Origin of the sequence: Paenibacillus sp. CFBP 13594, from assembly GCF_014842675.1 — a bacterium.
Lineage (GTDB): Bacteria > Bacillota > Bacilli > Paenibacillales > Paenibacillaceae > Paenibacillus > Paenibacillus amylolyticus_B.
In genome coordinates this window covers 403,701-595,091 of sequence record NZ_JACYVQ010000004.1, presented here as the reverse complement: position 1 = coordinate 595,091, position 191,391 = coordinate 403,701, and the positions used below count along the sequence as shown (strand labels likewise).

Annotated in this window: 143 protein-coding genes and 1 other annotated feature (1 of these 144 cut by a window edge); of the genes, 39 read left to right on the top strand and 104 right to left on the bottom strand. The window is 46.5% G+C overall.

Annotation, left to right across the window (positions count from 1 at the left end; translation table 11 throughout):
- The 5 genes from IFU39_RS16235 to IFU39_RS16215 form a co-directional block, all read right to left on the bottom strand.
- Window positions 1–1,891, bottom strand: a 1,891-nt coding sequence (locus tag IFU39_RS16235; protein ID WP_192133650.1) for an AAA family ATPase, incomplete at its 3' end; no start/stop codon positions are given.
- On the bottom strand, window positions 1,888–3,072 hold the full coding sequence (locus IFU39_RS16230) for an exonuclease SbcCD subunit D (protein WP_091013971.1): 1,185 nt from the start codon (window positions 3,070–3,072) through the stop codon (window positions 1,888–1,890). The genes IFU39_RS16230 and IFU39_RS16235, both read right to left, overlap by 4 nt.
- Window positions 3,073–3,131: 59 nt before the next feature.
- A complete protein-coding gene (gene addA / locus IFU39_RS16225; protein ID WP_192133648.1) occupies window positions 3,132–7,562 on the bottom strand; it encodes a helicase-exonuclease AddAB subunit AddA in 4,431 nt (1,476 codons plus the stop codon).
- The gene (gene addB / locus IFU39_RS16220) at window positions 7,559–11,062 is read right to left on the bottom strand and encodes a helicase-exonuclease AddAB subunit AddB (RefSeq protein ID WP_192133646.1); all 3,504 of its coding nucleotides are present in this window, start codon (window positions 11,060–11,062) and stop codon (window positions 7,559–7,561) included. Before addB ends, addA begins: the two co-directional genes overlap by 4 nt.
- 426 nt (window positions 11,063–11,488) lie before the next feature.
- Entirely contained in the window at window positions 11,489–12,865 is a 1,377-nt protein-coding gene (locus IFU39_RS16215; protein ID WP_105599742.1) for a class I SAM-dependent rRNA methyltransferase, read from the bottom strand.
- A 536-nt stretch (window positions 12,866–13,401) separates the two neighbouring features.
- Here IFU39_RS16215 and IFU39_RS16210 point away from each other — a divergent pair.
- Window positions 13,402–14,403 (top strand): Na/Pi cotransporter family protein, encoded by a 1,002-nt coding sequence (locus tag IFU39_RS16210; RefSeq protein WP_105599743.1) that lies wholly within the window; start codon window positions 13,402–13,404, stop codon window positions 14,401–14,403.
- 63 nt (window positions 14,404–14,466) lie between these two features.
- Here the strand turns inward: IFU39_RS16210 and IFU39_RS16205 are convergent, their stop codons facing one another.
- The 18 genes from IFU39_RS16205 to gpr all read right to left on the bottom strand — a co-directional run bounded on the left by IFU39_RS16205 (window position 14,467) and on the right by gpr (window position 32,451).
- Window positions 14,467–14,901 (bottom strand): NUDIX hydrolase, encoded by a 435-nt coding sequence (locus IFU39_RS16205; RefSeq protein ID WP_105599745.1) that lies wholly within the window; start codon window positions 14,899–14,901, stop codon window positions 14,467–14,469.
- Between the two features lie 113 nt (window positions 14,902–15,014).
- The gene (gene mtaB / locus IFU39_RS16200; protein WP_047843791.1) at window positions 15,015–16,361 is read right to left on the bottom strand and encodes a tRNA (N(6)-L-threonylcarbamoyladenosine(37)-C(2))-methylthiotransferase MtaB; all 1,347 of its coding nucleotides are present in this window, start codon (window positions 16,359–16,361) and stop codon (window positions 15,015–15,017) included.
- Between the two features lie 2 nt (window positions 16,362–16,363).
- Window positions 16,364–17,128 (bottom strand): RsmE family RNA methyltransferase, encoded by a 765-nt coding sequence (locus IFU39_RS16195; protein ID WP_192133644.1) that lies wholly within the window; start codon window positions 17,126–17,128, stop codon window positions 16,364–16,366.
- A gap of 138 nt (window positions 17,129–17,266) precedes the next feature.
- On the bottom strand, window positions 17,267–17,947 hold the full coding sequence (locus IFU39_RS16190; protein ID WP_091013958.1) for a site-2 protease family protein: 681 nt from the start codon (window positions 17,945–17,947) through the stop codon (window positions 17,267–17,269).
- A gap of 3 nt (window positions 17,948–17,950) precedes the next feature.
- A complete protein-coding gene (gene prmA, locus IFU39_RS16185; protein WP_105599750.1) occupies window positions 17,951–18,916 on the bottom strand; it encodes a 50S ribosomal protein L11 methyltransferase in 966 nt (321 codons plus the stop codon).
- 190 nt (window positions 18,917–19,106) lie between these two features.
- Complete coding sequence (locus tag IFU39_RS16180; RefSeq protein ID WP_105599752.1) at window positions 19,107–19,499, bottom strand: hypothetical protein; 393 nt, start codon at window positions 19,497–19,499, stop codon at window positions 19,107–19,109.
- Window positions 19,492–19,671, bottom strand: coding sequence for a YfhD family protein (locus tag IFU39_RS16175; protein WP_017687220.1), 180 nt, complete (start codon window positions 19,669–19,671; stop codon window positions 19,492–19,494). Before IFU39_RS16175 ends, IFU39_RS16180 begins: the two co-directional genes overlap by 8 nt.
- 278 nt (window positions 19,672–19,949) lie before the next feature.
- Window positions 19,950–20,318, bottom strand: a complete 369-nt coding sequence (locus IFU39_RS16170) for a hypothetical protein (protein WP_017687219.1) — start codon at window positions 20,316–20,318, stop codon at window positions 19,950–19,952.
- Between the two features lie 240 nt (window positions 20,319–20,558).
- Window positions 20,559–21,683 carry a molecular chaperone DnaJ gene (gene dnaJ / locus IFU39_RS16165; RefSeq protein ID WP_091013948.1) on the bottom strand — a complete coding sequence of 375 codons (1,125 nt, stop codon included), beginning with the start codon at window positions 21,681–21,683 and terminating at the stop codon, window positions 20,559–20,561.
- 129 nt (window positions 21,684–21,812) lie between these two features.
- Window positions 21,813–23,657, bottom strand: a complete 1,845-nt coding sequence (dnaK, locus tag IFU39_RS16160; protein WP_192133641.1) for a molecular chaperone DnaK — start codon at window positions 23,655–23,657, stop codon at window positions 21,813–21,815.
- Between the two features lie 161 nt (window positions 23,658–23,818).
- A complete protein-coding gene (gene grpE / locus IFU39_RS16155) occupies window positions 23,819–24,382 on the bottom strand; it encodes a nucleotide exchange factor GrpE (RefSeq protein WP_076211668.1) in 564 nt (187 codons plus the stop codon).
- A gap of 44 nt (window positions 24,383–24,426) precedes the next feature.
- Window positions 24,427–25,458 carry a heat-inducible transcriptional repressor HrcA gene (gene hrcA, locus IFU39_RS16150; RefSeq protein WP_036615092.1) on the bottom strand — a complete coding sequence of 344 codons (1,032 nt, stop codon included), beginning with the start codon at window positions 25,456–25,458 and terminating at the stop codon, window positions 24,427–24,429.
- A gap of 255 nt (window positions 25,459–25,713) precedes the next feature.
- Window positions 25,714–26,184 carry an N-acetyltransferase gene (locus tag IFU39_RS16145; protein WP_017687214.1) on the bottom strand — a complete coding sequence of 157 codons (471 nt, stop codon included), beginning with the start codon at window positions 26,182–26,184 and terminating at the stop codon, window positions 25,714–25,716.
- A gap of 118 nt (window positions 26,185–26,302) precedes the next feature.
- Window positions 26,303–27,487 (bottom strand): radical SAM family heme chaperone HemW, encoded by a 1,185-nt coding sequence (gene hemW, locus IFU39_RS16140; RefSeq protein ID WP_091013944.1) that lies wholly within the window; start codon window positions 27,485–27,487, stop codon window positions 26,303–26,305.
- A gap of 148 nt (window positions 27,488–27,635) precedes the next feature.
- Window positions 27,636–29,450: a translation elongation factor 4 gene (lepA, locus tag IFU39_RS16135; RefSeq protein WP_036615097.1), complete on the bottom strand. Its 1,815-nt coding sequence runs from the start codon at window positions 29,448–29,450 to the stop codon at window positions 27,636–27,638.
- 145 nt (window positions 29,451–29,595) lie between these two features.
- On the bottom strand, window positions 29,596–29,955 hold the full coding sequence (locus tag IFU39_RS16130) for a hypothetical protein (RefSeq protein ID WP_192133682.1): 360 nt from the start codon (window positions 29,953–29,955) through the stop codon (window positions 29,596–29,598).
- Window positions 29,956–30,008: 53 nt separating this feature from the next.
- The gene (locus IFU39_RS16125) at window positions 30,009–31,304 is read right to left on the bottom strand and encodes a stage II sporulation protein P (protein WP_192133639.1); all 1,296 of its coding nucleotides are present in this window, start codon (window positions 31,302–31,304) and stop codon (window positions 30,009–30,011) included.
- 145 nt (window positions 31,305–31,449) lie between these two features.
- Window positions 31,450–32,451: a GPR endopeptidase gene (gene gpr / locus IFU39_RS16120; protein ID WP_091013937.1), complete on the bottom strand. Its 1,002-nt coding sequence runs from the start codon at window positions 32,449–32,451 to the stop codon at window positions 31,450–31,452.
- Between the two features lie 175 nt (window positions 32,452–32,626).
- Between gpr and rpsT the strand changes: the two genes are divergently transcribed.
- On the top strand, window positions 32,627–32,899 hold the full coding sequence (gene rpsT, locus IFU39_RS16115; protein WP_024628504.1) for a 30S ribosomal protein S20: 273 nt from the start codon (window positions 32,627–32,629) through the stop codon (window positions 32,897–32,899).
- A 188-nt stretch (window positions 32,900–33,087) separates the two neighbouring features.
- On the opposite strand, the gene holA is transcribed toward rpsT, so the two are convergent.
- The 3 genes from holA to IFU39_RS16100 form a co-directional block, all read right to left on the bottom strand.
- On the bottom strand, window positions 33,088–34,104 hold the full coding sequence (gene holA, locus IFU39_RS16110; RefSeq protein ID WP_036668560.1) for a DNA polymerase III subunit delta: 1,017 nt from the start codon (window positions 34,102–34,104) through the stop codon (window positions 33,088–33,090).
- Between the two features lie 255 nt (window positions 34,105–34,359).
- Entirely contained in the window at window positions 34,360–35,643 is a 1,284-nt protein-coding gene (locus tag IFU39_RS16105; RefSeq protein WP_192133637.1) for an anti-sigma factor family protein, read from the bottom strand.
- A complete protein-coding gene (locus IFU39_RS16100; RefSeq protein WP_017687205.1) occupies window positions 35,640–36,188 on the bottom strand; it encodes an RNA polymerase sigma factor in 549 nt (182 codons plus the stop codon). Before IFU39_RS16100 ends, IFU39_RS16105 begins: the two co-directional genes overlap by 4 nt.
- A 350-nt stretch (window positions 36,189–36,538) precedes the next feature.
- On the opposite strand from IFU39_RS16100, the gene IFU39_RS16095 reads away from it, so the two are divergent.
- Complete coding sequence (locus tag IFU39_RS16095) at window positions 36,539–36,841, top strand: hypothetical protein (protein WP_062835531.1); 303 nt, start codon at window positions 36,539–36,541, stop codon at window positions 36,839–36,841.
- A 136-nt stretch (window positions 36,842–36,977) separates the two neighbouring features.
- Here the strand turns inward: IFU39_RS16095 and IFU39_RS33420 are convergent, their stop codons facing one another.
- The 4 genes from IFU39_RS33420 to IFU39_RS16075 all read right to left on the bottom strand — a co-directional run bounded on the left by IFU39_RS33420 (window position 36,978) and on the right by IFU39_RS16075 (window position 44,422).
- Complete coding sequence (locus IFU39_RS33420; protein WP_192133635.1) at window positions 36,978–38,942, bottom strand: stalk domain-containing protein; 1,965 nt, start codon at window positions 38,940–38,942, stop codon at window positions 36,978–36,980.
- A 1,312-nt stretch (window positions 38,943–40,254) separates the two neighbouring features.
- The gene (locus IFU39_RS16085) at window positions 40,255–43,122 is read right to left on the bottom strand and encodes a ComEC/Rec2 family competence protein (protein WP_192133633.1); all 2,868 of its coding nucleotides are present in this window, start codon (window positions 43,120–43,122) and stop codon (window positions 40,255–40,257) included.
- Window positions 43,123–43,224: 102 nt separating this feature from the next.
- Entirely contained in the window at window positions 43,225–43,743 is a 519-nt protein-coding gene (locus IFU39_RS16080; protein WP_017687196.1) for a deoxycytidylate deaminase, read from the bottom strand.
- 40 nt (window positions 43,744–43,783) lie between these two features.
- Window positions 43,784–44,422, bottom strand: a complete 639-nt coding sequence (locus tag IFU39_RS16075) for a ComEA family DNA-binding protein (protein ID WP_192133631.1) — start codon at window positions 44,420–44,422, stop codon at window positions 43,784–43,786.
- Between the two features lie 185 nt (window positions 44,423–44,607).
- On the opposite strand from IFU39_RS16075, the gene comER reads away from it, so the two are divergent.
- Window positions 44,608–45,453 (top strand): late competence protein ComER, encoded by an 846-nt coding sequence (gene comER, locus IFU39_RS16070; protein ID WP_036615122.1) that lies wholly within the window; start codon window positions 44,608–44,610, stop codon window positions 45,451–45,453.
- Here comER and leuS read toward each other — a convergent pair.
- The 17 genes from leuS to spoVAC form a co-directional block, all read right to left on the bottom strand.
- Window positions 45,434–47,878, bottom strand: a complete 2,445-nt coding sequence (gene leuS, locus IFU39_RS16065; RefSeq protein WP_192133629.1) for a leucine--tRNA ligase — start codon at window positions 47,876–47,878, stop codon at window positions 45,434–45,436. The two genes, comER and leuS, sit on opposite strands and share 20 nt — an antisense overlap.
- Window positions 47,879–47,956: 78 nt before the next feature.
- Window positions 47,957–48,226 (bottom strand) — a binding site (T-box leader).
- 111 nt (window positions 48,227–48,337) lie between these two features.
- Window positions 48,338–49,294 (bottom strand): phosphotransferase family protein, encoded by a 957-nt coding sequence (locus IFU39_RS16060; RefSeq protein ID WP_192133627.1) that lies wholly within the window; start codon window positions 49,292–49,294, stop codon window positions 48,338–48,340.
- Between the two features lie 226 nt (window positions 49,295–49,520).
- On the bottom strand, window positions 49,521–50,291 hold the full coding sequence (locus IFU39_RS16055; protein ID WP_192133625.1) for a class I SAM-dependent DNA methyltransferase: 771 nt from the start codon (window positions 50,289–50,291) through the stop codon (window positions 49,521–49,523).
- Between the two features lie 129 nt (window positions 50,292–50,420).
- On the bottom strand, window positions 50,421–51,326 hold the full coding sequence (locus tag IFU39_RS16050; protein WP_192133624.1) for a CvfB family protein: 906 nt from the start codon (window positions 51,324–51,326) through the stop codon (window positions 50,421–50,423).
- Window positions 51,323–51,670, bottom strand: coding sequence for a ribosome silencing factor (gene rsfS, locus IFU39_RS16045; RefSeq protein WP_036615136.1), 348 nt, complete (start codon window positions 51,668–51,670; stop codon window positions 51,323–51,325). Before rsfS ends, IFU39_RS16050 begins: the two co-directional genes overlap by 4 nt.
- Before the next feature lie 75 nt (window positions 51,671–51,745).
- On the bottom strand, window positions 51,746–52,312 hold the full coding sequence (gene yqeK / locus IFU39_RS16040) for a bis(5'-nucleosyl)-tetraphosphatase (symmetrical) YqeK (RefSeq protein ID WP_091013921.1): 567 nt from the start codon (window positions 52,310–52,312) through the stop codon (window positions 51,746–51,748).
- The gene (locus IFU39_RS16035) at window positions 52,296–52,886 is read right to left on the bottom strand and encodes a nicotinate-nucleotide adenylyltransferase (RefSeq protein WP_074095918.1); all 591 of its coding nucleotides are present in this window, start codon (window positions 52,884–52,886) and stop codon (window positions 52,296–52,298) included. The genes yqeK and IFU39_RS16035 overlap by 17 nt, the downstream gene beginning before the upstream one ends.
- Window positions 52,887–52,901: 15 nt before the next feature.
- On the bottom strand, window positions 52,902–53,195 hold the full coding sequence (gene yhbY / locus IFU39_RS16030) for a ribosome assembly RNA-binding protein YhbY (protein WP_017687186.1): 294 nt from the start codon (window positions 53,193–53,195) through the stop codon (window positions 52,902–52,904).
- Window positions 53,196–53,277: 82 nt separating this feature from the next.
- Entirely contained in the window at window positions 53,278–54,147 is an 870-nt protein-coding gene (gene aroE, locus IFU39_RS16025; protein WP_091013919.1) for a shikimate dehydrogenase, read from the bottom strand.
- Between the two features lie 44 nt (window positions 54,148–54,191).
- Window positions 54,192–55,319, bottom strand: coding sequence for a ribosome biogenesis GTPase YqeH (gene yqeH, locus IFU39_RS16020; protein WP_017687184.1), 1,128 nt, complete (start codon window positions 55,317–55,319; stop codon window positions 54,192–54,194).
- Window positions 55,316–55,843 carry a YqeG family HAD IIIA-type phosphatase gene (locus IFU39_RS16015; RefSeq protein WP_036615148.1) on the bottom strand — a complete coding sequence of 176 codons (528 nt, stop codon included), beginning with the start codon at window positions 55,841–55,843 and terminating at the stop codon, window positions 55,316–55,318. The genes yqeH and IFU39_RS16015 overlap by 4 nt, the downstream gene beginning before the upstream one ends.
- Before the next feature lie 110 nt (window positions 55,844–55,953).
- Complete coding sequence (locus IFU39_RS16010) at window positions 55,954–58,167, bottom strand: DUF4129 domain-containing transglutaminase family protein (RefSeq protein ID WP_192133621.1); 2,214 nt, start codon at window positions 58,165–58,167, stop codon at window positions 55,954–55,956.
- Window positions 58,164–59,348, bottom strand: a complete 1,185-nt coding sequence (locus tag IFU39_RS16005; protein WP_244661007.1) for a DUF58 domain-containing protein — start codon at window positions 59,346–59,348, stop codon at window positions 58,164–58,166. Before IFU39_RS16005 ends, IFU39_RS16010 begins: the two co-directional genes overlap by 4 nt.
- Before the next feature lie 66 nt (window positions 59,349–59,414).
- Window positions 59,415–60,371: an AAA family ATPase gene (locus IFU39_RS16000; RefSeq protein WP_062835567.1), complete on the bottom strand. Its 957-nt coding sequence runs from the start codon at window positions 60,369–60,371 to the stop codon at window positions 59,415–59,417.
- A 208-nt stretch (window positions 60,372–60,579) separates the two neighbouring features.
- Entirely contained in the window at window positions 60,580–60,930 is a 351-nt protein-coding gene (spoVAE, locus tag IFU39_RS15995) for a stage V sporulation protein AE (RefSeq protein ID WP_047843814.1), read from the bottom strand.
- 5 nt (window positions 60,931–60,935) lie between these two features.
- Entirely contained in the window at window positions 60,936–61,952 is a 1,017-nt protein-coding gene (gene spoVAD / locus IFU39_RS15990) for a stage V sporulation protein AD (protein ID WP_192133619.1), read from the bottom strand.
- A complete protein-coding gene (gene spoVAC, locus IFU39_RS15985) occupies window positions 61,949–62,452 on the bottom strand; it encodes a stage V sporulation protein AC (RefSeq protein ID WP_036615164.1) in 504 nt (167 codons plus the stop codon). The genes spoVAD and spoVAC overlap by 4 nt, the downstream gene beginning before the upstream one ends.
- Before the next feature lie 680 nt (window positions 62,453–63,132).
- On the opposite strand from spoVAC, the gene IFU39_RS15980 reads away from it, so the two are divergent.
- Both IFU39_RS15980 and IFU39_RS15975 read left to right on the top strand, forming a co-directional pair.
- Window positions 63,133–64,206 carry a M42 family metallopeptidase gene (locus IFU39_RS15980; protein WP_192133617.1) on the top strand — a complete coding sequence of 358 codons (1,074 nt, stop codon included), beginning with the start codon at window positions 63,133–63,135 and terminating at the stop codon, window positions 64,204–64,206.
- 181 nt (window positions 64,207–64,387) lie between these two features.
- A complete protein-coding gene (locus IFU39_RS15975; RefSeq protein WP_091013910.1) occupies window positions 64,388–64,708 on the top strand; it encodes a hypothetical protein in 321 nt (106 codons plus the stop codon).
- A gap of 219 nt (window positions 64,709–64,927) precedes the next feature.
- Here the strand turns inward: IFU39_RS15975 and IFU39_RS15970 are convergent, their stop codons facing one another.
- A complete protein-coding gene (locus tag IFU39_RS15970; RefSeq protein ID WP_036615169.1) occupies window positions 64,928–65,635 on the bottom strand; it encodes a metal-dependent hydrolase in 708 nt (235 codons plus the stop codon).
- A 275-nt stretch (window positions 65,636–65,910) separates the two neighbouring features.
- On the opposite strand from IFU39_RS15970, the gene nirB reads away from it, so the two are divergent.
- From nirB to IFU39_RS15950, 4 genes are all read left to right on the top strand, one after another.
- Complete coding sequence (gene nirB, locus IFU39_RS15965; protein WP_192133615.1) at window positions 65,911–68,340, top strand: nitrite reductase large subunit NirB; 2,430 nt, start codon at window positions 65,911–65,913, stop codon at window positions 68,338–68,340.
- Window positions 68,341–68,398: 58 nt separating this feature from the next.
- Entirely contained in the window at window positions 68,399–68,725 is a 327-nt protein-coding gene (gene nirD / locus IFU39_RS15960) for a nitrite reductase small subunit NirD (RefSeq protein WP_091013905.1), read from the top strand.
- 49 nt (window positions 68,726–68,774) lie between these two features.
- Window positions 68,775–69,557, top strand: coding sequence for a formate/nitrite transporter family protein (locus tag IFU39_RS15955; protein ID WP_091013903.1), 783 nt, complete (start codon window positions 68,775–68,777; stop codon window positions 69,555–69,557).
- A gap of 287 nt (window positions 69,558–69,844) precedes the next feature.
- Window positions 69,845–70,474 carry a YfbR-like 5'-deoxynucleotidase gene (locus tag IFU39_RS15950; RefSeq protein ID WP_192133613.1) on the top strand — a complete coding sequence of 210 codons (630 nt, stop codon included), beginning with the start codon at window positions 69,845–69,847 and terminating at the stop codon, window positions 70,472–70,474.
- On the opposite strand, the gene IFU39_RS15945 is transcribed toward IFU39_RS15950, so the two are convergent.
- Together IFU39_RS15945 and IFU39_RS15940 are read right to left on the bottom strand one after the other, a co-directional pair.
- Window positions 70,475–71,284: a response regulator transcription factor gene (locus IFU39_RS15945; protein ID WP_091013900.1), complete on the bottom strand. Its 810-nt coding sequence runs from the start codon at window positions 71,282–71,284 to the stop codon at window positions 70,475–70,477. It lies immediately after the preceding gene.
- 4 nt (window positions 71,285–71,288) lie between these two features.
- Window positions 71,289–73,175 carry a cache domain-containing sensor histidine kinase gene (locus IFU39_RS15940; RefSeq protein WP_342345668.1) on the bottom strand — a complete coding sequence of 629 codons (1,887 nt, stop codon included), beginning with the start codon at window positions 73,173–73,175 and terminating at the stop codon, window positions 71,289–71,291.
- A gap of 171 nt (window positions 73,176–73,346) precedes the next feature.
- Between IFU39_RS15940 and IFU39_RS15935 the strand changes: the two genes are divergently transcribed.
- The 3 genes from IFU39_RS15935 (at window position 73,347) to IFU39_RS15925 (ending at window position 76,452) form a co-directional block, all read left to right on the top strand.
- Window positions 73,347–74,648, top strand: a complete 1,302-nt coding sequence (locus tag IFU39_RS15935; RefSeq protein ID WP_192133608.1) for an ABC transporter substrate-binding protein — start codon at window positions 73,347–73,349, stop codon at window positions 74,646–74,648.
- Window positions 74,649–74,753: 105 nt separating this feature from the next.
- Window positions 74,754–75,626 (top strand): carbohydrate ABC transporter permease, encoded by an 873-nt coding sequence (locus IFU39_RS15930; protein WP_192133606.1) that lies wholly within the window; start codon window positions 74,754–74,756, stop codon window positions 75,624–75,626.
- Window position 75,627: 1 nt separating this feature from the next.
- Window positions 75,628–76,452: a carbohydrate ABC transporter permease gene (locus IFU39_RS15925; RefSeq protein ID WP_192133604.1), complete on the top strand. Its 825-nt coding sequence runs from the start codon at window positions 75,628–75,630 to the stop codon at window positions 76,450–76,452.
- A gap of 161 nt (window positions 76,453–76,613) precedes the next feature.
- Here the strand turns inward: IFU39_RS15925 and IFU39_RS15920 are convergent, their stop codons facing one another.
- The 16 genes from IFU39_RS15920 to IFU39_RS15845 form a co-directional block, all read right to left on the bottom strand.
- Window positions 76,614–77,942, bottom strand: a complete 1,329-nt coding sequence (locus IFU39_RS15920; RefSeq protein WP_076214246.1) for an MFS transporter — start codon at window positions 77,940–77,942, stop codon at window positions 76,614–76,616.
- A gap of 20 nt (window positions 77,943–77,962) precedes the next feature.
- Window positions 77,963–78,598, bottom strand: a complete 636-nt coding sequence (locus tag IFU39_RS15915) for a TetR/AcrR family transcriptional regulator (RefSeq protein ID WP_091013887.1) — start codon at window positions 78,596–78,598, stop codon at window positions 77,963–77,965.
- A gap of 60 nt (window positions 78,599–78,658) precedes the next feature.
- Window positions 78,659–79,426, bottom strand: coding sequence for an ABC transporter ATP-binding protein (locus IFU39_RS15910; RefSeq protein ID WP_047843824.1), 768 nt, complete (start codon window positions 79,424–79,426; stop codon window positions 78,659–78,661).
- A 12-nt stretch (window positions 79,427–79,438) separates the two neighbouring features.
- Complete coding sequence (locus IFU39_RS15905) at window positions 79,439–81,772, bottom strand: ABC transporter permease (RefSeq protein WP_091013886.1); 2,334 nt, start codon at window positions 81,770–81,772, stop codon at window positions 79,439–79,441.
- A 35-nt stretch (window positions 81,773–81,807) separates the two neighbouring features.
- Window positions 81,808–82,548 carry a thioesterase II family protein gene (locus IFU39_RS15900; protein ID WP_105599779.1) on the bottom strand — a complete coding sequence of 247 codons (741 nt, stop codon included), beginning with the start codon at window positions 82,546–82,548 and terminating at the stop codon, window positions 81,808–81,810.
- 25 nt (window positions 82,549–82,573) lie between these two features.
- On the bottom strand, window positions 82,574–83,458 hold the full coding sequence (locus IFU39_RS15895; RefSeq protein WP_179086485.1) for a hypothetical protein: 885 nt from the start codon (window positions 83,456–83,458) through the stop codon (window positions 82,574–82,576).
- On the bottom strand, window positions 83,455–83,718 hold the full coding sequence (locus tag IFU39_RS15890) for an acyl carrier protein (protein ID WP_091013881.1): 264 nt from the start codon (window positions 83,716–83,718) through the stop codon (window positions 83,455–83,457). Before IFU39_RS15890 ends, IFU39_RS15895 begins: the two co-directional genes overlap by 4 nt.
- Before the next feature lie 15 nt (window positions 83,719–83,733).
- Window positions 83,734–84,813, bottom strand: a complete 1,080-nt coding sequence (locus IFU39_RS15885) for an HAD-IIIC family phosphatase (protein ID WP_446740342.1) — start codon at window positions 84,811–84,813, stop codon at window positions 83,734–83,736.
- Window positions 84,803–85,654 (bottom strand): 3-hydroxyacyl-CoA dehydrogenase family protein, encoded by an 852-nt coding sequence (locus IFU39_RS15880; RefSeq protein ID WP_091013879.1) that lies wholly within the window; start codon window positions 85,652–85,654, stop codon window positions 84,803–84,805. The genes IFU39_RS15885 and IFU39_RS15880 overlap by 11 nt, the downstream gene beginning before the upstream one ends.
- 28 nt (window positions 85,655–85,682) lie before the next feature.
- Window positions 85,683–87,002, bottom strand: coding sequence for an aspartate aminotransferase family protein (locus IFU39_RS15875; RefSeq protein ID WP_091013876.1), 1,320 nt, complete (start codon window positions 87,000–87,002; stop codon window positions 85,683–85,685).
- Window positions 86,999–87,979 (bottom strand): ACP S-malonyltransferase, encoded by a 981-nt coding sequence (locus IFU39_RS15870; protein ID WP_192133600.1) that lies wholly within the window; start codon window positions 87,977–87,979, stop codon window positions 86,999–87,001. Before IFU39_RS15870 ends, IFU39_RS15875 begins: the two co-directional genes overlap by 4 nt.
- Window positions 87,976–89,127, bottom strand: coding sequence for an acyl-CoA dehydrogenase family protein (locus tag IFU39_RS15865; RefSeq protein ID WP_091013872.1), 1,152 nt, complete (start codon window positions 89,125–89,127; stop codon window positions 87,976–87,978). The genes IFU39_RS15870 and IFU39_RS15865 overlap by 4 nt, the downstream gene beginning before the upstream one ends.
- Entirely contained in the window at window positions 89,124–89,381 is a 258-nt protein-coding gene (locus tag IFU39_RS15860) for an acyl carrier protein (protein ID WP_017687150.1), read from the bottom strand. The genes IFU39_RS15865 and IFU39_RS15860 overlap by 4 nt, the downstream gene beginning before the upstream one ends.
- Window positions 89,378–93,577 (bottom strand): beta-ketoacyl synthase N-terminal-like domain-containing protein, encoded by a 4,200-nt coding sequence (locus IFU39_RS15855; protein ID WP_192133598.1) that lies wholly within the window; start codon window positions 93,575–93,577, stop codon window positions 89,378–89,380. Before IFU39_RS15855 ends, IFU39_RS15860 begins: the two co-directional genes overlap by 4 nt.
- Window positions 93,567–110,330 carry a non-ribosomal peptide synthetase/type I polyketide synthase gene (locus IFU39_RS15850; RefSeq protein WP_244661006.1) on the bottom strand — a complete coding sequence of 5,588 codons (16,764 nt, stop codon included), beginning with the start codon at window positions 110,328–110,330 and terminating at the stop codon, window positions 93,567–93,569. The genes IFU39_RS15855 and IFU39_RS15850 overlap by 11 nt, the downstream gene beginning before the upstream one ends.
- A 63-nt stretch (window positions 110,331–110,393) precedes the next feature.
- On the bottom strand, window positions 110,394–110,870 hold the full coding sequence (locus IFU39_RS15845) for a DUF6790 family protein (RefSeq protein ID WP_026080959.1): 477 nt from the start codon (window positions 110,868–110,870) through the stop codon (window positions 110,394–110,396).
- Between the two features lie 423 nt (window positions 110,871–111,293).
- Between IFU39_RS15845 and IFU39_RS15840 the strand changes: the two genes are divergently transcribed.
- Together IFU39_RS15840 and IFU39_RS15835 are read left to right on the top strand one after the other, a co-directional pair.
- Complete coding sequence (locus IFU39_RS15840; protein WP_091013862.1) at window positions 111,294–111,719, top strand: Rrf2 family transcriptional regulator; 426 nt, start codon at window positions 111,294–111,296, stop codon at window positions 111,717–111,719.
- A gap of 111 nt (window positions 111,720–111,830) precedes the next feature.
- Entirely contained in the window at window positions 111,831–112,688 is an 858-nt protein-coding gene (locus tag IFU39_RS15835) for an SDR family oxidoreductase (RefSeq protein ID WP_192133593.1), read from the top strand.
- Window positions 112,689–112,868: 180 nt separating this feature from the next.
- Here IFU39_RS15835 and IFU39_RS15830 read toward each other — a convergent pair whose 3' ends face one another.
- The 5 genes from IFU39_RS15830 to rnhA all read right to left on the bottom strand — a co-directional run bounded on the left by IFU39_RS15830 (window position 112,869) and on the right by rnhA (window position 117,141).
- A complete protein-coding gene (locus IFU39_RS15830) occupies window positions 112,869–113,408 on the bottom strand; it encodes an RNA 2'-phosphotransferase (protein ID WP_192133591.1) in 540 nt (179 codons plus the stop codon).
- Window positions 113,409–113,439: 31 nt separating this feature from the next.
- Window positions 113,440–113,880, bottom strand: coding sequence for an Imm48 family immunity protein (gene imm48, locus IFU39_RS15825; protein WP_192133680.1), 441 nt, complete (start codon window positions 113,878–113,880; stop codon window positions 113,440–113,442).
- Between the two features lie 238 nt (window positions 113,881–114,118).
- Entirely contained in the window at window positions 114,119–115,108 is a 990-nt protein-coding gene (locus IFU39_RS15820; RefSeq protein ID WP_192133589.1) for a serine/threonine protein kinase, read from the bottom strand.
- A gap of 299 nt (window positions 115,109–115,407) precedes the next feature.
- The gene (locus IFU39_RS15815; RefSeq protein ID WP_192133587.1) at window positions 115,408–116,277 is read right to left on the bottom strand and encodes an alpha/beta fold hydrolase; all 870 of its coding nucleotides are present in this window, start codon (window positions 116,275–116,277) and stop codon (window positions 115,408–115,410) included.
- Between the two features lie 210 nt (window positions 116,278–116,487).
- On the bottom strand, window positions 116,488–117,141 hold the full coding sequence (gene rnhA / locus IFU39_RS15810) for a ribonuclease H (protein WP_192133585.1): 654 nt from the start codon (window positions 117,139–117,141) through the stop codon (window positions 116,488–116,490).
- Between the two features lie 154 nt (window positions 117,142–117,295).
- Between rnhA and IFU39_RS15805 the strand changes: the two genes are divergently transcribed.
- Entirely contained in the window at window positions 117,296–117,928 is a 633-nt protein-coding gene (locus tag IFU39_RS15805; RefSeq protein ID WP_179198423.1) for a DUF421 domain-containing protein, read from the top strand.
- Window positions 117,929–118,070: 142 nt separating this feature from the next.
- Here the strand turns inward: IFU39_RS15805 and IFU39_RS15800 are convergent, their stop codons facing one another.
- Entirely contained in the window at window positions 118,071–118,838 is a 768-nt protein-coding gene (locus IFU39_RS15800) for an ABC transporter ATP-binding protein (RefSeq protein WP_105599795.1), read from the bottom strand.
- Between the two features lie 2 nt (window positions 118,839–118,840).
- Window positions 118,841–119,917: a FecCD family ABC transporter permease gene (locus tag IFU39_RS15795; RefSeq protein ID WP_192133678.1), complete on the bottom strand. Its 1,077-nt coding sequence runs from the start codon at window positions 119,915–119,917 to the stop codon at window positions 118,841–118,843.
- 166 nt (window positions 119,918–120,083) lie between these two features.
- On the opposite strand from IFU39_RS15795, the gene IFU39_RS15790 reads away from it, so the two are divergent.
- The 4 genes from IFU39_RS15790 (at window position 120,084) to IFU39_RS15775 (ending at window position 123,938) form a co-directional block, all read left to right on the top strand.
- On the top strand, window positions 120,084–121,148 hold the full coding sequence (locus tag IFU39_RS15790; RefSeq protein WP_192133583.1) for an ABC transporter substrate-binding protein: 1,065 nt from the start codon (window positions 120,084–120,086) through the stop codon (window positions 121,146–121,148).
- Window positions 121,149–121,264: 116 nt separating this feature from the next.
- The gene (locus IFU39_RS15785) at window positions 121,265–121,687 is read left to right on the top strand and encodes a MarR family winged helix-turn-helix transcriptional regulator (protein ID WP_192133581.1); all 423 of its coding nucleotides are present in this window, start codon (window positions 121,265–121,267) and stop codon (window positions 121,685–121,687) included.
- A gap of 56 nt (window positions 121,688–121,743) precedes the next feature.
- The gene (locus IFU39_RS15780) at window positions 121,744–122,607 is read left to right on the top strand and encodes an alpha/beta fold hydrolase (RefSeq protein WP_192133579.1); all 864 of its coding nucleotides are present in this window, start codon (window positions 121,744–121,746) and stop codon (window positions 122,605–122,607) included.
- A gap of 125 nt (window positions 122,608–122,732) precedes the next feature.
- Entirely contained in the window at window positions 122,733–123,938 is a 1,206-nt protein-coding gene (locus IFU39_RS15775; protein WP_192133577.1) for an MFS transporter, read from the top strand.
- A gap of 112 nt (window positions 123,939–124,050) precedes the next feature.
- On the opposite strand, the gene IFU39_RS15770 is transcribed toward IFU39_RS15775, so the two are convergent.
- Window positions 124,051–124,503, bottom strand: coding sequence for an Lrp/AsnC family transcriptional regulator (locus IFU39_RS15770; protein ID WP_192133575.1), 453 nt, complete (start codon window positions 124,501–124,503; stop codon window positions 124,051–124,053).
- 169 nt (window positions 124,504–124,672) lie between these two features.
- Here IFU39_RS15770 and IFU39_RS15765 point away from each other — a divergent pair, with 169 nt between their 5' ends.
- Complete coding sequence (locus tag IFU39_RS15765) at window positions 124,673–125,857, top strand: serine hydrolase domain-containing protein (RefSeq protein WP_192133573.1); 1,185 nt, start codon at window positions 124,673–124,675, stop codon at window positions 125,855–125,857.
- Window positions 125,858–125,913: 56 nt separating this feature from the next.
- Here the strand turns inward: IFU39_RS15765 and IFU39_RS15760 are convergent, their stop codons facing one another.
- From IFU39_RS15760 to IFU39_RS15745, 4 genes are all read right to left on the bottom strand, one after another.
- A complete protein-coding gene (locus IFU39_RS15760; protein ID WP_192133571.1) occupies window positions 125,914–127,275 on the bottom strand; it encodes an amino acid permease in 1,362 nt (453 codons plus the stop codon).
- Between the two features lie 681 nt (window positions 127,276–127,956).
- Window positions 127,957–128,655 carry an RNA polymerase sporulation sigma factor SigK gene (sigK, locus tag IFU39_RS15755; RefSeq protein ID WP_017687130.1) on the bottom strand — a complete coding sequence of 233 codons (699 nt, stop codon included), beginning with the start codon at window positions 128,653–128,655 and terminating at the stop codon, window positions 127,957–127,959.
- 130 nt (window positions 128,656–128,785) lie between these two features.
- Complete coding sequence (locus tag IFU39_RS15750; protein ID WP_192133570.1) at window positions 128,786–128,965, bottom strand: hypothetical protein; 180 nt, start codon at window positions 128,963–128,965, stop codon at window positions 128,786–128,788.
- Between the two features lie 219 nt (window positions 128,966–129,184).
- Entirely contained in the window at window positions 129,185–130,117 is a 933-nt protein-coding gene (locus tag IFU39_RS15745) for an alpha/beta hydrolase (RefSeq protein WP_105599809.1), read from the bottom strand.
- Between the two features lie 530 nt (window positions 130,118–130,647).
- Between IFU39_RS15745 and IFU39_RS15740 the strand changes: the two genes are divergently transcribed.
- Entirely contained in the window at window positions 130,648–133,053 is a 2,406-nt protein-coding gene (locus IFU39_RS15740; protein WP_192133568.1) for a galactose-binding domain-containing protein, read from the top strand.
- A gap of 66 nt (window positions 133,054–133,119) precedes the next feature.
- Here the strand turns inward: IFU39_RS15740 and IFU39_RS15735 are convergent, their stop codons facing one another.
- The gene (locus IFU39_RS15735) at window positions 133,120–134,379 is read right to left on the bottom strand and encodes an MFS transporter (RefSeq protein WP_244660996.1); all 1,260 of its coding nucleotides are present in this window, start codon (window positions 134,377–134,379) and stop codon (window positions 133,120–133,122) included.
- Window positions 134,380–134,405: 26 nt separating this feature from the next.
- On the bottom strand, window positions 134,406–135,332 hold the full coding sequence (locus IFU39_RS15730; protein ID WP_192133566.1) for an ADP-ribosylglycohydrolase family protein: 927 nt from the start codon (window positions 135,330–135,332) through the stop codon (window positions 134,406–134,408).
- Window positions 135,333–135,833: 501 nt separating this feature from the next.
- On the opposite strand from IFU39_RS15730, the gene IFU39_RS15725 reads away from it, so the two are divergent.
- Complete coding sequence (locus IFU39_RS15725) at window positions 135,834–136,502, top strand: HAD family hydrolase (RefSeq protein ID WP_091013734.1); 669 nt, start codon at window positions 135,834–135,836, stop codon at window positions 136,500–136,502.
- Between the two features lie 45 nt (window positions 136,503–136,547).
- Window positions 136,548–137,720 carry a mannitol-1-phosphate 5-dehydrogenase gene (locus IFU39_RS15720; protein WP_192133564.1) on the top strand — a complete coding sequence of 391 codons (1,173 nt, stop codon included), beginning with the start codon at window positions 136,548–136,550 and terminating at the stop codon, window positions 137,718–137,720.
- A gap of 258 nt (window positions 137,721–137,978) precedes the next feature.
- On the opposite strand, the gene IFU39_RS15715 is transcribed toward IFU39_RS15720, so the two are convergent.
- The 3 genes from IFU39_RS15715 to IFU39_RS15705 form a co-directional block, all read right to left on the bottom strand.
- Window positions 137,979–138,869 carry a hypothetical protein gene (locus IFU39_RS15715; protein ID WP_091013730.1) on the bottom strand — a complete coding sequence of 297 codons (891 nt, stop codon included), beginning with the start codon at window positions 138,867–138,869 and terminating at the stop codon, window positions 137,979–137,981.
- Between the two features lie 142 nt (window positions 138,870–139,011).
- Window positions 139,012–139,665 carry a YkyA family protein gene (locus tag IFU39_RS15710; protein WP_192133562.1) on the bottom strand — a complete coding sequence of 218 codons (654 nt, stop codon included), beginning with the start codon at window positions 139,663–139,665 and terminating at the stop codon, window positions 139,012–139,014.
- Between the two features lie 37 nt (window positions 139,666–139,702).
- A complete protein-coding gene (locus IFU39_RS15705; RefSeq protein WP_244660995.1) occupies window positions 139,703–140,611 on the bottom strand; it encodes a polysaccharide deacetylase family protein in 909 nt (302 codons plus the stop codon).
- 222 nt (window positions 140,612–140,833) lie between these two features.
- On the opposite strand from IFU39_RS15705, the gene IFU39_RS15700 reads away from it, so the two are divergent.
- Both IFU39_RS15700 and IFU39_RS15695 read left to right on the top strand, forming a co-directional pair.
- The gene (locus tag IFU39_RS15700; RefSeq protein ID WP_192133560.1) at window positions 140,834–141,778 is read left to right on the top strand and encodes a DMT family transporter; all 945 of its coding nucleotides are present in this window, start codon (window positions 140,834–140,836) and stop codon (window positions 141,776–141,778) included.
- A 63-nt stretch (window positions 141,779–141,841) separates the two neighbouring features.
- Window positions 141,842–142,696 (top strand): sulfurtransferase, encoded by an 855-nt coding sequence (locus tag IFU39_RS15695; RefSeq protein ID WP_192133558.1) that lies wholly within the window; start codon window positions 141,842–141,844, stop codon window positions 142,694–142,696.
- Window positions 142,697–142,827: 131 nt separating this feature from the next.
- Here IFU39_RS15695 and IFU39_RS15690 read toward each other — a convergent pair whose 3' ends face one another.
- Window positions 142,828–144,387 carry an acetamidase/formamidase family protein gene (locus IFU39_RS15690; protein ID WP_091013701.1) on the bottom strand — a complete coding sequence of 520 codons (1,560 nt, stop codon included), beginning with the start codon at window positions 144,385–144,387 and terminating at the stop codon, window positions 142,828–142,830.
- A gap of 413 nt (window positions 144,388–144,800) precedes the next feature.
- Window positions 144,801–145,703, bottom strand: a complete 903-nt coding sequence (locus IFU39_RS15685) for a CPBP family intramembrane glutamic endopeptidase (RefSeq protein ID WP_091013698.1) — start codon at window positions 145,701–145,703, stop codon at window positions 144,801–144,803.
- Window positions 145,704–145,838: 135 nt separating this feature from the next.
- Between IFU39_RS15685 and IFU39_RS15680 the strand changes: the two genes are divergently transcribed.
- A complete protein-coding gene (locus IFU39_RS15680; protein WP_091013697.1) occupies window positions 145,839–146,417 on the top strand; it encodes a TetR/AcrR family transcriptional regulator in 579 nt (192 codons plus the stop codon).
- Window positions 146,418–146,605: 188 nt separating this feature from the next.
- Here IFU39_RS15680 and IFU39_RS15675 read toward each other — a convergent pair whose 3' ends face one another.
- The gene (locus IFU39_RS15675; protein ID WP_091013695.1) at window positions 146,606–147,193 is read right to left on the bottom strand and encodes an imm11 family protein; all 588 of its coding nucleotides are present in this window, start codon (window positions 147,191–147,193) and stop codon (window positions 146,606–146,608) included.
- A gap of 243 nt (window positions 147,194–147,436) precedes the next feature.
- Between IFU39_RS15675 and IFU39_RS15670 the strand changes: the two genes are divergently transcribed.
- Window positions 147,437–148,417, top strand: coding sequence for a phosphotransferase (locus IFU39_RS15670; RefSeq protein ID WP_091013692.1), 981 nt, complete (start codon window positions 147,437–147,439; stop codon window positions 148,415–148,417).
- 71 nt (window positions 148,418–148,488) lie between these two features.
- The gene (locus IFU39_RS15665) at window positions 148,489–149,283 is read left to right on the top strand and encodes an ankyrin repeat domain-containing protein (RefSeq protein ID WP_192133556.1); all 795 of its coding nucleotides are present in this window, start codon (window positions 148,489–148,491) and stop codon (window positions 149,281–149,283) included.
- A 158-nt stretch (window positions 149,284–149,441) separates the two neighbouring features.
- Here IFU39_RS15665 and IFU39_RS15660 read toward each other — a convergent pair whose 3' ends face one another.
- Complete coding sequence (locus IFU39_RS15660) at window positions 149,442–150,479, bottom strand: NAD(P)/FAD-dependent oxidoreductase (RefSeq protein ID WP_105599829.1); 1,038 nt, start codon at window positions 150,477–150,479, stop codon at window positions 149,442–149,444.
- Between the two features lie 24 nt (window positions 150,480–150,503).
- Window positions 150,504–150,887, bottom strand: coding sequence for a winged helix-turn-helix transcriptional regulator (locus IFU39_RS15655; RefSeq protein WP_105599832.1), 384 nt, complete (start codon window positions 150,885–150,887; stop codon window positions 150,504–150,506).
- Between the two features lie 140 nt (window positions 150,888–151,027).
- Between IFU39_RS15655 and IFU39_RS15650 the strand changes: the two genes are divergently transcribed.
- Complete coding sequence (locus IFU39_RS15650; RefSeq protein ID WP_192133555.1) at window positions 151,028–151,381, top strand: DoxX family protein; 354 nt, start codon at window positions 151,028–151,030, stop codon at window positions 151,379–151,381.
- Between the two features lie 510 nt (window positions 151,382–151,891).
- Here the strand turns inward: IFU39_RS15650 and IFU39_RS15645 are convergent.
- Complete coding sequence (locus IFU39_RS15645) at window positions 151,892–153,514, bottom strand: exosporium glycoprotein BclB-related protein (protein ID WP_192133553.1); 1,623 nt, start codon at window positions 153,512–153,514, stop codon at window positions 151,892–151,894.
- A gap of 34 nt (window positions 153,515–153,548) precedes the next feature.
- Window positions 153,549–153,908 (bottom strand): hypothetical protein, encoded by a 360-nt coding sequence (locus IFU39_RS15640; protein ID WP_091013678.1) that lies wholly within the window; start codon window positions 153,906–153,908, stop codon window positions 153,549–153,551.
- Window positions 153,909–154,810: 902 nt separating this feature from the next.
- Between IFU39_RS15640 and IFU39_RS15635 the strand changes: the two genes are divergently transcribed.
- Together IFU39_RS15635 and IFU39_RS15630 are read left to right on the top strand one after the other, a co-directional pair.
- The gene (locus IFU39_RS15635) at window positions 154,811–156,739 is read left to right on the top strand and encodes a carbohydrate-binding protein (RefSeq protein ID WP_105599835.1); all 1,929 of its coding nucleotides are present in this window, start codon (window positions 154,811–154,813) and stop codon (window positions 156,737–156,739) included.
- Between the two features lie 34 nt (window positions 156,740–156,773).
- A complete protein-coding gene (locus IFU39_RS15630; protein WP_192133551.1) occupies window positions 156,774–158,837 on the top strand; it encodes a beta-xylosidase family glycoside hydrolase in 2,064 nt (687 codons plus the stop codon).
- A gap of 116 nt (window positions 158,838–158,953) precedes the next feature.
- On the opposite strand, the gene IFU39_RS15625 is transcribed toward IFU39_RS15630, so the two are convergent.
- The gene (locus tag IFU39_RS15625; protein ID WP_192133672.1) at window positions 158,954–159,490 is read right to left on the bottom strand and encodes an NAD(P)H-dependent oxidoreductase; all 537 of its coding nucleotides are present in this window, start codon (window positions 159,488–159,490) and stop codon (window positions 158,954–158,956) included.
- A 206-nt stretch (window positions 159,491–159,696) separates the two neighbouring features.
- Between IFU39_RS15625 and IFU39_RS15620 the strand changes: the two genes are divergently transcribed.
- From IFU39_RS15620 to IFU39_RS15610, 3 genes are all read left to right on the top strand, one after another.
- Window positions 159,697–160,059 carry a winged helix-turn-helix transcriptional regulator gene (locus IFU39_RS15620; RefSeq protein WP_192133549.1) on the top strand — a complete coding sequence of 121 codons (363 nt, stop codon included), beginning with the start codon at window positions 159,697–159,699 and terminating at the stop codon, window positions 160,057–160,059.
- A gap of 260 nt (window positions 160,060–160,319) precedes the next feature.
- Entirely contained in the window at window positions 160,320–165,290 is a 4,971-nt protein-coding gene (locus tag IFU39_RS15615; RefSeq protein ID WP_192133547.1) for a discoidin domain-containing protein, read from the top strand.
- Window positions 165,291–165,464: 174 nt separating this feature from the next.
- Window positions 165,465–166,184 (top strand): SDR family NAD(P)-dependent oxidoreductase, encoded by a 720-nt coding sequence (locus tag IFU39_RS15610; protein WP_192133545.1) that lies wholly within the window; start codon window positions 165,465–165,467, stop codon window positions 166,182–166,184.
- A 79-nt stretch (window positions 166,185–166,263) separates the two neighbouring features.
- Here IFU39_RS15610 and IFU39_RS15605 read toward each other — a convergent pair whose 3' ends face one another.
- Window positions 166,264–167,292: a hypothetical protein gene (locus tag IFU39_RS15605; protein WP_192133542.1), complete on the bottom strand. Its 1,029-nt coding sequence runs from the start codon at window positions 167,290–167,292 to the stop codon at window positions 166,264–166,266.
- 258 nt (window positions 167,293–167,550) lie between these two features.
- Here IFU39_RS15605 and IFU39_RS15600 point away from each other — a divergent pair, with 258 nt between their 5' ends.
- Entirely contained in the window at window positions 167,551–169,626 is a 2,076-nt protein-coding gene (locus IFU39_RS15600) for a methyl-accepting chemotaxis protein (RefSeq protein ID WP_179198420.1), read from the top strand.
- A gap of 94 nt (window positions 169,627–169,720) precedes the next feature.
- Window positions 169,721–170,893 carry an aminotransferase class I/II-fold pyridoxal phosphate-dependent enzyme gene (locus IFU39_RS15595; protein ID WP_192133540.1) on the top strand — a complete coding sequence of 391 codons (1,173 nt, stop codon included), beginning with the start codon at window positions 169,721–169,723 and terminating at the stop codon, window positions 170,891–170,893.
- A gap of 290 nt (window positions 170,894–171,183) precedes the next feature.
- Here the strand turns inward: IFU39_RS15595 and IFU39_RS15590 are convergent, their stop codons facing one another.
- The 4 genes from IFU39_RS15590 to IFU39_RS15575 form a co-directional block, all read right to left on the bottom strand.
- The gene (locus tag IFU39_RS15590; protein WP_036617472.1) at window positions 171,184–173,232 is read right to left on the bottom strand and encodes an iron ABC transporter permease; all 2,049 of its coding nucleotides are present in this window, start codon (window positions 173,230–173,232) and stop codon (window positions 171,184–171,186) included.
- Entirely contained in the window at window positions 173,229–174,230 is a 1,002-nt protein-coding gene (locus IFU39_RS15585) for an ABC transporter substrate-binding protein (protein WP_192133538.1), read from the bottom strand. The genes IFU39_RS15590 and IFU39_RS15585 overlap by 4 nt, the downstream gene beginning before the upstream one ends.
- 175 nt (window positions 174,231–174,405) lie before the next feature.
- The gene (locus tag IFU39_RS15580; protein ID WP_192133536.1) at window positions 174,406–174,948 is read right to left on the bottom strand and encodes a CueP family metal-binding protein; all 543 of its coding nucleotides are present in this window, start codon (window positions 174,946–174,948) and stop codon (window positions 174,406–174,408) included.
- Between the two features lie 170 nt (window positions 174,949–175,118).
- Entirely contained in the window at window positions 175,119–176,969 is a 1,851-nt protein-coding gene (locus IFU39_RS15575; protein WP_192133534.1) for an AraC family transcriptional regulator, read from the bottom strand.
- A gap of 204 nt (window positions 176,970–177,173) precedes the next feature.
- On the opposite strand from IFU39_RS15575, the gene IFU39_RS15570 reads away from it, so the two are divergent.
- The gene (locus IFU39_RS15570) at window positions 177,174–178,148 is read left to right on the top strand and encodes an ABC transporter substrate-binding protein (protein ID WP_192133532.1); all 975 of its coding nucleotides are present in this window, start codon (window positions 177,174–177,176) and stop codon (window positions 178,146–178,148) included.
- Window positions 178,149–178,832: 684 nt separating this feature from the next.
- Here IFU39_RS15570 and IFU39_RS15565 read toward each other — a convergent pair.
- The 8 genes from IFU39_RS15565 to hcp form a co-directional block, all read right to left on the bottom strand.
- Window positions 178,833–179,231 carry a hypothetical protein gene (locus IFU39_RS15565; RefSeq protein WP_101314991.1) on the bottom strand — a complete coding sequence of 133 codons (399 nt, stop codon included), beginning with the start codon at window positions 179,229–179,231 and terminating at the stop codon, window positions 178,833–178,835.
- 159 nt (window positions 179,232–179,390) lie between these two features.
- Entirely contained in the window at window positions 179,391–180,320 is a 930-nt protein-coding gene (locus IFU39_RS15560) for a ParB/RepB/Spo0J family partition protein (RefSeq protein WP_101314992.1), read from the bottom strand.
- Window positions 180,313–181,989 carry a ParB N-terminal domain-containing protein gene (locus tag IFU39_RS15555; protein ID WP_192133529.1) on the bottom strand — a complete coding sequence of 559 codons (1,677 nt, stop codon included), beginning with the start codon at window positions 181,987–181,989 and terminating at the stop codon, window positions 180,313–180,315. Before IFU39_RS15555 ends, IFU39_RS15560 begins: the two co-directional genes overlap by 8 nt.
- Window positions 181,990–182,267: 278 nt before the next feature.
- A complete protein-coding gene (locus IFU39_RS15550; RefSeq protein WP_192133527.1) occupies window positions 182,268–183,299 on the bottom strand; it encodes an NAD(P)/FAD-dependent oxidoreductase in 1,032 nt (343 codons plus the stop codon).
- A complete protein-coding gene (locus tag IFU39_RS15545; protein ID WP_192133525.1) occupies window positions 183,300–184,316 on the bottom strand; it encodes an ABC transporter substrate-binding protein in 1,017 nt (338 codons plus the stop codon). It abuts the gene before it with no gap.
- A gap of 102 nt (window positions 184,317–184,418) precedes the next feature.
- Window positions 184,419–186,044, bottom strand: coding sequence for a helix-turn-helix domain-containing protein (locus IFU39_RS15540; RefSeq protein WP_192133523.1), 1,626 nt, complete (start codon window positions 186,042–186,044; stop codon window positions 184,419–184,421).
- Window positions 186,045–186,271: 227 nt separating this feature from the next.
- Entirely contained in the window at window positions 186,272–187,681 is a 1,410-nt protein-coding gene (locus IFU39_RS15535; protein ID WP_192133521.1) for a PTS transporter subunit EIIC, read from the bottom strand.
- Between the two features lie 297 nt (window positions 187,682–187,978).
- Window positions 187,979–189,271, bottom strand: a complete 1,293-nt coding sequence (hcp, locus tag IFU39_RS15530; RefSeq protein ID WP_192133519.1) for a hydroxylamine reductase — start codon at window positions 189,269–189,271, stop codon at window positions 187,979–187,981.
- A gap of 309 nt (window positions 189,272–189,580) precedes the next feature.
- Between hcp and IFU39_RS15525 the strand changes: the two genes are divergently transcribed.
- Window positions 189,581–191,391 carry the 5' portion of a cation-translocating P-type ATPase gene (locus tag IFU39_RS15525; protein WP_192133517.1) on the top strand. 841 nt of this gene lie beyond the right edge of the window, so only the first 1,811 of its 2,652 coding nucleotides appear in the window; the start codon lies at window positions 189,581–189,583; its stop codon lies off the right edge, out of view.

Genomic DNA, 191,391 nt, shown 5'->3' with positions numbered 1-191,391 from the left:
AGCTTGCCGGGGGTCGCCCGTATTCGGGCGACCCGGCGGGCTCGGGCTCCGCTGCCGCAGGCGCGGCCTCGGCTGCGGCCGGAGCATCGCCGGCCGCAGCGCCAAGCTGCGTCAGCAGGCTGCGACGTTCGTGCAGCTGCTGGCGCAGCCCAAAGCGCAGCTCCTGCAGCTCCGCGTGCAGGCTGCGCAGCAGTTCCAGGTCCGCATCGCCTGCGTGCGGACCTTCTCCCGTCGGCGCAGCCGGGAGTGGGTGATGCGGCGAGCCGCACACCGGGCATGGCTCGCCATCGCGCAGCTCGGCGCGCAAGGCGGAGGACAGCTGGTGCAGCTCCTGCTCGCGCATCGTGCCACGCAGCTGTTCCTCCGCAAGGGCCAACAGGCGCTGTTCGCAGCTGAGGTCCTGCTCACAGGCAAGCAAGGCCTCAAGACCTGCTGACGCCTGTTCTACCAGATGCTGACGCTGATCACTCAGGCGTTTTTCTTCCTCAGCCGCCGCCTTCAGCTTGTCGGCTCCCTGTTCTGCCGACTGCTTATAGGCTTGAATGTCAGCCTTGTTTTGCTGTAATTGCTCCGCAGCAGTATCGACACGATGCTTCAGTTCAAGCGCAGCCTGAAGTTGTCTGCGTTCCTCTGACTTCACCTCATTCGGCTTGAGGCTCTCCTGTAGTTCCTCACGCCGTTTGCGCCCGCGCTGCTGCAGCTCCTTTTCTTTCTCAAGTTGCTGTCCCAGCGCAGTCTGTTCGCCCTGCCCCTGTTCCAGTAACTGAGCAAGGCGTGCGCAATCGGCCTGAAGCCCGTCCCGTTCCCGTTGCAGCTCTTTCGCTTGTTCGAGCTGCTCCAGACGCAGCAAAAGTTTCGGTTCTTCCTCAGTCATTTGCTTACGTGCCGTCTCAGCCTTCTCCGCTTCCTGAACAGCCAGACGCTCATGTTCCAGTGCTTGCTGATGAGCTGTCTCGGCGGTATCCTGCCGCTGCTTCTGTGTAGATGCGGCATCTCGTACCGTCTGCAGCGCAGGCAGTATTGCATCTGCCGCAACGGATTGTTTCAGCCGTTGTTCGCCTGCCTCTATCTGTGGTTCCAGTGCTTTCAGCTTCTGCTGTTCATCCATCCGGGCCTGCCGTTCGTTACTTAACTCACGGATTTTACCCAGCTTTTCAGCTTCCTTCGCAGCTTCATCCAGCGCTTTGCGGGACAATTCAGACTGCTGAACAGCGGTTTGAAGAAGACGTTTCGTTTCTTCCAGCGTCTCCTTACTGGCATTGCCCAGTCCCTGTTGCTCCGCAGCAAGAGATTGGTGAACCATATCATTATCCTTGACCCGCCGGCTTAATTTGATGGCTAGCTGATCGCCATACTTCTCCAGATGGAATAATCGTTGCAGCATCTGGCGACGTTCACTGCCTTTTAGTGACAAAAACTCGGCAAACTTCCCTTGCGGAAGCACCACTGCCCGTGTAAAATCATCCATCTTCAAACCGATCACATCTTCAACGCAGCGATTCACATCTGCCAATTTGTCGGCAAGTACCTGTTCTTCGCCATTAACCGTCTCTATGAATTTGCTGATCGTGTTACTCACTGACACTTCATTATTTCGTTTGAAACGTCGCTCTACACGAAATCTTCGAGTCCCCTCTGCCGACATCAGTTCAAATGTAAAAGCAACCGACAACGAATCCTCTGCATGGTTCATAATGCCTTGCGTCCCATTCACCGCACGTTCCACTTTTCCGTACATGGCGAGTGTGATGGCATCGAGCAAGGAAGATTTACCACTACCCGTTGGACCGAAAATACCGAATAGTCCCGTCTCCGTCAGCACGGTAAAATCAATCTCCTGCATCTCCCGATAACTTTGCAGTCCGGCAACTTTTAATAGAATTGGCTTCATCTTTCCTCGACCTCCTCACGCACACCTGGCTCGTCTTCATCCACAAGTTCCAGGAAAAGCTGTACCAGGCTGTCTTCCGGCTGTGCACCGCCTGTCTGACGCTGATAGAATTTACGGAACAGTTCATGTACAGGCAGCTCGGATCGTTGTTCCAAAAGCCCTGCTGCAGCCATTTCGGGATACACCGGGCGAATATGAATGATACCTTCATGTGATTTTCGCAGCTGCTGAATCTCCTTCAGGGACATCGCCTCGTCCAGCCACACTTCCATGTCGATAAAAGCCTGTGGATCACGTCCCTCATCCAGCCAGCGATATACTTCTGCCAGACCACCACGGGCCTGCCAACGCACAAGCGGACGCCCGGACGTTAACAAAACTTCCTCTACCTGTGCAGCTCCGCCCGGCGCCAGATCAACCATCGTGACAGACTTGCTCTGCCCTGCTTCCGAGAAGCTGTAAGCCAGCGGAGAGCCGCTATATCGAATCACACCGTCTCCTTTGACAGCCTGTGCACGATGAAGATGCCCAAGCGCCGTGTATTGCGCACCAGTCGATAAAGACGAAGGGTCCACCGTGTAGGCCCCACCGATCTGAATCGGACGTTCCGAATCACTCTCAAGACCGCCGAGCACATAGATATGACTCATGGCCAAGTTCACGGTATCCGGGCGAAAAGAAGCGGCCAGACGCTGCATTAACATCCCCACCCGTTGACTGTATGCCTGACGAAGCACATTTTCGTCCCCATCCGTTGTCAGCAATTCATTCAATCTGGCTTCAGAAGGATAAGGTAATGCGGCAATCTGTGCAATTTCTCCGGTTCGTTTGGCATGGATAGTCACCGCTTCTGAAGTAGGCATCCCTACGAGTGTGATGCCCTGTCTGTTCACAAGCGGAGTCACAGAAGCCACACGCTCTGGCTGATCATGATTTCCTGCAATCACCACGAGGGGTCTTCCATGCTCCGTCAGACGCGCTGCCGCTTCATAAAAAAGTTGTTCCGCCGCTGCGGGAGGATTCACCGAATCATATACATCTCCGGCCATCAATATGGCATCCGCCTGCTGCTCATCAGCCAACCTGACGAGTTCATCAACGAAATCTTCCTGTTCACGCAGTCGGCTTCGTCCTTCCAGCGTTTTTCCCAAATGCCAGTCCCCTGTATGCAAAATACGCATCGTCCGTTCCACCCCTCTCCTATATGAAATCCATGGTTTTGAATTCCGATCAAGTTCATTTATATTTTCACTGCATGTCCACCATCAAAAAAGTACAGCCATTTTCGGTCCACTTTCCGACCTAATATATCTTCAACAGCCCGTCCATACAGATCCAGTTGGAAGCGATAGTTTTTGGTGAGTTCATCCAAACCACCACGATGCTCCAACACCCGGTCTGTCTTGTAATCGAGCAGGACAAGCTCGCCGTCAACCTCATACAGACAATCGATAATCCCCTGTACTAGCACAGTTTCATTTTCAATGGAGGCTTGCAGTTTGCTATCTTCATTTATGGTGTGCATACCTGAGTTCGCTGCCGCCTGTCCATGTAGCCACTCCACAGGGGACTGATGTGCCGGAAGCCCATACACAAACGGAATCTCCCGTTTCACCCATTCTGCACGCAACAGTTCTTTCCCTGGTTCTGTATCGAAAAATCCAACTAACTCTTCCGGTTCGATAGCCTCCGCGTGATGGGACAGCAAAATCTGGAGCTTCACCAGTCGCTGAAGGGCCTGCTCAATAAGCTGTGCATCAATGGCCGACCCATCTATAGGAAGATGCTGCATCAACGTATGATACACGTTCCCCCGTTCTGCTCCTGTCAGTTGGTTCTCACCCATAAATTTGGGACGACGCAGATGCAATTTGAATGACGTTCCCGCAGATCCCGCATCCGAAACATTCAACGCACCGCTCGAATCTGCCCCCAACCCAGTCCCATGCTCGTTCAATTCACTGGATAAACCATATAGTACAAGGCCTGCTTCATCGTTGGTGTAATGGTTTCCCGGGGTGTTTTGATCCAATAATGTCTCGGAATGCTCTCCCAGTTCCTCCATCACCTCTACGGACTGGATGTCCTGCATCGCGAGTAACGTTTTCAACTCCGTGACAGATGTACTGGCTGCCACTTGAGTTGCTGCTTCATAGGGATATGTCCATGAAAGCCGTTGTTCAACCTCGTGGATCAGCCGTGTCTCCTCTTGTTGAAGAGCTACCGTATCTGCACCTGCATCTGCAATGTTTTGGTTCACCGTATCTTGTCCACTCTTCGCCAGCTCTTCTACAGTTGAGGATGTAACCAATTTCACGGGCTGAACCGCTTTTAGTGCAGCAATTCGTTCTTTCCGCACCGCAGTCATCCCATCTTCTTCTCCCTGAGTCTGATCCACCACATGATCACGGGATACCTGATCGGCGGAAATAATAGAAATTGCCCATCGTGATTGATCATCTGCAAGACAGGACGAGAACGAATCATTGCTTCCAGCAAGTTCACGCAGCACAGCCGCATCTGGATGTCTCATCAGGGATGGTCCAATCCAGTCGAGGTAACTCCGTCCAGCAGCCAGTAGGTAGTCTGGCAATGCCAGTTCAGTACTGTCCTTGACCTGAGACCACGCCAACGCTTTTTTCGCCGCATCTTTTACAGTACCCAACAAAATCATTTTCTCTTTGGGACGGGTCAACGCAACGTACAACACACGCATCTCTTCAGCAAGCAGTTCGAATTGAGCCCGACGACGAATCGCCAGATTCGCTAGTGTAGGATAGGCAACCCGGTTCTCACGATCCACATATCTCGGACCAAATCCCAGTTCCTTATGCATGAGAAACGGTGCGTTCAGATCCTGTTGATTAAACATCTTGGATATGCCTCCGACAAAGACAATCGGAAACTCCAGACCCTTACTCCGGTGAATCGTCATGATACGTACAGCGTTGTCCTGCTCACCGGAACTACCCGCTACAGTCCCCAGGTCTCCCCCGTTTTCCCGCAATCTTGAGACATAGGTCAGGAAACGGAACAAGCCGCGATTTGCAGTTGATTCCTCATATTGTCGTGCGCGATCGTACAATGCCTTAAGATTACTTTGACGTTGCAATCCTCCGGGAAGACCACCAACCCAGTCCAAATACCCGGTTTCTCGGTACATACGCCAGATCAGTTCACTCAGACTGCCTTGTCTTGCCTCAAGTCTCCACTGCTGCAATTGACGCAAAAAGCGAATTAACTTTTGCTGCAACTCCGAGCCTGAAATCTCCTTTATGCCCAGATCCTCACTTGTATGTCCCGCAACACCAGCATCTTGCATTCCATCTGTATGCAATGTATGCACATCGAATTCATAGACATCATCCAGGATCTCTGCCTCGACTGAAGCTGCTGTCTCCCGCTGTCCCTGTTCCATCTCTGACCAGGCTTCCGGCCACTGCAACTGGACGATATTGGAATCAGGATGATTGTCCTGCCGGAGTTTTTGTACAGCATTAGTGGAGGAATCGCTCCACTCTCCAGCAGCCGATATAACCGCATCGTAGAATGACTGTCTTTTGTCACCAAGCCGAATCTGTGCCAGTTCTTCTTCATCCAGTCCGACAATCGGTGAACGAAGCACGGAAGCGAGCGGAATATCCTGTCTTGGATTATCAACAAGTTGAAGCAGAGACATCATGATTTCCACTTCTGTAGCCTGAAAATAGCCCTTGCTCTGTTCTCCTCCAGCAGGAATTCCCTGCTGTCTGAATTCCTCAATCATGAGCGGAGCCCACATCAAGGTTGAACGCAGCAAGATGACCATGTCACCGTAACGTGCCGGGCGCATCGTTTGCAGGGCTTTGTCATATACATGGAGGGCAGGTTTGTCCGTATCTCCAACCATCTCACGAATACGCCTTGCGATGGCCCTTGCTTCCAACTGGGCCGTTTCAAGTTCGGCACTCTCCAGTTCTGCGGAAACCAATGCATCCCCGTTCTCATCCGTACTCTCCGTTAGATCAGGTCCACCGCCCTGACGATCAATCAGCATGAGTTCAGGTGTATACGCCTCATCACCAAGTGTTTCTGACGGAAAAGTAGCCCCATATGCCAGTTGAGCTCGTTCATCGTAAGCAATCTCTGCCACACCTTCGTTCATGAGTTGCCGGAATATCATATTGACCGAATGTACGACTTCCGCACGACTGCGGAAATTCCGCGCAAGATCAATACGTTGACCTGTACGATTCGGGCGATCTTCACCATTTCTGTCCTCATGCGTGTTCGCTCCATACTGGCGATATTTGTTCATAAACAGACCTGGTTCAGCCAACCGGAACCGGTAGATACTCTGTTTGACATCACCTACCATGAATCGGTTACCCGGGTTTTCTCTGGAGATCAGTTTCACGATATCTTCCTGAACCGTATTGGTATCCTGATATTCATCAAGCAACACTTCATCGAATCGCGAACGGTACTCCATAGCCGCATCGGAAGGCATCGAGAGTTCAGGCGTTGAATCCTCATGTCGCAAAATGTGAAGACAGTAATGCTCCAGATCACTGAAGTCAACTTGCCCACGTTCCTGTTTGGCCTGTCGGTAACGTTCTCCAAATGTACTAACCAACCTCGATAACTCCTGCATGAGTGGTGCCGCTTGCTCCAGCTCCTGCCAGAACGAAAACGCACTTCTTCCGAACAATGAACCTTTCAGGTCGGTAACTGCTTTTTTCGCAGCCTCACGGAGTTCCTTCACCTGATCCTGTAAAGCAGGGTCCGTCTGATCTTTTTTGCAGGGTTTCAGTTTGCCAAATGTAGCAGGTTGAAACACTTCAGGCAACCTCTCCCATGGCATAACCTGGGCCGCAGACAACAGCTCCTCTACCATCACCAGGTCTTCTTTTAACGTATCTGCATAAGGTGCCGGACCTTCAGGCTGCATGGATATGTGAATGCCTTGACGGAGCAGTCCTGCTGCACCACTTAAAGCAAGAGCCGCATCACGCATAATACTCTGAACCCATGCTGAATGCCCCAGCTCCTCCACACTCTCTACCTGAAAAGCGGATGCCATCTCTGAGAGCCAATGATCCGGCCAGGAATGACTGCGGGAGAAATCATACAATCGTTGCACCAGTCGATGCATGGCATCATCATTTCGTTCTCCACTGAACCAGTCCACCAATTCGCGGAATGTACTCCCTTCATCTTCTTGGCCATACTTTTCCTCAAATAGTTCTTCGAGTAGTTCCTGGCGCATGATTTCCGCTTCATTTTCATTCAGGATACGAAAAGCCGGGTTCAACGGAATTTGCTGATAGTAACGGCGAATGACTTCCATACAGAATGAATGCAGCGTTGTAATAGATGCCCGTCCAAGCAGCGACAGCTGCTTGCGCAGATGCTCTTCTCCAGGTTGTTCTTCCAGCGCACGTTCCAGCGCTTCCCGAATCCGTTGTTTCATCTCGGCGGCGGCGGCTTTGGTAAACGTAGCTACAAGCAAGCGATCCACACTGAATCCTTGGGAGGGATCTGCGATCTTGCGAATAATTCGTTCAACCAGTACAGCTGTCTTGCCTGATCCCGCCGCAGCGGCAACCAGAATGTCTTCTCCGCTTTCGGAGATGGCACTCCACTGGTCATCACTCCAGAAGCTTCCTTCCGGTTTTGGCATATTCGTCATGATGTTTCCCCTCCCTTGGTGTGAGATAACATATCCCAGATTTGCTGTTTACCCGGTTTGGACAACAGGTTGTATTCATTTCCTTCTATATTCTCATCAAACTGACATACAGGCTTATACGGACAGAACGTGCATGCCACTTCCTGTTGAATACGATAAGGCTCAATGGCCACATCCCCATCCGTAATTCGGGTACCAATCTCACGGATATTACTGCGAACCGAAGCAAGCAGCGTATCCCATTGCTCTGGCGTAGCTACAGCAGCACTACTATAAAAGCTGCCATCTGCCTTAAGGGCAACCGGAATAATGGCTGAATACCCCTTATCCAGGGTGTTGTCCATTTGTGCGATTGCATCCCGGTCTGCCAGCAGCAAACCTTTCATTTTGAACCGTTTCAGCAGTTCTTGCCCGGCCTGCTCCGATGTCATGCCGTTTGCGGATTGCAACAGCGGGTTATGCACGTGGAAATACAACGTTCCTCCCGGCATCGCCGTTTCCCCAAGCCATTCTTCGGCAGCACTAAGCAGCACCTCCAGATAGGTGAGCATCTGCAATGACAGACCATAGTACACTTCATGTAACTTGAGGTCCGTCTGGCTTGATTTATAGTCAATGACACGCAAGAGCAGACCATTCTCTCCTTCTGCCACATCCACACGGTCAATCCGACCCACGATCTCCATCACACATCCGTTCTCCAGTTCAAAACGGAGTGGGGGCAGCGTTTTATCCGGTCCAAAATCAAGCTCCAGCCCAATCGGTTCAAAACTTCCACGTCTGGACTGTTCCCCAAGAATAACGGATGCCCGGCTAACAATGTCCTTCAATTTGCGGAAAATATAACCGTATCGCTTGGTGCTTAGCAAAATCTCCCCTTGCAGCTGTGGTGCAATCTGCTCCACCGTTTGCTCGGCTTCCTGACGGCATTGGTCTGGAGTCAAACTGCCCCAACTACGATTTTCTTCACGTAACCGCATAGCCAGCTGGCTTAGTGCAGCATGAAACAGCTGTCCGATATCAGGAGCCTGAAGGCGGTACAATTGCCGTTCTTTGAGACGCAACCCGTGCGAAGCAAAATGGGAGAACGGACAAGCGACGAAACGCTCCATTCGCGAAACACTCGTCCTCACCTCTGTGCCATACAATCTGCGACTGGTAGCTGTACGTAGTGGCAATGCCCGATTACGATAAAAGATCGATCCCATCAACCGCTCCAGCTGAGGTCTGCTTGTCTCCCGAGATACATGCCAATTGTAGACCGCCCACCACATTTCAGGGATGTCTTCTCCGCGGCGCCATTTGCGCAATTGTCCAATGAGCGTAGACAGACTCTGACCCGGATGGGTGACATAGGACCAATGTGCTTCTTCCGAGTTCGCAACCGGTGGTTGAGCGAGCAATGGCTGTTCTTGTAAACCAAACATCTTCCGTACATGGCGGACAATCTCGGAAGGAAGCAGTGCTTTCCCCTCATCATCAGCAACAGGGTAACTCAGCCACAACTGGCTGCTTGCCGCTGTAAGTGCCGTATAGATCAAAAAACGTTCATCCAGCATCTGCCTTGTTGCACCTGGTCCAAGCGCCACGCCTCTTTCCGTCAGTAACGATCTCTCCAGTTCCGTTAATACGCCATCATCCTGAGGTATTGCGGGTAATTCACCATCAACTGCACCAAGGATAAATACGTATTTGATGTCCTGAAGACGTGTACGGTCCATGGAACCGACCAATACCTGATCAAGTGCCGGTGGTACCAGACCCAGCTTCAGTTCCGTCAATCCGGTCTCGATCATCCCGGCAAACAGCGTGATATCCAGCCGTTCATTCCCCATCATATCGACCATCTGATCCAATAAATCCAGCACAGCTCCCCACATCTGCCGATGTTCTCTCGACCGTTCGGGGTCACCTTGAGCCTTAGCTTCAGCAGACATGTTCTCCAGCTTCCATGGGATCTCAGCATCTTCCAGCAGTCTGTATAGTGCCTCGCACTGGGCTTTGGCTGTCTTTGCCTTTTTCATTCGTTTCTCAAAAACCCCCAAGGAATCTGTAATGACCGCTCGACAACGCTCCATTAAAGAAAGCATTTGGTCCCGTCCTCGACTACGTCCATCCTGACCGTTGTCTTCAAGCGAAAGGCTTGGGACATACTTCCACGGTTTGCCGTCAGTCCAGCGATATCCATGAATACCACAAGCCAGTACATAATTCTCAAGCTGGTCCATATCTTCACGGGTGATGGAACCATCACGCGGAAGCAGCAGATCCGTTTTGACACAGCGAAATACATCCTCGTAACGCCAATGGCGCCGAACAATATCCAGTGCCGAACGGATAAACTCGGATAATGGATGATGAAGTTCATTTCTTCTGCGGTCCAGAAAGACGGGTACGTCATAATCCCTGAATAGAGGTTCAGCTATATCAGCGTAGGTATCCAACTGACGAACAAGTACTGCCATATCCCGATAACGCGCACCTTCGTTTTGCGCCAGACGCCGCATCTCACGCAGTGCTCCCTCCATCTCAGCTCGTCGGTTCTCCGCTGCAACCAGTCGGATTCCGGAATCAAGGCCATCACTTTTCCAACGAATTCGGCGGTCGAAACCAGCCTCCAGATGAGCAAGTCCCGGACGATCCTTGTATCTCGGTGGAATCTCCGAATCTAGCACGGTTATATCGCTCGGTACACCCAGTTCTTCAGCCATCCCTTTCAGACGCGCATAGGCACTTGCCGTGGGATAGAACAGTTCCAATTCTCCAGGCAGTGCGCCGTGATCATAAGGACGATCCAATGTCAGTGCAATGGTCACGGAAGAGGACTGCAACATCAGCCGACCAATCACACTCATCTCCTGTGGCGTGAATCCCTGAAAACCATCAATCCAGATCTGGGCATCCTGCAGCAATGCACTTTCCGACAAACGATCTGTCAGCTCGGTCAACGTGTCTTCATCATCAATATATAAATTGGTCAGTTCCTGTTCATAGTCACGATATATCAGATTCAAGTCATGCAACTTATCCTCCAGAATTGGCGAAGTCGATGAGGTATTCCCTCCAGACAGCCCCTCTTCCAGCAATGATGGATCAAATTCATAACGTTTAAATTCACTATATAAGTCATTTAATTCGCCTATAAAACCCAGCTGGCTGCCGGATGCACCAAACAGCTTTAATTCTTCCTTACGGCGCTGGATGACCTTGTAGAGCAGCATCTTTTTGCCTTCGGCTCCGATCGGAATACGAGCAGAACCACCTGCTTCCTGCATTACACGATAGGCTAAACGGCGAAAGCCGAGCACTTCTGCACGCATCGTACCTTTAATTGTTCCAGAAGACACCAATGCCTGCTCTGTTCGAAAAGAACTCTGTTCTGGAACGAGCAAAATCAAAGGTGTGCCTTGCGGTTCTTGTTGAAGCAGGGATGTAATTTCCCGGGTAATCAGCGAGCTTTTGCCGCTGCCTGCCCGGCCAATAACAAAACGAACGGACATGTCTAATCCTCCAAACCACACGTACAAGATTTTAATTCCCAGTATAACATATCTGACTTGGTTCGGAACATACGTTTGCCACTATCCGGTAAAACCGGAGATCATCTCCGTTAACACAGCAAAACAGCAAAAAGCCCGCAGCTATCACACTGTGGACTTTTGACTTGATCTATAGATTAAATTAAAGATAATTTACACTTGCCACTGCGATGACAGAACAACCCTCCGATCGCTGCTATTCCCAGATTTTCTTGATTCAATTTTTAAAAAGTGAAAAAAAACAAGAATAAAGGCGAAGATTATGCTTCCGAAGCAGCTCTTCAGAAAGCTTTTAGCTTCACTCCTTCAGGTTATTTCTGTCCTCTACGTTCTCGTGTAAATCTTTAGTCCAATCTATACAGTGAAATTTGAACGGAAATCATACGATTAATTCTTTTTACTGCGCACTTCGAAAATAGCAAATTTCAGGTAATGTCCTTCATCCACGCCCAAAATTTGCGGGTGATCCTTACCAGCTGCCTTCCAGTCGATTAGACGCAGTACTTTTCCTGCATCTTCTGCTGCATCGGCAATCGTGTCCAAGAAAAGGTCAGGACGCATGTGATACGAACAGCTGGCTGTTACCAAATATCCGCCCTCATTAACCAGTTTCATACCTTGCAGGTTGATATCCTTATATCCGCGGCATGCACCTTTAACTGCTGATTTCGTCTTGGCAAACGCCGGGGGATCGAGGATGACTACATCAAATGTTTTACCGCCAGCTGCAAGCGCTTTGGAAGTATCTACTTTTTGTTCGCCAGCGCGCGCACGTGCAGTACGTTCATCCAGCCCCTTCACTTGTTCACGCAAGTACTGGAATGCATCAGCAACTACGAATTCGACCCGGTCGGTGAAACCGTTCAGCTCCACATTTGTTCGTGCACTCTCAATGGCATGCTCCGAAATATCAAGACAAGTCACTTTTTTAGCTCCATACTTGCAAGCATTCAACGTAAAGCTGCCCGTGTGTGAGAAACACTCCAGTACAGTGGCACCATCCCAATATGGGAATGTAACTACCTTTCCGCTTTTATTCACAGGCAAGAGCTGCTCTGTGCCATCCTGCTCAGTCGTTTGAAGTGTGATTCCACTCTTGTAGCCCCAACCCTTCATGAGCGGTTCGATCGCTGCACGATTCTCACGTTGATCGAAGAAGTAACCTGTCTTCTGTCCTTCCACGATATCGACTTTAATGAGTAGTCCATTCTCTGTAACCGTGACATGCCGTGGGCACTCTCCGTACAGCGGACCTTTGGTCTGCTCCAAACCTTCCAGTTCACGAATCGAGACATCACTGCGCTCGTAAATGCCTTCAGGCTGCATTACTTCAATGAGTGCCTGTACAATGGCTTCACGGCAACGATCCATGCCAAGTGTAAGCAACTGTACAACGAGAATGCTGCCGAATCGGTCAACGATTAATCCTGGCAGAAAATCAGCTTCGCCGTAAACGAGACGGTAAGCCTCTCCATCCTGGATAAAACGTTCCCGATGACGCAAGCAATCGCGGAAACGCGCTGCAAAAAACGCCGTATCCATTTGTTCGGACTCCAAAGGTTGATAAGCTACAACCCTTACAGTGATTTGAGATGCGGGATTGTAATATCCTGTCGCCAGATAGCGACCTTGATGATTCAATACATTGACCAGATCTCCCGGTTCCGGGTTTCCGTCAACAGAGGCAATTTCGTTGTTAAATATCCATGGATGTGCATGTTCAAGCCGCTTTTTGCGACTGCGTTCGAGTTTAACTGATGGCAAGGTAGATCCACTTCCTTTAATTTAATAGTTCAAAAGATAGGTTTTGTGCGGCGCGTAGGTGGCGTTCCGGGTTCGAATCGATCTTCCGATCGCTGTTATCCCCAGATTTTTTTGATTCCCTTTCTTAAAGGGAAGATCCGGAGACAAAGGCGCACCCTTCGCTTCTTCAGATTCGATTTCGTCCCCTCCACTACACTTGCACGAAGCACCTTATCTTTCGAATTGGGATGGCGCAATTAGGTGGCGCTACGGCGACGAATTGTTCCTCTGATCGCTGTTATCCCCAGATTTTTTTGATTCCCTTTCTTAAAGGGAAAATCCGGGGATAAAGGCGAGCGCTTCGCTTCTTCGGTAACAATTTCGTCTTCTTCGCTACGTTTGCACGAATCACCGTATCTTTCGAATTGGGGTGCGGCAATTGAAATACTTGAATTGTGGGAGGCTGGCTTCCTCTGATTTCCTATAGGCTTGTCATGGTTGTCATTTCTTACTCATAGGATGAGTTAAGGAACCCGGACGGAAGGAATGATGTTTCTATGTTTAGAGATGTTATATTGCCCCTACTTTATGGGCTTATTATCTTTTTTGGTGGCATGAAGCTGATGGAAACGGCCTTGCAGCGCATGGCTGGGCCCATGTTGGAAAGTTGGCTCAATCGGGCCACCTCTGCTCCATGGAAAGGCATGGCCTTCAGTGCAGGTGCAACGGCTCTGTTACAGAGCAGTACTGCAGTCACCGTACTCACCATTGGACTGGCTAATGCCAGATTAATTACCTATGGGCGGACACTCGGCATCATCCTCGGCACCAACATCGGGACATGCCTGACAACGGAGCTGGTGGGACTGCAGATCGGGCGAGCTTCCCTGCCATTGCTTGTCCTGTCGCTGACGGGCTGGGCCATGTTTGTTGTACTTGGTGAACGCAATCTGACCGCTCCTGAACGTACGCGCCAGACTCTGTTTAACATCCAGTACAGCTTCCTCTCAGCTGCGGGATTTGCACTTGTTATGACAGGCATTCAGGTGATGCAATCCATTGCCTTACCCTTGCGGAGCATGGGCGTATTTCAATGGTTTCTCGACCGCTCGGCCGACAGCTTGTGGTGGGGCTTCCTGGCAGGTGCCTGTTTGACAGCGCTCATTCACAGCAGCGCTGCTGTCATTAGCATGGCGATTACGCTCGCAGCCACAGGGGTATTACCTGTGGAAATCGGCATCGCCATTGTGATCGGGTCCAATGTGGGGACCTGCATCACCGCTGTGATCGCTGCCGCGGGTGGAGCATCCGCAGGCAAGTTTGTCGCAGCCTCCCATGTTGTATTAAACATTGCGGGAGCACTGCTCTTTATGCCGCTGATCGGCCAGCTGCATGCAGCTTCGGCCTGGCTGTCAGCGGACAACGGGGCACAGATTGCGCATGCCCAGACCCTTTTTAACATCACCAGTTCACTGCTTGCTTTACCGTTCTGTTACTTGCCCATCTGGCACAAAAAACCACCGGTCCACGCCCCCGCGGCGAAGTCACCCGTGGCTTGATGATCTGCCTATCGGACCCACAAGGCGCGAGGGCTAACTGACTCGAACCAGAACTATAATGCGTTATACGTTAATGCCTAACTTGTTCAGGGCTACACGCAAGATATCATCGTTATTATCATATCCGCTCTGCTGCTGTAAGGACCATGCTTCTTCCGGAGCATACCAATCCACACCCTTGATTTCTTCAATCTGAGGCTGTAGATCACCACTCTTGGCTTCAACGAGATAATAATGGACTTCCTTGTCCACCGGGCCAAAATCTGCATGTTGGTACGTGTAAGCAATGATGTCAACCGGTTCTACAATGCGACCCACCATACCTGTCTCTTCCAAAATCTCGCGCAGTGCCGTCTGTTCGATTGTTTCTCCCTCTTCCATTTTGCCCTTGGCGAGAGTTGTTTTACCGTAACGATCTACGATAAGCTGAATTTGAAGACGTCCGTCTTCCCCTGTTCTATAAACAACTCCGCCTGCTGAAATTTCTTTTTTGTTCATCGTGCTCTCCCCCATCAACTTCGATATCTTTATCTTATTTTTTGCAAAAGAAGGACCTCATCTCCCCGGGTAAGCTCCCCAAGGAAATGAAATCCTTGTTTCTGACGCCTCGATCACATCGCGGCGGACTTAAGATTCTCTTCCAACACACGTACCAGCGTAGCCTGACTCTCGTTGACGCCGGCTTCAACCACTTTGACTCGGCACACTTTACCGACCATATCCATCGTTCCGTCAAAGACCAGTTGAATGTAGTTGTCGCTATAACCGTGCAGTTTGCCACTTCCCTCGCGGCCTTTGGCTTCACCTTCGGGAATAACATCCAGTACCTGTCCGACAAACTGCTCAGCATACTCCAGCTGCATCTGCTCAGACAAGTCAATCAGTTCATGCACACGTGCATTTTTGACCTCTTCGTCCACCTGATCTTCCATTCGTGCTGCTGGCGTACCCGTACGCTTGGAATAAGGGAATACGTGCATTTCGGAAAAACCGATCTTCCGCATCAACTCATAGCCATTACGGTACATCTCATCCGTCTCACCCGGAAATCCAACAATGATGTCTGTTGTAATCGCTACATCCGGCATTGCTTCCCGAATGCGAAGCATCTTGTTGTAAAACTCTTCTGTCGTATATTTACGGCGCATGCGTTTCAACACCGTATCATCACCCGCTTGCAGCGGAATATGGAAGTGACGAACCAGTTTGTCTGAACGTTTGATCACGTCAAGCATGCGGTCATCAATCTGGCTGGCTTCAATCGAGCTGATTCGAATACGCTCCAAACCCTCTACCTTGTCCAGGTCCCACAGCAGATCGGTCAGATCATAATTCTCCATGTCATCGCCATACCCACCTGTATGAATACCGGTCAGAACAATCTCCTTGTATCCGGCGTGTACGAGTTGATGCGCCTGTTGAATAATGCTGTTTGCCTCACGGCTGCGTGAGAGACCCCGAGACCACGGAATAATGCAAAATGTACAGAAGTTATTGCAACCATCCTGAATTTTCAGGAATGCTCGGGTACGGTCAGCAAAATCCGGTACGTCCATTTCTTCAAATACACGGGTTTTCATAATATTACGCACCGCGTTAACCGGTTGACGGGACTCCTGGATTTCATTAACATATGGCAAAATCTTGTCACGGTCCTGTGTACCGATAACCAGATCCACCCCTGGGATGTCCAGAATCTCTGCCGGAGAAGTCTGCGCGTAGCAGCCTGTAACGGCCACAATCGCCTCCGGGTTGCGCCGAATGGCACGACGAATAATTTGACGGCTCTTTTTGTCGCCGGTATTGGTTACTGTACAAGTATTAATCAAGTATACATCCGCTGTCTGTTCATCAAAGTCCACTTGATCGTAACCTTCGTTTTTGAACAATTGCCAAATCGCCTCTGTATCATAGAAATTAACTTTGCAGCCTAAGGTGTAAAACGCCACGGATGGCATAATTACATTCCTCCCATTTCTCCGGATTCATATAACACGCAAGTTAGTGCCGCCATTCCAGCTGTCTCAGCACGCAAAATGCGTTTGCCCAGTCCAACAGATACAGCACCTGCCTGATCAGCCTCTGCCGTCTCCTTCTCAGAAAATCCACCTTCCGGTCCAACCACGATCAAAACTTCTGCACTTGCATCAGGTGCAAGCTGCTCAACAAACGGTTTCAATGCATCTCTCAGCTGTTTACCGTTTTCTTTCTCATAACAATAACATACCAGGCTGTAGCCCTCAAAAGAAGATAACAGCCCTTTCCAGGAAAGCGGCTGCTCGACGGAAGGAATGCGATTCCGGTGACTCTGTTCGGCAGCTTCCTTGGCAATTTTCCGCCAGCGCTCCAACCGTTTGCCTTCTTTCTTGGCGTCATATTGCACAATCGTACGTTCTGATAGGAAGGGTACAAATGATACCGCCCCAATCTCTGTACATCTCTGGATCACTGTTTCCATCTTGTCGCCCTTGGGCAAACTCTGTGCCACAGTTACACGAATCCGTGCTTCATGGTCCATCTCGAGAGGTTCCACAATATTCGCTGTCACTTGGCCAACTTCAATGGTCTCAATTTCCACGAGTGCTTCTCTGGAGTTTCCGTCACTGACAATCAGTTTATCTCCAGGCTTACCACGCATGACCTTGCCGATATGGCGTGCATCATCACCTGTGATGATCACAGCGTGTTCATTAAACTGTTCTGCAGATACAAAATATCGCTGCATTAGTCAATCCACCCATTCTGTCCTGTTATGACTGGAATTCACCGCGCCTAATGACAAGCGTGAATCCAATCGCCACAGATGATCATACAACTTTTACGTGTTTCTGACCAGTATTCCGGTCCAATACAAGATGCGCTTTTAGCGATATAGTTCAATAACCAGCTTTGCCAGATCCACATACATCGTTTGCGCAAACTCATACAAAGGTTGAATCGTCACATTTTGCAACGGAGGTATAACAAGAATCAATAGGAAGATAAAAATGGACCATTGCTCCACCCCTTGTAGCTTGCGGCTGATTGCAGGTGGCACTAAATCTTCCAGAATCCGATAACCATCCAGTGGGGGCAACGGAATCAAGTTAAACAGGAACAGGAAAAAGTTGGTTAAGTTAAAGATAGCGAAGAACGTTGTGATTGCTGTCAGCAACCGCTCATTATCAATGCCGCCGAGTGCTCCCGAACCAACCAGTGAAGCATAGATGATTGTACCAATGATCGCGAGCAACAGATTACTCAGAGGCCCTGCTGCGGATACGATGATGCCCATCAATCTAGGTTTTTCGAAGTTAGCCCGATTAACCGGAACTGGACGCGCCCAACCAAAGCCAGCAATAATGAGCAACAGCACACCAAATAAGTCAAAGTGTACAACCGGATTCAGTGTGACCCGACCCAACAGCTTGGCTGTTGGATCACCGAATTTGTTGGCAAAATACGCATGCGAGAATTCATGCACCGTAAATGCGATCAGAATGGTCAGCAGGAAAAACGGAAGCTGATCGATCGGATAACGAAAGAACGAATTCCAAAAGTCCATACGTTACCCCTTTCTGGCTACAAACGCGAGCCAATCCTCATCACGGTGGATGGCACTTACTTCAAACCCGGAGGCTACCAGAGCATCATGTACAACCTGCTCTTTGTTCTTCCAAATGCCAGATACAATATAGGTGCCACCCGACTCAAGTGCATTGTACACATCGTCCACGAACAACAAAATGATCTCAGCTAGAATGTTCGCCACCACAACCTTAACCGGTAATTGCACACCAAGCGCAGGGTCTTGACTCCCAAGGACGGACAACAGATCACTTTCTTTAACCGTAATTTGTTGCTCCAGCCCGTTCAGTTCCACATTCTCTCTGGCACTGATTACCGCAACCGGATCAAGATCGAGCGCCAGCACATGTTTTGCCCCGAGTTTAATCGCGCCTATAGCCAAGATGCCAGAACCTGTACCTACGTCAATGACTTCCTCACCGCCCTGAATAACTGTTTCCAGTGTGCGCAAGCAGAGGGAGGTCGTTGGGTGTGTTCCTGTACCAAAAGCCATGCCGGGATCAAGCTCAATGATTTTCTCATCCGAACTTTCTGGCGTATACTCTTCCCACGTTGGTTTAATCGTGAGACGTTCCGATACACGTACCGGCTTGAAATATTGCTTCCAGGCTGTTGCCCAGTCATTTTCATCCACTGTACGCGTCTCATAACGAACCTCACCTGTATCAATTCCGAATTCAGAGAGTTCCTCAACTCTAGGATTAACTTCTGACTGTAGTGCAACCATATCCGTACCTTCGGAGAAGTAGCCTTTGATGACCGCAAAGCCTTCCGGAATATCATTCAAAGGAACGTCGTATAACTCACCATATGTCGTGTCCCGTTTTTTATTTAAAGTACCGGACTCTTCAATCGAAACCCCTCCAGCACCCGCTTCATGTAAAAAATTCGAAATCATCTCCACAGCTTCTTCTGTGGTATGTATTGTTAGTTCATGCCATAACATACTTGGTTTTTCCTCCTCATTTTTCAAACATCCCAACTATTGTACTACACAAGCTAGCCGGAGCACAAAGCCGCACCAGTAAAAGAAAAACAAAACAGGATATCCGCAGCCTGACTGCTCGAATATCCTGTCATCTATTCATACATATCTGTTTCATTTACTTCAGCATTTTGCAACATTCGAATCTCACTTAGCAAAAACGTCCACCATTCTGCGTGATCATCTCTGCGGCTTGCGGGAGCGAATCGTTGGATACGGACACGGTAAGCAAAATTTCCTGTTTTAGCCTGTTTGCCGAATCCTCTTCGGGTGTATCATACACCTGACCATTGGACAACATTTCCGTGTCATCACTAATCAGGGCAAGTACATTCAATTCGCCACTAAATCCTCCGACGACGGCTGTAGGAGAATTATCGAAGCCCTTAACATCGTTTGAATCCAATGCAGACGATTCATTGCCAAGACTCTCTATACTCAATTGGTTTGGGTGCAACAATTCCAGGGCTCTGCGTGCAGACTCGGCCTCAGTCCAGCTTGTAAAAACAGCTTCGAGGGTCACTGCCGAGCGATCTTCAGTCATGAAGCTCCCGTCCCTGACGTCGATCAGCCGCTTCACTGCGGCGTAATGCTTCGATATCTTCATGATCCGCAGCTTCAGCGCTGAATTCCACGTCCTCATTTTTTGCGGATTGCATACGTTTCATCTTTTCCGTTTTCGTTAAAATCTTGCCTGGACGTTCATGTTCTGCCATTGTAATGCTCCTCCTTCAAATTGTATAAGTTCAACTAAATCATATTTACACTGACACTCCGATGACAGAACAACCTTCCGATCGCTGTTATCCCCAGATTTTTTTAATTCCCTTCTTCCAAAGGAAAAATCCGGGGATAGCGTATGCTTCCGAAGTAGCTTTCTTGCGAAAGCTTTTAGGCGAACGCTTCGCTTCTTCAGTTTTTTCTGTCCTCTCCGTTATTGTGTAAATGTTTAGATTGAATCTTATATTGTGATCTAAATATAGATTTCTTGAAACTAGATCATTCCACCGGCTTGTTCGATTATAGACATGGCGCGGTGATGTACCGATTCATCTACGATGACCGTTAGTAATACATCCCTTCCCGTAGGTCCACCTTGTCCACCATCACTCATGCCGCTTGCAGAAGGGTCCGCCGCAGCCATGATTCCAGCACTGGCATTTGTTTGCATCGAATCGGGCACCCATGATGAAAAACTGCCGGAAACGCCCGGCTTGTAGGAAGCCCCGCTTGGTCCTACACCCGCATAACGGCTGAATCGATTAATCGACAGGTCCTCCACTCGCAATGCCTCCAGTTTTTTGGCTGCCCCTTGGGCCTGCTCCGGGCTGTGAAAGTACGCCAAAATATTTTTCTCGGTCATCCGCTTCACCTGCTTCCTAATTTCTCGCATATCAGCTATGCATATCATTCTCGCCATGCTATCTTTCCGCAAGTTCGCTCAGAATATACCGAAATGCTCCCACAAATTACTTTCGTTCTTCGTAGCATATATCCATGGACTTTGCCAAAACCACTGAACCACTAAAAAAAGGCGTACAAAAAAGGACACCCTGCGGTAAAAACCGTTGTGGTGTCCTTTTGGAATTGCTATATGTTATTCTCAGTCGCCTCGGAAGGCGCGTTTCACTCGATCAAAGAAAGATTGTTCATGCTCATGTGTCTGTTCTCCATCCAGCGCAGCAATTTGGCGAAGCAGATCTTTCTGCTCGTCATTCAGCTTACTAGGTGTAACCACAACCACTTTCACATGTTGATCCCCTTGCCCCATACCGCGCAGGCGTGGTACGCCTTTGCCTTTGAGACGGAAATACGTTCCCGTTTGTGTACCGGCTGGTACTTTCAACTTCACTTTCTCGGTCAACGTCGGGATCTCAACCTCATCTCCCAGAGCTGCCTGAGCAAAGGTAAGTGGGATTTCGCAATAAATATCGTCGCCTTCACGCTCGAAGAAATCATGTGTCTTCACGCGAATGACAATATACAGATCTCCGGCTGGTCCGCCACGCAGGCCTCCCTCGCCCTCACCTGTCATACGCAGTTGCGCGCCGTCATCTACACCCGCTGGAATGCGAACATGGATTTTGCGTTGCTTGCGGACTTTACCGCTACCACTGCACGTCGTACATTTTTCTTTGATAATCTGGCCCGAACCACTACAGTTCGAACATGCACGACGATTAACCATACGACCAAACGGTGTATTTTGCACGACTTCCTGCTGACCGCTACCTTGGCAGACCGAGCAGGTTTCCGGTTTCGTTCCAGGTTTGGCACCTGAGCCATGACAGGTATCACAGCCTTCGGTACGCGGAATCGTAATATCGGTTTCTTTACCAAATACGGCTTCCTTGAACTCGATCGTCATTGTGTACTGCAGATCATTTCCCCGTTGCGGAGCATTAGGATCACGTCGTCCACCGCCACCGCCGCCAAAGAACATGTCGAAGATGTCGCCAAATCCGCCACCGCCAAAATCACCGCCACCACCGAATCCACCTTGATTCGGATCGACATGACCATATTGATCATATTGTGCACGCTTCTGACCGTCACTCACTACGTCGTAAGCTTCTTTAACTTCTTTAAATTTAGCTTCCGCATCAGCAGCCTTGTTTACGTCAGGGTGATACTGACGGGCAAGCTTACGGTAAGCCTTTTTAATCTCATCGTCGTTAGCCGTTTTACTAACGCCAAGCACCTCATAATAATCACGCTTTTCAGCCACTCTTCCACCCCCATATCATTCACCTTATCGCACATCGTGACAAAAGGAAAGCCAAAGCGCGGGAGCCCCGGCTATGACTTTCCCTCTAATTCGAACGTCACCGATGTTTAATTCGCGTAGAACTACGAATTAGTTTTGTTTTTTATCTTCATCCACAACTTCGTAATCAGCGTCTACGACGTTGTCACGTTTTGCGGAACCTTGTTGCTCTTCAGTACCTTGCGCTTCTTGCTCTTGCGCCTGAGCCTGCTCATACAGTTTCACGGACAGTTGTTGAACGATCTCTGTCAGTTCTTCTGTAGCAGCTTTGATATCTTCCAGGTTGTCGGAAGCCAGAACGCCTTGCAGTTTTTCTTTGGCAGCATTCGCTTTTTCAACTTCGCCAGCATCAGCTTTTTCGCCAAGATCTTTAATCGTTTTGTCAACAGAGTAGATCAATTGATCTGCACTGTTTTTCGCTTCAACGAGTTCTCTGCGTTTTTTATCTTCTTCAGCGTGCAACTCAGCATCTTTCATCATTTGCTCAACTTCAGCATCGCTCAAACCGCTGGAAGAAGTAATTGTGATTTTTTGAGTTTTGTTCGTACCTTTATCCGTTGCAGATACGTTAACGATACCGTTGGCATCAATATCGAAGCTAACTTCGATCTGTGGAACGCCACGTGGAGCTGGTGGAATATCACCCAACATGAAACGTCCAAGCGATTTGTTACCCGCTGCCATCTCACGCTCACCTTGCAGAACATGAATCTCAACACTTGGTTGATTGTCTGCATAAGTGGAGAACACTTGAGATTTGCTTGTAGGAATCGTAGTGTTACGCTCGATCATTTTAGTGAATACGCCACCCGCTGTTTCGATACCCAGGGACAATGGCGTTACGTCGAGCAATACAACGTCTTTCACGTCACCTGTCAGTACGCCCGCTTGTACAGCAGCACCCAAAGCTACAACTTCATCCGGGTTAACGCCTTTGTGTGGCTCTTTACCCGTCAGTTTTTTGATAGCTTCTTGTACTGCTGGAATACGTGTCGAACCACCAACCAATACGATCTTGTCGATATCGTTAGGCGTCATACCCGCATCACTCAATGCACGACGAGTTGGTTCAAGCGTACGCTCAACCAGACCTGCAGAGATTTCTTCAAATTTCGCACGGCTCAGGTTCAACTCCAAATGTTGTGGAACGCCATCAGCAACTGTGATGAACGGCAAGGAGATCGTTGTAGTCAATACGCCGGAAAGTTCTTTTTTCGCTTTTTCCGCTGCATCTTTCAAACGTTGAACCGCTGCCTTATCTTTACTCAAGTCAATGCCTTGATCTTTTTTGAATTCACTTACGAGGTAATCAATGATCACTTGGTCAAAGTCATCCCCGCCTAGTTTGTTGTCCCCGCTAGTTGCTTTAACTTCGAAGAAGCCATCACCCAGTTCAAGAATGGATACGTCGAACGTACCGCCACCCAGGTCATATACGAGGATCGTTTGGTCTTCGGATTTCTCCATACCGTATGCCAATGCTGCTGCTGTCGGCTCGTTGACGATACGCAGAACTTCCAAACCTGCAATTTTACCAGCATCTTTAGTCGCTTGACGCTGACTGTCATTGAAGTAAGCTGGTACAGTGATAACTGCTTGAGTTACCGTTTGACCCAGATAAGCTTCAGCATCAGTTTTCAATTTTTGCAGAATGATTGCAGAGATCTCTTGTGCGGAGTAGTCTTTGCTATCGATTGTTTCCTTGTGGGAAGTACCCATGTGACGTTTGATCGACATGATGGTACGATCCGGATTGGTGATCGCTTGACGTTTTGCTGTTTCACCTACAACGCGCTCTCCATCTTTTTTGAAACCGACTACGGATGGAGTTGTACGTGCGCCCTCCGGATTTGGAATTACGACAGCCTCGCCGCCTTCCATTACTGCTACGCATGAGTTTGTTGTTCCTAAGTCAATACCAATTACTTTGCTCATCCGAAAATTTCCTCCCTCAACAATTTAAAATGAATGGGTCTGATCTGACCCTTATTTAGATGTTCATGTTGCTAATCGTGCTCTATGTGTACAAACCTTTATATTAAACTTCGCCCACATTGTTCAACTATGGAGCCGACTCATTCCTTCCTATAAGGAATTTATGAGCTGACTTTAACCATAGCTGGACGAAGCACTTTATCTTTCAGCATGTAGCCTTTTTGGACTTCCTCAACGACGATACCTTCTTCGTACTCGTCGCTCTCCACTTGCATAATGGCTTGGTGGAATTCAGGATTGAACGGTTGTCCTACCGATTCCATAGCCGTCAGACCTTCATTATTCATCACGGTTTCCAATTGACGGAAAATCATTTGGATGCCCTTGGAGAAAGATTCGACCTCTGCTCCTTCCGGTACAGTAGCCATGGCGCGCTCGAAGTTATCAATAACCGGTACCAGTTCGGTGACCAGCTTCATCGAAGCGTATTTAGCCAATTCTTCTTTTTCCTTCTGAGTACGACGACGGAAGTTATCAAAATCAGCCTGTGCACGGACATAACGCTGTTGTTGCTCCTCAGCTTCTGCCTTCAAACGTGCAAGCTCATCCTGCTCCTGATCAGCCATCTCTTCAGCTTGTGCTTCTGCAGCGCCAGCTTCATTAATAGGCTCCTGCTCAGCTGCTGTTACCTCTTGTTCTTCTGTAAATGATTGCTCCTCTTTCAAGATGTTCACCTCCTTATACGAATGAAATGGTTCATTCCCGAATCTTATTTGAAACGATGTGTCAGCATCGCCGTCAAGTCACGGGATAGTGTATTTAGAATATGAATGACACGTGCATAATCCATCCGCGTGGGTCCTAGAATACCGATCGAACCCAAAGCCTCACCGTCCAATGAATAGGAAGCTGTAATCAGGCTGCAGTTGGCAAAGGCTTCATGATCATTCTCAGTGCCGATTCGCACTTGAATACCAGATCCACCCGGCACGGGCATCATCAATTTCATGAGTGTTGGTGTCTCTTCCAGCAGGTCAAGAATATCTTTTACCTTTTCGATATCTTTAAACTCCGGTTGAGTCAACATATTGGTGGCACCACTGAGGAACAGACGATTATCATGTTCGTTATCAAAGGCACTGTTCAGCACCTGCATAACTTCCTCATAACGTGTAATATGCCGTTCCATCTCTTGCCCAAGTTCGGTATAAAGACGGGATTTCAATTTGTAGATGGGTACGCCCACAAGCTTGGTATTTAACAAGCGAACCACATTTTCCATCTCGGCTACCGAGATTTCTGGTGGAATCTGAACCGTCTTGTTCTCCACCTGACCTGTATTGGTCACGATGATTGCCACAGCTTCACTCTCGTTCAGCGGAAGCAATTGAAAGTGACGTAAGGACGTATGGAATACTTCCGGTCCAAGCAGGATCGAAGTATAATTCGTCATATGTGACAAAATATTGGATGCATGCTGAATAACTTGCTCCATGACGTTCAACTTTTCAGCGAAGAACGACTTCAGATCATCCAACTCCTGAGGCTCCACTTGATTCCAAGGAACCAAATGATCGACATAATATCGATAGCCTTTATGGGATGGAATACGTCCAGCCGATGTATGCGGCTGTTCCAGAAAGCCCATATCTTCAAGGTCCGCCATTTCATTACGGATCGTCGCCGGACTGTATCCAACATCTCCCCTTTTGGAAATGCTCCGGGACCCTACGGGCTCAGCTGAACGGATATAGTCATCCACTATAGCGTTCAGAATCATTCGTTGACGCTCTGTTAACATGGTGAGTATTCCCTCCTTCTGACTGTACTGTCCCATGTCGTTAGCACTCCGGTTAGATGAGTGCTAAGCGGTAATACAAAAATACCAAACTGACGTGAACATTGTCAAGTGAGTTTGATGAGTGGGCTCATCTATTTATAGTATAGACCAATGTCGACGAGTCCTAACAACTTTATTGAACATACTTTGAAGTAAAAAAGGACTGCATGTAGGGCAGAGGTTGACTCGGCTCGATCCATGCAGTCCATTCAGTTATTAGGCTGAAACGTTAAGCTCTTTTAATACCGCGATCTCGTCACAACAATCCTGCTTGCTGCAATGAACACAGTCAGTCCATACTTTCTCGGGGAAAATCTCTTTTTCCACCACGGCAAAGCCGTTTTTGAGGAAGAAGGATACTTCATATGTCAACGCCATCACCTTAGGAATCTGTTGTTTCTCTGCTTCTTCTACCAGTCGGTCCAGCAATCGGGAGCCAATACCGAGCCCTTTGTGTCCTTCCGAGATACCGAGTGACCTGACTTCTACCAAATCATTCCCAAGACGACAAAGTGATCCGCAACCCACCACTTCACCATCAACTTCGGCTACAACAAAGTGCTCCAGCTGTCGGTGCAGTATTTCCCGTGATCGCGGAAGCATGATCCCACGCTCTGCATAGCCCTTAATCATTTCATACAGTGGTTCAACATCTTCCGGCACAGCTTTTCTGCATATTACCGACATCCTGCTCTCCTCCTATTACCAAGCTTTCCAGAGGAAAGCTGACTTCGTAGTTGTTAAATTAACACGCTCTGTAAAATCAATATGAATAAATATACAACAGAGCGTATAGAATTTCAAGCTATGAATTCAGCGATATGGACCCGATAAACTCCGCAAAAACGTCATTTCCGAACAGGATACCCTGCTCGCTCAGTCGGAAGCCGTCTGCCGTCCGCTCAAGCAACCCTGCGTTCAACATTTTGCCCAAAGGCTTCGCAAACACTTCTTCCATGGACTCTCCGAACTGTTCGCTAAAGCGTGAGGCCGAAGCTCCCTCCAACATTCGCAGTCCAACCATCAGATAATCTTCCATAGCTTCCGGGCGAGCAATCTCAAAATGATCCAGACGAGGCAGCCCTGCACGTGAAGCTTCAACATAAGGATTTATACCTTTAATATTCATATGCCGTTCGCGGCCCACATATCCATGTGCACCTGCACCCAAACCGTAGTAGTCCTCATTACGCCAGTAGGTAATATTGTGACGACTCTCAAAGCCCGGCTTGGCAAAGTTACTGATCTCGTATTGTCCATAACCTGCTTCTTTCATACGTCTCATTAATAGAAGATACATCTCCAGTTCATCATCTTCATGAGGAAGTGGTAACTGGTTCTTCTGATACAGTGTATGGAAAAGGGTATTCTCTTCCACTTTCAGGCTGTAAATGGAGTAATGCGGCAGATCCAGTTCCAGCGCTTTGTCGATACTTTCATTCAACATCTCTACAGTCTGGTTCGGCAACCCGAACATCAGGTCAATGGACAGATTAGTCAGTCCCGCTTTTCGAGCGTTCTCCAGACTCCGATATACATCATCCGTATTATGAATACGGCCAATGCCTGTCAGCAGATCATTCTGAAAAGCCTGCACGCCAAAGCTGACACGGTTGACGCCGCCTTCTTTCATTGCAGCGAGTTTCTCCGCATCTGTTGTTCCCGGGTTGGCTTCCATCGAAAATTCAATATCGTCCGCCCAATTGGGGAAATACGTCTTCACGGAACGAAGAAATACGGCCATCTCATCCGGTTTCAAAGCCGTTGGCGTACCCCCACCTACAAATATGGTCTTGATCTCACCCGGTGGATTGGCCTTGACTGTATGTTCCATCTCCCGTTCCAGCGCTTCGAGATATTGCATCACGGGCTGATCTTTCAGAACGTAGGAGTTAAAGTCGCAATAAAAACATTTATTCGTGCAAAAGGGAATGTGAAGATACACCGCTTGGGGCGCACCTGTCTTCCGGCTGTGTGCTGCCAATGTCATGGCAAGTCCCCCTCTATTTGAAAAAAGGAAAGCCATCCGGCTTCCCTTTCAGCTTAGTTATTTAATATTCTGTGTTGTAACCGAAATTGAATTCTCCTTAATCTAATTTGAATACACACATTCTGTGTTGTACCTCAAAATAGATTGTTTAATCATCAATTTTCAGTACCGCCATGAATGCCTCTTGTGGCACCTCAACGTTACCAACCTGCTTCATCCGCTTCTTACCTTCCTTCTGCTTCTCAAGCAGTTTCCGTTTCCGCGAGATGTCACCACCATAACACTTGGCAAGTACGTTTTTACGCATTGCTTTTACCGTCTCACGAGCAACAACCTTGGTACCTACAGATGCCTGAATTGGCACCTCGAACATTTGCCGTGGAATCAGCTCGCGCAGTTTCTCACAGACAATGCGTCCGCGATTATAGGCACGGTCACGGTGAACGATGAAGGACAGAGCATCCACCTGTTCGCCATTGAGTACAATATCCATTTTCGCCAGATTGGACTGACGGTAACCGGACAGTTCATAATCCAGGGATGCATATCCTTTGGTACCGGATTTCAACTGGTCGAAGAAGTCATATACAATCTCGGACAACGGAATCTCATAGGTAATGGTAACCCGGGTTGTGTCCAGATATTCCATATTTACATATTCACCGCGTTTAGTCTGACACAGCTCCATAATGGTACCTACATAATCATTCGGCACGATAATATCTGCCTTGACGTATGGTTCCTCGACGTAATCAATCCGTCCCACCTCAGGATAGTTGGATGGGTTGTCGATTTTCATCACTTCACCATTTGTTAAGGTGACGTGATAGATTACACTTGGTGCCGTTGTGATCAACGGAATGTTAAACTCCCGCTCGATCCGCTCCTGGATCACGTCCATGTGAAGCAGTCCAAGGAATCCGCAACGGAATCCAAAACCGAGAGCACTGGATGTTTCCGGTTCAAAGCTCAGAGACGCATCGTTCAACTGCAATTTCTCCAACGCTTCACGCAGATCAACATAGTCCGATGTTTCGATCGGATAGAGACCACAATACACCATTGGGTTAATTTTACGATAACCCGGCAAAGGTTCCGGTGTTGGATTTTTGGCATCCGTTACTGTATCCCCGACTTGTGTATCGCCAACATGCCGGATACCTGCAACGATAAATCCAACATCACCCACGTTCAGCTCGTCCACGATGGTCATGCGAGGTTTGAACGCTCCAACTTCAATGACTTCAAATGATTTACCTGTTGCCATCATTTTGATTTTGGAACCGGATTTGATTTTGCCGTCAACAACACGCACATATACGATTACACCTTTGTACGGGTCGTAGTGCGAGTCAAAAATCAGCGCTTTCAAAGGCTGGTCAGGATCACCAGTCGGTGCCGGAACACTTTTCACCACTTGTTCCAAAATTTCTTTAATTCCGATTCCTGATTTGGCCGAAGCCAAAACCGCATTACTTGTGTCCAAACCAATAACATCTTCCACTTCCTGCTTCACCCGCTCAGGATCAGCGCTCGGAAGGTCAATTTTGTTGATAACCGGTAAAATTTCAAGATTGTTATCCAATGCCAGATACACGTTGGCAAGTGTTTGGGCTTCAATTCCCTGAGCCGCATCCACAACCAGCAGAGCACCTTCACATGCAGCAAGACTGCGTGATACTTCATACGTGAAGTCTACGTGTCCCGGTGTATCAATCAGATTCAATAAATACTCTTCACCATCATCCGCTTTGTAAGTCAAGGCTACTGCTTGTAGCTTGATCGTTATTCCACGTTCACGTTCAAGGTCCATTTTATCCAGAACTTGTTCCTGCATTTCACGTGAAGTGAGCGCACCTGTGTGCTCCAAGATCCGGTCCGCAAGTGTTGATTTGCCGTGATCTATATGTGCAATAATAGAAAAGTTACGAATTTTACGTTGTCTTGCCCGAATGTCAGTCATTCCTTACCCCCAGAAACAGCCTAGTGTCAATCACTTCATTATAACAGTTGAAGCACAGTGCATCAATCCCGTGATGTCTCAACTTTATAATAAAGTGTTATCATGCACTCCCAGAGGTTATATTGTACCTTAAAATTATGGTATTTTATTCAGCAACACCGCTAAAAAGAGAGACCACCCACTTGATTCCACTGTGTGAGAGATTTTGCAATAGTCCAGCCGTTTTGTCTGCCAACACATCAACCGGAGCCTTATTTTGATCTGCCCCAAGCACTTGGCTTGGTGACTGAACAGGTACAAATGGTGGTTCCTTAATTTCCTTTTGGACAGGTGCAGTCGGAACAGATTCGGTCACCGATGAAGTTGGCTCAGTTGTCACAACGGTTGACGTGCCTCCTGATGGAATGCCCATATGAAAGTTGCTGCCAGCCAGCTGCATTCCAAACAGAATACCCAGCAACATTAATACAGCGATGGATAACAGTCTTTTACCGAATCTGGACATGTGCATTGCCTCCTGTCACGCTCTACTATTTTTCTTTCTTACATATATGGTTCCTATCCACCCTGCGACGAAGTTTTGGCACTGGCTTTGTCCACCTTCTGATCTTCCCAATACACTTGGGCAATCATGTCTGCTAGAATCTTCGATGTCCGTTGGAGCTCAGCTCCTGTGTTGTCGATGCCACCAATCTCAATCAAAATGCTATTTGGTGAAAGGGTTTGGTTATACTCTCCATTGTTGGCTCCTCCGCCATCTTTGCCCCACACACCACGGGATACCCCAGGATACTTCGCTTCCAGTTTCTTATGAATTTTTGCTGCAAAGGCTTCATTCTGCCGCCAATTTGGATTTTCATGTCCAATAATGAAATATACTTTGGCGTAGCCCAAGTCATTAATAGTGGTTGTTGTTTTGCCATGACGCTGTGAATCGCGATGAATGTCTATGAGATACGTCAGATCATCATTTTGAGCGAGTGCCGCTTTTACCGTTTGACGGGAGTATTTATAGGAATAGTTCCAGTTGTAGTCCTTAACTTTAGTGGGGTAATCATCCTTGGCGTGTTCTACGCCGATTCCCAGCTTCTTCAGACTGTCTGAGAGGTAGGTTCCCACTTGAAACACATTGCCTGTTGATTTGCCTGATGATGGATTATCACTTTTTGTACCTAGTAGTGGATTGTAGCCTTCACGTGGATGGGAATGATAGATAAGAATTGACTTTTTGCCTGTTGTCGGTGAGCCTGAATTGTCTTTCTCACCATTCTTCGCTGGGGGATCCTCTTTACCTTGTCCATCTCCAGGCTCACTCGACTCAGGTGGATCCGTATTGTCCTGACCTGGTGGAACATGCAGCTCACTACCGGGTTTTCCTCCACCTGCAGAAGCCGTATCCGTAAGACCGGGACCTGGCTGATAATCTTCGGGAGCCTCGGCTTTTTCGTTACCAGATCCAGGACGGAGCAGAACAGGTTGGTTGGAACCCATGCCCGGCATTTCTCTCGCAATCAGGCTCTTCGGATCTTGAGGATTTACATTTGTTAGTAATTGGAAAACAAATGAAGTGAGATTCTCACCGGATATGGCAGAGGTCTGTTCCTTCTGGGTGAGATGGGGCATCTCCATACCGAGCATATCGACAAAAAAGCGGCTTGATACGGCACTCGCAAATCCTTTCATGGAAGAAACGGGGGAATTATTCAAGCGTTTCTCTGCCATCCCCCCCAGACCCAGTACGACAAAAAACAAGGCAGATATGATCATAAGCAACAACAACGTACGGCCCATGGCCAGCACGTGCAGACATCTTTTTTTCCACTTCCCAATATTCCAGGCCAATATCTTGTTCATTCTGCTGTCTCCTTCCCTGCTGGACAACTCTTATACTTCAACTCTATGAGCCCGCCCAAATTGATAGAACAGGAAAATGCAAGATTCCAGAAACAAAAAAAAGAAAGTCCGATAGATTCGGACCTTCTTCTCAGCAGTTTTAGTTTTAATGTGTATAGGCGGCTACGTTATCCGGATTCACGGCATCATGGAGTGCGGCGTTAAGTCCTGTAGCGATAACATTGGCAATTCCCTCAATAAACTCATCGATTTCCTTTGGGGTAACAATGAGGTCATGACCCAGTGGCTCCAGTACCTCTTTGACCAGACTCAAGCGATCTTGCTCACCGATGTCGTCCAGCATACCCATGATCTGTTTGGTCTGATCCGTTTCCTGGCGGAAGTGTGAGCGCATCATCTCAATCACATTGTTCACAATGGTGGACGCATAACATACGGTTGGTACTCCGATGGCGATGCAAGGCACACCTAATATCTCACGGGTCAGGCCACGCCGTTTGTTTCCAATACCGGAACCAGGATGAATACCAATGTCCGCTACCTGAATCGTTGTATTTACACGTTCCAAGGAACGGGAGGCCAAGGCATCAATCGCAATAATGGCATCCGGCTTGGTCCGGTCTACAATTCCCTGTACGATGTCACTGGATTCAATGCCTGTTGTTCCTAACACGCCGGGAGCAATCGCGCTGACTTCCCGATACCCTGGCGCTACCTGATCTGGCACCAATTCGAAATACTGACGGGTTACCATCAGATTTTCCACAACAAGTGGACCGAGTGAATCCGGGGTGACATTTAAGTTGCCCAGGCCAACAATCAAGACCTTGGATGTTTTGTTGATTCCGGCCTTAACCATAAAATCTTCCATTTCACGTGTGAACTCGGCAGCAACTCGCTCCTGTAACTCGGTATCACCATTCCGGAGGGAAGGTACTTCCAAGGTGACATAGTGACCTTTCACCCGACCAATGGCCGTGGCTGCTTCTTCAGTCAGGACATCAATACGTGTAATCGTAATGCCCTCTTTTTTCTCCACATCTTCCCGCAGTCCGGGAATCGTCTGTTTCTGTCCACCTTGCGCCATTTCCTTGGAGTCGATCGCCAAATCGGTACGAACTGTATAGTTTTGCAAATCCAGTGTCATTCTGTCCCTGCCTCCCTTACCGCATTTGAGCATATTGTGTGGGAAAAAGGGTTTCTTTATACAGCATGTCGAACATCGTAGGAATATCTGTTGCATTTTACATGCTAGCGTGATAGAATATTTTAAGTTGTGAAACGTTTGTATTCATGCAAATGCCTTACAGGAGGTGAATGTAATGCCAAACATCAAATCCGCTGTTAAACGCGTAAAAACGAGCGACAAGCGCCGCGCACTCAACGCTTCCCAGAAGTCTGCACTCCGTACAGCTGTTAAAGCTGCTGATGCTGCTCTGGTAAGTAACGAAGTTGATACTGCAAAAGCTGCGATTCAAGCTGCTTCCAAAAAGCTGGACAAGGCTGTAACTAAAGGTCTGGTTCATAAAAATGCTGCAGCACGCAAAAAGTCTCGCTTGGCGAAAAAACTGAACGCTCTTTCCGCACAAGCGTAAGAAGCGTTACTTATACGATCCAATGGAAAAATCCTGAACAGCATAGGCTTTCAGGATTTTTTAGTATCTGATTCGATAAGTATAAGACACAGACAAAGCGACCTTTATTCCGATGATCTAACCATCATGGAGCAAAGGTCGCTTTGTTTGTTATTCACACTAGTAATCTATTACGGTTACTTATCCATTCATGCACCAAGTCTCAATAAGAACAGCTCCAGACCAAGCACTTTATCCACCGCTCCTGTTTTCATCTGGTAATCCAGCTCGCTGAGGTGACTCAGAATCATTCTCAGACGTTCCGGCTGAAATTTGCGGGCTTGCTCACCTGCAATCTTAACAGCATACGGATGCAGACCTAGCTGACTGGCAATCTGCTGCTGGGAGTAACTTTGTTGTCCCAACTCTTTCACCTGGATCATGATCCGAAACTGACGAGCGATTAAAGCCGCAATTTTAATCGGTTCTTCCCGCTGCTTCAGCAACTCATAGAAAAGAGCCAATGCTTTCTCCAGTCGCAAATTTGCGAGTTCCTCCACTAGTGAAAATACATTCTGCTCTGTACTACGGGCAACCAGTGACTCGATATCAGCACGCTTGATTGTCCCCCCATTACCCGCAAACAAACATAACTTATCTACTTCAGCAGACAGGGTCTGAAGACCTGTTCCTGCATAGCTGATCAACGTTTCCGCCGCTCCCGTCTCCAAGGAAACATCCCGCTGCTTCGCCAGTTTCACTATCCAATTCAATAACTCTTCTCCACTGAGTGGAGCAAAAGCAAGAACGACTGCCTGTTTCTTGACAGCTTTCACCAGTTTCTTACGCTCATCCAGCTTATCCCCTTGGGCCAGGAAAACAATCGTACTGTAATCTGCCGGATTTTCCATATATGTAAGCAGACGATCAACCTGATGTTCAATCTTGGATTCTTTACCTGCGGTGAACAGGCTCGCGTCCCTTACAATAATTAATTTGCGTGGAACCAGAAAAGGTACGGTCTCTGCTTCTTCAATAACGACCTCCACAGCCGTCTCAGACAAATCATATGGAATAATCGCAAAATCACGATGTTCTTCTTCAATAACCTGCTCTTTTAACATATCCGTAAATTGCTGTATCTGGTACTTCTCCGTTCCGTACAGCACATAGATCGGTGCCGTTTCTCCATTACGTATTGCCTTTGTTGCACTTTTTACATCCATTCACGGCGCCTCCTTATCCCTCTTATCCTACCAGAAAACATGCAAGACAACAAAGGGACCTTACATCCAGTTATGGATGAAGGTCCCCTGTCCTACATCTATATAAACGCAGACACCAGCAGTTCTAGAAAAAGCCGGAGCGCGGTCATACGACGTCAGTTGTTTGAACTGAGATAGGACGTTTTGTTACTCCACTATATGCTTGTCATACTGAAAATGTTCTTTCGTTGAGAGGAGCGCACTCCCCAATTTTAATTATTTCGAAGAAGCTCCACCTGAAACAGCAGGCACATTAAACGAGTTCTTCGCCGTTGTTCCGTCCTTGTCCGTTTCGTAATTAAATAGGGTACCATCCTTCGACCAACTCGCTGACTTCAGTGTCCCATCTATACTGCGTTGTTCAACCAAATTTAGAACATCCGGTTCGCTCACAGGTTTGGAGTATATGCTGATTTGATCACCAATAAGCATAACTACATAAGAGCCGTCAGGGGATTTCCATTCTTTTGGTGCTGCCGTTGTTGTCATTTCCTGATCCTGTCCTGCTGCAAAACCTTTGTTTCCTCCAGAAGCGTCTGCACCTGCACTTGAATCAGGTACAGTGTTACCTTCAACCGGAACATCTTCAGTCATATTAGGTGTTGTATCCTGAGAAGTGAAGGATTGCGCATCTCCATTTTCCGTTTCTGTTATTCCATTCTCTTCGCCATCTGCAGAAGATTTAGGAGAATCTCCTGATCCCTGAATTCTCTGCTCAGAATCTTGGTTCTGAACCTGATTATTCTGATTATCGGTCGAAGGAGTTCTGGACGAATTATCCTGCGGCCCTTTATTCGGAGCAGGCGTTGATTCTGTAGCCGGTTGTTTAGGTGTCGGATCTGACTGAACTTCAGGCTCCTGTACCCCATCTCCACCGTTCTCTTCAGGAATTGTTTCTACGTCTTGGTTATCTGGTTTAGTTGGTGAAACATTCGATTGATCCACAAACACATCGTTGCTGCTTGGTTGGGACGAAGGGGCAGGATCATAATTTTCAATATTCTTGCTTAATGAATTCTCATCCAAATTGCCGCCCTCTTGAGAAGCTCCAGAGCTCATTAGCATGGAATCGGCATTCTCAATCTGTTCAGGCGGATTCCCCCAGATGGCGAATCCCAATATAACTGCCGCAGCCGCTGCACCCATGGACATACGTCCTGCCATCGAGTTAAGCCATTTTTGCTTCGTTTTCCGCTCACTTGAACGTTGTAAATTCTCAAATGTAGCGGGGACAGGATTCATTTCCTGTATGGTGCTACTTTGTTCCTTCCGCGCTTCGTCAATGGCATCAAGTTGTGGCATAATCGCATCAACCAGACTAAATTTCGGGCTTACTTGCGGTAATTCTTCCAGTTCTCTGGAAAGAGCTCTGAGTAAACTAAAATTCTCGGCGCACTCCGGACACTTTGCCACATGCTGTAGCATCTGCGCGGTTTCCGCCTCGCCCAGATCATGATCCAGATAGCGGTGCATCCATTCCACCACCTCTTCGCATTTCATCCTGTCACACCACCTTTCTGATATTCCTGTAGTAGATTCTGTAACTGCTGTCTGGCTCTAAATAAATAAGATTTCACCGTATTCAAAGGAAGATCGAGACAATCCGCAATTTCATTGTAGGATAAGTCCTGCAAATATCTTAGAACAATAACGGTACGATGGTGCTCGGGAAGCTTGTTGATCGCATCCTGAATGTCCTGGGCCACATATGTAGACATGACCTCGTACTCCACATCCTGATTATCCTGAAAAACCATGTCATGTTCGTCAATGGAGACGGACGGCTTGGTTCTTCTGAATTTATCAATACAGATGTTCGTGACGATGCGTTGTACCCATGTTTTGAATTGGGCCTTTTCTTCGTATGAATTGATTTTGGTGTAAATTCGGATCAACGCTTCCTGAGCAGCATCCAAAGCGTCCTGTTCATTATTTAGAATGTAATATGCGGTCCGATAGACATGTTGTTCAATCTCCCGCAATAGGGTAATTAGAGCGTCGCGATCGCCCGATTGAGCGGCTCTGATGAGTTCCGGCTCTACCACAAAGGATCCCCCTCTCCCTGCAACCTTACAGACGTGATCATCAATAAAATTGTTGCAAAGTTAAGTATTTTTTAATTTGCCATAACAAAATAACGGCGTATGTATTAGGGCCGCTGAAATCTTCTCTTAGAATAACAGAAATTGCATAACGAGTCACCAAACGTATCCAAAAGCGATTCCATTACTTACACGACTCAATTCAAATGCAATGGCATACATTATAGATAAGCACTTTTTTGGTTCCTAAAATAAAAAAAGTCGAAATTTGTCCAAATTTAAGCTGATTTTAATGCAATTTTCATGAAAATAGTGTATTGTAAATTTACATTCATAAACACGAGGTGATGAGCATGCCAGCTCTTGCGAAAATTCAAGCTTTAAAAGAACAAATGCCCAAAGAATACCAAAGTATTTCCCACTTTGTGGAACATGCATTGGAGTCCATTGATACTCTGGTCGAGGAACATCGGAAGTACGTAGCTGCACAGGCATTATACGGCGATAAAATCGTTGGATCGGAAGAACGCTTGTACAGAGAAACCGTACTTGATGTCAGAGCACAGTTGTTGATGACTCTTGAGAAAACGGTAGAAGATCTGTTGCACAAGGGAGATAAACACTGGAACAAACACTTTAAGGACGGCGTTGAATAGTTCTTATATCTCTTCTACAATTTGAAAAAATGGCCCGTTTTCCGATATTCTCCCTCGTGGAGTGTAACGGAAAGCGGGCTTTTTTTGTGCTGTGCTGTAACCTGCAATCAAATGAAGTGATGAATTGGTATATTCATCAGTAAATCGCCATCAGTTTGCCATTGAGAAACCCTAAAGCTCTTATGCCTGCTGAGCTGCCATACACCCAAACTTCGATTTTGCCTTTTGAACTCGTTTCATACGTAATGTTCGATGGATCTCCCCATGCAAGGCGCACCTGAGTTATGTTCATTCCTAGAGCTACCTCTCCACCAATGATTTTATTCCAAGTGGACTTGGACCAATTGTATTTCTTATACGGATCAGAAGAGAAGAATTGGTTGGAATCGGCAAGCATCTCCGTCACACTGGAAGGTGTACCTCCTGCGTAAGCGGAAACGGTTTTTCCTTTTGCATTACGGAAGATAATAGAGTAACTTCGATCACCGTATTTAATCTTCTCAATTTTGATATCTGATATGGTCACTTTACTGAATCGTTGCCCTAAACTCGTATCACTGTTGATCCAGTAGGACTTGCCAATGAAGCGAGCAAGATTCCCCAACTCTTTTTTCTTAATCAGTGCAAGTGTATCCTTCGATTCCACCACAATAGAAGAATTTCCAACCAGCACCTTGGCCTGTTTTAGCTCAGCATCCCATTGAACCTGAATACCCGCAGCCTGTCTTAACAAGTCTGCTGGAAATACAGTTTGTCCTCCAATGGTTTGTACTTTCCCTTTCAATTTCAGCTCTTTGTTGTTTAATCGCGCAACAGCACTTCCCTTTTGCAAAGTAATACTGTCATCTCCAAATTGAATCTCAAAAGATGAGCCCTTCACATCAATTGTGGCTCCCAATGTTTTGAACACCGACTGTACTGGCAAGTATACATTTCCATCCAGCAATGTGGCCCCTGATAACTTTTGCTCTGAATCAACGTTCAGTTGAAGACTTGAAGCCAAATCTCCTATCTTCAATGTCACTTTGGTTGTTCCCATGCCCGTAACCTTCAGTTTGGCTCCTGCCTGAATCTGTGCAACTTGGGGCTGCTCCACTATAAGTTCTTCAGGCAATGGCGCACGTTTGTTTTTGAATCCATTACTATAATTCTCCTGAACGGTAAGGGTAATCGTATCCCCAATATTAGCGTCCTTGGAAGATGCCGCAAGTGTCACTTGATTTAACGCAGGAGCTGATAGAGGAGCTAACTTTCCATTATCATATGTAGCCCATGATCCATCCTGTAACTGTGCATATAGTTCATCCAGATTAGGCGCATACACCATCCGCGATACGTTACTTAAACCCGGCAGTTGCTCACCCTTATATTTGGCAGTTCGATCGTAGCTCCAGACGGTTCCATCCTGCTTCACCGTGAGCAGCTTATGCGTACTCCCCCACCAAATCAAAGATTGCACATTATTTGCAACCGTGATGTAGTCATCCTCATATAGCATACTTACGATCACTACCGAGCCATCATTTTTCAGCACAGCTGCGTAAACACCATTTGTTGCAATTGCTTTACCATCAGGTACATTTCCAGCTTTACGTATTTTGTTGTATTTGTCATAATATATATCTCCTGATGAAGATAATGCAGTATAAGAAGAATCTCTCCCAGAACTATCCCGATAAGAATCCGCATCGATAATCGATTCCAAAACCTTAGCCTGATCATCAAAATTATAAAGGTTTCCATCCTGAAGCTGAACCCATCCATGGCCATATACCTTAATCACACCATTGAATTGTTTCGTTACTGGTTTATGCGCATTGTCCTTATCCCACCGAATCACTTGGCCATCGGCAGTCCACCCAAAGATGAAATGGTTGTCAGATTTTGAAATACCAATCAGTTTTCTATTTTGTGTCCATACTCCACTTATGATCCCTTTAGACCAAAGTGTACCATCGTCCAGCAAATAGTCATTCCGGTCAAGAACTGAAGTGATGGAGTTACCCGATCCAGATGATGCCAAAGCGGAGGACTGTCCTGCGATCAAACCGATAACTAAAAATCCAATCCATAGGGCTATCGCTTTTCTAATCCATTTCACTCTAAACTTCTGAGTTGCATTACAGTTCCTTTTACTTTGTGTCATTTCTACAAGTTCCATTTTCTTGATCCCCTCATTATTATGTATAGTGCTAGTGCTACGATCACTAAGTATCTCTATCCCTACTCGAAGGTGGGCCTAACTATTATTCGGTAAAAATAACCATAATCCTGCAACAAAAATTACTGAACACTAATAACAAACACAACTAATGCCATATTTTTACATAAATCCAACAAACCAAATACAAATGATTGCATTTAATAATCTAAAATAGAAAATATATTACAGACTAAATAGAGCGTGCAACCGTAACAAAACTATAAATGGATATGCGGGAGATTAAATGAATCTAATCATATTTTTCAAATACTTCCTGGGATTCTTTCTACTCAGTAGTGTGTTATTGATTGCATTTAATATGATAATCTGGCATAAAAGTTGGGATCAAATTGATCATATACTAAACTTATTCAGTGCAACTATAATTAGCTTGCCGATTAGTATCTCAAAAGCAAGAGAGTGAGAGTAGTTCCTCCCTAGTCAACTATACTAACTGACAGCCAAACTATCCTCATAACGCATAAAGATTGAAATGTGTTATTATCATGAAATTCAGAAAGAAGTCGTTCGCAACGGAACGACTTTTTTCTGTTATTGATTAACCAAGTACTACTTTCTCAATATCCCTCACTCATTCTTTCTCAGCCTGTGTATGCTAAAATATAGTAAGTCCCTAAGTCTATCAGTTGTTGAATATAGTTATTCAAGATGGAGGTCAATATACGAATGACAAAAACCCATAGAATCAATAGGCCGCGCGGAAAAATACTTGCAGCTGTACTAACTGCAGTGTTCATTTCACTTGCAATGGGGATATATCACTATGTCCCTATAGATGAAAGATTAGAGAATACTTACTATTATTCATTCGGGTATCAATTTGCGGTTGGATTATTGATTAACCTCGCTATTTTACTTTTCTTACTTACGCCACTTTCTATATTGGTGGATGGATTACGTTTATACAGAAAAAAAGATAATACGTATATGAGATTGCTTGTTGCAATCGTTGCATATGGTCTATTAGGCTTCATAGGTGGGATCATCTACTCGATATTTACACTTAACTTCAATACTTTTTCTGCTCAAACTATCCACATTGTTCTATGTTCTCTTGTCTTTTTAACCTTCCAGTTGGTATTAAATCGGAGTTTTCTTCACTCATCTTCACACCGATAAATAGATCGCGTGCCGTCATAACCGTTTTATAAACACTTCAACCTGGTTATTATGCAGCCTTGTAAAATCGTCACTCAACCCCGACCAACTTGTACCGGATAGCAATCTCCCCATCTTTCACCCTCATCTGAACCTCGCCCATCTGATCTGTCCGATAAATATCTGACCCGGCAGCTTCCAGACGTTCCATCACTCCCGGATTGGGATGCCCATATGTATTGTTAACTCCTGCAGATATCACGGCGGTTCTGGCATTCCAGTATTGGAGCCAGGCTTCGGTTGACGACGTTTTACTCCCATGATGAGCGACCTTTAGAACGTCAATGGATACAGATGCTGAAGCATCATTTAAATTACCTTGCAACGGGCGTGTAAGTACCCTTTGTACAACCCCCTCTGTAACTCCAATATCTGCACCTTTCTGTTCAAACTGGGCAGCCAACGAGCCATCCTGAATCATATAGAGCAGGTCCTGCTCGGCTGCTGCATCCATATCCCCAGTGAACAACATGGAAGTGCCAGCCATGTCCAGCAAAAAAACAACGGAATCATGATTCTGGTGTTCAGACACAGGCAAACTGCCCGATACATTTACATCCATATGTGCCAGATCTGGAGCTATAAAATGTAAACTTGTCTCCTTATCAACCTTATAGGACATGCCCTGCCGAATGGCGTACAGAGGAATCTTCCGTTCCATGGCTGTATTCAGCAGCTTATCAAAGTTATCCTTACCGCTGGTCGTGCCATTAAACATGAAACGTTTAACTGGAATCTGTTCCAGCACAGCCTGTAGTCCTCCGGCATGATCTTGGTCAGCATGCGTGACAATGACAGCATCCAGTTGATGGATGCCTCTTTTTTTCAATAGAGGAACAACCACCTTAGCCCCCACCTCATACGGATCACGTCTTGTTTTCCATGAGTGTTCGGTGTTCCCAAAACTAACCGTTCCCCCGCCATCCACCAGAATGTGTTTGCCTTCCGGGGTTGTAATCAATGTGCTGTCTCCTTGTCCAATATCCAAAAACTGCACGATGCCGGTTCCGGCAGGCTTGGGAGTCTGATATGCCCACCACAATCCAGCAACAAAGCTGATTGCGAGCAAGCCGCACAACCCGCGCTGAACTTTACTCATTCGTTGATGCGCATAATAACCTGCACCTCGTGCAGTAAATGCACTTGTATACTCCGGCCAGGCAATACTGGCTCCTAATGTCGTTAATGAAGTTTCTTTTCCATCTACACGGTTCTTACCTTGATCCTGTGCCACCGTAGACACCGAAGAGCGAATGCCCATATTCGTCATTGAAACTGAAGGTTGTCCCCTCACAAGAGGAGCCGTCTCTTCCTCAACAAACGCTGTTTCTTGCTGCTCACCATTGCCACGATGCAACAGGTAGAGTAAGGCATACAACACAGCATAATATGCGGCGATCCATAACAAGGGCGGTGTTGCCCAGATCAACACAAAACCTGGCAGACTGTTCATCCACTCCACGCTTACAAATGTCAGTTGATTCAGTTGCATCGCTATCCATGCGAGGGGTTTCGCCAAGGGAACCCATATGAATGACAACAACATGGCGACCGTCCCCAGAGGTAATACAATAGCACTGATCAAAGAAACCAACAGAAAGTTAGCTACAAATGAAAGTAGTGAGAACTGGTTGAAATACAAAATGGTTACTGGGAACGAAATCAGCTGAGCGGTCACGGTAACGGATGCCGTTGCAGCCAGAGACTTCGGCCAGCTGCTGAACAGCCGGTTAATCAATGGCATGTATATCATCAGACCTGCGGTAACGAGAAAGGATAACTGGAAGCTCACACTTAGCAAAAAGTACGGGTCCCACCACATCATCAGCAATGCTGCTGCACTGATCATCTGAAGACCGTCTCTGGCGAGGCCACGGCGTGCCATGTACAACCCAATCATGGACATAATTCCTGCCCGAATCACCGAAGGTGAACCTCCGGATAACAGTACATAAGCTGGCACCAGGATCAGAACAATCGTGAGTGCCGTCTCTCTGGTAAGCCTTAGCCAAGATAGAATGAGAAGCAACGAAGCAACATATACAGCGACATGGGTTCCGGAGATTGCCAGGATATGCGTTAGACCGAGTTGTGAAAACTGACCATAGGTACCTGGATCGATATCAGTAGCCATCCCGATAATAAGACCCTTCATATATCCTGCATGAGGCTCTGGAAATAACTGCTCAACCGCCAAGCCCAACTTATGCCTAGTCCAATCCGTCCACCGTAGTACGTTATATTGTCCAAGTCCCTCAGGAGCAACTACTGTGACCGAACTGGCTCCCTTCACTTTGAACAACCAGTGGATATGCAGGGTGCGCAAGTAACTGCGATAATCAAACCCGCCAAAGTTCCTGGCTTCACCAGGAAGGACAAAAGAACCATTAAGCGTAATCAAATCGCCCCTCTTCCATCCCGCTGCTACCTGTTGTTCTTCTTCCTCCAACAGTCTGACTTGTACCATCAATTGTTCATCTATGTTGAATGCAGATGATGCTGCCAGATCTGTATCTGCTGATGAATCCGATAAGGGCAATATTGCAGACATCTGAATCTTAAAGTCAGCCCGATCTCCATCAATGCGTACATCTGACACCAGCTCACCCTGAATTTCAGCTGACCATCCGTCCAACTCATAAGCTGCGATATGCAGGGTCTCCGGCAGACTGCTATGATTGCGTGAGTCATTCCACTCCCAATGTGCAGCGCCTCCAATAAAGGCAGCGAGTAAAAATAAAACAGACCATCCACGCACATCTATAAAACGAAGTAAAAGTGGCAGACATGCCAGAGCTCCAATTAACCCCCAGATTAATGTCCAGCCTGTTAACGCGCATGCCATTACGCTCCCGCACATCCAACAAATCGTAAAACTTAATAACGGTCTGCCTTTCATTTCTACCCCTCCTTCATTTCACCCGTTGAACGCAGAAAAACCCCCGGGAAGCCGATTCAGGCTTACCGGAGGTTCTCCCTCACGTATTCGATCATATTTACATTAATTGCTCACGGTCATCATCGTTTCCCGCGGGGGCTGGTAATTCTCCAGCCTGCGAAACGTTATTCCCTTCTGTTCCATCATATTTGTAACCTTGCCGGTATCTTTAGGATAAGAACGATGAAACACGATTTCTGTAATCCCGCTATTCGCCAACATATTGGCACATGTCCAGCACGGTTCGTCAGTCACATACACAGACGAGCCTTCGCGGTCGATTCGATCTGTGAATAAAAGCAAATTTTGCTCCGCATGAATTGTGCGAATGCATCGTTGTTTTTTCACCATTTCTTCTTGCCCATCGGTCACGACCAACTCATACTCTTCCGATATCATGCAACCTGCTTCAGAACAATCCGGGACGCCGGTGGGTGCACCATTATAGGCTGTTCCCAGCAGTTTCTTTCCCTGAACAAGAACGGCACCCACATGACGACGCGAACAGCGGGAACGGGTGGAAACCATATACGCGATGTCCATAAAATACGTATCCCAGTCCTTGCGTACCTCTGTACTCATGCTGCTTTCCTCCCGCTTAATACAATTTATATTTTATATTTTACCGGATCTGCACATACGGCGCCATCTTCTCCAGCATCTTCATCCCGATTCCTTTGACCTTTGTCAGATCACTGACTTTTGCAAAAGGACCATGTGTATTCCGATAGTCCACAATAGCTTGAGCTTTCTTCTCCCCAATTCCGGGAAGCTCAATAAGCTTGGAGACAGGAGCGGTATTCACATCAATCTTGCCATTGTCGCCAGCTTCCTCACGAACTACAGGTGGATTACTGCTTGATGCCGTCTCCGAAGTAACCGAAGGATCAGAATTCGTACCCTGTGTAACTGGTTCAATCGAATTCGAGGTGTCCGGTGGATTATCATTCGTCTGACTTGTAGTTTGAACAACTGAATCACCTTCAACCCCAACGCTCGCAAGCTCTTTAGACTCATCTGCCTTTGCATCATTTCCAGTCTGCAGCCCACTTGCCTCGGTTCCCGAAGAAGATGCTCCTGTATTGCCCTGAACCGAATTAGCCGACAGTACAGCAGGGAGTTCCTGCTCTATCGTCGGCTTCTCGGTGCCGAGCTGCAAGGGTTCCCAGCCACTAGGTGGTTGTTCACTTTTGCCCGACCATAATATAAGTATACTTCCAACCACCGCAGCAGCAATGGTCATCCCTTTGTTCCATCTCATTCTTCCACACCTCTCCCTGAATTCAAAATCATTCATTTCGAACACGGGCGGTGCTTCCGAACCGTTGTACTTTCCTGATGAAACAAGTTGTGCATTTTTCATGTCATGTGAAACAGGTCCTCACGCATAGAATAGAGGGAATGAACTGCGCCAGTACCGTAAAGCATGAAAGGAGGCCTGAAACAATGAAGGTTGGATTTATCGGAACCGGCAGCATGGGCAGCCTGCTAATCTATGCCCTGATCCAATCGGGTGCACTTGAGCCCCGGCAGATCGCCGCCAGCAATCGAACCCCGTCCAAAGTACGTCAGTTATCCCTCCGTTACCCCGGTCTGCATGAATCCCAGAGCAATCGGGAAACGGTGATCCGAAGCAACATCATCTTCCTGTGCGTGAAGCCGCTTGAATTCAAACATGTTATTGACGACATCCTGCCTGTCGTGAATCCCAATCATATAATTGTCTCGATCACCAGTCCCGTGCAGCTGCGACATCTGGAATCTTCACTTCCTTGCAAAGTCTCCAAGGTAATTCCCAGTGTCACACACCAAGTCGGCAGTGGAGCGTCACTCTGCATACACGGCGAACGAATGACCAGTGAAGACCGCGCTGTGTTAGAAAGTCTGCTTAGTCATATAGGCAGGCCGTACCAGGTGGATGAAGCCTGTACACGAATTACATCCGACTTCTCCAGCTGCGGACCTGCATTCATATCGTTCTTTTTGGAACAGTGGATCGAAAGTGCCGTGAAGCTGACAGGCATCAAAAGGGCAGATGCCTGCGCTCTGGCTGGCGAAATGCTCCTGGGAACAGGCAAGCTGCTCACCGAAGGAGGATACACCCCGCAAGAGCTTCAGGCTCGTGTCGCTGTACCTGGCGGTATTACCGCTCAGGCACTTGCACTGCTGAAGGTAAGTCTCGACGGTGTTTTCGACAGCCTGATCCACACGACACATGACAAATATGATGAAGATTTGTTAAAGCTGGATGAACTATTCCGAGCCGGTGAGATTAACCGGCAACAATATTAACGAGTTTGCCTGGAACGGCAATGACCTTGCGAATGGTCTTGCCTTCCAGTGCCTGCTTAACAGGTGCCAGCTCCATCGTGAAGTCCTGCATACCCTGTGCATCCAGATCCTTCGCGATTGTAGCACGAGTTACGATTTTACCGTTTACCTGAACAACGATTTCTACTTCCGCATCCACTGTCATGGACTCATCATATTCAGGCCAAGCCACGTAAGAGATTCCACCTTCATGACCCAAACGGCTCCACAGTTCCTCTGCCATATGCGGTGCCAGTGGTGACAACAGCTGCACAAATTTCTCCATCGCTTCACGAGGCAGTGTGTCCGCTTTGTATGCATCGTTGATGAAAATCATCAGCTGGCTGATGGATGTGTTGAAGCGCAGATGTTCCAGATCTTCCGTAACTTTTTTAATCGTTTTGTGAGCAGTCCGTTTGAACTCATCCGTTCCACCGTCCACCGTAATCTTGTCATTGATGGCTCCTGTGTCTTCGTTAATGAAGAGACGCCATACACGTGACAGGAAGCGGTGCATGCCTTCAACCCCGTTTGCATTCCACGGTTTTGTCGCTTCCAATGGTCCCATGAACATCTCGTACAGACGCAATGTATCTGCACCGAATTCATTCACGATTTCATCCGGGTTAATGACATTACCACGGGATTTACTCATTTTCTCATTATTGGTACCCAGGATCATACCTTGGTTCACCAGTTTGTGGAAAGGTTCTTTGGTCTCCACAACACCCAGATCATACAGTACTTTGTGCCAGAAACGAGCGTACAGCAAGTGAAGCACCGCGTGCTCTGCTCCGCCAATGTACAGATCAACTGGCAGCCACTGCTGCTGTTTCTCCTTGGAGATCAGTTCCTTGTCATTGTGCGGATCGATAAAGCGCAGGTAATACCAGCAGCTACCCGCCCATTGCGGCATGGTGTTGGTCTCGCGACGTGCCTTCATTCCCGTTTCCGGATCTACCGTATTCACCCACTCCGTAACATTCGCCAGTGGTGATTCTCCTGTACCCGAAGGTTTGATCTGGTCGATATCAGGCAGCAGCAGTGGAAGTTGATCCTCCGGTACGGTCTTCATCGTTCCGTCTTCCAGATGCAGAATCGGGATTGGCTCACCCCAGTAACGCTGACGGCTGAACAGCCAATCACGCAGACGATAGGTTACTTTCCCTTGTCCTTTACCGTTCTCTTCCAACCAAGCAATCATCTTGGCAACCGCTTCTTCATTATTCAGTCCGTTCAAGAAATCGGAATTCACATGCGCGCCATCACCGGAATAAGCCTCTTGTGTAACATCTCCACCTTGAATAACTTCGATGATATCCAGACCAAACTGCTTCGCAAATTCCCAGTCACGTGCATCATGACCCGGAACAGCCATAACCGCACCTGTACCGTAACCTGCAAGAACGTAATCAGCAATCCAGATCGGCAGTTTTGCACCATTAACGGGATTGATTGCATAAGCGCCAGTGAAAACACCTGTTTTGTCTTTCGCCAAATCTGTACGTTCCAGATCACTTTTACGAGAAGCCTGCTCCTGATAAGCCTGAATCGCTTCACGTTGGTCATTGGTTGTAATTGCTTCTACCAGTTCATGTTCAGGAGCAAGTACTGCAAAGCTCGCACCGAACAATGTGTCCGCACGGGTAGTGAACACCTTGATGACTTCCTCGCGACCCTCAATGGCAAATACAACTTCCGCACCTGTCGATTTACCGATCCAGTTGCGCTGCATATCCTTGATGCTTTCAGACCAATCCAGCTCTTCCAGGTCTTCCAGCAGACGCTCTGCATACTCGGTAATTCTCAGAACCCATTGACGCATCGGTTTGCGTACAACCGGATGTCCACCACGTTCACTCTTGCCATCAATAACTTCTTCATTAGCAAGTACCGTTCCAAGGGCTTCACACCAGTTAACTGCAACTTCATCCACATAAGCCAGGCCTTTATTGTACAGCTGGATAAAGATCCATTGTGTCCATTTATAATATTCAGGGTCCGTTGTGCTGATCTCACGATCCCAGTCATAGGAGAAACCAAGCGATTTGATCTGGCGACGGAAATTGTCAATATTACGGAATGTAATATCTCGTGGATGTTCACCTGTATCCAGTGCATGCTGCTCAGCAGGCAGACCGAAAGCGTCCCAACCCATTGGGTGCAATACATTGTAACCGCGCATACGTTTGTAACGGGAAACGATATCCGTTGCCGTATATCCTTCCGGGTGGCCTACGTGCAGACCTGAACCGGATGGATAAGGGAACATATCCAGTGCATAAAATTTCGGTTTAGCAGGGTCCTCACCCGTTTTAAACGTTTTATTTGCATCCCAGTATTGCTGCCAACTTTTTTCCATAACTTGTGGCTGATAGCCGTGTTTCGGCTGGTTATTCTCACTCATCTATTGTTCCTCCTTCAGGTTATTCGCTTTAGCTTTAATTGCAACAAAAAAACCTCAGCATCCCGTAGCGTTTGCAGCGCTAGGGACGAGAGGTTGAATTCCCGTGGTACCACCCTAGTTAGCGGACGAACGTGCTTCGTCATCCACTCCCTTTGGACCTGTAACGGCGGTTAACCGATGCGGATTTCCATTCCTGAACCCAAGCTTTATACAAGCAGGTTAAACAGAATGGTGTAATCACCGCATTTCTCCAAGGCGAGTTCGCAAATCACTGTCAACCGGCTTGCACCAACCGCCGGCTCTCTGTTATGTACAGGAATTACTACTGATCCTTATCATCGAAATATGTATACAATATCGGGACCATTATATAAAAAAGCAAGCCCAAAGTCAATATTACACGTTATAATCGCCATCTTGAAGTCTACGGTTCGTACCGTTCATAACGCTGGTTGCTGTTCAGGATGACCGAAAACGCTCAATGCCTTCCTCCAGATTATGAATGGTCCAATTCACATGTTCCTGATTATCATATTGACGATAAGCGCACTCAATGCGTAGCACCAGATCAAAGTACAAGTCATAGAGGCTTCTTCTTTTCAGCTCACTTTCAGTCGTAATCGCATGCCCATACCCTTTCACAAAACCAGGCGTATAGTTAAAATGACTGAAATAATGCTCCATCAGAGGATCTGCCCATAGTGAACGTTCAAAATCAATAATCGCTGTGATACGACCTTTGTCTACTAAAACATTGCCATCCCACAGATCCCAACTCACAAGCACAGGTTCTTTGACATCATCCAGCACATTTGATTTTTCTTCAATCAAGCGTCTCAATTCAGGGTAATCGATCGAAAATGTAATTCCGGCTTCTTCACCATCGGTAAGAATGTCATCCATCAAATTCATAAATGCTTCTTTCCATGTGGAATAACGCTGTTTTTGCTCCGAGAAATATCCAAACTTCTCACCCTTGATTTCATTAATTCGACGATTGTACCGACCGAGTTGTTGTTCAATGGTCTCCTGCTCTTCCCCAGAATACTGATCCTTGACCTGATTATAGGGTGTTCCAGACATGTACTCCATGATAAAATAACGCGCTGAAGCCATCGTTAACGAATCATCATAAGCCAGCACTTGGGGTACGGGAACATCCTGTAGCTCCGTAATGAGGCGTAGTGCCTCAACCTCGGCAATCATGAGATCCTGCTCACAGCGCATCAGATTTGTCGAAGCCGATGGAGCAATTTTGAGTACCACCCGCTGTGCGTCACTCAGTGTAATGAGATATGCATGATTGGCCCAGCCATCCACCATTTCCTTGTAGTCCTGTATACCTGCAGAGAAATGCTGCTCTATTATGGCATTCAACTGTTCTGACGTAAGTCTTGTTTTATATGTACTTTCCATTTCTACACCTCACATTGACAATTGATTTATTTTCTCAGAAAACGCTTTCTATCCGACTATTATCGCCTCCTTTACTTTAACTGGCAATACTTTTTGTCACGTCGTTATGTCTTTTCTTGTATTCCTTTACCCTATTTAAGAATATTGCTATTCATTCTCCATGGAAAATCAAACAAAAAAACTGCCCTTATGCACCATACATAAGGACAGTTGTCATCTTTCGTTCTTACTTCACAGCAACATAGAACAAGCGCTGAGCGCTGTCTTCAGCCTCTTTCCATTCAAAATCCGCATATACCTTCACGTCTCTAAAACCTGCCTTGGATAACTCCAGCTTCATCCAGTCCGGATTATATGCACGCTGGACATGAACTTCTTCAAACCGTTGATACATATCCTTGCTACCATCATCCACACGCGAAAAAATACTGAGATGATGTTCGATCTCACAGCGATCCTGATCCAGATCACAAGTCCAAATATACGACACGGAGCGCTCATCCAGTACAAAAGGCTGCTCCTCATCATAACGAATAAGGGTATTGGGATGATGCACATCAAACAGGAACGTTCCATCAGGCTTCAGCATCTCATATGTGCGCTGGAATGTACGAATGACATCTTCTTGTTCAAGCAAATAATTGACACAATCACAGAAAGATATCACCGAATCCACAGGTTCAGGAACTCGCCATTCCCGCATATCCTGCTGCACCCAACGGACACTGCCTTCCCGATACAAACGATGACCTTGAGGCGTAGCCTCCATCTTGCTGCGTGCAACCGACAGCATATCTGCTGAGAGATCAATGCCTGTAACTTCGAAACCGGAGTTCACGAGCGGGATCGTAATGGAGCCCGTTCCACAGCCAAGTTCAGCGACACTTTTGGGCATTCCATGCTTTTCCCATGCTGTTCTTGCAAACCTTATCCAGTCCGGATAAGGCATATCTTCCATTAATTCATCATACACATAGGCAAATTTCCGGTAAGACATGTCAGGCACCGCACTTTCAATTTCATTTTCTAATCCTGCTAACAAAAGAAAAAGCAGGGGCATCCGGTGTTTACCCAGCCTATCCCTGCCTTATCCGAGTTCCATATTACAACTATTTAATCAAGAAGATTATTTGTTTTCACTTTGATCCGCAGGAGCAGATTCGGACAGATACGTCCAGCTTTCCTTTTGGACCACCAGTCCGTCCTTCATCAATTTGCCCAAGGCACGCTTGAACGCAGACTTACTGATGCCGAAGCGCTGCTTGATGATATCCGGCGGAGTTGCATCCGAGTATGGCATGCCACCCATAGGGCGTTCTTTCATGAAAGCGAGCAGCTTGTCTGCATCTTCGTTACGTCCAACTTGTTTGAGTTGAGTCATGGCCAGATTCACACGTCCGTCTTCACGTACCAGTGTCACTCGACATTTCACTTTTTCACCAAGGCGCAGCATATGACTGCGTTCGGATGAATGAATCATACCAATCGCGCCAAAGCCCAGTACACCGCCCTCTACAAGTACAAAAGTACCCATCTGCAGTGGCTTGTATACCGTCGCTTCAACCCACTCGTTTAACCATGAAGTTGGCGCATGGAAAGACAATTGTGAAAGCTCACGTTCCCCGGCCAATTTGGCACGCAGACGTCCCTGCTTGTCATGTTCCATGATTACAAAGACTTCATCCCCTACTTGAGGACGCAGTTCTTCCAGTTCAGGCAATTCACGAATAGGAAGCAGCAATTGCCGTCCAAGTCCCATTTCCAGGAAACAACCCAGTCTTGGGTGAACATCAGCCACAACCAGTCGTGCCATTTCGCCAAGCATGAGATAAGGCTTTTTCATCGTTACGGCCAGACGATCTTCCGTATCAAAGAACACAAATACTTCAAGCGTCTCGCCAATCTTAATATCCCGCGTTAACTCGGTGTAGTGAAGCAGTACATCTTCCGATCCTGTCGTCAAAAAGAAGCCAAACGGAGACACTTCACGTGAAACCGGCAAAGAGACGACTGTTCCAGCAATCAAACTCATACAGTTTCCACCACTTTGGCATCAGACCATAGACGCTCAATATTGTAGTATTCACGCTCGTCGCGGTGGAAGATATGAACAACAACGTCGCCCATGTCCATCAGTACCCAACGTGCGGAATCCATACCTTCGATACCTTTGATCGTCGCTCCGGCTGCATGAGCCTGTTTGCGAATCTCAGTGGCAATGGCTTGTACCTGTGTATCGGAATTCCCGTGACAAATAACAAAATAATCCGCCACCAGAGAAACATTAATCAGATCCAACGCTACAATGTTGGATGCCTTTTTGTCGTCAGCGGCAGCAACCGCCATATTCATAAGTTCTTTCGATGATACTGTCATGAACCAACCTCCATAATCTATAATTGTGTGTTTAAAAAGATCCTTCGTAATCAAAAGTGGACTTTTTGAACAACTCTATAATTGTGCAATTAAGTCATTCCGCGACAGCATGGTCAAAGGATAAATGACACGTCTTTGCGATATCAGCAAGCTGATCGTCGAATCGAATCCGGCAATTAAACCTTCCTCCAGACTACGTTCAGCCTGTTCGCGAATGTGATCCACTCCCGGGAAATCTCGTCCCGGTTCAATGTAATCGGCAAGACATACCACTTTGTCCAGCAGGCTCATGCCTACCCGACCCGAGGTATGCCACCGGATGGCATTAATAACTTCGGAATCCTCTACACCGTAATCACGCTCGGCTACAAAAGCACCGACTTCGGAATGCCAGAGCTGTTTGTCATGCTGCAGAAGTTCCTGGTTTAATCCGTTATCACGGATGACCGCTTCCATCTCCGCTACGGGCCAGTACTTCGCCACATCATGCAATATCGCTGCCAGATCTGCTTTCACAGGATCAGCACCGTATTTTTCAGCCAACATCACTGACGATTCCATTACACCCAGTGTATGCTTCCAGCGTTTTTCCGGCATTTGTCCGGATACGGCTTGAATCAGTTCATCACGGCTTAGTGCCATATAAACCGCTCCTTACAATGTATTGGTGCACTTCATCAGGAATCATGAAGCGTACCGAATGTCCTTTGGCCAGACGTCTGCGTACGGCGGTCGATGAAATATCGACCAAGGGCATCTCGGCCAGCAGGACCCGATCCTGTAACTCGTCTGGTAAATCATCCAGATGTAACTGGAAGCCCGGCCGACCAACTCCGATAAAGGTTAAGCGTTCTGCAAGCTCTTCAATCTGCTCCCATTTGGGAAGATAGTTCACCATATCCGCCCCGATAATGAAATAAAATTCATGTTCAGGATGGCGACGCCACAGTTCCTTCATCGTATCGATGGTATAAGACACTCCGCCCAATTCCATCTCGATACCCAGCACCTCATATTGCTGCACACCCTTCACAGCCGCTTCCGTCATATCGAGACGTTGCTGTCCCGAAGCTCCGGCTCCGCGTTTGTGAGGTGGAACATGGGAAGGCATGAACCAGATCTCATCCAGTGCATGTGAGTCCCTTGCCGCTTCAGCTGCCAGGAGGTGTCCCATGTGGATCGGATCAAACGTACCACCCATGATACCGATCTTCACCCGCGTCACGCTCCCTTATCTAGGTAGTTCGATTTGTTTATTATCGCGAGATTCTTTGTACAGGATGATTGTGTTACCGATGAGTTGTACAAGCTCACTTCCCGTTTCACGGGCAACTTCTTCTGCCATCTCTTTTCTGTCCTCGTCATTGTTGTTGAGCACTTGCACTTTCATCAATTCGCGCTTCTCAATCGCATCTTCAATGTGACGGAACAGGTGCTCGTTTGTTCCACCTTTACCAATCTGAAATACAGGGGTCAGGTGATGTGCCTGTGACCGCAAAAAGCGCTTTTGTTTACCGTTTAACATGAATACTCCATACTCCTTATGTTGAGCAGGCCCTGATCGACAGCGCAAAAACTGTCCGGACCTGACCATTCAATTATTATTTTCACACTTCAAAACTGTTTAGTACCGCTCGTCTCATCGTTTCCACAGGAGCCGGGATGCCGAGCCAATGTTCAAAAGCTACGGCGCCCTGGTATACAAACATCCCCAGACCACCGTGCACTGTGCATCCACGTAACCGAGACTCTCGAAGCAGACGGGTCTCCAGCGGATTGTAGATCAGATCACTCACCGCTGCTCCTTCACGGATCAGTTCAGGATCAACCGGAACGTCATCAACATGAGGATGCATACCGGCAGCCGTTGTGTTAATCACGATATCAGCCGTAGCCAGTACCGTTGCAGCGTCTTCCATGCCACTGCCCGAGATTTCTCCCAAGCCATGGCCACGTAAATCCGAAGCAAGTGCAACAGCCCTGTCCGCTGTACGATTCAGAATGTGGATCTGCTCAGGCTTCTCCAATGCAAGTGCGTATATAACGCCTCTTGCCGCTCCACCTGCTCCCAATACAGCGATACGTTTGCCCGCAAGCTCAGGCACAGCCTCTTCCTTCAGCGATCGGACATAACCAATACCATCGGTATTGTACCCTGTCAGTGTTCCACCTTCATTAACGATGGTATTCACCGCACCAATCAGGCGAGCACTTTCATCGATCACATCCAGATACTGCATCACCTGCTCTTTGTGCGGGATGGTGACATTAACACCACGATAGCCCAGTGCCACAATTCCCCGAACGGCCGCTTCCAGTTGATCCGGATGAACATGCAGTGGCATATACATTCCATTCACTTCTGCAGCCTGCAGAGCCGCATTGTGCATTGCCGGAGACTTGGAGTGAGCAATAGGATCACCCATAACACCAAGCAACACGGGAAGTGAAGAGTTGAACTTTTTCTGCTCAGACATAGTGTTCCGCCTCCGATCCATCTGATGTACAGCTTCTGAGATTACTAGATCAAGGATGGGCGGATCTGTACACGAATGCCTTTTGGAGCATGAACAGCAACAAGCGCTCCAATATCGCCATTAACCTTAATCCAACCCAGACCCGAGATGAATACATCCGATTGACTGCCGCGTTTGATGCGGAATTCATGTCTGGTCCATTCAGCCATCTCTGCTGCATCCTCACGGGTTGGCGGAGACAACAATTCTCCCAGATGGTCGCGGTACAGGTCATCTGCACGCTCCAGCTTCGTCCGGTGAATATCAAGCGCAGTGCTGATAAAACAAGTGAACGACTGGCGATCACCTTCCACAAAGTCAAATCGAGCCATGCCGCCGAAGAACAGCGTCTGACCGGAATTTAACTGATACACAGCCGGTTTAAGCGGCTTTTCAGGCATGATGGCGGCGAGATCCTTACGTGAAACAATCTCGCTGAAACGCCATGGATACACGATTCCAGGCGTATCAATAATATATTTTCCATCATCCAGCGGAATGTTCACCATATCCAGCGTTGTTCCCGGATAACGGGACGTGGTCAGCTCCTGCTCCAGATCGCTGTAATCACGGATCAGACGGTTAATCAGTGTGGATTTACCCACATTGGTACCGCCAACCACGTAGACGTCACGATCTTCGCGATAGGTTCCAACAAGCTCAAGCAGACGGTCAAAGCCCTGATTTTGCTTCGCACTGCACAAGACGACATCCACGGTGCGCAAACCCTGTTCTTTGGCTTGCTTCTGTACCCAGTTGCGAACCTTGTTCCAGTTGGTTACTTTCGGAAGCAAGTCCGTTTTGTTCACAGCAAGCAATACCGGATTGTTGCCTACAAAACGTTGCAGACCGGAGATAATACTGCCATCAAAGTCAAACAAATCAACGATATGGATGACAAGTGCATCCTTATCCCCGATTTTGCTAAGCAGAGCCAGGAATTCGTCCTGATCCACCGTAACGGATGATGACTCATTGTAGTTTTTGATGCGGAAACAGCGCTGGCATATAACCGGTTCACGATCCAATGCCTTCTCAGGGATAAACCCTGGTAATTCCGAATTTTCTGTTTGCAGATGCACGCCGCATCCGCTGCACCTTACGGCAAGATTGCCGTTATGCGGTTCTGTCATTTCTTCTTTTCCTCCTCAAGCCATAAGCCTTTCCTGCGTAAACTCGTTAGAGCAATCCGTTCCACGCGTCGATTGAAGCGGGTCATAAAACCTTCGTCCCCAATGGAGATTGGCAGTACCAGAACGGTATATAACCCCATTCGGTTCCCTCCATAAACGTCCGTAAGCATCTGATCGCCTACTACAATCGTGTTTTCAGGAGATAACTCCATCATTTTCATTGCTCTACGAAACGGTACATTCGATGGTTTGCGTGCACTATGCACAAACTGGATATCCAGCGGGGTCGCAAACAGGGATACACGATTCAAATTGTTATTGGACACAATCATCAGCTTGAAACCGGCCTCTTTCACACGTGCAAACCATTCAATCAGTTCGGGCGTAGCGTCAGGGGCTTTGGCTCCAACGAGTGTGTTATCCAGATCAGTTATAATTCCACGGTAGCCTTGAGCGTACAGCTCTTCCAGATTAATGTCAAAAACCGTGTCTACACGCAGCTTGGGCATTAACATTTTAAACAAAGAAGTCACCTCAGTTTCATACGACACACTATATCACAAATCCGTCTTTCCTGAAAATGCATACAGCGCCTGATGGCATAGGAAAAAAGGAAAAACGGGACGGGCAACAACTATGCCCGTTCCGCTTTCAGTTCCTTCCGCAGCTTCAAGGCGGTCTGATAGACACCCTTCCAGTCGTCGGCAGTTACGGACGCCGGACTGTAACGAGTCTGTTCAAACTTCGTGAGAAGCTCATACAATGTTGCTTCTGCAGCAGGTTTTGTCTGGCTCCAGCGGGCTACCGATTCACGAAGTGTCTCGTCTCCGCTCCGGGTTAACCCTTTGCGTTTCACATACTGAATCCAACGCTCGGTCTCTGCCACTACCTTCTGTTCAGGGGTGAGCGGTCCACCTGTCCGTAGACGAAGAAGGAAGAATCGCATGGAGAAACGATTACGCCAGAACATGTATGCTACCCACATTACAATAATGGCTCCTGCAGCCCAGATAACAAAAGTCGGGATGGCAGACGATGTCTGCTCAGGTGCAGGGGTCTGCTCCTCCTCTTGTACCGGCTCCTCTTCTGGCTCTTCTTCTGGCTCATCTACAGGCTGTACATCAGGCTGTTCCGTCAGCAGCGGCATATCAAAGCCCGGCGTTGCCTCAACAGGAATCCATCCATATTCACCAAAGTAAACCTCTGCCCAGGAGTGTGCATCTGCATTGGTAACGGTGTAGCTCGTCTCAATCTCCGCGCCAGGTTGACGTGGAGCCTGCATGTCCGAATTCAGGGACAATTGTCCAGGCGCATAACCTTTAACCCATCTTGCAGGAATGCCCTCCGAGCGCGCCATCATCACCAGCGCAGTGGAGAAGTAATCACAGTAGCCTTCCATAATATCGAACAGGAAACCTTCCACAAAGTCGCTGCTTACTTTTCGAGATAAATCCGGATTGTTCGTGTATTCAAAATTAGTTTGTAAATAGTTTTGCAGTAATGCCACTTTTTCATACGGAGTATTCGCAGATGCCGTTATCTCGGCTGCTAGATCCGAAACCCGGTCAGGGAAACGGGATGGTAACTGCAAGTACATATCATCTGCCGGATTACTGTTATACAGATCTTCAAATGACTTCGTACGAAGCTCATCTTCCACAATCACAGGGGCTTCCGATACGATAGTATACGTCTTGGGATACTGCGGTTGCTGACGGTCTGTCACCACATGCAGTTCAGCCTGTTCAGCATTCCACAACATCCGTTCCGTTCTGTCCTCACCATTAATGGAGCTCACTTCCGAGATCGAATAAGCACCAAAGAGAATCGGATAGACATTATCATTCAGCATCGTTACGTTCTGAGTTACTTGCTTGGTATTCACATTACCGGATTCTTGGTTCTCCAGAGGCTGTCCGGCTTCAACATTCTCTGTCGCACCCCGTCCACGGTCATCCCAGCCTGTACCTGTATACTCTGCACGTGTCTCACCGCGCCAGTAACTACGCTCATTGGTGGTGACAGACATAACAGGGGTATAGTCGAAGTTGAACCCTCCACCAAGCTGATTGTCTTCCCTGCTGTATCCCGATTCGGTAGCCGCGGGAATATCAAGGTTTCCGTTACCAGCCTGACTTGTGGAAGTTCCTGTATAGTTACGCCACGCCGTATATGGGTCCGTCAAGGTGGGTGGAATCTCCGGCATATTAACGCTGGCTACAATAATTAAAGAAAAGATAATGGCAATATTGGCCAGGACTTTATAAGGATACCGGATGATTCGTTTCCAACCTTGTGGATACTGTAGCTGATAGTTACGGAAATGCTGACATACGAGCCATCCCATCCCCGCAAACATCACCCACGCGATTTCAATCCAGAGTGGAATCTGGGTGAAAGAATCGAGAATCCCCATCGAAATGATGTTAACACCCAGAAAAACAAGAATGCGACGTGTTGTGGTCACGAGTCGAAGCGCAGCTTCAAGCATCACCCATGCACACAGGGAGAACCAGATGTACGGCGTCATGTGTAATATGAATTGCTCCGCTCGGTCCGTTAAAGAGCCATAAGGGATGTACACCGTATAATCAATCAGCGTTTTATGCAAAATGTAACCAACAACGACCGCCTTGATGATCGCCCGATACATCGTTTTGAAGGGCAGAATGACCTCCAGCACACTGACCGCTGCAAGTGTCCATAACACCAGAGAAGTTGTCTCCGTGTACCACGATTCCTGCGTAAATGAAATCCACTGCATGCCAATCAGGAAAATCCAGAGCAATGACGCTGCATGATACCAGGATCGTTTGCCTGCAATACTTTCATTTCCTTTTGTACTCATACAGAACCTCCCCCCATCACCGTTGGAAGCTCCTGCAGGTGAGAAACAGTGAATGACCTCGTGCCTCTTCCACGCAGCATTGCATTCCACTCGGCACTCCGGCGAGATTCACTGGTATCGATCAGAATATGACATGGCGTCATGCCCCTCGTATCGGCCCAGCGCAACAGTTCCATTATTTTTTCATCCTTCTGGGGAGAAATCACGACAAAGTAAGCTCCCTGAGGCAGTTGACGTGCGATTCTTTCCACGCCGGGCAACAGATGGGTATCCTGACCGTTATATTGAATATCCACCAGATGATGCATCATCTTCTGTCGTTCCATCAGACTTTCACTGGGGACCATGAAGGATGTCTGTTCTGACAATGTCAACAATCCCATCCCCATTCGTTCCCTGACACCATATTCCAGCAGAGAGGCAGCCGTGGAAACGGCAATTTCAAATGCATCCCCATGTTCATAACTTGATGCCAGCGCATCCAGAACCAGAACGGTTTTGGGCACAGACTCATGTTCAAACTCCTTGGACTTCCAGTTCCCTGTCTTTGCCGTTGCATTCCAGTGAATGCGGGAAAGTCGATCTCCGTATACGTAGTCACGTACACCATTGATCTGAGTAGTCTCTCTCCGTGAGCGGGTTAACGCCGTCTGAGGACCGGATAGCCGTGATTTGCGGTCGTAGAGCTGCCAATATGGAATAAATACCGTTCTTGGCAGTACGCGAAACTCACCTTTGGCCTTAAACTTTCCTCGATGTTCAATCAGTCCAAATATGTCCTCGCTGGCACATTCCGTTTCTGAAAAAACATACTTCCCCCGCTCAAGTGGCGGTGTCTGAAAAGACAACTCGCCATTACCTCGCATATTGGGAATCAAACTTTCCTTGAACGACCACGATTCTCCGTTATGCCGATGCAGCATTTCACGTACAACAACATAGGGAAGCGGGAGGAATCCCGGAATCGTAAGACTCAGCTGTACTTGAACCTGGTCACCCGCATGCAGCAATTCTTCGTGGTCTGGACCAGAAGATAACCTACGAACTCCTTGAGCACGTCTTACCCCGCTAAATCCAGCAATGGCAAGGTACACACAGAGCAGGGTCACCATTGACAGCAACATAAGGGATGTCTTCCCGCCCTGAAACAAAACATAAGCCAGACAGCACATCCACACCATTGCGATGCTCCATACGCGTGGGTGGCGTAACCCTCTATTGACTGTTCTCAAAAGCGGCTTCATGAACTATTGCCCCATGGAGACGGGCACGCGTACTTGCTGGAGTACGGCATTCAAAACGGCCTCGGAACTCATACTGTCCAGTCTCGATTCAGGACGAAGCACAATACGATGAGAGATCACATAAGGGGCCATCGTTTTTACATCATCCGGAAGCACATAATCACGTTCCTGCAAGAAAGCAAAGGCTTTTACGGCCATCATGAATGATATGGCTGCACGTGGGCTGGCACCCAGCAATACAGATGGGTGGGAGCGGGTTTGACGAACAACATCCAGCAGATAGTCCATGACAGGATCACCGATAAAGACTTCTTTGATCTCCTGTTGAATTGCCGAGATCTGATCCATATGGGTCACGGATTCAAGCCGATCTACAGGCTGGCCCAACTGATGTGTCTTGAGCAGTGTTTTCTCAATTTCTTTATCGGGATAACCTAGACTTATTTTCAACATAAACCGGTCGAGTTGTGCTTCCGGCAAAGTATACGTACCTTCAAAATCAATCGGATTCTGAGTTGCACAGAGCATGAATGGATGTGGCAGATCATACGTATCGCCATCAACGGTTACGCTGCGCTCCTCCATTACTTCGAGCAGAGCCGATTGGGTTTTTGTTGTGGCCCGGTTAATCTCATCAGCTAGCAAGATGTTGGTCATCACAGGACCTGGCCGGAAATAAAAACGCTCATCCTTCGGATGGAACACAGATACGCCCGTAATATCACTAGGTAAAATATCAGGATTACATTGAATACGCCGGTACTCACCACGCATGGATTTCGATAATGCCTTGATTAATTGCGTTTTGCCAGTTCCCGGTACGTCTTCAATCAGAACGTGCCCGCCTGCAAGCAAAGCTGTAAGTAAAAGTTGAATTTCAAAGGATTTCCCCATAATACAGGATTCCAGATTTGAACGAACTGCGGATATGATTTGGATCGACTCTTTGCGCACAGGCATGTGGTCTAACCTCCTAAAAAAGCATACAGATTTCCTTTTATTGTACATGATCCAGAGTCACGAGTACACTCGAAGGAACTCACAATTTGTTTCCAGCCCGTCAGATTCACCGCAGTTCTCGCATGAATACGACAAAAAAGCCCCGGATAGAAGTTATCCGGAGCCTCTGCTGAATCGCAATATGTTCAAGGAGATTTCTCATTCTATGTTAGCCTTTTGGTCTAACGACCAATGCCGCGAGAAAAGAAAAGATGATCGCTGACGAAATCCCCGCCGCAGTCAGATCGAAAATCCCTGTAATCACACCCAGCCATCCCTCTTTTTCCAGCTCCGTCAATGCCCCGTGCACCAAGGAATTACCGAAACTTGTGATGGGGATGGTAGCACCCGCACCTGCAAATTTAACCAAGGGGTCATACACGCCAAATGCATCCGCAAGCGCACCTGTCACAACAAGTGTACTCATGGTATGAGCTGGCGTCAGTTTAACCCCATCCATTAGAAGCTGTCCGACAACACAGATTAAACCGCCAACGATAAATGCCCACAAGAACTGCATTACCTTTATTCCTCCTTTTCAATAGCTACGGCATGTGCAATACAAGGAATACTTTCACCCTGCTGGTACGAAATCGGAGATAACAGCGCACCCGTAGCAACGACGAGCACCCGTTTAAGATCACCCTTCTGCATCCGGTTCAAAATGTGACCATAGGTGACGGTGGCAGAACATCCGCAGCCACTTCCCCCGGCAACAACATAAGGCTGCTTCTCCCGATCATAGATCATCAGGCCGCAGTCATTAAAAACCGTCTGTTCCATGGGAATGCCTTCTTTTTGCAAAAGCTCTTTCGTAATTGGCAGACCGACGGAGGCCAGATCCCCAGTCACAATGAGATCATAATAGCCGGGTTCCAATCCCGTATCCCTGAAATGAGAGATTATAGTGTCGGCTGCTGCTGGCGCCATGGCTGAACCCATATTAAAAGGATCTTTGATGCCCAAATCCATAATGCGTCCAATAGTGGCTTTGGTAACTACAGGACCATCACCGGTACGTGAGACCACGCCACACCCTGCACCTGTTACGGTATATTGCGCATAAGGCGGCTTCTGGGAGCCATATTCGGTCGGATATCGAAATTGTTTCTCAACCGTGCAGTTATGGCTAACCGTTCCTGCAAGGACATAATCGCCAGCTCCGGAGTCAACAATCATGGACGCTAACGCTAAGGTTTCCATTGATGTGGAACAGGCACCAAAGACGCCCAGGTAAGGCACACCCAGTTTTCGCGCTGAAAAGGAACTGCTGATAATCTGATTCATCAAGTCTCCACCCACAAAAAATTGAAGCTCTTCCTTGGTGATATTTGAATTAACCAAAGCCAGTTGGGAGGCCTGTTCGAGCAGTTTGCGTTCTCCCTTTTCCCACGTTTTCTCGCCGATCTCGAGATTGTCGTAGACATAATCGAAATCAGATGACAGTGGACCCTCGCCTTCTTCTGGTCCTACAACTGCGGCTTTACCAATGATCCGCGGACGATTCTCAAACTGCCATGTCTGGCGACCCAATCGCTTCACAGGTGCCCACCTCCAAATCCCAAAAAGGCGTAAACAATCCCTACGACAAATGCTGCCACGACACCAAACACGATAACGGAACCAGCAAGTTTAAACATGTTGGCCCCTACACCGAGCACCAGTCCTTCAGCACGATGTTCCAGTGCAGCAGAACACATGGAATTGGCAAAGCCGGTAACCGGCACAGCAGTTCCTGCTCCTGCCCATTGAGCCATTTTATCGTAAACGCCGAGACACGTTAGAATAACCGATATGAGAATCATGACCGCCACCGTAGGACTGGAAGCTTCCTTCGATGTCATGTCGAAACCGGCCATAAAAGCTTCTTGAATGGCCTGTCCAATCAAACAGACGGTACCCCCAACCAGAAATGCTTTGAGGCAATTTTTCAGGATTGGACGAGGCGGTTCATGTTTTTTTGCGACTTTTTTGTACTCCTTTTCATCCATGGACAGGGACGACGATTTTTTTTCGCTTCCGGATGCGGATTGAGCTGGCAAGATACAAGACCTCCTCTATGTGAAATGGTTCAAAGCTACGGCTGAATGCCAATGTGTGTAATCCTATATTCATTGTTTGTTAATCATCGGAAGGTTATGTATCCGGCGACAGACAGCATATGTTTCCAACAAGATCATGTTGTGGAAGCAAGATGGGAATACGCCGGATCTAAGGACTTTTAGATACGTCTATAAATAAAGAAGAACAATCACGAGCAAGATAAAAAGAACGATAAACAGTACTTTTTCCGTGCCCTCTTCTGGAGGCTTCATTGTATATTTAGCTCCTTCCTGTAAACAGACAAACAAATATTGAAATAAAGAACTTCAAAAAATGATGACATCTCCTCCATATATTCATATTCATTGAAGTGGCATCAGGACCGCGACTACAGCGGATAGAATCATGAAACTTGGACACGGTAAGCGCCCAAAATATGCCTTAAATACGTGACATAAACATGGACAATCACTTGCGCAAGGTTCATACTGTAATGTGACCAGTGGTTAAATAACAAGTCCTCAGCATATTAAAGTGCATGTTGAAAAAGTCTAGTATTCAGTACCAAGAAGATGGGATGAAGATAAAAGACTTTTTGAACTACATCTTAAAAGGACAACAGGCGGGTAGCCGTTCTACTGTGACCTGAAATACATACCAACAGAGGAGTTGTTGACACATGAATGAAAAAACGATGGATATGTTTCGTACGTTGACGGAATTTCCTTCCGCATCCGGTTTTGAACGTGAGCTTCGCGGCTGGATGAAAGATAAGCTTTCCGCTTATACCGATGAGTTCGTCCAGGATCGCCTGGGGAGTCTATTTGGTGTATTACGCGGGGAGGAATCCGGTCCTAAAGTTATGGTAGCCGGACACTTTGACGAAGTTGGTTTCATGACTACAGGCATTACGGAAACAGGTATGATCAAGTTCCGTCCACTGGGTGGATGGTGGAGTCAGGCTGTACTGTCTCAACGATTGGAAATCATCACACCTGATCGTCGGATTACCGGAGTTGTAGGTTCTACACCTACACACTTGCTGGACGAGTCCCAGCGGAACAAACCTGTGGATCTGAATTCCATGTATCTCGATATTGGAGCAGACAACCGTGCGGAAGCAGAATCCTGGGGCATTCATCCAGGGATGCAGATCGTACCGATCTGTGAATTCACACCTATGGCCAATCCTAAGAAAATTATGGCTAAAGCGTGGGATAATCGTTACGGCGTTGGACTTGCACTTGAACTGGTTGAAGCGCTGCACAAGGAAAAACTGCCTAACACGCTTTATGCTGGTGCAACGGTTCAGGAAGAACTGGGGCTTCGCGGTGCACGTACGGCGGCCAATCTGATTCAGCCTGATATCTTCTTTGCACTTGACTGTAGCGCGGCGAATGATATGACAGGTGACAAACAGTCATTTGGACATATCGGAGAAGGCGCATTGCTTCGTATTTTTGACCCGGGCATGTTCACCCATCGCGGAATGGTGGAATATGTTCAAGATACGGCTTCATCCAATCAGATCAAAATGCAGTATTTCATCTCACCAGGCGGTACCGATGCAGGTCAAGTTCACCTGAGCGGTATCGGTGTGCCCTCAACAGTTATTGGTATCTGCGCTCGTTATATCCACACCTCTTCTTCCATCATTCATACGGATGACTACGATGCGGCCAAAGAACTGATCGTGAAGTTGGTCAAAGGTCTGGATCGGACAACGATGAATACGATAATTAATAACGCGTAGTTTGGTTAAACGGAACGTCCTTAAATATGATGTACCTGAAAGAGATGTCCCGTCAGACCGGGATGTCTCTTTTTTGGGTTTAATCAACTAGATTAATAGGTCGAACATTATGGAGAATGCCACATAAGATATACGATAATGGAAGATCAATAACCAAACACCAACCAGTGGGGGACCTGTTATGGCAGTGAGAAGGAATGGAAAATCGAATAAAGGTTCCAAAAAAACAAATGCCGCAAACACCCTTCTCAATGGCAACCTTAAAGGAAGAAATCTGGAACTAATTGTAGCGGCGTTATTGGTGAGCGGAAAGTTGAGAGTGGATGCAGTCACGTTGTTTCGTGAGGCTACATTGGTTGTAGAATTGGTTGGTCAATATAAAACACTTCAAAAGGTCACACCCTCCAATTCAGACAAACTGGTACAATTCCTGGATGAAACTGGCGGGGATATGACGCTTAATGATGTTATACAGGCATTTCAGCAGAGAATCAATTCTTAATAAAGAAATGAGGTGGGCAACATGTCCGAGTTTGACGGAACCGGGTTCGCCGAACTGTTAATTGTGCTTATTCTTGTTGTTTTATTTGTATTTGGCTCCTCCGATATTGAAAGTCTATCCAGCACTCCAACAGCAACTTGATCCCATTACCCTCTCATGGCTTACAGGTAAATAACAAAAAAGAAATACCAGCCCTTATGCAGGACTGGTATTTGGTCATTACAGAAATAGCGGTGAGAATGCAATCCAGGCCAAAATAAGAGTAAGCACAATGCAGACATTCTCTACAACGGCCCCACGTTTGGTCCCTGTACTCATCAGATTCACCCGTATGCGCCACTTGAGCGGTGGTAACGGACGAATCCCCCGATTGGTTAGTGAATCGGCCAACAAGTGCATGGCATATGCTGTACCTCCTGCTACCCAGATCTCCGGTCCCTGCTGCTGGGTCGTGCTGTAAAGCAAGCCGGCCCAAATGGCTGTTCCATATAGGGTATGCGTTAATCCCCTGTGAGTTAGCGTTGTACACAGCATAAGTAGGCTGCCTGCAATCAAGTTCCACGGTGCAAACGCATGACCATAGAAGACAAGCCCTAGTCCAATCGCAAACATCAACACTTTGCGAAGCGAACGCGAAGGCAGGAATGACACAAGCGCAATGAGGATCGCAAGCAACAGGTTCCATGGTTTGGCATGAACATAGAAGTACACAAATACAGCTGTGGGCAACAGAATCGTCTGTAACAACCTGATCAGACTGTTAGGCAGGGCTCTGGATACCAGCAGCGAATTTGGCTCATCAATGTCAGGCAATAACGAACCAATCAGAGCAACCGTAACTGCCGGCGCAGTCACCGGCATGCCGGCCAACTGCAGAACAGAAAGCGACACGCCTGTCCCGATAATAAGGTGGGATCTTCCCATCATGATGCAAAAACGTCCTTTCGAAGAAATCGGGAACAATACGGCCCAATTCCGATTTTACAACGAAAACAAAATAAGAACAATAGTTCGCATTTCTTATTTGTATGAAAATTAATATAACTTTCTGTGATGGGGCTCACATTATTATATTTATGACTCTTTTATCTTTATTAGTGAATTAAATCACATAAATTGTCGTCAACTACTTGTATAATTTCAAATATAAACCACTAAAATTTTGAGTAATGTACAGCGTCTATTCAAGGAGGCATACACACATGAACGGAAAAAAAGAGAACCTCATTATCATTGGTAACGGTATGGCAGGAATCAGTACCGTTGAGCAAATTTTGAAATTAACTACGCGATTTGATATTACTGTTTTTGGCACAGAGCCCTATCCTAACTACAACCGCATTATGTTGTCTTATGTACTGGAAGGAAGCAAAACACTGGACGATATCGTGCTGAACGACCTTCACTGGTATGAAGATTACGGCATTACGCTGCACACAGGCACAACGGTTACACGAATCGATGCCGAGACACACGAAGTTGTGACTGAAGATGGAACTCGCGTTCCTTATGACAAAATTATCATTGCAACAGGCTCCAACTCCTTCATTCTCCCCGTACCGGGACATGACAAAGAAGGTGTTGTCGGTTTCCGCGATATCGCCGATTGCAATGTCATGCTGGAAGCTGCTAAGCAGTATAAACGAGCGGCCGTTATCGGGGGCGGACTGCTAGGCCTTGAAGCTGCCAAAGGGTTGGTACAACTTGGCATGGAAGTTACCGTAGTGCATCTGATGGAAGATCTGATGGAGCGTCAGCTTGATCCACAAGCTTCAGCCATGTTGAAGGCAGAACTCGAACGTCAGGGTATCCGGTTCAAGATGGGTGCGCAGACTTCCGAACTGCTGGGCGGCGAACGCGTTGAAGGGATACGTTTTGCAGATGATACGGTTCTGAATGTTGATTTTGTGGTCATGGCTGTAGGCATTAAACCCAATACGACTGTAGCCCGCGAAAGCGGTATGGAAGTGAACCGGGGTATTGTCGTGAATGACTATATGCAGACTTCACTTGAGAATGTGTATTCGGTCGGGGAATGTACAGAGCACCGCGGGGTATGTTACGGCCTCGTTGCCCCCTTGTTCGAACAAGGCACGATTCTCGCGAAACATATCTGCGGTGTAGAGACCGCTCCATATGAAGGTTCTGTAGTATCTACGAAATTGAAAATTTCGGGTGTTGACGTGTTTTCAACGGGTGAATTCATCGACAGCCCAGAGCACACGGTCATTTCGCACAAAGATGACTGGAAACGAACCTACAAAAAAATTCTGCTTCGTGATAATAAAATGGTCGGCGCTGTTCTCTTCGGTGACATTACGGATTCTGCCGAATTGCAGAAACTGATTAAAAATCAAACCGAAATGACCGAGGAATTGTACGGTTCACTCATGGGTACAGGCTGCGGTGGTCATAAGAAAGCAACCTCTGTTGAAACGATGCCCGAGGACGAGATCGTCTGTGGATGTAACGGGGTAACTAAAGGCACGATTGTCGATGTAATTACAAACCAGGGCCTTACCACTGTAGATGAAATCAAAGCCTGTACCGGTGCAACACGCTCATGCGGTGGATGTAAACCGGTTGTGGAACAGATTCTGCAATATGTGCTGGGAGACGGCTTCAGCAGTGGAGCCAAACAGGGAATATGCGGATGTACTTCCATGGGACGGGATGAGATTGTAGCTGAGATTCGTGCAAAAGGATTACAAACGACCAAAGAGGTCATGAATGTACTGGGTTGGAGTCAGCCTGAGGGTTGTTCGAAATGTCGCCCTGCAATCAACTATTACCTTGGCATGATTGCACCAGACACACACGAAGATGAGAAGGAATCCCGTTTTGTTAACGAACGCATGAATGCAAATATTCAAAAAGATGGAACGTATACGGTCGTACCTCGGATGTATGGCGGAGTGACTACACCAGCGGATCTCAAACGCATCGCTGATGTTTCAGTCAAATATGATGTGAAAGCAGTCAAAGTTACCGGCGGTCAGCGCCTCGACTTGATTGGTGTCAAAAAAGAAGATCTGACTAAAGTCTGGGCTGAACTGGATATGCCTTCAGGTTATGCATACGCCAAATCGCTGCGCACGGTCAAAACATGTGTCGGCTCCCAATTCTGCCGATTCGGTACACAGGATTCCATGGCTATGGGTGCTCGGATTGAACGGAAATTCGAACGTCTGGATCTGCCTGCCAAGTTCAAATACGCTGTCAATGGCTGTCCACGGAACTGTGCAGAGGCATGTACAAAAGATATCGGTATCGTTGGTAACGACGGCGGCTGGGAAATCTTTATCGGTGGTAACGGCGGTATTAAAGCAAGACTTGCTGATTCCCTATGCAAAGTGAAAACAGATGAAGAGTTAATTGAATTGTGCGGAGCCATCATGCAATATTACCGCGAGACAGGTAACTATCTGGAGCGGACTTCCGAGTGGGTGGAACGTATGGGTCTGGAGCATATTCGTTCGGTTGTCGTGGATAATCTTGAGGAACGCAAAGCGTTGATGCAACGGATTGAATTCGCACTTGAGCATGTGGAAGAACCTTGGCAAAAAGCGATTCGTAATGAGGAAGGCCAAAGCAAAATGTTCCACGGCATCGAAGTATCGGCTCGTCCATAAGTAAGCTCGCAAGATTAATACTACCGGAATGTTAAATATAGATAAGGAGTGGTTTTAGATGACGACAAAACAATCAGGCACCTACTTCCCTGCCGGAGTAGTTGAAGAATTCCTGCCACGAATCGGAAGAGTAGTTGAGATTAAGGACCATCAGCTTGCTGTCTTTCGTGCATCGGATGGCACCATCTTCGCTGCGGATAATCACAACCCCCACCCCAAGGGTGGGCCGCTGGCAGAAGGCATCGTGTCCGGACATTATCTGTACGATCCACTGTATGATTGGAAAATCGATCTGACGACCGGTCTTGTGCAAGCACCGGATAATGGTCAAGTCCAGATGTATCCAGTCAAGGTAGAGAACGGCCAGGTCTGGATTGCTGTATAGCTCCATTGAAACGTTCAAAGATTGATGCAAAATAATGGGGGAAACCGTGATGTATACACCAAGTGTTGAGGGAATTATTGAAGCTGCAGTTAAAAAACGGGATCAGATGAACTCCAATCTTTCACGCTACATGGTTGCCGCCTTAATGGCGGGTGCCTATGTAGGACTTGGCATCGTGCTGATCTTCAGTATCGGTGCTCCGCTCCTTGCGGCACAGTCACCACTGCAAACCATGTTGATGGGCATGTCCTTCGGACTCGCGCTCACGCTGGTCATCTTTGCCGGATCGGAACTGTTCACAGGTAACAATATGTTCTTTACCATGAGTACACTGGCAGGCCGGACCACAGTTAAAGATACACTGAAAAACTGGGGGCTCGTCTTCCTCGGCAACTTGTTAGGTGCGATCCTGCTCAGCCTGCTTATTGTAGGCAGTGGCCTGTTCAAAACGGCTGCGCCTGAACATCTGTTATTCGTCGCTTCAGCCAAAAAGATGGCTGCTCCCGTATCGGAGTTGTTCTTCCGCGGCATTCTCTGTAACTGGCTCGTCTGTCTGGCAATCTGGATGGCTGCTCGCACAAAAGAGGATATCGCCAAAATTGCTCTTATCTGGTGGTGTCTGTACGCCTTTATTGCAAGTGGGTATGAGCACAGTGTTGCCAATATGACTTTGCTGTCCTTGTCCTGGCTGTTGCCTAACCACCCGGATACCATTACTCTGGCAGGCTGGTTTCATAACATGATCCCGGTGACACTTGGTAATATCATCGGCGGTGCCCTATTTGTCGGAATGGCTTACTGGTATACTTCACCGGTACGTAAAAGATCATAATTCTTTATTCAACAGCAATTATGTAGCGCCAGGTAACACAACATCTACACACTGAAGCCACGATGGATGCCGAACTTACGTTCAGTCACACATCGTGGCTTTTTATGGTTTGTCGATAAGCATCGTACTCTCTCGCATGGTTCCCCTTTCATCCTCTCGTCCTTCTATAAAGAATTAAAATTCATTTTACCTTCGTCGCTATCCGCCTTAATCCACAGTTGACATAACTGGTGTATAGTCGATGGATACTCACATTTATACTCAATCAGCAAAGGATGATCGCTTATATGGGAATCCATACATACTTCAGGTCACTGAATGATCTTGAACGTATTATTCGTACACCTGGCAAATTCAAATTCGAAGAACACAGCGTCTCCGCTCATTCCTGGAAAGTGGTACAGTACGCCAAAACACTCGCAGATATTGAGGAACAGCATGGAGTCATCGTGGATTGGAAGAAGTTATACGAAATTACGAGCAGTCATGATTATGGTGAAATCTTCATTGGTGATATCAAAACACCAGTCAAACATTATTCACTGGAGCTGCGTTCGATGCTGCAGAAGGTGGAAGAAGGCATGGTTGAACATTTTATTAATGAAAATATTCCTGAAGAGTTCCAGCCTATATTCTGCAGACAGCTGCGTGAGGGCAAAGACCAATCGGTTGAAGGACTGATTCTCGAAGTCGCAGACAAGATGGATCAGGTATATGAAGCCTTTGCTGAGCTCCAACGTGGCAATACGGAGAAAGAGTTTATCGTTATGTACCGTTATGCATTGGTCAAAATCAAAAATATCGACCTCCACTGTGTGCAGTATTTCCTGGAACAGATTCTACCCGACATGATTGAAGAAGGTATTCGCTCCCCGTTTGATATTCGCAAAATAACCGAAGAAGCTCTGGCCCAGTAATCAGCTCAGGTCAACATGGTTCTCCTCATCCATGGACAGGGCTTTTTTTCGTTCCTGCAATTGCAGTCGGTATTCGCTAGGGTACAAGCCCGTTTTGTTTTTGAAGATCCGGCTGAAATAGTGGGAATCACTATACCCTACCGCTCCACCAATCGTCTTGATATCCATATTCTCATGGGTGACAAGCATACGTTTTGCTTCATTAATCCGCAGACCTGTCATATATTTCAGCGGAGTCTCCCCCGTTACTTTCTTAAAACACTTTCCTAGATAGTCCACAGTAAAATGCATCTGTCCCGCCATGTCCTGGAGTGTAATCTCATGCATGTAATTCTGCTTCAAATACAACTTAATGGCCTCTGCGATATCCTCCGGCTTCACCTGCTCGTCCAGCACGGCACTGACGTGGGCAAGTGAATCCACAGCGCTCCCAAGCTTCAATTCCATCGCATCCAGCAGTGTCCGAAGCTGTTCTTCCGATAATGGTTTGAGCAGATAATCCTCCACCTTGTAACTGATTGCCTGCCGTGCATATTCGAATTCATGGTAACCACTCAGAATGACAATCTTTACATGCGGATAGGCAAAATACAGATGTTTGGCGAGCTCCAATCCATTCATTACCGGCATCTGTATATCAGTTACAACCAGATCAGGTACGGAATGTTCGATCAGCTGTAACGCTTCCTGACCGTTCCGCGCTTCACCGATCACCTCGAACCGGGTGTCCAGCTCTCTGAATTTGCGCGAGACATTCCGGCGAATCAGGGCTTCATCTTCCACAATAATCGTTCTATATTTGATTGTCATGGGTTCAGTCATGCTCCTTTCGAATGGAACCGCCTATGGTAATCTGGACACCGCTGGAAGGCTTGTTCGTGATCTGCATGTGGGCTGCCGTGCCATACCATAATTTCAATCGGACCCATATATTTTTGAGTCCCATGCCGTTAATTTCGAGATCAGGCATACGCTCCCACTCCTGTGATTGTTCGATGTAATGCATGATCTTGGCAAGTGCCTCCGGTTCCATGCCAGGCCCGTTGTCTTCCACGTGGATCTGCCAGGTCTGCTGTACCGCATCCATATCTCCAGTAATATTCAGTCTCCATGGAGGGGAATCACCCAGTCCATATTTCATGGCATTTTCGAGTAGTGGTTGTACCATCAGCATCGGAACCTGGATATACTTCATCTCTTCTGGAATATGAAACTCATAGTGTAGATCATCCTCGAACCTAATCTTCATACACTCCAGATATCGCTCACAATAATCCAGTTCTTGGGACAGGGGAACCCCATTCTTTCCCGGAGTAGAAATATAACGCAGCATAGACGCAATATTGGTGCAGAACGCGACAATCTGCTCATTCATGCCTTCTTCCGCCATGATGCTAATATTTGTGATGTTGTTATAGAGAAAATGCGGGTTCATCTGGGATTGCAGCGCCAGTAATCTCGCTTCTGTCTCCTGAGATTTCATCGCCAGCCTGTCCTGAAACGATTGCACAAGCTGTTGATTCAGCCGGATAAACGTATCATTCAGCTCATCCATCTCCCGAATAGAACCGGGATGCTCCAGCTTGAACAACTGACCCGAATCCTGACCCGATACCAGATCATTCTCACCCGTTTTCTGAATAATACGCTGCAAACGATGTAGCGGCAAAGTAACCCGTTTGGAGATCAGATACGAGAGAACCAGAATCAGCACGAGAGTAGCTAACGTGGCACCGATAAACATCACAGCCATCCGGTTGAGACTCGCGAAAAGGGACTGTTTGGACTGCATGACAACAACGGTCCATCCCGTCTCCTGTGATGTCATGTACGTCATCATTTGTCTGGAATGATTCAAAGGATCGGTGATCTCCTGCATCGTATCAGGCGGAAATGAAAGATTTTGAATCAAGTCCACATCATCGAAATGGCCTGCTTGAGAAGCACCGGCATCCGAAGAAAGTGGATACAACCGTGTATTTTGTTCATCCACTACATAGATCCGGAGATCGTTGTTATTCGCCTGCAATTCATTCAAATGCTGGAACAGGGTTCCGGCATCCTGCAAAATCTCAACGACGCCCTGGCTGACATAGTTGCCATCTTTGTATACACGGGTAAGCGAAATATAAGGTTGATCTGATTTTCCCTCGCCGGTCGGCATGGGCAAGGCTCCGCCCTCTAACAATTGGATCACTCGCCAGCCACTCCGCTCCCAGGTTTCCTTGTACCACGGTCGCTGAGTCAGGTCTACCGACAGTTGACCGTTGAATGCACCCGCTCCCAACATCTTGCCGTTCACGTCATAGATATTGGCCTGCTTGGCTGTATTGGAGCTGCTGATGATCGCGAGAATGACATCAATTAGTGTGGTTGTATCCTTATACAATGCCGGATCACTCGTCATTGTCTGCTCGCTATCCTCCGCTGGTGCCAAGTAGTGACTGAAGTGTTCTTTGACCAGATTGGAGTACACGATATTCATGGAGAAGTTGTTCATTTTCACCACTTCCTGATCCAGATTACTGACGATTGATACCCCCAGTTGTCTCTGCTGTTCTTCACTTCGCTGACGAATGTCACTTGCGAGAAAAACATACAGAAGCCCCGCCACAATCAGCGAAAAGATAATAAATACCGCAGAGTAATAGGCAAACAGACTTTGCTGAAGCGTTCCAAATCGATACCGCAATCCCCTCACACCTCGTCCTATGATGATATCTGTCACACCATTCGAAAATGTCCACCCAACAGAACGCTTTTGTCTATTGAGCGTATTCGCTGTTCACAGTAAAGTTATCCACATAAGAATACGCTTACATTAAGCGTTTCGGCAAGTGACAATTTTCTTTATATTCCGGGAGGTTCAATGATGAGAAAACGATTTCTATTTTCGCTTGCAAGTGTGCTCCTGCTCTCCACCCTGCTGCTTGCCGGGTGCAACTCAGGTAAAAGTACGGAAGGTTCGGGTAAGGTGACACTCACGTTTGGAACAAGCCAATCCGGTATTCCGCGTACAGGCATCATGCAGACGATGGCCAAGGAATATGAGCAGGAAACCGGTGTCAAAATTGACTTCCAAGTCGTCCCTGACGCACAGTGGCGTGACCTGATCAAGGTGAAGCTGGCCTCTGGCGAAGCACCTGACATTTTCAATGTCGATGTGGACCCACTGAGCATGCCGGCTAACGTAAGACCGGAGGAAAATGCCATTGACCTGACCAATGAGGAATTTACAGGTCGGATGTCTGAAGAGATTTTGCCAACCGTCAGTCACAATGACAAGGTGTACGGGGTTTCTTTTGCGCCAACGAAAATCTGGTATGTGTACTATAACAAACGTATCTTCCAAGAGCTCGGCATAGAGCCTCCTACATCCTATGCCGAATTCAAGGCAATCAGCCAGAAAATTAAGGATAAAGACATTACTCCGTTCTATCAAGCACCTGCCAGCGGATGGTATCAGGTTCTGCCTTTGTTCGAAACAGGGCCTAACTATGAGCAAACAACAGCGGGAACGTACGAGAAGCTGAACAATAATGAGATGAAAGTCGCAGATATGACGCAACTCAAGACGGTCATTGAACAGTTGAAAGAATTTGCGGATCTCGGTTATTTCGGCAAAGACTTCTTGTCCAATACGGTAGAAGCGGGAATTGAGGCGTTTGGTCAGGAGAAAGCAGCGATGTTGCTGCGGGTTCCAGGGACGGAAAAGGAAGTCTCCGAAGCGTATCCGGCAATGAAAGACAATATGGGGTTCTTCGTCATGCCGTGGGGAGATAATCAGACGATTGGTGTGAATCCCGGCGGTTCAGCTGCCATGTTTGGTAACAAAAACAGTAAACATCCCGAAGAAGTGCTGAAATTCTTCCGCTGGATTACTGAGCATGATCATCTGCAACGTGTGTTCGACGAAGGTGAAGGTAATCTGACGATCTGCTGGCCGGAAATCGAACCAAAGCTGACACAGGACTATATTGATTATGAGAAAAAACATGAAAAAGGTACGGTCATGCAGGCCGCTGTGAAATATATTGATCCACAATGGATGGATATTGGTAAAGACTTGTCGGGCATGTTCGCTGGAGCCATGACACCGGATCAGATTCTGCAAAACATTGATAAACGCCGTGCTGAACAAGCCAAAGTGCTGAAAGATGAGAAGTGGCAGTAATAGCGCATATTGTAGATAAACATAAATGCTGAACAGCGTTACATGCAGCGGGCATTTGCCCGCTCATGTATTTTGTTTTGGCAGGAAGGAAAGGTGTTACCGGTTATGAATGCGAACAAAATCTATCCCTGGTATTTCTCATCTGGAGCGATTGTATTATATCTGCTGTTCATCGTTGCTCCCGCCCTGCTGGGCATCTATTATTCCTTCACCGACTGGAACAGTTATAGTTCGGAGAAGAACTTTATCGGTCTGGAGCATTTCCGTACCATATTGGCGGGTGATCCGACTTATCTTCTTTTTATCAAAAACACAGTCCTGTTCACCCTCGTGACATCCATCGCCAAGACCGTTCTGGGCTTATTTCTGGCTCTACTCCTAGTTAGCGGTGTAAAGGCCGCCAATCTGCACCGGATGATCATTTTCTCCCCGCAGGTGCTGTCGTTCCTGATTGTTGGGCTTGTGTTCAAAAGTCTGCTTGACCCCAACAACGGGTTCGTTAACGTAACCCTGCGTTCATTAGGGCTGGATGTTCTCGCCCAAAACTGGCTGGGCTCCCTAAACTGGGCCATGCCATCCATCATGGCAGTGGACACGTGGAAAGGCATGGGGTACATCATGGTGCTGTTCATCGCCGGACTGCTCGCCATCCCCCGGGATTATTACGAGGCAGCGTCCATTGACGGTGCCGGGTTTGGGCAAAAGCTGTTCCGGATCACGATTCCGATGCTGATGCCTACGATTACCATTGCCACGGTGCTCAATATTACGTATGGGCTGAGAGTTTTCGATGCCGTATACGTGCTAACCAACGGTGGCCCCGGTAACGCAACAGATGTGATTAACACGGCGGTCTATTCCTCTTTTGCCAAAGGGTACTGGGGGCTAGGGAGTGCGCTATCTACCATTCTGTTTGTCATCATGGCGATCATCTCCTTTTTCATCATTCGTTTGATGAACCGAAAGGTGGAATACTGACATGCGATTGAGAAAAAGATTGGCTTCGATCGGGTTAAATGCACTCGCCTGGCTGCTCAGCCTGGTGGTCCTGATTCCTTTTGTTGTCATTGTACTGAATTCATTCAAGTCGGACGCCGAGGCCAAAGTGCTGAAGCTGACGCTGCCCGAGAAGTTTATCTTCGAAAATTACAAAATTGTCTATGAACAGGGACATTTGGGCGGTTCCTTTTTCAACAGTCTGCTGCATTCCGGGGCTTCTTCTCTGCTATTGGTGTTTGTTGTGGCCTTCTCTGCCTTCACTTTATCTCGTAACCATTCGAGGCTCAGCAAGTTTCTGTACTTCTTCCTGATTCTCGGTATCACACTACCGCTCAACTACATTCCGCTGATGGAAGTCATGAAGTCGATGGGTATGATCAATTCACATGTCGGCATGATTCTGCTCTACACGGCCATGGGCATTCCGATCTCACTGTTCATTACGTATGCGTTTGTGTCTAACATCCCGAAGGAGCTGGATGAAGCCGCGATCATGGACGGATGTAATGGGATCAAGCTGTTCCTGAGAATCATTGTACCTTTGTTAACCTCGGTGCTGGTAACGGTATTTGTTCTTAATTTCCTAAGTGTCTGGAATGAGTTTACTGCCCCACTCTATATGCTGAATACAGTGGAGATGTGGCCGATGACGCTAGCTGTATATAACTTCTTTGGACAATTCAGTGCCCTGTGGAATCTGGTCAGTGCCGATATCGTGCTCACGTCATTGCCTGTGTTGATTGTGTTCCTCATTGGGCAAAAGTATATTGTAGGAGGACTAACATCAGGGGCGGTTAAAGGGTAAGCTCCACCGACAATCCAAATATACAAACGCATCTTTCATAAGTACATCTGCTGACTCCTCAGCACAAAAAGCCCTTGTCTGCTCATCGTGTGAATCACTTCTTCGTACACAAGAAGTATCACACGCTGCTGCGGGCAAGGGCTTACGCTGTTGGATTCGCATTAATCGTGCGCCAACCCTCCAACATCGGATGGAGCTGTTATATCTGGGCTCTGCTCCAGAGATTTGATCATTTTCAAACGGGATGTGATTATTGCGATCAGAATAACAAACAGACCCGCGATGATAAACAGAAAGGCAATACCTCTGCCTGGCCCAGTTCCAATAATTTGACCAACAGAAGAAGCCAGTGCTCCCCCCTCCATCAACAGCGGATTAAACACATGGTCGGCCAGAAATCCAGCCAAACTGTATGCAATAATAAACCCGAGTTGTGACAGAATACCAATGATTCCCCATACCCTGCCCTGCTTTTCGTTGGCGATATTGTTTCGCACCAGCACATCTGCGCTCATATTGACAAACGGCAGCGATGACAGGAACAGAAAACCTGCGAAGATAATAAAATAAATATTGGTAGATATCCCCAGAAGCGAAAAGGACAAACCGCACAAAATCAGACCCATCACAAGCACACTAGCGTATCTCTTTGTTATTGTAAATATGCCGATGCACAAGCTGCTAATGAGCATGCCGATGGCACTTACAGACTGAAACGTTCCAAGTGTCTTTGCATCCGTGAATGACAGAAGCATCGGACCAATGAGTGTCTCCAGGAATCCCAGATAAAAGGTGACAAGTGAAATAATCACCACCAGCAACAGTACTCCCTTGTTGGTTACAACTTCTCTCCAGCCCTCTTGAATATCGGTGATCCAGTTTTTTCCTTCTCGATCCTCTCGCTCCACTTTCATGCTCTTCCGAATAACCAGCACAGCCAGAATGGCAACCAGGAATGTCAGAATATTAATGACCAGAATGACTTCAATGGTTGTTATACTAAGCAGAATGCCCGCAATGATGGGTGAAAACAGAAACTTCGAGGATTCAGCCAGTTGTACAAGACCGCTTCCTTTTGAGAATTGATCCTTATCCAGCAGGTCCGTAGCAGAGGCCTTGTATGCCGGGCTCTGCAACGCGGAAAACACCGAACTAAAGGCCACTCCCACATAGATATGCCATAATTGGATATCACCTGTGAGCATAATGGACAGAATGAAAATCAAACCGGCTGCCGACCCCAGGTCGCCGATAATCATCATCGTTCGACGGTCGAATCGGTCTGCCAATACCCCTCCAATAGGTCGAAGCAGGATATTCGGCAGAAACGTGAATAAGGTAATCAATGCAACACTTGTTGCCGTATTCGTTTTTTCGAAAGCATACACCCCCAGGGAGAAGGCTGTAAGTCCAATCCCAATCATGGAGATGAGCTGACCGAACCATACTACCAGAAACTTTTTAAATGATTTTTGAACGGTATGTTCCATGGATGATACTCCTTTCTCGGCTAACCTTGATTCGGAAAATAGAGACGAGTGACGTAGGCGAAGCTTCCTTTTTCTGCTCCCAGCACACGTTCCATAATCTGTGTGAATGCTTCAACCTTTTTTTCGAGTTCTTCCTCCTCCCATTGAAAGATGCCTCGATCCAGCAAAAATTGTGACGATACGAGCAGGAATTCGATGGATTCCTTTGGGTTAGGTGTATGAAATACCCCCTCCTGAATGCCCTGCTCTACCACCTCGGCCAAGATGGGACTTAATCGAATTACCGTCTCTACAAGACTCTTTTGGTGCATCTCCACATTATGAACACTGTGCAATTGCTCGATGAGATCATGTTTTCTGCCGTCAGGCTGATTCTGCGCCATCATGATGCGAAAAATTTTGTCATGGGCATTCAGTTTGGGGTCGGACACCACGTGCCTGGCCGATGCCTCCCCGCTCAGAATAAAACGCATGACGATGGCGTTCATGACCTCTTCCTTGGACTGAAAATAATAATAAAATGTACCCTTGGCAATGTTGCACGCCTGAAGGATATCCATGACCGTAGCTTTGGTGTACCCCTTTGTTATGAACAGAATCTCGGCGGCATCCAAAATCTCGTTCCTTCGTTCTTCCGGATTTTTTATCAATCTCATATCCTGGCCTCCGATACGTTCGACCGACTGTCGGTCTATTGTAGTCATGGAGTTCTTTTTTTAGAACCCCATTTCAGTCAACCATTGCGCCAAATGGCTTTCCCTTGTTTTTAGATCCTGACGCTCTCTTGCATATTTTCCAATATTTCTGTCTGCAACAAGCTTACCGTCCATCATAAACAGTACACGTTCCGATCTGGCAGCGACTTTCACATCATGGGTCACCAGCAGAATGGTTGTACCTGTTGCATTAATATCGCCCAGAATATCCATGATTTCATACGTTGATTTGGAATTCAGCGCCCCCGTTGGTTCATCGCCGAATAAAATATCTGGATTATTGATCAGCGCACGGCAGATGGCAATCCGTTGAAGCTGTCCACCTGAGGCTTGGGTGATGTTATGCCCAGCAAGCTCATCAATCCCCATTTTTTTCATTAATGACATTGCCCGTGTATTAATCGTTTCTCTGCTGCTATTCTTGGCCAGATACGCGGAAAGAACGATATTGTCTAATAGATTCAGATTCTTGAGCAGATGAATATTTTGAAAGATGAATCCCATCTTGGTCAAACGTAGACTTGCCAGATCCCTCTCCTCAAATGCCGATATTTTTTTGCCATTAAAATAGACACTTCCAGCACTAATCTGATCCATACCACTTATGTTGTACAGTAAGGTAGACTTGCCTGAGCCAGATGGCCCCATGATGGAAACAAATTCTCCCTTTTTTAATTGAAGGTTGATATCTTTCAAGATGTTATGTTCTTCATTCTCGCCGATCGCTACGGATTTATTCACGTCTTTAGCCTCAAGTATAGTTGTCATCGTTGATCCTCCCTATTCGACAATCATTTTGGAGATGCTCGTTTCTTTGATCGATTGGATGCTTATCCATGCTGTTAGTACAATCGTGCCTGCAAGTAACAATGGACACAAAACATATGCCTGTAACGGGTTAACAACAAAAACAATATTGGAAGCACCAAACGTCGACATAATAGCACTAACCAACAACGGACCCAACGTATTGGACAATATCGTTCCAGTAACAACCCCTAAGATTAATATGACAAGTGACATCACGACATACTTGAACTTGATTTTAGACAAGGCAAACCCAAGACTTCTTAGTACAGCAATGTCGTTGTTGTCCTTGGCTACTAACATCTGAAGGAACAGTGCTGTAATTAAAATAGATATGAAGACACCGATGACCAAGGCCAGCATCGTCACCAATTTCAATTGTTGGATGGTTCCGCCTAACGTCTGATCCAGATAACCTTGAAGATCGGTTACTTTGGCTGGCGAGAAAGCCGCCTCATATTCAGCAATTTTGGTAGCCATGTCCCCGCGATTATTCAGATCCAAACTGACCACATACCACAACACACTATCCTTGTTGTAGGGCAATAAGGCCTTCGCCGTTTTCCCACCATTCGTAACGTCCTGGTATATCCCGCTGACTGTCATCATCTGGTCCTTGCCATTAACCAGCAAGGTAAGTTGCTCACCAGTCTTCAGGCGCAGCTCGCTACTGTTGGCATCAGATAACGCAATTTCATTCTCAGTTGTTGGCGCATTACCGCTAACATAAGACAATGGGAAAATACTGAAATCCCCAGTTTCTACACTCAGATTGTCGTAACTTCCTTCCGCATTTTTAATCTTGAACTGGCTTGTTACCAATGGGGAATATGTTTTGATGTCTTTATCATTTTGGATCTGGGCAACCAGATTGTCATAACGCTGCTCCACATCATCTGTGTGCCTCAAGTCAATGCGAATATCACTTTGTCCAACACCCATATAAGAAATAAAACTTGGCGCCTGCAAAGTGTTCAGGAAGTTGACCGGCACAATCATGATAAATGAACTGACTACAAAGACGAATAACAATAATCGGAACATCTTGATTCGCTGTATGACTTCCTTCAGACCAAGAAAGACAGGTACAGAAGACCAGCGATTGCGGGACAAACTAAGCCGGTTTCGAATGATCTGTGTATCTCCCAGGCTCCCGGTACGGAGAGCATCCACTGCGGAGATGGAACGAAAACGTCGCAGTACCGTTCGACAGAACAGAACAACCATGGCAAATATGATTCCAGCGGCTAATAACGGAATCGCGAAATGCAACAGGGTTGCAGGTGCTTTTCCCATATACAACATGATGTTGGAAACAAATAATCTGTTAACGCCAAGTGATGCAATGTAACCAAGTACGGATGCAAATCCGGCCATAAATACATACTTCATCAGATACAGTCTCTTAATATCCTTCTCTGCGATCCCAATCGCTTTCATGACACTAATCTCACGATAATCCTCTTCGATGGTCGCAAGCATCGTGAATCGGATGCAAAGCATCGCGATCAGAATCAGCACAAGACTGACCAAAATAATAACGGCTGCAATAACTCCGTCGGTCATGGCATTCAATACCTGGAACAGCCCATAGGTTACGACTGGACCCGCATTGGGAAGCCCTGCATTTTGGTAAGCCTGGGTAAATTCACTCGTCAGTCCGGGATCCGTCAACCGGAATTCAATGAGATACTCCATCTCTCCGATGCTCTGCTTCAGTTCCTGCAAATTCCCTGCACTCACGATAAAACGTTTGGAGTGCACAACCGATGGATTCATCTGAGCATCACGGACAAAATCAACGATGGTATAAGAACGCTCAAATTGACCATTATCGATCCGAACCTGGTCGCCCACGCTCAATTTTTTTTGCTGCATGTAATATACCGGAACCGCGATCTCGCCATCGTTAACCTGAATAATCTCACTGTCCAGATTCAACAAATAGTCGAAACCCTGATTCTGTGTAACAAAGTCAATGTCCATAACGCTGTTCTTTTCGGACTCTGCTCCGAGAAACAGATTAGAGCCGTCAATGTTGACCATTTCCACAATCTGATGCTGCTGGACCATGGCATTTTCTTCAGCCCATGTGTTCACTTTGGCCTGATCGAGTTCTCCGGCATGCATTTGCACAAAGTGTGGTGTTTTGGATTCAGAAAATAGATATTGGATGGAACTCGTCAGTTCCATAATCATTCGTGACCCCGAAGATACCAGCAAGGCGGCCAGCAGTACAAAAATAAATAACGCAGCCGTAATCCCTTTTTTTCTCGTTATATCGTTTCTCAGCATTCGTAGCAGCATAAACGAACATGGCTCCTCTCATCTACAAGTTGTTCCTATTTATCTGGAGTCATAAAGCTTGTCAGACAATGCGCCACCATTGAAGGTTGATGCATCATGAACATGTGAGCACCCTCTTTGATGGTTTGAAGCTTCATGGATGTGCGAAAATATCGGCCCCATCTCAACGCTGATTGAAGGGTAACCGTACGATCCAGTTCTCCCCACAGATACAATACCGGCAATGAGAGCGGCTCATATTCAAGCGTTGCTGCAGATTCCAGCATCCTGAAATCCGCACGGATGACGGGCAGAAAATAATTCAATAATTCTTTTTCATGTATCAGTTCTTGCGGAAGAGCTTCATAGGAAAACAGATGATCAATCAGATTTTCGTCTGACATCCGATCATAATTCTGCATCCCGCATTCGTCAGGCGTGTTGCAGGCAGATAACACAAGCCGTAGCGTTTTAGCTACATCTGGACGTTCCTGACATAAGCGCTGCGCAACGAAGTAGGCTGTAATCCCTCCCAGACTATGTCCAAATAACAGACTGCCAGGTTGTATAACATCCAGCAACTTGCTGGTATACAGTTCTACGAGTTGCTGCATATGCTCCAGGGGTGTTTCGGTGTTCAGACCATGACCCGGGGGCGTAAACGCCCAAATTTCCGTGTCAGGAAGGTACGGCACTAGGGGCTGAAAACTGTTGGAGTTGCCACCGAGATAAGGAAAACAGACCATTTGTCTGTCTCCCTTCCCCTTTTGTAGCTGCTCCAAATAGATCGGTTCCATCACTTATCCACCACCATAACCAGGCTTACTTTCTTTCCAGAACATATGCAGGGAATGTCTGAAGTGAAGTATCCACATTTTTACGCTTGAAGATGACATGAATGACAATAGCCGATATTGCAAAAAAGAAAAATTGCATAATTTGAACTTGCGGATTAAAGTAGTACAAATCAATTTGACTTCCTGTGGCTACAAGCCAGAATGCAAGGAGATAGAACAGAAGTGTACCTTTGGTTGCATTGAAGATATAACTTTGGAACACGATAAATGCCATAAGCTGAACAACGTAGTATATGTAAGTGGTTGAGGTGCCAAAAGAGGAAATCAAGTATCCCGGAAGCACCCATAATCCGAACAACAGGCCGGTAATCAGACCACTTGTTATATTATTTTTTAACTTCCCTTGCAAGAATGGAAGCAAAAATCCGATCCAGCCAAACAGCCCACCAATCAGCCCCGTCTCCTTGATCAGATTCACAATCCCCAACCAGATCATTTCAGGTACACTATATGTCAACTCAGGGACCGGTATGCCGAATAACAAGGAACCAAAGTGCATTGTTGATGCAAAGATGATGGAAATTCCGATAATGAGCGGTATCCAGAACAGGTCCTGTCTGCGCGGAACCAGCTTCATAAACATTCCTTTTAATGCTTCCGTTCCGCCCATCACATAACATGTAATTAATCCGGCAATGGAAGGTGAATACAGAGCAACGATCGCAAGTGGATGCATCAAGGTTAACTCACCTGTTATGGGTACAATAAAATCCGCAAAGAACATGAACAAACTTGCGATTCCATAACATGTGCCAAAGGAAATTCCCAAAAACAAATACATATATTTGTTGGACGGGCTGGTTGCCGGACTTGTGACTGGACGAATGGATGCCTGATTAGCTGTAATCATAGTGCCGCCTCCTTCTCAGTCAACTTTCTCTCAATAAGATCATGCAAACGGTTAATCGTGCAGAAATTAGCCAAATCCAGATCTTCATTTGCGATCTCAATCTGAAATTTACGTTCTACAAAGTCCACCAAACGCATCGCAAAGAGCGAATTGACGAACCGCTGCTCAAAATAATTGTCATTATCATTAATTTGAGTGTCCTCATGATCCATGGTGAGGTTGTTCCCGATAAACTCCCGAATTTCCTGACGATAATCCACTGCCCTTCCCCCTTGTTATTGATGTTGCCCCTCGGGCACTAAAACCTGAATGTAATCTGGAAACTCTACAGCCTGCTGCAAATCATGATAAAACAGTACTCTTCCTTCCTGATCTGCAGATTGCTGCTTGAAACCGGCAAAGCGATAGCTGATATTCATCATTCGGTTCCTTCCGGTATCCCTGAAGTCCGCAAGCATCTGTTTGCCCTGCTTCTGAGCTTCACGCATGATATACGTTAGCAGCACACTCCCTGCTCCCCTGGACATTACTCTGCAAGACATCAGAAGCATGTTTAGCCGCCATACTTTCTGCTGCATGTGAATTAGTGCAAGTCCAATTTTGCCATACGTTCCGTATTTGTCTTCGAGTTCACACACCAATAACATATGGTCCTGCGAGGTCATCAGTTGATGCAGCTCCTCGTAACTGTAGGTAATTCCCGTTGCATTTAGCTGATTGGTACGGACAGTAAGTTCCTCTGCACGTTGAAGATCATCCTCAGTAGCCTCGTAGATGGAAAATTTCATGCCGAGCGTAGCCAGAAATTGTTCTGAAGGTCCTTCATACTGTTCCTCAGCCTGTTTACGGAGCGTATCCGCCTGATACATCTGCCTTCTGCACGCAGAGTCGGCTGTAATGAATCGGGGCATCAGCCTTGGGTCATCAAGCATGGCTTCATATTGATCCGCATGAAGTACCTGGATGTCAGCATGTACACTTTGCACTTCTTCCAGTTCAAAAGGTTGATCATCCACAAACAGAATGGCATCCATGCCGATATTAATGTTCTGCTGAATCCGCTGAACAGAGACGGACTTCGCATCCCAATGGATTTCGGGATACAGAAAATATTCAGCAATGCCCAATTCGTTTAGTTTCGCCCAAGCTAGTTCTGCATCATTTTTACTGGCAACAGAGTGCAAAATACCTCGCTGGTCCAGTTTTTCAATCACCTCCTTTAAGCCCGGCTTCAGTTGCACATCTGCAGATTCAAGCAAAACCCCATCCCATATGGTGTGGTCCAGATCCCAAACGATACACTTGATTTCCTTGAGCTTTTCCATGGCCATGCCACCCTTCATCTTAGTAGGCATAGAATCCTTGACCCGTCTTCCGCCCCCACTGTCCTGCATCAACCATTTTCTGCAACATCGGACAGCATCGGAATTTGGGGTCCTGATAGCTGTCGTACAATACTTTCAATGAATGCACGACCGTATCCAGACCAATCAGATCCGCCGTCTCAAGCGGCCCCATCTGATAATTGAAGCCCTTCTTCATAATGGCGTCCACCTGCTCAGGTGTAGCGATTCCATCCTGTACAATGTACGCCGCTTCATTCATTAACAAGTGCGAAAGGCGATTAGAGACAAACCCGGGCAGATCCTCTATGACAACTGGACTTTTATCAAGAGTTTCCAAAAACGCCACCATCTCATGTTCCGTACCCTGTGTTGTATGATGTCCTTTGATCACCTCCACCATGGATTTAACGGGAACCGGATTCATCAGATGCACCCCAATGACTCGACCTGGGTCAGGCAAAAATGAAGCGAGCTTTGTCACGGAAATACAGCTTGTATTTAGCGCAAATAAAGCATCCGGACGAGCCGTGTGGTATAGTCGTGCGTAAACTTCCTTTTTCAACTCCAGATTTTCAGTTACATTTTCAATAATGATGCTTGCCTCTTCCACACCTTCATCTTGTGTCTGGAACGAAATTCGTTCCATGATCTGATCCAGGGGCACCTGACCGTACCCTTGCTTCAGGAAGCAAGCTGAACGATATTCACGACGTATAACATCAGGAGCGTGTTCGATGACCGACGCCGAAATATCCTGCAAAATCACACGATAACCAGCCCTCGCGACATCCAGTGCTGTGGCGCATCCCATCACACCTGCGCCAATGATTGCAATGAGTCGATTATGCATACCTAATCACCTCCTTATTGAGCTACCATCAGATCAGCTCGTCGTAGAGCTCTTTCATTTCTGCAAGTGCTGCTGGGACACGCTCACTAAACCAGGCAACATCCTGCATATCAAGCAGGATATTCGGATACATCCGCGAGAGCGTAGATACCAGAACACCGTGCTCAGCAAGCTTGCTATTTAACAAAATATCAAAAGACATCAATTCAAACGTATAATCAGCCGTATCCGTAAGCGGCTCCGTGCAACAGTGATAAGAAGCACAGCCAGACGGACCCTGAACAATTAAAGGCAGACCTACCTTCACTGCTTCCTGGCAGAGTATGTCATGCATCATCTCAGCGTGGCGGTTCATGCTGTTCATCGCCTGTCCTCCATTGCGGCCCAACATTTCCAGCGTAGCTTTTACAGCAGCTGTACCTAATGGATAGCCATTAAACGTACCCGCATGAATTACTTTTTTGTCTACAAGCAACTTCATGATATCCGCTCGGCCAACCAGGGCTGACACCGGAACTCCGCCACCGGCGATTGCCTTCCCAAGTGTAGTCAGATCGGGTGTTACACCGAATAACTGTTGGGCACCACCGAGTCCCATACGGAATCCTGTTATAATCTCATCAAAAATGAGCACGACCTGGTACTGGTCACATAACTGTCTGACTTTTTGCAGATAACCCGGAGCAGGCATGACTCCGCCTCCATTTACACAAACCGGCTCCATGATTACTGCTGCAATGTCGTCTCCATGCTCGCGAAATAGTTCCTCCAGACGGACTGCATCATTCCATGGCAGGAGGTAGGATTGAGATTCCATGGCATCCCTTGCCCTCCCCTTTGTTCCTTTCATGTCACCAGGATAGTCTGAAGGTACAGGCAAACCTGTACGTGCAGTCTTGCCACCCATAATATTGTCCGCATTGCCATGATAATGGCCTTCAAAACGTACAAAGCGATTTTTACCTGTCCACGCCCGGGCAAGACGAAGTGCATTCTGGACAATCTCCGTGCCTGATAACCCAAAACGAATCATCTCTGCTGAAGGTACATATTGATGGATCAGTTCCAGAGCCTCTGCATCCAGATCGCAATGACTTACGGAAAGAACACGGTCAATGGTATCCTTCAGACACTCGTTATACTCCTCGTTGCCGTGGCCAACAATGAGGGCACCAAAGCGGGCATATAGATCCAAATACTCGTTGCCGTTCATGTCCGTCACTCTGCTTCGGGAAGCATGCTTGAAATGGAGCGGCGTCTCTTCCCAAGGAAGGTGAAAATTATAGTGGACACCGCCAGGCAGCCATTGTTTCACCCGCTGATTGTACTGCATCATCTCCGTGATCATCCCTTATCGCCTCCCCCACTTGTCTGGTTTACTGCTTCATATCGCTCCAATAACCTGAACCGATCTTGCGGATCATCCAGCGAATAGGCTGCAGGCAAAGTCTTATTCTCAGCCATCATATTTCTTACGCTCTGGCCTGGACCGATATCGATCCATACCGTCGCTCCCAGATTTTGAACGCGTGCCAATGCCTGATTCCAGCGAATAGGTTGCAAAAGCTGGCTGCTCAGCAGCTGAGGAATGTCCTCGGCTCCACTAATGAACTCACCATGTACTGTAGAGCATATGGGAAACACCGGTGCAGAGAAGGAAACCCCTGCAAGCATCTCTTCAAGCTCAGGCTGAATGAACTGCATCAACTCGCTATGATAAGGTGCATCTGCCTTCATTGGCATCATGCGAAAAGGAATGAATTCCCCACCGAAGCCATCCACCTGATCATCCAGCAGTTGAAGACCCTTCCCAGTACCTGCGACGACAAACTGTCCCGGTGAATTATAACCGGAGATCGTCACATACTCGTTCTGACGAATATTCTCGACTAATTCTTCAAGCGCTTCTTGGGTTACATCAACAACAATACCCGCTCTTCCTTTTTGCTCCTGAATGGAGCGATGCATCAACGCACCACGCTGAGCTGTAAAACGGATTCCATCAGCAAATCGCAATGCACCCGCCGCTACTAAAGCCGAAATCTCCCCCAAACTGTGACCTACTGCATAATCTGGAGTCATTCCAGTCCGGCGAACAAATGAGTCAAATAGAACGTAGCTTGCCGTCAGTACAGCAGGCTGAGCATATTCAGAGACCGTCAATTGATCCAGGGTCCCTTCCATAACCAGTGCCTTCAAATCAAATCCAATCACCTCGCTTGCTTCCGCAAAGATCTGATTCGCCTCCGGCTCACTGTCCAACAACTCGCTGCACATTCCGATATACTGGCTGCCCTGGCCAGGAAATAGCGCACAAAACGTCATACGCCACCGCCACGCTTGTAATAGGCTTTTAATCCGTAATGCGAGATCATCTCCTGCTGCATCTGAGAAGAACCTTCAATAATCTCCAGAATTTTGGCTTCCTTATACAGCCTGGCAACAGGATATTGGTTACTAATTCCGTTCGCACCATGCACCTGTAACGCATCGCTTGCAACTTCAACAGCAACTTTGGACGTAAAATATTTGGCGATTGTTGTCTCCATGGCAGCCTGCGGGTCCCTGGCTTCTCTCAGCTCGGCTGCCCGTAAACATAATGCTCGTGCTGCATGGACTTTTGTCACCGCATCTCCAATCATGCCGCGAATCAGCTGAAAATGACTCAGCTTCTGATCAAATTGCTTCCGCTTCCTTGAGTAAGTCACCATGGCATCCAGCGCTTCCTGCGCAATCGCCAGCCCTGCCCAGGCTATGCTATATCTGCCCTGATCCAGCGCCCCGGTTACGATGTACTCAAAACCTTCATTTAGACGTCCAATAATGTAATTCTTTGGTACACGCACCTCATGGAGATCAATCTCAGCTATACCTGTCTCTCCCGCAACCATGACACCTTCAATAGGTTTGGTCTGTACACCCTCAAACTGGCGTTCTACCCAAAAAGCAGTGCTTCGTCCCTGATTCGAGGCAATAATGATAAATACATCTGCCAAATGTCCAAACGTGATCCACTTCTTTTTTCCATTCAAAACATAACAGTCCGATTCTTCTCTCCACTCGGTCTTTACACTTTTGGCATCCGAACCAACTTCCGGTTCAGTCAGGCCAAAGGCAGCAATCCATTCTCCCTTCACCAACTTGGGCAGCCAGGACGATTTTTGCTCAGGCGTTCCGAAACGTACCAAAGTTTCACTTACAAGTGAAGTATGTACCGTTAACAAGCTGCGAACGGCTGGAAGAGCCTTGCCAAATACTTCAGTCAACAGCCCGTACGCCCTGGGGCCGAGACCCATGCCGCCATATTCAGCGGGGATCGAGGCAGCCAAGTAACCTTTTTCAGCCATGGCACGGATCAATGTTCTGGGAATGGCTTGCTGCTCTTGAATCTGTTGAGCATACGGACGAATTTCACGGGCAGCAAACAATTCAGCTTCATGAATGATCTCTTGCTCTATATCCGCTTCAATCATTCGGCAACCCCCTCTTGAAGAAGAGATTCATTGAGATAAGCGGCGAACTCGGCAATTGTTTTGTATTCAAACAACGCAACCGGACTGATGTCAACTTGAAGATGCTTGCGCGCACGGTTAATGATCTTGAGCGCCTGCACAGATGAGACACCAATTTTCAAAAAATTCATCTCTTCATCAATGTCCTCTGGCTCCTGATTCAACGCTGCTGCAATCTCGCTTTTGATAAAAAGCTCAATTTCTTCTTTTGTCATATCATGACCTCCGTTCCCTGATTCACATCTATCCAATGTACATACGGCTCGAATGGATGTGCTGGCAGATGTACAATCTGGCCAGAGCCATTCGGATGTAACTGTTCCCAATCCAGCGCAGCACCACGTACATAAAGCTGTCCCAGTAATAAAGCAAGCTGATCCTCCATGGTAAGCGTCGACTTGGCAGACAGGCGAATGAAGCTCTCCTTGCCACTGTATTCAAGCTGCTGCACTGTCTGATCTGCAGCAATCATAATTACAATGTCGGCGCTTGCCATCTTGCCAGGTGTGTCTTGCAGACTGTCTAACGTCACTCTGTTGTTCACTGGAATGGATTGGCTTGCATGAGCGCTGTGATGTTCCTCGCCATCCAGATGTAAACTGGATACAAGTTCCTCTCCTGCAGCTATTCCTCGAATCTCCTGAATGGAAGGGACCAGACGTACAAGTGTCTCAAGCAAGGTCACCCAATAGTTCAAGGTGGATACCGTATCTTCATTAGAATCGTCTGGCCTGATTACCTTACGAGCTTGAGCCTCATCTTCTCCGCAAATCTCATGCCCCCCAACCACAATATTGACACGAGCAGCTCGGTTTCTAGGCTTGAAGCCAAATTCCATCTCTTCGATGCTCCACTCTCCGGTTGAGCTGACAGTTACTGCTGCACGATGCCGATAATGTTTTCTATATCTGTTTCGGGTAAAACAAAGATCCTCTGGTGCCAGGTCCACATGTTTCTTCACATACTGCTCCGTGTTATCAATCAGCTTTTTTAAAGCATGCTCTGATTTGGCAGAGAACGTTAACAACTGGCCTCGTGCCGGGGCAACTGCACGGACAGGGGCTTTCCATTCCTCCAGCACAATGTGGGCATTCGTACCTCCCAGTCCAAATGAACTGATGCCTGCCTTCCGTGTTTTTCCTTCAGGTACATCCCACGTTTTATGCTCGCTAACAATATGGAACGGCGATTGGTCCAGTCGTAGGGCCGGATTCGGATTATCCATATGCAGACTTGGTGCCAGTTCACCATGCTGCATACTGAGCAGAACCTTGGCAAGACTGGCTCCACTGGAGGCTGCAAATAAATGACCAATATTGGTTTTGACTGAACCTAATCCAATCGAATTGTCGCTTGTGCATCCCTTTTCCCGGAACAGTCGGAGCAAGGCATTCACCTCAATTGGATCTCCAATCCTTGTCCCCGATCCATGTGCTTCAATATAAGAAATCTCGCTCGGATTTAGGTTGGCATCGCGATAAGCGGCACGGAGCACCTCATATTGTCCCTGAGGGTTGGGTGCCATAATGCCCAGGGAATATCCGTCGTTATTCACCGCTGTCCCGCGAATCACACCATAAACATGCTTATTGTTGCGAATTGCCTCTGTTAGCGGCTCCAGATATACAACAACAGCACCTTCTCCTAAGACTGAACCATCTGCTTCCCGGTCAAATACCTTCGTATGTTGAGTGGAAGAACAGATTCCAGCATTGCGTGATAGTTGATGAACATGCGGTGTAGCCAAAATGTTCGCTCCACCTACAACTGCTCCAGAGATACGCTTGTCCTGAATGGCCGCCACAGCTTGTGTCAGTGCTACCAGAAAAGAAGAACATGCTGTATCTATCGACAGTGCCGGCCCTGTAAAATTGTACATGTGTGAAATGGAGGCCGCTGCAATATTGGACATATTGCCTACCATAGCGTGAGAATGAACAGCCTTTCCAAGACTCCGGTTCATATAATCAACAACCAGATCGAAGTATGTGCTTGGGTTAATCCCTACATACACACCCACATCACGCTTCTCCTCATGATCCACGAGCATACCTGCATCCTCCAGCGCCTCATGAGCAACTTCCAGCAACTTCCGATGTTGCGGATCCATAAATGCAGCTTGTTCAGACGGGATTTCAAAGAAGTCGTGATCAAACGTATCCGGTTGCTTCAGTTCCCCAATCCAGTCATCCCAACCGGGTTGCTTGGAACGTGTTGCACGCTCTAAGCTAACCCGGTCAACACTATCTAACCCGTTAACCAGATTGCTCCAGAACTGCTCTTGGGTGTCGGCATCAGGCAGACGCAGAGACAGCCCGGTAATAGCAATAGCACGATGTACATTCAGGTGATTATCTGTTGTTTCAGCTTGTTCAAAGTCCTTCTTTTCTGCTGGAAGTTCCTGCAGATATTCCACCATCTCACGTACTGTACTGCAAAAAACAAGTAGTTCTTGTCCTAATTCACGCCCCATATGTGCAGACAGCTTGTCAAGTAATTGATAGGAGAGAATGGAATTGCCTCCAAGTGCGAGAAAAGAAGTATCCATCTCAATCTTTCCTGCGGGTAATTGAAGAATTTCGGCCCAGGCTTTACGTACGGTATATTCCAAAGACGATGTGGAAACCGTCTCGTGTTGTTGCTGTTGTGTGTTTTGGCGAATCAGCTCTTCAATGGCCTCGATGTCCTTGGTAAATACTCCACGCTCATATTCGTTTCTCAGCATGAAGCGCTGGACCTTGCCACTCGTCGTTTTGGGAATAACCTTGATTGGGAGAACATGGGTGATCTCAATACCCAATCCAGCCCTCATACGTTGGATCAGATCCTGGCGTACATCCAGAAACTGTGGAGTGCCCGATTTGTATTTAACAAATACAAGCAACTCTTCTACTTGTTTGAGGCTGTTAAAGTGCCCGACTACCGTCAGATTCCCTCTAGGAATGCTGCTATTCTGGTACAAAATTTCTTCAAGATCATGCGCATAATGGTTCTGTCCCCGAATAAACACAATGTCCTTGATTCGTCCGCTTACAACCAGGGAGCCATCAGCCATATAACCCAAGTCTCCAGTGCGAAGCCACCCATCCATATACATTTCACGATTGATCTCCGGGAGACTGTAATATCCGGAGGTTACCGATTCCCCACGGATCTGGATTTCGCCAACAACCCGCTCATCCAGCACTTCACCCTGTTCATCCGCAATCCGGATTTGAATCCCTGTCATGGGATATCCTTCATGAACAAATTCGATCACATCCGAAGTATGGCTATCACTGCTAGGCAGCTGGACTGGCACAGCCAGTCCATCCTGCACCAGCCGCGAACGTGAAATACGTTCAATTCGCGGCTCTTCCCCCAGTCTGGAGGTACATACACCTACTGTCGCTTCGGCCATGCCATACGCAGGAAACATCATATTGGGACGATAGCCACAAGAGCTGAATTTTTTGACAAATCGCTCAATAACAGACGTTGATATAGGCTCTGCACCATTCAAGGTCATACGCAGTGAAGACAGATCAAGCGTTGAGAGCTTGGAATCCGGGATCTTCTGAACCATCCATTCAAAACCGAAATTGGTACAGCAAAACCATTTTCCCTGATGCTCCGTAATCTTGCGCAAGAACAGATAAGGCGACCGTACGAAGGTATAAGGTGACATCACCATGATGTTGGCTCCACTCAGGACGGGTGTCAGATGCTGTCCAAATATCCCCATATCATGCGTATGCGGCAACCAGGTAAACACATTATCTCCTTCTTCAGCTCCAAGAAAAGTCTTGCATGCAATACTGTTGGCGATAATATTGTGATTTGTTAACTGCACACCTTTGGGAATTCCCGTGCTTCCTGATGAGAATTGCAGGAACACAATGTCATCAGGAGAGGTTGGGCATAGATCGGCCATCTGCTGGCCTGCTTGAAGCTGATTCACGCTAATCAACATAAGATCTTTGAATACCGGACTTTCCGCAAGCTGCTTATACTTGGGCATGTAGGCTTCCTCGACGATCACAACCGGACGCCCGAGTACCTCCCACACTTTCGTGAATTTCTCCAGACCAGCTGAGCCTGGTTCCCAGGCGGCTGGAGGACTAACAGGGGCGACAATAATGCCCCCCAGCATACAAGCCCAAAATGTACGGTAAAATTCCTGTGACTGGTCAATTTCCAAAATAACGACCTGTCCTTGTTGAATGCCTTGCTCCTGAAGAGACTGCAGGTACTTGCGCGCCTGCATCAGTAATTCAGGATATGATTCAAACTGTTCGTCACCTGAAGAGCTGATATAGGTCATTCCCTTTTCTGGATGAGTATCTGCAATGTAGATTAACATCTCAGCCACTGTTGAATAATGCTCTGGCACAATCAGCTCGGGTCCTCGCTGTATGGATTTACTGGACATGTTGCACCTCCATTGCCTCATTGTGAACTACCACTTTCACATCGCTACCAAGCTTGTCATCAATCAGCTGTTTCATACGTTTGATGTCCAGACCAGCCTGACAGGCCAGATGTACGTACAGACACTCTTCGTCGTAGCGAATTACCCATTCGAATTGGGAGAGTCCCGAATTCGAATCTTGGTCATCCGACGACTGAGACGACATTGGGATCGCTTCGCTGCTGGAGATGAAGCCTTGATAATTAAACAGAATCATCTGACGCGGCTCCTGTTCTGCTTGCCTGTAGGCAGTTCCCAATTGTTCCCGTATGCCATCATATTGTGCCGAGAGGGAAGAATCATGTGTAAGTGCCATAAAGTTAATGCTGTGTCGCTTCGTAAATTCCAGACGTTCCAACAGATCTTCCTGTGTGAATTCACTGTCTACCAGCACTGGAATCAGATCAAGGAATTCTCCCACATAATCGTAGTAGGATTCTTCGCCATACTCCCTTCCGTAATGCACCAGGGCTATTGGCAATTGGCTTATGTTCAGATAAGCCGCAATGATGTTGGCAAAAGTTTCAAAGCATGTCCACCAAACATCTGCAGGCTCCTTCCCTGCAAGGGACAACTCGACAGTCATCGCTGAAGGCGACAATGTTTCTGTTTCCTTCAACTTGTTCATGACGATGGTGTTACATCTATGCCATGCCTGAAGTGAAAATTGTTTCTTCATTTCATCTTCAGTTACCCCTATGGGGCCTTGAGACAGAAAATTTACATAATCCTCATAATTTCGATCACTCTCGAGCTCTACACCTTGCGGTCTATATAATGCCTTCGACTCAAGTTGTTGTTTGATGATTTGGGCACTCATACCATCAAACGCAAGGTGATCAAAACTCCAAATCAGCTTATGCTCTGTGGCTCCTGTACGCAAAATACATAGACGCCATGGTAGTTCCTTCAACGTATACGTTTTGTGTAACAGAGACTGAACCAGTCTGTACTCCAGCTGCTCCATTGTAGCCGAAGCATAATGACGAATATCAAGATACGGGATAAGCTGTTGCAGCATGTCCGCCGCTAATGACATATCACATGGATGCCAATACAATTGTTCTTCCTCATATATTATGCTGTGCAGTAACTGATGCCGGGATATAACCCCAAGTATCAGGTGTTTTACAGCTTGTTCATTCAATTCGCCTTCCAGCGTTGTTGTAAATCCGCTTGCTCGTGAAGTCGTAGAAGCATGTGCTTGTTGAATTGGAGATAGTGGGAATTGACCCATAGGGGTCATGCCAGCCATAAAAGATGAAACCTGATTGCAGCTGTTTAAGACATGCAGGACCAGGCTGTCCAGTTGTTTCTCATGAAGTGTTATGTCCTGTGGTATGACTATCGGGGACTGAATATGCAGGCTATCTTCGGACCAAACTGACGCCGGAGGATTAATATCTACCAATTTGGCAAGTCCTCTAACTGTCGGATATTGGAATAATTCGTTCACATTGATGGCAATTCCTTCTTTTGCCAAAATTTGAGTGACTGCAATCGCTTTAAGCGAATGCCCCCCATTTTGAAAGAAGTGATCTTCCACACCAATACCTGGATTACCCAGGATCTGTTGCATAGCGGCAAGAATGACACGCTCTGTTTTTGTCTGAGGTGAACTCACTTCCATAGACCTCTGCTGCTCTTCAACCAAATGCTCGGACAATGCTCTTCGGTCCACTTTGCCATTGGCATTAATCGGAAGATGATCCATTCGAATAATTCGTGCAGGCACCATGTACTCTGGCAGTTGCTGGTGAAGTTCTCTTCGAATATACTCAACATCTGCCCCAGTGTCGCTTGTATAAAAAGCGGCAATGTAAAGACTTCCTGATGGTTCTGTAACTGTCATGACAAAGGCATCACGAACTCCCGAAAGACGCTCCATGCAATTGCCTATCTCCGATAACTCAATGCGAAAACCTCTAATTTTGACCTGGAAATCCGAACGTTCAATAAAAATCAGACTGCCGTCAGCCAGACGTTTGACGATGTCACCTGTCCGATACATTCGTTCTCCCTTGCGGAAGGGATCATCAAGAAAGTGTTTTCGGGTAAGATCCTCACGGTTAAGATATCCAATACCCACCGCATCCCCACTGATATACAGTTCACCTGGAACGTTGGGTGGCACAGGCTTCAGCTCATCATCCAGAACATACAAAGCTGTGTTAGACAGAGGGTAACCAATGGGCAGTGAGCCAGTATAAGGCTCTGTTTGCTGTAATAAGTGGTAGGAGGCAAAAAAGGTTGCTTCCGTTGGCCCATATCCATTTAACAGTCTGCCAGGTCCCACACATGCAAGAGCTTTGTTGGCATGGCTCATCGATGCAGCTTCACCACCAAACATCACTCTACGCACATTCTTCAAGCATTCAGCATCCCAATCCACCAGCATATTAAACAAGGATGTCGGAATATAAAATACTGAAATCCGTTGCTGTCGGATGACATCCGCCAAACGAGCCATATCCAAAGTGGTCTCTTTTGAGATTAATACAAGAGTAGCGCCATTTATTAATGAAGCAAAAATATCGAAAATGGAACCGTCAAACGCATAGTTAGAAATTTGCAGGATACGATCCTCTGGCACGACGGTGACAAAATTGCTATTTTTCATGACTTTGGTGACATTGCGATGACTCATCACAGTCCCTTTCGGGGTTCCTGTAGACCCTGATGTATAAATGATATAAGCCGGGTCAAGAGCGGTCGTGTTCATATCTTCAACGGGCTCCTGCATGTCTCCTGAATCAAATGCTGCCAGTTCATCTGCCGGCACGATACAAGGAACTACAGATTGCCATGTGGAGGCATAAGCCGTTTCAGTCAATAACACAGCCGCATCGCAATCTTGCACAATAAATTCAATTCTCGATGGCGGCGAAGCGGGGTCGATCGGAACATAACTGCAACCGAGTTTGAGTGTAGCAAGAATACTGATCATCTGGATCGGTCCACGGTCCAAAATGAGAGCAATACTGGAGCCTGATTTTATCCCTTGTCCAAGCAACCTGAACGCCAGCCACTGAACACGTTCATTCAGATCCGCATAGCTCCATTCACCGTCTTCCCAGACCAATGCTGTCTTCTGTGCATGCACATGAACTTGTTCCTCGAATAATTGGGAAATGGTCGCATCTCGCGGATACTGAGCGGCATTATCGTTGACTCCGTACAGCAGCCATTCCTCTTCCTCCGGTGTAGTGAGCTTAATCTGACCAATTCGTTCATTATGCCCTGTTGTGATCTGAGACAGGATATACCGGAATTTATCCAGCATCAGTTCCATGGACTCCGCTTTAAACAAATCCGAGCGATAGTCAAGTTCAACCGTGTACCATTGCTTGTGCTCGACCAGTGTCCAAGTCAGATCAAATTTGGCATCCACCTTACCTTCAACCCATGGTTCAAGCATCAGTTCCCCGGCTTCAGGATCATCGGTTCCCATATTAATGTAATTTAACACCACATCAAATAGGGGGTTGCGGCTTAAATCACCGAATAGACCAAGTTGTTCCACCAGTGCTTCATAAGGATAATGCTGATGCTCATAACAGGATAACAGCTTGCCACGCATCTCATTCAAATACGTCTCTGTGGACCATTCTCTGTCCATGCTGGTGCGAATGGCAAGCATGTTCACGAACATACCCATAACGTTGTTGAGTTCTGGCTTCTCACGCCCCGCAACCGCTGTACCAACGACCAAGTCGTCTTGACCCGTATACTTCCAGATTAATAGATTCAAAGTTGCCATAAACAACATATAAGGTGTAAGCCCTTGTTGAGTACAGAAGTCATTGACCTGTGTGCTTAACGACTCACCAAGTTCAATGGAACGTCTGTCTCCGCTGTAAGATGACGCGCCATGTCTTGGGAAGTCTGTAAGCAATTCAACCGGTGCAGGCTTGTCCTCAAATTCCCGTATCCAAAACTTGGCGTCTTCAACAGATTGTGCGTGTGACGCAGCTTCATCACGCCATTCCGCATAATCCTTATACTGAATGTCAAGAGATTGTAATGTTTCTCCTCTGTACATGCGAGCAAAATCCTGCATCAGGATCGCAATGGAACTCTGATCCGAAATGATATGATGCATGTCGATGAATAAGATGTGTTCCTCTTGAGAAAGGCGAATGAGCTTAACACGAACCAATGGTGCGCTGGTCAGATCAAAAGGCTTTATCCATTCCATGACCTGTTCTAACCCTGCTGTTTCTAATTCCAGCAACTCCACCACGCTTGGAACCTGCTCCTCGACAATTTGGAAAAGCTCACCGTCAATCATTTCAAACCTGGTACGGAATGCTTCATGTCTCTCTACCAGTGCATCCATGATTACTCTGAATTGGGCAGGGTCAAGTTTTCCTCTTACCATATAAGAGCTGGCGAGATTGTACGCCGTACTCTCACCTTTCATCCACTCATGTACCACATACATTCTTCGCTGTGCAGAAGTGGTCTTGTATTTCTCTTTCTTAGTAACTGGCAAGATTGGGTCCACTGAATTGGAGTCACTTGTGGCCTGGTGTTCAGCAATCCATTGAACCATGTGTTCAAACACAGAATGATCAAAAACCTCTTCCAGCCCCAAATTTAGTCCAAACATTTCTTTAATCCTCGACGCCAAGGAAATCGCTTTTAATGAATGACCTCCAAGCTCAAAGAAATCATCTTCAAGGCCGACTTCTCCATTACCAAGCAACTCCTGCCACAATTGCGACAATACATGCCTTATCTCATCATCAGTCCGTTGAACCCTGACTTTCCCAGATGGAGATTGGTCTAATGCTGCGATAGAACCCGCTGCAACCTGCGACATACCTGCAAGCTGATACAACGCAACATCATGTTGATGAACAATGGGATCAAAGGAATACGTCGGCAGGGAGATTTTTTGCCTACGCCCCGTTCCGTTTAACTGTTCCCAATCCAACTCCATGCCAGAGCACCAGCAAAAAGCAAGTACTTTCATTAAATACACGTCTGCCTCAAGCAAGCTCTGACGATCTCCAGTAAGAGCAATGATGTTTGGCTCTGATAATGAATCCGGGGCTATTTGTTCTGTATCCTGCAGCTGATTCGAAACGATCCACAGCGTATGCCCAGCAGATTCAGAAAGCGTCTTGCGATTTAGCAGCGTGAACAGGAAATTTGGAGATAACAGTGGTGCAATACTCGACGCAAGGTCTGTTACAGTTGCATCTGTCATCCTTCCTGTCAAAGCATCTGACAATGCTCCTTCTTGTAGTGACCAATGCTCCAGATTGTATAGAAGCCCAACGGCATGTACTGGATCAAGTGCATCACTAATAACCAACCCCACCAGTTCGCCAACGCCTTGTCCACAGACAGCATCCGGCTTGATACCAAGCTGCATCACGGTTTTATAAAGAGCATATTGCACAACAAAGCACTGCATACGCTCAAGCCTTGAATCGGTTAACGATCGCCCTATGCCCTGGCGAATGGCATACTGTTCCTTGGACTCAAAGAGATTCAGTATCTCTTCAAAGTGCTGCTTGAATATCTCTGAGACCTGGCTGCGATACACAGAAGCATATAGTTCCCGAATCTTGCGCGCTTCCCAACTTGCATTTCCGCTGAGATAAAACATGACCTTAGGCTTCCCATTCATCACACTTGTCTGTGGCTCAAACTCTACAGACTGCTCGCTTGGCGGAATATAACCATCTACAACGATTAGTGCTTTACGATGAATGAATCTGCTTCTTCCCTTCTGTAGTGTCCATGCAGCATTGGGCAACTGCTCCGGCAATGCATGGATCGCCTGTAGAACCGAATCGTACGTGCGTTCCAGCGCAGATTCACTTTTGGCCGAGAAGGGCAGCAGAAGCAATGATTCATAATTGGCTTGGCTCTCTTGGACGGGCGGTTGCTCCAGAATGACGTGAGCATTAGTACCCCCGATCCCAAACGAACTGACACCTGCTCGCAGGACATGCTTCGCGTCTTCTAATGACTGTGGCTCCTTGTTGATATAGAAGGGACTATGCTCCAGTTCCAACATCGGATTCGTCCGATTCATATGAATCTGTGGCGGAACCACCCGGTGATAAAGCGTCAGTACGGTTTTAATAAAACCGGCGACACCTGCTGCCGCATCAAGATGCCCAATATTGGCTTTCACAGAACCTAGAGCACAATAATTTCTACGATCTGTTCCCCATGACTGCCTGAGCGCTTCAATTTCAATCGGGTCACCCAGTTTGGTTCCTGTTCCATGCGCCTCCAGATAGGAGATCTCTTTTGGAGACACTCCCGAACGATGAAGAGCTGATTGAATAACCTTGACCTGCCCGGCCACACTCGGTGCCGTATATCCAATCTTGTCCATGCCATCATTATTAATCGCTGAACCTTTAATGACTGCATAGATATGATCTCCATCTCGCTGTGCGTTGCGGAGTGACTTGAGCACAACCATTCCGCATCCATTACCAGACACAGTACCAGATGCCTGCTCATCAAACGGTCTGCAATGACCATCCTTTGAATAAATCATGCCTTCATGCCAGCGATAACCTTCTTTGAGCGGATAGGAGATAGAGACACCTCCCGCAAGTGCCACATCACACTCCCCACGGATCAGCGATTCAGCAGCTTGGTGGATAGCGACCAAAGAAGTTGAACATGCGGTCTGTACGGCCATACTCGGCCCTCTCAGATTTAATTTGTGAGATACTCGGGTTGTAATATAGTCCTTTTCATTTAAAGTCATGGCTTCAAAAGCATGTAGCAAATTACCGGAACGACCTAGAAATTGCACCATCCATGGTAAGCTCAGTCCACTTCCGGCAAATAATCCTATAGATCCCTCATAACTGTAAGGATCACACCCGGCATGCTCAAGCGCCTCCCATGAGCACTGATGCAGCAGCCGTATTTGCGGATCCATCATGTTGGATTCCTGATGCGGATATTCGAAAAATCCGGAGTCAAAATACTCAGTATCTTGCAGTACACCTTTGGCCCGTACATAATCGGGATGTTTGAAGTCTTCCGGTCGTACACCCGCAGCGATTAGATCCTCCTCATTCAGACGGGTGATGCCGTCCTTACCTGCCATTAGATTATCCCAGAACTCCTCAATATTTCCTGAGCCGGGAAAATGCCCTGCCATGCCAATGACTGCGATATCTGACGACGAAGAATCTCTGCTACTGTGTTCTGAAGCAAACGAGATACTCTGTTTTGGTCTGCTCTGCTCCACTTTGCTGTGTTCAACTGTGCTCATCACATCATCTTTGGGAGCTGTTGTCGGGTCCGGGTTCGTAACAGGATATCCAGCCGTAGCGATATGCCCGCTCTCCTCTCGCACCTGTTGTGTAACTGTCGGCAGCATCTGCTCAGCCACCAGATGAGTGACCAGTGATGCAATGGAGGAATGCTCAAACAATTGCACCAGCGGAATGCTTTGATCCAGATAGGCATTCAGCCGATTATTAATCAGAATAAGCCCCAACGAGTTGCCTCCGATGTCAAAAAAGTGATCATGGATATTAACCGTATCCAGATTCAATATTTCCTTCCAAGCTGCAATGAGCATCTGCTCCAGATCAACTTTTGCCCGCTCCATTCCTTGAATCGATGAGCCATAAACCAGAGCAGGGTTATCCCTCTCTCCCGTTTCGAAATCAGCCAGACGAAGGGCATTGCGATTCAGTTTGCCATTAGGCAGCACAGGCAGATTTTCCAGACAAATCAAGCGAGAAGGCATCATGTACTGTGGAAGCCGCTGCTTTAACCAGGTCCGAAGCTGTACGTCTTCATCTTCCATAACGGAAGGCCCAATCCCAGGCTTCAGACTGTAGAAAAGGATTAATTGCAATGAATGTTGCTCGGCCCCTTCTACCTTAACGACAGCTTCTCTTACACGTTCATAATTCATCGCTGCCTGCTCAATCTCGTTCAGTTCAATCCGGTAGCCACGAATCTTCACCTGCTGATCCAACCGTCCCATTAACTCAACATCCCCATCCGGCAGTATACGGGCCAGATCGCCAGTTCGGTACAAACGGCCTCCCAACACATTCGAGTTTGCAATGAATCGGGCATCGGTCTCAGCTGCATTGTGCAGATAACCGCGGGATAATCCTTTTCCTGCAATGCACAGCTCTCCATAACTTCCAGGTGGCAGTATTTCACCTTCATCATTCAGAATATAAATCTCTGTATTGGTAATGGGCTTGCCAATGGTAATCGCGGCTGTGTCATTCAATTCTTTGGTCGTTGACCAGATCGTAGTTTCCGTTGGTCCATACATGTTAAAGACTCGAGCGGGCGTAAGCCGCTTCAGATCGGTGAGGAGTCCCACAGGGACATTTTCCCCTCCGGTAAGAACACACCGCAGATTGCCCAGCGCCTGAGCGAATTCCGGATTTTCGACAAATGCCTTAATGCGTGAGACCGTGCTAAGAATGTGCGTAACACCATGTTCACGTATTCGACGTGAAGCAAGAGCCGGGTCAAGCTGTTCCTGCTCATTGGCCAGATACAGCGAATATCCGGTGCATAATGGTGCCCACACTTCAAATCCGAAAATATCAAAAGATATGGTCGTTACACTGATGATGCGATCTGTCTCATGTGCAAAAATATGTCGGTGCCTGATGTCCTCAACAAAATTGACCATCGCCTCATGAGTAATCATGACCCCTTTGGGACGCCCCGTTGATCCTGAGGTGAAAATCACACAGGACAGGTCCGAAGACAGGAAGTTTACGTCCGGGTTAACGGATGAGCGCACATCCTGGGCAGTTGGATCATACACGAATCGCTCTCCGCTAAAAGTCACTGTGCCTTCTTCATCAGGCGTACACAGTAATACGTTCATTCGGCTATCTTCGATCATATTCAGGATACGCTGCGGCGGAAAAGCAGGGTCCAGAGGCACATAAGCCGCCCCAGCTTTCAGCACCGCCAATAGCATAATGATCAACGATTCATCACGTCTGGATAATACGCCCACAGGTTCATCCCGGCGCACACCTTGATCAATAAGCTTCCAAGCCAGCGTATTAGCTTTTTCATTAAGCTCCCTGTAGGTAAAAGCGGCTCCGGATGATACAAGGAGAGCTTCCTTGTCTGGTGTGTGTTCTGCCTGCAGCTCGAACAGCCGATGCAGACCCACCGCAGGAGTGTAATCCAGACGTGGACCAGCAAGCAGATGGACTGGGTGCTCATGAGAACCAATGTTTCTCTCAAACAGTTCGCTCAGAGACAGATTAGGCTGTTGTACAACCTCTTGGCAGAGTCCGATAAACTCCTGCATCATACCTTCAACTGTGTCCCGGCGGAACAGATCCAGCGAGTATTCGATATATCCTTCAATCACCTGCTTCTCCCTGTTTTCTTGACAGGTCATTAACAGATCATAAGTAGACGTACCCGTCTCCACCGGAAAAGAACTGAATTGCAAACCATGAAGTTCGAGTCCATGCAAATCCATGTTCTGATAATCGAAACAAACATCAAATACCGGATTTCGGTTCAACTCACGTGTCACGCCCAGTTGTGCCACAAGCTCATTAAACGGATACTCCTGATACGCAAAAGCATCGAGTGTATGTTGTTTAAGTTCGCGTAAAAAATCAGTGTACGTACGATCAAACGTTGGAAAATTCCGCATCGCAATCATATTGACAAACATGCCTACCGTCTCTTTCCACTCCTCTTGCATCCTTCCTGCAACAGGCGTTCCTACCACAATGTCCTGCTGACCTGAGCGGTGTGCTAGAAGAAGATTCCACACACTTAGCATTACCATATACATGGATGCTTCCGATGAGGAAGCCAGCTCGTGCAAGTTTTGTGTTAACGAACGATTCAACGTGAAATGGAGACGTCCCCCTTGCATGGATCGCTGTGATGGACGCTCCTGGTCAAGTGGAAGCTCCAGCACAGGTAAAGAAGGGCCAAGATGGTCCAGCCAGTACGTTTGATGTGAAATGTATTCATTTGAAGCGAGACGCTGCTGCTGCCATACCGCGTAATCTTTGTACTGCAATCGGACTGCATGCTCTTTGCCAAAATATAAACCATTGAAGTCACGAGTAATGATTTCGACAGATGTACCATCTGCGATAATATGGTGAATATCAAAGAATAGCAGGTGCTTGCGCTCGCCTATCTTAATCAGTTCAACCCGCATAAGCGGAGCACTCCCCAGATCAAAAGGACGAATCAATGTCTCGATCATCGCAGGCAACTCTTGGTCATCTGCCACATGCTGCTCTGCATAGCCCATACTTAAGCGAACCGAAGGTTGGATGATCTGAACGATCTCAACGCCCCGTATCTCAAACGATGTTCTGAGCGCCTCATGATGCTGCATCAACTTCTGCAAAGCAGACTCAACTCTTATACGGTCCAATTCACCTTCAATAATGGTTGCAGACGGTAGGTTGTATGCCGTATTGCCTGGATCAAGCATCGCTTGTGTGAACATACGCATCTGTGCAGAAGAGATTGGATACGCATCCATAGTGGGTGCAGATTGAATTGTCTGTTGGTCCACTTTTGGTTTCGCAATGACATAGAGATGCTCCGCCAATTGAATAGGCGTTGAATGATTGAAAATATCTGCTACCTCAGGCTGAATTCCTAAATGAGACCGGATCCATGCAGACAAGCTGACTGCTTTGAGAGAATCTCCTCCAACCGCAAAGAAATTAACCTCTTCATCTAGATCATCGATGCCAAAAATCGTTCGATATGCATCCAGAACAAACTGTTTCAATTGGTCTGAACCACCAGTATAAACTGTCCCTTTTATTAGAGCAGAGCTACTTCCCTTACCCTGCTCTGCATGTTGCCTATCATCCCCGGTACCCATTCCTTCCGCTGCTGATGAGCCAGAAAGAGAAACACTGACAGGATAGGATTGTTTGTTGAAAACATAAGTAGGCAGAGAGCATTTGCGTCGTACCGTCTGCCCTTTGAGCACCTTCCAGTCCGGTTCAATGCCTTCGCACCATAACTCCGCAAGTCTGCGGTTCACATAGATACTGTCCTGCTCTGTTTCCCTTACGTGACGCAGCATATTCAGTACCGTCTGAGAATCTCTTGATTGACTGTGCTGTCTGGCAAAGGAACTTAGCGTTCGTCCTGCACCGACTTCAATTAATACAGCGCGCTCATCCTTCAACACTTCAGCCAGGTTTGATTCAAACAACACCGGCTGTAAAATATGACGGGACCAATAGTCAGGTTGTGTGATTTCATCTCCAAGCGTCCATGTTCCACTGGTGTTGGACAGTAATGGGATCTGTGGCGTATGAAGTGAATGCTCTGCTAGATAACGTCTAAATTCCTCGGCAGCCTGATTCATCATTGGCGTATGGAATGCATGGGAAGTCTTCACACGAATGCACTTCCAGCCCAGTCCTTCAGCCTTGGCTTCCATCCGTGAAATGGCTTCAGCTGTCCCACCAATCACACTGGAACCTGTAGTATTCACCAGGGCAAGCCACATGTCTTCCTCCAGTTGTGACTTCACCTGCTGTGCATCCGCCATAATGGCAAGCATGACCCCGGGTTGTTGTTGCTGCATCAGACGTCCGCGAAGCCGAACTAACTTGACAGCATCTCCGAGTTCGAACACACCCGCTACCGCAGCGGCAGCCAATTCACCTATGCTGTGTCCGATCATGCCATCTGGCTTGATGCCCAGATCCAGCAGCGACTTGGCCAGCGCATAACTGGTCATGAACAGTGCGAATTGGCTGTACTCCGTCTGGTTTATTCGCTCAGGCTGCTGATCCCCGTATACAACGGACAGCATATCTTCTCGTTCTTCCGCAGGCAGAAGGTCCAATATTTCCTGAATATAACTTCTGAAGATTGGAGCTAGGCCTGCTTGCTCTGTAGATCTGTATAGTTCTGCACCCATTCCCTGATACTGACTGCCCTGTCCGGGGAACATAAAGTATACGGGACGGGTGTCTTGAGCTGAATGGTATACGCGTGCTTTCCCCAGCTGCTGTATCAGCTTGTCCGGATTATCCTTCCATGTCTTATCCAGAATGAGTGCCTTACGATACGCAAAAACAGATCTACCTGACTGCAAGGTCCACGCTGCGTTGGACACAGATTGATCCGGCTGCTGAGTCAGATGTTCCATAATCCGTTCAGCGGTGCGGTTCAGCGAGTACTCTGTTTTGGCGGAAAAAAGCAATATATTTACGTCATCATCCGGACTGCACTTCTCCATCTCGGGAGCCTCCTCCAATACCATGTGAGCATTCGTGCCCCCCACACCAAATGAATTGATTCCTGCGCGCATGACTCCAACATTGCCCTGTTTCCAGTCCACCCCTTGTGCAATAACTTTAAAAGGCGTATTCAAAAAATCAATCTTGGGATTAGGCTGCTCATAATTCGCTGTTCCAGGGATATAACCTTGTCCAAGACTGAGCGCTACCTTGATTAAACCAACCACACCTGCGGCTGTATCCATATGTCCCACATTGCCCTTGACCGAACCCAGATAACAAAATTGCTTTTGGTCGGAAGCAAAGGCCCGAGTTAACGAGTTTACTTCAATTGGATCACCAAGCAACGTTCCCGTACCATGTGCTTCGATATAACTCACCGTTTCCGGGTCTACTCCGGCGACCTTATAAGCATCCTGAATGACTTCAGCCTGTCCGTTTACGCTTGGAGCAAGAAAACTAAGTTTCTCTTGTCCGTCATTGTTAATTGCTGAGCCTTTGATGACCCCGTAGATATGATCTCCGTCCCGCAGAGCATCGGTTACCCGCTTCAGCACCACAATTCCCATACCATTGGAGAAGATGGTTCCACTGGCTGCCGCATCAAATGGACGACAGTGTCCATCTGTGGAGAACATCATGCCATCCTCAAATATGTAACCCCCTTCATTGGGCAACTCCACGGTGATCCCACCAGCCACGGCCACATCACATTCTCCAACGATCAAAGATTGACATGCCAGATGAGGTGTAACCAATGAAGTAGAACATCCCGTCAGAGCGGTATAGGCCGGCCCTTTTAAGTTAAGTTTATAAGCCATTCGGGTAGCGAGAAAATGATTGGTGCTGAGGGTAAATGCTTCGTATTTACTGCTATAGTTAGCATCGTTAAAAAGCACTTGACGGTACCATTCGAAGTCATCGGACCCGCCAAGGAACACACCCACCTTACCCGCCTCATCCGGTCTGCAGCCTGCATCCTCCAGCGCTTCCCATATTCCCTGATACAAAAGTCTGAATTGGGGAGACATCATTTTGGCTTCACCGGGAGTATAGTCAAAGAACCCTGCGTCAAACTCATCGATGCCGTTGGCACGTCCTTTTGCCTTGACGTAACGAGGTGAACGCAGCAGCGCTTCCTCCACACCAAGCTCCCTCAATTCATCATCACTATAAAAGTGAATGCTTTCCCGCCGTTCAACCAGGTTACTCCAGAACTCCCTTATATCCTCAGCGCCCGGCACATTCACCGCCATGCCCACAATTGCAATGTCCTCACGCATAATGCCGTCTTTTCGTTGAAACAATTGTTCCCTTTCAGTCGGTACCCGGACTGCCTCATCCTTCGGACCCAGCGCGGCAAATTGACGCAATGTCGGGCATTCGAAAAAACGAGGAACAGGGAACTCCACATCGGTATAATGTTTTAGTTTATTGTGAGCCTGAATGACAGAAAATGAATTTCCGCCCAATTCAAAGAAATGGTCATCGCGCCCTACTCTCTCAACACCGAGCACTTCGGCCCACACTTCGGCTATAACCTTCTCAAGTTCGGAAGACGGGGCGGTATAGAACGTATTGGAAGTGTGAGCATGCGTGATATCTGCCATGAGTGCCTTCCGGTCAATCTTCCCACTGCTATTCAATGGAAATTCGGATTTATGTACAAAAACGGATGGTATCATGTATGCCGGTAACGAACGAGACAGGTGCTCTCTCAATCCGACAGAAGGCAGCTCCTGCTCTGACAGATAGTAGGCATACAGCAAGCCGGACCTACCTTCAAATGATTTCATGACTACCACGGTCTGGATGACACCCGGATAGGATGACAGGGTATTCTCAATTTCGCCTGTCTCCAGTCTGGCTCCCTGAATTTTAACTTGGAAATCAATGCGTCCCAGATATTCGATCGTACCGCTTGGGAGTGAACGTACCAGATCCCCTGTGCGGTACATGTACCTGAAATGCGCTGCGTCCTGTCCTTCTTGAAAGAAAGGATTAGGGACAAACTTCTCTCGGGTCGTCTGTTCCAGATTCAGGTATCCACGCGCAAGCCCAACACCGCTAAGACAAAGCTCCCCTGGAATACCTAACGGCTGAAGCTCATCATGATTTCCGACGACATACCATCTGGACTCATTGAGCGGGTAGCCAATCGGTACATTGCCCAAGCCTTCGTAATGGCTTAACGGATAATGAGAAACCCATATGGTGCATTCGGTTGGACCATATACATTTTCAAGACTTGCTCTCATGCCTAACCTGTTAAACTTCTCAATGATGTCAGGCGTAACTGCCTCTCCGCCAACAAACATCCATTTCAGCGTTTCCAATGCTGACAGATCGGAGCGGAGTTCCATCGTTTCCAGAAAAAGACGGAATAACGTTGGAACAAAGTTGATGTGGGTCACCTTATGTGATGCCACCGTAGACAAAATACGAGAAGGGTCTTTTTCTGCTCCAGGCTCAAGAATACTTAGTGCGCCTTCACCCATGAACCAGCCGAAAAGTTCCGTGGCCGACACATCAAAGGTATATGCTGTTTTCAGCAAGTAAACATCCTGCGCCTGCATTGGAAAACGACGCTCCAGATCAAGCAGTGTATTGACTACGCTATGATTTTCAACCATGACTCCTTTTGGCTTGCCTGTTGATCCGGATGTGTACATGATATAGGCAAGGCTATGCGGATTCAGCGCCTCTTCGAGATTTGAGGCATCTCCTGTATAGGCCTGATCTCCCTCAACGTAGATGTACTGGACATCCAGAGTCTCGTCATCTTTTTCGGGCTGCATAGCCAGCACTATGGATATGTCTGCATCCGATATAATATAGGCCTTTCTGGACAAAGGATAGGAAGGGTCTACAGGCACAAAAGCACATCCGGCTTTTAATACAGCCAATAGGGCTATGACCATATCCGAGGAACGCGGCATCTGCACGCCAACTGCCGCGTTATCACTTTTTTTACTCGCAACGATCTGCCTAGCCAATTGATTCGCTTTTGCGTTGACCTGCGCGTAGGTCTGATGCTGCTTCCCTTCCATTAGAGCTACCCGCTCCGGGAAACGTGCTACTTTATCGTGAAAAATATCCATAATATGTTGTGGAGTGTAGGGAAAATAAGAAGTTTGATTGAATCGGTACAGTAAGTCTTCTTTCTCATCCTGCGTTAGGAGGCTAAACTCACTGATTTTTTGATCAGAATTGGTTACTAGTTGATTCAGCAAGTATAGAAATCGTTGGCCCATTCGCTCCATTGAATCTTCACGGAACAAGCTCGGTTTGTATTGCAGCTTCAATTGAGCACCTTGCGGTAAACGGCTCAACACCACCATTAGATCTCCTGGAAACGTAACCTTATCCTGATCCAGAATACGAGTTCCGAGCATATCTTCCTCATAGGAATCATAAACAAAGGAAATATCAAACAACGATGGTGATCCGGGTTGAGCCTGTAACATGCTGTCTCTGACAATGAGGTTATTGGGATATCCGATGTTCCTGTACGTATCCATCCAGGTTGTGGCTACTTGTTGCAGCAGAGGTTTTAGAGTTGATTCGAGGTCAATATGGAATCGCATGGGCAACATATGGACAAAACATCCAATCGTTTCTTCCAAGTCCATACCGGGACGATGAGAATATGGGGAGGCAAAGGTGATATCGTCTGTACCGACATATTTACTCATAAGAATGCCAAAGGCACCCATAAAGAACATAAAAACGGTTACTTCATTATCTTTGGACATCTGTGTAATATCAGCCATTAACGATTCCGAAATATCAAATCGCAGTTCATGACCAATTCCTTCTTGTAAAGAACCTGCTGGAAAGTCGTGCTTTAGAGAAAGAGGTTCCGCTCCCTTCATTTTGTTTAACCAGTATTCCCGCTCTTTGGAGTACTTGTTTTCGTGCAGTTTCTTGTTCTCTGCCTCAACATAAGAGATGAATCCTTCATCCAGCTTGACATCCACAGGCTGATCTTCAAGAAGACACGTATATGACTGAATAAGTTTGTTTTTCATCAGTTCAAGCGACATGCCATCACATATTAAATGATGAATACATAAGGTCAGAATATATCGGCTTTTATCCATCTGAACAATCATTATACGGAACAGAGGACCTTTCTCCAGATCAAAAGGTGTCCCGATGCATTCATCCACCAGTGCTTCTAACTGTTGTTCCTTTGGATTCTCCTGATTCTCGCTACTTAGGTCCCACAAGGTAAGTGAATAATCCATATCTTCAAGAACGGATAACACGGGTACATCATTTTGAATCTCAATCCGAGTACGCAGCACCACTTGCTCATACATAAGCAATTCGATGGCCCGGCGAAATATCTCCATTTGAAGATGATCAAATTGAATTGAAGCTGAGATGTTATACGAAGTGGGATCATTCACCTGACAATCAAAATAGATTCCCTTTTGTGTTTCGGAAAGTTCAACGGTTTTTTGTACCATCACGACCACACCTCATCGTTTAATTGAGATTCAAGCTGTGTAAGGCAAAAAATCAATTACAGCTTAGTGCATTACCCAGATTCCACCAGCCAATACGGAGAGAACCGTGATAAACGTTTGATACACCACATCCATAATGAGATTCCCGATACTGTCTCCATCTGCCTTGCGATTTTTAATCATGACATAAGTATGTGACCAAAGACCACTTAACCCGTATATGTACATCGTTACCAATACACCAACCCAAAAGTTCCCCTGGAACCATATGGCCATAATCCCCATAACTCCAAGCCCTACCTGGGAAAAACCGTATTTAACCTGAAATGGTCCACCAGGCCATCCTAACATTTTGGCTGTCTGATCCGCTCTGGCAATGTTGACAACATAACCAATCACTCCAACCAATCCAAACGTAACCACAAACTGATGAAGCAACAATACTCTGCTAATCTCGCTCATTTCCCCGGGAAAACCTAACACATACAGGTGTACTCCCCCTGAAATTAGACCTAACAACCATAGAACCAAAAACCACATGCCTGTCCCACTCCCGCCGTTTGTTATTTGGAATCATTTGTAACTAAATGTACAATCTTGTAGATACACACATTATATAATCGCTTTTACATTTGTCAATTCATACATAATTTTCTATTTTGTCGAAGCTTTTGTCATTTTTCTTCCACTGTACGCAAACAAGAAAACCATATAGTTCCATTTAACTTGAAAATAACAGGAATTTAGCCCTATTATTACATTAAAAGGTTTGAAACCTGCTTCTTTTTTAACGCTTCAAAAGAACCACAACTCATTTATTTGACACAGGTGATAATTCAATTATCATCTGTTTAGTCAGATACGATTACAGGATAACAGCAACTATCAATTAACATATAATATAAAAGAATTGACAACCAATCACTTTGTAACTATTATAGTTACAACGGTGGTGATTATCCCATGAGACAAATCAGCAGTCGCTTTTCCATTGCGGTTCATACCCTGTCCCTGATCGCTGTTATGCCCAATGAATGCACCGGAGATATGATCGCGCAGAGTGTGAATACCAATCCCGTGATTATTCGGCGGATTATGTCCAAGCTGAAACAGGCTGGTCTAATTGACGTCAGACCCGGTGTGGGCGGTGCTTCCTTGTTGAAAGATCCGGCCGACATTACCCTTCTCGATGTATATCGAGCGCTAGAGGTCGTGGAGGATGGGGAATTGTTTAACTTTCACAAACATCCGAATCCGAAATGTCCGGTTGGCAACATGATTGAACACACCTTGCGTGCCGAACTCATTGAGGCTCAGACAGCCATGGAACAGCGCTTGAATCGTGTAACCATACAGCAGATGATGGATCAGATTCATGTCTCTGAATAAAAAAGCTCATTATGAGCTTTTTTTAACCCTTTCGTTGTAATCACACCTGTTATAACATTTTTGATTACATCCATATGCAACCAACAACACATATCCTAGGAGGAAAAGAAAATGAAAATTTTGGCTACTGGCGCAACAGGTCAATTGGGTTCACTGGTTGTAGAGGCATTGTTAAAAACGGATTCTGCAAAAGATGTGGCAGTAAGTGTACGTAATCCAGAGAAAGCGGAAGCACTCCGCACTCAAGGCGTTGACGTGCGTCACGGTGATTTCGATCAACCGGAGACGTTGGAGAAAGCTTTTGCCGGTGTAGACCGTCTGTTGCTCATCTCCACCGATGGTGACAATGAAACGCGTATTCGCCAACATCAGGCTGCCATTGACGCTGCCAAGAACGCAGGCGTTGGTTTCATCGCTTATACAAGCGTTGTGAATGCAGAGAAAAACACCCTTTCCCTGGCGGAAGTTCACCGCGCTACAGAAAAAGCGGTTCGTGAATCCGGCATTCCGTATTCCTTCCTGCGCAACAACTGGTACCTGGAAAATGAAGCAGGCAGTGTGCAAGCCGCTACGCAAGGCGCACCTTGGGTTCATGCCACCAATGACAGCCAAGTAGGCTGGGCTACCCGCAGTGACTACGCCCATGCTGCTGCAGCTGTACTCGCAGGTGAAGGACATGAGAATACCGTATATGAATTGTCCGGCAAACTACGTACGCAAGCTGAACTGGCTGCCATTGTTGGTGAAGTGCTTGGACAGGAAATCAACGTGCAAAACGTGGACGATGCCGCCTACGCTGACATCATGAAAGGCGCAGGTCTACCGGACTTTGTCGTATCGATGCTTGTTGATATGCAAAGTGCCATCCGTGAAGGCGCATTGGCTGTAGAGAGTGATACTTTAGAGAAATTGCTTGGCCGTCCGGCTCAGCCACTTAGCGAAGGTATTAAAGCAATTTTAGGCAAGTAAGTTTTGGATATGAGAAAGGGACACACCAACCAATGTTGGATGTGTCCCTTTTTGGTGTAGCTATCGATCAATACAACGATATCCCCGTTGAACGGATGACTGTACACTCACCCGTTGATTGCGACTGCTGCAATTCGAGATAGATACTTATGTTTTCCACAACAGTTCATCACTCATTGGTCACTGCTCAAGAATATAACGTGCGGGAATGTGATCGGCCAGCCAGATATTTTCGTTTCCATGATAAAAGAGGATTCCATCTGTGGCCGCTTGAGCAGCATTGATTTTCAAAATGACAGGCTGATCATCCCGTCTTCGTCCCACCTGATTGGCCGTATCGATATCTGCGGACAGATGTACATATTGCCTTTGCCGCGGCTGTAAGCCATGTTCCATAATAGAATGCACTGCGCGTGCCGGCGTCCCATGGTACAGGGTTTCCGGTGGCTTAGCAGGTATCTTCGATATCTTATGAGGTGTCGAATGTCCATACAATGCCCGGATGCGGCCAGAACGGATTTCATGTCTCTTTTTCTCCGAGGCTTGAATCATCTGCTCCAGATCGGCTTGTGTGACTTCCTTCCACTGCGGACTTTCATGTAAAGCCACCAGCAATTGCGAGATTTCCACCCAACCCTCTTCGTCCAGTTCCAGCTCATACTCCCATGGTGCATGTCGCAGAGCGTATGAGAGTTCCTTGCTTAATTTCATCAGATCCAATGCAATCATCTCCCACATCTTATAAAACCGTCTAATTTTGCGATTTAACCGCGGTTAAAATCTCCTGAATGTTACGTTCCAATCCTTCGTCGTCTTCCTGATTGAATTGGCGGTGTCCATCAATCCCACGTTGGATAATCGTATTCATCACCGGATGAACCTCACGATCGGAAGCCACCCGAATCAGATCATCGGCAAAATCAACCGCCTGCTGCTCACTGTAATTAAATGGTTTGATCAGCATCCGAATGCTCAAGGCATGGGCCTGCGGCTCCGCCAACTGATCCCGATGAGTGATGCCATATACCGCGCCAAAACCAAAAGCAGCCATTACCTGACGCTCCAGTTCACTCGTCTGTTCCAATGGCGTACCAATCAGCTCACACATTTTCTCCACCATCTGCTCCAGCTCGTTTGCCGCCGCACCCAGAATTACGTCATTAATATCGTCAGCGTTGATAAATTCAGTCATATTGGTTTTCTCCATTTCTGCACCGTATTTGATCCATTCTCTCAGACTCTATGAGAACATTGTATCGGAGTTGGGGTGTTCGTTTCAAATTATCCTTACATCCTTAGGAAGAGGTACAATTCCGTATAACATAATAAAAAATAAAAAAACCAATCTCCTCTTTTACAAGTCGGCTTGGTTTAATTTATTGTACGAATATGCTTATCTAACATACATTCTACAAAAGAGGTGTTATAATTCAAGCCATCTCATGTTGCTTTTTCGGCTCCACTTCATAGACCTGTGTATGTTCATTCTCGGCTAAAGACCATTCCACTGTACCTGGCTTGCGCACTTTCCATACCCAGGCTTGAACTCGCAGCGAGCTTCTGACCCAAATTAAAGAAGCACAGCGTTTCTCAGAACGAACCGTCAACCCCCAATGAATAACACGAGCGAGCCAAGGATTCACATACTCATTATGTGAGCGAACAGATGGCAATTCATCCTGGAACAACCGCTGTTTCACGTCCATAGGGGGTTGCCCACATGTCCAATAATGGAGTAGAGCTGCCAAACTATAGATGTCCGACATCGGTCCCTGACTGGATTTCTCTGAATAGAACTCCAGCGGAGAATAACCTGTCGATGTAAATATCACCTGTTTCTCTCCGGATTGCATAGGCCAACGTGTAGCTGAGCCAAAGTCCAGAAGTTTGGGTGTACCATCTTCCATAACCATAATGTTGGAAGGTTTCACATCCCTGTGAAGAATGCCTTGCTTATGTATGTAATCCAATGTATCCACCAGTGGAAGCAGCGTCTCCGTTATGAAGGCAGCATCAAGAGCATGATTATGTTCATTCAGATACTCGGTCAATGTGATTCCCGTGCAGTATTCCATAACGAGATACCCCGTATCATTCGCTTCAAAATGATCCAAATACGAAACAATATGAGGATGATCCAGTTTCGATAACAATTCACCTTCGAGCAGAAATGCTGCCAGTAACTCCTGATATTGTCCACCATATCCTCGCGAAGAACAGAACACTCTCCGTTTGTCTACCTGACGTTCAGCCAGTCTCTGTGGGAAGAATTCCTTAATGGCTACCTTGGCACCCGTGTTACGATCTCGCCCTGCATATACAATAGCCAACTCACTGCTGGCTAATACCTGTCTTACCTGATATGTATCATTTATAATTACATTGCGCTGCAATGCCATTTTGCAATTGTCTTTTCTCATAACAGACCTCTTTTCAACCTTGTCGATCGGAAGACTTTCCGCGTAAATGCATCATTTGGTTCAACCAGTCAGCAATTCATCGCCAACTATACATATAAACCAAATGATGCAATTTGAAACACCTTAACGCGAAATATTTAAATATTAATGAGTTCAAGCCTTCTACGATCTACTGCTAATCCCTATCCACACTATTCTATAGAAGAAAAGCATTCTCTTATATAGAGTATCGACAGATGGATGTAATTACTTTATTAAACTGGAGAAAAACATTTTTAATCCTTCATTTGCAGCTTTTATTAATAATTATTCTGTAAAAAACGTCCTATTTCCTCGTTCATCTGAACCAATACGTCCTGTGAAGGAAAATGCCCTGTATCATACTTGATGGCTTGAACATTTTGAATAATCTTTTGAGCCCGTTCAATACACTTATCCGCAGGGAAAAAGACATCCTTCTCCCCTACCAATAACAAGGTTGGTGACGTATAATTCACCAGTTCTTCTCGCTCCGTTAGCTTGGGCAAATCCTGATCTATGCTGACGTATTTAAAAAGTTTGCCGATAATGTTTTTATCCATTTCTTTCATGCAGTTGCACGACATGTTGTCCGTAATTTTTTGCAAAGAAGATGGTGAAGACGTCATCCGATACTTGACGAGCGGCAGCGTGATATCCTGAGCTGTTTTAATTTTGGAATTGACCGCAAGACCCGCAGGAGCAACCAATACGGCACACGAGATACGTTCCGGAATATAGGTAGCCAGTCTGAGGATAATGCCTCCTCCAAACGATGGACCGATAAATGCACTTTTCTCAATATCATAGTGATCTAACAGATCGGATACCCATAATGCCAAACTATCAAACCGTGTGGAGATACTCGCTTCCTCACTATAACCAGGATGACCAATCGTATCAGGAGCAATAATCCGGTATTCTTTAAATAAAGAAGAGAACCATGATAATGTCATCGGATTCACACAATTACCGCCCTGGAGAATAAATAACGGCTTGCCATCTAGAGGACCTGTCAGTAAAACATGCGTCTTGCCAAAACGCGTCTCTACATACTCCCGAGTAAATTTCTCATCCAACTCGTTCAAATAAATCTCATACTCTTCAAGTATGCTGCTCTTGCCTTCTTCACTTCTATAAATGGAACTCATGTCTGCCTCCTGCAATATATACTCAAATACCCCATTCTATTGAATGGACTTGCTAATCAATGGACCAAAAAGATAAAGAGGGCCCGCAGATGACAGGCTCCTCCATATGTTTAACTAATCATATTCAGATGATTATAGAGCGGAAACTGGAAATTGTAAATAACGATTCTAATAGACCAGAAATAAAGGGCTCATCTTATAGAGAAATACTTATTTCCGGCCGTAATCTGCCTTGATTTCGCCCCACTGTTTGGTCTGCCATTTTAGCACTTTATTGCTGTACGTATTCGTCTGGAGCCACTGCTCCGCACGGTCAATCATCAACCAGATCTCTTCCGTGGAGTTGTCTCTTGGCAAGGTCGTGGCTACTTTCTTCTGCTTTAGCCATTTCATGGCATTGACCGAGTCCGTATACACCGTTTTGCTGCTGCCTTCTTTTTTCAGATGTGCGAGGGCATGTACAATGGCCAAAAATTCGCCCAGATTGTTCGTGCCTTTGGAGATCGGTCCAACGGAGAAAATAATCTCACCGGTGCGGGTGTCTACCCCTTTGTATTCTATAGGTCCGGGGTTACCACGTGTGCCCACATCAACAGAGATGCTGTCGTAATCCACTTCCTCTGACGTTTCCATGCCAGCACTTCTTCCGCTACCAGCCGACTTTGTCTTCGACGCTCCGCCTGCACTTGAACCCCAGTTCCCTTTCCATCCAGCACGATACGCTTCTTCTGCGGCTGCTTTGGACTCATAGGATTTATATTTTGCTCCAGTATAATGATCCGTCTGCGCTTTGCAATCTGCCCATGTGTTATACACACCAGGCTTCTTGCCTTCCCAGACAACATAGTATTTCTGTTTTGCCACTGTGACCCGCTCCTTTGTTCACTTCATCAATACCCTATTGTATACGATCCGGTGGGCGGAATGAAAGCTATCGATTTAGCCATCTGCATAATTCCTCCAACTCCAGAACAGCCTAAGAAGCAAAGCGCATACTGGAATAGAAAGGAATATACGTATGGACTGGATATGGAAATCTGTTTTACTTGTACTTATCGGCATGATTCTCCTGCGAATTGCAGGACGTAAGTCGATCTCACAGATGAGTGTTGCCACAACGGTCATCATGATCTCCATCGGAACAACGATTGTACAGCCCATCGCGAATCATGAGCTTGGCAAAGCGATTGGATCAGCATCGGTATTCATTTTGACGTTACTTGTGGTGGAACAACTGCAATTGAAATTTAATATTTTTGAACGGTTAATGAGTGGCAGTTCCAAAATTGTGGTAGAGGACGGGAAGGTCATTATACCCAATCTGAAACGTATGCGTTATACGATGGATCAGCTTGAGATGCATATGCGGCAGAACGGAATTACAAGTGTAGATGATCTGGAGACGGCAACCGTGGAACCCAATGGTCAACTTGGTTATGTCCTGAAACGACATGCTCGTCCCGTGACGATTGGAGATCTGGAAGAGATCCTACGAAGTTATGCGATTACAGGTAGTAATCCAGCAACGGGAGAACACCCCCAACAAGACAACAGCAGCAAGCCTTCAACGCATAGCGATAACTCCACAGATATTTTCCAAGAAGTTAGCAAAGGTGCTCATGCTCATCCCGTTGATCCTAAGCTTCAATAGTTGATCCCGACCCCCACCTCAAACAAAAGACCGGCCCTGTGAGCACTTAACAACATTGCTCCATCAGGTACGGTCTATGTTCACTTCAATTGATTATTTCGAAAGATTGCTCCACGTCATCCAAACGAAGATATAGTCCCAATCACCGTGTACTCAGGTAAGCAATACCCAGGCCACCCGTAACCGGATTCTTATAGATTTCACAGTCTACATCGAACACCTCACCAATCATCTCGCGAGTCAGAATATCAGCGGGTTTGCCATGGACCACAATCTGGCCCTTTTTCACCACATAGAGATAATCGCAATATTCTGCTGCGAGTTCAAGATCATGCAACGCTGCCAATATGCCAATGCCGAGTCCACGGACAATATTTAGAATCTGAAGTTGGTATTTGATGTCCAGATGGTTCGTCGGCTCGTCCAGGATCAGAAATTGGGGTTGCTGTGCCAGGACACGCGCCAATACGACACGCTGCTTCTCTCCACCAGACAGAGACACGTAATTGCGGTCTGCATGTCCAGTCAGATGTACTTTTTCCAAAGCCTGTTCCACAATTTCGTGGTCCCGTTCATTATCCGTCTCCAGCATTTTTTTGTGCGGGGTACGCCCCATCATGACCATCTCGCGCACCGTAAAATCAAAACTCAATTCATTAAACTGGCCAACAACGCCCATATGTCTGGATACAACCTTCGGGCTGGATTTGAGAATATCGGTATGGTCCAGAAAAACCTTGCCTTGCTGAGGTTTGATCACTTTATAGATGCTCTTGAGTAGCGTTGACTTCCCACAACCATTCGGTCCGATCAGTCCAACGAACTGTTTGCCGTCCACCTGTAAAGATATGTCCTTGATGATGTCCGTGTTCAGCACAGAGATGGATACATTTTCTACGTTCAGCTTCATGTTTAATTTCCTCCAAAACCGTAGCCTTTTTTGACCAGCATATACATAAACATGGGTGCACCAATCATGGCTGTAATAATACCGATTGGCAGCTCCACGCTGGATATCAGGGATCTTGCGATCACATCCGTCCAAATCAGGAAAATGGCTCCAAACAGCACGGATACAGGCATCACTTTACGATGGTCGGAACCCACCAGACCTCTGACGATATGCGGAATAATGAGTCCCACAAAACCAATCATGCCACAGCTCGCCACCATGACGCCTGTCACCAAAGCCGTTAACAGCATGTACACCCTGCGGTACACACTCAGATTAATGCCCAGTGTAACAGCTGCTTCATCCCCCAATAACATCGTATTGAGGACTCTGGACTGTAAAAGGAAAAATAGAATCGCCACCAGCACGACGATACCTACGAGTGGAAGCTTGTTCCATCCAGAAGACGCCAGACTGCCCATGGTCCAGAACGTCACCGTTTTGATACCTTCAGCATTGTTGGCAAAATAAATAATAAAGTTCGAAAATGCGCTGCACAGCGCGTTAATCACCATTCCGGCAAGCACCAGCTTGACCGACGTCATTTTCCCCCGAATCCCTGCCAAAGTCAGGACCAGTAAGGATGCACCCATCGCTCCGGCAAAGGCCCAGAAAGCCACCCCCGTCTGACCAAGCCACCCAATCGCACCGAATCCAATGAGAATCGCAAAGGTTGCTCCAAGTGAAGCACCTGAGGATATACCCAGTATGTAAGGATCAGCCAGTGGATTCTGCACAGCAGCCTGCATAACAGCACCGCACAAGGCCAAGCCTGCACCGATAAACATCGCCATCAGCACACGCGGGAAACGAATCTGCCAGATGATATCTGTAAATGAACCTGCCTCAATGGGTGTTGCCCCCCACTGAAATCCCGTTAATTTGTACAAAAGAATACGATATGATTCCGCCAGCGGAATACGAACCTGTCCAATGGAAACTGCAATACCTACAGAAATAACTGTAAACATGATTAAAGCTGCAATCAGTAAAGCAAACCCGGATTTACTATGAATCAGAGACTCCCTTTTCCCCATACGCTGCGTCTGAACCTGAACCGTCTGTGCCATCTCTTCCCCCATCAATTCATGTAAAATGTAGAACATATTAAATTTAGCTATTTACAAAGCATTTTCTCGGATTATAATTGAGAATGATTATCTTTGTCAATTTAAAACACATCGAAAAGGGGTTCACCATTTCATGAAATTCACATCCAGAACCATTGGTTTCGCTGCTCTGAGTCTCCTGTTACTGCTGCTTGCAGCCTGTTCGAATGCTTCAACTTCTTCCCCTGCCGAAGGAACAACTTCAACAACTAACACGACAGAAAACTCAACTCCTGCTGAGAATACAAATAAAACGACGTACCCACTCTCCATTGAGAATTTCACAATCTCGGGTGAGGGCGGCGAATGGAAACCGAAAGTGCAAGTATTCGATAAAGCTCCTGAACGTGTTGTTGCGAATACCCAATCTGCGGCTGAGATGCTCATCAAATTGGGTCTGACCGATAAAATGGTCGGTGTTGCTGCTCTATACGGTTCCGTTACACCGGATGTGGCTGATGATTTCGCCAAAATTCCGGTATTGTCCAAGGATTATGTAGGTAAAGAGCTGGTTGTAGGTGCAAGCCCGGATCTGGTACTCGGACGGGGCGACCTGTTCGCTGATGCAGACTGGGGCGTGGGTACCGTCGATGGATTGAATGACATGAATATCCGCACGTTCCTGCAAACGACGAATCACAAAGGCTCACTTGATAGCCTGTATAGTGATATTGCACAACTTGGGCAGATCTTTGACGTTCAAGATAATGCCGCAACATTCACGGAAAGTCTGAAGACTCGTGTTGAAGCCATTAAGGCAAGTGTAGCCGATCAGCCTGAGCATACTTTTGCCTACATCGTACCTGCTACGGAAGACACTATTACGGTAAGCAGCATGCAGACCGATACGTATCAGCTTGATGCACTGGGACTGTTGAAGCTGAAAAATACATTTAATGGGGTGCAAGGTGAGGTAAGTGTTGAACAACTGATCACAGCGAACCCGGACTATCTGCTCTTGTCTGCGTACGCCGGTTCACCGGATATCGACAAGCTGATTCAAGAACTGTATGCCAATCCCGCCCTGCAAAGTATGAACGCAATCAAGAACAAACAGATCTATGTCACAGATTTCAGCCAGTTCTGGGGTTATGGATATCAAATTCTGGATGGTATTGAGAAAATGGGACAGGAAATGAAAGCTAATCCAATCAAGTAATAACTGGAGCAAAGGAGCAGGAGAAGAAATTCTCACTGCTCTTTTACTATACTGCGCATACAATAAATCCCGGATCAAAGCTTGACATTAGTTTGATAACAAACTATATTACACTTATGAAAACAAGAGACGCTATTTCACTCATATCCAAAATTAAAGAGAAGGTCAACCGCTTCATCCTGGCCCAGATGGCTGAGCAAGGAATCCAGGATCTCGCCACGTCCCATGGGGATATTATCTATGCCCTGTATAACAATCACAGGATGACCATGGCTGAAATCGCCAAAAAAATTGGCAAGGATAAATCCACGGTGACTGCACTTGTGGACAAATTGGTGCGGACAGGATACGTCGTCAAAGAGCGTGATGCAACAGATTCACGCGTTGTTCATGTGGCTTTGACTACAAAAGGAGAAGAATTAAAGCCGGTCTTTGAAGAGATATCGCAGCGCATGCTGGACGCGTTCTATGCGGACGTTACGGAAGCGGAGAAAAAGGAACTGCTTCGAATTTTAATGAAAATTCATGGTAACTTCTAATTTTTTTTGGAGAAATAGTTTGATATCAAACCAATATCTTGGAGGAGGTTTTTAGTATGACAGATTACACAAAATTATTACCGATTCATGAGGTCAAGAAGATCGGAGAACATGATTTGCACTTGGAGATTTTCGAAGGAACCCTGCCTCATGATGCCGAAACAGTGACCAAGAAGCCCCCACTGCTATTCCTTCACGGTGCCTACACAGGCAGCTGGATGTGGAGCAAATATATCCCCCATTTTGTCCAGCACGGTTGGACCTGTTATGCCATGAACTTGAGAAGCCATTACATGAGTCGGGTCATGGACATGACAAAGATTACGTTTGACGATTATTTGGAGGATATTCGGGAAGTGTTAGCCGGGATCAACGAACCTCCCATTCTTATTGGCTTCAGCATGGGTGGGATTCTCAGTCAAAAGATTGCAGAAACCGCTACTCTCGCAGGCCTGGTTGTCATTGATGCCAGTATAAGCAAAGAGGTCCATGACGCCGTGCCTTATCCTGAAAAAGATCGTGAAACCGTATCGGACATCATCATGCCTGCACCTGTCCGTGATGAACTGACCAGTATAGATGAGACGGCAGAAGACATTGCTTTTCAGCGAAAATATCTGCAAACGGAATCTGCGAAGGCATTTGCTACCTTTTCAGCCCTGTGTGGAGCCGATGGAATATCCATTAATGGCGACCTGATCCATTGTCCCAGCTTGGTGATCAAGGCTGTTTCCTGTGAAGACGAAGATCAGAGAGGCCAATTAACTGCCAAGCAGCTGGGCGCTGCATATGCCGGACTTTGGGATACAACCCATACGGGTTTACTGGTAGGCCAACGGTACTTGGAACCTGTCAAACTCATTCTGGAATGGTTGAACATACAGCACCCTTTTGAATTAACGGAAAAACTCACAAAATAAAATAAATACCATGTTAAGACCTCCTTCTTACCTTTAATCCTGTATGCAAAAGTTTGTTTTTTTTAGATAAGCTTATATGCATAGTTCTGGATAGGATTAAACAATAAGAAAAGAGGTTTTAATTCATGGCCATTAACACATCCCTCCCCAAGCAAAGGGAGCTGCCTTCCATATCTTCAGAACGCCTTCCGTGGGCGGGACTACTTGCTTTAGCCATGGCTGGCTTCATTTGCATCCTCACTGAAAGCCTGCCTGCGGGACTGCTGCCGCAAATTGCAAAAGACTTGGGGGTCACCGAATCCCTCACTGGACAGTTGGTGACTCTTTATGCCATTGGATCACTTGTTGCTGCCATTCCCTTGACTGCTGCTACACGTGGATGGAGACGCCGACCTCTTCTGCTGGCATGCATTAGCGGCTTTCTTGTCTTTAACACCGTTACCGCAATATCCTCAGATTATATCCTGACACTTGCTGCTCGTTTCATGGCCGGTGTCTCTGCCGGTGTGTTATGGGGAATGACAGCAGGTTATGCTCGTCGGATGGTTCCGGATTCGTTAAAAGGCAAGGCCATGGCCGTGGCTATGGTCGGCACACCGGTGGCGTTAGCCCTTGGTGTCCCAATTGGCAGTTTTCTCAGTTCTTATATCGGCTGGCGCCTCATCTTCGGGATTGTATCTCTTCTGACCGCAGCTTTAATCGTATGGGTTCTCTGGAAAATGCCGGATTTTGCAGGAGAACCGGCTGGGGAACGTCTTCCACTGCATAAGGTGTTTTTAATTCCCGGAGTTAGGCCCATTCTGTTTGTTGTTCTGGCCTGGATGCTGGCCCATAATATCCTTTACACCTATATTTCTCCCTACCTTGCCCAGACCGTATTTGCTAACAGAGTAGACTTGATTTTGCTCATTTTCGGTATCACTTCCATTGTGGGAATTTGGTTAACCGGAATGCTCATTGACCGATTTTTGAGGAGATTAGTAATCATCAGTCTGGCAGCATTCGCTCTCGCGTCTGTCGTGATGGGAATCGGTACTCATCAACCTGTGGTGATTATCTTTGGCATCATGATCTGGGGAATTACGTTTGGCGGGGCCGCGACACTGTTACAGACTGCCATCGCTCAAGCCGGAGGCAAAAGCACAGATGTCGCCCAATCGATGCTGGTTACAGCATGGAATCTGGCGATTGGCGGAGGAGGCATCATCGGGGGCATCCTTCTTGAAGTGTTTGGAGCAGGATACCTTTCTGGGGCGCTGTTTATCTTGCTCATTCCTGCGTTGCTTGTAGTTATGCGTGCTTATAAATATGGATTCCCCAAAGCAAATTAACAGGAAGGCATTTTGCATGAGACACCATGAGTGACACAAAGGACAAAAGAGGAGTTCACTTGATGTGAACTCCTCTTTTGCATTTCATTTTTAAGTTATATAGACTGCGGTCTTATTCTGCCTGTGCCAGCAAATTCGGTCCTTGCATCAGATTTTTATGTGCAATCGGAGAAGACATCGTAATCAAGGTCATGTAAGTCCCGTAGGGGTCACACTTGTTCTGGAACTCTTCAAGTCCCTGGATCGTGTCTGTGAGGATTTTCAGCAAGTAGTTATACTCCCCGCTAATCCGATAACATTCCACGACTTCAGGTGACGCACGGCAGAAATCCAGGAAGGGATAACAATCCCGTGTACGAAAAAGAACATATGCTGTGCTCTGCTTGCCCAATTTGGATGGGGAGATCACCGTACGATATTCTTCGATAATCCCCTTTTCTTCCATTCGTTTGACTCGTTCAGTCACAGCTGGTTGAGATAATCCGACTAATTTTCCTAACTCGGTCATGGATAATCTCGCCTGATTCTCCAAGTGAAACAGAATATGCTGATCTATTTCGTCCATGTAATGCACCCCTTTGAACTATAAGATATGATTAAATATTACCTTAAATATATTCGCTAATTAACCATAATACCTTTAACACCTTATGTGATACAAGATAAATCATTTATATAATATACACAGTCACAATCATTAATCAAGCATATCACCTGAAGAGAGGAAGATTGGAATGGAAAAAGAAAATAAGACAACATTGCATACTTATGTGGATGAAGCCATGGACCGCGCGATAAGCGAAAAAAGAATCGTAGGAACGGTTGTACAGGTTGCATTAGGAGGGGAACTGATATACAGCCGGGCAGCTGGTTTCGCAGACAGGGAGCAAAAACGTACCATGGCAGAAAACGCTCTGTTTCGACTGGCTTCCGTAACTAAACCCATTGTGTCCACAGCAGCTCTGGCTTTGGTCTCACAAGGAAAGCTGAATCTGCATGATCCGGTGACTCGCTGGCTACCTGCATTCCGGCCCAAGCTTGCCAATGGTCAGGACACCCAAATAACAATTCAACAATTGATGACACACACCGCTGGCTTGACCTATCGGTTTTTCCAAGAAGAGCAAGGAACCTATGAACGTGCAGGTATCTCGGATGGAATGGATTTATCTGAATTAAGTCTGGAGGAGAATCTCCAAAGGCTTGCTTCTGTTCCTCTTATATATGAGCCAGGAGACATGTGGAGGTATTCCATCGCGACAGATGTACTCGGAGCCGTTATTGAAAAGGTAACCGGAATGTCGTTAAGAGAAGCTGTTCAACTGCTGGTTACTCGTCCACTTCACATGACAGACACTGACTTTGTTGCAGTCGATTCGGATCGATTGACCGCTGCATATGCTGATGGATCTGAAGAACCGCGTCTTCTCCATAATCAATTGGAGCAGGTTCCTTTTATTGAAGGGACTGCCGGTTTCCGGCTTGCCCCCAATCGTGCGAATCAACCTTCGGCTTATCCATCAGGCGGAGCCGGTATGGTTGGAAGTACCGGAGATTTTCTTACTTTACTTGAAGCATTGCGACAAGGGGGACAGCCTATCCTTACAGAAGCCGTTGCGGCTGAGATGTCTACCAATCAAATCGGTGATCTCGTGATGCCATACTGGCCAGGCAGAGGGTTTGGCCTTGGTTTTACCGTACTTAAAGATCCTGCGGCAGCTGGTACACCGGAATCAGCGGGTACGTGGCGAATGGGTGGAACTTACGGCCATTCCTGGTTTGTTGATCCAAAAGAAGAACTTAGTGTTGCCGCATTCACCAACACGGCACTTGAAGGGATGTCGGGCCAGTATACCACCGCTATTTGTGATGCCATCTACGCAGGCATTCGTGAAAGCAAAGGGGCTGCAAGAATTTAAATACGAATAACCGCCCAATATCATTGGGCGGCTTTATTTGGCGACAATGGTAACACCTACTGTCTGTTACTACTCAAATTTTTCTTTTTAAAAAGGTAAATCCCCGCAACAAGAATAAACCACACCGGCGTGACAAACAGTGCCACACGCGTATCCTCGGCCAATGCCAGTACCACCAGTACAAATGCCAAAAACGCTAGGATCAAGTAGTTCGAGAACGGATAAAGTGGCAGTTTGAAGCGGCTGCGACTCGCCAGTTCCGGCTGAGTACGACGATACCGGAGATGACAGATCACCATGATGCCCCAGACAAAGATAAAACACACGGTTGACACGCTCGTGATCAGCGTAAACACGCCCTCTGGCATGATATAGTTCAGCACAATCGCGATCAGAATAACAATCGTGGAGAAAAACAGCGCATTGGAAGGGACTTTCCTCTTGTTCAGTCTTGCAAATGATTCAGGCGCGTTGTGATCCTTTGCCATGGAGAACACCATACGGCTTGTACTGAAAATGGCACTGTTACACGCTGACGCTGCGGAAGTCAGTACCACAAAATTTACAATGCCGGCTGCGGCTGCAATACCCACAGCGGCAAACACTTGTACAAACGGACTTTCAGTAGCCACAATGGCGTTCCACGGGTAAATACTCATAATAATCAGCAGTGCGCCAACATAGAAGAGCAGTACCCGGATCGGAATCTGGTTAATGGCTCTCGGAATAACCTTCTCCGGGTTCTCCGTTTCCCCCGCTGTGAGTCCCACCAGTTCCATGCCTACAAAGGCGAACACCACCATCTGAAAAGATATGATGAACCCATGCAGTCCATTCGGGAACCATCCCCCATGACTCCACAGATTGGTGAAGCTTGCTGGACCCTGATCCGTGGTAAAACCTTTGAATATCATATATAAACCAACAATAATGAGTGCCAGAATAGCCACGACTTTAATCAGGGCAAACCAGAATTCCATCTCCCCAAACAACTTGACCGTTGCCAAGTTCATGATTAGCAAAAGGACTAACGCAATTAGCCCTGGCATCCACTGAGGTACATTTGGAAACCAGAACTGCGTATACAATCCAACTGCCGTAATATCAGCCATGGCAATGGAGATCCAGCAGAACCAGTAGGTCCAGCCTGTAATAAATGCCGCCATATTTCCCAGGTAATCACGCACAAAATCGACAAAGGAATGATACTGCAAGTTGCTTAACAGCAGCTCCCCCAATGCACGCATGATCAGGAACAACACAACACCCGTAATAATGTAGGCCAGCAAGATGGATGGCCCTGTTAGCTGGATCGTTTTGCCTGCTCCGAGAAACAGACCTGTACCGATCGCACCTCCGATCGCCATCAACTGCACGTGCCTGTTCTTTAATCCCCTTGTTAACGTTTCTTGCTGCATGATCAACCACCACTCTCTTTCTGCACATGCTCTCTACGATGAAAAATAATATTAATCATCATATAATAATCTGCCCAGAATACATATCCCTCTTTATATATTTTTTTTTGCACAGCAAAGAGGCCACCTTTGTAAGAGATGACCACTTCATATGCTCCTATTTCATACCCTTGGCTTTTATAATCTTAAGTTGCATCCGATCCATACTATCATCAGCCTATATGTACATTCTTTTGTTATTCTCATGCCACGTTATGCTGATAATACATATCTATAGAAGTATTTTAAAATATAAGCCAAGCATATAGCGGCAACGACTAAAAAGGTAATCGCTAACGAACGTTCGGTTTTCCAAATTCGAATAGCATTAGCAACACTAATCATGATTAACGCAATATAGTTAAGAACACTTGAATACGATTGGAACATGTTATAAACGATCATAATCATCCCCATGATACAGATTAACAAATACCACAGTGGAATCTTCTGAAAAAGCTGCTTCATTATGATTTACTCCTTATATATTAAATTGGTATGTGTATAAGATATTCTTCAACAGGAATGAAAATTCCTTTATTTAGGTTATGCTCCAAATAATTAATACTATTTATATCCAATTTAAGTATCTTCACAGTAAAAAGGGCTCCCGATAAAGGCGCCCTCTGGTCTGTTCAGCAACTATTTTTGCTTATAAAACTCATGATACAGCTTCATTAACGCCCGCTTCTCAATCCGTGATACATAAGAACGTGAGATGCCCAGTTCCTTCGCAATTTCGCGTTGAGTTCGTTCTTCCCCGCCCGCTTCCAGGCCAAATCGACCGATTACAACTTCCTTCTCCCTATCATCCAGGATGTCGAGATTGCGATAAATTTTGCTTTTTTCAATCTTGAGCTGTACCCGATCTACAACATCATCAGCTTCTGTGCCAAGGATATCGATTAATGTAATTTCATTGCCTTCTTTGTCCGTACCAATGGGGTCGTGCAGGGATACATCTTTGCGTGTTTTCTTCAGGGAACGCAGATGCATAAGTATCTCGTTTTCAATACATCTCGCCGCAAATGTGGCAAGCTTCGTACCTTTGCCTTGTTGAAAACTTTCGATGGCTTTGATCAAACCAATGGTTCCGATGGAAATCAGGTCTTCCTGATCTTCACCCGTATTGTCGAACTTCTTGACGATATGCGCGACGAGGCGCAGATTGTGTTCAATGAGCAAATTGCGAGAGTGGGCATTGCCTTCAGCCATTAGGCGTAAATGTTTGGCTTCATCACCCTCAGCCAGTGGCTGGGGGAACGCATTATTTTTGACATACGAGACGAGTAACGTTAACTCTTTAATGAATAGAGCAATTGCGGTAAACAATCCGGGCACAGATGACACCTCCTGCAGTTTTACAACGATCTGGCCTGAGCACATGTGGGAACAGGGTCGATCTATTGTATGTAGGCAGAGGCCCAGAAGTGCACGTACACTTGAAAAAGGTGAAGCTTCTGTAGTTATTTCACACGCTCACAGAGACAATAGAGCCTACCCGCTGAAGCAGAAGAAATTCTTTCTCCACACTTTGGATAAAATATGTTTTCTCCCCAAATATAACGACATCGTTCTCCGTTAACGGGACATCGCTTTTGAAATAAATCACATTGTCCGTTTCCCGGAATGCACCTTTGTAATAGAACATCCTATTTCGCTCCTTCATGTATCTACCTATGTAATTAACTACCCGCTTCATGTGGATCTGCTTCCTTCATGCTAACATATTCTCTCTCATTCATCATGTCATATTCGCACACTAACCAACATAAAGCCCCAGCCCTGTGCAGAACAGAACTGAGGCTGCATATCGATATGAATTCCTGTTTCTCCTGTCGATTGCTTCAAGAAACTAATTCAAATTAAATCATTTGAAGATTCGTTGAGAGAACTGATACAGTCCACTGTTCCAGACAGATGGTTCGTGTCCACCTACATCCAGATAAAACGTATGCGGAATATTCATGCTACTCAAGCCGTTTTTGAAGTTCTGGCTGACCCATAGCAGACCATCACTTGATCCGCAGGAGATCCACAACAATTTGAGTTGGCTAGCGACTTGTCCCGGGTTGGAAACCAGCTGTGATACAGATTGCGTATTCGGTGCAGCCGAGAAGGCTCCTACCCAAGCGAAGGTATTCAGATTTTTCAACCCGAAGTTAAGCGACTGCCCACCACCCATGGACAGACCGGCCAACGCACGACTATTGCGGTCCTTGTACACCGGATAATTGGCTTCGATATGAGGAATCAGATCCTTGAGCAGATCTTGCTCAAACCGTTCAAACGCAGCCACTTTGTCCGGAGCAAAAATGTCACCGACTGGACGGTCGTCCTTCATGGCACGGCCATTCGGCATGACAACGATCATCTGAGACAACTTACCTTCCGAATACAGGTTGTCCAGAATGTTCTTGGGTTTCATTGCGTTAACCCACTCATACTCATCTCCGCCGATGCCATGCAGAAGATACAGGACGTTATACTTTTTATTCGGAGAATATCCTGGCGGTGTATACACGGTCGCTTTGCGTGTATTGCCCACCGTTGTGGAATAATAGGATATCAGATTGGTATTTCCATGCGGAATATTGTTTCGATAGCCATCAAAACCCGATGGTGCCGGCACCACCGGAGTGTTAGCCAGAGCATTGTTTGCGTCATTGCTGGATACATTCATAGATTCATACGCTGTGTTCTGAGCACCAACCTCGCTGGAATCCGTAGCAAAAGCCATTGTTGGGGCAATCATGGCAACGACTATCGAAAGACTTAAAAGGATTGAAATACGTTTTTTCATCTCAATTTCTCCTCTCAATTTTGTCAAACTTAAGTATGCGTTTCTCGAAGTTTCACTGGAGTACGCTTGATGCTGAAGTTCAACTTTTTATAAAGCGGTGAAGCAAGCTTCCTCTCAACCCAAAATTGAAAGCCCTTACAATAAACAGGTTAGATCACCTCCCTTCCCTTCAGAAAAACACTAAAACATGTAGATTTCACTCTGTTTTCCCGACATAGAATTACTTATATAGTATATTTAAACTTATTTATCCATTTTTTGCAACAATATTTTCATTTCTATGGATTCAATTCAATGAATCTTAGAGCATCAGAGTTTTTCTTCTTTATCCTCGAATCATAATTAAAAATGTAAAATACTGTTGTTAAATTGAATATTTTACCTTATTATAGCTTCCATAGGGGGGTGTCTATGAACAATTTCAATTGATTCATAATATTTTTCTTCTGAGATATGCTTACGCAAAAGTTTCAACGTTTCGGCCGCCAATATCTTTTGCAACTACTTTATTTTCTGGGAGGAAAATGATGATGTTCAATGTACGCTTGTCGATCAAAAAAGCGTGGGCTTCATTCCTGGTTATTACATTATTGCTGCCTTTACTTGTGGGGTTATGGCCATCCAATGTCTATGCTGCATCTAACAATGAAGGAAAAATATCCATAACCGCAGATGATGAGTTCACACTTTTTATAAACGGAAGACAGACGGGAAAAGGCACCGACTGGGCCAAAGCCTATACGTTCCCTGTGCCGATTCAATCTGGCATCAATGTGATTGCGGTTCAAGCGAAGGATATAGGCCTCTATGCGGGACTGCTGGCAGACCTTAGCTACGGAGATGAGAATCTGGTTACGGATTTCAACTGGAAAGTATCTGAACGATATGTCGAAGGGTGGGAGCAACCCAAATTCGATGATTCGTCATGGTCACGTGCTACTGACTTCGGTCGGTATGGCAGTGATCCTTGGAAACAGATTAGCGGCATGCCTGAGGAGACCAGTGCACGCTGGATCTGGGCAGGCAAGACCAATGTGGATGCTCCAGTTTCAGAAGCATATTTTCGAATCTCGTTTAACGTATCCGAAGACGGACTGGCTATTAGCAATCCCATTTCTTCTTCTGGTCAATTCGAGCAAGTCGATTATCAGTTAAAACCGACCCAACCCATGCCTGCTTCCATGGTGAAGAGACTTCCCGTGGTAAATGCCGTCTTTGAAACGGTGGAAGAGAAAGGTTCTATAGAACTTAGCACCCAAGAAGCTGCCCAAATCGGTAATAACCTAGCTCCTGGTCAGATCTTTCTCGATCAGTCCTCTGCCCGGGCTATCAAAGTTACAAGCGTCAATAGAAGCTCTGGTGGTATGCGGGTAGATTACACCACTCCGGGTGTGGAGGAATTGTTCGATTACTATGATATTCCCGAGCAGGAGGTCTCGTTCGAAGAGCGTAACATCGTCATGCCTGATCCTGAGATGGTATTGGATAGCAAGGAATGGCTTGTTCAGGAAACCCCATCCTTGTTAGAGACCGATATAACTGACGATGCTGAAATGCGACAGTTCAACATCGACAACACGATTCAAAATGATTTAGATGCAAATATGGATATGCTTGCGGATGCAGAAACAATGGATATCGCTTCCACGGATATCGCACCCATGGATCTGAATGATGTGAATTCTATGGACATGAATGATACAAACGATATGGATCTGAATGAAATAAACTCCACGGAATTAACTGATATTAATTCAACGGATCTGAATGATGTGATTCGTGCTGCTGGAGCAGGTGATTTTGCCAATTGCAAAAAATCCGGCAATGAGTTTGTCTGTGATTTCAAGAAGGTACTTGTAAATCAACAAAATGCAAACGGTAACAAAGTGTTCGTTGAAGCAGGTGGCAAGCTCACCTTGATTGCACCCAAAGTTACGGGGAAATACGGATTTTGGGGGAAATATGATCTGAAATTTACTGCTGGTGAGAAAGCCAACATCTATATCAAAGGTGATGCCAAGTTCAAAAAAGAAGTTAAAGTTCCAATCATGGGCTTCAACATTGGTGCTGGCAACCTCGGAGCCGTATCTGTCGGCGTTTTTCTGGTCATTGGTATTGACGGCAACGTCACCTTTGAATTTCAGGTCGATCAGGGATACACGGTTACCGCGGGAGTCAAAGGGAAAACACGTGTCTTTATTCCCGTGAAGATCCAGCCTTACAGCAGTGTGAACAGATATCTTACGGTAACCCATAAAATTGAAGGACAGATCACTGCTTGGGCAGGAGCCAAAGCGGAAGTCGGTCTGAAAATTGCCGGCAAAAAAATACTTGAGGTAAGTGTTTTTGCCGGCATTGAAGGCACAGGGAAATGGACAAGCAGCAATAATGTGCCCAGTACCATGTCTCTAAAGATTGATGCTCTCGTCAAAGGAGAAGGAGCTGTATTTAATAAGTCCTTCAAACTCTTCGAGCTGCGCTGGAATTTGGTGAATCTGGTGAAAACCCCTACCAATCCGGGAACCGGACAGAACCTGGCACGAAATGCTGCCATAACGGTAACTTCCACCTATCCCGGGTATTCAGCAGCCCGAATTAATGACGGGGATCGTAACACGGCCTTGGGGGAAAATTATAGCTGGGCCAATAACCGTAATTCCTCACTTCCCCAATATGTCGTCATTGATTTGCCGGCATCGAGTTCAATCCAGCGAATGGATCTGTATACCACCCAGGGATACCCGCTTGCCAATTATGATCTGCAATACTGGAATGGCTCAAATTGGGTGAATCTTGTACAGATTACAGGCAATCAAGAGTTAATGCGTTCACACACATTTTCAGCAGTCAGTACCTCCAAGATCCGTGTCGTAGCGAGTAAAGGTCCTTCCCATCAGTCAACCTATGTGCGAATCAATGAGCTTGAAATCTATTAAAACAACATACCCAAAAAGCCTCAGCTCCTGGTTACACAGGATGGCTGAGGCTTTCTTGACATCTGTTTAGTGTACGGATACTGGATTAACTGCCTCTGCACCCTCGGGTGAAGCCAGTCTGTCTTTCATCAACAGACTGATGAACAAGCCCAGCAAACCCAGTGCAGCAATTACTGCGGCATACAAAGGCACTGAGATAAGTCCCGTATGCGTAATTGCATACCCACCCATATAGGCACCGGCGGCATTTCCCAGGTTAAATGCCGAATGACTTGAGGTTGTCGCAAGCAGCGGTGCTTCACGAGTCATATTCATAATCCGAATCTGAAGTCCCGGCATAATACCAAAAGCAGCTACACCCCAGAAGAATATGGTGATTACCGCGAGATAAGGATTCTCTAGTGTAATCGTAAGTGCAGCCAAAAGAACCGCCAGTATCCCAAAGTTGACGATCAACGAAGGCATCAGCTTCCAGTCTGCCAGACGGCCGCCAACCAAATTGCCCAAGGTTACACCGAAGCCAAACAACACCAGAATCCAAGTCACACTTTGCTCCGCAAAACCACTAATATCCACAAGCATCGGCGTAATATAGGTGAAGACTGTAAACAAACTTCCGCACCCCAACGCCCCAATAAGCAGAACCAGCAACACTTGTGGACGTACCAGATTTCGGAATTGCTGACCGAGGTTTGCAGGCGGTCCTTGCGCAATAACCGGAATAAAACGAATAATTCCCATTAATGAGATAATGCCAAGAATTGTAATGGCTCCGAAGGATGATCTCCACCCAAGCTGTTGCCCGATAAATGTACCAAACGGAACGCCAATGATGTTGGCAATCGTTAGCCCCGCGAGAACAACCGATACCGCTCCCGCCCTTCTCTCTGGCGCAACAAGCCGTGTTGCCATGATTGAACCTACACCAAGGAACGTACCATGGGCAAATGCCGTTAAGATCCGTGCCGAGATTAACAACCCATAGGTGGGAGCAATAACGGACAATGCGTTCCCGATAATGAAAATGCACATGAGCAGCACCAGTAGTTTTTTCTGTGGAATCTTGTGCGTAAACACGGTTAAAATCGGCGCACCTACCGCTACACCAAGCGCATATCCCGTAATGAGTTGTCCTGCCTGCGGAATGCTTACATTCAAGTCTGTTGCCACATTGGGCAGCAGGCCCATAATGATAAATTCAGTCATACCAATCGCAAAAGCGCCAATCGTCAGGCATAACAGGGACAATGGAAACGCCCCACGTTTACCCGGCTGCGAAGCCTCTAGTTCTGTTTTGTATCCTGTATTGTGTCCAGTCGTGCTCATAGATGTTCTCTTCTCCAGTCTCTTAATCAACGATTTTCTGTCGCCTTCAACCACAAGGCTTCTGTTAGTTGTTCGAACGTTTCACGCATAGCCAGCTTGTCCCGCCAGTGTGCCGGAATACCACTCAGTCCATAATAAGCACCTGCAATCTGCCCATACACCGCACCCGTGGTATCCGCATCATCACCCAGATTAACAGCTAGCAACGCACCTTCTTCAAAGTTCGCCGATTTATGGAACGCCCAAAGTGCTGCCTCAAGTGAACGAACCACGTAACCACTGCCCTTAATTTCCGGCGGTTCTTTGCTCTGATAGGAACCCATAACAACCTCTTCAATAGCGGGCGAAAAGGCAGGTTCTTCCCTCCACTGTCTGCATGTCTCCGGCATCAGCATGACGCTCTTGTCCGCTCCGCGCAGACCGGCAACAATTATGGCGGCTAGCACTTCACAGGCTTCCACACTTTCCGCTGCGGCATGTGTTGTACGAGAACTCAACCCGGCATAGCGGACCATTTCGTTTGGTTGATTGGCATAAGCCATCGCGACAGGAGCAAGCCTCATGATAGAGCCATTGCCTGCCGTCATCGGGTCAGTTGATCCGCTGTAAGCTTCCCCGGTTATCTCAAATCTCTCCAAGGCACTTCGCGTTGCCCCGCCGATATCAAAGCAATCGCCTGTGCTGCTCATATACCCGACCCTGTACCAATTGGTATATCTGCGCATCTGATCCGCAGGATCAAAGTTTGCCTTGCGTACCAGACTTTCTGCCAAACATAGAGCCATGGATGTATCATCTGTCCACTGTCCAGGTTCCAACCCGAATACGCCGCCTCCCACGATATCCGTTACAGGTTCAAACGTACCCGGACTGCTGAATTCCACGGTAGTTCCGAGCGCATCACCCACTGCAAGCCCGATGAAGCAGCCATTGAAACGGTCTCTTAGCAGCATGCTTGTCTTCCTCCCTTACTCCATATACTTTCAGAATCTTTCTTCTATTTTCCCACAGTGTTTAATCTGGCGTAAAGCTAATATTCCTGATAACAGGAACACGATTTCTTCTATTATAAAAGTGTCGAAAGCTGTTGAACGATCAGAAAAACCAATTTTCATAAAAATTCTTTTATTTTATTATGCTGAAAAAACAGTTTATTCAGTACACCGCTTACATGTAAAGGGCTTAACGGTTTGCAAGGTTCATTACTTTCTGAAAACACGTCATACATACGAAAACTTTCAATGTAAACATTCATAACACACTTGACCCCCAAGTTTGTCCTATGTTACGGTTTTATTAGCTTTTAACGCATATTTTTTCCCAAATTAATATTCATTAACGATAAACTGCGTCAGATAACATTCCGCGGGTTAATGAATATACGGAAATGAATTTGCAGAAAATTTTCATTTTATTTTATCCCAAACTAATTCTGAAACAGGAGGAACAAATTTATGATTAAGGCACTGGTATTTGATTTCGACGGAACGATTATTGATACAGAGACAGCATGGTATATTGCTTTTCGTGATGCTTACAAGGAACATGGCGTAGATCTAACCCTGGAGATGTACTCACAATGCATCGGGACCAGTCTGAAAACATTTAATCCGTATGAGTACCTCATCACAGATTTGAATCTTCCGATCGATCGGGAAGCGTTCAGGGAGTCCGTTCAGTTGCAGCACGCTGCATTGATGAACAAAGAGAAGGTGCGTCCTGGTATTCAGGAATATCTCGAACAAGCACGTGAAGCCGGATTGAAACTCGCTGTAGCCTCCAGCTCCAAACGGGAGTGGGTTGAACAGCATCTGGAACAACTGAAACTGAAAGATTATTTTGAAGTCATTCGTACGGCAGATGATGTAGCGAATGTAAAGCCTGACCCGGAACTCTACACTCAAGCGCTTGAAGCCCTTGGAGTAACTGCAGACGAAGCCGTAGCGATTGAGGATTCACCTAACGGCGCGCGTGCAGCTGCTGCGGCTGGTATGCACTGCGTAGTCATCTCGAATACCATCACAGGAACACTGGAATTCGATATGCCTCACCAACGGCTGTCTTGCTTGACTGACCTTGCATTTAACGATTTGATTTCGAAGCCACTCGTCACTACCGTCTAAGGTTTGCACGAATTTCGCGATTTAATCCTTAAAGGGGGAGTTCACATGAAAGCTGTACATTTTGGTGCGGGCAATATAGGCCGCGGTTTTATCGGTCATATGTTGTCCGCTTCCGACTACGAAGTCTGCTTTGTCGCACGTAACCCGAAGAAAATCTCCATGCTTCAAGAGAGACAGGAATATCCGATTACACTTGCCAATAACGATCAGGACACTACGATTGTCAACAACGTGACGGCGATCAATGTGAGTGAGCAGAATCTGGTTGCGGAAGAGATCGCTTCAGCCGATCTGATCACAACCGCGGTGGGGGTATCTGCACTCGGAGATATCGCCGAACCGATCGCCAAAGGCATTCAACTTCGCATGAAAAACAATAATCAGGCTCCACTGCATATTATCGCTTGCGAGAATGCCATCGGTGGTAGCACCAGGCTGAAGAAACGCATCTATCCATTTCTGGATGAACAAACTCGCAAAAAAGCCGAACGTTATATTTCTTTCCCCAATGCAGCTGTGGACCGGATTGTTCCGGCTCAAAACCACAAAGACCCGCTGCAGGTCACTGTTGAACCTTTTTACGAATGGGTCGTTCATCGTCCAGCACTTCTGGATGGATTCAAGAAAATAAACGGCGTCCACTATGTGGATTCGCTTGAACCTTATATCGAGCGTAAAATGTTTACGGTCAATACAGGTCACTGTGTCGCTGCATACTTCGGCTATCTCGAAGGATTCAAGACGATCCGCCAGGTGATGAGTAACTCCACCCTTCGGGCCAAGGTACGCCATGTTATGGAAGAGACGGGTCAGATGCTTATCCAGAAGCATGGATTCAACGCACAGAAGCATAACAAATATATCGACACCATACTGGAACGCTTCGCCAATCCCAACCTGACGGATCAGGTCACCCGGGTCGGACGTTCCCCCCTTCGCAAGCTTTCGCCTCATGATCGGCTTGTTCGCCCAGCGCTGCAGGCCATTGAATTCGGAATTGAAATTCCTCATTTAACTTCTGCTATGGCGGCCGCAATGTTGTTCAATGACAAGCGCGACGAGGAAGCCATGAAGCTACAACACATGATTCGCGAAGATGGCGTCTCCGCCTTCATCCGTGAACGCATGGGAATTCCCGACGAACATCCCGTTCATCAGAATGTAATCGCCCGTTATCAAGAACTCAGAGGGCGCAAGGAATCAACTATACTAACCTGAGTAACGGATCAGGGCATGGGGTCGATCCTGCAAACTGAATAAAAGCACGGCCAAGAAGCCGGGAGGAACCTATGCAGCCGCATCGCTCCTTCCGGCTCTTTGTCTATGCACGGCGTGGCATGGCACGGTACATTCTATCTACATTGTAGTAACGTTAATAAAACAGCGTATCTCCTCTCTCAAGGAAATACGCTGTTTAGGGAATCTTTTTTTAAATTTACTACATCGTTTGGCTCAGCCTTGAGCCTCATCCCTTTTCTACTCATTCATGATGGAATTAAGGGATGCATATGCCATGGGCAGGAAACCTTCCGAAGGTTCACCAATAGGTGCTTGGATGTGGAAAATGTAACCATTCCCGTCCAGTTCTTTGACAATAAAGTACTCTGTTTTCTTATCATTCTGGGACATCATGTACAATTTTGCATCCTTCATCGGCCCATTACTGAGTTGTTCAGCCGTCAATTGCTTCACTTCTCCGGTCTCGGACAACTCTTCCTTGGCATCCATCTTCAGCGCATCCAGATTGTAATTCACCGGCAACTTCTCAATCTCTACCTCATAATCGGGATCAATCTTCATTGTTAATTCATGGTCTTCGGCGTCAAAAGCCATCGGTTCAAACACATAAAGTGAATAACCTTTCGCTTGTGCCAGTGTGACTGGACGTTTCTCGGTCATTCCTTCTACCGTCACTTCCAACTCTGATGTCTTCGGACGATCGGAAGTTACTGTACCGCCTGTATTGGAACCGTTATTGTCATCACTCGATTCAATCTTTGCAATCTCTGTAAGTACCAACTGTTTTGTTGTTGCATCAATCGTTTTCTCTACATATTTGAAACGAACGGAATCTTCGTCATCGATATCATCCAGAGACTTCTGCAGATCTTCGCTCACCTGGAATGACATCGGCTTCTCATTCACTCGAATCTCAACGGTATGCGGATCAGCCCACCCAGTCAGAATACCTTCTGCTTCTATTGCAGCACTTTCATTCGGTTGTTGCTCCGGTGCTGGTGACTGTTCTTCCGTATTATTCACTGGCGGCTGTGCAGCAGGATTACTGTTCCCACAGGCCACAAGCGAGAATCCCATAAGTAAAACCAGGAGTGATGCACTGACTTTCATTGTATTTCCTTTTCGCATATGAACACCTCCGTTAGCTTATACGCAATGATGCTTGTCCATGTTGCTTCTCATCCATTGGCTTGGCTGTATACTAGTACTTACACGGGAGAAAGGCAGCTCAATCATGCAAAATGTCTGAACGATTTTTGTAGTCCTCTACCTAACTGGCCTGATCCATCTGTACCAGTTTGGCATTGGCTACGTTAAATGCTTTGGTCTGGAGGTTAAATTGCTTGCGGAATTCAGCAAGCTTCGCATATTCGCTATTTCGTAACCGAATGGCTCGCTTGATCTTAACCAGATTAGGTTCTGCACTTTCTCTCATCAGATCATACAACTGCTCATCGGCACTCAGACTCAGCTGATACGAGGCAATAAAATTTTCCAATGCACGCGCTCTTGCTTCATATTGATCCAGCACCTTCTCAGCCTGTGCCAACGTTTCTTCTCTTTCAAATGATAGTTCCTTAAGGGAACTGCGCAGGGCTACCGTCTTCTCGTTGGTCTGTTTCAGAGCCTCTTCCGCCTGTTTCAACAACGTTCTTCGTTCATCAATATGATCTGCCGCCTGATCCAGCAGTGCTTCGAGATCACTGTTTTTGTTCTTGCCTTTGTCTAAAATGGACTTGTATAACTTCATATCTTCCTGCTCATGACTGGTCAGATTGTTCAAACTCTGATCAATCTTCTGACCACTGAGCACCAATTGGTTTACCTGATTTGCCGCAGGCTCCTGCGGATCTCCACAACCACTCGCCAGCAAAACTAGCAATACACTAACTGCTGCAAGCGCCACTTTTTTACTCGTTAGCACCAAAGTCCTTCCTCTCTTGCATCATCTTGTTGTTCTCTTACAAGCGTGTATCTCCGCTAAAATTGGCTACCCAGTGTGCATCCGGATCGTATACTTCGAACTCGTAACCCCGATCTTCGAGTAACTTCAGAATACGTGGTAAAGCCTGAACCGTCTGCTCGCGCTCATGCATCAGAATCACTTCCTTATCCCGATGTACACTTTTGCTCACCCGGGCCACAATCTTGTCTGGGTGACCGGGAAGATTCCAATCGAGTGAATCTGTCGTCCAGTCCCACATTTTGAACCCGGCCGCAGCAATATCACCTCTGAACGTCTCACCGATCTGTGGACTGCTGCCATAAGGTGCACGAATCAGATGAGGTGTAAAACCAATCAGGTCTTGCACCATCTTCTGCTCTTTTTTGAACTCTTTCACAAAGTTTGCAGAACTGCCGCTCTTATACAGCTTTTTGTAGTTATGCGTCATGCTATGAAGTCCAGGATAACTGCCTTCCTTCAACAGCCGTTTCACTGCATCTGGATGCTGATTAAGCTGTCGTCCGATCATGAAAAAGGTAGCCTTCGCTTCGTGTTGCTTCAAAATATCCAGCAATTGTTCCGTATACTCCGTTGGGCCATCATCAAACGTTATGTATGCCAATTTGCGAACCTGGCCCTGGAACCGTACCGGCTCCTCCTTGGCATCCGGAGTAACTTGTATCATGCCCAGCTTGGCGGGCTGTTCGATTACAGTCATCGGAGGCGGCGCAACAATACTTTTGATCCAATGCGTCATGCCAAGGAATATATAAGTTACACCGGTAACGAACAATACCAGAAGCATTAGAGCTATGCTAATCCTTCCATACCGGATTTTTCTTCGTTTATGTGTTTTCTTGCGACTTGTGCTAGGCGGAATACTTCCACGTTCTCCCGCTCTCTCTTGCTGGACTCTCACTGCCATGCCACTTCCTTACTTTCATTTATTCCCGATTACTGGTATATTATCTCGTTTCATGTCTCTATATAGAAGATTAATAGAAAAATGGATCGGGAGAATGACAGAATAGTTACAAGCCCGGTTACAATCTACTTATCTCTTCGCTCTATATATCTTTCCTGCGGTTACCTTCTCCTGTATAATGAAGTGATTTACGCCATCAGACTTCAAGAAGGAGCTACACCCATGACAAGTTTGAACCGTGCCGGCAGATCCATCTATCTGTTATTCTTTGTCGGCATTATCGCGATTTCTTTCTCTTCGATCTTTGTACGCTGGTCTACCGCAGATGTTGCGGTCATTGCCATGTACCGTCTATTTCTGACCAATCTGTTGATGCTCCCTTTTGTCTGGAAATATAGACACGAGATGATGCGTCTGAATGCACGACAGTGGGGATTGCTGCTTGCATCCGGTGTGATGTTGGCCCTTCATTTCCTGCTCTGGATGGGTTCGCTGCGGCTCACCAGTGTTGCCAGTTCCACAGTTATTCTCGCGCTGGAGCCTATACTGATTCTTGCCGGTTCGGTATGGCTGTTCAAAGCCAAAATTAACCGCATGATGATCATTGGCATGGGCATCGCCCTGTTTGGATCAATCGTCATTGGTGCAGGAGATTTCCAGTTGGCAGGTACTGCTCTGCAAGGTGATGTCCTGTCTTTACTTGGCACAATCGCAGTCGCTGTCCATATGCTGCTGGGTCAATTTTTGCGAGCGGGACTTAGTGCATTTTCGTATAACTTCTGGGTATTTTTTGTCGCTGCTTGTACGCTCGCGGTATATAATCTGATTATGGGCCACCCATTCGGGGGTTACGCTGCGTCAGAGTGGGGAATCTTCCTGCTGCTCGCCATTGTGCCAACGATCTTCGGACATTATCTCTTCAACTGGTTGCTTCAATATATGAATGCCACGACGGTATCCATGGGCGTACTTGGGGAACCCGTATTCTCTTCATTACTGGCCTGGATGCTGCTCGGCGAATCCCTCAGTGCATCACAGATGTCTGCCGGGGTCGTCATTATATTCGGGGTATGGATTTTCATTCGATACGGCAAAACCAAACCTCAGATTGCTTCAGCAGAAGCCTCTGTTGCTGGCAAAGGGCCTGTTGAACCTACCACGGTATAACCTATTCATTCGTAATGCATAGTTATAAACGACTCTACAACTCTCATAAGGCGGTGTATTTTGATGAAAAATATTGTATCCATGCGCTGGCTGCTCGCCAGAATGTATGAACCGGATGTAGTCATTGCAGATTGCCGTTTCTTGCTCGGTCAACCGGAGGCTGGAAGACAAGCCTATGAAGCTGGACATATTCCAGGAGCTGTCTATCTCGATTTGGAAAAAGACCTGTCTTCTCCTGTGTCTGCGCACGGAGGACGTCACCCGCTTCCTGATCCGGCTGTTCTCGCAAGTCGTCTCTCCAAAGCTGGCATCGGCTCCAATAGTCGTATTGTTGCTTATGACGATCAAGGCGGCATGAATGCATCTCGGCTATGGTGGCTGCTGCGCTACATCGGTCATGAACAGGTGTATATCATGGACGAAGGTTTCTCCGCTTGGCAAAATGCCAAGTTCCCGGTGACTCAGGATGTGCCTGTTCAGATCCCGTCTTCCTTTGAGGTGAACCTACAGCCGCAGATGCTGGCAAGTGTTGAGGATGTGCAACAAGCCTCTGCAAATGGCAGTGCCGTGTTAATTGACTCCCGCGATGCCCGCCGTTATGCGGGTCTGGAGGAACCGATCGATGCCAAGGCCGGACATATTCCAGGTGCGGTGAATTATTTTTGGAAAGATGTGTTGGATTGGGATGGACGTTGGACAGATACTGAGGTGTTAGAAGAACGTTTCAGTAAGCTGGACAAGGATGGTGCGATTATCGTGTACTGCGGCTCAGGTGTGTCGGCTTGCCCGAACGTGATTGCGCTGGAAGAAGCGGGATTCTCGAATGTGAAGCTGTATTCCGGGAGCTGGAGCGACTGGATCAGTTATGAGGAAAATCCGGTGGCTATAGGTGATACGGAAGCGGATAAAGACGTATAGCAGTGTATCGATGTTGAATACATCGCCAGGTGGCTTATCTTCCCCGGCGATGTATTTTTCTTTGTTTGGATTCATGATAATAGAAAAACCGTGATGGATATCTGTCCACCACGGTTGAATAATGAAATCTATTATTGCTTTTTACTTAAAGATACATTTGCTGTTAACGTCTTGTCGATCGTCGTCCAGTTGACATAAGCACCGAGTATTTCATTAATAACAGAAACTGGAATGACAGTTTCACCATTTAAAAGCTTTGGTACGTTACTATTGAATACTAGTTTATCGTTAATTGAATACACATCTGAACCAATTTGAGCACTTATATTTTTTGTACCTAATTTGATTTGTGTGGTACGCGTCTTATGATCCCATTTTACTGTACCGCCCAATAGCTCCGAAATGGTTCGAATCGGTACGTAGAACTCATCATTATGAACAACCGGTTTGATTGTCGTCCCCCCTACATTCATGGCAACATCAACATATTCAAGGAAATCAGTCTTTCTAATGAGTCCATGAACGCCTTTTGTTCGGTCCACGACCTGAGATACTTCGTAATCCGTTGCGGCCGATAGGTACGCATAAGCTACACTTTTATCCATATCAAGCTTATCGGATAAGAATTGAATCGATTCACGTACTGATTCTTTCATAGCTTCATCCAAATCAGGGTCCAGTCCAATCGGAATCCAATAATCCTCTGTTTCAGCAAAGGGTTGCGTGAATTCTCCACTGTGTGGCAGTGATGGATCACCTTTCTTTAACACCGTTAACCGAACTGTCCCCCTTAAGGAAGCTTCCAATGCAGTTAACGCCACTTCTCCATCTCCTTGAGCAAAGTGTGGATCTCCAGTATAGAATAGACCGCCTTTAACTTGAATCGGATAATAAATAGTTGCACCAACACCCAACTCATTAATATCCATATTCCCTCCTGTTTCAATAGGTGGAATCGAACTCACAACTTCACTGGTATTTGGTGCAACCCCCATAACACCTAGAAACGGGTTAATGGGGAAACGTACATTTTTGCCAGCTTTTGTTGGTAATACCCCATACCAGTTGCCGTTGATTTCTTCAATAGGCGTAAATATAGATACATTATTATATAATTCCGGTTTTGTTGCGCTAGCTCCCTCTTGTGGGCCTGTATTTTCTGGAAATTCGTTAGGAAGGGCACCTTTACCATGGCGGTTAGAAATGACACCATATGGAACTCGCGTTTGCAATGAAAGGACTTCTACTTTAAGAACATCACCCGGCTCTGCCCCCTCAACCGCTACTGGCCCAGTGATAATATGAGGTCCGTCTTTTACAAAATCATGCTTAATCTCAGAAGCTGCAATTGCCTTCGCATCATCCAACACGCCATCGGATGAGATACCAAATTTGCCGAAGTACTCGCCTGGATTTCTCCCTTGATCCTCCATCAGTCCCTCATGCGATACCGTGTCAAATGTTACAGCACTTCCTGATGGTACAGTAAGAATCGGAGAGCTGTCTCGATTAGGCAGTGATCCCCAGCGAATGTTCTCAATCGCAGACGTTACATAATAATCACCTTCAACCTTTGCAAGGGTTGTTGGTTGCAGTGGCATACTAAAGCCCACTGAAGGTAGAGCAAATGTAAACATACTTATAATCCCTACTGAAACCCCAAATTTCCTAATCGTTCGGTTAATAAACATAACGTCCCCCCTCTGTACTATGTAATATTACCTAACACAAATAAACACTAACATATAAATAAATTTACAACAATATTTTTTTGTTAAAAAACATAACATAATGTAGCTACTCTTTAAGAATTAACTTATAAAAATAAATGATATGTCATTATACTTACCATATGAAAGACAACTCACAAATGTGGAGTTGTATTCCGGAAGGTGGATTGACTGGATTAGTTATGAAGAAAATCCGGTGGCTACCGGGGAAGAGATAGATACGGAGCACAAGTCTACAGGATCTCAACAGCAAATACACCGCCATGCAGGCTGATGCCTGGGGCGGTGTATTTGTCGGGCCTCAGCGTCACCCGGGAATACGGGAGAGAGGCATCGTTGCACGGGAAGACTGATCCAACCAGATCCCTTCCCGCTTAATGAAACAAAATCTGTAAAAGAAAATGAGGAGAAGCATTCATGAGTCCATGAATCAGAATAATCACCCATATTTTACGATAGCGGGCCCACATATAACCAAGAAACAGACCCGTAACCCCATGATTTGCAATCACTGTTGCCACATCTATATCCCACTGACCATTTCCTTGAATGGCGATATGCCAAATGGACCATAGTATTGAAACTAGTAGTATGGCTGGCCATCTTCCAAGCAACGCCTCCAATCGGGTTTGCATCCATACTCGATAAAAAACTTCCTCCAATACGCTATTGATCACAAAACCAATCAACACCAAGAGAAGTAATTCTGTCGTATCGGTTCCTACAATTGCTCCTTCTGGTTGTGCAATTGGGGAATAGAACTTTAGATAACCCCACACCACAATAACGATTAGTGGTGCGATGACGTGTCTATGGGTGCGAGGCTTTGCAGAGATATTATCTTGCTGTCCGCCAGTCATTTTTCGATAAATCAGTAATAAAATCAATGGGATGAACAATAATGTCGTCAACTTGAACGTCAAATAATATAGCTGGAAATGTAATCCTTGCGGGTCTATCGTTATCAGAGAAACCGTAAATAAAACGCCTGACAGCAATAATACAATGGATTGAACGACCAAGTGCTTTTTCTCCATTTGCTTGAAATAAAAGAGATCTTGACTTTTATAAGGAATCATACGGATTAGAACAATGCCAAGGAATGCCGGCAACATACTATGCCATATTGGAATCACTTCCTCACGATCAGCCGTGTACCTTATATTCAAGTTTCCTGTCCACACTAACCACAATACAGCAGCAAATATCATGATCATGCATAATAAGCCGATTGCCTTTCCCCATGCTGGAAACATTACTTTGAATTGCTGATTCATTCCAATTCCCCTCCTTGAGTGCTATGTCGCCTTTGCTTCTTTTTTTAATTCAATTGAGTTAAATAAACTCTAGCACATCTCATCTTCATCGTCTATTTATTTCAGTTGAGTTAAATAATATGATATTCTGTGTGTATGCCAAAAATCGTGGACCATGAGAAGATGAAGAATATTATTGCTGAAGCAACTTGGAAAATCATTAGTGAGCAAGGCATTCATCATGCAACGTCAAGAACAATTGCGAAGGAAGCCGGATTATCACAAGGAGCCTTAAGACATTATTTTTCCAAACAAGAGAGCCTGCTAGCATTTGCAATGGAGTTAGTTAAAGAAAAGGTACTTACTCGGTTAAGGAATCTGAATGCAAAAGAACTGGCGCCTCAAGAAAGAATTGTTGAATACTTGCTCGAGCTAGTACCTACGGATGAACAAACATTATTGGAAATGGAGGTTTGGTTTGCATTTGTAACCTATGGAAAGACGCAAAAAGGGTTCGATGCCAATTATGAGGACCTGCAGAGTGCAATCAGGAACTGCATTATGTACTTAAAAAATGAAGGTCTTCTGCGCACTACCGATGAAGAGAAGGAACACGAAAAGCTGTATGCCTTTATGAATGGGATGGCTCTCAATTTGTATCTAGAGCCGCATAAGATAAATCGAACACGAAGCAAAGAAATGATACAAGACTATATCCATTGGATTATACGTTGAAGGAAAGCATGACACACAGATCGGGGAGTTAAGTTAGCGTGCCAAAGCGTAGCAGAATCCCATCTGCAGCAGGAGCGACTGAATAAGTTATGAGGAAAATCCGGTGGTTATCGGGGAAAAATAAAGATTAAGAACCCGCGTCTGACGCGGGCTTCTTTGTGCTTTCTATACATCCATATCCATGCATTTCAGGAGCTTACCTCTCCGACTTCTGTAACGTTTAGATTCAGCTTATGTTTTTCGCATACTTCGTAAAAATCTTTTGAAACAATGGGTTTGAAGATATTGATATAATCCAGCATAAAAAATTCATGCTCGCCAATTCGCTCTTTATGAAGGCAGATTCGAGATACAACTTTGACGTTCTTACGTGGAGGCTGTTCTACAGATGCAGCAATGACTGCTTTGCGCCCATATTCGGAACGTTCATAATCAAAAACATCCAAACGATCAAGGTGATGTGCAGTCCAATAGGTTTGATCAACCGAACGACCGTCATGGTAACATACCGTTGTCGGAATAAACTGTGTGTTTGTTTGCTTTTCCTCCAGCAGCTTTTTAAAACAATCTGATACGTGTCTTGTGCCTGTGATCGTCTCAAAATAATCTACATTCAGGTTGCGCACCGAGGACAGTAACTCAACCTCTGCGGTTGTCCCCTCTGGCAACCGATTCTCTACCGCCAGATAATTCACCTCTAATTGGGGAGTGAAAATCGTTCCACCACTAATAAACCCTCTACGTGGATATTGAGATTCCAGAAAATAATAGTTCAAAGAATGATGTCTCCTTTCCAATTGAAGTGCTTTTCATCCATTTTACATCTTTGCATGCAAAATAGGGGCCGGGTTACTCATGAACATGAGTGCCCCTGCCCCTTGCTTTAATATACATATGAATATACAGACCTTAAGCAACACTATAACAGATCGAAAAGAAACAGTCTATATTTTTGGGGAAATGTTCTATATATTTAGGTTGCTGGCCGGCAAAATACAGATGAAACGGAGCATAAATCAATGATTTCCAACAACCATCTTACTCGTGAAGAATTACAGGATTATCTGTACAATGTATTTGGTGCCGGTTACCACATAACGCAGAGCGCAAGAATTCATGGAGGCGCACAAAAAGTCATTTACAAAATTGATTGCACGAATGGTTTCACTTGTATGTTTTACGTTTGGGATATTTCCAGCAACTATTTTCAGGAAGAGATCTTGAATGACTCCACTTTCCACAGTTCCTATGGCAGCGAACTTTTCTCTTTGAATACTCGCTTTCTCGCTCAACATGGAATTCGAACACCAATCTTGTATGATCTAAATAACGATAGAGACCGGCACTCTTATGATTTTGCTCTTGTTGAGTATGTAGATGGACAAAAAGCCGAAGCCTATTTCCAGCATAAAAACCACAAAGATCGGGATGAGTTGTTTCAACGGATCAGGGATATGTTGTCTAATATGCATAACATCCAAAGAAACGTTTATGGAAACGCCAACAATAACAACAAAAAGGCTGGGCCTTGCTACCAAGTTCAGCGGTTAGATGCCGAAGCAGCCTTATCCTATGCATCCAAGCACATGACAGATATAAGGAATAATGACGAAAGGCTGCTTGAGAAACTTTACGAATTGGAAGCAGCCATTCAACCCAGAGATCTCTATAGTTTCATTCATGGAGAGTTAGGTCCGGATCATATATGGATAGATCATGCTATGCAACCATGCCTTATTGATATTGAGGGCGCAGGATTTTTCGATCTCGAACATGAGCATAGCTTTCTGGAGTTTCGATTTGGAGACTTTTATCAATACTTAAAAAATAATGATCTCGACCCGGAGCGGATGACATTTTATCGATTTTGCCATCATTTGTCCTTGATATCAGGAGGATTGAAACTGCTTCACAGACAATTCCCCGATCAGCAATTCGCAAGAGGCCTCGCGGAGTATCATGCCAGATGTGCAATTCAGATGCTTAGCCAAAAAGTTTAATTATCCCGCTTAATCAAACTGTGATAACACTATAAACATGAATATGGATAAGCCTGAAAGGAGGTTTGAACATGGAATTTATTTACGAAGATGAAAAACTTGCAGTGAGCTTTATTCAAGCCATTCACACTGGAGATATTCCATCGTTACAGCAACTGCTGGCAGAGAATCCCGGGTTGGCAAAGATAAGAATATTGGAAAGAAAGCCTGACAACGTAGATTCAGATTCCAGAATCTCTCGAACGCTGCTGCACGTGGTAACGGATTGGCCGGGGCACTTCCCTAATGGAGCGGATACCGTGCGAGTGTTGACCAAGTTCGGTGCGGAAGTGAACGCTCCTTTTGTCGGTCCAAACATCGAGACACCTTTGCATTGGGCTGCAAGCTCCAATGATGTTCAAGTGCTCGATGCCCTTCTTGATGCTGGCGCAGATATTGAAGCCCCTGGCGCAGTCATCGCCGGAGGCACACCGCTGGACGATGCTATTGCTTTCGCACAATGGAATGCAGCACGGCGCTTGGTTGAGCGCGGCGCGATCTTTGCCCTTTGGCATGCGGCCGCCCTAGGAGATATTCACGCCATACAAGAACACTTTAAAGGAGCTAAACTCCCAGAACGTTATCCTTGGGGAACAAGCACCTCCCCTTCTCCTCCCGATGCAGTAACCGTTGCTTTCTGGTGTGCTTGCCATGGAGGACAAAGAGAATCAGCCGAGTACCTACTTGACCAAGGTGCCGAATTGAATTGGATAGCCAGCTGGGATGGATTGACTCCACTGGACACAGCAAAACGTAATTTTTCAGCTGAACTGATCCCGTGGCTTGAAAGTCAAGGTGCCAAATCCGCTAGCGAGATTCACAGGTAGATGAATGGCTAGCATAGAATTGCCAATTGCCAGTGGCTGCGAATACAGTTATAAAGAGAATCCAGTGGCTACTGGGGATGTGTAGAAGACTCCAACAAATATACACAACGAAAAGTACATCACCACTTGAGCGATGTACTTTTCGTTGTGTGGTGATTCTAAAAACGTGAGAGGCGACAAGGGTCTAATTCATTTCTTGATTTTCCATCAATAATTTCACTTGCAGCCAGATTCGCAATCAGCGGCGCCAGCGTAATTGCAGAATGCATTACCGTCAGATAAAGTCCATTCATGTGATCATGGAAGCCCACAATCGGATAACCGTCTTCAGGCATAGGTCTCCATCCAACCTTTATGCTCTCCAGTTCCAGTTGATTTCCGTGCTTGAGACTGCGACGCAATGTGTCGTAAGCTCGCTTACCGACCGCCTGTGGTCCGTTTTCCTCCGACTCGTCGATATAGTCTTCCGCAGCCAGCAGCGTATAATCTGTCAGTTGACGCGCTTCAAATTGCGCATTGGAGATTAATGTGTGTATCCGTTTATTAGCAGTTTTTATCCGAATCAGAATCGAAGGTGACAAAGTTACTGGCACGTGACAACCTAACGGGTTACAAAGTTCGGGTGTACCTGTTCCTGCGGCCAATACCACAATATCTGACTCCACAAAACCCCTGGATGTATGAACACCAACCAGACGGGAACCCTCTTGCTTCAGTTGTGTAACATTGGTGTCGAACTGAATCTTTGCTCCGTACTCTTGCGCTTTGCTCAACAACAGCTCCGTTACCACTATAGGGTCCACCGCACCTTCTTTGCTGACAAACATGGCTTCATCCGGATATTCCTTCAGATTGGGCTCCAATGCCTCAAGCTGCTCCCGGTTTAATTTTTGAAATTGTTGCTCCCTTAGAGGCGGAATGTCCCAAGTTAGCGCGCCATGCCAATGAATTTTCAGTTCGGACAACTCTTGCTGAAGTGTGTGATATTCTTCCACAGCTGCATCGTACAAATGCCAGTATTCAGGAGCCACTCTATGCGTCGTATGTATCCAGGCAAATGATTTTTCTGTGACTTCACGCGCCGCGGCTGAGTGCCGTTCAATAACAGTTACATCTTGATTTCGTTTGGCTAGATGATAGGCCATACACGCCCCAACAATCCCTGCACCAATAATCACAATTTTTTGTTTATTCAAAACTAACTCTCCCTTGTCACCCTATCACCCCAAGGGATCGATTTTCCGAGGTTCGGATGGGTGTGCTCCTTTTTCGTCTTCTTCGCCGTACAGCTTCTCCATATGCTGCACATGGCCGGCTCCCCAGTCGCTCATTGTCTGGAGCACAGGTTTCATGAGCTGTCCGTACTCCGTAATCGAGTATTCGACCTTAGGCGGAATTTGGGCATATACTTCGCGATGCACAATATCGTGATACTCCAGTTCTTTTAACTGCTGGGTCAGCATCTTTTTTGAAATATCCGGAATGGCTTTTTGTAATTCGCTGAACCGCATTGTACCGTTGCTCAGCAGTCGTAGAAGGATCAAAGATTTCCATTTACCCGTGAGGATATCCAAGGCCGTTCCGAATTTGCAATATACCGTCATTCTTATTCCTCACTTTCTGACCATATCCGGGTATACTTTTGGTTACCTGGTTAGGTTTAAGTGCCTACTTCCAGATTGGGCCTTCTCACTTTAGTATAGAGGCAGATATTAAAATCGAGCAAGTGAAGGGATACGAAAAGATGAATGTAACGTTATGGATCGTACAAATCATATTGGCGCTAGGTTTTGTATATTCAGGATGGATGAAAACCATTCGTATCGAGTCGTCAAAAAAGACCTGGGCCTGGGTCAATAATGTGCCAAAAAGTCTAGTTATTTTGATCGGAATCGCGGAGCTACTAGGAGCGCTTGGCCTTGTTTTTCCTTGGGCGCTGAACATCACTCCGGTGCTTACGCCCATCGCCGCAATCGCTTTGGCTACGGTCACCCTGTTCGGGATGCTGTTTCATGTTTGGCGTAAAGAGTACCGGGAGCTAGGCGTGAATATCTTTTTTATAGTTCTTGCGTTTATCGTGGCTTTTAAAAGACTATAAGGAAACGGTGAAGTACAAATCCAAAAAAAACTCAAAAGTGGATGGACAGGTGATGAGAGTGAGGATTCCGTTTTTGAAGGTCTTATCTGGGATAACCTCCCTGCTGTCCAGAATAATCACGTTTATCGTGAGGAAAGCCGTGGCTTCGTGTTTAGTGACCTGATTTCGTTGCAAGCCCAACTTAAATTTGTCGTAGACAGCCTAACCCAAACAGAGTGAAATGGAGTAGACCACGGTATGTACGAGGCAAGGAGCAATCCTCGTCTTTTTATGTTTTTGCATAGTCCTTATCTTTCATTTAAAGAGAGTTTGAAAACAAAAACGCGACTTATATATAACATTGCCACATTTGAAAAAGCCTGGACAGAATACACACCTATTTACCGACGAAGCCTGCGATCTGTTCCAATAGTGTTATGCTATCGTAGTTGTGCACACAAATAAACAGGGACCTCTCACCATGTTGGCAAGGGTCCCTGTCTTTAAACTTGTTATATAGCCCATTTTCCGTTACGTGATGGTAAGCCCACCGCTTGCATAACCGGCCACGGTTGTAGCCACATCAATTCCGGCTGTTACGGATGCCGAGAAGACCATCAGCAGGCGGTCACCTGCCGATACCGGAATACTCAGTCCCGTAGTTAACCCGCTGGATATTGTCCCCAGTGCCAAAACCCCGGTAAGTGCAGGAGCCAAAGTTACCAATGCACCCGGTACAGCTGTAAAGGAGTTATTAGGTGTAGTGGAACGGAATAATTGTGCAGTTATCGTTACTGTAGATCCAACCAAACTAAGTCCGGCAGTCGTACTGAAATAAGCGGCTAGTGAAGTAATCGTTCCTGAACGTGATGCCGAGAAAGCAAAGTTAAGCAAGGTACCCGCAGCGCCAGTGAGATCAATAATTCCTCCGGTAACACTTACTCCTGTAGCATTGTTACCAAAACCAACTAAACTGGAAGTATTCAAAAGTCCACCCAATACCGTAGTCAACGCAACCGGAAGTCCTGATGCATACGGAATAATTGCTCCAGAACCTGTCGCACCCGTAGCCCCGGTTGTACCTGCTGTACCTGTGGCTCCCGTTGCTCCTGTTACACCTGCTGTGCCCGTTGCTCCCGTTGCTCCGGTTGTACCTGCTGTGCCTGTCGCTCCGGTTACTCCGGTTGCCCCGGTTGTACCCGCTGTGCCTGTGGCTCCAGTTGCCCCTGTCACACCTGCTGTACCCGTTACTCCGGTTGTACCGGTTGTACCTGCTGCGCCTGTCGCTCCAGTTGCCCCTGTCACACCTGCTGTGCCCGTTGCTCCGGTTGCCCCGGTTGTACCTGCTGCGCCTGTGGCTCCAGTTACTCCGGTTGTACCCGCTGTGCCTGTGGCTCCAGTTACTCCGGTTGTACCTGCTGTGCCTGTCGCTCCCGTTACTCCCGTTACTCCGGTTGTACCTGCTGCTCCTGTAGCTCCGGTTACACCTGCCGTGCCTGTCGCTCCAGTTGCCCCACTACCTGTCGCTCCCGTTGCTCCGGTTGCCCCCGTTGTGCCTGCTGCTCCTGTAGCTCCGGTTACACCTGCGGTGCCTGTCGCTCCAGTTGCCCCGCTGCCTGTCGCTCCCGTTGCTCCGGTTGCCCCCGTTGTGCCTGCTGCTCCTGTAGCTCCGGTTACACCTGCCGTGCCTGTCGCTCCAGTTGCCCCGCTGCCTGTCGCTCCCATTGCTCCGGTTGCCCCCGTTGTGCCTGCTGCTCCTGTAGCTCCGGTTGCACCTGTGGCTCCCGTGATACCTGGGATTTCACCCAGCAATTCGGAAGAAACCAAACGATGGGCTGTTACCAATGAGCCTGTACTGCTCTTACCCCATACAGATACTTGAATAGGATCATTAACCATGGTTGTTGTTGTAAAAGTAAACTCGAAGGCGTCCAGATTCGCAAAATAATTGTTGGTTATTACTTGATTCGGTGCGATGTCAAAAGACTCACTGACATACAAAACCCTCAAGCCACCGCTCATATAATACCCTTGTATCTGTACGGTTGATACTGTCACATCACTACGATTATCTATTCTTACTGTAACTGTTTGAGTCGGTCTTACACCACCAACCGCATTATTTTCTATCGGCCCTGTTGATAAAAAGCTCATCGCTACATCTCCTCTTTTAGGGATTTCTGATCTCCTAGATGTCATTAACTGTTTTTTCGTGCTCCACCACCCGGTGTGCATCTACCAATTGCCCAGAGGCTTGTTTGCCCCACACTGAAATCCCTACTTCCTCCACACCTTCCACGTCTGTTCCAAAAACAAACTCAAAAGCATCTAAATCTGCAAAATAAGTTCTGGTCACTGCTTCATTAGGAGCAATACTGATCACTTCACTCACATATAGCGTTCTTGTTGTGCTGAGCACATAACCCTGAATGGACACGGTTACCGAGTCCACCTCAGCCCGACTTACCAATCTAATCGTTACCTGTTGGGTCGGTCTAACCCCGGAAACCGGATTGTTTTCAATCGGCCCAGTTGACAAAATAGCCATTTTCCCATCCCACCTTTATGAACCTCTGACTCTAGCAGTATTTGGCATAAGCTCACTCGATAGTAATATTCAAACACTCAATCAACGGTGTGGACAAAACACAGGGGGCAATCCACCATTGTCACTTAACACCCTATTACGCACAGGGCTTTAGCTATACAAAAACTGGGATATGTACAGCAAAGAGAAAAAATTATGCAATATCAAAGTTGGTCAGCAAGTAAGAGTAGATTTTGTTATGTAACCAGGATCGATTCCAGAAAAAAACGAAATGACCGTTCCCCCGGTAGATTCCAGGGAAACGGTCGCAGCTTAAGACGTCTTTTTCTCGTATCTAATTGTTGGCCGGGTAAAACTATGCTTGAAAGTGCAGTTTTATAGAATACGAGAGAGTATTTTACCATTAAGCCCAATGTTAAACACATAGAATAATAATGGTCTCTTCATCCTTTACTAAAAATAGAAAAAGATTGTATTATCTTAAAATTGTGATATGATATCGTCAAGTTAATAAACATTTAAAAGAAAATATGAAAAATAATTACATTTAAATGTGACCAAACCTCTTTCTTCGCCAAATTTCAGTGTTCTAACTCATTTTATTGAAAGCGATTACAAAAAGAAACCTGACAGATTATAGCTTTTCTAAACGCACCCACAGATGCAGGCTTACTACGGGTTATAGCCACTCCCCTTGCTGCCGTTACTACGTACCCGGTACACAGGTTGTCTGGCTTAAACCATATATGACAACATGAAGACTTATCCTAACAGCCAATCTAACCATTATTTCAAGAAGGGGGTGACATGAGGAAAATCTTTTCGTTTTTTCGGCATTTCATCATCTCAGCTATCCTGAATTTTAGCTCACCAACTAATCCAATCTCATGGAGGCGAAACGTATGATTCGTAAACCGCTAGTTTTGTTGTTGTCGTGTCTGTTAATCTTTGTCACCCTGCCCGTGGAATCAAGCCATGCAGCAAATGCAGCCGTTGCCAAACTTCCTGGAAACTCTAATCCCCTCATCGATCATAAACTGGGAGCCGATCCTTATGTGCTCGTCCATAACAATCGGGTCTATGTCTACATGACAGGTGATGCATATCTGTACAATAGTGACGGCTCTGTCCGAGAGAACCAGTACAGCACGATCGGGAAAATTAACGTCATCTCCTCAGCTGACATGGTGAACTGGACAGACCATGGTTCCATCCCGGTAGCGGGTGCGAATAATGCCAATAATGGACAAGGAATTGCCAAATGGGCTACTCAGTCCTGGGCTCCTGCCATGGCGAAGAAAACCATTGCTGGCAAAGAAAAGTTTTTTCTGTATTTTGCCAACTCGGGTGGAGGTATTGGCGTACTCACGGCTGATTCTCCCATTGGACCGTGGTCAGACCCAATCGGACGTGCCCTCCTGACTCACGGTACACCGGGTATGTCCGGCGTAACTTGGCTCTTTGATCCGGCTGTACTTGTCGATGATGATGGCTCTGCTTACTTGTATGCTGGAGGCGGCATTCCGAACGATACCAACGCTGCTTCCATTGCCAATCCCAAAACAGCTCGGGTCATTCGTCTCGGTGCCGACATGACCAGCGTGGTGGGCAGTGCGGTTACTATTGATTCTCCTTATATGTTCGAAGATTCTGGCATCCACAAGTATAACGGCAAATATTACTACTCCTACTGCATCAACTTCGCGGGAACACATCCCACGGCATATCCGAAAGGTGAGATCGGATACATGGTTAGTGACAGCCCGATGGGGCCTTTCACGTATAAAGGACACTTTCTGAAAAATCCCGGTACGTTCTTCGGGGTAGGCGGCAATAACCACCATGCCGTGTTCCAGTTCAACAACGAATGGTATGTGGCGTACCATGCACAAACGGTAAGTAAAGCATTCCTTGGGGATGGCAAAGGGTACCGTTCCACCCACATTAACAAGCTGACCCACAACGCGGATGGCTCCATCCAGGAAGTGCAGGGTAACATGACTGGTGTATCCCAAACGACCAACCTCAACCCGTATGTCCGGGTGGAAGCGGAAACCATTGGCTGGCAAGCAGGCATTAACACCGAGCCGAGTCAAGCGAGCGGTGGACCTGTAGCCAATCAGAATGTTACTAATATTCATAATGGAGATTGGATCGCGGTCGGCAATGTTGATTTTGGCTCAGCTGGAGCCTCCAAGTTCAAGGCTAATGTCGCTTCTACCGGAAATGGCAACATCGAGGTACGACTGGACAGTCCGACAGGTCCTCTGGCTGGAACACTTAATGTAAGCTCAACCGGCGGTTCGCAAACGTGGCGCGAGATGGAGACCAATGTAACCAACGCTACGGGCGTACATCGTTTGTATCTGGTGTTTACAGGCTCAGGTAATGGAAACCTGTTCAAACTGGATTACTGGCAGTTTACATCCGGTTCGGGCGGCAACCCCAACCCCAATCCTAACCCATCCGTTACTCGCATCGAAACGGAAAGCATGACACTTGGCGGTCAATATGCCGGTGTGATCAGCTCCCCTTTTAATGGAGTAGCGCTCTACGCCAACAATGATTATGCAGCATACAATCAATATTATGCTTTCCCAACCCATCATTTCTCTGTCCGCGGTGCTTCCAACAACAATGAGACGGCCCGTGTCGATCTTGTCATCGGGGGTGTAACGGCGGGTTCATTCTACTTTACCGGTACACAACCGACCGTACAGACCCTGTCGAACATCACACATGCTACAGGCAATCAGGAAGTCAAGCTGGTCGTAACAACGGATAATGGCACGTGGGATGCTTATATTGATTATCTTGAACACTCGCAATAACACAAAGGTCAAGATAGACTTGGGAGGACAAGTTATGTGGAAAAAAATCTGTACGCTTCTGCTCTCAATTCCGTTACTCCTGGCATCGCTGTCAACGACAAGTCCTACCGCTTCCGCATCAACGTTCAGCAATCCTGTCATTTATGCGGATGTTCCTGACAGTGATGTCATCCGGGTGGGCAATGCCTTCTATATGACCAGCACAACGATGCATATGAATCCGGGTGTACCTGTGATGAAGTCTTATGATCTGGTCAACTGGAGCATCGTAAACTATGTGTATGATACGCTTGGAAACGGGGATATACAAAATCTGAACAACGGACAAAACGAGTATGGGCGTGGTTCATGGGCGAGCAGCTTGCGGTACAACAACGGTATATATTATGTGGCCTTTGGCTCGCTTTCCACGGGCAAGACATATATTTACCAAACCAGCAATATTGAAACAGGGCCATGGACACCTTACACATTGAACAGTTATTATCATGACCCCTCCCTTATGTTTGACGGGAATCGAACCTTTCTTGTTCATGGCAGTGATAACATCAGTATCGTTGAGCTGACACCTGATGCCAAGGCCGTCAAGTCCGGCGGGCTGAGTCAGGTTCTGATTCCAAACGCAAGCAGCATAGCTGGCTCTAACATGATCGTAAAGGCAGAAGGAGCACACATTCAGAAGATCAATGGCATGTACTATGTATTCCTGATTGCCTGGCCTTCAGGTGATGGCCGCATTCAGCTTGCCTATCGTGCAAACACTTTGACAGGGCCATACACAGGTAAAGTTGTACTACGAGACTCGGGCATTGCCCAAGGAGGTATCGTGGATACCGCATCCGGTGCATGGTACGGCTTGCTGTTCAGAGATAGCGGGGCTGTTGGACGCATTCCCTATCTCGTGCCGGTGACATGGTCCGATAACTGGCCTGTGTTTGGGGTGAACGGCAAGGTTCCCCTGAACATGAATATGCCCGTTGAAGGTCAGCCTGCTGCCAAAATCTACGGGTCCGATGAGTTCAACTCAACCACATCAGGCACACCCTCAGTAACGCAACTGTTAGTGAACGGCGGCTTTGAGGAGAGCAGCATTCAGCCCTGGACCAGCAACAATACGGCGAACATCACCGTAACAAATGCCGAAGCTTTTGGCGGTTCCAAAAGCCTGCTCGTCAGCGGCAGACAGCAGACAGCAGGCGGTGCCAAACAGATGATTACAGGCAAGCTGGTACCGGGAGAAACGTACTCTTTTTCGGCTAAGATCAAATACACGACTGGTCCTGCAACCAAAACGTTCAATCTTAGCATCCAGAATGGTGCAAGTTATACCGGAATTACCATTATGGGCAGTGCGACGCTTACCCGCGGACAGTGGGGTACCATTCAAGGTACGTATACCGTTCCGTCGAATGCAGACCTATCCCAAAGCTTTATTTTTGTGGAAACACCGTATAACTCGAATCCGGACCCTACCAATGATCTGATGGCGTTTTATGTGGATGACGTCTCACTGACGAGCAATTCATCTACCGGCACATCCAGTCTGGCTCCATACTGGCAGTGGAATCATAACCCTGATACTGCCAACTGGTCCCTGCTCCAGCGGCCCGGTTTTATGCGGTTAACTGCAGGCAAAATCAGCAAAAACCTGTTAGAAGCCCGCAACACGCTGACACAACGAACCTTTGGTCCAAAAAGTACGGGGATGACCGCTTTGGATACAGCAGGCATGAAGGATGGTGATTATGCTGGACTCGCTGCTTTTCAGGCCAAATATGGTTTTGTCGGCGTAAAAATGACGGGCAGCACCAAATCCATCGTTATGGCTAATGCCAGTTCCGGCACCATGACTGAAGTAGCAACTGTGCCATTAAACCAGAACAGAATCTATCTCCGCGTCATCTGTGATTTTACGAACCAAACCGACAAAGCCTACTTTGCTTATAGCCTGAATGGCAGCAACTGGACAACCATTGGCAATACACTTCAAATGTCTTACACCCTGCCACACTTTATGGGATACCGGTTTGCACTATTCAATTATGCAACGAAGTCTACCGGAGGATATGCAGATTTTGATTATTTTCGCGTAGAATAAATGTGGTTTTATTGGGTTATTAATTTTTCGGTTATTAATCAGGACCTGGACTTCACCATGTGTGGAGCCAGGTCCTTTTCAGTACATTTCTTATGAAGAGTTTCAGCTTTTAACTTTTAAAAATCCCGGAACTGTTTTATATAACGCATGTATTCTTCAGCACTTCGGTTAATCTCTTCATCCGTAGCCTGGAACGAGGCACCGTAGACTGCATAATGCGGCAGCGCCTGAACCCCTATATGATTCATGCTTGCTACGAAAGGTGCAACAAGTTCCTCTACGCTGTAACCGATAGAACCATCTTTCGCATAGTTCTCCTGCTTATCCCCTATGGACATCGCCAGTCCCATCCGCTTTCCCTTCAATCGATTTCCTTTCGATCCGTACGCCCATCCATGAGTGAACACGTCATCAAACCATTTTTTCAACAGCGGTGGATAACTGTACCAATATAACGGGAACTGCAACATGATATGATCATGCGTCTCCAGCAACTCTTGTTCTCGGGAGACATCAATCTTCCAATCGGGGTAGGTCGTATATAATTCGTGAAGAGCAATATTATCTGTATACTGCAGCAACTCCTCCTTCCAGCGACGATTGACTCTCGAACTTTCCATATCGGGATGTGCCAGAATAACAAGTGTTTTCATCATAAGTTCCTTTCTTCCCATCCAGGGTGTTGGTTTCTATATTTGGATATGGACCATTATCGATCACATCCAGTCAAAAGAAAATACACACAATGAAGTAAGATGCTTACCTCAAAGTGTGTATGGACTTTCGTGTCAGAACCATGAGAAAATAAATAGTTACACCCTATATAACACGTAAAATTTAACTTGAGGTGAATCAGGATATGAAACAATACAATCTGGGCATTGAAGCGACGCTCGAAATTATAGGTGGCAAGTGGAAAGCCTTGATCATCTGTTTATTGATGTCCGGAGTCAAGAGAACAGGCGAATTAGAGCGCAGCATCCCGGGTATTTCGCAAAAAGTGTTAATTCAACAATTACGCGAGCTGGAACGGGACGGCCTTGTCACCAGACATGTCTACCAGCAGATGCCTCCCAAAGTGGAATACGGACTTACAGAGTATGGCGTTACCGCCAATACCATCATTGATGTCATGTGTACTTGGGGAAGGGACAATATTGCTCTCAGACAGCAGCGGGGCGAAGATGTTGTATTGTTGGAGAACAACCAGCCCGAGTCTTGATTTCACAGTTGCACATCCTCCATACATTAAGTAGGACATATGTCTCTTTTTCCACGAAAACGTTTAAAAAACCTTTATATTCCAGACCAAATGATCGATATACAAAATGGGACACCTGAATATCCCGTGTTGAGCATTGGATTCACATCTCACAAATGCAACATGGGAGAACAGAATGATACATACGGTAGCGAGTAAGGGAAAAAGATAAGCTCTATCTGGTGAGATGGAAAGGGCAAACAAAGGAGAAGGAGAGTCATATGAAGGTACGAACGAGTCAAAGAGGAAAAACACGCAACATCTACATGAACTTGCTGTTATCAGTTCTGTTGTTGATTAGCAGCATCCCGCTGTGGCCGGTCTCAAAAGTGAACGCCGCAGATGAGGAACATCATCTGTTATCCCTGAACCGGCCTGTGTACAGCTCCTCATCTCTGGGGGGCAATACGGCAGACCATGTGGTTGACGGCAACAAAAACACCCGCTGGGAAAGTATATGGCAGCAAGATCCGCAGTGGATCTATGTTGACTTAGGCGCGGTGGCCTCCATCTCGGGCATCTCTATCCAGTGGGAAAATGCGTATGCTTCCGCCTTTGATCTGGAAGTATCCAACGACGAGGTCCATTGGCAGTCTGTTTACTCCACAACAAAGGGGCAAGGCGGCCTGAACGAGATTGAGGTCACAGCGGAGGCACGATATGTGCGTTTGTTCAGCCATCAAAGAGCACAGCAAGCCTATGGCATCTCTGTATACGAATTCAATGTATACGGGACGGGCGGAGCAAATCCACCTCCCAAACCAGCAGCCATGAACCTTGCACTTGGACAACCGGTTACCGCGTCTTCGGAAGAAATTGATGAGCCCAGCCGTTCAGCCGAGGATAAGGCCAAAATGGAAAAAGGGAATTACGAAGCCCGGAATGTAACGGATGGCAATCCCGATACACGCTGGTCTTCCATCTACAAGGATCAGGAATGGATTGTTGTTGACCTTGGATTAAGCCGGGAAATCGGGAACGTATCCTTGCAATGGGAAAACGCTTTCGGACGTGCATACGATATTCAAGTATCCAATGATGCACAGCAATGGACTACATTGTACCGGGAACTGCACAGCAACGGTGGACGGGATGAAATTCCGGTATACGCTGAAGCACGGTATGTGAAATTGGCCGGACTTGGCAGAGGAACAACCAACGGATACTCCCTGTACGCCTTAGATGTCTACGAGTATATCGAAGGTGATGCCAAACCTGCGCATACCATTCCGAATATCCCTGAACCGTCCTCGGTACAGGTGGGTTCCGGCAGTTACGCTGTAAATGACATCACGATGCTGCAGCCGAAAAATCCGAAAAATCGTACGACTGATATTACGGCGCCTCTCCCTTCCAATGACTGGTGGCAGTCTATTCTTGTATCCGATCTGGGGGATGGCAACAGTCTGGTCACACTCCCGCTCAAAAGCAGATATACCAAACAAGGACTTCAATTTCTGAATCCCGGAGCTGGTTACGTTTCGGCTGATGGCGGTTCTATGGACGCTGACGGGGAACCGGATCTGATCATGACCACCAGCAATATGAATCCGGCGGAGGTCAATACCAAGGTGGCGGGATACGGGGATTATTCTGCAACGATCATCATGAGCGATGATGACACGGCCAAAATGAACACCACGTTTGTGAAGGGTTCCCCTTTCCTGTACAACACCTTCGATAACCCGGATACCATTATTGTTCGTTCGCCCAACATCACACGTCTCTTCGATGATCAGAACCGTGAAATTGTTCTGAAGGATGGAGAATCGCTGACGGCCGATCATATCGGCGTTGAAATAACCAATCAGGACAGAGCGCCCAAGCCTCAGACCTTTACAAGAAATTACGGGATCTTTGCACCTGAAGGAACCGTATTTATGAAACTTGGCAATACGCTCAAGATCAAGCTGGGCCAGAGCGAAAACTATCTGTCACTGGCTACCCTGCCGTCCGCGGCAGAGCTGCCTTATTATTACCAGCATGCCTACGCCTTTGTTACCGATACACAAGTGGACTACAATTATAACGAGAGCACTTCACTGGTAACGACTACCTTCAATTCGGTAACCCAGACGAAGCGGGCAGGCTTTTCCTCCGAGACACTCATGGCCTTGTTCCCGCACCAATGGAAACTGGCGACTACTCCGATAACGGAGCTTGTTTACCCTTCCATTCGCGGCATGATGAAATTAAGTGAAGGCAATACGTTTACGACACAGGATCGATTCTATGGCATTATCCCGCAATTTGTGGAGCCGGATGATCCAACCTATTCGCGTGCACAATTAATCAGCTATCTGGATCAGCTTGACGCGGATACGGCAGGCAATCTGATGAGCGAGGATCCTTACTGGCAAGGGAAAAAACTTCATCCGCTTGCGCTGGGTGTACTCATCAGCGACCAGATCGGAGATACGGTACGACGAGACCACTATCTGTCCCTGCTTCGAAACATTTTGACAGATTGGTATACCTATTCGCCGGATGAACCTTTGCACTCGTATTATTTTTATTATTCGGATGAATGGGGAAGCATTTTCCCTTACGGTAGTGGATTTGGTGTTAATACCGGATTGACAGATCATCATTTTACCTACGGCTATTATGTTTTTGCATCGGCTGTGCTGGCCACATATGACCAGACATTCTTGCAAGATTACGGCGACATGGTTGACCTTCTGATTCGGGACTACGCCAATCCTTCACGGACAGATGATCAGTTTCCAAGGCTTCGCAATTTTGATGCGTACGCAGGCCACTCCTGGGCAGGTGGTTACGCCGATAATCGCAGCGGGAATAACCAGGAGGCCGCAGGTGAAGCCCTCTTTAGTTGGGTCGGCCAATATATGTGGGGTGAGGTGACAGGCAACAAAGCCTATCGCGACACCGGGATCTGGGGCTTCGTGACCGAAGAGAAGGCTGCCGAGCAATACTGGTTTAACTATGACGGGGATAACTGGCTGGAGGATTACCCACATGCTACGGTAGGTCATGTCTACGGCAGCGCCTACCTGTATGGAACGTACTTCTCGAATGAGGCCGAGCACATTTACGGTATTCACTGGCTGCCACCAGCGGAATGGATGACCTATTATGGACGTGATCCGCAGAATACTAAGGCTCTCTACAATGGTCTCATCAAGGATCTGGGCGGTCAGCAGGAACGCACATGGCAGCATATTATTTGGCCGTTCCAGTCCATTGGAGACCCGCAAGGTGCTCTAGCCAAATGGAATACGAGCGAGATGCAGCAAAATGAAGTCTTTAACGCGTACTGGTTCATGCACAGCATGGCTTCTACGGGAACACGCACGATGGATATATGGGCAGATGATCCGGCAGCAACCGTGTATGAAAAAGACGGCGTCTATACAGCGCAAATCTGGAATCCGTCCGACACTGTCAAAACAGTGCATTTCTACAATGCCAATGGCGCTTTGGGTTCGGCTACCGTTTATGCCAAAGCGCAAGTAAAGGTTAACCCGCTGGAACATTCCGTTGTTCAACAGCCGGATGCCTCTCAGGGTGTAGTCTATCTCGATCGGAGCCAATGGACCATTACGGCGTCCTCCAGTTCGGAGCCGGTAGAGCGCATGGTCGACGGTGATCTGACTACACGCTGGTCATCCGGACAGCTTCAGAAGCCCGGCGATTGGCTGCATATTGATCTGGGAAGCGAACAGTCTATGGATACGGTATTCATGAACTCCGGCAACAACGGCGGTGATTATGCTCACGGGTACGAAATCTACGTATCCAAAGATAACGAGAACTGGGGCCAGCCTATCGCAGAGAGCGCTGGAACATCTCCAAGTTTGTCCGTGGAATTAGGCATGCAAACCGCCCGTTATGTCAAGATTGTATTGACTTCCTCTGCGGACAGCTGGTGGTCGATCTCTGAACTCAAGCTTGCCCGTTTTGGCAAACTTGAAGCAACACCGGAGTTCCCACAGCCCATACCGCTTCCAGATCGCTCTTCATGGATCGTAACCGCCTCCTCTACTCAAGGAGCCGATGTGACAGCCAATATGCTGGATGGAAGTTCAGATACCCTATGGACAAATGGGAGGAAACAAATCGAAGGACAATGGATTACCATTGACCTCGGCCAAAAGAGTTCTTTCGATGCCATAGAATTGGACCCGGGTCATGCGAAAGAAGACTATCCGAGACAGTATCGGATTTATGTCTCGGATGACGGTGAACACTGGGGCACGTCCATTGCAGGCGGCGAAGGCACGCCTGGACGCACGTCCATCACCTTCCCTGAACAGCAGGCACGTTATGTTAAGGTAGTGCAGACCGGGGATTCCGATCAATGGTGGTCGATCTCCGAGTTGTTTATTCATCATAATGGAACGGGCAAACAAAAACTTTTGCTGCCAGACGGCTGGTCCGTGATCACTTCCACTGGAGACGATGCATCGGCTATAGTCGACGGCTCGGACCAAACACGCTGGACCTCCGGTCAGACTCAAACAGGCGGCGAATGGATTCAACTTGATCTGGGAACCTCGCAGTCAGTGAATCGGATTGTGCTGGACAGCGCGCACAGCCGGGAAGACTTTGCTCGCGGTTATGAAGTATATACCTCCCTGGATGGAGAGCATTGGGGAGATGCCCTGGCTTCGGGTGAAGGATCAGATTCGATGGTTTCTATCCCCTTTGCAACGCAAGAGGCACGTTATATTAAGGTCGTACAGACGGGTACTGCTTCTCATTGGTGGTCCGTGGCTGAATTCGAGGTCTATACCGCTGATCAGACACCATGGATATCCGGGGAACAGGATCATCTGCTACCTGCTGAACTGGATCGAACATCATGGACAGCGACTGCCTCCACCTCTGAAGATGTTGCGGCGATGCTAGACGACGATCTGAACTCACGCTGGACCTCTTCATCTGGTCAACATGCCGATCAATGGGTTCAGATTGATCTGGGAAGCAAGCAGAGCTTCAGTCGCTTGACCATGGATTCGGGCAGCAGCAGTAACGATTATGCTCGCAGTTTCCAGTTCTTCACTTCTGATGATGGCGAGCACTGGAATGGGGTTACGGAAGTCCTGGGAACAGGACCCGCCATTTCACATACGTTCTCCAAACAAACGGCGCGATACATCAAAATGGTTTTGACCGCGGACACTCCCGAGTGGTGGTGGTCCATTGCCGAGTTAAAACTTTACCATTAATGTCATCATGATCTGTTCAACCACCTCTCTCCCGTTCTTGCGGGACAGGGGTGGTTTTTCTATGCCAAGGATGAAGCATATCTCATTCAAACTTCCTGTTCCATACATAACCTCTGTAGTAAGATATAGATTAATGTATATTCACTACATTCTAATCGATAAGGAGGACTTCATTTGAAAAATATAATTGTCTTCGGGGCGAGCAAAGGATTGGGTGACGCGTTCGTTAGAGGCGTGCCACAGTCCGGTGATAAAGTCTGGGTGGTCTCCCGCAGCAAGCCGGAAAGTCTGAACGTGGAGGATGGCGTTCAGCGAATATGGATTCAAGCAGATCTTTCCGAACTTCAAGCCGCGGACCATATTGCCAACCAGCTTCAAGGCGAGACGTTGGATGTGCTTATTTATAACGTGGGGATCTGGGAGAAGGAAGGATTTGAAGAGCACTATACGTTTGATCGGGATGAACCCGCAGATATCAGTCAGCTAATTCATGTGAATGTGACCTCAACGATTGTATGTATACAGGCTTTACTGCCTCATCTTCGCCAGTCAGAGGCAGGCAAGATCATCCTGATCGGTTCAACAGCCGGTTTGAGCAATGCAGGCAACAGCCAGGTTTCATTTGTCGCCTCCAAATTTGCCATACGGGGTGTTACGGAAGCTTTAAGAGAGCATACGAGAGAGGACCGCATCGCGGTGACATGTATTAACCCGGGAGAACTGGCGGCAGAGATTCCTTATGAAGACGGAATGGAACGTGCACTCGCCGAGTATGATGGGACCCGCATTCCCCTCCAGGATATGGTCGCCATCGTTCGATGTATCATCAGCTTGTCCAAAGCGGCCTGCGTGAAAGAGATCAACATACCCGCATTAACGGATACGAACACCTAGATAGCAATGACATCTACACGCCTCAATCGGTCGGTTCACCGGAGTGCGCTCTGTATACACATGATGGACAGACGCCCGTTTACATTAATACATGCGATAAGTGCGCAATACCTATAGAATTCAGGCGTTCATGCTCAGGGATATTTTCATATAACAAATTCGACTTTCCTGCCTTGGCCAGGTGATCACGCATAGCGGCAATCCGTCCTTTGTTCACATCAATATAACGAAAATCGATTTGGCGCAAGTGCTCCAGCTCGGTCAGTCCAGCAAAAGAATTGGCCTTGAGCGCCGTATTCATCTCTTTTAGTTCAATAGATTCCAATGTGCCGGCTGTCCATAGATGTTCGGTATCCCGCAACGATTTCATATAGTCCAGTTCGAGCTGTCTGAGGCAGGTCATCTGGGAAAAGTCGCATAACTGCTCCAACTTGGGCAAGGACAGATGCAGATATTCCAGCCCGCGCATCTGTTCGAGTCCCTGAATGCTTGTCAGTTTGCGAACAGAGCTGAGCTTCAACATCGAGATGGTCGACTGTGTCAATACATCCAATCCCCCTTTTAACTCACAGTGATCCAGGGATAGATACTGAAGCATGGGCAGTTCCGCCAATACATCAGCACTTTCGACCGTGCAGTTCAGAATGAGCGTATGCAGTTGGAGGCATGCCGCAATGGAAGCAAATCCGTTGAATTTGCCACGCAGTTCAAGAAAGGTCAATCGTTTGTAGTGTTTAATAAAATCGAGCCCAGTCGCCTTTGCAGGTGAATTCAATCTTAGAAACTGCAGTTGCTCCATCGCACCCAGTATCGTCAAATCCTGTGCCTGCGAAAGATCAAGCTGCAAGGCAGACACATGTTTCAACTGTGCCAGTCGCCCCAAAAATCCGGATGAATATACCCCTTTAGGGTCCGTATGTGATATATGTAGGATCAGATCCGGCCGGGCAAAGAATACTTTGGCATCGAGCTCGGCAAGGTCCTCGTATGTATCCGCGTCAACGCGAAAATGAACCGTTGCTCTGCGACGCAACAGATGCACCGCCTGGTGCATCTTTTCGGCATTCCATGGAACCCCCTGTATTGATGCATGCCATAACTCACTCACAGATAATCCCCCTTTTCCACCCATAGTTCCAATTCATTCCATTATAAACAAGATCGCCTGGATGAACCACCACCGATCCCCGTTTTTTCATTCCTTTCCTCTTTTTTCGTTTCTTCCCTTTCATCCTTCTCATACTCAAGCCTTTCCTTTAAGTTGCTTTCAGGATTATTCGACAGAAATCTACATAAAACTATAGATCATACCGACATATAACTTAGGCGTTTTGAGCTTTTTAATAATCATCTGGGGAGATGGAATATGTCGAACATGTTGAACAAGTGGGGGAAAACGGGAGCACGGACATCCAGTATGGCAAATACGTTGTCCATTGTGCTGCTCGTCATTATCGTAGTTGTCTTTGCCGTGCTGGGAACATTTATGTTTGCAAGCACACGAAACATTCTGGTGAAACAGCAGGAATCCATGCTCCAGACCAAGACACAAGCCATTGTTAGTGAATTTGATGCACTATTCAAGGAAAAGGGCGCACTGGTCAAGCAAATGTCCACCAACACATTATTTCAGCAATACATAGAAACAACAGCATCTGCTGCGGATGCGAAAAGTTCAACCTACGCTGCGGAGACACAGGCAACACTCGCCGCTATCGTTAAGGCAGAGCCATCGTTTGCCGATGCCTGGGTCGCCGGTCTGGATGGAAAAGGATTTTGGATTCAAAATGATGGTGTTGTATCTGCACCAGACTTCGATATCCAGTCGCGTCCATACTACAAGCCGGTTACCACCGCAGACGGACTTTATTTCTCCGATCCGTACATTGATATTGCAGCAGGCAATGTACTTATGGGTATCTTTTATCCGATCAAAGACGACAACAACAACACGATCGGCTTTGCCGCAGCGGATATTGCATTTAAGGATATTCCGGCGATTATGGAGAGTTATTCCCTTGGAAGCACGGGCTATTCCATGTTGCTGTCCAAGAGCGGGGAAATTCTGTACCATCCGGATCAAGAGAAGGTTTTGAAGGAGAACATCCTGGACAGTACGGGGGACATGGGGGACATTGGCAAGAAAATGCTTGCAGGTGAAAACGGCGTACAGCTTATGAACGACAATGGGGAGCGTCGTTATATCGGCTACGCTACCAGCAAGGATACGGGATGGTCCGTTGGTCTGACCATATCCGAAGAAGAAGTTCTCGCGGAATTAAAAACGTTCACGTGGATTACACTTGGCGGTTTTGCTGCAGCTACCCTTCTACTTGTGATTATCTGTTACATTACCCTTCGCCGTCTGTTACGCTCCATACCACAGCTGCTGGCTAAGATTAAACAGATTGAACAAGGTGATCTGACTGTCCAACTGGATATCAAATCTAATAATGAAATTGGACAAATCGCTACAGGCTTGAATTCCATGGTACAGAAAATTCAGGTCATGCTGCAAATGGTCGGCAGCTCGGCGCAAATCCTGAACCAGTCGTCGAATGATCTGCAAGCCATCTCCTCTCGAACAGCTGTGACCATGAATGACACATCAACAGCCATCAACGAGATTGCTAATGCAACGAATTATCAGTCCATCGAAACGGAAAATATTTTACGAAAAACAGGCTCTTTATCCAGCCAAATCGATGAAATTGCTACCGATGCGCAGGCTATGGGATCGGTCGTGCAGACATCTGCTGATCAGAGCAGCCAAGGACTTGCGGTCGTGGAACAATTATCTAAATGGTCCGAGGAAAACCATCAGTCCACCCAAGCAATGTCCTCTATTATCCAAGAGATTGACCTGAGTCGGAATGAAATATCCAGTTTTGTGGATACAGTCAAACAGATTGCCTCTCAAACGAACCTGCTTGCTCTGAATGCCTCCATTGAGGCTGCACGTGCTGGCGAACATGGAAGAGGATTTGCCGTCGTTGCCGAGGAGGTCCGCAAACTTGCAGAACAGACGGCTCAGGCAACAGAGGAAATCAACAAAAAGGTGAATGTTATTGAAGAGAAAACAACCCTTTCGGTTGAACATACCATGCGCGGTATGAAGATTGCGGAGGAGAATGCCAAATCCGTAGAAGATACCAAACATGTATTCTTTAGTATTAACAAAGACCTGAAAGATCTGCAGCAACGTATGATGCAGATTACCACTAATACCGCCAATGTACACAAACACAAAGATGAGATATTCCAGGCACTGGAGATTATCTCCTCCACCACAGAGGAGAACTCGGCATCAACGGAAGAAGTAAGTGCCAGCACGCAAGATCAACTGGATAGTATCGAACAGGTAGCTGATCTGTCGAAACAGTTGAACCAGCTATCTGGCAAACTGCAAGACGAACTAAGCCAGTTTAAAGTAAAGTCATGATCTGCAAGCTTTCACCCGCTCTTCTCTTTTAGTCGCTGTCCATTTATTATTAATGAATATGCGTACGAAGAGGATTGGAGGCTGAATCATCATCATGAACTTTGCCAAACGAATGGATCATTTCAATGAAGGAATTTTCACCCGGTTGCTGGAGATCAAACGCCGCAGACTGGAGAACGGGCAGCCCGTTATTGATCTCAGTGTGGGTACGCCGAATATCCCACCTGCGCAGCATATTATAACTGCACTATGCGAGGCCGCTGCAGATCCGGCTAATTATATATATGCTGTGAATGATCAGAGTGAGTTGCTGCAAGCTACAAGCGATTGGTACAAGCAGCGTTATCAGGTCGAGTTAGACCCGGCAACACAGATCTGTTCCTTGCTCGGTTCACAGGAAGGACTGGCACATATATCCCTCTCCATTGTCGATGAAGGTGATCTGGTGCTCGTCCCTGACCCCTGCTATCCCGTCTTTGCGGATGGACCGTTACTGGCAGGTGCAGAACTGTATTATATGCCGCAAAAAGAAGAAAACGGGTATGTTATTCAGCTTCAGGATATACCGGAAGATATCGCTCAACGAGCAAAATTCATGCTGGTCTCCTATCCCAACAATCCGACAACCGCGATGGCACCGGATCAGTTCTATCTTGACCTGATTGCCTTTGCGAAGAAGTATGATATTATCGTGCTCCACGATAACGCGTACAGCGAACTCGTATTTGACGGAAAGTCATGTGGAAGCTTCCTTGCGTTCCCTGGCGCCATGGACGTTGGTGTGGAATTCAATTCCCTGTCCAAAACGTACGGGCTGGCAGGAGCTCGAATCGGCTTCTGTGTGGGCAATACAACCATGGTCTCCATGCTGAAAAAGCTAAAATCCAATATGGATTACGGGATGTTCCTACCGATCCAAAAAGCAGCAATTGCCGCCATTACCGGTGATCAATCGGAGGTTGAACGGGTCAGAGCTATATATGAACAGCGTAGAGACATCCTCTGTGAGGGCTTCAGCCAACTCGGTTGGCCTATTGCCAAACCTGAAGCAACGATGTTCGTATGGAGTCGGATTCCTGCTCACTACGACAGCTCGGAGCAATTTGCCATGGATCTGGTTACACATGCAGGAGTCATTGCAACGCCAGGAAGTGCCTTTGGTCCTTCAGGTGAAGGGTATGTGCGCTTCGCCCTCGTTCAGGATAATGAAATATTGCAACAAGCGGTACAATCAGTTGATGACAGCGAGATTCTGAAATCCAGCTAACGGGAGCACAATTCGAATGTGCTCAAGCCAAAATCCCCTCAAGATCCACAGGGAGTAAGAGTTTCACGTTTGATAAACGTGGTCTCTACTTCTTGTAGACGTGAGGGGATTTTGTCATTTGGTGCGGGAGTAGACATTCATTGGGTGAGGTTATCTGTGGGTACCACACGTCAGGTCCAATGATCCAATATCTATGCAACCGGGTTAAACAGGAACATAAGATCATGGCTGGAGGGCATACCGTGACAGCAAAAAGCCTGCTCGGGGAGCAGGCTTCAGGTTTGAACTTTTTATACAGACTTGCGCCAGTTGGAACGATACATCAGATACAGGAAGTACGGTGTTCCGATGATCGCAATGAGTATACCTGATGGAATCTCTGTCGGTGCCATGACGGTTCTGCCGATTGTATCGGCGAGCACCAGCATGACTGCACCCGCTAATGCGGATAGGAACATCGAACGTCTTAACTTATTCCCCGTCAGTAACCGAACCATATGTGGTGCAATCAGGCCGATAAAACCAACGGTTCCTACACAAGCAACCGCACCTGCTGCAAGTAATACACCAACTGTCATGGCCAATAATCGTGTACGACGTACTCCGAGACCAAGCCCGGATGCACTATTGTCGTCAAATACCAGCAGTTCGAATCTGCGTGCCAGCCACCAAGCCACCGGTACCAAAATAACTAAAAATAATCCGATAACCCTCACCTGTTCCCAGGTACGAGCATAGGTGCTTCCTGTCAGCCAGATATATCCGCTGCTACCGTATACCGCACCACGGACAATCAGAATCTGAATACCTGCTCCAGCAATGGCAGACATTGCGATCCCCAGCAACACAACCGCCGAAGGGTTCAGTCCTTTCTTCCAGGCGAGGGAGAACACCACCACTGCCGCAATGGCTGCACCGATGATTGCCGCAATTGGCAGCAAGTATATCGGAAGACCCGGCCATAAGATGATGACCATCATCGCTCCAAGCCCTGCACCTGAGGACACACCAACAATTGAAGCATCTGCCAGCGGGTTACGTACCGCCATCTGAATGAGCACACCGCTAATTGCCAGTGCAGCTCCTGCACCTGCGGCAACAAGAGTACGCGGAATCCGAAGCTGAATCAGCGCGGAGAACAATCCATCCGATTGGAACAGACTTGGTAACCAATCGGCCAGAGGAATTCGCATACCGCCAAACATCGTACTGAGCAAGATAAGCACGACCGTTATGACTGAGAATAATACAGCCATCGGGCCAAATGCAAAGCGACGCGCAGCTCCTCCTGTGCTCATTGAAGTAGACATGCCTGATCCGTTCGCAGCCTTCATGCGTGTAAGAACAAGCCAGATGAGCCACGGCGCACCAATGATCGCCATAACAGCACCCGTTGGCAGTTCCATGCTGGAGTTATGCACCATCTTGGCGAGGACATCTGCTCCAACCAGGAGCGCTGCGCCCCATATGAACACACCGGGTAAAAGTAATCGATTAGAACGTACACCACTCAATCGAACCAGATGTGGTGCGACCAGTCCCACGAAGCCAATCGGCCCAATTACACTTACAATCACAGCGGCCAGCAATACAGCAAGAATTAACCCTACTGCACGAGCCAATGTAACCTTTTGTCCCAAGGAAGAAGCCGTTGATTCATCCAACTCCAGCATATCCCACTGTCTGGACAGGATTAACGCGAGAAGGGTAATACCAACCACCCAAGGCAAAGCATAAAACACACCACTCCAGTCATTCTGGACAAGTGTTCCGGAGCCCCAAAGGAACAACCCTTGTGTCTCCATGGAGAAAAAAATATGTAATGCACTTGTAAATGAACCAAGCACCATTGATACAATCATACCGGACAACGCAAGTCGAACCGGGCTTGATGTTCGTCCGCCGCCCATGAAATAAGCCGCAAATGCTGCCAGCAAACCACCTAGTGCTGCGAAAAGAAAAGGCGACTGACTTAATAGACCTGGAAAAGCGATAGCTCCCAGCACCACCACAAAGTACGCTCCTGCATTAATGCCCAGCGTATCTGAAGCAGCCAATGGATTACGGGTAATCGTTTGCAGCAAAGCGCCCGCAACAGCCAGTGCGCCACCCGCAAGAATACCAATCACTGTACGCGGCATGCGCAAGTCCCAGACCATATTGTGCTCTAATGAATCCTGTCTACCTGTAAGAGCGTCCCAAACGACATGCAAAGGAATGGAAGCTTCTCCATAACACAGACTTACAAAAAAAAGCACGATGAGAGCGGTTAGACCGCCCCCATATATGCTAATTGTGCGCCAATTCATAGCTGGCTTAGATCCTTGAACCGAACTCATTTGGTAATCGCCTCGACTACCCCATCAACCAATACTCTGGAGGAGATCGGTCCACCAAATGTCCATGTTGTGCTATCGAGTTGATATGTGCGTTTTTCCTTCACAAAATTCAGTCCGTTCCATACCGAGTTATCTTTCATAGCTGTGCCAAAGACGTCATCGTCTGGTTGTGTAATATAAATGAAGTTACTGTCCTTCACATCGGTTAAGGATTCAATACCTACTGTAGAGAAGCCATAGTTCTCAACTTTATCCGGCTTCCATTCGTTAACCAGTCCGATTTTGTCCAAAGTACCAATCACAACCGAGTTATCGGTAAACATACGCAAGCTGACTGCATTTTGATATGTGAATGCTTGTGTCAGTGCAAAATTGAAGTTTTCTTTCCCCGCAGCAGCCAGTTTTTCTTTGGCTTCTACATAGTGTTGATCGAGATCACTCAGAACTTCTTTTGCTTTGTCTTCTTTACCGAGAGCTGTTGCAATGTTATTAAAGATCTCTGTCATCTTGTCATAATCATAGCCGTCACCATCATACGGATCATATTCAATCGTTGGAGCAATTGCATTCAGCTGATCGTAGACCGCCGTGTTATTATCCGCATTGGCAATGATCAGATCTGGCTTCAATGCAGCAATAGCTTCCAGATTGGGTTCACTGCGTGTTCCGATATCCGTTACACTGTCATCCAGTGCTGCTTCGGATGTTACCCACACTTTATAGTTAGCGTTATCTGCGTTACCTACTGGTTGAACACCCAGGGCAACGACATCTTCCGTATATGTCCATTCAAGCGTAACAACACGTTCTGCTGGCTTGTCCAACTTAAGCTCTCCACGTTTATGCTTCACGGTAACAGGACCTGCTGTCTCTTCAGCCGGAGCACTACCCGAGCCACTACCTTGACTTGTATCTGTTGTAGTCGTGCTTTTACCACAACCCGCCAAAACCAGCACAAAGGCCAGCATAATCAACAGTCCATTCAACCCTTTTTTCATATCTCTTTTCTCCCCTGTTAATATGTATTTATATGATAACAATTATCATTATCACTATTGGATTATGCCGTAGGAATGAATTTTTGTCAATGGAAAGTACCTTATTCCCATTCTTTTATCAAATAAAAAAGGAAAGGATAGCTCAAAAGGCATCCTTCCCTTCTATTGATTGCTGTTAACTCAACTGCATCGTAGTGATGCATGTATTATCATTTTCGTATGTACACAATTGCGTTTCTGCAACCTTTCCATCTCCAACAATACGAATCAGATAGGTTCTGTCTCTAGGCACCCAAAAATCCATAAATCCGTTTGCACCAGACTTCATCACTGCATCTTTCATAAAAGTGTTGCCTTGAGAATCGTGAATGGTAACGCTAAATTCCTTATTGCTCATTTCCCCCTGACAACCGGTCAAGCTATGAATTGCACAGGGATGGGTCTGGTCCACATAGGGTGCAATGGAAAGGAAAAATTCATTTTCAGGCAAATCATATGTAATGGTTTTTTCATCTTGATCGGTGACGATTAACTGTTTGGCATTGATGGAAGCAGATTCTGGTGTTTCTTTTCCTGTGCTGATATCTTCCACCAATTTTCGGATGTTGGGCGCATTGGCTGTACCCGCCTCTTCCTTGCCCGTATTGCTTGCAAACAGATAGGTTCCGATTACAATCACAACTACAACACTTGCAATGATCCACATTTGTTTTTTCATTTGGAGTCCATCTCCTCGTCCGTTTTCATCAAGTATAATGGAGAACAAACCATCATGGACTTAAACATCGAGAAATTCACCAGATATTCACATATATGGTTCGCTCATTTCGGGATATGCATATATGATATCTGGTGGATAAGTCTTACAGTTCATTGCGTGAGCGACAATTAATATGCCATAATCCGGTCTGCCATTTCCTCGGCTTGAAGTACCGCAGACAACGGGTCGGATAGAAAATATCTATTCCAGTCAAGGCTAATAATCCGGCAGTGATCTGTCTCGATGGACTTCTGCCATGGTTTGCCTGAAGCTTGATCAAGTCCGTGTCTTGGACCATTATCCAACACCAACAGGTAGTCCTCCAGGTACCCACCTACCGCACTCCGCGCAATATCCAGGTATTCCAGGCCCGGCTCCAATAGTTCCTGGCGAACCTTGCCTGCTGGCTTCAAGTTCAGTAACCCGTAGGCTGCCTTACCTCCACGAGTTCCCGTATTTCCCACAAGGGTAATATGTTCTCCCCAGTTCGGATCAATGACGGTAAATGTCTTCTCTGCGGAGACCTTGCCCGGGATCGTTTGCTGCAAAGTATGTACTCTCCGCCCGTATTCGTTAATCCATGTTTCGGCTTCTGTCTGGCGATTCAGAATACGTCCCATCTCTCGAATCTCCTCTGCTACAGATCCGTAACCAGTCTCTCCATAGACCACCGTAGGTGCAATTCTGGCATAGGAAGCGTAAGCAGCACGATTCCAGGTGATAATCAGATCGGGCTCCAGTTCAAGCACTTTTTCGAGCGAGATAAAATTATGATTGCCGATATCCTGTACTTGATCATAGATATAAGGCTCCAGCATTTGGTTACTTTCAATGAGCGAATGCGGCGCTCCGAGAGGCGTCACTCCCAATGCCAGCACTTCTCCCAAATTCCAGTCCACGACAACACGGCTAGGCTTGGTCGGTATCGTAATCTCGCCCATGCTTGTGGCAAGTTTTAGAGTTCTGGCTCTTGGTACCGCGGGCGCTGGGGGTTTCCTCACTTGGACTCCTTGTAGATCTATAATCTTCTGTTTTGGCTGGTTTTTGTCAGCTTCAACTATAGGTACCGTTCGTTCGCTCCATCCCGAATAATGACTTTCCAGAACGGCATGTGGTGGGGATGTTTGCAGGGCTACATCTGGAGCACCGCACTCTCGACGCTTTCTGAAAAACTCAGGAGATACACCATAATGTTTCTTGAAATAACGACTTAGCGTGTAGCCGTTCTCATAGCCTACTCTCTCCGCGATTTCTTGTAAGGTCCCATTCGTGCTCACCAGTAGTTTTAATGCCTGTTCCATCCGAATCTGTGACAGCACACGGCTGGGACTCGTATTTAATTGAAGCTGAAACAATTGGTTCAGATACCTTGGACTACAATTCAGCATTTCAGCTACCTGTTCTATCTTGAGTGGTTCCCCGTAGTGACGTTTCATATAATGCACCGCCTGATCTACCCGATTCAGCTTAGCATCGTTAAACCTCTGCTCCTGCATTTGTTTCAGCATCTCGGCGAGCCATTGGTAGAACAGCGCCTTGGTTTGAATCCGGCCTGCTGACTGTAGTTCATTCCATTGTCTGTATATCAACTGCATGATTTCAATTAATGGCAATGGACACGCTGGTTCAAAACCAAAACTTACTTGCAAAGACTCCGACCCAGTATATGTTTGGGATCTTTCAGTATTTGGCTTCTCTGACTCTGGTGACGAATACGACAACACATGTATTTCTATCGGCTTCTTAGCCAGGCAATCCAGCCGCGTTCCTTTGGAAGCGTGCAGAATATATGTCCCTTTAATCTGATGCATCACCTGCCCAAGCCAGATCTTCCCCTTGCCATTCGTAATTAGTAAAAAAGCATTCGAGGGAAGCATCCACGTATTAGGATCTTCACTGATGTTAATGGTCATGATCCGAATATCCAGTAATCGGATTGTTATATGCTCCCATAATGCCCCGTATTCTTCTATGTTCATCGTCATGGACCTTTCTTTGTGTTTCCTCGTTACCACATCCAAAGCTTCGCCTCATCATATATGATAATCATTCTCAGTTCAACCTGTCGATTGAGTTCTGAAATGGTTATGCTTCCGCTTCCGAATCGGTTATTGTGCAATCGCAAGATTGCCTCTAGAGTTATATTAAATGAAAATCATTATCAATTAGAAAGAGGGTATGTCATGTTGTTTAAGAAATCTTGGTATCGTATCGCCCTGCCTGTTTTGCTGATCATGGCCGTATTCATTAGTGGTTGTACCCAGAAAGAGACCGTGAAACCTGGGGCGACAGAAACAGGAAACACCGCACCGCAAACAAGAACACTCTCCACGATGATGGGAGACGTTACAGTCCCCCTCAACCCGGAGCGGGTTGTCGTTGATTGGAATATAGGACATGTTCTGGCTGTCGGCGTAACACCAGTTGGTGTGCCGAGTAGCCTGCTGGATTATGGAGTATTCCTGCGTGACAAACTTGTGGATAGCGCGGATTTGGGTAACCACAGTGAGGTTTCACTTGAGAAAATGGTAGAGCTGGAACCGGATCTGATTATCACATGGGACCAGGAGAAATTTCAGACCTATTCCAAAATCGCTCCGACTGTCGTATTCGTACCCGATCAGTATGATTCCATGGAAGCAGAAGTGACAGCCATGGGCGAGATTCTGAACCGCGAAGCAGAAGCTATAACTTGGAACGAATCATTTAAACAACGGATCGCAGCAGCTCAGGCCAAAATTAAAGGTGTCATTCCGGATGGTGCCACCTTCACCGTTGCCGATTTTAACTTTTTGAAGAACCCAGCCATTATCGGCAACAGCGCCAATCGTGGTGGAAGAGCAGCCTATGAATTGCTTGGACTAACTCCGGCACCCAAGGTAAAATCAGATCTTCTGGACCAAGGCAAAGAAAACCTGGAAGCTAGCGCGGAGGTCTTTGGAGAGTATGTAGGTGATTACCTGCTGATGATGGTTACAGAAGGCACGAAAGATCACTCTCTGTTGCCTAACGTCTGGGACAATCTGCCTGCCGTGCAGAACGATCATATCTACAAACTGGATATTCATAAATATTTCACTGCTGATCCCTATACCTCCATTCTACAAGCCGAAGAGATCGCAGATCGACTCGCAAGTGGACAGACTGAACTGAATTAGAACAAGTTTAAATCTAATGAAATAATGAAAGCCAGCAAACCTGAACGTGTCCGTAGAAGGCAAACACACTGAATCCTGAATGTGTGAGAACGTGCCCTTCAAGTGCGAGCAAGGATTGAGACGTCGTAAAAGCAGATTTTCTCCCTTACAATGAAAAGCTTCGCTTTGGGCGGAATTCATGGTCGTCCTCTAGGCTCGCCGCCGGTTAGATCAAAACATGGAACGAGCGCTAACGAATCTGAGGCGTCTTATTCAACGGTTTGAAGCGCCTACAGAAATCTAAGGAACTTGAGACACTCTATATCCGATTAACAAGCCGTTTTCAGTGTTTTTATAAGGGAATTTTGGTAGATAACGTGTCTGATGTTCCTTACAATTTAAAAAGAGGAGCTGAAGGCCAAATAAGATGTCCTGAGTTCCTTAGAAAATCATCTATCCATTCGCCAAGATCGGCAATCTGGGATTCAAGTTTTTATCCAGCTCAAAAAAGATTACACAAACAGCGCCCACCAGAACGATTCAGGTGGCGCTGTTTTATTTGGTTTGAATATCTCGCTGTCGTCAATGATCATAAGCCGAAAGACTATAAATATCTAATCACACAAATAAGTGTTCATACTTTCGAATCTGGGATCTTAAAATTTGAGCAACTATCTCAAAATCTTGCTGCTACTGACAAAAGTCTTACGAGAATCCTTGCTCACCTGCAAAACGGGGATGGACATCAGCACAAGACAACTCCTCATTAGAAAATCGAATCCAGACATAATCATCATATAACACACCATGTGTTTGTTTTACGATCTCCGAAGCTACATAATCATTCAGACCTAATGATTGCAAAATTTTATCGGCATGGTGTCTGGTGCGAGGAAAACATCTGGATTCAAAGTAATCCAGTACATCCCCAACGGTTACCTTAGACTTGCTTGGAAAAGGGAGAAAAACAGGCGATACACTTTTATCTTGCCATACATCAACCGTTTGATTGCTATAATCCAACTTCACTTTGGCAATCACCTTGTCATGCTCCAAGACCTCAAATTCAAGAGGAGAAGATATAAATTTGTTTATTTTTTTCATCTGCTACCTCCAACATTTTTTATCAGCTAACAGATTTTGATGTTATTCGACAATATTATACCATTTCTTAGAACATATTATATTTCATCCGTCTAAATTCTCAGATATAAAAAAACTGTGATTCCCAGAAGGGATCACAGTTAGTTTTTTGAAGGTTTTTTAATTATCAATATATAATTTCAAATCAGTTTTCAGACGTAAGATTGTGTTTGAATATTGTTCTATTCTTTCCTGCAATCTTATACGTTCATGCTCGTTGCCAGAAAAATTTATTCTTTTAAAAATATCTTTTGCGTTATTTATATCTTGGATATAGGTATTAATTTTACTTTTCCCTCTATATCTCATACTATCCCCATCTATCTCGAGAAGTGCGTCAGATAACTTCTTATCAGGATCTACTAAAAAACTTTTTAATTGTTCAGAGTTGGCTTTGTGGATAAATGAGTCCGTTTTAAGATCCAATATTCCAACTAATCCCCTCTCAATTTTGGACAACATTGTTGTCCGCACTGTATCCAATTTGTGATCTTCTACTATTTCAGGCTTTAATCTATTTAAATTGTTCAACCATTGTATTAAACATGCTAGTGCGGAGATTGATATTTTATTATTGGTTAAACTTTGTTCGATTTCAGAATGTGGATAATAGCTAAATACCTTTACTCTTGCTGATACAAAAGCAACACTTTTGTTCATTTTGCGTGCGAGCTCACTAAACGAACACTTTTCCCAATAAATCCACATATCATGAGTGTGCTTAGACCATTCATATACACTCCAATCTGATTTACCACCTTGGACTGATCCTAATCTTTCCTGTTCTTCTTCGATACTTTGTGGCCGCTCAACTAAATACACTGGAATTTTTCTTTGCATTAACTTTTTTGCTGCATGCCATCTTCGATGACCTGATAGAATTACATACTTATTATCTCTTTCATAGCAGGTTATAGGAACCTCCCATCCTTTTTCTTTAATTACTCGTTGTAATTCATCAGTTTTAATTGTGTTATCCATTCGTGGATTCAACGGGTTTGGTTCGACATCCTTTATATCTGCCATTATCAACTTGGAATAGTTACTCAAGTCTAACTCCCCCTTGTAATTCAAGGCTCTTATTCTTTAACATTTCCATTAAATCAATTAACTCGTCTATTAATATTTGTGCTTCTTTACGATCTTTACATTCAATTTTTTGAACAGTTGCTATTGAGTCGTCCATTGTTTTATATATTCCGTTGTAATTATCATCTTTTCCCGAACGATTGATTGTCATCTCAATCTCTGATTGTTTCAACGTTTTGGTAGTGTCCGACAGAAACGATATAATCTCTTTTTCACTAGCATTGCATACGAAATTTCTATCATTAAGAATGTTACTATTAAAACATTTGTTTTCGTATTTTTTTAACATTTGTATTCTTATAAAATCCTCATCTAGCGATTTCACCAAGTTAGGATGAAATTCACACAATCGCTTAATCCAGGTAATGATGTAGTCAAGCATAGAGATCGAATACATGCCATTTTTCAGTTTGTCTTCAATTTCAACACGTAGATAATATTTGTAAACGCGAATTTTTGCAGCAATTTTCTTTTTAGGTACTCCTATTTTTTTTGAAAATTCTTCATATGCGATACACCCGCTAAATATCCAACGGTCGTATATGTTTTTAGCTATTTCATATGGTGTCCATTCCACTTGCACACTTTGTAATGAGCCTAAACGATCTTTCTCCTCAGCAGATGTAGTAGGTGCGTCCACTACAAATACAGGCATCTTCTCATGCCCTAATTGTTTTGCTGCATACCATCTACGGTGTCCAGACAATAAAATGTAGTACTCTCCTTTCTTATAACACGTTACTGGCTCTTCCCAACCTTTTGTTTCTATTATTTGTTGTAATTGATTTGTGTCGACGGCTAGATCTCTTCTGGGGTTACTGGGATTAGCAAAAATATATTCAATTGGCACCCATTTAAAATTATCATCACTTTTCTGCTGTGGTTGACCATTTAGATTGAGTGCTGAAATTTGCAATAGTAACGCCTCATTTCTATTAATAATTTTTTGGTAATCGAAATCGCATTTTCTTAATATTTCATCAATATTCATTCTTAATTGAGCTGCGGAGATCGTAAAATATTCTATTATATTCTCTCTGCTGTAGCCTTCTATTAGCTTGTCAGCAACTTTCTGTTCTATTGTAGAAAAGCTTCCTACACTTTCGATTTTAAATATTTGATCCTGATTTTCTTCGACCGCAATCACATCTATAAGCTGTCTTTCATCTTGGTTTTCTTGCTTTGAATTAATTGAGTCATATAAGTATAATTGACGCCTAATTACATAAAAATGCAAAGCTTGAACGGCCATATTGTAGGAGCATCCGAGTTCTTGGGAAATAACATCTGGTGACATTCCTAGTAGATTTCGACTCATTATTTTAAGGATTATGCTATTTATTTTTTGGCTAGGTCGTACAATATTGTAGTGTTGTATTGTAAACTCTATCATTCTTCCCTTTACAAATTTATAAGCATAACGCCAGAAAAACTCTTTTCCTTTTTTAAAATTGAATTTCGAATACGCCTCTATAAGTCCTAAATAGCCTTGTTGTGTGAGATCGTCCAATAGCCAATTGTCGTATAACATTCTAGAGTAGAAAAATCTTCTTGCTGTTCTTTTTACGTTTTTAGCATGCTGATCTATGACTTCTTCTATTGTTATCTCTGTGGATTGAGGCTGAATCAAATGCAAGTCCCCCTCTCCAGATATCATCATTTCTATAATTATAATTTAATAGTTGAGGGAAATCTTTCATTCGTCAAAGGTTCTAACTTTTCAACAGCAACGCGGTTTTTATGACAAAATATCTTATTTAAATCTGGTTGATATAAACCTTAATATCTCTCTTTTATTACGAAAAACACACGATTTTCTCACAAAAAAGCCCGATGCGTGTTTGAGAGAGATCTCGACACAAATCGGGCTTCTTGCTAGGACATGTTATCTTTTATGCATATGCAGTTTTACGTATTGGAGAGCGCTTTGTTTTTTTCATAAAACCGGGCGTTGTGAGAAGATACACCCGCCATGTCGGAAGCAGCAGGTTCCAGATACGTCTTGGCACTGTTGACTGCGAGCACCGCATCGTTAAAAGCACCTGCGATCAGCCTGACTTTGCTGCCATAAGTGATGAAGTCCCCTGCTCCGAATATGCCTGGAATGTTGGTACGCATGCGCTGATCAACGGATACGCCGTAATCTTCCCGCGCCAGTCCCCATTGCACAAGGTTACCAAAATCACGATCATACCCATGGCTTACAACAACTTCATCCACTTCAACATGTGTGATCTCACCGGTTTCTACATGGGCCAGCTCGACACGATCTATTTTGTCACCTGCACCGTATAAGCGTGAGATGCTAAATGGCGTCATGACGTTGGCTTGAGCTTTCATCTGAGCAACTGGCGACTCGTGTCCAGTAAACTCATGACGTCTGTGTGCTACCGTAACTTCACTTGCGATCTTGCCCATTTCATTCGCCCAGTCGACTGCGGAATCGCCACCACCCGAGATCAGAACACGCTTCCCGGCAAATCGGGACAGGTCGGTTATCGTATAGTGCAGATTTGTCAGCTCATACCGATTGGCACCCTCGACATCCAGCTTTTGCACCTGAGTCATGCCTCTACCCGCACATAATAGGATGGTACGTGTGTAATGGCGCTCCCCTGTTTTAGACATGAGTACAAATACACCGTCCTCAAGTCGTTCCAGCTCAGCAATTTCCTGACCAAATACAACCGTTGGATCGAACGTTCTCGCTTGTCTCTCCAGCGATTCAATCAGTTTCTCACAGCGAATCGGATCAACCCCTCCCACATCCCAGATCAGCTTCTCCGGGTACGTACGCATGAATCCACCCAGTTCCTGTTTGGCTTCGATGATCTTGGTACGCATGGCTCTCATGCCACTATAAAAGGAGGCGTACATTCCAGCAGGTCCCCCACCAACGATGGTAATATCATAAATATCCAGTTGAGGCTCTACAGTCATCTATGGCACCAACTTTTCAACAACATAGTCCATCAATTTTACAGAGCCAATCGGACCCACACCCGATACGAATTGGCTTGTCTTCAACGGGAAGACATGATCATTCTTCACAGCCTCCAGATTCGACCACACTTGACTTGCTTTCAGATCTTCCATGGATTTCTTCGTGTCATAACCTACGAGGGTTCTGTCTTCCAGGAAAATATAATCCGGATTCATCTCAGGCAAGAATTCCAGGGAGAACTGGCTAAACCAATCTGTAGAATCTTTAATAGCATCAGGACTATTCAGACCCAGGATATCATAGAAGAAAACACTGCTGCTTCCTCCTTTGGGACCCATGAAACGGTAACGATTGTGCTCTACCCGGAGAACCAATACGGTCTTTTCTCCCAGGGCTGTCGCAATTTTCTCTTTCGCTTGTGAGGCTTTCCCGTCGAATTCAGCCAGTACTTTGGAAGATTCTTCAGTCTTATCGAATATGGCAGCCAGCTTTGGCATAGCACGTTTCATTTCACTGTTGGCATCCAGTGCCACCGTAGGAGCGATTTTGGACAATTCATCATATACGCCCTGTTCCATACCTTCGCCAGCTGTAAGGATCATATCCGGTGACAACGCAAGCAACTGCTCATAATTATATTGATATTGCTCGACTTCAATGATCTGGACCCCGTGTTCTTTCAAATAATCAGGACGGTATTCCGCTTCAACTTCTGGAGTTAACAAAACGATTTGGGGTGTAACACCCATTTCAATCAGATACTCGGCATATATCGAATCAAACACAACCAGATTTTGAGGATGAGTTGGAATCGTTACTTCTCCAAACTGATCCTTCACCACCTTAGTCCCACTTTCAGTCGCTGTTTCTTTTGCAGTACTCGCTACTCCTTCAGTTGGAGCACCTGCTGTTCCAGCTGTAGCGTTCTCTTCCTTGGTTCCACCGGAACATGCCGCTAGCATTACACTAATCACCAACAGCATGATGCCCAACCCTTTAAATCTTCGTGACATGATATACTTCGCCCCTTATGTATATTGATAATGATAATTATTATCAAATAGTATCAAATAAGAAGTGTTGCTTCCATAGCATATCGTGCGTATTCAGTTGGATTATTGTGCTCTCTCATGAAAAGATTCCGTAAGATTGCGAACGATCTGATTCAGAATCAGAGTGTGTCCCGTTATTCCGTGACCGTCTACCCACAGGTGAGTATCTACGTAAAATACCCGATTATTTTTCACAGCCTTCAGCTCGTTCCATTGCGGACTCTCCCATAGTTTCCTCATATTCTCTTCAGCACTAAAGTGCTGCATGATCCGCTTCTCCACAAACAGATAATCGGGATTGGCTTGTGTGAGCAGGTCCAGCGAACAAGGGTTAAACCATGCTGTACCTGAATCCAGTGCTTGCGGCAGTGTTAATCCAAGCTGTTCATATAACAAGTGTGATACCCCGTGTGAATTCCCCCCCAGATATCGATAACCAAACGCTTCTACCCTCAGCAACATGACTGTGGCCGCGGATTGGATGATGGGTTGCAACTGTCGCTTAGCTACGCTGACTTCGTGTTTCATCTGCTGATGCAGTCTATGAGCATCTTCTTCTTTAAGAAACCAGGCTGCCAATTGATCGAGCATTGGTTCTACATCTTGATGAAGTCCGGTTAGAATCGGTGCAATTGTGCGCAGTTCCCTTTTGACCTCTTCCGTCAATACGTTTCCTATCAACATCTCCGGTTGAACTTGTCGAACAAGTTCTATCTCCACCTCATACTGTGTTACCTCCAGCATCTGCACTCCATGCGCTATAAATTGTTCATGGTGATGTGGGGACAGCAGGATTGGGGTGACCACTACGGCATGGGGGATGACACCCAGATGAATCATAATTTCTGCACAGATTGGAGAAAGTGACACCATCTTGCGCTGCGTCATCGTCTGCCTATATATCTTAGGTGATACGCCAGTCAACTGTTTGAATCGTCGGCTAAAATAATGAGCATCTTCAAATCCAGTTTTTTTGGCAATATCCTGTGAGGTTGCATCGGTTAATATCAGTTCTTCCTGCGCGCGATAGATCCGGTAGTGGGCCAGATAATCCAGAGGTGGCTTACCATATCGCTCACTAAATTTGCGGGAATAATGCCATGGACTAATACCGGCAATCTGAGCTAACTGTGTACGTGTAATGACCTGATCATAATGCTGCTGCATGTAGTCAATGGAGCGAAGTATACCGTGTTCTGGCTTCAACTCGTTATCCGGCTGTTTCCGATATAGATTACTTAACAACTCATATAACAAATGCTGATTGCCAACTCTTTCTGCACTCTGATCCGGTGTATGCACTTCACTCCAATGCTGAATGATACTTGCCAGACCTCCACCGGACAGTTGCACTTTCTGATACGCCTCTCCTGACGGTAACCGCCATTCGAACTTCTCAGCTTCCCGTCTATCATGCAGCACCGAATATGTATCGAACTGAACATGCCAGCCTGCCAGATCCAGGTTGCCACCTTCAATGACCTCCATTACGGAGTTCTCTTCAAGTGCAATTAATTCTCCATAGGAGACGTGAACTCGGTGTCCATTTATATTCCAGATCGCTTTTCCATCAATGATAAATATCAAAGTGTGACTGAAAAAGTGATGCAGCTCGCCTTTTGTTATCCATGCGTTGCTTAGTGCATTCGTTGACTTCCATTGAGCAATCCATTCCATGTTGTCAGACATAGGTTATCCTTTCAAAGGGATTAGTAATCCAGATTTATAGTTTTCACTATATCAAAATACATGACAACTCCATAACCAACAAGGTATGGCTTGAATAACATGGAGGACAGCGATTATACATTTCATACTTACATTAATCAGAAAAACACAACAAAAAAGCCCGTACCACAAGGCACAGGCTCTTTCTTACAACTTTAATACTACTTTTCAATGCTACGTTTTACGTATTACTCAATGCTGGCTTTCGGTGACCCCTGTCCCCGTTTCTGTCCTTTTCCTGCCATCCAATACGTTAGTCCACCTGAGACACCAAACGCAATAACCACACCAATGCAAGTGTGTAACAGATTCAGGCTACCCTCTTCGATGAAGAGCGGGAGGCTGACCAAGCTCGGATTCCCCACCATAGCAAATGCCTTGACAGATAACAATCCGAAATATAGTCCACCCGCAGCTCCACCCAGCAATGCCGCATAGAAAGAGGATCTTTTTCTCATGTTGACCGCATACAATGCAGGCTCTACCACTCCAAGGAGGGCTGTTCCAGTAGCCCAGAAAGCAAGTCTTCTGGATGTTGGCTCTTTCGAGCGGATTCCGTTTGCAAGCGCAGCCCCCGCTTGTCCAACAATCGCCACTAACATGGCAGCAATCACCATAGAACCACCATTCATAACCATTTCATTAATGATGATGGCAATCAGCCAGTAGTGTAATCCTATAATTAACATCAGTGAGAAGACAGCTCCCAGTAACATCACCGACAACACTGGAGCATTAGCTACTAGTGAATCCAATGCCTCCGGAAGATACTCATCAATCCAGGTTCCGACTGGACCAAGTATCATCAATACTAGCGGAACAAGAATCAGTAACGTCAGGAATGGAGCAACCATCCCTTTGGAGAATTTTGGGCTCCATCGTTCAACGACTCTTTCCAAGAAGGCGGCTGCACAGATCGTTAGAATGACCCAGATGGGCGTAGAGTAAAAAGCAGGCTGAGACACAAGTGGCAAACCCAGGAAATGCATCTCTTTTTCCCCTGACATCAGCATGGTCATCTCCGGATAAAACATGAGTCCGCCAATAGATGCTGCAACATAGATATTACTCTTCAACCGATACGCTGTGCTGATTGCTACCAATATAGGCAGTACATAAAATACACTGTCTCCAATGATCCTGAAGATCGTAAAGGTCTGGCTGTCCACCAATGCTGAAGAGTCGGCAGAACTGTACGTATCCATTAACGCAATAATGGCGACTATAATTTTAATAACAGCGGCTCCGAGAATCGCAGGCATCAAGGGCCTGAATACATCGGATACAAAATGTAAGATCGAGAATCTGTTCTTCTTCGTGTGTCCTTCTTCCTGCAACGCTGTCGTTGTCGATTCCCAAGCGTCCATACCCAGTAACGTATTGTAGATAAGTGAAGATTCATCTCTTATTGCCAGATGGCACTGCTCACCCGTTATCCGAATATTTGCTACAACATCTGCGGAGGTAAGAGCCGACATGTTCAACTGTGTACTGTCCTTCAGTACCAGTGTCGTTGTGTCCTTATCATGTTCTACGAGCTTAATGTTCTCCTTGCCACCTGCGAGTTTCAACCAATCTTCAATCTGTGTGTCATGCATTATGTACGATCTCCTCATATTACGGTAAACCCGTGTTTTGTGATGTGTTATGATCTAATATGCCTCTATCTATATACACATTTCCATGAAAAAACTTCAATAGGATAAAAAAACTAATTTCCCTGACATTTCATGTTCATTTATACAAGGTATATGGACCTATGAAAGTCGAAAAAGCAAAAAAGCCTACTTTTATGTAGGCTCTTATCCATCTGTACTTATGAGTCATACTCTTCATACTCACAACCGACATTCGCAGTCATCAGATGATGTTGCACGTAAATATACATCCTCATCCTATGACAGTGCCAACATCGCGTTCATATCTTCTTCTGCCGTTGTAATTAACTTTAGACCAAACATATCTACGAGTACATCCAAGACACCTTCCGATATAAACTCAGGCGGTTTTGGCCCAATACGAATGTCCTGAATGCCAAGGCTGAACAGGCCAAGCAGGATCGCAACTGCTTTTTGCTCAAACCAGGACAGCACAATACTGACAGGTAACTCGTTTACAGTACAGCCAAAAGCATCCGCCAAAGCCATTGCAATTTTCACCGTAGAACCGGAATTGTTGCATTGACCCAGATCGATATAACGCGGTATACCCGTGTCTCCAACCGTACCATAATCCACATCGTTGAAGCGGAACTTACCACAGGATGTCGTCAGAATTACAGTATCATTCGGTAAGGATGTCGCGAGTTCACGATAGTAGTTGCCACCTTTGCCTGGCGCATCACAACCAGCAATAACGAAGAATCGACGGATATGCCCGTCTTTCACCGCCTGAATAATCTCGGGCGCAAGCCCAATCACGGTCTCATGATGATACCCTGTCGTTAAAACTTGCTCCGACTGTACATTAGCCGCAGACAGAGACAATGCACGTTCAATCAGCGGTGAGAAGTCATCATCCATGATCTTGGCCACACCTTCCAGACCCGCCACTTCGTAGGAGAAAAAGCGGTCTGCATATGTGCCTTTGATCGGCATAACACAGTTCGTCGTTGCAAGAATAGCACCCGGGAATTGTTCGAAAAGTCTTCTCTGATCGTACCAGGCTTTGCCGATATTACCCTTGAGATGGGCGTATTTCTTCAACGCCGGATAACCGTGCGCAGGCAACATTTCCGAGTGGGTATAGATGTTGATTCCTTTCCCTTCAGTTTGACGAAGCAACTCCTCCAATGCATACAGATTATGTCCCGTCACCACGATGCACTGTCCTTCAATCTGGTTCTGGCTAACCGTAATCGGTTGCGGTACACCAAAGCGGTCCGTGTGCGCACGATCCAACACATCCATAATGCGGATTGCTGCATTACCTACCTTCATCGCCATCTCCAGATGTTCCTGTACATTAAAATTCGAGTTCGTTAATGTCATATATAATGCCTCATGTGTAATCCGATCCACCTCAGGATCAGAATATCCCAACTGGCGTGCATGTGTCGCATAAGCAGCGATGCCTTTTAACGCAAAAATCATCGTATCCTGCAAACTTGCGATTGTTTCGTTTTTGCCGCATACCCCTACCACGGTACACCCGCCACTCGGCGTCTGTTCGCACTGATAACAAAACATATGGTTTCCCCTCCAAACTTAGATTAAACGCAGTTCGTTATGTAATAGCGTAACAGACCCTGATATGAGCTAGTGTGATGGTGCACACAGTTTCTGATCCAACATCTATATATGGTTCTCCAGACTATCATCCAAACTGGAAATAATAACATTCAAAAAAAGGCATATCTCGGATCATTATGAAAAATACTGTGTACAGCTAAAAACGTATAAATCCATAATCTTAAAAAAATACGAAAATGAAACGATTCTAGATTTTGCCCGTAAGGGTAATACACAGAGAAATCTAATATTCAAGGAGCTGGTCAATTGCAACATTACAGACACAGTGCGGAGGAAACCCTTCAGGATGTACAGAGTTCCTCCAAGGGACTTACGACCTCCGAAGCTGCCAAGAGAATTGAAACGGAAGGATATAACGAGTTAAAAGGTAAAGATGCAACACCCGTCTGGAAATTGTTCCTCGAAAATTTCAAAGATCCGATGGTCATCGTGCTGCTGATTGCAGCCGCGGTACAGGTTGTACTTGGACACCTGATTGAATCATTGATCATATTCCTGGTTATTTTGCTCAACGCGGTGATCAGTGTAGTGCAGACCAAAAAAGCCGAGAGTTCGCTTGACGCGCTGAAACAAATGTCTGCACCTGAAGCCAAAGTCATTCGTGACGGGCAGAAAAAAACCATTCCAGCGAGGGAACTCGTTCCCGGTGATATTGTTATGCTGGATGCAGGTGATTATGTCCCGGCAGACGGGCGTATCCTGGAATCAGGAAGTTTGAAAATCAACGAAGGCATGTTGACCGGAGAGTCCGAAGCTGCGGAGAAACACGCCGATACCATCCCGGATGAGGCTCCAATCGGAGATCGTCGCAATATGGCCTTCAGTGGCTCACTGGTCGTATATGGACGGGGCATGCTTGTCATTACAGGTACAGCTCTCAAAACCGAAATCGGCAAAATTGCCGAACTGATTGAAAATGCCGAAGCCAAGAACACACCATTACAGCGCAAGTTGGAATCATTCAGCAAAAAACTGGGCTTTTTCATCCTGGGCTTGTCGATTCTCATCTTTGGCATTGAAGCCGGTCGTGTATGGTTGACCGAAGGTACGGAGAATATCGGGCCTTCCATCGTAAATGCACTGATGTTTGCCGTAGCTGTTGCGGTTGCTGCCATTCCTGAGGCCTTATCCTCCATTGTGACTATCGTATTGTCACTCGGAACAAATAAGATGGCCAAACAACATGCGATCATTCGTAGACTGCCTGCCGTTGAGGCGCTCGGCTCTGCCAGTATTATCTGTACGGATAAAACAGGAACGCTAACTCAGAATAAGATGACTGTCGTTGATTATTACATTCCCCATGGCACCAAGGACGAATTCCCCGATGATCCCGATCAGTGGTCGGAAGAGGAACGGCGTCTGTTACATATTGCAGTGCTCTGCAATGATTCGAATATTAACCAGGAAGGCAAGGAATTGGGTGATCCAACCGAAGTGGCCCTCATTGCCTTCAGCAACCGGGTGAACAAGGATTACAATGAAATCCGTGACCAGTTCCCGCGTGAAGCTGAGCTTCCTTTTGACTCGGATCGAAAGCTCATGAGTACGGTGCATACCTTTGAGGGACAGACGGCTTTGCTGACCAAGGGTGGACCTGATGTGCTGTTCAGTCGCTGTAGTCATGTGTTTATCAACGGTGAGGTTCAGCCCCTCACACCTGAGATTCGCACACAGTTTGAAGAAAAAAATGAGGCCTTCTCCAAACGTGCCTTCCGTGTGCTGGCCTACGCGTACAAAAAATTCGATGATAAAAACCAGGTCACCATTAATGACGAGCATGATCTGACACTTGTTGGTCTGACAGCGATGATTGACCCCCCGCGTGAAGCGGTATACGGTTCTATTGAAGAGTCCAAAAAAGCGGGCATTCGCACCATCATGATCACTGGAGATCACAAAACGACGGCTCAGGCGATCGGTGTGGATATCGGCCTTGCCGAACCGGATGACCTCGCCATTACCGGTGCTGAACTGGACAAAATGTCTGATGAGGAGCTGGATCAACAACTCGAACATATCTCGGTTTACGCAAGGGTATCTCCTGAAAACAAAAT

Coding starts and splice junctions, on each gene's coding strand:
- IFU39_RS15860 (WP_017687150.1), bottom strand. CDS start 89,381: ATGACAAAAGAAGAAATTGAGCTTTTTATCAAAAGCGAGATTGCAGCA.
- mtaB (WP_047843791.1), bottom strand. CDS start 16,361: ATGCCATCCGTGGCGTTTTACACCTTAGGCTGCAAAGTTAATTTCTAT.
- IFU39_RS15785 (WP_192133581.1), top strand. CDS start 121,265: ATGAAAACAAGAGACGCTATTTCACTCATATCCAAAATTAAAGAGAAG.
- IFU39_RS15875 (WP_091013876.1), bottom strand. CDS start 87,002: ATGATCACGGAGATGATGCAGTACAATCAGCGGGTGAAACAATGGCTG.
- holA (WP_036668560.1), bottom strand. CDS start 34,104: ATGGATGTAAAAAGTGCAACAAAGGCAATACGTAATGGAGAAACGGCA.
- IFU39_RS15905 (WP_091013886.1), bottom strand. CDS start 81,772: ATGCTGCTACGAATGCTGAGAAACGATATAACGAGAAAAAAAGGGATT.
- IFU39_RS16060 (WP_192133627.1), bottom strand. CDS start 49,294: ATGGAAAGTACATATAAAACAAGACTTACGTCAGAACAGTTGAATGCC.
- IFU39_RS16210 (WP_105599743.1), top strand. CDS start 13,402: ATGTTTAGAGATGTTATATTGCCCCTACTTTATGGGCTTATTATCTTT.
- IFU39_RS15945 (WP_091013900.1), bottom strand. CDS start 71,284: ATGACAATCAAATATAGAACGATTATTGTGGAAGATGAAGCCCTGATT.
- IFU39_RS16145 (WP_017687214.1), bottom strand. CDS start 26,184: ATGTCGGTAATATGCAGAAAAGCTGTGCCGGAAGATGTTGAACCACTG.
- IFU39_RS15850 (WP_244661006.1), bottom strand. CDS start 110,330: ATGGTACAAAAAACCGTTGAACTTTCCGAAACACAAAAGGGAATCTAT.
- IFU39_RS15685 (WP_091013698.1), bottom strand. CDS start 145,703: ATGAATCAGCAATTCAAAGTAATGTTTCCAGCATGGGGAAAGGCAATC.
- IFU39_RS15600 (WP_179198420.1), top strand. CDS start 167,551: ATGTCGAACATGTTGAACAAGTGGGGGAAAACGGGAGCACGGACATCC.
- aroE (WP_091013919.1), bottom strand. CDS start 54,147: ATGTCTGAGCAGAAAAAGTTCAACTCTTCACTTCCCGTGTTGCTTGGT.
- IFU39_RS15630 (WP_192133551.1), top strand. CDS start 156,774: ATGTGGAAAAAAATCTGTACGCTTCTGCTCTCAATTCCGTTACTCCTG.
- IFU39_RS15840 (WP_091013862.1), top strand. CDS start 111,294: ATGAGACAAATCAGCAGTCGCTTTTCCATTGCGGTTCATACCCTGTCC.
- IFU39_RS15900 (WP_105599779.1), bottom strand. CDS start 82,548: ATGGAACCGATCTATTTGGAGCAGCTACAAAAGGGGAAGGGAGACAGA.
- gpr (WP_091013937.1), bottom strand. CDS start 32,451: ATGACACTGGATTTGCAAAACTATACAGTTCGTACCGATTTGGCGATC.
- IFU39_RS15820 (WP_192133589.1), bottom strand. CDS start 115,108: ATGAGAAAAGACAATTGCAAAATGGCATTGCAGCGCAATGTAATTATA.
- IFU39_RS15790 (WP_192133583.1), top strand. CDS start 120,084: ATGAAATTCACATCCAGAACCATTGGTTTCGCTGCTCTGAGTCTCCTG.
- IFU39_RS15970 (WP_036615169.1), bottom strand. CDS start 65,635: ATGATGGGAAGATCCCACCTTATTATCGGGACAGGCGTGTCGCTTTCT.
- IFU39_RS15950 (WP_192133613.1), top strand. CDS start 69,845: ATGGGAATCCATACATACTTCAGGTCACTGAATGATCTTGAACGTATT.
- IFU39_RS15565 (WP_101314991.1), bottom strand. CDS start 179,231: ATGAAAAAAATAAACAAATTTATATCTTCTCCTCTTGAATTTGAGGTC.
- IFU39_RS15650 (WP_192133555.1), top strand. CDS start 151,028: ATGAATGTAACGTTATGGATCGTACAAATCATATTGGCGCTAGGTTTT.
- yqeH (WP_017687184.1), bottom strand. CDS start 55,319: ATGACAGAACCGCATAACGGCAATCTTGCCGTAAGGTGCAGCGGATGC.
- IFU39_RS15615 (WP_192133547.1), top strand. CDS start 160,320: ATGAAGGTACGAACGAGTCAAAGAGGAAAAACACGCAACATCTACATG.
- IFU39_RS15645 (WP_192133553.1), bottom strand. CDS start 153,514: ATGAGCTTTTTATCAACAGGGCCGATAGAAAATAATGCGGTTGGTGGT.
- hemW (WP_091013944.1), bottom strand. CDS start 27,487: ATGACATTGGCAGCACACAGCCGGAAGACAGGTGCGCCCCAAGCGGTG.
- prmA (WP_105599750.1), bottom strand. CDS start 18,916: ATGTTATGGCATGAACTAACAATACATACCACAGAAGAAGCTGTGGAG.
- nirD (WP_091013905.1), top strand. CDS start 68,399: ATGACGACAAAACAATCAGGCACCTACTTCCCTGCCGGAGTAGTTGAA.
- spoVAE (WP_047843814.1), bottom strand. CDS start 60,930: ATGCAGTTCTTGTGGGCATTTATCGTTGGCGGTTTAATCTGTGTTGTC.
- rpsT (WP_024628504.1), top strand. CDS start 32,627: ATGCCAAACATCAAATCCGCTGTTAAACGCGTAAAAACGAGCGACAAG.
- IFU39_RS15740 (WP_192133568.1), top strand. CDS start 130,648: ATGTTCAATGTACGCTTGTCGATCAAAAAAGCGTGGGCTTCATTCCTG.
- IFU39_RS15795 (WP_192133678.1), bottom strand. CDS start 119,917: ATGGGGAAAAGGGAGTCTCTGATTCATAGTAAATCCGGGTTTGCTTTA.
- IFU39_RS16190 (WP_091013958.1), bottom strand. CDS start 17,947: ATGGACTTTTGGAATTCGTTCTTTCGTTATCCGATCGATCAGCTTCCG.
- IFU39_RS15855 (WP_192133598.1), bottom strand. CDS start 93,577: ATGTCCAGTAAATCCATACAGCGAGGACCCGAGCTGATTGTGCCAGAG.
- IFU39_RS15545 (WP_192133525.1), bottom strand. CDS start 184,316: ATGTCACGAAGATTTAAAGGGTTGGGCATCATGCTGTTGGTGATTAGT.
- IFU39_RS16130 (WP_192133682.1), bottom strand. CDS start 29,955: ATGTCCAGATTCGGTAAAAGACTGTTATCCATCGCTGTATTAATGTTG.
- IFU39_RS15540 (WP_192133523.1), bottom strand. CDS start 186,044: ATGTCTGACAACATGGAATGGATTGCTCAATGGAAGTCAACGAATGCA.
- IFU39_RS15975 (WP_091013910.1), top strand. CDS start 64,388: ATGGCAGTGAGAAGGAATGGAAAATCGAATAAAGGTTCCAAAAAAACA.
- IFU39_RS15595 (WP_192133540.1), top strand. CDS start 169,721: ATGAACTTTGCCAAACGAATGGATCATTTCAATGAAGGAATTTTCACC.
- IFU39_RS15550 (WP_192133527.1), bottom strand. CDS start 183,299: ATGACTGTAGAGCCTCAACTGGATATTTATGATATTACCATCGTTGGT.
- IFU39_RS15805 (WP_179198423.1), top strand. CDS start 117,296: ATGGACTGGATATGGAAATCTGTTTTACTTGTACTTATCGGCATGATT.
- nirB (WP_192133615.1), top strand. CDS start 65,911: ATGAACGGAAAAAAAGAGAACCTCATTATCATTGGTAACGGTATGGCA.
- IFU39_RS15935 (WP_192133608.1), top strand. CDS start 73,347: ATGAGAAAACGATTTCTATTTTCGCTTGCAAGTGTGCTCCTGCTCTCC.
- IFU39_RS15635 (WP_105599835.1), top strand. CDS start 154,811: ATGATTCGTAAACCGCTAGTTTTGTTGTTGTCGTGTCTGTTAATCTTT.
- IFU39_RS15815 (WP_192133587.1), bottom strand. CDS start 116,277: ATGAGTTCCATTTATAGAAGTGAAGAAGGCAAGAGCAGCATACTTGAA.
- IFU39_RS15715 (WP_091013730.1), bottom strand. CDS start 138,869: ATGCGAAAAGGAAATACAATGAAAGTCAGTGCATCACTCCTGGTTTTA.
- IFU39_RS16010 (WP_192133621.1), bottom strand. CDS start 58,167: ATGAGTACAAAAGGAAATGAAAGTATTGCAGGCAAACGATCCTGGTAT.
- IFU39_RS16180 (WP_105599752.1), bottom strand. CDS start 19,499: ATGACTGAAGATCGCTCGGCAGTGACCCTCGAAGCTGTTTTTACAAGC.
- IFU39_RS15865 (WP_091013872.1), bottom strand. CDS start 89,127: ATGATTGAAGCGGATATAGAGCAAGAGATCATTCATGAAGCTGAATTG.
- IFU39_RS15775 (WP_192133577.1), top strand. CDS start 122,733: ATGGCCATTAACACATCCCTCCCCAAGCAAAGGGAGCTGCCTTCCATA.
- IFU39_RS16125 (WP_192133639.1), bottom strand. CDS start 31,304: ATGAACAAGATATTGGCCTGGAATATTGGGAAGTGGAAAAAAAGATGT.
- IFU39_RS16170 (WP_017687219.1), bottom strand. CDS start 20,318: ATGACCGAGAAAAATATTTTGGCGTACTTTCACAGCCCGGAGCAGGCC.
- yqeK (WP_091013921.1), bottom strand. CDS start 52,312: ATGGCACTAAGCCGTGATGAACTGATTCAAGCCGTATCCGGACAAATG.
- IFU39_RS16085 (WP_192133633.1), bottom strand. CDS start 43,122: ATGAAAGGCAGACCGTTATTAAGTTTTACGATTTGTTGGATGTGCGGG.
- IFU39_RS15705 (WP_244660995.1), bottom strand. CDS start 140,611: ATGGCAGTGAGAGTCCAGCAAGAGAGAGCGGGAGAACGTGGAAGTATT.
- IFU39_RS15745 (WP_105599809.1), bottom strand. CDS start 130,117: ATGAAAAAACGTATTTCAATCCTTTTAAGTCTTTCGATAGTCGTTGCC.
- yhbY (WP_017687186.1), bottom strand. CDS start 53,195: ATGTTAAACGGTAAACAAAAGCGCTTTTTGCGGTCACAGGCACATCAC.
- hrcA (WP_036615092.1), bottom strand. CDS start 25,458: ATGTTAACAGAGCGTCAACGAATGATTCTGAACGCTATAGTGGATGAC.
- IFU39_RS15535 (WP_192133521.1), bottom strand. CDS start 187,681: ATGCATGACACACAGATTGAAGATTGGTTGAAACTCGCAGGTGGCAAG.
- IFU39_RS15845 (WP_026080959.1), bottom strand. CDS start 110,870: ATGTGGTTTTTGGTTCTATGGTTGTTAGGTCTAATTTCAGGGGGAGTA.
- IFU39_RS15690 (WP_091013701.1), bottom strand. CDS start 144,387: ATGTTTATTAACCGAACGATTAGGAAATTTGGGGTTTCAGTAGGGATT.
- IFU39_RS16095 (WP_062835531.1), top strand. CDS start 36,539: ATGCCAGCTCTTGCGAAAATTCAAGCTTTAAAAGAACAAATGCCCAAA.
- IFU39_RS15580 (WP_192133536.1), bottom strand. CDS start 174,948: ATGAAAAAACAAATGTGGATCATTGCAAGTGTTGTAGTTGTGATTGTA.
- IFU39_RS16075 (WP_192133631.1), bottom strand. CDS start 44,422: ATGAGATGGAACAAAGGGATGACCATTGCTGCTGCGGTGGTTGGAAGT.
- IFU39_RS15730 (WP_192133566.1), bottom strand. CDS start 135,332: ATGCTGCTAAGAGACCGTTTCAATGGCTGCTTCATCGGGCTTGCAGTG.
- IFU39_RS15880 (WP_091013879.1), bottom strand. CDS start 85,654: ATGCATAATCGACTCATTGCAATCATTGGCGCAGGTGTGATGGGATGC.
- IFU39_RS15895 (WP_179086485.1), bottom strand. CDS start 83,458: ATGATTACAGCTAATCAGGCATCCATTCGTCCAGTCACAAGTCCGGCA.
- IFU39_RS15915 (WP_091013887.1), bottom strand. CDS start 78,598: ATGAGATTGATAAAAAATCCGGAAGAACGAAGGAACGAGATTTTGGAT.
- IFU39_RS15930 (WP_192133606.1), top strand. CDS start 74,754: ATGAATGCGAACAAAATCTATCCCTGGTATTTCTCATCTGGAGCGATT.
- IFU39_RS15835 (WP_192133593.1), top strand. CDS start 111,831: ATGAAAATTTTGGCTACTGGCGCAACAGGTCAATTGGGTTCACTGGTT.
- IFU39_RS15735 (WP_244660996.1), bottom strand. CDS start 134,379: ATGAGCACGACTGGACACAATACAGGATACAAAACAGAACTAGAGGCT.
- IFU39_RS15760 (WP_192133571.1), bottom strand. CDS start 127,275: ATGCAGCAAGAAACGTTAACAAGGGGATTAAAGAACAGGCACGTGCAG.
- IFU39_RS15980 (WP_192133617.1), top strand. CDS start 63,133: ATGAATGAAAAAACGATGGATATGTTTCGTACGTTGACGGAATTTCCT.
- IFU39_RS15570 (WP_192133532.1), top strand. CDS start 177,174: ATGTTGTTTAAGAAATCTTGGTATCGTATCGCCCTGCCTGTTTTGCTG.
- IFU39_RS15655 (WP_105599832.1), bottom strand. CDS start 150,887: ATGACGGTATATTGCAAATTCGGAACGGCCTTGGATATCCTCACGGGT.
- IFU39_RS15700 (WP_192133560.1), top strand. CDS start 140,834: ATGACAAGTTTGAACCGTGCCGGCAGATCCATCTATCTGTTATTCTTT.
- IFU39_RS15925 (WP_192133604.1), top strand. CDS start 75,628: ATGCGATTGAGAAAAAGATTGGCTTCGATCGGGTTAAATGCACTCGCC.
- comER (WP_036615122.1), top strand. CDS start 44,608: ATGAAGGTTGGATTTATCGGAACCGGCAGCATGGGCAGCCTGCTAATC.
- IFU39_RS16080 (WP_017687196.1), bottom strand. CDS start 43,743: ATGAGTACAGAGGTACGCAAGGACTGGGATACGTATTTTATGGACATC.
- IFU39_RS15575 (WP_192133534.1), bottom strand. CDS start 176,969: ATGAACATAGAAGAATACGGGGCATTATGGGAGCATATAACAATCCGA.
- IFU39_RS15625 (WP_192133672.1), bottom strand. CDS start 159,490: ATGAAAACACTTGTTATTCTGGCACATCCCGATATGGAAAGTTCGAGA.
- IFU39_RS15640 (WP_091013678.1), bottom strand. CDS start 153,908: ATGGCTATTTTGTCAACTGGGCCGATTGAAAACAATCCGGTTTCCGGG.
- leuS (WP_192133629.1), bottom strand. CDS start 47,878: ATGAGTGAGAATAACCAGCCGAAACACGGCTATCAGCCACAAGTTATG.
- lepA (WP_036615097.1), bottom strand. CDS start 29,450: ATGACTGACATTCGGGCAAGACAACGTAAAATTCGTAACTTTTCTATT.
- IFU39_RS15780 (WP_192133579.1), top strand. CDS start 121,744: ATGACAGATTACACAAAATTATTACCGATTCATGAGGTCAAGAAGATC.
- IFU39_RS15750 (WP_192133570.1), bottom strand. CDS start 128,965: ATGTTCTATTACAAAGGTGCATTCCGGGAAACGGACAATGTGATTTAT.
- IFU39_RS16000 (WP_062835567.1), bottom strand. CDS start 60,371: ATGCCTGTGCGCAAAGAGTCGATCCAAATCATATCCGCAGTTCGTTCA.
- IFU39_RS15590 (WP_036617472.1), bottom strand. CDS start 173,232: ATGAGTTCGGTTCAAGGATCTAAGCCAGCTATGAATTGGCGCACAATT.
- IFU39_RS15725 (WP_091013734.1), top strand. CDS start 135,834: ATGATTAAGGCACTGGTATTTGATTTCGACGGAACGATTATTGATACA.
- IFU39_RS15770 (WP_192133575.1), bottom strand. CDS start 124,503: ATGGACGAAATAGATCAGCATATTCTGTTTCACTTGGAGAATCAGGCG.
- addB (WP_192133646.1), bottom strand. CDS start 11,062: ATGTCCGTTCGTTTTGTTATTGGCCGGGCAGGCAGCGGCAAAAGCTCG.
- IFU39_RS15765 (WP_192133573.1), top strand. CDS start 124,673: ATGGAAAAAGAAAATAAGACAACATTGCATACTTATGTGGATGAAGCC.
- IFU39_RS15910 (WP_047843824.1), bottom strand. CDS start 79,426: ATGACAACTATACTTGAGGCTAAAGACGTGAATAAATCCGTAGCGATC.
- dnaK (WP_192133641.1), bottom strand. CDS start 23,657: ATGAGCAAAGTAATTGGTATTGACTTAGGAACAACAAACTCATGCGTA.
- IFU39_RS15885 (WP_446740342.1), bottom strand. CDS start 84,813: ATGCCTACTAAGATGAAGGGTGGCATGGCCATGGAAAAGCTCAAGGAA.
- IFU39_RS15670 (WP_091013692.1), top strand. CDS start 147,437: ATGATTTCCAACAACCATCTTACTCGTGAAGAATTACAGGATTATCTG.
- IFU39_RS16005 (WP_244661007.1), bottom strand. CDS start 59,348: ATGGTGTGGATGTGCTGTCTGGCTTATGTTTTGTTTCAGGGCGGGAAG.
- hcp (WP_192133519.1), bottom strand. CDS start 189,271: ATGTTTTGTTATCAGTGCGAACAGACGCCGAGTGGCGGGTGTACCGTG.
- IFU39_RS15920 (WP_076214246.1), bottom strand. CDS start 77,942: ATGGAACATACCGTTCAAAAATCATTTAAAAAGTTTCTGGTAGTATGG.
- IFU39_RS16205 (WP_105599745.1), bottom strand. CDS start 14,901: ATGAACAAAAAAGAAATTTCAGCAGGCGGAGTTGTTTATAGAACAGGG.
- IFU39_RS15665 (WP_192133556.1), top strand. CDS start 148,489: ATGGAATTTATTTACGAAGATGAAAAACTTGCAGTGAGCTTTATTCAA.
- IFU39_RS15955 (WP_091013903.1), top strand. CDS start 68,775: ATGTATACACCAAGTGTTGAGGGAATTATTGAAGCTGCAGTTAAAAAA.
- IFU39_RS16050 (WP_192133624.1), bottom strand. CDS start 51,326: ATGAGTTTGATTGCTGGAACAGTCGTCTCTTTGCCGGTTTCACGTGAA.
- IFU39_RS16230 (WP_091013971.1), bottom strand. CDS start 3,072: ATGCGTATTTTGCATACAGGGGACTGGCATTTGGGAAAAACGCTGGAA.
- IFU39_RS15695 (WP_192133558.1), top strand. CDS start 141,842: ATGAAAAATATTGTATCCATGCGCTGGCTGCTCGCCAGAATGTATGAA.
- IFU39_RS16175 (WP_017687220.1), bottom strand. CDS start 19,671: ATGGCAGAACATGAACGTCCAGGCAAGATTTTAACGAAAACGGAAAAG.
- rsfS (WP_036615136.1), bottom strand. CDS start 51,670: ATGACAGTATCATCGAAAGAACTTATGAATATGGCGGTTGCTGCCGCT.
- IFU39_RS15680 (WP_091013697.1), top strand. CDS start 145,839: ATGCCAAAAATCGTGGACCATGAGAAGATGAAGAATATTATTGCTGAA.
- IFU39_RS16055 (WP_192133625.1), bottom strand. CDS start 50,291: ATGTCTTACCGGAAATTTGCCTATGTGTATGATGAATTAATGGAAGAT.
- imm48 (WP_192133680.1), bottom strand. CDS start 113,880: ATGACTGAATTTATCAACGCTGACGATATTAATGACGTAATTCTGGGT.
- addA (WP_192133648.1), bottom strand. CDS start 7,562: ATGACGAATATGCCAAAACCGGAAGGAAGCTTCTGGAGTGATGACCAG.
- IFU39_RS15585 (WP_192133538.1), bottom strand. CDS start 174,230: ATGAAAAAAGGGTTGAATGGACTGTTGATTATGCTGGCCTTTGTGCTG.
- IFU39_RS15620 (WP_192133549.1), top strand. CDS start 159,697: ATGAAACAATACAATCTGGGCATTGAAGCGACGCTCGAAATTATAGGT.
- IFU39_RS15870 (WP_192133600.1), bottom strand. CDS start 87,979: ATGACGTTTTGTGCGCTATTTCCTGGCCAGGGCAGCCAGTATATCGGA.
- IFU39_RS15720 (WP_192133564.1), top strand. CDS start 136,548: ATGAAAGCTGTACATTTTGGTGCGGGCAATATAGGCCGCGGTTTTATC.
- IFU39_RS16195 (WP_192133644.1), bottom strand. CDS start 17,128: ATGCAGCGATATTTTGTATCTGCAGAACAGTTTAATGAACACGCTGTG.
- IFU39_RS15800 (WP_105599795.1), bottom strand. CDS start 118,838: ATGAAGCTGAACGTAGAAAATGTATCCATCTCTGTGCTGAACACGGAC.
- IFU39_RS16105 (WP_192133637.1), bottom strand. CDS start 35,643: ATGAAATGCGAAGAGGTGGTGGAATGGATGCACCGCTATCTGGATCAT.